This window comes from Azospirillum sp. B2RO_4 (assembly GCF_051124815.1).
Classification (GTDB): Bacteria; Pseudomonadota; Alphaproteobacteria; order Azospirillales; family Azospirillaceae; genus Azospirillum.
In genome coordinates, this window is sequence record NZ_CP118485.1 from 455344 (window position 1) to 676742 (window position 221399).

222 protein-coding genes and 4 tRNA genes (1 of these 226 running past the window's edge) are annotated in these 221399 nt (G+C 66.3%); 140 read left to right on the forward strand and 86 right to left on the reverse strand.

Annotated elements, in window-relative coordinates:
* Positions 1-413 precede the first annotated feature (413 nt).
* From PWS46_RS01985 to PWS46_RS02005, 5 genes are all read left to right on the forward strand, one after another.
* On the forward strand, positions 414-1592 hold the full coding sequence (locus PWS46_RS01985) for a tyrosine-type recombinase/integrase (RefSeq protein WP_434617375.1): 1179 nt from the start codon (positions 414-416) through the stop codon (positions 1590-1592).
* A gap of 269 nt (positions 1593-1861) precedes the next feature.
* Complete coding sequence (locus tag PWS46_RS01990; protein WP_434617378.1) at positions 1862-2122, forward strand: helix-turn-helix transcriptional regulator; 261 nt, start codon at positions 1862-1864, stop codon at positions 2120-2122.
* Positions 2119-3870 (forward strand): DUF927 domain-containing protein, encoded by a 1752-nt coding sequence (locus PWS46_RS01995; protein WP_434617381.1) that lies wholly within the window; start codon positions 2119-2121, stop codon positions 3868-3870. The genes PWS46_RS01990 and PWS46_RS01995 overlap by 4 nt, the downstream gene beginning before the upstream one ends.
* A 230-nt stretch (positions 3871-4100) precedes the next feature.
* The gene (locus PWS46_RS02000; protein ID WP_434617384.1) at positions 4101-5099 is read left to right on the forward strand and encodes a hypothetical protein; all 999 of its coding nucleotides are present in this window, start codon (positions 4101-4103) and stop codon (positions 5097-5099) included.
* A 527-nt stretch (positions 5100-5626) separates the two neighbouring features.
* The gene (locus PWS46_RS02005; protein WP_434617387.1) at positions 5627-6310 is read left to right on the forward strand and encodes a hypothetical protein; all 684 of its coding nucleotides are present in this window, start codon (positions 5627-5629) and stop codon (positions 6308-6310) included.
* A gap of 225 nt (positions 6311-6535) precedes the next feature.
* On the opposite strand, the gene PWS46_RS02010 is transcribed toward PWS46_RS02005, so the two are convergent.
* Positions 6536-7264 (reverse strand): heparin lyase I family protein, encoded by a 729-nt coding sequence (locus PWS46_RS02010; protein ID WP_434617390.1) that lies wholly within the window; start codon positions 7262-7264, stop codon positions 6536-6538.
* The gene (locus tag PWS46_RS02015; RefSeq protein ID WP_434617393.1) at positions 7261-7668 is read right to left on the reverse strand and encodes a hypothetical protein; all 408 of its coding nucleotides are present in this window, start codon (positions 7666-7668) and stop codon (positions 7261-7263) included. The genes PWS46_RS02010 and PWS46_RS02015 overlap by 4 nt, the downstream gene beginning before the upstream one ends.
* 171 nt (positions 7669-7839) lie before the next feature.
* On the opposite strand from PWS46_RS02015, the gene PWS46_RS02020 reads away from it, so the two are divergent.
* Positions 7840-8238 carry a helix-turn-helix transcriptional regulator gene (locus PWS46_RS02020; RefSeq protein WP_434617396.1) on the forward strand — a complete coding sequence of 133 codons (399 nt, stop codon included), beginning with the start codon at positions 7840-7842 and terminating at the stop codon, positions 8236-8238.
* A 30-nt stretch (positions 8239-8268) separates the two neighbouring features.
* On the opposite strand, the gene PWS46_RS02025 is transcribed toward PWS46_RS02020, so the two are convergent.
* From PWS46_RS02025 to PWS46_RS02040, 4 genes are read right to left on the reverse strand one after another with little or no spacing between them, the layout of a single operon-like run.
* Positions 8269-8736: a very short patch repair endonuclease gene (locus PWS46_RS02025; protein ID WP_434617399.1), complete on the reverse strand. Its 468-nt coding sequence runs from the start codon at positions 8734-8736 to the stop codon at positions 8269-8271.
* Positions 8736-9782 (reverse strand): DNA cytosine methyltransferase, encoded by a 1047-nt coding sequence (locus PWS46_RS02030; RefSeq protein WP_434617402.1) that lies wholly within the window; start codon positions 9780-9782, stop codon positions 8736-8738. Before PWS46_RS02030 ends, PWS46_RS02025 begins: the two co-directional genes overlap by 1 nt.
* Entirely contained in the window at positions 9779-10495 is a 717-nt protein-coding gene (locus tag PWS46_RS02035) for an MAE_28990/MAE_18760 family HEPN-like nuclease (RefSeq protein ID WP_434617405.1), read from the reverse strand. Before PWS46_RS02035 ends, PWS46_RS02030 begins: the two co-directional genes overlap by 4 nt.
* Positions 10492-11622, reverse strand: a complete 1131-nt coding sequence (locus PWS46_RS02040; RefSeq protein ID WP_434617408.1) for a DUF262 domain-containing protein — start codon at positions 11620-11622, stop codon at positions 10492-10494. The genes PWS46_RS02035 and PWS46_RS02040 overlap by 4 nt, the downstream gene beginning before the upstream one ends.
* Positions 11623-12020: 398 nt before the next feature.
* On the opposite strand from PWS46_RS02040, the gene PWS46_RS02045 reads away from it, so the two are divergent.
* The 4 genes from PWS46_RS02045 to PWS46_RS02060 all read left to right on the forward strand — a co-directional run bounded on the left by PWS46_RS02045 (position 12021) and on the right by PWS46_RS02060 (position 15511).
* Positions 12021-12332 (forward strand): hypothetical protein, encoded by a 312-nt coding sequence (locus PWS46_RS02045; protein ID WP_434617410.1) that lies wholly within the window; start codon positions 12021-12023, stop codon positions 12330-12332.
* Between the two features lie 173 nt (positions 12333-12505).
* Entirely contained in the window at positions 12506-12823 is a 318-nt protein-coding gene (locus tag PWS46_RS02050) for a hypothetical protein (RefSeq protein ID WP_434617413.1), read from the forward strand.
* Between the two features lie 350 nt (positions 12824-13173).
* Positions 13174-13890, forward strand: coding sequence for a recombinase family protein (locus PWS46_RS02055; protein ID WP_434617416.1), 717 nt, complete (start codon positions 13174-13176; stop codon positions 13888-13890).
* Positions 13891-14212: 322 nt separating this feature from the next.
* Complete coding sequence (locus tag PWS46_RS02060; RefSeq protein WP_434617419.1) at positions 14213-15511, forward strand: tyrosine-type recombinase/integrase; 1299 nt, start codon at positions 14213-14215, stop codon at positions 15509-15511.
* A gap of 506 nt (positions 15512-16017) precedes the next feature.
* On the opposite strand, the gene PWS46_RS02065 is transcribed toward PWS46_RS02060, so the two are convergent.
* The 3 genes from PWS46_RS02065 to PWS46_RS02075 all read right to left on the reverse strand — a co-directional run bounded on the left by PWS46_RS02065 (position 16018) and on the right by PWS46_RS02075 (position 17656).
* Entirely contained in the window at positions 16018-16377 is a 360-nt protein-coding gene (locus PWS46_RS02065) for a hypothetical protein (RefSeq protein WP_434617422.1), read from the reverse strand.
* Between the two features lie 81 nt (positions 16378-16458).
* Complete coding sequence (locus PWS46_RS02070; RefSeq protein ID WP_434617425.1) at positions 16459-16644, reverse strand: YodC family protein; 186 nt, start codon at positions 16642-16644, stop codon at positions 16459-16461.
* Between the two features lie 499 nt (positions 16645-17143).
* Positions 17144-17656: a hypothetical protein gene (locus PWS46_RS02075; protein ID WP_434617428.1), complete on the reverse strand. Its 513-nt coding sequence runs from the start codon at positions 17654-17656 to the stop codon at positions 17144-17146.
* Between the two features lie 145 nt (positions 17657-17801).
* Between PWS46_RS02075 and PWS46_RS02080 the strand changes: the two genes are divergently transcribed.
* The 6 genes from PWS46_RS02080 (at position 17802) to PWS46_RS02105 (ending at position 26424) form a co-directional block, all read left to right on the forward strand.
* Positions 17802-17930 carry a hypothetical protein gene (locus PWS46_RS02080; protein WP_434617431.1) on the forward strand — a complete coding sequence of 43 codons (129 nt, stop codon included), beginning with the start codon at positions 17802-17804 and terminating at the stop codon, positions 17928-17930.
* Complete coding sequence (locus PWS46_RS02085; protein WP_434617434.1) at positions 17930-18469, forward strand: hypothetical protein; 540 nt, start codon at positions 17930-17932, stop codon at positions 18467-18469. The genes PWS46_RS02080 and PWS46_RS02085 overlap by 1 nt, the downstream gene beginning before the upstream one ends.
* A 2-nt stretch (positions 18470-18471) precedes the next feature.
* Positions 18472-21378 (forward strand): hypothetical protein, encoded by a 2907-nt coding sequence (locus PWS46_RS02090; protein WP_434617436.1) that lies wholly within the window; start codon positions 18472-18474, stop codon positions 21376-21378.
* 15 nt (positions 21379-21393) lie between these two features.
* Positions 21394-25545, forward strand: a complete 4152-nt coding sequence (locus PWS46_RS02095; protein ID WP_434617439.1) for a hypothetical protein — start codon at positions 21394-21396, stop codon at positions 25543-25545.
* 212 nt (positions 25546-25757) lie between these two features.
* Positions 25758-26102 (forward strand): hypothetical protein, encoded by a 345-nt coding sequence (locus tag PWS46_RS02100; protein ID WP_434617442.1) that lies wholly within the window; start codon positions 25758-25760, stop codon positions 26100-26102.
* Positions 26095-26424 carry a hypothetical protein gene (locus PWS46_RS02105; protein ID WP_434617445.1) on the forward strand — a complete coding sequence of 110 codons (330 nt, stop codon included), beginning with the start codon at positions 26095-26097 and terminating at the stop codon, positions 26422-26424. Before PWS46_RS02100 ends, PWS46_RS02105 begins: the two co-directional genes overlap by 8 nt.
* A gap of 84 nt (positions 26425-26508) precedes the next feature.
* Here the strand turns inward: PWS46_RS02105 and PWS46_RS02110 are convergent, their stop codons facing one another.
* The 3 genes from PWS46_RS02110 to PWS46_RS02120 all read right to left on the reverse strand — a co-directional run bounded on the left by PWS46_RS02110 (position 26509) and on the right by PWS46_RS02120 (position 27390).
* A complete protein-coding gene (locus PWS46_RS02110) occupies positions 26509-26865 on the reverse strand; it encodes a hypothetical protein (protein ID WP_434617448.1) in 357 nt (118 codons plus the stop codon).
* A 64-nt stretch (positions 26866-26929) separates the two neighbouring features.
* Complete coding sequence (locus tag PWS46_RS02115) at positions 26930-27190, reverse strand: helix-turn-helix transcriptional regulator (RefSeq protein WP_434617451.1); 261 nt, start codon at positions 27188-27190, stop codon at positions 26930-26932.
* Positions 27187-27390: a hypothetical protein gene (locus tag PWS46_RS02120; RefSeq protein ID WP_434617454.1), complete on the reverse strand. Its 204-nt coding sequence runs from the start codon at positions 27388-27390 to the stop codon at positions 27187-27189. The genes PWS46_RS02115 and PWS46_RS02120 overlap by 4 nt, the downstream gene beginning before the upstream one ends.
* Before the next feature lie 117 nt (positions 27391-27507).
* Here PWS46_RS02120 and PWS46_RS02125 point away from each other — a divergent pair, with 117 nt between their 5' ends.
* Genes PWS46_RS02125 through PWS46_RS02135 form a run of 3 tightly spaced genes read left to right on the forward strand, consistent with a single transcriptional unit; the run spans position 27508 to position 31035 of the window.
* Positions 27508-29667, forward strand: coding sequence for a hypothetical protein (locus PWS46_RS02125; protein ID WP_434617457.1), 2160 nt, complete (start codon positions 27508-27510; stop codon positions 29665-29667).
* Entirely contained in the window at positions 29664-30176 is a 513-nt protein-coding gene (locus PWS46_RS02130; RefSeq protein ID WP_434617460.1) for a hypothetical protein, read from the forward strand. The genes PWS46_RS02125 and PWS46_RS02130 overlap by 4 nt, the downstream gene beginning before the upstream one ends.
* 13 nt (positions 30177-30189) lie before the next feature.
* Positions 30190-31035, forward strand: coding sequence for a transporter substrate-binding domain-containing protein (locus tag PWS46_RS02135; RefSeq protein ID WP_434617463.1), 846 nt, complete (start codon positions 30190-30192; stop codon positions 31033-31035).
* Here the strand turns inward: PWS46_RS02135 and PWS46_RS02140 are convergent.
* The gene (locus PWS46_RS02140) at positions 31028-31729 is read right to left on the reverse strand and encodes a hypothetical protein (RefSeq protein WP_434617466.1); all 702 of its coding nucleotides are present in this window, start codon (positions 31727-31729) and stop codon (positions 31028-31030) included. The two genes, PWS46_RS02135 and PWS46_RS02140, sit on opposite strands and share 8 nt — an antisense overlap.
* Positions 31730-31830: 101 nt before the next feature.
* Entirely contained in the window at positions 31831-32505 is a 675-nt protein-coding gene (locus PWS46_RS02145; RefSeq protein ID WP_434617469.1) for a hypothetical protein, read from the reverse strand.
* 121 nt (positions 32506-32626) lie between these two features.
* Here PWS46_RS02145 and PWS46_RS02150 point away from each other — a divergent pair, with 121 nt between their 5' ends.
* Genes PWS46_RS02150 through PWS46_RS02175 form a run of 6 tightly spaced genes read left to right on the forward strand, consistent with a single transcriptional unit; the run spans position 32627 to position 34890 of the window.
* The gene (locus tag PWS46_RS02150; RefSeq protein ID WP_434617472.1) at positions 32627-32890 is read left to right on the forward strand and encodes a helix-turn-helix domain-containing protein; all 264 of its coding nucleotides are present in this window, start codon (positions 32627-32629) and stop codon (positions 32888-32890) included.
* A gap of 31 nt (positions 32891-32921) precedes the next feature.
* Positions 32922-33860, forward strand: a complete 939-nt coding sequence (locus tag PWS46_RS02155) for a hypothetical protein (RefSeq protein WP_434617475.1) — start codon at positions 32922-32924, stop codon at positions 33858-33860.
* On the forward strand, positions 33857-34090 hold the full coding sequence (locus PWS46_RS02160; RefSeq protein WP_434617478.1) for a hypothetical protein: 234 nt from the start codon (positions 33857-33859) through the stop codon (positions 34088-34090). Before PWS46_RS02155 ends, PWS46_RS02160 begins: the two co-directional genes overlap by 4 nt.
* Positions 34071-34388: a hypothetical protein gene (locus tag PWS46_RS02165; RefSeq protein WP_434617481.1), complete on the forward strand. Its 318-nt coding sequence runs from the start codon at positions 34071-34073 to the stop codon at positions 34386-34388. The genes PWS46_RS02160 and PWS46_RS02165 overlap by 20 nt, the downstream gene beginning before the upstream one ends.
* Positions 34385-34588: a hypothetical protein gene (locus PWS46_RS02170; protein ID WP_434617484.1), complete on the forward strand. Its 204-nt coding sequence runs from the start codon at positions 34385-34387 to the stop codon at positions 34586-34588. The genes PWS46_RS02165 and PWS46_RS02170 overlap by 4 nt, the downstream gene beginning before the upstream one ends.
* The gene (locus PWS46_RS02175) at positions 34585-34890 is read left to right on the forward strand and encodes a hypothetical protein (protein ID WP_434617487.1); all 306 of its coding nucleotides are present in this window, start codon (positions 34585-34587) and stop codon (positions 34888-34890) included. Before PWS46_RS02170 ends, PWS46_RS02175 begins: the two co-directional genes overlap by 4 nt.
* Positions 34891-36025: 1135 nt before the next feature.
* Here the strand turns inward: PWS46_RS02175 and PWS46_RS02180 are convergent.
* A tRNA-Thr gene (locus tag PWS46_RS02180) sits at positions 36026-36101 on the reverse strand.
* An 83-nt stretch (positions 36102-36184) separates the two neighbouring features.
* Entirely contained in the window at positions 36185-37084 is a 900-nt protein-coding gene (gene rlmB / locus PWS46_RS02185; protein ID WP_434617490.1) for a 23S rRNA (guanosine(2251)-2'-O)-methyltransferase RlmB, read from the reverse strand.
* 141 nt (positions 37085-37225) lie between these two features.
* Between rlmB and PWS46_RS02190 the strand changes: the two genes are divergently transcribed.
* The 40 genes from PWS46_RS02190 to PWS46_RS02385 all read left to right on the forward strand — a co-directional run bounded on the left by PWS46_RS02190 (position 37226) and on the right by PWS46_RS02385 (position 68343).
* Positions 37226-37311 (forward strand) — tRNA-Tyr (locus PWS46_RS02190).
* A 65-nt stretch (positions 37312-37376) separates the two neighbouring features.
* Positions 37377-37450 (forward strand) — tRNA-Gly (locus tag PWS46_RS02195).
* Positions 37451-37530: 80 nt separating this feature from the next.
* A complete protein-coding gene (tuf, locus tag PWS46_RS02200; RefSeq protein WP_085088099.1) occupies positions 37531-38721 on the forward strand; it encodes an elongation factor Tu in 1191 nt (396 codons plus the stop codon).
* Between the two features lie 191 nt (positions 38722-38912).
* A tRNA-Trp gene (locus PWS46_RS02205) sits at positions 38913-38988 on the forward strand.
* A 72-nt stretch (positions 38989-39060) separates the two neighbouring features.
* The gene (gene secE / locus PWS46_RS02210; RefSeq protein WP_014246876.1) at positions 39061-39258 is read left to right on the forward strand and encodes a preprotein translocase subunit SecE; all 198 of its coding nucleotides are present in this window, start codon (positions 39061-39063) and stop codon (positions 39256-39258) included.
* A gap of 3 nt (positions 39259-39261) precedes the next feature.
* Positions 39262-39792, forward strand: a complete 531-nt coding sequence (nusG, locus tag PWS46_RS02215; RefSeq protein WP_014246877.1) for a transcription termination/antitermination protein NusG — start codon at positions 39262-39264, stop codon at positions 39790-39792.
* 160 nt (positions 39793-39952) lie between these two features.
* The gene (rplK, locus tag PWS46_RS02220) at positions 39953-40387 is read left to right on the forward strand and encodes a 50S ribosomal protein L11 (RefSeq protein WP_109150179.1); all 435 of its coding nucleotides are present in this window, start codon (positions 39953-39955) and stop codon (positions 40385-40387) included.
* A gap of 4 nt (positions 40388-40391) precedes the next feature.
* Positions 40392-41099 carry a 50S ribosomal protein L1 gene (gene rplA, locus PWS46_RS02225; RefSeq protein ID WP_434617495.1) on the forward strand — a complete coding sequence of 236 codons (708 nt, stop codon included), beginning with the start codon at positions 40392-40394 and terminating at the stop codon, positions 41097-41099.
* 309 nt (positions 41100-41408) lie between these two features.
* Entirely contained in the window at positions 41409-41933 is a 525-nt protein-coding gene (rplJ, locus tag PWS46_RS02230; protein ID WP_014246881.1) for a 50S ribosomal protein L10, read from the forward strand.
* Positions 41934-41991: 58 nt separating this feature from the next.
* Complete coding sequence (gene rplL / locus PWS46_RS02235; protein ID WP_014246882.1) at positions 41992-42369, forward strand: 50S ribosomal protein L7/L12; 378 nt, start codon at positions 41992-41994, stop codon at positions 42367-42369.
* Between the two features lie 248 nt (positions 42370-42617).
* Positions 42618-46811: a DNA-directed RNA polymerase subunit beta gene (gene rpoB, locus PWS46_RS02240; protein WP_434617500.1), complete on the forward strand. Its 4194-nt coding sequence runs from the start codon at positions 42618-42620 to the stop codon at positions 46809-46811.
* A 100-nt stretch (positions 46812-46911) separates the two neighbouring features.
* On the forward strand, positions 46912-51084 hold the full coding sequence (rpoC, locus tag PWS46_RS02245; RefSeq protein ID WP_434617503.1) for a DNA-directed RNA polymerase subunit beta': 4173 nt from the start codon (positions 46912-46914) through the stop codon (positions 51082-51084).
* A gap of 110 nt (positions 51085-51194) precedes the next feature.
* On the forward strand, positions 51195-51878 hold the full coding sequence (locus PWS46_RS02250) for a hypothetical protein (RefSeq protein WP_434617506.1): 684 nt from the start codon (positions 51195-51197) through the stop codon (positions 51876-51878).
* A gap of 244 nt (positions 51879-52122) precedes the next feature.
* Positions 52123-52494: a 30S ribosomal protein S12 gene (rpsL, locus tag PWS46_RS02255; protein WP_012973201.1), complete on the forward strand. Its 372-nt coding sequence runs from the start codon at positions 52123-52125 to the stop codon at positions 52492-52494.
* Positions 52495-52506: 12 nt separating this feature from the next.
* Positions 52507-52977: a 30S ribosomal protein S7 gene (gene rpsG, locus PWS46_RS02260; RefSeq protein WP_012973202.1), complete on the forward strand. Its 471-nt coding sequence runs from the start codon at positions 52507-52509 to the stop codon at positions 52975-52977.
* Between the two features lie 27 nt (positions 52978-53004).
* Positions 53005-55077 carry an elongation factor G gene (gene fusA, locus PWS46_RS02265; RefSeq protein WP_434617512.1) on the forward strand — a complete coding sequence of 691 codons (2073 nt, stop codon included), beginning with the start codon at positions 53005-53007 and terminating at the stop codon, positions 55075-55077.
* A 38-nt stretch (positions 55078-55115) separates the two neighbouring features.
* On the forward strand, positions 55116-56306 hold the full coding sequence (tuf, locus tag PWS46_RS02270; RefSeq protein WP_085088099.1) for an elongation factor Tu: 1191 nt from the start codon (positions 55116-55118) through the stop codon (positions 56304-56306).
* Between the two features lie 537 nt (positions 56307-56843).
* Complete coding sequence (gene rpsJ / locus PWS46_RS02275; RefSeq protein ID WP_012973204.1) at positions 56844-57152, forward strand: 30S ribosomal protein S10; 309 nt, start codon at positions 56844-56846, stop codon at positions 57150-57152.
* 60 nt (positions 57153-57212) lie between these two features.
* A complete protein-coding gene (gene rplC, locus PWS46_RS02280; protein ID WP_044549480.1) occupies positions 57213-57923 on the forward strand; it encodes a 50S ribosomal protein L3 in 711 nt (236 codons plus the stop codon).
* A gap of 5 nt (positions 57924-57928) precedes the next feature.
* Complete coding sequence (rplD, locus tag PWS46_RS02285; protein ID WP_063633868.1) at positions 57929-58549, forward strand: 50S ribosomal protein L4; 621 nt, start codon at positions 57929-57931, stop codon at positions 58547-58549.
* The gene (locus PWS46_RS02290) at positions 58546-58863 is read left to right on the forward strand and encodes a 50S ribosomal protein L23 (protein WP_012973207.1); all 318 of its coding nucleotides are present in this window, start codon (positions 58546-58548) and stop codon (positions 58861-58863) included. Before rplD ends, PWS46_RS02290 begins: the two co-directional genes overlap by 4 nt.
* A gap of 16 nt (positions 58864-58879) precedes the next feature.
* Positions 58880-59707 (forward strand): 50S ribosomal protein L2, encoded by an 828-nt coding sequence (gene rplB / locus PWS46_RS02295; protein ID WP_012973208.1) that lies wholly within the window; start codon positions 58880-58882, stop codon positions 59705-59707.
* Between the two features lie 12 nt (positions 59708-59719).
* A complete protein-coding gene (rpsS, locus tag PWS46_RS02300; RefSeq protein WP_012973209.1) occupies positions 59720-59998 on the forward strand; it encodes a 30S ribosomal protein S19 in 279 nt (92 codons plus the stop codon).
* A 3-nt stretch (positions 59999-60001) separates the two neighbouring features.
* The gene (rplV, locus tag PWS46_RS02305; protein ID WP_012973210.1) at positions 60002-60397 is read left to right on the forward strand and encodes a 50S ribosomal protein L22; all 396 of its coding nucleotides are present in this window, start codon (positions 60002-60004) and stop codon (positions 60395-60397) included.
* Positions 60397-61146, forward strand: coding sequence for a 30S ribosomal protein S3 (rpsC, locus tag PWS46_RS02310; protein ID WP_085088119.1), 750 nt, complete (start codon positions 60397-60399; stop codon positions 61144-61146). Before rplV ends, rpsC begins: the two co-directional genes overlap by 1 nt.
* Positions 61147-61158: 12 nt before the next feature.
* Complete coding sequence (gene rplP, locus PWS46_RS02315; protein ID WP_014246894.1) at positions 61159-61590, forward strand: 50S ribosomal protein L16; 432 nt, start codon at positions 61159-61161, stop codon at positions 61588-61590.
* On the forward strand, positions 61587-61793 hold the full coding sequence (gene rpmC, locus PWS46_RS02320; protein ID WP_012973213.1) for a 50S ribosomal protein L29: 207 nt from the start codon (positions 61587-61589) through the stop codon (positions 61791-61793). The genes rplP and rpmC overlap by 4 nt, the downstream gene beginning before the upstream one ends.
* A 12-nt stretch (positions 61794-61805) precedes the next feature.
* Entirely contained in the window at positions 61806-62060 is a 255-nt protein-coding gene (gene rpsQ, locus PWS46_RS02325) for a 30S ribosomal protein S17 (RefSeq protein ID WP_014246895.1), read from the forward strand.
* 19 nt (positions 62061-62079) lie between these two features.
* Entirely contained in the window at positions 62080-62448 is a 369-nt protein-coding gene (rplN, locus tag PWS46_RS02330; protein WP_012973215.1) for a 50S ribosomal protein L14, read from the forward strand.
* Complete coding sequence (rplX, locus tag PWS46_RS02335; RefSeq protein WP_014246896.1) at positions 62448-62765, forward strand: 50S ribosomal protein L24; 318 nt, start codon at positions 62448-62450, stop codon at positions 62763-62765. Before rplN ends, rplX begins: the two co-directional genes overlap by 1 nt.
* Before the next feature lie 10 nt (positions 62766-62775).
* Entirely contained in the window at positions 62776-63318 is a 543-nt protein-coding gene (rplE, locus tag PWS46_RS02340) for a 50S ribosomal protein L5 (RefSeq protein WP_012973217.1), read from the forward strand.
* A gap of 15 nt (positions 63319-63333) precedes the next feature.
* On the forward strand, positions 63334-63639 hold the full coding sequence (rpsN, locus tag PWS46_RS02345; protein ID WP_012973218.1) for a 30S ribosomal protein S14: 306 nt from the start codon (positions 63334-63336) through the stop codon (positions 63637-63639).
* A gap of 13 nt (positions 63640-63652) precedes the next feature.
* Positions 63653-64051, forward strand: a complete 399-nt coding sequence (gene rpsH / locus PWS46_RS02350) for a 30S ribosomal protein S8 (RefSeq protein WP_085088120.1) — start codon at positions 63653-63655, stop codon at positions 64049-64051.
* A 13-nt stretch (positions 64052-64064) separates the two neighbouring features.
* Positions 64065-64598 carry a 50S ribosomal protein L6 gene (gene rplF / locus PWS46_RS02355; protein WP_149197555.1) on the forward strand — a complete coding sequence of 178 codons (534 nt, stop codon included), beginning with the start codon at positions 64065-64067 and terminating at the stop codon, positions 64596-64598.
* Between the two features lie 5 nt (positions 64599-64603).
* Positions 64604-64966: a 50S ribosomal protein L18 gene (gene rplR, locus PWS46_RS02360; RefSeq protein ID WP_014246901.1), complete on the forward strand. Its 363-nt coding sequence runs from the start codon at positions 64604-64606 to the stop codon at positions 64964-64966.
* Positions 64967-64978: 12 nt separating this feature from the next.
* Entirely contained in the window at positions 64979-65548 is a 570-nt protein-coding gene (gene rpsE / locus PWS46_RS02365) for a 30S ribosomal protein S5 (protein ID WP_014246902.1), read from the forward strand.
* 2 nt (positions 65549-65550) lie between these two features.
* Positions 65551-65742 carry a 50S ribosomal protein L30 gene (gene rpmD / locus PWS46_RS02370; RefSeq protein WP_014246903.1) on the forward strand — a complete coding sequence of 64 codons (192 nt, stop codon included), beginning with the start codon at positions 65551-65553 and terminating at the stop codon, positions 65740-65742.
* Positions 65743-65746: 4 nt separating this feature from the next.
* Complete coding sequence (gene rplO / locus PWS46_RS02375) at positions 65747-66232, forward strand: 50S ribosomal protein L15 (protein WP_434617528.1); 486 nt, start codon at positions 65747-65749, stop codon at positions 66230-66232.
* Positions 66233-66355: 123 nt separating this feature from the next.
* Entirely contained in the window at positions 66356-67696 is a 1341-nt protein-coding gene (gene secY, locus PWS46_RS02380; RefSeq protein WP_434617531.1) for a preprotein translocase subunit SecY, read from the forward strand.
* Positions 67696-68343, forward strand: a complete 648-nt coding sequence (locus PWS46_RS02385) for an adenylate kinase (protein WP_434617534.1) — start codon at positions 67696-67698, stop codon at positions 68341-68343. Before secY ends, PWS46_RS02385 begins: the two co-directional genes overlap by 1 nt.
* Before the next feature lie 87 nt (positions 68344-68430).
* On the opposite strand, the gene PWS46_RS02390 is transcribed toward PWS46_RS02385, so the two are convergent.
* From PWS46_RS02390 to PWS46_RS02400, 3 genes are all read right to left on the reverse strand, one after another.
* Positions 68431-69198 carry a FadR/GntR family transcriptional regulator gene (locus PWS46_RS02390; RefSeq protein WP_434617537.1) on the reverse strand — a complete coding sequence of 256 codons (768 nt, stop codon included), beginning with the start codon at positions 69196-69198 and terminating at the stop codon, positions 68431-68433.
* Positions 69199-69349: 151 nt separating this feature from the next.
* On the reverse strand, positions 69350-70267 hold the full coding sequence (locus tag PWS46_RS02395) for a DMT family transporter (RefSeq protein WP_434617540.1): 918 nt from the start codon (positions 70265-70267) through the stop codon (positions 69350-69352).
* A gap of 103 nt (positions 70268-70370) precedes the next feature.
* A complete protein-coding gene (locus tag PWS46_RS02400) occupies positions 70371-71060 on the reverse strand; it encodes a hypothetical protein (RefSeq protein ID WP_434617543.1) in 690 nt (229 codons plus the stop codon).
* A 119-nt stretch (positions 71061-71179) separates the two neighbouring features.
* Between PWS46_RS02400 and PWS46_RS02405 the strand changes: the two genes are divergently transcribed.
* The 7 genes from PWS46_RS02405 to PWS46_RS02435 all read left to right on the forward strand — a co-directional run bounded on the left by PWS46_RS02405 (position 71180) and on the right by PWS46_RS02435 (position 78782).
* Positions 71180-72037 carry an N-formylglutamate amidohydrolase gene (locus PWS46_RS02405; protein WP_434617546.1) on the forward strand — a complete coding sequence of 286 codons (858 nt, stop codon included), beginning with the start codon at positions 71180-71182 and terminating at the stop codon, positions 72035-72037.
* A gap of 25 nt (positions 72038-72062) precedes the next feature.
* Positions 72063-73211 (forward strand): carboxylate-amine ligase, encoded by a 1149-nt coding sequence (locus PWS46_RS02410; protein WP_434619874.1) that lies wholly within the window; start codon positions 72063-72065, stop codon positions 73209-73211.
* Between the two features lie 196 nt (positions 73212-73407).
* The gene (locus PWS46_RS02415) at positions 73408-74730 is read left to right on the forward strand and encodes an O-acetylhomoserine aminocarboxypropyltransferase (protein ID WP_434617549.1); all 1323 of its coding nucleotides are present in this window, start codon (positions 73408-73410) and stop codon (positions 74728-74730) included.
* Between the two features lie 10 nt (positions 74731-74740).
* Positions 74741-75556 carry an alpha/beta fold hydrolase gene (locus tag PWS46_RS02420; protein ID WP_434617552.1) on the forward strand — a complete coding sequence of 272 codons (816 nt, stop codon included), beginning with the start codon at positions 74741-74743 and terminating at the stop codon, positions 75554-75556.
* A 145-nt stretch (positions 75557-75701) separates the two neighbouring features.
* The gene (locus tag PWS46_RS02425; protein ID WP_434617555.1) at positions 75702-77624 is read left to right on the forward strand and encodes a PAS domain S-box protein; all 1923 of its coding nucleotides are present in this window, start codon (positions 75702-75704) and stop codon (positions 77622-77624) included.
* Between the two features lie 85 nt (positions 77625-77709).
* Entirely contained in the window at positions 77710-78438 is a 729-nt protein-coding gene (gene queC, locus PWS46_RS02430) for a 7-cyano-7-deazaguanine synthase QueC (RefSeq protein WP_434617558.1), read from the forward strand.
* Positions 78439-78548: 110 nt separating this feature from the next.
* Positions 78549-78782 (forward strand): hypothetical protein, encoded by a 234-nt coding sequence (locus PWS46_RS02435; RefSeq protein ID WP_434617561.1) that lies wholly within the window; start codon positions 78549-78551, stop codon positions 78780-78782.
* A 21-nt stretch (positions 78783-78803) separates the two neighbouring features.
* Here PWS46_RS02435 and PWS46_RS02440 read toward each other — a convergent pair whose 3' ends face one another.
* Together PWS46_RS02440 and PWS46_RS02445 are read right to left on the reverse strand one after the other, a co-directional pair.
* Positions 78804-79154: a cupin domain-containing protein gene (locus tag PWS46_RS02440; RefSeq protein ID WP_434617564.1), complete on the reverse strand. Its 351-nt coding sequence runs from the start codon at positions 79152-79154 to the stop codon at positions 78804-78806.
* Between the two features lie 12 nt (positions 79155-79166).
* A complete protein-coding gene (locus PWS46_RS02445; protein WP_434617567.1) occupies positions 79167-79880 on the reverse strand; it encodes an HAD family hydrolase in 714 nt (237 codons plus the stop codon).
* Between the two features lie 313 nt (positions 79881-80193).
* Here PWS46_RS02445 and PWS46_RS02450 point away from each other — a divergent pair, with 313 nt between their 5' ends.
* Entirely contained in the window at positions 80194-80406 is a 213-nt protein-coding gene (locus PWS46_RS02450) for a DUF1127 domain-containing protein (RefSeq protein WP_434617570.1), read from the forward strand.
* 215 nt (positions 80407-80621) lie between these two features.
* Here PWS46_RS02450 and PWS46_RS02455 read toward each other — a convergent pair whose 3' ends face one another.
* Positions 80622-81758, reverse strand: a complete 1137-nt coding sequence (locus tag PWS46_RS02455; RefSeq protein ID WP_434617573.1) for a type III PLP-dependent enzyme — start codon at positions 81756-81758, stop codon at positions 80622-80624.
* A 438-nt stretch (positions 81759-82196) separates the two neighbouring features.
* Here PWS46_RS02455 and PWS46_RS02460 point away from each other — a divergent pair, with 438 nt between their 5' ends.
* Entirely contained in the window at positions 82197-82769 is a 573-nt protein-coding gene (locus tag PWS46_RS02460; protein ID WP_434617576.1) for an MgtC/SapB family protein, read from the forward strand.
* Here the strand turns inward: PWS46_RS02460 and PWS46_RS02465 are convergent.
* The 5 genes from PWS46_RS02465 to PWS46_RS02485 all read right to left on the reverse strand — a co-directional run bounded on the left by PWS46_RS02465 (position 82735) and on the right by PWS46_RS02485 (position 86790).
* Positions 82735-83937: a multidrug effflux MFS transporter gene (locus PWS46_RS02465; protein ID WP_434617579.1), complete on the reverse strand. Its 1203-nt coding sequence runs from the start codon at positions 83935-83937 to the stop codon at positions 82735-82737. The two genes, PWS46_RS02460 and PWS46_RS02465, sit on opposite strands and share 35 nt — an antisense overlap.
* A 99-nt stretch (positions 83938-84036) precedes the next feature.
* Positions 84037-84213 carry a hypothetical protein gene (locus PWS46_RS02470; protein WP_167393315.1) on the reverse strand — a complete coding sequence of 59 codons (177 nt, stop codon included), beginning with the start codon at positions 84211-84213 and terminating at the stop codon, positions 84037-84039.
* Positions 84214-84228: 15 nt separating this feature from the next.
* A complete protein-coding gene (locus tag PWS46_RS02475; protein ID WP_434617582.1) occupies positions 84229-85170 on the reverse strand; it encodes a bifunctional riboflavin kinase/FAD synthetase in 942 nt (313 codons plus the stop codon).
* A gap of 128 nt (positions 85171-85298) precedes the next feature.
* On the reverse strand, positions 85299-85748 hold the full coding sequence (locus tag PWS46_RS02480; RefSeq protein WP_085088172.1) for a MaoC family dehydratase: 450 nt from the start codon (positions 85746-85748) through the stop codon (positions 85299-85301).
* A gap of 466 nt (positions 85749-86214) precedes the next feature.
* Entirely contained in the window at positions 86215-86790 is a 576-nt protein-coding gene (locus tag PWS46_RS02485) for a septal ring lytic transglycosylase RlpA family protein (protein WP_434617585.1), read from the reverse strand.
* 170 nt (positions 86791-86960) lie between these two features.
* Between PWS46_RS02485 and PWS46_RS02490 the strand changes: the two genes are divergently transcribed.
* Both PWS46_RS02490 and PWS46_RS02495 read left to right on the forward strand, forming a co-directional pair.
* Complete coding sequence (locus PWS46_RS02490) at positions 86961-87995, forward strand: alpha/beta hydrolase (RefSeq protein ID WP_434617588.1); 1035 nt, start codon at positions 86961-86963, stop codon at positions 87993-87995.
* 30 nt (positions 87996-88025) lie between these two features.
* Entirely contained in the window at positions 88026-89039 is a 1014-nt protein-coding gene (locus PWS46_RS02495; RefSeq protein ID WP_434617591.1) for a DUF6352 family protein, read from the forward strand.
* Positions 89040-89055: 16 nt separating this feature from the next.
* On the opposite strand, the gene PWS46_RS02500 is transcribed toward PWS46_RS02495, so the two are convergent.
* On the reverse strand, positions 89056-90201 hold the full coding sequence (locus tag PWS46_RS02500) for an AI-2E family transporter (RefSeq protein ID WP_434617593.1): 1146 nt from the start codon (positions 90199-90201) through the stop codon (positions 89056-89058).
* Between the two features lie 124 nt (positions 90202-90325).
* Between PWS46_RS02500 and PWS46_RS02505 the strand changes: the two genes are divergently transcribed.
* Positions 90326-90850 carry a CreA family protein gene (locus PWS46_RS02505; RefSeq protein WP_434617596.1) on the forward strand — a complete coding sequence of 175 codons (525 nt, stop codon included), beginning with the start codon at positions 90326-90328 and terminating at the stop codon, positions 90848-90850.
* A gap of 32 nt (positions 90851-90882) precedes the next feature.
* On the opposite strand, the gene PWS46_RS02510 is transcribed toward PWS46_RS02505, so the two are convergent.
* Positions 90883-91836 (reverse strand): succinylglutamate desuccinylase, encoded by a 954-nt coding sequence (locus tag PWS46_RS02510; protein ID WP_434617599.1) that lies wholly within the window; start codon positions 91834-91836, stop codon positions 90883-90885.
* Between the two features lie 268 nt (positions 91837-92104).
* Here PWS46_RS02510 and PWS46_RS02515 point away from each other — a divergent pair, with 268 nt between their 5' ends.
* Complete coding sequence (locus tag PWS46_RS02515) at positions 92105-92971, forward strand: N-formylglutamate amidohydrolase (RefSeq protein ID WP_434617602.1); 867 nt, start codon at positions 92105-92107, stop codon at positions 92969-92971.
* A gap of 98 nt (positions 92972-93069) precedes the next feature.
* On the opposite strand, the gene PWS46_RS02520 is transcribed toward PWS46_RS02515, so the two are convergent.
* Positions 93070-93390 (reverse strand): DUF1476 domain-containing protein, encoded by a 321-nt coding sequence (locus tag PWS46_RS02520; RefSeq protein ID WP_085088192.1) that lies wholly within the window; start codon positions 93388-93390, stop codon positions 93070-93072.
* Between the two features lie 160 nt (positions 93391-93550).
* On the opposite strand from PWS46_RS02520, the gene PWS46_RS02525 reads away from it, so the two are divergent.
* The 4 genes from PWS46_RS02525 (at position 93551) to PWS46_RS02540 (ending at position 96208) form a co-directional block, all read left to right on the forward strand.
* Positions 93551-94324, forward strand: a complete 774-nt coding sequence (locus tag PWS46_RS02525; RefSeq protein WP_434617605.1) for an NRDE family protein — start codon at positions 93551-93553, stop codon at positions 94322-94324.
* A gap of 136 nt (positions 94325-94460) precedes the next feature.
* Positions 94461-95225 carry a phosphoribosylaminoimidazolesuccinocarboxamide synthase gene (gene purC, locus PWS46_RS02530; protein ID WP_042697247.1) on the forward strand — a complete coding sequence of 255 codons (765 nt, stop codon included), beginning with the start codon at positions 94461-94463 and terminating at the stop codon, positions 95223-95225.
* Positions 95226-95279: 54 nt separating this feature from the next.
* Positions 95280-95522 carry a phosphoribosylformylglycinamidine synthase subunit PurS gene (gene purS, locus PWS46_RS02535; RefSeq protein ID WP_014246942.1) on the forward strand — a complete coding sequence of 81 codons (243 nt, stop codon included), beginning with the start codon at positions 95280-95282 and terminating at the stop codon, positions 95520-95522.
* Between the two features lie 47 nt (positions 95523-95569).
* Complete coding sequence (locus PWS46_RS02540; protein WP_434617610.1) at positions 95570-96208, forward strand: DNA-3-methyladenine glycosylase family protein; 639 nt, start codon at positions 95570-95572, stop codon at positions 96206-96208.
* A gap of 128 nt (positions 96209-96336) precedes the next feature.
* Here the strand turns inward: PWS46_RS02540 and PWS46_RS02545 are convergent, their stop codons facing one another.
* Positions 96337-97308, reverse strand: coding sequence for a diacylglycerol/lipid kinase family protein (locus tag PWS46_RS02545; RefSeq protein WP_434617613.1), 972 nt, complete (start codon positions 97306-97308; stop codon positions 96337-96339).
* A 219-nt stretch (positions 97309-97527) separates the two neighbouring features.
* On the opposite strand from PWS46_RS02545, the gene PWS46_RS02550 reads away from it, so the two are divergent.
* Entirely contained in the window at positions 97528-98349 is an 822-nt protein-coding gene (locus tag PWS46_RS02550; protein WP_434617616.1) for a UDP-2,3-diacylglucosamine diphosphatase, read from the forward strand.
* The gene (locus PWS46_RS02555) at positions 98346-99344 is read left to right on the forward strand and encodes a glycosyltransferase family 4 protein (RefSeq protein WP_434617619.1); all 999 of its coding nucleotides are present in this window, start codon (positions 98346-98348) and stop codon (positions 99342-99344) included. The genes PWS46_RS02550 and PWS46_RS02555 overlap by 4 nt, the downstream gene beginning before the upstream one ends.
* A gap of 76 nt (positions 99345-99420) precedes the next feature.
* On the opposite strand, the gene PWS46_RS02560 is transcribed toward PWS46_RS02555, so the two are convergent.
* Positions 99421-99948: a hypothetical protein gene (locus PWS46_RS02560; RefSeq protein ID WP_434617622.1), complete on the reverse strand. Its 528-nt coding sequence runs from the start codon at positions 99946-99948 to the stop codon at positions 99421-99423.
* A 171-nt stretch (positions 99949-100119) separates the two neighbouring features.
* Positions 100120-100368, reverse strand: coding sequence for a hypothetical protein (locus PWS46_RS02565; protein WP_434617625.1), 249 nt, complete (start codon positions 100366-100368; stop codon positions 100120-100122).
* Between the two features lie 627 nt (positions 100369-100995).
* Between PWS46_RS02565 and PWS46_RS02570 the strand changes: the two genes are divergently transcribed.
* The 5 genes from PWS46_RS02570 (at position 100996) to PWS46_RS02590 (ending at position 105632) form a co-directional block, all read left to right on the forward strand.
* Positions 100996-101619, forward strand: coding sequence for a LysE family translocator (locus PWS46_RS02570; RefSeq protein WP_434617628.1), 624 nt, complete (start codon positions 100996-100998; stop codon positions 101617-101619).
* Between the two features lie 135 nt (positions 101620-101754).
* The gene (locus PWS46_RS02575; protein WP_434619877.1) at positions 101755-103041 is read left to right on the forward strand and encodes a 3-deoxy-D-manno-octulosonic acid transferase; all 1287 of its coding nucleotides are present in this window, start codon (positions 101755-101757) and stop codon (positions 103039-103041) included.
* A 14-nt stretch (positions 103042-103055) separates the two neighbouring features.
* The gene (lpxK, locus tag PWS46_RS02580) at positions 103056-104054 is read left to right on the forward strand and encodes a tetraacyldisaccharide 4'-kinase (RefSeq protein ID WP_434617631.1); all 999 of its coding nucleotides are present in this window, start codon (positions 103056-103058) and stop codon (positions 104052-104054) included.
* Positions 104038-104934, forward strand: coding sequence for a lauroyl acyltransferase (locus PWS46_RS02585; RefSeq protein ID WP_434617634.1), 897 nt, complete (start codon positions 104038-104040; stop codon positions 104932-104934). Before lpxK ends, PWS46_RS02585 begins: the two co-directional genes overlap by 17 nt.
* A gap of 35 nt (positions 104935-104969) precedes the next feature.
* Positions 104970-105632 (forward strand): LysE family translocator, encoded by a 663-nt coding sequence (locus PWS46_RS02590; protein ID WP_434617637.1) that lies wholly within the window; start codon positions 104970-104972, stop codon positions 105630-105632.
* A 40-nt stretch (positions 105633-105672) separates the two neighbouring features.
* On the opposite strand, the gene PWS46_RS02595 is transcribed toward PWS46_RS02590, so the two are convergent.
* Complete coding sequence (locus tag PWS46_RS02595; RefSeq protein ID WP_109154403.1) at positions 105673-106518, reverse strand: BglII/BstYI family type II restriction endonuclease; 846 nt, start codon at positions 106516-106518, stop codon at positions 105673-105675.
* A gap of 189 nt (positions 106519-106707) precedes the next feature.
* Between PWS46_RS02595 and PWS46_RS02600 the strand changes: the two genes are divergently transcribed.
* From PWS46_RS02600 to PWS46_RS02620, 5 genes are all read left to right on the forward strand, one after another.
* Positions 106708-109836, forward strand: coding sequence for a DUF3369 domain-containing protein (locus PWS46_RS02600; protein WP_434617640.1), 3129 nt, complete (start codon positions 106708-106710; stop codon positions 109834-109836).
* A 225-nt stretch (positions 109837-110061) separates the two neighbouring features.
* Entirely contained in the window at positions 110062-110913 is an 852-nt protein-coding gene (locus PWS46_RS02605; RefSeq protein ID WP_434617643.1) for an electron transfer flavoprotein subunit beta/FixA family protein, read from the forward strand.
* A gap of 25 nt (positions 110914-110938) precedes the next feature.
* Positions 110939-112018 carry an electron transfer flavoprotein subunit alpha/FixB family protein gene (locus tag PWS46_RS02610; RefSeq protein ID WP_434617646.1) on the forward strand — a complete coding sequence of 360 codons (1080 nt, stop codon included), beginning with the start codon at positions 110939-110941 and terminating at the stop codon, positions 112016-112018.
* A 28-nt stretch (positions 112019-112046) separates the two neighbouring features.
* Positions 112047-113348: an FAD-dependent monooxygenase gene (locus PWS46_RS02615; protein ID WP_434617649.1), complete on the forward strand. Its 1302-nt coding sequence runs from the start codon at positions 112047-112049 to the stop codon at positions 113346-113348.
* Complete coding sequence (locus PWS46_RS02620; protein WP_085088222.1) at positions 113345-113638, forward strand: ferredoxin family protein; 294 nt, start codon at positions 113345-113347, stop codon at positions 113636-113638. Before PWS46_RS02615 ends, PWS46_RS02620 begins: the two co-directional genes overlap by 4 nt.
* 85 nt (positions 113639-113723) lie before the next feature.
* Here PWS46_RS02620 and PWS46_RS02625 read toward each other — a convergent pair whose 3' ends face one another.
* Positions 113724-114128 (reverse strand): response regulator, encoded by a 405-nt coding sequence (locus PWS46_RS02625; RefSeq protein ID WP_434617652.1) that lies wholly within the window; start codon positions 114126-114128, stop codon positions 113724-113726.
* A 272-nt stretch (positions 114129-114400) separates the two neighbouring features.
* On the opposite strand from PWS46_RS02625, the gene PWS46_RS02630 reads away from it, so the two are divergent.
* A complete protein-coding gene (locus PWS46_RS02630; RefSeq protein WP_085088227.1) occupies positions 114401-114703 on the forward strand; it encodes a hypothetical protein in 303 nt (100 codons plus the stop codon).
* 55 nt (positions 114704-114758) lie between these two features.
* Here the strand turns inward: PWS46_RS02630 and nifW are convergent, their stop codons facing one another.
* The 6 genes from nifW to PWS46_RS02660 form a co-directional block, all read right to left on the reverse strand.
* Positions 114759-115094: a nitrogenase-stabilizing/protective protein NifW gene (gene nifW / locus PWS46_RS02635; RefSeq protein WP_085088230.1), complete on the reverse strand. Its 336-nt coding sequence runs from the start codon at positions 115092-115094 to the stop codon at positions 114759-114761.
* Positions 115095-115107: 13 nt separating this feature from the next.
* Positions 115108-115947 carry a serine O-acetyltransferase gene (cysE, locus tag PWS46_RS02640; protein WP_434617657.1) on the reverse strand — a complete coding sequence of 280 codons (840 nt, stop codon included), beginning with the start codon at positions 115945-115947 and terminating at the stop codon, positions 115108-115110.
* The gene (nifV, locus tag PWS46_RS02645) at positions 115944-117065 is read right to left on the reverse strand and encodes a homocitrate synthase (protein ID WP_434617659.1); all 1122 of its coding nucleotides are present in this window, start codon (positions 117063-117065) and stop codon (positions 115944-115946) included. Before nifV ends, cysE begins: the two co-directional genes overlap by 4 nt.
* A 148-nt stretch (positions 117066-117213) precedes the next feature.
* Positions 117214-118434 (reverse strand): cysteine desulfurase NifS, encoded by a 1221-nt coding sequence (gene nifS / locus PWS46_RS02650; RefSeq protein ID WP_434617662.1) that lies wholly within the window; start codon positions 118432-118434, stop codon positions 117214-117216.
* Between the two features lie 15 nt (positions 118435-118449).
* A complete protein-coding gene (gene nifU / locus PWS46_RS02655; RefSeq protein WP_434617665.1) occupies positions 118450-119373 on the reverse strand; it encodes a Fe-S cluster assembly protein NifU in 924 nt (307 codons plus the stop codon).
* A 57-nt stretch (positions 119374-119430) separates the two neighbouring features.
* Entirely contained in the window at positions 119431-119826 is a 396-nt protein-coding gene (locus tag PWS46_RS02660) for a HesB/IscA family protein (protein ID WP_434617668.1), read from the reverse strand.
* A gap of 311 nt (positions 119827-120137) precedes the next feature.
* Between PWS46_RS02660 and PWS46_RS02665 the strand changes: the two genes are divergently transcribed.
* On the forward strand, positions 120138-120650 hold the full coding sequence (locus PWS46_RS02665; protein ID WP_434617671.1) for a hypothetical protein: 513 nt from the start codon (positions 120138-120140) through the stop codon (positions 120648-120650).
* Between the two features lie 119 nt (positions 120651-120769).
* Here PWS46_RS02665 and PWS46_RS02670 read toward each other — a convergent pair whose 3' ends face one another.
* On the reverse strand, positions 120770-121885 hold the full coding sequence (locus PWS46_RS02670; protein ID WP_434617674.1) for an alkene reductase: 1116 nt from the start codon (positions 121883-121885) through the stop codon (positions 120770-120772).
* A gap of 146 nt (positions 121886-122031) precedes the next feature.
* Between PWS46_RS02670 and PWS46_RS02675 the strand changes: the two genes are divergently transcribed.
* Positions 122032-122709, forward strand: a complete 678-nt coding sequence (locus PWS46_RS02675) for a TetR/AcrR family transcriptional regulator (RefSeq protein WP_434617677.1) — start codon at positions 122032-122034, stop codon at positions 122707-122709.
* A gap of 7 nt (positions 122710-122716) precedes the next feature.
* On the opposite strand, the gene rarD is transcribed toward PWS46_RS02675, so the two are convergent.
* The 4 genes from rarD to purB all read right to left on the reverse strand — a co-directional run bounded on the left by rarD (position 122717) and on the right by purB (position 125918).
* Positions 122717-123643 carry an EamA family transporter RarD gene (gene rarD, locus PWS46_RS02680; RefSeq protein WP_434617680.1) on the reverse strand — a complete coding sequence of 309 codons (927 nt, stop codon included), beginning with the start codon at positions 123641-123643 and terminating at the stop codon, positions 122717-122719.
* 159 nt (positions 123644-123802) lie between these two features.
* Positions 123803-124138, reverse strand: coding sequence for a Grx4 family monothiol glutaredoxin (gene grxD, locus PWS46_RS02685; RefSeq protein ID WP_085088255.1), 336 nt, complete (start codon positions 124136-124138; stop codon positions 123803-123805).
* Between the two features lie 86 nt (positions 124139-124224).
* Positions 124225-124464, reverse strand: a complete 240-nt coding sequence (locus tag PWS46_RS02690; RefSeq protein WP_012973287.1) for a BolA family protein — start codon at positions 124462-124464, stop codon at positions 124225-124227.
* Positions 124465-124622: 158 nt separating this feature from the next.
* Complete coding sequence (gene purB, locus PWS46_RS02695; protein WP_109076368.1) at positions 124623-125918, reverse strand: adenylosuccinate lyase; 1296 nt, start codon at positions 125916-125918, stop codon at positions 124623-124625.
* 427 nt (positions 125919-126345) lie between these two features.
* Here purB and PWS46_RS02700 point away from each other — a divergent pair, with 427 nt between their 5' ends.
* Positions 126346-129618 carry a bifunctional diguanylate cyclase/phosphodiesterase gene (locus tag PWS46_RS02700; protein ID WP_434617685.1) on the forward strand — a complete coding sequence of 1091 codons (3273 nt, stop codon included), beginning with the start codon at positions 126346-126348 and terminating at the stop codon, positions 129616-129618.
* Between the two features lie 25 nt (positions 129619-129643).
* Here PWS46_RS02700 and PWS46_RS02705 read toward each other — a convergent pair whose 3' ends face one another.
* Positions 129644-130402 (reverse strand): M48 family metallopeptidase, encoded by a 759-nt coding sequence (locus PWS46_RS02705; RefSeq protein WP_434617688.1) that lies wholly within the window; start codon positions 130400-130402, stop codon positions 129644-129646.
* Between the two features lie 270 nt (positions 130403-130672).
* Between PWS46_RS02705 and PWS46_RS02710 the strand changes: the two genes are divergently transcribed.
* The 5 genes from PWS46_RS02710 to PWS46_RS02730 all read left to right on the forward strand — a co-directional run bounded on the left by PWS46_RS02710 (position 130673) and on the right by PWS46_RS02730 (position 136940).
* The gene (locus tag PWS46_RS02710; protein WP_434617691.1) at positions 130673-132253 is read left to right on the forward strand and encodes an ATP-binding protein; all 1581 of its coding nucleotides are present in this window, start codon (positions 130673-130675) and stop codon (positions 132251-132253) included.
* A gap of 296 nt (positions 132254-132549) precedes the next feature.
* Positions 132550-133905: a sn-glycerol-3-phosphate ABC transporter substrate-binding protein UgpB gene (ugpB, locus tag PWS46_RS02715; RefSeq protein WP_434617694.1), complete on the forward strand. Its 1356-nt coding sequence runs from the start codon at positions 132550-132552 to the stop codon at positions 133903-133905.
* A 215-nt stretch (positions 133906-134120) separates the two neighbouring features.
* Positions 134121-135005: a sn-glycerol-3-phosphate ABC transporter permease UgpA gene (gene ugpA / locus PWS46_RS02720; RefSeq protein WP_434617697.1), complete on the forward strand. Its 885-nt coding sequence runs from the start codon at positions 134121-134123 to the stop codon at positions 135003-135005.
* Positions 135002-135850 (forward strand): sn-glycerol-3-phosphate ABC transporter permease UgpE, encoded by an 849-nt coding sequence (gene ugpE, locus PWS46_RS02725; protein WP_434617699.1) that lies wholly within the window; start codon positions 135002-135004, stop codon positions 135848-135850. Before ugpA ends, ugpE begins: the two co-directional genes overlap by 4 nt.
* Positions 135851-135875: 25 nt before the next feature.
* Positions 135876-136940, forward strand: a complete 1065-nt coding sequence (locus PWS46_RS02730) for a sn-glycerol-3-phosphate import ATP-binding protein UgpC (RefSeq protein ID WP_434617702.1) — start codon at positions 135876-135878, stop codon at positions 136938-136940.
* Positions 136941-136949: 9 nt separating this feature from the next.
* Here PWS46_RS02730 and PWS46_RS02735 read toward each other — a convergent pair whose 3' ends face one another.
* Complete coding sequence (locus tag PWS46_RS02735) at positions 136950-137138, reverse strand: DUF1674 domain-containing protein (RefSeq protein WP_434617705.1); 189 nt, start codon at positions 137136-137138, stop codon at positions 136950-136952.
* Positions 137139-137231: 93 nt separating this feature from the next.
* On the opposite strand from PWS46_RS02735, the gene htpX reads away from it, so the two are divergent.
* The 3 genes from htpX to PWS46_RS02750 all read left to right on the forward strand — a co-directional run bounded on the left by htpX (position 137232) and on the right by PWS46_RS02750 (position 140029).
* Entirely contained in the window at positions 137232-138236 is a 1005-nt protein-coding gene (gene htpX, locus PWS46_RS02740) for a zinc metalloprotease HtpX (protein WP_434617708.1), read from the forward strand.
* Positions 138237-138347: 111 nt separating this feature from the next.
* A complete protein-coding gene (locus tag PWS46_RS02745; RefSeq protein WP_434617711.1) occupies positions 138348-139280 on the forward strand; it encodes an exopolyphosphatase in 933 nt (310 codons plus the stop codon).
* 26 nt (positions 139281-139306) lie between these two features.
* Complete coding sequence (locus PWS46_RS02750; RefSeq protein ID WP_434617714.1) at positions 139307-140029, forward strand: hypothetical protein; 723 nt, start codon at positions 139307-139309, stop codon at positions 140027-140029.
* 4 nt (positions 140030-140033) lie between these two features.
* Here PWS46_RS02750 and PWS46_RS02755 read toward each other — a convergent pair whose 3' ends face one another.
* Both PWS46_RS02755 and PWS46_RS02760 read right to left on the reverse strand, forming a co-directional pair.
* Positions 140034-141017: a CobD/CbiB family cobalamin biosynthesis protein gene (locus PWS46_RS02755; protein ID WP_434617717.1), complete on the reverse strand. Its 984-nt coding sequence runs from the start codon at positions 141015-141017 to the stop codon at positions 140034-140036.
* A gap of 42 nt (positions 141018-141059) precedes the next feature.
* The gene (locus PWS46_RS02760) at positions 141060-141623 is read right to left on the reverse strand and encodes an ankyrin repeat domain-containing protein (protein ID WP_434617720.1); all 564 of its coding nucleotides are present in this window, start codon (positions 141621-141623) and stop codon (positions 141060-141062) included.
* A gap of 110 nt (positions 141624-141733) precedes the next feature.
* Between PWS46_RS02760 and PWS46_RS02765 the strand changes: the two genes are divergently transcribed.
* A complete protein-coding gene (locus PWS46_RS02765; protein WP_434617723.1) occupies positions 141734-141892 on the forward strand; it encodes a hypothetical protein in 159 nt (52 codons plus the stop codon).
* A gap of 72 nt (positions 141893-141964) precedes the next feature.
* Positions 141965-142597 carry a hypothetical protein gene (locus PWS46_RS02770; protein WP_434617726.1) on the forward strand — a complete coding sequence of 211 codons (633 nt, stop codon included), beginning with the start codon at positions 141965-141967 and terminating at the stop codon, positions 142595-142597.
* A 30-nt stretch (positions 142598-142627) separates the two neighbouring features.
* On the opposite strand, the gene PWS46_RS02775 is transcribed toward PWS46_RS02770, so the two are convergent.
* From PWS46_RS02775 to PWS46_RS02785, 3 genes are read right to left on the reverse strand one after another with little or no spacing between them, the layout of a single operon-like run.
* A complete protein-coding gene (locus PWS46_RS02775; protein WP_434617728.1) occupies positions 142628-144025 on the reverse strand; it encodes a DUF1329 domain-containing protein in 1398 nt (465 codons plus the stop codon).
* Entirely contained in the window at positions 144022-146742 is a 2721-nt protein-coding gene (locus tag PWS46_RS02780) for an ATP-binding protein (protein WP_434617731.1), read from the reverse strand. Before PWS46_RS02780 ends, PWS46_RS02775 begins: the two co-directional genes overlap by 4 nt.
* A complete protein-coding gene (locus tag PWS46_RS02785; protein ID WP_434617734.1) occupies positions 146739-149186 on the reverse strand; it encodes an ATP-binding protein in 2448 nt (815 codons plus the stop codon). Before PWS46_RS02785 ends, PWS46_RS02780 begins: the two co-directional genes overlap by 4 nt.
* A gap of 358 nt (positions 149187-149544) precedes the next feature.
* On the opposite strand from PWS46_RS02785, the gene PWS46_RS02790 reads away from it, so the two are divergent.
* The 3 genes from PWS46_RS02790 to PWS46_RS02800 all read left to right on the forward strand — a co-directional run bounded on the left by PWS46_RS02790 (position 149545) and on the right by PWS46_RS02800 (position 151972).
* The gene (locus tag PWS46_RS02790) at positions 149545-149859 is read left to right on the forward strand and encodes an STAS domain-containing protein (protein WP_434617737.1); all 315 of its coding nucleotides are present in this window, start codon (positions 149545-149547) and stop codon (positions 149857-149859) included.
* Positions 149860-149946: 87 nt separating this feature from the next.
* Complete coding sequence (locus PWS46_RS02795) at positions 149947-150774, forward strand: ATP-binding protein (RefSeq protein WP_434617740.1); 828 nt, start codon at positions 149947-149949, stop codon at positions 150772-150774.
* Positions 150775-150784: 10 nt separating this feature from the next.
* Complete coding sequence (locus PWS46_RS02800) at positions 150785-151972, forward strand: PP2C family protein-serine/threonine phosphatase (protein ID WP_434617743.1); 1188 nt, start codon at positions 150785-150787, stop codon at positions 151970-151972.
* Positions 151973-151978: 6 nt separating this feature from the next.
* Here PWS46_RS02800 and PWS46_RS02805 read toward each other — a convergent pair whose 3' ends face one another.
* From PWS46_RS02805 to PWS46_RS02825, 5 genes are all read right to left on the reverse strand, one after another.
* Positions 151979-152767 (reverse strand): NAD kinase, encoded by a 789-nt coding sequence (locus PWS46_RS02805; RefSeq protein WP_434619880.1) that lies wholly within the window; start codon positions 152765-152767, stop codon positions 151979-151981.
* 235 nt (positions 152768-153002) lie between these two features.
* A complete protein-coding gene (clpA, locus tag PWS46_RS02810; RefSeq protein ID WP_434617746.1) occupies positions 153003-155318 on the reverse strand; it encodes an ATP-dependent Clp protease ATP-binding subunit ClpA in 2316 nt (771 codons plus the stop codon).
* 8 nt (positions 155319-155326) lie between these two features.
* Positions 155327-155653, reverse strand: a complete 327-nt coding sequence (gene clpS, locus PWS46_RS02815) for an ATP-dependent Clp protease adapter ClpS (RefSeq protein ID WP_014246998.1) — start codon at positions 155651-155653, stop codon at positions 155327-155329.
* A gap of 358 nt (positions 155654-156011) precedes the next feature.
* Positions 156012-156491 carry a phasin family protein gene (locus PWS46_RS02820; RefSeq protein WP_085088319.1) on the reverse strand — a complete coding sequence of 160 codons (480 nt, stop codon included), beginning with the start codon at positions 156489-156491 and terminating at the stop codon, positions 156012-156014.
* A 318-nt stretch (positions 156492-156809) separates the two neighbouring features.
* The gene (locus tag PWS46_RS02825) at positions 156810-157322 is read right to left on the reverse strand and encodes a phasin family protein (protein WP_252137007.1); all 513 of its coding nucleotides are present in this window, start codon (positions 157320-157322) and stop codon (positions 156810-156812) included.
* A 499-nt stretch (positions 157323-157821) separates the two neighbouring features.
* Here PWS46_RS02825 and PWS46_RS02830 point away from each other — a divergent pair, with 499 nt between their 5' ends.
* Positions 157822-158583: a peptidase gene (locus PWS46_RS02830; RefSeq protein ID WP_149197482.1), complete on the forward strand. Its 762-nt coding sequence runs from the start codon at positions 157822-157824 to the stop codon at positions 158581-158583.
* 18 nt (positions 158584-158601) lie between these two features.
* On the opposite strand, the gene PWS46_RS02835 is transcribed toward PWS46_RS02830, so the two are convergent.
* Positions 158602-159309, reverse strand: coding sequence for a hypothetical protein (locus tag PWS46_RS02835; protein ID WP_434617751.1), 708 nt, complete (start codon positions 159307-159309; stop codon positions 158602-158604).
* 491 nt (positions 159310-159800) lie between these two features.
* Between PWS46_RS02835 and PWS46_RS02840 the strand changes: the two genes are divergently transcribed.
* The gene (locus PWS46_RS02840) at positions 159801-161039 is read left to right on the forward strand and encodes a serine hydrolase (RefSeq protein ID WP_434617754.1); all 1239 of its coding nucleotides are present in this window, start codon (positions 159801-159803) and stop codon (positions 161037-161039) included.
* A 25-nt stretch (positions 161040-161064) separates the two neighbouring features.
* Here PWS46_RS02840 and PWS46_RS02845 read toward each other — a convergent pair whose 3' ends face one another.
* The 3 genes from PWS46_RS02845 to PWS46_RS02855 all read right to left on the reverse strand — a co-directional run bounded on the left by PWS46_RS02845 (position 161065) and on the right by PWS46_RS02855 (position 164048).
* Positions 161065-161820 (reverse strand): response regulator, encoded by a 756-nt coding sequence (locus PWS46_RS02845; RefSeq protein ID WP_434617757.1) that lies wholly within the window; start codon positions 161818-161820, stop codon positions 161065-161067.
* Positions 161821-161908: 88 nt separating this feature from the next.
* Positions 161909-162400 carry an MmcB family DNA repair protein gene (locus PWS46_RS02850; protein ID WP_434617760.1) on the reverse strand — a complete coding sequence of 164 codons (492 nt, stop codon included), beginning with the start codon at positions 162398-162400 and terminating at the stop codon, positions 161909-161911.
* 127 nt (positions 162401-162527) lie between these two features.
* On the reverse strand, positions 162528-164048 hold the full coding sequence (locus PWS46_RS02855) for an ATP-binding protein (RefSeq protein ID WP_434617763.1): 1521 nt from the start codon (positions 164046-164048) through the stop codon (positions 162528-162530).
* A gap of 350 nt (positions 164049-164398) precedes the next feature.
* On the opposite strand from PWS46_RS02855, the gene PWS46_RS02860 reads away from it, so the two are divergent.
* The 5 genes from PWS46_RS02860 to PWS46_RS02880 all read left to right on the forward strand — a co-directional run bounded on the left by PWS46_RS02860 (position 164399) and on the right by PWS46_RS02880 (position 172692).
* Positions 164399-165838: an ATP-binding response regulator gene (locus tag PWS46_RS02860; RefSeq protein ID WP_434617766.1), complete on the forward strand. Its 1440-nt coding sequence runs from the start codon at positions 164399-164401 to the stop codon at positions 165836-165838.
* A gap of 304 nt (positions 165839-166142) precedes the next feature.
* Positions 166143-168401: an ATP-binding protein gene (locus PWS46_RS02865; RefSeq protein WP_434617769.1), complete on the forward strand. Its 2259-nt coding sequence runs from the start codon at positions 166143-166145 to the stop codon at positions 168399-168401.
* A 570-nt stretch (positions 168402-168971) separates the two neighbouring features.
* A complete protein-coding gene (locus PWS46_RS02870) occupies positions 168972-170360 on the forward strand; it encodes a bifunctional enoyl-CoA hydratase/phosphate acetyltransferase (RefSeq protein WP_434619883.1) in 1389 nt (462 codons plus the stop codon).
* 14 nt (positions 170361-170374) lie between these two features.
* On the forward strand, positions 170375-171559 hold the full coding sequence (locus PWS46_RS02875) for an acetate/propionate family kinase (protein WP_434617772.1): 1185 nt from the start codon (positions 170375-170377) through the stop codon (positions 171557-171559).
* Between the two features lie 224 nt (positions 171560-171783).
* Positions 171784-172692 (forward strand): LysR substrate-binding domain-containing protein, encoded by a 909-nt coding sequence (locus PWS46_RS02880; RefSeq protein ID WP_434617775.1) that lies wholly within the window; start codon positions 171784-171786, stop codon positions 172690-172692.
* Here the strand turns inward: PWS46_RS02880 and PWS46_RS02885 are convergent.
* Together PWS46_RS02885 and pgi are read right to left on the reverse strand one after the other, a co-directional pair.
* Entirely contained in the window at positions 172679-172933 is a 255-nt protein-coding gene (locus PWS46_RS02885) for a hypothetical protein (protein ID WP_434617778.1), read from the reverse strand. The genes PWS46_RS02880 and PWS46_RS02885 overlap by 14 nt on opposite strands.
* A 151-nt stretch (positions 172934-173084) precedes the next feature.
* A complete protein-coding gene (pgi, locus tag PWS46_RS02890) occupies positions 173085-174737 on the reverse strand; it encodes a glucose-6-phosphate isomerase (RefSeq protein WP_434617781.1) in 1653 nt (550 codons plus the stop codon).
* Between the two features lie 205 nt (positions 174738-174942).
* Between pgi and PWS46_RS02895 the strand changes: the two genes are divergently transcribed.
* Complete coding sequence (locus PWS46_RS02895) at positions 174943-175110, forward strand: hypothetical protein (protein ID WP_434617783.1); 168 nt, start codon at positions 174943-174945, stop codon at positions 175108-175110.
* Between the two features lie 189 nt (positions 175111-175299).
* Here the strand turns inward: PWS46_RS02895 and PWS46_RS02900 are convergent, their stop codons facing one another.
* The 5 genes from PWS46_RS02900 to ileS form a co-directional block, all read right to left on the reverse strand.
* The gene (locus PWS46_RS02900) at positions 175300-176655 is read right to left on the reverse strand and encodes a M16 family metallopeptidase (protein WP_434617786.1); all 1356 of its coding nucleotides are present in this window, start codon (positions 176653-176655) and stop codon (positions 175300-175302) included.
* Positions 176656-176657: 2 nt separating this feature from the next.
* On the reverse strand, positions 176658-178055 hold the full coding sequence (locus tag PWS46_RS02905) for a M16 family metallopeptidase (protein WP_434617789.1): 1398 nt from the start codon (positions 178053-178055) through the stop codon (positions 176658-176660).
* Positions 178056-178166: 111 nt separating this feature from the next.
* Entirely contained in the window at positions 178167-178757 is a 591-nt protein-coding gene (locus tag PWS46_RS02910; protein ID WP_434617792.1) for a DUF3035 domain-containing protein, read from the reverse strand.
* A 106-nt stretch (positions 178758-178863) separates the two neighbouring features.
* Positions 178864-179367, reverse strand: coding sequence for a signal peptidase II (gene lspA, locus PWS46_RS02915; protein ID WP_434617795.1), 504 nt, complete (start codon positions 179365-179367; stop codon positions 178864-178866).
* Positions 179368-179512: 145 nt separating this feature from the next.
* Positions 179513-182356 (reverse strand): isoleucine--tRNA ligase, encoded by a 2844-nt coding sequence (ileS, locus tag PWS46_RS02920; RefSeq protein ID WP_434617797.1) that lies wholly within the window; start codon positions 182354-182356, stop codon positions 179513-179515.
* Between the two features lie 374 nt (positions 182357-182730).
* Here ileS and PWS46_RS02925 point away from each other — a divergent pair, with 374 nt between their 5' ends.
* The 5 genes from PWS46_RS02925 to PWS46_RS02945 all read left to right on the forward strand — a co-directional run bounded on the left by PWS46_RS02925 (position 182731) and on the right by PWS46_RS02945 (position 189140).
* Positions 182731-183708 carry a glycosyltransferase family 10 domain-containing protein gene (locus PWS46_RS02925; protein ID WP_434617800.1) on the forward strand — a complete coding sequence of 326 codons (978 nt, stop codon included), beginning with the start codon at positions 182731-182733 and terminating at the stop codon, positions 183706-183708.
* Between the two features lie 18 nt (positions 183709-183726).
* Positions 183727-184449, forward strand: a complete 723-nt coding sequence (locus tag PWS46_RS02930) for a hypothetical protein (RefSeq protein ID WP_434617803.1) — start codon at positions 183727-183729, stop codon at positions 184447-184449.
* Positions 184450-184457: 8 nt separating this feature from the next.
* Positions 184458-187100: a tetratricopeptide repeat protein gene (locus PWS46_RS02935; RefSeq protein WP_434617805.1), complete on the forward strand. Its 2643-nt coding sequence runs from the start codon at positions 184458-184460 to the stop codon at positions 187098-187100.
* 1 nt (position 187101) lies between these two features.
* A complete protein-coding gene (locus tag PWS46_RS02940; RefSeq protein WP_434617808.1) occupies positions 187102-187896 on the forward strand; it encodes a galactosyltransferase-related protein in 795 nt (264 codons plus the stop codon).
* A gap of 134 nt (positions 187897-188030) precedes the next feature.
* Positions 188031-189140: an FkbM family methyltransferase gene (locus PWS46_RS02945; RefSeq protein WP_434617811.1), complete on the forward strand. Its 1110-nt coding sequence runs from the start codon at positions 188031-188033 to the stop codon at positions 189138-189140.
* Between the two features lie 44 nt (positions 189141-189184).
* Here PWS46_RS02945 and PWS46_RS02950 read toward each other — a convergent pair whose 3' ends face one another.
* The 3 genes from PWS46_RS02950 to PWS46_RS02960 form a co-directional block, all read right to left on the reverse strand.
* On the reverse strand, positions 189185-189868 hold the full coding sequence (locus tag PWS46_RS02950) for an orotate phosphoribosyltransferase (RefSeq protein ID WP_014247028.1): 684 nt from the start codon (positions 189866-189868) through the stop codon (positions 189185-189187).
* A 111-nt stretch (positions 189869-189979) separates the two neighbouring features.
* The gene (locus PWS46_RS02955; RefSeq protein ID WP_434617815.1) at positions 189980-190501 is read right to left on the reverse strand and encodes a bacteriohemerythrin; all 522 of its coding nucleotides are present in this window, start codon (positions 190499-190501) and stop codon (positions 189980-189982) included.
* Positions 190502-190688: 187 nt separating this feature from the next.
* Positions 190689-192395, reverse strand: a complete 1707-nt coding sequence (locus tag PWS46_RS02960; RefSeq protein WP_434617818.1) for a methyl-accepting chemotaxis protein — start codon at positions 192393-192395, stop codon at positions 190689-190691.
* Positions 192396-192641: 246 nt separating this feature from the next.
* On the opposite strand from PWS46_RS02960, the gene PWS46_RS02965 reads away from it, so the two are divergent.
* The gene (locus PWS46_RS02965; protein ID WP_434617821.1) at positions 192642-194279 is read left to right on the forward strand and encodes a S10 family peptidase; all 1638 of its coding nucleotides are present in this window, start codon (positions 192642-192644) and stop codon (positions 194277-194279) included.
* A 90-nt stretch (positions 194280-194369) separates the two neighbouring features.
* On the opposite strand, the gene PWS46_RS02970 is transcribed toward PWS46_RS02965, so the two are convergent.
* Positions 194370-196232 (reverse strand): flagellin, encoded by a 1863-nt coding sequence (locus PWS46_RS02970; RefSeq protein ID WP_434617824.1) that lies wholly within the window; start codon positions 196230-196232, stop codon positions 194370-194372.
* 367 nt (positions 196233-196599) lie between these two features.
* Between PWS46_RS02970 and PWS46_RS02975 the strand changes: the two genes are divergently transcribed.
* Both PWS46_RS02975 and PWS46_RS02980 read left to right on the forward strand, forming a co-directional pair.
* Entirely contained in the window at positions 196600-197067 is a 468-nt protein-coding gene (locus PWS46_RS02975) for a RidA family protein (RefSeq protein ID WP_434617827.1), read from the forward strand.
* A gap of 94 nt (positions 197068-197161) precedes the next feature.
* The gene (locus tag PWS46_RS02980; protein WP_434617830.1) at positions 197162-198325 is read left to right on the forward strand and encodes a GNAT family N-acetyltransferase; all 1164 of its coding nucleotides are present in this window, start codon (positions 197162-197164) and stop codon (positions 198323-198325) included.
* A 3-nt stretch (positions 198326-198328) separates the two neighbouring features.
* Here the strand turns inward: PWS46_RS02980 and PWS46_RS02985 are convergent, their stop codons facing one another.
* The 3 genes from PWS46_RS02985 to PWS46_RS02995 form a co-directional block, all read right to left on the reverse strand.
* On the reverse strand, positions 198329-199441 hold the full coding sequence (locus PWS46_RS02985) for a CaiB/BaiF CoA transferase family protein (protein WP_434617833.1): 1113 nt from the start codon (positions 199439-199441) through the stop codon (positions 198329-198331).
* Between the two features lie 168 nt (positions 199442-199609).
* Entirely contained in the window at positions 199610-200650 is a 1041-nt protein-coding gene (gene moaA / locus PWS46_RS02990; RefSeq protein ID WP_434617836.1) for a GTP 3',8-cyclase MoaA, read from the reverse strand.
* A 133-nt stretch (positions 200651-200783) separates the two neighbouring features.
* Positions 200784-202838 carry a 4Fe-4S dicluster domain-containing protein gene (locus PWS46_RS02995; RefSeq protein WP_434617839.1) on the reverse strand — a complete coding sequence of 685 codons (2055 nt, stop codon included), beginning with the start codon at positions 202836-202838 and terminating at the stop codon, positions 200784-200786.
* 160 nt (positions 202839-202998) lie between these two features.
* On the opposite strand from PWS46_RS02995, the gene PWS46_RS03000 reads away from it, so the two are divergent.
* Entirely contained in the window at positions 202999-203280 is a 282-nt protein-coding gene (locus PWS46_RS03000) for a type II toxin-antitoxin system ParD family antitoxin (RefSeq protein ID WP_149268267.1), read from the forward strand.
* On the forward strand, positions 203277-203597 hold the full coding sequence (locus tag PWS46_RS03005; protein ID WP_434617842.1) for a type II toxin-antitoxin system RelE/ParE family toxin: 321 nt from the start codon (positions 203277-203279) through the stop codon (positions 203595-203597). Before PWS46_RS03000 ends, PWS46_RS03005 begins: the two co-directional genes overlap by 4 nt.
* A gap of 22 nt (positions 203598-203619) precedes the next feature.
* Here PWS46_RS03005 and PWS46_RS03010 read toward each other — a convergent pair whose 3' ends face one another.
* Positions 203620-204468, reverse strand: a complete 849-nt coding sequence (locus PWS46_RS03010; protein ID WP_434617845.1) for a substrate-binding domain-containing protein — start codon at positions 204466-204468, stop codon at positions 203620-203622.
* Between the two features lie 105 nt (positions 204469-204573).
* Positions 204574-205275 carry an ABC transporter permease gene (locus tag PWS46_RS03015; RefSeq protein WP_434617848.1) on the reverse strand — a complete coding sequence of 234 codons (702 nt, stop codon included), beginning with the start codon at positions 205273-205275 and terminating at the stop codon, positions 204574-204576.
* 86 nt (positions 205276-205361) lie between these two features.
* Here PWS46_RS03015 and fdhD point away from each other — a divergent pair, with 86 nt between their 5' ends.
* The 11 genes from fdhD (at position 205362) to PWS46_RS03070 (ending at position 214899) form a co-directional block, all read left to right on the forward strand.
* Positions 205362-206243: a formate dehydrogenase accessory sulfurtransferase FdhD gene (gene fdhD, locus PWS46_RS03020; RefSeq protein WP_434617851.1), complete on the forward strand. Its 882-nt coding sequence runs from the start codon at positions 205362-205364 to the stop codon at positions 206241-206243.
* A complete protein-coding gene (gene mobA, locus PWS46_RS03025; RefSeq protein ID WP_434617854.1) occupies positions 206233-206871 on the forward strand; it encodes a molybdenum cofactor guanylyltransferase MobA in 639 nt (212 codons plus the stop codon). Before fdhD ends, mobA begins: the two co-directional genes overlap by 11 nt.
* Positions 206868-207377, forward strand: coding sequence for a DUF3305 domain-containing protein (locus PWS46_RS03030; protein ID WP_434617857.1), 510 nt, complete (start codon positions 206868-206870; stop codon positions 207375-207377). The genes mobA and PWS46_RS03030 overlap by 4 nt, the downstream gene beginning before the upstream one ends.
* Complete coding sequence (locus tag PWS46_RS03035) at positions 207374-207910, forward strand: DUF3306 domain-containing protein (protein WP_434617860.1); 537 nt, start codon at positions 207374-207376, stop codon at positions 207908-207910. The genes PWS46_RS03030 and PWS46_RS03035 overlap by 4 nt, the downstream gene beginning before the upstream one ends.
* Positions 207911-208360: 450 nt before the next feature.
* Positions 208361-208987, forward strand: a complete 627-nt coding sequence (locus tag PWS46_RS03040; protein ID WP_434617863.1) for a TorD/DmsD family molecular chaperone — start codon at positions 208361-208363, stop codon at positions 208985-208987.
* 17 nt (positions 208988-209004) lie between these two features.
* Positions 209005-209256 carry a formate dehydrogenase gene (locus PWS46_RS03045; protein ID WP_434617866.1) on the forward strand — a complete coding sequence of 84 codons (252 nt, stop codon included), beginning with the start codon at positions 209005-209007 and terminating at the stop codon, positions 209254-209256.
* A gap of 13 nt (positions 209257-209269) precedes the next feature.
* Positions 209270-212170, forward strand: a complete 2901-nt coding sequence (locus PWS46_RS03050) for a formate dehydrogenase subunit alpha (protein ID WP_434617869.1) — start codon at positions 209270-209272, stop codon at positions 212168-212170.
* An 18-nt stretch (positions 212171-212188) separates the two neighbouring features.
* On the forward strand, positions 212189-212866 hold the full coding sequence (gene fdh3B, locus PWS46_RS03055; protein WP_434617872.1) for a formate dehydrogenase FDH3 subunit beta: 678 nt from the start codon (positions 212189-212191) through the stop codon (positions 212864-212866).
* Between the two features lie 2 nt (positions 212867-212868).
* A complete protein-coding gene (locus PWS46_RS03060) occupies positions 212869-213051 on the forward strand; it encodes a hypothetical protein (RefSeq protein WP_434617875.1) in 183 nt (60 codons plus the stop codon).
* A 25-nt stretch (positions 213052-213076) separates the two neighbouring features.
* Positions 213077-214117 (forward strand): formate dehydrogenase subunit gamma, encoded by a 1041-nt coding sequence (locus tag PWS46_RS03065; RefSeq protein ID WP_434617878.1) that lies wholly within the window; start codon positions 213077-213079, stop codon positions 214115-214117.
* 92 nt (positions 214118-214209) lie between these two features.
* Positions 214210-214899 (forward strand): class II aldolase/adducin family protein, encoded by a 690-nt coding sequence (locus PWS46_RS03070; RefSeq protein ID WP_434617881.1) that lies wholly within the window; start codon positions 214210-214212, stop codon positions 214897-214899.
* Positions 214900-214909: 10 nt separating this feature from the next.
* Here PWS46_RS03070 and PWS46_RS03075 read toward each other — a convergent pair whose 3' ends face one another.
* From PWS46_RS03075 to PWS46_RS03110, 8 genes are all read right to left on the reverse strand, one after another.
* Complete coding sequence (locus PWS46_RS03075; protein WP_434617884.1) at positions 214910-216913, reverse strand: ATP-binding protein; 2004 nt, start codon at positions 216911-216913, stop codon at positions 214910-214912.
* 221 nt (positions 216914-217134) lie between these two features.
* Positions 217135-217968 carry a DODA-type extradiol aromatic ring-opening family dioxygenase gene (locus PWS46_RS03080; RefSeq protein WP_434617887.1) on the reverse strand — a complete coding sequence of 278 codons (834 nt, stop codon included), beginning with the start codon at positions 217966-217968 and terminating at the stop codon, positions 217135-217137.
* Between the two features lie 186 nt (positions 217969-218154).
* Positions 218155-218634 (reverse strand): F0F1 ATP synthase subunit B family protein, encoded by a 480-nt coding sequence (locus PWS46_RS03085; protein ID WP_434617890.1) that lies wholly within the window; start codon positions 218632-218634, stop codon positions 218155-218157.
* Positions 218631-219281: a F0F1 ATP synthase subunit B family protein gene (locus PWS46_RS03090; RefSeq protein WP_434617893.1), complete on the reverse strand. Its 651-nt coding sequence runs from the start codon at positions 219279-219281 to the stop codon at positions 218631-218633. The genes PWS46_RS03085 and PWS46_RS03090 overlap by 4 nt, the downstream gene beginning before the upstream one ends.
* A gap of 94 nt (positions 219282-219375) precedes the next feature.
* Positions 219376-219600 (reverse strand): ATP synthase subunit C family protein, encoded by a 225-nt coding sequence (locus tag PWS46_RS03095; RefSeq protein WP_012973363.1) that lies wholly within the window; start codon positions 219598-219600, stop codon positions 219376-219378.
* A 78-nt stretch (positions 219601-219678) separates the two neighbouring features.
* A complete protein-coding gene (locus tag PWS46_RS03100; protein WP_295827244.1) occupies positions 219679-220422 on the reverse strand; it encodes a F0F1 ATP synthase subunit A in 744 nt (247 codons plus the stop codon).
* 12 nt (positions 220423-220434) lie between these two features.
* Positions 220435-220803: an AtpZ/AtpI family protein gene (locus PWS46_RS03105; RefSeq protein ID WP_434617897.1), complete on the reverse strand. Its 369-nt coding sequence runs from the start codon at positions 220801-220803 to the stop codon at positions 220435-220437.
* A 252-nt stretch (positions 220804-221055) separates the two neighbouring features.
* Positions 221056-221399, reverse strand: partial view of an SCO family protein gene (locus PWS46_RS03110; protein WP_434617900.1) — the 3' portion only. Its footprint extends 271 nt past the window's final position; only the last 344 of its 615 coding nucleotides appear in the window; its start codon lies off the right edge, out of view; its stop codon occupies positions 221056-221058.

A 221399-nucleotide genomic window follows, 5' to 3' on the forward strand; every position in this document is an offset into this window, starting at 1 on the left:
TCCGCGCTCGGAGTGGTGGGCGTGTCACCGCCCGACTCGGGACGCTGGGGCTTTGTCATGATCGGCCTTTCGCACAAGCTGGTGTCAGGGGGCATTCCAATGCCTCCTCCAACCGTGCTGCCGTCCAACGGTTCCGTGGTGACAATAACGCCAGTGCGGCATCGGGGTCGCCATTGCGTCGAGCAAACATCCCCAGTGCGCGGTGGTGCCGGATACAGGAATCGAACCCGTGACCTTCTGATTACAAATTAGATTGCGCATCTATCCTTGAGTGCTCTGGGGGTATTCAGACCATTACGTCTCCACTGTTTACAACTTGTAAACTCGCTCTGAAAATATACTGAGCGATACCGGCTCTGACCTGTTCCGTTACCTCCGCGTTACCTATATGGCGCAAAGGAGGTACTAGCCTTATGCCGACAGCGAAACTCACTAAGCGCATCATCGACGCCGCCAAGCCGGGTACGACCGATCTGATGATCTGGGACACCGAGGTGAGGGGATTCGGATTCAAGCTCACACCCAAGGGCCATCGATCGTTCGTCTATATCTATCGCGGTCCAGATGGCAAGCAGCGCAAGCCGACCATCGGCCGTTACGGTATTCTAACGGTCGAACAGGCGCGTGATGAGGCGCGTAAACTGGCATTTCAGGTTCAGCAAGGACGTGACCCTTCGCTGGAACGCCAGCTTGAACACACCGCACTCACCTTGTCTGACCTGTGCGACAGATATCTGGAGGATCACTGCCGACCGAAAAATAAACCGAAGACGGTCGAAGAGACTGAGGGGCTGATTGAGAAATACATTAAGCCGAACATGGGGGCTTTGCGTGTAAAGGATGTGAGTGGCGCGCACATCTCTAAGTTTCATAGCTCCTTGAAGGAAAAGAAAACCACAGCAAATCGCTGTATTGCTGCTCTAAGCAAAATGATGAATCTTGCGGAAATGTGGGAGCTGCGACCGCGCAATTCCAATCCGTGTAAGTGGATTGAGAAATACCCAGAAGTGAAGCGCGAACGATTCCTATCGAGCGTGGAGATTGCTAGGTTGAACCGCGTTCTCGATCAGCATGAATCGGTATCGCCCTTCATGGTAGCTGCGGTGCGGCTGCTATTGCTTACTGGCGCGCGTTCAAGCGAGATCAAGACACTGAAATGGTCGTACATCGACTTGGAGCATCGCCGCATCAATCTCCCGGATACCAAGACGGGCAAGCGCAGCATTCCCATCACCGACCCGGTGCATAGGGTGTTGACCGCCATCCCCAGGATGCCGGGAAGCCCTTGGGTGATCGCCGGCCGCACCCCCGAAACGCACGTGCAGGATTTCCAAAAATTTTGGCAGCGTGTGCGTAAAGCGGCCAAGTTGGAGGACGTCCGTATTCACGACCTGCGCCATACCTTTGCCAGCTTCGCGCTTGCGGAGAATATGTCATTGAAGGGTGTTGGCGACTTGCTCGGCCATTCACAAGCCGCCACGACCGCCCGCTATGCCCACATCGTCGACAGCTTCCAGCGGGAGAACGCCAATAAGGTTGCCAGTGTCCTTGACGCGGCACTGGGAGGTCAACCCGCACCCGCGGCTGAATGAAAATGCCGTTGCCGGTGGTTGACACCGGCAACGGTCAAGCCCATCTCGGACGCATCCAGTCGAGGTGGCTGGTCGAGGGTCTGGTTCTTACGGGAAAGCCGGATCTTGGTGGTCGGGAGGTCCGACCGCGCAAATCCCAACGCATGATTCGATGGTTGTCACCGCTCGACGGTCGGCGCTTTCGGATGATGGGTGGGGTCTGTGGCGGTGCGGGCCTTTTTAGTGCTTACGTCGTCGCAGGGTCCCGGAACCTTGTAAGGACAGTGAGCATGACGTGTGAATTCTGCCTCCTGGCCGCCGGTTCCGCAGCGGGATTGGTCGGTCAACCGACGAAGGAATACCTCGACGAGCGCGAGGTTGCTGCCATCTACAGCCTGAGCGTGCCGTTTCTGCGCAAGCGGCGGCACCACGGCGGTGGGCCTGCCTTCAGCAAGATCGGTCGAAAGGTCCTCTACGCGCGCGCCAGCGTCGAATCGTGGCTTGCCGACCATCGCCGCACCTCGACCTCCGACGATGGGAGGAGCGCGTGAGCATTCTTCCCATTGCCAACGCTGACGCTCAGGTCGCCGAGGTCGGCGCTCCCTTCGAGTTGCGCGACGACGGCGTCTATCTGCTCGACATTGACAAGCATGGACAGACCACCTCCGTCCGCATCAGCGGCCCGCTGGTGGTCATCGCGCGGTCTCGCAGCTTCAACGACACCGATTGGGGCCGGTTGGTTGCGATCACCACTCCCGATGGGAAGCGACGGGAGCTGTACGTGCCGGATGATGTCATCTCCGGTACGCCGACAGCCCTCGCCGGCCTGCTCGCCCGTAACGGCCTCGATGTCGCGCCTGACGCCGAGTACCGGCGCCTCCTGCCGAACTACCTCCTGTCATGCAACCCCGGTCGCTTCGTGCGTCGGACCACTCAGACCGGTTGGTGCTCCACCAACACCTTCATCTATGGCGCTCAGGTGATTGGCGAGTCGCCGGAACGGATCTGCGTAGAAGGATCCGACGACTCGGGCTTCCTGACCAGCGGTTCGCTCGACGGATGGAAGGATGAGATTGCCCTGCCGTCCATTGGGAACTCCCGCCTGATGTTCGCTCTATCGCTGGCCTTCACCGGCCCCCTCCTCCGCTTGCTGCAACAGGAGAACCTTGGCGTCCACCTGCGCGGACGCTCCAGCACCGGGAAGACCACCGCAGCCGCTGTCGCCGCCAGTGTGTGGGGACCGGGTGATACCCGCTTCATTCGCTCGTGGAGGGCGACCGACAATGCGCTGGAACCGCTTGCCGCCAGCCGCTGCGACTCGCTGCTGGTGCTGGACGAGATCAGTCAAGCCGCGCCGCGTGTCGTCGCTGACGCCGCCTACATGCTGATGAATGGGCAGGGCAAAGCTAGGATGACGCGCCGTGCCGGAGCGGAACCCTCGCTTCGCTGGAAGGTCGCCGTCCTTTCGACGGGAGAGACGTCCTTGTCGAGCATGCTGACGAGGGGACCGCAGGTCGTGCAGGCCGGTCAAGAGGTTCGGCTGATCGACCTGCCCGCCGACGCTGGTGCAGGCGCCGGCATCTTCGACGGGGTGCCGGATGGAGAGACGCCGAGTGCATTTGCGCGGCGCTTGGCACAGTCCAGCGTTCGGGAATACGGAACCGCTGGAACCGCCTTCATCCGCGCGCTGATCCTCGACGAGGGGAAGGGGGTGCATGAGGCGCGACAGCAGATCGACGCCTTCGTCGACCTGCATTGCGATTCGGACGTAGATGGTCAGGTGCGTCGCGTCGCTCATCAGTTCGGCATCGTCGGCACAGCCGGCGAACTGGCGATCCGATTCGGTGTCCTGCCCTGGTCGGAAGGGAGTGCCACCGACGCTGCGGGTCGGTGCTTCTCTGATTGGATGAGTGAACGCGCTTCGACCAAAGCCCATGAAGCCAGTGCGGGAATAGAGCGAGTCCGTGACTTCATCCTTCGGCACGGCATGACCCGCTTCACCTCCCTCAACGATCCGGAGGAGCGGCCCGCGAGCAACCGTGTCGGGTTCCGTGAGCGGGCCAGGGGAAATGACACCGACTACTACATCTTCCCCAGCGCATTCCGGGACGATATCTGCGCTCCGCTCCACTTCCGCGATGTGCTCCGAGAGTTGGAGACGCAGGGCTATTTGGTGAAGGCACGCAATGGAAGCCCGTCGGTGTCGAAGCGGCTGCCGGGATACAGCAACGCGATCAAGGTCTACCACCTGCGTGGATCGGTCGTCGGTGATGGGGAGCAGGACGACACGGAAGAGTGACCGGGTGAGGGAGTGGTGGCCGTCAACCACTCCCATCCTCCTGTGACGGTGTGACCGTGTGACTGAGGTTACACGGTCAATCCCAGACAATGGAGAAGAATGGATCCAGTCACGCTGGTCAATGCAATGTTGTTTTCCACAACACCTAATCAGATGCGTTGACTTTCCGAAAGGAAATTCACCTTCTCCTTCGTCTAGTTTTACTAGAACCTATTCGCCAGATAAACGACATGGATAAAAAAGAGAGAGACAAAGGTCTGACCTACGGACTTCGTCGTCATCGTAAGATTGCTGTTGATAGGTTGATGGAGATCGGACTGTCCGACATTAGTCGGAAAATCTCCAGTTGTAGTGAAAGTGAAACGCTGATGCCGAAAGGACGGTCTCGCCCCGTTCGATGCCATCATCTTTTCTGCCCGTCTTGCCGTCAGGTCAGGATGCATGACCGGGAGAGTAGCTTTCTTGATCGCTTCACACAGGTTCCAGCCGATAAGCTCGCGATGGTCACTCTGCTGTTCCAGCCTCATCGCAGCTTGTTCATTGATCAATCGGACGGAATTGATAACGTACCACGCGATCAGGTCGCTAAATCACCCAGATCACCGACCGCTAAGTTCGACATTGACCGTACTAAGCTTCAATATTCACGACTAATCGCTCGGGAGTTCGACGAATACGTACAGGTCGGAGGTGTGGAATTTGAAGAGGTTGCTCCTGATTGCGGACCGCACAAACGTGCATTTGTCGAGTCGTTCGCCGATGACAGCGCGTTGAACACGCCGGTGCTCGTATCTCACGCGCACTTCGTATTTGCTGCCCGCCGTCAAGGAGAGTGGGTTCCGCGGGACGAGATTGGTAGAGTTCTGCGCACGTCGTTCAACCGCCCATTCCAGGTGCGGGTTGACCCGCCAAAAGAAAGGAATCAACGCGGATTTCCGATGACGAAGAGGGAAGCCATCACCGGATTCCTCCGCTACTCGATGAAGGGATTCAGCGACTTCTCCGACACCTTCATCAAGGAGGTTGCGGAGTTTGACACGATGGTGACGAAACACTTCTTCGCGTTTAATCGTTCAACCACTGCCTTCCGGAAGCGATTGTCACCCAGGAAGGATGCATCACCGACTGGCGTCGCTGTGATCGAACCTTCATCGGTCGCCGATCCCATGGATCAGGATAATGGGACAGATGCTCAGATGCACGCACGTGAGTCTCTGATCAACGCCTGATCCGTCCGCCTGGGGAACTACATCCCAGGTTGGACGATCACTCTGCACCCTCCCCACGGGTCATTCTGTACATGTCCGCAGTGATGGTATCGTCGCTGCGGACATCGTCGCATGTTAAAGCCCTGGCCTGCATCATCAACCTGATCGGTTTCTCGCCCTCACAGACTCATTCTAATCGGTACGCTGAGAATTAACCGGCGTAGAGAGGTGCAATGGCCGTCGAAAAGAACTGCCGCCGCTGTACAATCGCAGAGATAAATTACAATGCGGAGATAAATCTAACCAATAATTATCTTAAAAAATACTGTAGATGTATTGTGGATGACGACTGTGCAAATTCATAATTCAATACACGGTCAAACCGTATTCCAATTAGTCCTGTCACATTACATGCGCAGCAGATATTCCCTTGAAACATCATGTTGTCACTAGATTTAGCGCGATTATCTGAACGATGCTCTTACCTAGTCGCTGACCCACTAACGGGCGGACAGTCGTGACAATGAAGAGCTGGAGCTGATAACAACATGAGCTTACGATTCTGGCGAAACTCGTTTATAGCCATCATCTCGTTCGTCGCAATATTGATATCGATACTAGTTAGCCAATGGCCTTCGATTACAAGATACAGAGACATAGAACGGGGGATATCAGCATGTTCAGTCGGACTTTCTTCAGAAGCAACAGTTTCTCTGGGTGTCAAGCAATTGAAAAGAGAAGCCATCACAACAGGAGACGTCAACACAACTACTATCCCTAGCATACTTCAAGGGCTCAAAAATGATGATAGCAAAATTGTAGCCTTCAAAGTAATACAAGATTGCGTAAAAAATTACACAGCAGCAAATATTTCTGATCAATATGTTGTGCAGAGGAAAATTAAGGAAGGGGACGAGCAAATCTCCCACTACGACGGCGGAAATGGTGATCCGGTGACAAATTGTGTCAGTACTGACCCCGACGGCTGGGATATTGTTGAAAACAGCGGGCGTGTGAGGACATATGCGGCTGTAAATGCGACATTCGTTTTTGTTCAGCAAGTAAAAAATGACAAGTATAACTGGTGCCAAACATGGTATGCAGGAAAAGGAAGCGGTAATCGAGCTACGAATATGGCCGGTGTTGCTCAGGTATTTCTAGAGAGAAAGGTTTTGTCTCAACCCAAAGGATTGCTTCCGTCTATATGGGAATACTTCGTAGGTTCAGTATAATTGCGCGGGGCATCGTAATATGAGATCGATTCTGATGGCGTGACTTAGCACGGGTAATGAGATAAAACTTGAGGGAGCGACGCTTTTTGCTGGATTCGACATGCGGATCCTCACCGCATGTCGAATCCCTGCCGCGCTTCACGACGCCGTGAAGCGTATGTAGGTCCGGTCAAATGCCAGATACATAGGGTGTCGACAGACCATCCTTTCAGGTTGGAAACATCTTCAGTCCCTGCGAACATCCTTGAAGTATACAACGGTAGTCGGTGCGTACACGTCGTTAATCCGGTAAATCCCAAACTTGAACCAATTCATTCCGCTTGGGTAACCATTTGGCCCATCGTAGTTAAGAATGGATTTGCCGTTCATCAATGCATAAAAATGTCCGTCGCTTCCTTGGCTCCATACCGTACTGAACTCGAATGAATTCCAACGGTCAAACTGGAAGTCGTCTATACGTTTGATTGCAACCTGTTTCGGCATGCCAGCACCCTCTTCGACCAGCACAACGGATATCCACAGGCTACCTTCAGAGAAATACAAAGCTGCAGTCGGCCACCCCAGCATGTACTTAGGATCACCACCTCTTCCTTGGTGCCATTGGGCGATAATCACCTGACCGCTTGTTCCATTGATCTTTCCATTGACCTTTGACGGAACAAGAACGTCAAACTTGTATCTGTACCGGACACCGTTGGAATCATAGCTCTTACCAAAGCTGATCTCAGACCGACTGCTGTCTTTGAAGCCATCATTCCACCTATCGCCTGGCCTCACCTCGAACCTAAGTGATTTAACTCCTTGTACCTCGGATTCCGTGAGCGAGTGTGTTCCAGACGCTTGTAGGATCCCGGCGCCAACCCCCGAAAAATTGGTTGTACTTGTAGAACAAGAAGAGAGAAAACAGGCCGAAATCAGAAATGTACAGACTTGCGTTGCAATGTTGTTTTTCATTGCAGGTCTCTACTGTTGCCGTTCTCAACAGCCATTGTCCAGTTGCATCTACCTCCATCGCGCGGATCACAGACGATGTATTGGCCACCCTCTGCTCTGTAAATCGCCATGCACACCAATCCCCCCTGAGTTGAAGACTCGCAACGGCGATTATCTTTGATCTCATAGGGCCCTTCAAACCGCCGGGCGCCCATCTTGAACACCCTATATCCATCATTTCGATAATAGATGATCACCTCTTGGCCAGATTGTGATTTATGAACAAGGGTATTCCCGACGACAATTCCTGTAAGTTCCGCGCTAGAGAGAGGGGTTGCTGCACTCGCAGCAAGTGAATTGACAGTTATATCAACTCCATAGGCATTGGCAGAGATGACTGTCATTGCTATCGATATCAGCGCCATATACCTCAAAGATTTCACTGCTTTCTCCTTTTTGACTCTACAACTCAACAACCAGGGTTGGGTAATTGTCCCGGAGCAGGATATTAACCCGATAATATTTTTCGGTAAATTGCCTATACCCGAAAAAATGATCTATGGTCAGCAGCCGTCCCCGAAAGGATGTTTCGGGGTATGTCAGATGACCTGAAGCGAATTGTCGGATTGAGAGTCCGTGGCGAGCGCTTGGCCCGCGGAATTACCCAAGAGCAGCTATCAGAGCGCATCGATAGGACAGTTGAAACAGTGTCAAACCTCGAGCGAGGAAAGGCGTGGCCGGGAATTGACACGCTTCTACAGATCTGTGATGTGTTCCAGATCAAGATATCACAGATATTTGAGGATGATGACAGCCTGCATCCCACCAGTAAAAGAGTGGAGTTGCAAGCTTATATGAGAGTTCTCTTGGGAAAACTCGCAGACAACGACCTCGAAATTGCTGTTCGACAAGTAGAGGTATTGGTCGATAGACGACAGGTCGGTCCTGAAGTCAATCGTGGCAAGCGGCTGTTGTCGCGATCTAATAAGAGCTAGATTAACTGACGGTAGCTTCCGTCATTCTCTTTAAGAGTGATTCTGTATGGATAATTTTGTATGGCAATCTATACTGGAAACGGTTGCACCAAGAAAATTTTGAAGCGCTGCAGATAATTTAATATGGTCTTTAACCTCGCATTCCCATACAACCAAGTAATCCCAGCCGATCTTCTCAAGATCTTTCTGGTTGCGTAAATCCCGATTTATGTTTGCATCAAATTTTGATGACCAAAACTCCGTGCGAGTTTTGGGGGTTGTAGATTTAGAGCAACCAGAATGCCGATGCCAGAAGCAGCCATGAACGAAGATAGCCTTCTTCTTGGATCTGAATACGATATCGGGGCGACCGGGTAGCTCTTTGGCGTGCAACCTGAACCTATAACCGAGCGCATGCAGTAAACGCCGTACGACCATTTCCGGTTTGGTGTTCTTCGACCCGATCCGCGCCATGAGCGCGGATCGGCTAGGTAGAACTGGCGGTTCCTGTTCAGCCATCAGTGGCGATGACTCATGAGATGTTCGGTAAGAACACTGCCGATATATTCCCCCAGTAGAACTGGAACCGCATTGCCGATCAGCCGCCCGAGAGTTGCGAACTTGATCGGCTGATCGGGAGGAACGAAAGCATAGTCCCTTGGAAAGCTCTGAAGCATTGCGGCTTCTCTCAAGCTAATTGCACGATCCTGTTCAGGATGGCCAAACCTTCCATTTCCAAAGCCATAGCATTGAGTAGTCATGGTCGGTGCTGGTTCGTCCCACTCCATCCTTCCATAGACGGACGGGTAGGTTGTGCCGGTGTCCCGGGTATGGCAAGGGGCCACGAGATCCTTTGGCCAGTCACGCCAAGTGCCTCCCGGCTTAGAGTGGCGGATGCGCTTCAGGTTCGTCGGACTTAGCGACGCGGACACATGCAAAGGATCAGTCGGATCCGCATTGCCAGCTGCGATAGGCGGTAAGCCGCCAATAGCGTCACGAACCGTTACCTTCGGCTTGCTGACCCTAGGCAATTTGATTGGACCCAGGGCCGATGCGACCAGCACCAGTCGCTGCCTTCTCTGTGGTAGCCCGATGTCGCGACCATCCACCACATCGAAGTCGACATGGTAGTCGGCCTCCTTAAGTGCCGCTACGAACTGCTTGAATATCTCCTGCTTCATCAGCGGCGGCACGTTTTCCATCGTGATGAAGGTTGGCCGAACGGACAAGACAAGGGAGGAAAAATATGTCAGCAACTCCCAGTCCGCATGCTGCTTTTCGCGACGTGCCGGCTGGGAATACGAAGAAAAGGGCTGGCAAGGCGCGCAACCGGCAATCAATGTCACCCTAGCGTCCCCAAAGGCCGCTAGAATGTCCGAAGCAGATAGCTTCGAAACATCTGCCTCCAGGAACTTGGCGGCATTGTTCTGCTCCATCGGGAACCGACAGGCTGGATCGAGATCGACGCCCAATCGGACATCAATGCCGGCTTTGGTCAGCCCATAGGTCAGTCCACCGACACCACAGAACAAATCGACCGCGACGATTTCAGATTCGCTGCTCATGCAGCGGCCTCCTCCGTCTGAAGGTAAGCCTCGGTATCTAGGTAGGCCTTGTAGCATTCTGTAACAGCTTTCAGAAACGGTAGCACACGTCCCGCCAACTCCTCCAAATTATCCAAAGTCATACTTCGTGCGCCTTCCTCGAAAGTAGTAGAGCCGTGGGCAATTGCATTGCGCCTATCAGCAAGGAACTGCATTGCGGTTGTCTCATCACGATATTTTCTTTCGAAGGCGGCCCGACTGATCTCAGGAGAAAATCTCAATTGGCAGCCGAGACGATTAGCAACCTTCTTTATCGCCTCGTCGTTCCAACTACCGGGTTCACCCTTCACGATGAATTCCTCTGGAGCATTGCCGGATACCAGAACGCGACTAACACCAGCCAGCCTTTTGAAGGCTCCTTCTCCGATTTTCTCCTCGCCACTCCACACAGCTGCACGAACCCATTCTTTAAGCACCGCTTCCGTCCAGAGCGCTGGACGCTTTGTAACCACAGTTCGGCCCACGGTCTCCAATGTCCTAGTCGTTACAGCTTCCACGATGTTGTAAAGATGAACGAGAAGGCCGGACTTAATCGTGTTGATGTGCCGAACCTCAACACGGAGATCGTTTTCGTTCGTTCCTTCGTCAACCCGCGCTTCTAACATTCGGGCAACGGTGAGATGGCTGGCGAACTCCTCTCGCCGTTCATCTAGATAGTTCAGAACGTCTCTCATTGCATCCCTAGCCAATCTCTGACCATCTTGATCCGCTTCAGCAGCTTGCTTTTGACATTGGCTGCGTCGGATGTGGTTGCCTCTTTATATCCCTCCGTGTTCAGAAGAGGAGTGATGTCCGGGGCGCGTTCGAAGAGGTCCGGGTCGGCCCGAAGGGCCAGCGCCGAACCAACAGCAATAGATTCAAATCTTACTCGCGGCACCTGACTTCCGCTTGCACTCTTGGTAAATCCAAAAGGCGAAACCTTCTTGACAAATGCCAGTACGCGCATGAACTCAGCTGACATTTCATTCAGCTTTGCAGACTCGCCGTTTTCTTCAATTTCCCTTGCGCTCAGATCGTTCATTGACTTAACGAACAAGAAGTAGAAGCGACGAGGCTCTTCCTTATAGTCGGGTATATCGCCACAATCTCCATCGCTCGCAATTGCCGCCGGATCGAAGCTCTCCAAGTAGGCGAAGAAGCGGGTTACGAGTTCTTCTCTCTCGCGTTTGTCTACTAGCTGTGAGTTGATGGGAGTCAGCTCGATGAACTCTGGAGAATCAGCAAGACTAATGATCATGCTCATGAAAGGCCCTGGCAGACTGCCACGACGCACCTCCGCATCCGTCGCGGTAGTGCCTCCCGTATTGATGCGAGCAAACATCTCAGTCCGCGTCACCGCGTCGGTGGCATTGTCTAGAATAATGACGCGGATTGGCGTCTCAACAAACTTGAGTTGTCGAGAAGGAGGAAGGTCGGAATATCTCATTCCATTTACCGCAGGAAGAGTCTCCAATCCTTTCAAAACAAGAGTATTGTCGATGAAGTTCCGAATAGTGCGAATACGTTGCGATCCATCCACGATCTCCATTCGCCCTTCTTGGTCTTGCCAGAAGAAGACGAAAGGAATTGGCAACCCCATGAAGACTGACTCGATGAACTTCGATTGCTTCTCCACCGGCCAAGTATGCTCGCGCTGATATCCTGGCACATAATACCGATCGTTCTTTAGTCGCTGTACGATATGTTCAAATGAATATTCGGTAACCGTGAACTTCACGGTGCGCGCATAATCGCTGATCTGCTTCTCGGCCTCCTCGACCTTGACCGGATCAATAGGCTTCCGTTTCGTCTTCGTTGCCATCACAACCCCACATTTAGCGTACTGAGAATCACATAACGCCCCATATCGCCTGCCCTGACCTCGGCATGCTGTAGGGAAGGGAGTACCATGGCTCAGAACCTCATTCCATTACGTTCTTCTATTGTTCTTGAGGTCGTGAGTGAGTCATGCCAAACGGAGAGGGCGGCTGGTAGCGGCGGGTTCCTCCTGGCATTGAACGAATGTCCAGCGATTTTTGTGCGAGTTCCCACGGGTGGGCAGCTTGATATCGCGCTTGTCGATGTCACTTTATCCTGTGTGCGCAGGTCATGGTCCGCCAAAGTGGTGCTAGACCGACGGATGATGATTTTGGCAAGAACGGAATGCCTCTGATTCCCTAGAGGTGATCAGATATGGCAAGTCTTTAGGAGGAAACTGCGTTGGTTGATCCGAAGAAGGCTATTATTCTCTGGAACAGCGACTCGCAATTGAGGGTCTCTGAGCTGAAGGTCTATGATATCGACGCGCAACCCGCTTCGTCAAAGAACCTCTCTTCCAGTGCGGGAGCTTCTGATCACGGCTGGATGGGGGGATCTCAACTCGAAACGCCGATCGGTCAATTCCTTTGGCTTTCGGTCGCATATGGCTTTTCTTCTGATGCAGTCCTTATTGATGCGCTCAAAGAATTTAATACTATTAAAGGACAGGGCTGGGCTTTGGAGATTCTTCAGCAACGATTTGGCCATCCTTGATCCGTGTGCATGCGAAAACACTTGACTGCTATTTTCATCTATCTGGTAAGCGTAAGTAACCAAAGCCGGCCAAATTGAGGATCGCACCAGATCTTGTTATTGGCCGGCATCTCTGTGCCGACTTTATGTTGTAGCCACCGGTCGAGGACCGGCGCTGCATAAGGAGGAGAGCGATGTCGAAGCCGTTAGGGACAGCGAACTTGCTGCGCCAGAGCAAGCTGCTCAGCGAGTGGATTGACGATGAAGGGGAAGACGCTGTAGCCGAAGGCTTGGCGCTTGTAGGTGTGGACCCTGCGCAATCTGATGCATTCCTCAAGATACGAGAGGATTTGCACAATGGGGCCATAGATGTGTCCAAAGCTCGTGGGAATGATGATCGTTTCATCACCGTTATGGATATGACGCATTTTATTATCGATGGCGTTCATTATGTTGAGGATCATCTAGAAGGTACCATTACCGAAGTAAAGGATGACGAAGAAGAGATTTAAGAAGAACTATGAGAGGAAGTTTGTTTTTGCGTACGCTTCTTAAGCGCCAGCATTATTGATCGGATGTCATGTTAGCCGGTGATAAATTAAAATTATCGAGCAAGATTTGTGCCTTAATGTCTTTCAATACTTATATTTGACGGTGCCACGCTAGCGGATGTGGGTTCGGCACGTTCCAACTGCCAGCGGTAAGTTTTGACGATTTCTTAAGCGCTTGTGCGAATAGCCTGCAGCTTGCGGACTGCAACCTTAAGACGAGAAAGCGTACATATCCCCGGAACGGGGGTTCCACGCATATGTACAGTCCGGGACCGGCCGCTTACCCTCCTGCCATACTTAGGAGGTGAACCATGGCCCGATACGTCGCCTACCTGCGGGTCTCCACCCAGCGCCAGGGAGCATCGCGGCTTGGTCTCGAAGCCCAGCAGGTCGCCGTTGCCGCCCACGCCTCCAGGGAGACCGACCAGATCGTCGAGACTTTCGTCGAGGTGGAGTCGGGACGGAACTCGGATCGGCCCCAGCTCCAGCGTGCGCTGCACCTCTGCAAGCTGACGGGCGCCACGCTGCTCATTGCCAAGCTGGACCGTCTCGCACGGAGCGTCGCCTTCATCGCCAACCTGATGGAAAGCGGGGTGGAGTTCGTTGCGGCCGATCTCCCCTACGCCAACAAGCTGACGGTCCACATCCTGGCAGCTATGGCCGAGTACGAGCGGGAGGCGATCAGTGAGCGCACCAAGGCCGCTCTGCGGGCCGCGCGGGAGAGGGGGGTGAGGCTTGGTGGCCCCAACCGGGGAGCCAACTTGCGCGCTCAACCTCCAACCTGTGGGTCTCGACGGATGCGTGAGTTGGCCGACCAGCGGGCCGACGACCTGCGCGGCCTCGTGTCGGATATCATGGCTTCCGGAACGCGGAGTCTCCGCGCCATCGGCCGCGAACTGGATCGGCGACATGTGTCCACGCCCATGGGTGGCTGTTGGGGACCAGCCCAGGTCCGGAACCTTCTGCGTCGCCTTGAGATGGTGAGTGCGGCCGGTCAGGGGGCTGTTCATGCCCCGATCGACCGTTGACGCGACTGTTACCTGGACGTTACCTGGAGCGACGAAGGGCTTAGCGCTGCAAGGTACGCCGTCGCTAAGCACTTGTGTCGATTGACAAAACTGGTGCCGGATACAGGAATCGAACCCGTGACCTTCTGATTACAAATCAGCTGCCACCGATATCCCCGCTCATCCGCTTATATCCCGGAATGCCCGCCATCGCCTAGGGAACGCGGCAGTTTCCATGGTTGTCATGTCCCGTGATATCCCGTTCCATCCTCCTTGTTCCCGCCCCGGTGATTGCTGTAGGATTGCTGATAGCACCCCTCCAACAATCACCCCAGAGGCTGCCATGCCCGAGAAGATCACCAAGCGCCTTGTCGACGCGACCAAGCCGGGCGCGAAGGACGTGTTCGTGTGGGACGCCGAGGTTAAGGGGTTCGGGTTGAAGGTGACCCCCGCCGGCGGCAAGACCTACATCTTGCAATACCGCGTCGAGGGAGGCCGGACGACGGCGCCCAAGCGCTACACCATCGGCAAGCACGGCAGCCCCTGGACGGCCGATGGAGCCCGCGACGAGGCGATCCGGCTGCTGGGATTGGTGAAGGCCGGCACCGATCCCCAGGCGCAGAAGACGGACGCGCGGGCAGCTGCCAGCGTGAAGGCCGACACCTTCGCCACCGTCGCCGACCTGTTCATTGAGCGGTACGCCAAGCCGAACACCCGGTCATGGGAGGAGACGAAGCGCCTCCTCGACAAGCACGCTGTCCCGGCTTGGGGCGAGCGGCCGGTGAAGGAGATCACCCGCCGCGATGTGAACCGGCTGCTGGACGGCATTGTGGACGACGGCAAGCGCGTTCTGGCGAACCGGGTGCTGGCCGCGGTGCGGAAGCTGTTCGCTTGGGCAGCTTCGAAGGACTATGTGCAGGGCAGCCCGTGCGCCGGCGTGGAGCCGCCGGCCGAGGAGCAGAGCCGCGACCGCGTGCTGACCGACGGCGAGTTGCGCGAGGTGTGGACCGCCGCCGGCGGCTTGGGCGTTCCCTTCGGCCCATTCGTCCGCATGCTGATCCTGACGGCCCAGCGCCGGGAGGAAGTCGCCGGCATGCGTTGGAGCGAGGTGGACCTGTCCACCAAGCTGTGGACGATCCCGAAGGAGCGCGCCAAGAACGGGAAGGCGCATGCCGTCCCGCTGTCCGAGGCCGCCGTTCAGATCCTGGAGACCATGCCGCGGATCACGCTGGAGAACGGCAAGCCATCGGAATTCGCGTTCACCACCACCGGCACGTCGCCGATTTCGGGCTTCAGCCGGGCGAAGGACAAGCTGGACCGGCTGACTCTGGAGGCCCGCCAGAAGGCAGCCCAGGAGCGGGGCGAGGCGCTCGACGAAGTGCAGAACCTGGAGGCGTGGAGGCTCCACGATATCCGCCGCACCGTCACCACTGGCCTTGCCCGGATGGGCATTGCGCCGCAGGTGGCGGATCGCATCCTGAACCACGTCAGCGGCACCGTGCGGGGCGTGGCGGCGGTTTACAACAGGCATGAGTATCTGGACGAGCGCCGCGACGCCCTCGACGCATGGGCGCGCAAGGTCGACGCGCTGGTGAACGGCACACCGGCCAACGTGGTGCAACTCCGGACTGTCGCTGCCTGATGCTGACGGGGCGAGGGGCCGGTGATTGCTGGCGCCTCGCTATCGGGCAAGGAGAGCGAGGCAGTTGACCAGGACGTGACATCGCCCTTCAACCATCCTGCCGCATCAGGCAGCCTGTCCAACAGCTTGCCGACGTGGCACGGCCACCACCGCCAGGATCAAGCGATTGACCATCAGGCTACGGTTCCGGCCGGCGCTGGCGCAGTTCCAGCAGCATCCGGACCCTTCGCGCGCCCGCGCGTACTGGTTCACAGCATGATCACCAGCACCGCCCCCAACCCTATAGGTCTCGCGCACGCGCGCGTACTCGTTCACTAACTCCCCACCACCGGGGAAATGCTCCCGCAGGGGCATCTCTCTTCCCGTCGAGAAATATGCCCCACAGGCACATTTTCTGTGTTCGCGCGTGTATCTCTCGCGGAAGTCAACCCCGGCAGGATGGCCCGCCCACTTCTCGCGCGTGCGCGCGTACTGCGTCGGGAACCCTCCACATCAGCGCCGCGTGGTCAGAACTGATCCCGGCCCCACACGAGGAACGCTTGGCACCGCTCCAACTCGCCGCGAAGCCATTCCCGAAAGCCGGGTTGACCCTGGCAAGGCGGCGCGGACGGCTGGACGTGGCAGCCCCGCTTTCCGCATCGTTCGCACCGGGCGCGCCGGGCCAGCATGACCAGGGACGTTCCCGGCCCGACGCGGCGGATCAGATCGTCGATCGGCACCGCGTTCCAGTGCTCGCATCGACGGCCGAATGCTATGCCGCCAATGCACCAGAACTCAATGAACAGGACGCCGCGCTTGCGCCAGCTGTCGAGGCTGTCGAAGCCGTAGGAAATGCGCGCCGGCTGTTTCTCATTGCGCTCTGGCATGAGAACGAATTTAGAACATTCCGCTCCCAAACGGCAACGGCCGCCCCGAAGGACGGCCGCTTGAACGTTGGTGACGGACGGTCAGTCCTCGTGCTTCGTGAGGGTATCAGGAGGGAAGGTGTCCTTCTGCTTGGCTGCTCCGTTGAACCAGAGACAGGTAGCGATTGGCGTATCGCCGCCCAATGGGACGCCAATCCAAGCAATCGTCATTATCGGGCCACCTGATTTAAGCTGCACCGTGTCTCCTACTTTGAATGCCTCGGCCATATCCAGATTCCTCATAGTTGAATGAGCGATGGATCTTACACCATAAACTATCCCTGCGCCATTTCGTGCCGTGCCTGGACGGCTAGAGGCGCTTGCCTCAAGATCGTGCTCGTGGCCTCTGTGGAGCCGAGGAAAGGCTTGTAAGAAGCGGCTGGCAATCTATCCGGACGAAGGAATCGGACACCCCGCATTCCCACCGGAACGGCATCAGTGCGGGCCAGTTCCCCACCACGGCCACATGAAGGGGTGCGCGTTCCGCCGGAAGGGGAGCGGCTCCCTCCTTCACCCTCTCCCGGTTCCGCTGGATTTCCGCCGGAACGCGCCCCGTTCTCGTGCGGAACTCCGCCGGATAGCCGGGGGCAGTATGTGGAATATCAGTAGCTTATCGAAAGCAGTAGGTTTCCGCGCCGCCTTGTGACAGGTGCAACATCACGTCTGCCAGAGCCCTGCCACAGAGCTATCGTCACGCCCAACGTCACGATGAGGCAGACCTTCGTCATCAACCATCGTGACGGTTCAGCCGGCGGACAGGCGCCAGCGCGTCATCATTCGCCGTTCGCTCGATCAACTCTGCGGCGATGTCCCCCAGCAGCGTCATCGCGGCCCGGTTCGGCCGGGGGTGTGCAGCAGGATCATGGGCGCCGGGGGCGAGCGGCACGAACACCACCTCGACGCCGTGCGGATAGAGCACGTCCATCAGGCACTGAAGGGTTTCCCATCCGGCGACCCGCCCTTGTGCCGCGTCCGGGTGCAACAGCTTCGCTGTGTAGCCGTCCTGCGCACCGGATCGATCGTCGCATTGCTCCATGGTCAGCCCGCGCTGAACGATCCTCCCGGCCAGCGCCAGCACGATAGCCCGGTATAGCTTCGGCACGGTACGCGGCACCTTTCCCGCCATCGGCCGGGGTTCCTGTTCACCCAACTGATCTTCGAGCAGCTGGAACGCCTCCTGTCGCTTGCGGCTCAACCGCTCACGATGCCAAGCCCCAAGCTCCCGCTTCACCTCACCCATCGCCGCCTCCTTCGATGGATCGTACGTCGCGTTTGGAGCAACAAAGCCCCGACAACGCACGACAACTGTTCCCCAAATAGGTACAATCATCCCGTCGCGGTAGCAAGCCTACCGCCTTCGCGCGCGTTGGTTTGGAGGGTGGATCATGGGTCTCGAAGCGGCAGCACTTGCTCTGGCGTCGGTCAGCACCGCCGTCGGGGGCTATGGCAGCATCACGCAGGACGAGTGCCTGCCGATGACGATCCTGGGCATCAGCATGGAGGTGATTCTGTAATGGGCCTTGATCCCGTCACCCTTACCGCCATCGGCGTCGGGCTTTCGGCGGTCTCTACCGCGACCGCCGTCTATGGCTCCATTCAGCAGGGGCAGGCACAGTCCGCCGCCCTGAAGGCGCAGCAGGAACAGCAGAGGCAGCACGAGGAGCAGCTGCGCACCCGCGCGGTACAGGACGAGGCCGCGCGCCGCGAGGAGTTGGTGGCGAACATGAGCACCATGGACGCCATCCGCGCCGGCCGTGGCCTGTCCGGTACCAGCCCCACGGCGCTGGTGATCCGCAACGACGCGACCGACACGGCCATGGACGACATGCGGGTGTCGCGCCTGAACATCCTGAACGGTGCCGATAGCGCCCGCCAGCAAGGCGAGCAGTACGGGTCTGCGGCGTCCACGGCGCTGACCACCGGCTATCTTGGAGCCGGCAAGTCGTTGCTGGACTTCGGCGCGAAGAATAGCGGGCTGCTGGCGAGTGGCGGCGACACTTACGGCCGGGGGGTCAAGGAAACGAAGACTGGCCGTCTTGTTGGGGGCATCTGATCATGGCCGGCACCGGACTTCCTTTCGGCCGCAACGGCGGCCCCGTCCTCCTTCAGCCGTCTCCCGATGTCCAACCCGTGGCCGCCCTGGAGGAGGCCAAGGCCTGGGGCATCGTCACCGACACGGCCCGTTCCGGCCAGCGACTGGGGATGGAGCTGCTGGACATCGAGCGCGAGGGATATCGCGCCGATCTGGAAACCCGCGTCACGCGCGAGGTGGCGGACCTCTACGCCCAGCATCCCGACGATCCGAAGGCGCTGGAAGGGAAGCTGCAGGCCTACCGCGACGGTGTGCTGAAAGAGGTGGATTTCCTTCACGCCGACGTCGCCCGCGGCGTGCTGTCCAAGACCTCGAATGCCGTCATGAACCGCGCACAGACGGCGTGGATCGCGAAGACGGCGGCGCTCAATGAGGACCGGATCAATACCCGCATGGCCGGGCTGATGTCCGAGGGCATGGGGTATGCCGGTGCCAGCGACGCGCAGGGGCTGGAGCGGTCATACACCGAGTTCGGTCGCTTCGCCGACGAGAAGGCCCGGCTTGGCTTTTGGAGCCCGGAACACGCCGAGAGCGCAAAGGGCCAGTTCGCCGCCCAGGCGAAGGCGGAGCAGGGGCTGGCGTCCGTCGCCGGCATGTTCCGCATGGAGGGGCCGAACGCGGCGCTGGCGCATGCCGAGGCGGTGTATCAGGACCCGCGCCTCCCTCTCACCCCGCAGGAGCGCGGCCGGTTCCTGGAGCGGTCCCACGCGCTGGTGTCCGACCTCTCCGCCCGGCAGCGCCGGGACGAGGCGCAAACCGCCCAGGCAGAGGCAACCGTCTATGCCCAGCGCTTGGCCGATTTCCAGAAGCGGGCGATCGACGGCACGGCGACCGAGTCGGAGTTGCTGAACGCCTACCACGGCGGGCAGTTGGAGCCGTCCGATTACATCACCCTGTACCGGGCCGTGCATAAGCGGACGGAGGAGGACGCCGCCACCACCGCAGCCATCCAGCGCGTCGAGCAGGCCGGCCGGCCGCTTCCGGCCACGCCTCAGTCCTTCGCCGCCCGCACCGTAGGAGCCGAGTGGAACCCGAGCGGGCCGGACAAGAACCCGGAGAGCAGCGCGGCAGGCCCCGGCCAGTTCATCGACAGCACCTGGATCTCCACCGTCCGCAAGCACGCCCCGGAACTCGCCGCCGGCAAGTCCGATGCCCAGGTGCTCGCCCTTCGTGACGGTGGGAAGCCCCAGGAGCGGCTTGCCCTGCATCAGCGCATGGTCGACGCCTACGCCACCGACAACGCCGACTATCTCCGCCGGAACGGCATTCAGCAGGTGGGGGATGGGGAGAAGTATCTGGCCCACTTCGCCGGCCCGGAGGGGGCGCTTTCCGTCCTCAAGGCGGACCCGTCCACACCGATCCGCGAGATCCTGTCCGCCGGCGCGATGAAGGCGAACCGGACGTTGAAGATGGATGGCAGACCCTTCGCCGATTGGACAGCGGGCGACCTTCACGCTTGGGCGAACGGCAAGATGGGGGCGACCGCTCCGACATCGCAACCGCCGGCCGGCCAAGTCGAAGCGGGGAACATCGATCTGGCAGCCCGCCCGGTGGTGAAGAACGCCGATGGCACCATCAGCACCGTCCGCTCCATGTCGATCGGCACCGACAAGGGGGAGGTGCTGATCCCCACCGTCAGCGACGACGGGCGCATCCTCTCCGAAGACGAGGCCATAGACCTGTTCCGGCGGACCGGGAAGCATCTGGGCATCTTCGACACGCCCGACCATGCGACCGCCTATGCGGAGGCCCTGCATAACCAGCAGGCGGCCATGTATGGCGACAAGACGCCAACCGCCCCGGCCGCCACCCACGCGCCGTACCTCGACCCCCGCAGCAAGGAGGATCAGGACGCGGTGAACCTGCATTGGGCGGCCATGTCCAAGCAGATGGACGCCGCCGGCTTCTCCGCCGCCGACCGGCAGTCCGTCACCCTCTCGACCATCGCGCGGACCGGCATCATCCCCGACGCCGTTGCCGGCGACGTCCGGGCGAAGCTGCGCAACGGCACCGTCGAGGAGCGGGTGAACACCGCCCGGTTCGTCGACCGGCTGGAAGTGCGCGCGCCGTGGGTTGCCCGCGACCTGGACGGGCAGGACTTCGCGCTTGCCCATCTGATCAACGACCAGCTGCGGGGCGGGGCCGACGCGGCTACCGCCGTCGGTCGGGCCGAAGCCGCGATGCGCCAGGACCCGGCAGAGTTGGAACGCCGGAAGCAGGCCTATGGTGGTGATCGGAAATCCCGCGAGGCGAACCTGTCGTGGCTGACCAAGCAGGGCCGGCACTGGTTCAGCAGCAACGCCGCAGTGCCCGATGCGCTGGCGGGGGAGTTCGAGGAGCGGACGCGGGACGCCTTCCTGGCTACCGGCAGCCTCGACGTTGCCCGCGCGACCGCATGGCGCGACCTGTCCCGCATCTGGGCAGAGACCAAGATCGGGGGAAAGCGATTCGCCCGCTACGCCCCGGAGGCCGTCTATGCGAACGGGCGCGATCCGTCATGGATCGAGGCCCAGCTCTACCACGACCTGTCCCAGGCCGGCACCGTCGCCCCCGTCGAGGGGCTGAAGGGGCGGGTGCGGCTGGAGGCCGACCCCCTGTCGGCACACGAGGTCAAGCCGTCCTATGTCGTGCTGGAGCAGGACGAGCGCGGCGTGTGGCAGCCGATCCGCGGGAAGGACGGCGCGCCCATGCTCGGACCAGACGGCCGGCCGATGCGCTGGCGTCCGGACTGGAGCACGTCGCCGGCCGCCGACGAGGAGCGCCGACAGACCGCACGCGCCGTCGACCTTGCCCGCACCATGCGCGACACCCGCGACCTTCAGCCCTCCGTCCCGGCGAACAGCACCGCCGGAATGTTCATGTCCCGCTGATCCGGAGCCATCCCCATGCCCTTCCTGACCACCGCCGACGCCGAGCAGGGGCTGGCGTCGCTTCCCGCCCACCTTCCCCAGGCCCCGGAGCAGCCGGCCCCGTCCTTCGTCACCGAGACCGTGCCAGCCGCCCTTCGCCAGGGGAACAGCGTTGGCGCGGCGATGGCGCGGGATTGGTCGCTCCCGTCCGTTGAGGATCAGGACTTCGACCCCTTCGCCAGCCTGGAGGAGAGATACCAGCCCTTCGCCCGCGCCTTCATCAGCGCGGAGAACCCGGCCGACGTGGCGCGGATCAAGCGGCAGATCGACCAGGAGGAGGAGGACCGCCGGACGCTGGCAGCCGCCGGCACGCCGGGCGTGGTCGCCGGCATGGTGGCGGGCATCGTCGACCCGGTGAACCTCCTCCCCTTGGGCGTGGCGGCCACCGCCGCCCGGGGCGCCGCCGTGCCGGCCAGGATCGCCATCGGCGCGGCCGGGGCGGGGTTGGGTGCCGCTGTCCAGGAGACCGTCCTGCAGGCCGCCCAGGAGACGCGCACGCCGGCAGAGTCGGCGCAGAACATCGGCACCGCCATGCTGTTCGGTGGCGCCGTCGGGGCCGCGGTGGGGCCGGGCAGCCGAGCGGTGAACGCCGCCCGTGCCGCTGGCGCCGGTGCTGGCGTGGGTGCGGCAACCGAGATCATCGGAAACCCGGACGCCACCCCCGCATCCGTCGGTGTGGCGGCGCTGTTGACCGGGATCCTTGGAGGTGCTGTCGGAGCCGTTCACGGATCATGGGGCGAGCTGGAAGCGAAGGCCGGCCGCGACCTCACCCCGCCGGCTGACCGCGACGCCGGGCCGCTCGACCCCACCGCCCCGCGACCGGACGCGCCGGCCGATCCGCTGCTGCCCGGTCAGGTGCGGCTGACCGCCGAGGACTTGGCCCGCGACACCGGCGGGCGCCTCGACCTGGACCGCGCCAGCGCCGGCCCGAATGATGGCGTGCAGAGTGTTGGCGCCGCCCAGGCCCGTGCGCCGGTGGCGGAGGAGCGCCTGGTTTCCGCCTTTGGGCTGGAGAAGGGGATTGCGCAGACCGCCCCCCTGTTGCGGCTGGCGACCTCCCCCAGCGTCGAGACCCGCCGCGTCGCGCAGGAACTGCTGGAGACCCCCTTTGCCTACGAGAAGAACGCCCTTGGCGTGGCGTCGCCTGTCGCCGTCGAGACGCGGGTGAAGCTGTGGGACGCGCCGCTGGCGCAGTCCATCGGCGACCTGGAGGCGGCCTTCCTCCGCTACCGCACCGGCCGGCCCGACGCCTCGATCACCGCACTTCGCGCTGGCGACCTGTTCGGCGAGGCGCGCCGGGCGGGCCGGCTGACCTTCGACCAGTTCAAGCAAGCCGTCGGTCAGGCGATGCGCCGCGGGGACGAGCACCCCATTCCGGAGGTGGCGGAGGCCGCGCGTGCCTTCCGCCAGCGCCTGTTCGACCCGCTGAAGGAGGAGGCCATTCGCGCCGGGCTGCTGCCTGAGGACGTGAAGGTGGAGACGGCGACCTCCTACCTCACCCGCGTCTACAACCACGAACGCATCAAGGCGCGCCGGCCGGAGTTCGTCCGCACCGTTACCGACTGGCTGACGGGCGAGCGTGACGCCGCCGCCGACCGGCTGGAGGATCACCGGGCTAAGGTGGAGGCGATGACGCCACAGGCCGAGCGGGAGCGCGCCCAGGTGCAGGAGACGGCATCCACCCTTGGCCGGGCCCAGGCGACGCTGAACAGCCTTCGCGCCGACCGACGCGCCGCCATCAACGAGCACCACCGCGCCCAGCGGGAGGCGACCCGCGCCGGCGAATCGTCCCCGCCCTTCGCCGACTTCATGAAGGACATCCGCCGGGGCCGTCCCGCCGGCAAGCCGCCGATGCGGTTGGCCGCGTGGCTGACGAAGAAGGGCGGGGTGCAGAACCAGGGCGGGGAACTCCGCGCCATCGGCATCGAGCACAAGAGCCGGCCCGGCCTGATCAACAACAAGGGCGGCATGCCCCTGGACGAGGCCGCGCGCGCCGCGTGGGAAGAGGGCTACATCGGCGCCCGCGACGAGCGGCCGGATATTCAGGAGCTGCTGGACGCGCTGCAATCCGACGTGTCCGGCCGGGGGCCGGTCTACCGGGAGGACGACCTGGATTACATCGCCCGGCAAGAGGAGATCGACCGGTTCCGTGCCGACCTCGACCGCGAAGGCCTGGACCTGAACAAGCTGTCGGACGCCGAGTTGGAGGCGCGGCTTGCCCTGGAGCGCGAAGGCCCCATCACCGAGGAGGAGGCCCGCCGGCTGGAACTGGACGCCGCGCTGGTGTCCGACCGCCGCGCCGTGGCGGAGGCCCGCAGCCGCACCGCCGAGCAGCGGTTGACCGGTATCCGCGCCAAGGTCGCCGAGGCCCGCAGCAAGCGGGACGAAATGGAGATGTGGCTCGCCAACCGGAAGGCCGCCCTTCGGGACACCGAGGAGGGACTGAAGAAGGCTGAGGCCAAGGTGCGGGAGACGGTGGATTTCGCCCGGGCCGAGGACATGGAGTTGGAGGACATCGCCCAGCAGATCACCGACCGGATCCTTGGGGCGCCGGCCGGGCGCATCCCTTACGACGCGGTGCCGCTGGCCCGCGGCCCACTGAGGGAGCGAACCTTCAACATCCCCGACCACCTCATTGAGCCGTTCCTTGAATCGGACGTGGAGATGGTGGCCCGGCACTACCGGCACAGCATGGCGCCGGACGTGGAGCTGGCCCGCACCTTCGGCCGCGCCGACCTTGCCGACCAGATCGCGAAGGTGTCGGAGAGCTACGTGCAGAAGATGCGCGGCACCACAGACGAGCGGCTGCTGCGCCGGTTGGACGCCCAGCGCCGTGCCGATATCCGCGACTTGGAGGCGATGCGCGACCGGGTGCGCGGCACCTATGGCGCGCCGGCCGATCCCGACTCGCTGCTATCCCGTGCTGTGCCTGTGGTGGCGAACTGGAATTTCCTCCGGCTGCTGGGGCAGATGACGGTTTCCAGCGCTGCCGACCTTGCCCGGCCCGTCATGGTGCACGGCGTCACCCGCGTGTTTGGCGATGGCGTGCGCCCGCTGGTCAGCAGCTTCCGTGCCTTTCGCGCCAGCGCGGCCGAGGTGAAGGCCGCCGGCACCGCCCTCGACATGGTGCTGCACTCCCGCGCCCTGTCCATCGCCGACATCGGCGACGTCTACGGCCGGGGGAGCCGCTTCGAGCGGGGGCTATCGGCCGCGGCGAATCGGTTCGGCACCATCACGCTGATGGCCCCGTGGAACGCGGCGCTGAAGCAGTTCAGCGGCGTCATCACGGCTACCAACCTGATCCGCGACGCCCAGGCGCTGGCCGCCGGCAAGCTGGCGAAAGACCGCCTTGCCCGGTTGGCCGCCGCCGGCATCGACCAGGACATTGCCGAGCGCATCGCCCGGCAGTTCGGCCAGCACGGCGAGACGGTCGACGGGGTGCGCATCGCCCACACCGATCGGTGGACCGACCGGCAGGCGCTGGAGACCTTCCGCGCCGCCATCGTCCGCGAAGTGGACCGGACCATCAGCACGCCGGGCGCCGGGGTGCGGCCGCTGTGGATGTCCACGCCGGTTGGCAAGCTGGTGGGGCAGTTCAAGTCCTTCAGCTTCGCCACGACACAGCAGATCGCGATTGCCGGCCTTCAGCAGCGCGACGCCGCAGTTCTGAACGGGCTGATGGTAGCGGTCGGGCTTGGCATGTTGTCGCACCTGTTCGTGTCCGTCTTGGCCGGGCGCGAACTGTCCGACGATCCGGGCGAGTGGATCATGAAGGGGGTGGACAAGTCGGGCGTCACCGGATGGCTGTTCGACGCGCTGAACATCACCGGCAAGTTCACCCGCGGACTGACCAGCCCGGACAGCCTGATCAAGGGCGAGCCGGTGGGCCGCTATGCTGGACAGAACGCTCTGGAGGCGCTGTTGGGCCCGACGGCCGGCTTGGTCGGGGACGCCGCCCAAGTGGCAGGCTCGACCGTCACCGGCGACTGGAGCCGCGGCGATGTCTCGCGCGCCCGGCGGATGATCCCGTTCCAGAACCTGTTCTTCGTTCGGTGGCTGTTCGACCAAGCCGAGGCGGGCGCCGCGGAGGAGATGGGGCTGCCAGCGGAGCGCGCCAGCGGGCGCTGATTGCCAAGTCTAAATTGCGCGGCTATCGTCGCGTGCATGGCTTGGGAAAATTTCGCAATCGGGGCGGGGATTGGCCTTGCGTCATTCGGCTGGTCACTGATCCGCCATCCGATCTACGGGGGCTATCCAATCCAGGGAGCCGCCACCGCGGCGCTCATCGGTGCAGTCCTGTGGGGATTGCTCATCAGTGGCGGGCGCTGGTTACTCGATGTGTGAAGCGACAACGCCCAACAGGGGCGGTGGGGGGATGGTCGATGAGTAAAAACCCGCCGATAATAAAAATTGAACAAGCAACGCAGTTTTTGATTGACAAGAAAGTCACGTTTCCGCCGTGTCCGTTGTGCGGTTGCTCGAAATTTTCATGGTACAGCACAAAGGAGGATAATGTCCTCTTCATCGAAAAGAATATCATCATCACCGATAGCGGTGAACAGGCCGATGAATACAAACCTGTCGCGACATCTTTTTGCGACAACTGTGGTTACTCTATCGATTTTGACGGGCTTGTTATGTTAGCGTGGAAACGGATGCAGAAGAATGGAGGTGCGGATGAATAACGTCCACAACCTGCCTTCCGGCCGCCGACGCTCAACGCTGACAGAGTTTGACCGTCCTATTGACGGTGGCGGTGACGGTCCCCATCCTCCTGATATGGAACAGCGCGTCGCAAAGCTCGAAACGGACGTTGGCGAGATCAAGGACATCTTGAAGCGCCTGGAGCCCTCGCTATCCCGAATCACGGTCGACCTTGCCGAGTTGAAAGGCAAGATCTCGCACATGCCCACCCTGTGGCAGATCGCCGGCACCATGCTGGCCATCAATGCTGGGATCGTTGCCGTCGCTGGCCTCGCTGTGGCGCTTCTACGGCACGCGGGATAGCCATCCACCCGCCCAACAGCAGCCCGCCCGCCACCCGGCCGGCGGGCTTTCTTGTGCCTGGACGCCGCCTTACCTCAGCTCGCCTTATTCGCCGTCCAATTCCGCCTCCAACATTCGTTCGAGCCGCCATCCGACGCCGGGCATCAAGTGGCCCAGGATGCGTACAGAAGCCGCGATGATGATGAAGACGGCCAAGCCGACGATGAACAGCGCCCAACCCGGAAACCTCTTCCAGCGCTTTCGCAGCTTCTCGGCAACGACAACGCCGCCGGTCAGGGCGCCGAGTGGGCCGACCAGATAGAGGAACTGCGCCACCACCGATTCGGCGAACGCGGCGACGAAGCGGTGTTCGCCCCAAGCGTCCTGAATTCCGCCGATTGCCATGGCGCCAAGAACCACCAGCGATAGGCCCTTGGCGAAGCTCTTTTCTCTCTGATCCATGCCCGCCCCCAGAACGTCGCCTGAAGCGTGCATCGATAACCGCAAGATGGGAAGGGGCGCCGCCTTACCCGAACAGCGGCCCGCCCTTGTCCAGCCGCACGCCCGGCCCGCCGTCGCCGTGGTATGGCCCCTCCGGGATGAACTTCACCCCGTGCGCCTCGAATGCCTTGCGCACGGCGTCGACGTTCGCCGCGACGCTTCGTGACGGGCCAAGCTTTTCCATGCGCTGGATCGTGGGCAGAGATAGCCCGGACGCTTCTGCAAGCTGGGGCTGGCTCCAGTCGAGCAAGGCACGGGCAGCCTTGAGTTGAGCGGCTGTGATCATGTTTTTCCCATCATCCGTGATGCGTTCCGCTTGACGGCATCCGCATCGTTCGTTATGTCTATCACATCACCGACGATATGGAAGCCATTACGGCGCCCCCCGTCGCGGAGGATTTTCCAGATGATCGACATCACCAACGCGCCGCCGGGCGCGAACACCCCTGGCTTGTTCGGTTCCCCCTGATCCCAGGGCGCAGCCAATCACCCCTACCCAAGAGGCAACCCTGCCGAACGGCCAGATGCTGAATGGGGTAGCCCGACCGAACTCCGGGTGACCGGCCGCCGATCGTCGGCGCCGGATCAACCCGGAGACGACGAATGTCCAACCACCCGAACCGCGCCCACACCGAAGCCCCGGCCATGAGCTTCGAGCAGCAGGTGGCGCAGGTGCTCGACAGCCTGACGAAGGAGCTCACCGTGTCCGAACCCCCTACCGGCCCGCTGGACGCGGCCAACGAATACGCCGCACCGCCTCGCCATGCCTCTTCTTTGGCAACCACCGTGATCCCCGCTCTCGGGCTGACCTTCCGGGAAGCCGCCGACCGTGCCCGTGATCTGTTGACCCGCGCCGCCGCCAGCCATGAGCGTGACGAGGACGACGAAGGGCCGGCCGCTGCCGAGCGGCTCGGCTGGCAGGGGGAGGCGAACCGTCTTCACGACGCCATTCTTGCCGCGGCGCCGGTGACTGTTGCCGACTTGTCGGTGAAGCTGGAGCGGCTGACGTGTCCGATATTCGGCGTGGGCGTCTTTGTGCATCCTAATCACCTGCAGAACCTTGCAGAGGATGTTCGGCGCATGGTTGCGGCTGTGCTGGATTACCGCGGCATGCCGACCACGACCATTCCCGAACTGGGCATCACCTTCGCCGAGGCCGCCGAGCGTTACCGCTCGTTGCGCCGGGCCGAGATGGAGGCGAACCAGCGGGGCGACCAGGGCGCGGCCGACGACACCAACCGGCGACACTGTCAGCTCGCCGACCAGATCATGGACGCCGCACCCGTCACGCCGGCCGACGCCATCGTGATCTTGGGCATGCTGGCCGATCGGGAGATGGGTGTTGCCGCCGGCATCGACGACGAGCGAGCGCAAAGGGCGCTGGAGCGGGTGTATGCGCTCCTGTCCGTCGCGAGGCAGCCGCAGGGACAGTCGGAGGAGGGCGAGCTTTCCGCCATGGTGTGCCGGTGGTTGGAACTGCGGGATGTCGCGGACCCGTCGGAAGACGAAGCCGCGGAGCTTGACCGGCTGTTCGACCGCATCGCCGCCTATCAGCCCCACACCGCTGCTGACGCGCTGGCACTGCTGGTGTTCGTGCTGACCTGCTACATGGGCGACAGCATCATCGAGCTTCAGAACGATGGGAGCGGCTACGCCCGTGCCTTGCAGAAGGGGCTTGCCCACTTCGCGAGCGCCGGCGATTCCGCGGCGGGAACGCTGTACCGGCTGGGGCCGATCGGGCTGATCGACGAACGCGCCTTTTGGGTCGATCCCGAAGCGAACGGGACAATCGCTCGCCATGGACACCGTGAGGCGGAAGCGTTTCCGGGGAAGGCTGATGACGATGTCGAGTTGCTGGACCTGTGGAGGCGATATCTCCCTCTGAAGGCCGAGGCCGAGCGGATCAACGAGGCAACCGCCAACGGGGATCCGGAGGCATGGGAGCGCGCCCACAAGCCTTGTGACGAGTTGGAGGATCGCATGGCCGTTATCCCCGCTCGGACGCCCACCGGCATCGCTGTCAAGCTGGCGGTTCTGTGGCAGTGGGGCGGGGCGTATGTCGAAGGAGGCAAGGGCGGCAATGAGCGGGAGAACGGCCCCAGCTACTTGAGCGACTTCATGACGCGCTGGCTGTGGATGATCATGAACGAGGCCCGAGCCTTGGGCGCTTCCATGCCGCTTCTGCCCAACGACGCGACCATGGATACGGCCGCTGCCGCCGCGGAGAGCCGCCGGCTCGTTCTGGAGATTGAGAGCGAAGCCCCGGTTGATCCGGTTGCCGACGCCGCGGCAGAGGGAGCCGAAGAGGAGGAGCTTCCGGTAGTCGACCGGACGGGATCGGGACTTTCGAAAGCCGAAGTCCGGTTCATGAACGTCCTCGACAGGATGGGTCCGGACGACAAAGAGGGGCTGATCCTCACCGGAGAGGCGATGATTGCTTTGGGCGATGCAATGAAGGCGGCGCAGAAAGCCGCTGCAATCGACCGGCGGTGGTCGGAGTTCTTCGCCAAGCTTCTGAGGGAAGACGCCGCCAAGCTCCACCCGGAAGGCGATAACGGCTTGGTCGCTGCGAACGGTGATTCCGCGACCGCCGATCCGTTCAGCGACGCGGTCGAGGACATCGGCGCCCAGGCGTCTGCCACCCTCTCTATGCCGCTGGAGATGACCGACCGCATGGTCGACGCGGGCGCCAGCGCCGCCGGCATCACCCCCGAACAGTTCAAGGCCGCGGTACAAGCCGCGAGAGAGGCGAGGGCGGCATGACCATCCTGACCTTTCCGGTCGAAAAGCGGGGCGCCCAGCGCCCCGCCGTTCAGCAGGAGACCACCATCGTCCGGCTGACGCTGACCGAGGCCGCCGACTGGCAGCGGACGATCATGGTGGAATGCCGCCGCCAGCGCGTGCTGACCCCCTCGCTTCCGGCCTTCCTGAAGCGCGCCGGGCTGATGGACCGGTGCACCTTTCTTTCCAGCACCGGGCCGGGCGAGCCGCTGGTGTTCCGGCACCTTGGGGTTCCAACCCTCTCCGTTCTCGGCCGCGCGTGGGGCCGATCCGTTCTGAACCAGCCGGACGAAGCGGATCCTCATGTCGAGTTCGCCCACAGCATCGGCGCCCAGTACGCCGAATCCATCGGCGCCGGGGAAGCCGTCTTTAACCGGGTGACCGTCTCGGGCGTCGGGCGCCCCTTCGTCTACAGCCACGCCCTCTATGGGTGGGAGGATCGGGGCCGTCGCGCCATCCTCTCCGCCGTCGATATTGCCACCGTCCATTGAGGAGCGCCCGCCCATGTCCCGCTTCGCCTTGATCGCCGCCGGCCTGTCCATCGTTGCCATTGCCGCCGCTGGCGCCGCATCCTTCGCCAGCCAGCAGCCGGAGCCCGCCCCGGTGCTGCGCATCGCCACCGAGGGCGCCTTCGCCCCGTGGAACGCCACCACTGCCGACGGAAGGTTGGTGGGGTTTGAGGTCGACCTTGCGCGGGACCTGTGCCGCCGGATGCGGGTCCGCTGCGCCATCGTCGCCCAGGACTGGACCGGCATCCTGCCCGGCCTGCAGCAGGGCCAGTATGACGCCGTGATGGCGGGCGTCACGGCCACCACTGAACGCGCTGCCGTGGTCGACTTCAGCGCCGCCTATGCCGCCGACCCGGCGGTGTTCGCGGTGCGGCCCGGTTCCGATCTGGCGGGCGCCTTGCCCGATGTGGAGCGCGCGGACCTATCCACCCCAGCCGGCCAGCGCATCGCCAGCAGCGCAGCGCACGTCCTGGACGGGAAGGTGATCGCCGTGCAGGCCTCGACCATCCACGCCCACATGCTGGAGACGCTGTTTCCCCGCGTCCGGCTACGCTTCTACGAGACGGTGGACGCCGCCGCCCTGGACCTCTCGGCCGGCCGCGTCGATGCGATGCTGACCGCCCGGACGTCGGTGGAGGCCCTTCGCGCCGTCCGCGGGGACCTGATCCCGGCCGGCCCGGCTTTCAACGGCGGCCTGTTGGGCGGCGGCGTGGCTGTCGCCGTCCGAAAGGGCGACCAGCTGTCCGCCCGCCTTTCCCAGGCAATCGCCAGCGCCACCGAGGACGGCACCACGTCGCGCCTGTCCGCCTGCTGGTTCGGCGCCGACCTGTCGGTCAGGTAGACGCCAGGACGCGCCGGGCCGCTTCCTTCAGATCCAGCACCACCGCATCCCGCGACCAGCGCATGAAGTGCAGAGGCAGCCGGCCAATGCCCGCCTGCTGGTAGAGCACCGCGGGCAGAGGCTCCAGCAGCGCCCGCCCGGCGCAGCGCCTCTCCCATACCGGCACCGTCTCCGGATCGACCAGCCCAACCACCCACCGCGGCGACCACCGATCGAGCGCCACCAGACGCGCCACGGCGCCCAGCAGGTGGAACAGCCCGCGCCCGCGCCAATCCGGCCGGTTCCAGCCGGCAACGATCCACGCCACCGCCCCACGGGTGTCGTGCGCGGAGGGCGAGGCGCAGAACGCCCATTCGTCCGATGGAGCAGCACCAGGATCATGGAACGCCGTCAGGTCCCCAACCCGCGCACCGAAGCTGACTGCCGAGCAGTCGACCAGCACCACACCATGGGTGGCGGCGAACTCCCCGTCGGCATCGACCGCAGCAACCCAGAACGACGGAGCCACCGCCGGCCGAGGGAGGAGGGGGAACCAGTTGGCGCGGTGTCGGGCGTTCAGCCGCTCCAACGCCTCCCATTCCTTGACCAACACCGGCGTGACGCCGGCAGCCAGCGCGGAGGCGCACAGCGCGTCACGGGCGGCCTTCAGGACTTCGGCATGCGGGCCAGTGCCCAGGCGGAGGGTTTCGACCAAGCGGCGTTCGGCAGGCATAGTGCGAGGGTCCATCGGCTATTGCCAAAGAAGCTCGCCTCACTCAATGACCGTCGCCCAACGCACCGAAAACCAATGCCGCTCTACTCGGCACGAAGCAAGTAGATCCTTCTAATTATCATGCTGATGTTGAGGCTTGATGAGAAAACACAGTCTCTTACAATATGTCGCAGCCACTCGTCTTCATCCGTAATTGTATCATCAATGACATTCATGTGCCCTGCTGTTAATCTAGCAATCTTATCAACGTGGGGTGATCCGCCAGATATGCTTATTGCCATATTGTCATGAAAGTTTATGTACCAATCTCTTTCGGTTTTTAAGTAGAAATAGTCAATTTCATTGTTGGGGTTATCGGTAGGAACGAAGACGTGCTCTGTTTCAATACTTCCTATATCATCATCAGATATACCAAGATCGAAAACAGAGTCAGCGTGGATGCGATGTAGGAGTGGACCATCAATGGTGCGCAACACAATGCCGCAATTACGGATCTCCAATTTCATGTAGTTCCGCATTGCGCCAGCGATTGCGGCAAGAAACAGATCGCGGCCACTCCACAATCTGAAAGAGCCACCACTTACACGCGGAGCTTTGATCGCCTCGATGGCTTCAGATGCTTGAAGCCGGCGCAGGTCACCTATCGATACGCCTGATATTTCTTCGGCCTCGCTATCGCTGAAGTACCACCGTTGAGTGCGTGGTCGGGTCATTAACTCCGCCCACTCTGCTGCATTGGTGGGATCGTTGCTGACCATGTGCATTCCCCATTCTCTGTCGCTAGAGCGCTTGAACGAGATCTGTTCAAGAGCCGATTGAACGACGCCCGTTCAGGTGATACGGTCTTTCGGAGGAAATGCAAGGAATACTGAGGACGCCATGAAGATGGAGACCGTGTTGGTCGCTCCGCTGCATCCACTGCCCACGCCGGCCAATGATGACGCGATGTTACGAGACACCGAAGCCGCCGCCCTCCTGGGGGTGAAGACCAAGACCCTTGCAAACTGGCGCTGCCAGGGGCGTGAAGATCTTCCCTTCTACCGCGTCGGCGGTCGTGCAATCCGGTACCGCCGGGGCGACGTGATCGCCTTCCGTGACCGGCACCGTCTCACCAGCACCAGCGATACCGGCGCGGCTGCATGATTCGGGGTGACCACCTATCGGAGTGCTCGCCTTGAGCAAGAAGCCGCAGTCGTACAAAAAGGGCGAAGTGAGCGGCCCGCCCGACGGCCAAGGGTTCGTGTGGCTCACCGCCGAGCTTCTGCGGTCCCCCGCCTATCGTGCGCTGTCGCTTCATGGCCGCTGGCTGATTGATTTCCTGATGGTCGAATACCTCCAGCACGCTGGCCTGGAGAACGGCAACCTGATGGCTCCCTATGAGCAGCTGGTTGATCGTGGCATCCCGCGGCGTGCCATCTCCGCGACCATTCGGGAGGCGGAGGCGCTGGGCTTGATCGTTGTCGAGCGAGGCGGGAAGCGGAACCATGTTGAGAACCACGAAAGCAGGTATCGCCTGACGTGGCTCGAGTCTCAGGTCCAAGACGCGGCGAAGCCCTACTGGGCCAGGGGAACGGATGAATGGCGCCGGGTGACCGAGGCCAAGGCCGAAGCCATACAGGCCGAGTTGAAGGACGAGTTGAGGGCCGCCCGCGATGGCCGAAAGGCCCGCCAAAAATTGGCCACTCGGTTCCCGCGTGGGGAACTCGCTCGGTTCCCGCGTGGGGAACTCGGTCAGTACCCAATGCGGGAACCGAGCGCCACCGAAACCCAGCCTGATCAATGCTTCGGTCAAGTTCCCCACGCGGGAACACCTTCTAAGATCTTGGCCCCCATCGGCAAGGTGCCGCAGTCGCCGGCCAACGATGACATGGCCGAAGCAGAGCAGGGGGACATTGAGCGGTACCTTGCTCGGCATCGGCCGGAGAACGCCGACGAATTGCGCCAGGACCTGAAGGCGCATCTGGAGACAGCACCCCGAGGCACCTTGTCCCGGATCGCCGAGGCGGCGGGCATGACGGCATCGAGGCTTTCCCACTTCAAATCCGGGGGCGCCCTGTCCGATGAGGCGGCGGAGGCGCTGACCCGAGCGCTGCAGGAGGCGAGGGCAGCATGAACAAGGGGACCGCGCACAGCGCCGGCCAGCCGCTGGCCACCACCGAAGAGCAGCTTGTCCAGCCCCGCCGGCGCGGTGTGCTGGTGATCGGCTTCTTTCCCATGCGGGCGCCACGCCCGAAGCCGCCCAGGGTCTACCGCGCCCGCCGCCCCCGGCCGGTGCAGTTCGACCTGTTCCCCGAGACCTCGACCGAAGAAAGGCGTCCGCGCCGTGTCAGACCTCGACCCTGAAGATTACCTCCGCGACACTATCGCCGTGATCCCGAAAAACGCCCGGCAGGAAATCCGGGTCCGGATCGGTGAATATCGCGACTCCCGCTTCGCCGACGTCCGGGTGTTCGTCGACCCGCCGTCCGACCGCGCGCCGCTTGGCCGGGTGCCGACCAAGAAGGGCGTCGCCATTCCCTTGGGCGCCATCCCGGATGTGGTGTCCGCCCTCCGCAAGGTCCAGGCGATAGAGGCCGCCCGTCAGGCGCCCGCGAACCAGGACACCAAGCCGAAGACCAGCACCAGGAGGAAGGCGCGATGAACACCGATGACCCCGACTACCAGCGTCGCCGCGACCAGCTGATCCGCGATTTCGCCATACTCGACTCCATCCGGGCCGGTCGAGGCACGCCCGCCACCGACGAGTTGCACACTTCCCGGCTGGCCATCCTCAGTGGTGATGCCCCGCAGCCCGGTAAACCGCGCTTTCGCGTCATCGAAGGGGGAAAGGGCAAGCCGTGATCATCGTCCACCCGGCCGTGATCGAGCAGTTCAAGGCGCTCCGGGAAGCGCGCCTCGCGCTGACCGAAGGAGAGCGGCTGCAATCGCAGCAGGAGAGCCTTCAGGTTTTGTGCCTGGTGGCTTACGGCACCCCCAGGGGCGACCAACTGTTCGCGGCATGGGAGCAGACCCACCGCGCCGCGAACGACAACATGGCTCGGATCGAAGCGCTGGGCGCCCGGCGTGAGGCCGCCAACGCGGCATACGACGCTCTGCCGGCGGAGACCCAACTCGCATGGCTCCGACAGGCAATCCCCGTCTGATCTAGCGAGCAACAATATTTCGCCCATGGTTTGGGGGCAAAATCGAGAGGAGACCCCCCGAGGGGGTTTCGCCGACTGAGTTTTTCCCCCACCCCCGTCCGCGCGCGCGAAGGCACCCCCCCCCCTTGTGCGGCGCCGCGCGGAGCCACCGGGAGGGCGACCGACCCCGGCCCGCCGGTGGGGAGGAGGGGAGGGCGCCAGCCCAGGGGCGCGCGCCTTCGTCGACGCCGGCCATTGACACACCGCGCACCAGCCAGCGCCGCAGAGCCGCCGCACCGTGCGCCGCAGGGGCAGAGTGCTGGCCTGATCGGCCGGTGATCCCAAACCGACGCAGCGGCGGCCGGCGAAATGCGAACGGCGCCAACGCCTTCCGATCTGGCGACGCGCTCGACCGACGCAACATCGACGCAGCGCCGACGCAACCCGAGACAGCGGGCGAGGCACCAACCGATGCACCGATCGAGGCAGCAGTGCCGGCCGGAAAGGCTTGATCCCGTTTCTCCTTTCGCGTCGGCCTACAGAGGACCGATGCACCAAGCGAGGCAGTGAGCGAGGCAGCGGCCGGCCGGGTTTGCGGTCCCGCTCCGGTCCCGTTTGCGGTCTCGCGTGCGGTCCCATCGGTCAGCCCCGGCCGCCTGAACCTGTTGCAGCGGCAGGGGAGCGGCCAACCATGCTGTGGCCCCGTTTGCGGTCCCGGATGCGGTCCACAGTCGACGGATCGGTTCATCATCGCCATCCCCCGTATCGGCTGGCGTGTCGGTTGCTGTGTCGGTGGCGTGCCTGTTGGTGTGTCGGTCGCGCCAACCCGCTCCCACATCGCTCAAGCGCACCAAAGGGTTCGGGCAATCGCTGCAGTGTCGGTTGGAGTGTCGGTGCCGTATCGGCCGCCGTGTCGGTCAGCGTATCGGCCCAGCCAGGACCAGCCGCATATAAAGATGTGCGACTCGGGTACGGGAGCGGCGGCTCCAGCAGCAATCACGCCCCGGCAATCACCTGCGGACAGGGGAGCCGAGGACGGGCCGGCCGACGAGGGCCGGACGGTGTGCCAGCAAGCCGAAACGGCGCCGCAAGATTGCTATGTGATTGCTGGAGCATGGACGCGGCGGAATGGCCGCCGCTAACCCATTGAAAAGATTGGTGCCGGATACAGGAATCGAACCCGTGACCTTCTGATTACAAATCAGCTGCTCTACCAGCTGAGCTAATCCGGCGCGCCCGTCGCTTGGCGGAGGCACACCTTAGCGTCCCTTTTCCGTGCAAACAAGCACTTGACCGCACCGGATCAGCTTCCCCGTCACTCGCGCAGGCGGGCGACCTCGTACAGGGCCACCGCGGCGGCATTGGAAACGTTGAGGCTGCCCACCGGGCCGCCGGTGGGAAGGCGCGCGATGGCATCGCAGCGCTCCATGGTCAGCCGGCGCAACCCGCTGCCCTCCGCACCCATCACCAACACCGTCTTGCCGGTCAGGTCCAGCTTCGCCAGCGTCGATTCTCCCGATTCGGCAAGTCCGACCGACCAAAAGCCGTTCTGCTGCAGGTCGGTCAGCGCGCGGGCGAGGTTGGTGACCCGGACCAGCGGCACCGCTTCCAGCGCGCCCGACGCACTCTTCGCCAGCACACCCGTGGTTTCCGGGGCATGGCGTTCGGTCACCACCACGGCGCGGGCGCCGAAGGCGGCGGCGGACCGCAGGATGGCGCCGACATTGTGCGGATCCGTCACCTGATCGAGGGCAACGATGACCGCCGACGTCTCCGACTCCAGTTCGTTGCACAAATCCTCGATGCCCAGTTCCGGCAGGGGAGAGGCGTCGACCACGATGCCCTGGTGGACGGCGCCCGCCGGCAGCATCCGATCGAGTTCCAGGCGGTCGACCGGCGAGGCCTCCGGCCGTTGTAGCCCCAGAGCGCGTGCCGCGGCAAAGGCGGGCTCCAACGCCGCCCGGCCGGAATCGGTCGCCAGCAGCCGGTGAATGCGCCGCTCCGGATTGGTCCAGGCGGCGGCGACCGGGTGCAGGCCATAGAGAAGGACGCCGCGCGCGGCCGGCGGGCGCCCCCCCTTCGCCGACCGCGGCGACGACCCTTGCTGTGCCTTCGCGCCGGAACGCTCGCCGCCGCGGTCGGGGCTACGGTCGGCGGCACGGTCGGAAGAGCGGCTGGAAGCGGGGCCGGAGCCGGGATGTCTGGAGCGCGTCATGATACCCACGAAGAAGGGGAGGAGGCCGCAGCGGACTGCGGCCGAATTTTTTCTGGTGTGAACCGCTTAACCCGTGTTGACAAGGTCTGAAAAATTCGCATATTGCCGAACTCCGCGGCGGGCACTGCCAAGCCGCGGATTGGAAGGGTGGCCGAGTGGTTAAAGGCAGCAGACTGTAAATCTGCCCGCGTTAGCGTACGCTGGTTCGAATCCAGCCCCTTCCACCACTACTTTCCACGGCTTGTCCGTGATCGCGTTTGCCCCGGACGGTCGCGCCGGCGGGATGGCTCAGGCGGGTGTAGCTCAATGGTAGAGCAGAAGCCTTCCAAGCTTACGACGGGGGTTCGATTCCCCTCACCCGCTCCAATCCCGCGTGCGCCACGGAAAACGGATCTCGGCCGGGCCATTGTGTGCGTCCGGAACGTCGGGAACGAAAGACCAAAGCGATGGCGAAGGCAAAGTTTGAGCGGAACAAGCCGCACTGCAACGTTGGCACGATCGGCCACGTCGACCACGGCAAGACGTCGCTGACGGCGGCGATCACGAAGGTGCTGGCGGAGTCCGGCGGCGCCACCTTCACCGCTTACGACCAGATCGACAAGGCGCCGGAAGAGAAGGCGCGCGGCATCACGATCTCGACCGCCCACGTCGAGTACGAGACGACCAACCGCCACTACGCGCACGTCGACTGCCCCGGCCACGCCGACTACGTGAAGAACATGATCACGGGCGCCGCCCAGATGGACGGCGCGATCCTGGTCGTGTCGGCCGCCGACGGCCCGATGCCGCAGACCCGCGAGCACATCCTGCTGGCCCGCCAGGTCGGCGTCCCGGCTCTGGTGGTGTTCCTGAACAAGGTCGACATGGTCGACGATCCGGAACTGCTGGAGCTGGTCGAGCTGGAAGTTCGCGAGCTGCTGTCGTCCTACCAGTTCCCGGGTGACGACATTCCGATCACCAAGGGCTCGGCGCTGTGCGCGCTGGAAGACCGTCAGCCGGAGATCGGCCGCGACGCCGTCCTGGCTCTGATGAAGACGGTGGACGAGTACATCCCGCAGCCGGAGCGTCCGAAGGACCGTCCGTTCCTGATGCCGATCGAAGACGTGTTCTCGATCTCGGGCCGCGGCACCGTGGTGACCGGCCGTGTCGAGCGCGGCATCGTGAAGGTTGGTGACGAAGTCGAGATCGTCGGCCTGAAGGCGACGGTGAAGACGACGGTGACCGGCGTCGAGATGTTCCGCAAGCTGCTCGACTCGGGTGAGGCCGGCGACAACATCGGCGCGCTGCTGCGCGGCACCAAGCGCGAGGACGTCGAGCGCGGCCAGGTTCTGGCCAAGCCGGGTTCGATCACCCCGCACACCAAGTTCAAGGCCGAAGCCTACATCCTGACGAAGGAAGAGGGCGGCCGTCACACCCCGTTCTTCACCAACTACCGTCCGCAGTTCTACTTCCGTACGACGGACGTGACGGGCATGGTCTCGCTGCCGGAAGGCGTCGAGATGGTGATGCCGGGCGACAACGTCGCCATGGACGTGGCTCTGATCGCCCCGATCGCCATGGACGAAGGCTTGCGCTTCGCCATCCGCGAAGGCGGCCGCACCGTCGGCGCCGGCGTCGTTGCCAAGATCGTCGAGTGATGCTATAAGCCTGCCTCCCCCGCCGGGCTCCGGTCCGGCGGGGGATTCTATCTGGCTGAAGAGTACGGTTGGGCTTCCGGAAAGCCGTTCTAAAAAGTTATTCCTAAAGTCGGGCTGAAAGGCCTTGACAACGCCGCCGAAAGAATGCTTTAAGCGGCGTCCCACGCCGAAAGGTGTGGCCGGACGGAGATAGGAGTGTAGCTCAATTGGTAGAGCACCGGTCTCCAAAACCGGGGGTTGGGGGTTCGAGCCCCTCCACTCCTGCCATCCCGTCCCAATAACGGTTAGGGTAAAAGCGGCGCCCTTCATAGTCGCTCCGGAGCTCGCACGGTTCGCACGATGGCTAAAGTCAATCCCGCAGAATTCGCGCGCGAGGTCCGCCGCGAGGTAGCCAGGGTCACCTGGCCGACCCGCAAGGAAACCGGCATCACGACCGCCATGGTTTTCGTCATGGTCGTGCTCGCCGCCCTGTTCTTCCTCGTCGTCGATCAGGTGCTGGCGGTTGCCGTTCGCTTGATCCTTGGGCTGGGAGGCTAAGACATGGCCGCGCGCTGGTACGTCGTGCACGTTTATTCGGGCTTCGAGAAGAAAGTCGCCCAGGCCATCCGCGAAAAAGCGGCTCAGAAGGGTCTGGAGGACAAGTTCGAGGAAATCCTGGTCCCGACCGAAGAAGTGGTCGAAGTGCGCCGGGGTTCCAAGATCAACACGGAACGCAAGTTCTTCCCTGGCTACGTCCTCGTCAAGATGGACCTGACCGACGAATCCTGGTCGCTGGTGAAGAACACGCCGAAGGTTACGGACTTCCTGGGCGGTGGCGGCAAGCCGCAGCCGATTTCCCAGCGCGAGGCCGAACGGATCATCCATCAGGTGCAGGAAGGCTTTGAGCGCCCCAAGCCGTCGATCACCTTCGAGGTGGGCGAGCAGGTGCGAGTGAGCGACGGTCCCTTCACCTCGTTCAATGGTGTCGTCGAGGAAGTCGACGAGGAGAAGTCCCGCCTCAAGGTGGCGGTGTCGATCTTCGGTCGCTCCACGCCGGTCGAGCTGGAATACACGCAGGTCGAAAAGATCTGAGCGCAAGGTTCCACAGTTTTTCGAGTCGGAGCTGCCGGTGCTTGCATCGGTGGCTCCATTCTGTTGCGGGAGGCTCGCCATGGCCGAACCGCAAAACCCCGCGACGCCGCGCCGGACCATCCGGTCGTAGGCGTGAGGCGTCGTCCCAGGAGGTTGTGAGATGGCGAAGAAAATCGTCGGTTACATCAAGCTGCAGGTTCCGGCCGGCAAGGCCAACCCGTCGCCGCCCATCGGTCCGGCGCTCGGTCAGCGCGGCCTGAACATCATGGAGTTCTGCAAGGCGTTCAACGCCAAGACGGCGGACCTGGAAGTCGGCATGCCGATTCCCGTGGTCATCACCGCCTACGGCGACCGCACCTTCACCTTCGTGACCAAGACCCCGCCGGTCAGCTATTTCCTCAAGAAGGCTTCGGGCAAGGACAAGGGTTCGACGACCCCCGGCAAGGGCGGTTTCGTCGGCCAGGTCACGACCTCGCAGATCCGCGAGATCGCCCAGAAGAAGATGGTCGACCTGAACGCGCACGACGTCGAAGCCGCCGCGACCATGATCGCCGGTTCCGCCCGCTCGATGGGCCTCGAAGTGGTGGAGGGCTGATCCTATGGCGAAGCTGGGCAAGCGACTGACCGACGCCTACAAGAGCGTCAACCGCGACAACTTCTACTCGCTGGAAGAGGCCGTCACCCTGGTCAAGGGTGCCGCCAAGGCCAAGTTCGACGAGACCATCGAAATCGCGATGAACCTCGGCATCGATCCGCGCCACGCCGACCAGATGGTCCGCGGCGTCGTGAACCTGCCGAACGGCACCGGCAAGACCGTCCGCGTGGCGGTGTTCGCCCGCGGCGCCAAGGTCGATGAGGCTCTGGCTGCAGGCGCCGACGTGGTCGGCGGCGACGATCTCGCCGAACAGATCCTGGCCGGCAACATCAACTTCGACCGCTGCATCGCCTCGCCCGACATGATGGGTGTGGTCGGCAAGCTCGGTAAGGTCCTCGGCCCGCGCGGCCTGATGCCGAACCCGAAGCTGGGCACCGTGACCCCCGACGTCGCCGGCGCCGTGAAGGCCGCCAAGGCCGGCGCGGTGGAGTTCCGTGCGGAGAAGACCGGCATCGTCCACGCCGGCGTCGGCAAGGTCAGCTTCTCGGAAGAGGCGCTGGTCCAGAACATCCGCGCCTTCGTCGATGCCATCACCCGTGCCAAGCCGACCGGCGCCAAGGGCCAGTACCTGCTGAAGGTCTCGCTCTCGTCGACCATGGGCCCGGGCCTGAAGCTCGACCTCACCAGCGTGTCGGCTCCGGCCGCCGCCTGATGACCCGTTTCGCCGCCGTCTGTCCTCGGGCAGCGGCGGCGTCCGGGCGGACCGTTCGCGGGGGAAACCCCAAGGGCACCCGCCCACCCCTGTCCGAGACCGCTGGTGTCCGACCCGAACCGCAAGGGAAGGGGAGGGCTTAAAATCCACCCGCGCAGACAGGAGTTGAACCCGTTTACCCCTCCGGCCCCGCCGCCATGCGCGACGGGAACCGGTTCAGGAACGGCTTGACTTCTGGGACAGGTTCGCCGGATCTCCGGCCCCTCGGGGACGGGGATCCATGTACACCTCTGTGCAAGGAGGCGATCCGTGGATCGTACACAAAAAGAAGCGACGATCGCGGCTCTGCAATCGAAGCTCCAGGACACGGGCCTGGTGGTGGTCACCCACCATCTGGGCCTGACGGTGAAGGAAGTCACCGACCTGCGTGCGAAGGTTCGGGCTGCTGGCGCCAGCTTCAAAGTGACGAAGAACCGGCTCGCCCGTCGTTCCCTTCAGGGGACGCAGTTCGAGGGTCTGGACGGTCTCTTCAAGGGACCGACGGCGATCGCCTTCTCGAAGGATCCCGTTGCGGCTGCCAAGGTGGTGGCCGACTACGCGAAGACCAACGAGAAGCTCAAGATCGTCGGCGCCAGCCTCGGCACCCAGATTCTGGACGCGGAGGGGGTCAAGGCCCTCGCCTCGCTCCCGTCGCTGGACGAACTGCGTGGCCGCCTCGTGGGCATGATCCAGACCCCGGCGACCCGTATCGCCGGTGTCCTCCAGGCTCCGGGCGGCCAGGTCGCCCGCGTGCTTGCTGCCTACGCGAAGAAGGACGACGAGGCGGCGGCCTAACCAGGCCTAGTCACTCGTTTTTTACATCCCCAGAACTCAAGTCGTTTGGAGTAGTAACATGGCTGATCTGCAGAAGCTCGTCGACGATCTGTCGGCCCTGACCGTCCTGGAAGCCGCCGAGCTGTCGAAGCTCCTCGAAGAGAAGTGGGGCGTCTCCGCCGCCGCTCCGGTGGCCGTCGCCGCCGCCGGCCCGGCCGCTGCCGCTGCCGCCCCGGCCGAAGAGCAGACCGAGTTCACGGTGATCCTCGCCGACGCCGGCGACAAGAAGATCAACGTGATTAAGGAAGTCCGTGCGATCACCGGCCTGGGCCTGAAGGAAGCCAAGGACCTGGTCGAGGGCGCTCCGAAGCCGGTCAAGGAAGGCGCCACGAAGGACGAGGCCGCCAAGATCAAGAAGCAGCTTGAAGAGGCCGGCGCCAAGGTCGATATTAAGTAAGACCTTGTTGCGTTACGGATCATACAGTTCCACGCCGGACGGCGGCCGGTTCCCCAGGGAACCTGCCGCCGCACGGCGTTTTCTGCCTTCCGCCGGACCGGGCTCGCCCGGCCCGGCTCTTTCCGTCCCCATCATGGGGATGGCCCGCGCGGGCGCCCTCGGGACCGGTCGACACCAGTCGGCTTGATCCTGCGGTCGGTTGAACGGTCGGTATAACGCGCATCACGTACAGACGTTTGGGGACATCCATGGCCAAATCCTTTACGGGTCGTAAACGTGTTCGGAAGAGCTTCGGGCGCATCCCGGAAGTCACCCAGATGCCCAACCTCATCGAGGTGCAGCGCAGCTCCTACGATCACTTCCTGCAAATGGACATCGCCCCGGAAAAGCGGGCGAACCTGGGCCTGCAGGAAGTCTTCAAGTCGGTCTTCCCGATCAAGGACTTCTCCGACCGCGCGGTGCTGGATTTCGTCAAGTACGAGCTTGAGCAGCCGAAGTACGACGTCGAGGAATGCCAGCAGCGCGGCATGACCTTCGCGGCTCCGCTGAAGGTTACCCTGCGCCTGTCCGTGTTCGACGTCGAGGAGGACACCGGCCTCCGTTCGATCCGCGACATCAAGGAGCAGGACGTCTACATGGGCGACATGCCCCTGATGACGGCCAACGGCACCTTCATCATCAACGGCACCGAGCGCGTCATCGTCTCCCAGATGCACCGCAGCCCGGGTGTCTTCTTCGACCACGACAAGGGCAAGACCCACGCGTCGGGCAAGTATCTGTTCGCCGCGCGTGTGATCCCCTATCGCGGTTCCTGGCTCGACTTCGAGTTCGACGCCAAGGATCTGGTCTACGTCCGCATCGACCGCCGCCGCAAGCTGCCGGCCACCACGCTGCTGTTCGCCCTGGACGGCGCGGAGACCGAGGCGCTGCGCGCAGAGCGCAAGGCGAACCGCAAGGACCTGCTGCCCTACGAGGCGCAGGGCATGTCGAAGGAAGAGATCCTCAACTACTTCTACGACACCATCACCTACACCCGCTCCGCCGGCGGTTGGAAGACCCCGTTCAGCGCCGAGCGCATGAAGGGCGTCAAGCTGGTCTCCGACCTGGTCGATGCCGCCACCGGCGCCGTCGTCGCCGAGGCCGGCGCCAAGATGACGCCGCGCGCCATCAAGAAGCTGGTCGAGGCCGGCCTGACCGAGCAGCAGGTCTCCACCGAGGAGCTGACCGGCCGCTACCTCGCCGTCGACATCATCAACGAGCGCACGGGCGAAGTCCTGTTCGAAGCCGGTGACGAGCTGTCGGCGAGCGACCTCGACAAGCTGGAGAAGACCGGCGTCGACGAGCTGCCGGTGCTGGCGATCGACCACCTGAACGTCGGCGCCTACATCCGCAACACCATGAATGCGGACCGCAACGCCAGCCGTGAAGACGCGCTGATCGACATCTACCGCGTTATGCGTCCGGGCGAGCCGCCGACCCTGGAGTCGGCCGAGGCGCTGTTCTCGGGCCTGTTCTTCGACAGCGAGCGCTACGACCTGTCGGCCGTCGGCCGCGTGAAGATGAACGCGCGCCTGAACTTCCAGACCGACGACCAGATGCGTGTGCTCCGCAAGGAGGACATCCTGGAGATCCTGAAGGTTCTGGTGAACCTGAAGGACGGCCGCGGCGAGATCGACGACATCGACCATCTCGGCAACCGACGCGTGCGCTCGGTCGGTGAGCTGATGGAGAACCAGTACCGCGTCGGCCTGCTGCGCATGGAGCGTGCGATCCGCGAGCGCATGAGCTCGGTCGAGATCGACACGGTGATGCCGCACGACCTGATCAACGCCAAGCCGGCAGCCGCCGCCGTGCGCGAGTTCTTTGGTTCGTCGCAGCTGTCGCAGTTCATGGACCAGACCAACCCGCTGTCCGAGATCACGCACAAGCGTCGTCTCTCGGCCCTCGGCCCGGGCGGTCTGACCCGCGAGCGCGCAGGCTTCGAAGTGCGCGACGTGCACCCGACGCACTATGGCCGCATCTGCCCGATTGAGACGCCGGAAGGCCCGAACATCGGTCTGATCAACTCGCTGGCGACCTATGCCCGCGTGAACCAGTACGGCTTCATCGAGAGCCCCTACCGCAAGGTCATCGACGGCAAGGTCACCAACGAGGTGGTCTATCTGTCGGCGATGGAGGAGGGCCGCTACGTCGTCGCCCAGGCGAACGCCGAGCTGAACCCGGACAACAGCTTCGCCGCCGATCTGGTGTCCTGCCGCCAGGGCGGTGAATACCTGATGTTCCGGCCGGAGGCGATCGACCTGATCGACGTGTCGCCGAAGCAGCTGGTGTCCGTCGCCGCGGCGCTGATCCCGTTCCTGGAGAACGACGACGCCAACCGCGCGCTGATGGGCTCGAACATGCAGCGTCAGGCGGTGCCGCTGGTGAAGGCCGACGCGCCGCTGGTCGGCACGGGCATGGAAGCGACCGTCGCCCGCGACAGCGGCGTGACCATCGTCGCCAAGCGTTCCGGCATCGTCGACCAGGTCGACGCCACCCGCATCGTCGTCCGCGCCACCGACAGCTCGGACAGCACGGCGCCGGGCGTCGACATCTACAACCTGCTGAAGTTCCAGCGTTCCAACCAGAACACCTGCATCACCCAGCGTCCGCTGGTGAAGGTCGGTGACCGGGTGAACGCCGGCGACATCGTGGCCGACGGTCCGTCGACCGACCTCGGCGAGCTGGCCCTCGGCCGCAACGTGCTCGTCGCGTTCATGCCGTGGAACGGCTACAACTTCGAGGACTCGATCCTCATCAACGAGCGCATCGTCAAGGACGACGTCTTCACCTCGATCCACATCGAAGAGTTCGAGGTCATGGCCCGCGACACCAAGCTGGGCCAGGAGGAAATCACCCGCGACATTCCGAACGTGGGTGAGGAAGCTCTGAAGAACCTCGACGAGGCCGGCATCGTCTATATCGGCGCCGAAGTCCGTCCGGGCGACATCCTGGTCGGCAAGGTGACGCCGAAGGGCGAAAGCCCGATGACGCCCGAAGAGAAGCTGCTGCGCGCCATCTTCGGCGAGAAGGCCTCGGATGTCCGCGACACCTCGCTGCGCCTGCCGCCGGGCGTCGTCGGCACCATCGTCGAGGTCCGCGTGTTCAGCCGCCGCGGCGTCGACAAGGACGAGCGCGCCCTGGCGATCGAGCGCGCCGAGATCGAGAAGCTGGCCAAGGACCGCGACGACGAGCGCGGCATCCTGGAGCGCAGCTTCTACACCCGCCTGAAGGAAGTGCTGCTCGGCCAGACCGCGCAGTCCGGCCCGAAGGGCATGAAGGGCGGCACGGTCCTGACCGAGGAGGTTCTGGCCGGCCTGTCGAAGGGCCTGTGGCGCCAGATCGCCATCGCCGACGAGCAGGTAATGGAGACGGTCGAAAACCTGGCCAAGGTTTTCGACGACTCGATCAAGGCCCTGCAGGACCGCTTCGAGAACAAGGTCGACAAGCTGCAGCGCGGCGACGAGCTGCCGCCGGGCGTCATGAAGATGGTCAAGGTCTTCGTCGCGGTGAAGCGCAAGCTGCAGCCCGGCGACAAGATGGCCGGCCGTCACGGCAACAAGGGTGTCGTCTCGCGCATCATCCCGCAGGAGGACATGCCGTACCTCGAGGACGGCACCCCGGTCGATCTGGTGCTGAACCCGCTGGGCGTGCCGTCGCGCATGAATGTCGGTCAGATCCTGGAAACCCACCTCGGTTGGGCAGCCTCGGGTCTCGGCCGGCAGATCGGCCGCGCGGTCGACCAGTACCGTCTGGCGATCCGCCAGAAGGCGGAAGGCGCTCCCCAGTTGGAGGCCCTGCGCAGCACGCTGAAGTCGGCGTACGGCGAGGTGACCTACAACGAGGACATCGCCGACATGAACGACGCCGAGCTGCTGGAGCTGGGCGGCAACCTGCGCAAGGGCGTGCCCTTCGCGACGCCGGTCTTTGACGGCGCCCGCGAGGAGGACATCTGCGTCCACCTGGAGCGTGCCGGTTTCGACCGGTCGGGCCAGTCGACGCTGGTAGACGGCCGCACCGGCGAGACCTTCGATCGCAAGGTCACCGTCGGCTACATCTACATGCTGAAGCTGCACCACCTGGTGGACGACAAGATCCACGCCCGGTCGATCGGCCCCTACTCGCTGGTCACGCAGCAGCCGCTGGGCGGCAAGGCCCAGTTCGGCGGTCAGCGTTTCGGTGAGATGGAGGTCTGGGCGCTCGAAGCCTACGGCGCCGCCTACACGCTGCAGGAAATGCTGACGGTGAAGTCGGACGACGTGTCCGGCCGCACCAAGGTCTACGAGGCGATCGTCCGCGGCGACGATAACTTCGAGGCCGGCATTCCGGAGTCGTTCAACGTGCTGGTCAAGGAGCTGCGCTCGCTCGGCCTGAACGTCGAACTGAACCAGCGGTCCTACTGAGCCGATTTGACGTGACCAAACCCCGGAACGGTGCGAGCACCGCTCCGGGGTCATGCACTGCCCTTAACCGACAACGCGGCGATGCCAGCGGGAGACGGTCATGAATGAGTTGATGAACATTTTCGGCCAGGTCCAGGGGCCGCAGAGCTTCGATCAGATCCGCATCCAGATCGCGAGCCCCGAGCGGATCCGGTCCTGGTCCTACGGCGAGATCAAGAAGCCGGAAACCATCAACTACCGCACCTTCAAGCCGGAGCGCGACGGCCTGTTCTGCGCCCGCATCTTCGGCCCGATCAAGGATTACGAGTGCTTGTGCGGCAAGTACAAGCGCATGAAGTATCGCGGCATCATCTGCGAGAAGTGCGGCGTCGAGGTCACGCTGTCGAAGGTCCGGCGCGAGCGCATGGGCCATATCGAACTGGCGTCCCCCGTCGCGCACATCTGGTTCCTGAAGTCGCTGCCGAGCCGCATCGGCCTGCTGCTCGACATGACGCTCAAGGATCTGGAGCGCATCCTCTATTTCGAGAACTACGTCGTCATCGAGCCGGGCCTCACCCCGCTGAAGCTGCATTCGCTGCTGAACGAGGAAGAGTACCTGAACGCCCAGGACGAGTACGGCGAGGACGCCTTCACCGCGTCGATCGGTGCCGAAGCGCTGCGCATCATGCTGTCCGCGCTCGACCTCGACGAGGAGAAGAAGCGCTGCCGTGAGGATCTGCGCGACACCAACTCCGAAGCCAAGCGCAAGAAGCTGGTCAAGCGCCTGAAGCTGATCGACGCCTTCCTGGCCTCGCAGTCGCGTCCGGAGTGGATGATCCTGGAAGTCATTCCGGTGATCCCGCCCGAGCTGCGTCCGCTGGTCCCGCTGGACGGCGGCCGGTTCGCCACGTCCGACCTGAACGACCTCTACCGCCGCGTCATCAACCGCAACAACCGTCTGAAGCGGCTGATCGAGCTGAAGGCGCCGGACATCATCGTCCGCAACGAGAAGCGCATGCTGCAGGAGGCCGTCGACGCTCTGTTCGACAACGGCCGCCGTGGCCGCGTCATCACCGGCGCCAACAAGCGTCCGCTGAAGTCGCTGTCCGACATGCTGAAGGGCAAGCAGGGCCGCTTCCGTCAGAACCTGCTCGGCAAGCGCGTCGACTACTCGGGCCGTTCGGTCATCGTCGTCGGTCCGGAGCTGAAGCTGCACCAGTGCGGCCTGCCGAAGAAGATGGCGCTGGAGCTGTTCAAGCCCTTCATCTACGCCAAGCTGGAGCTGTACGGCCTCGCCTCCACCATCAAGGCCGCCAAGCGGATGGTTGAGAAGGAGCGTCCCGAGGTGTGGGACATCCTGGAAGAGGTCATCCGCGAGCATCCGGTGATGCTGAACCGAGCGCCGACGCTGCACCGTCTCGGCATCCAGGCGTTCGAGCCGACGCTGATCGAAGGCAAGGCGATCCAATTGCACCCGCTGGTCTGCACCGCCTTCAACGCCGACTTCGACGGCGACCAGATGGCCGTGCACGTCCCGCTGAGCCTCGAGGCCCAGCTGGAAGCGCGCGTCCTGATGATGTCGACCAACAACATCCTGTCGCCCGCCAACGGCAAGCCGATCATCGTGCCGTCGCAGGACATCGTCCTCGGCATCTACTACATCTCCATGGATCGCCCGGGTGAAAAGGGCGAGGGCATGGTGTTCGCCAACGTCTCGGAAATCGAGCAGGCGCTGAACGCCAAGGTCCTGTCGATCCATGCGAAGATCAAGGCGCGCTACGTCGGCGTGGACGACGAAGGCAACGAGCTGATCAGCATCGTCGAGACGACGCCGGGCCGCATGCTCCTGTCGGAACTGTTGCCGCGTCACCCGAAGGTGCCGTTCTCGCTGATCAACCGCGTCCTGACCAAGAAGGACGTCGGCAACGTCATTGACGCCGTCTACCGCCATTGCGGCCAGAAGGAGACGGTGATCTTCGCCGATCGCCTGATGAAGCTCGGCTTCGGCCACGCCTGCCGCGCCGGCATCTCCTTCGGCAAGGACGACATGGTCATCCCCGCCGCCAAGGAGAAGCTGGTCAACGAGTCCAAGGAGCGGGTCAAGGAGTTCGAGCAGCAGTATCTCGACGGCCTGATCACCCAGGGTGAGAAGTACAACAAGGTCGTCGACGTCTGGTCGGAATGCACCGAGAAGGTCGCCTCCGAGATGATGAAGGCGATCTCGACCACCGAAGCCGGCAAGCCGGTCAACTCGGTGTACATGATGGCCCACTCCGGTGCGCGTGGTTCCGCCGCGCAGATCCGTCAGCTGGCCGGCATGCGCGGGCTGATGGCCAAGCCGTCGGGCGAGATCATCGAGACGCCGATCATCTCGAACTTCAAGGAAGGCCTGACCGTGCTGGAGTACTTCAACTCCACCCACGGCGCCCGCAAGGGTCTGGCCGACACCGCCTTGAAGACGGCGAACTCCGGTTACCTGACCCGTCGTCTGGTCGACGTGGCCCAGGACGCCATCATCGTCGAGCATGATTGCGGCACCGAGCGCGGCATCACCGTGAAGGCGGTGATCGACGGCGGTGAAGTCATCAGCCCGCTGGGCGACCGCATCCTCGGCCGCACCGTGGTCGGGGCGGTGATCGACCCGCTGAACGGCGAGCTGATCGTCGAGGACGGCGGCCTGATCGACGAGCCGACGGTCGACCGCATCGAGCGGTCGGGCATCGACTCGGTCAAGATCCGCTCGGTCCTGACCTGCGAAACCCGCGACGGCGTCTGCGCCAAGTGCTACGGCCGTGATCTGGCCCGCGGCACGCTGGTCAATACCGGCGAAGCGGTCGGCGTCATCGCGGCGCAGTCGATCGGCGAGCCGGGCACCCAGCTGACGATGCGTACCTTCCATATCGGTGGTGCGGCGCAGCGCGGTGCGGAACAGAGCCAGATCGAGGCGGCGTTCGACGCGACGGTGCGGATCAACAACCGCAATGTCGTCATGAACTCCTCGGGTATCCCGGTCGTCATGGGCCGCAGCACCGAAGTGATCCTGCTCGACGAGCAGGGCCGCGAGCGGGCACGTCACCGCGTGCCGTACGGCGCCAAGCTGCTGGCGGACGAGGGCGTGAAGGTCGAGCGCGGCGCCAAGCTGGCCGAGTGGGACCCCTACACCCTGCCGATCATCACGGAGCGTGCCGGTACCGCCCGCTACATCGACCTCGTGGAAGGCATCTCCATGCGCGAGGTGATGGACGAGGCGACGGGCATCAGCTCCAAGGTGGTGGTCGACTGGCGCCAGCAGCCGCGCGGTGCCGATCTGAAGCCGCGCATCGCGCTGGTGGACGAGCGGGGTGAGCTGATCACCCTGCCGAACGGCCTGGAAGCCCGCTACTTCATGTCGGTGGACGCCATCCTGTCGGTGGAGAATGGTGCCGAGGTCCGGGCCGGCGACGTGCTGGCGCGTATCCCGCGCGAGTCGTCCAAGACCCGCGACATCACCGGCGGTCTGCCGCGCGTGGCCGAGCTGTTCGAGGCGCGTCGTCCGAAGGACTTCGCCATCATCTCGGAGATGAGCGGCCGCGTCGAATTCGGTAAGGACTACAAGACCAAGCGCCGCATCGTCGTCCGCAATGACGAGACCGGCGACGAGAAGGAGTATCTGATCCCGAAGGGCAAGCACATCTCCGTGCAGGAGGGTGACTATGTCGAGCGCGGCGATCTGCTGATGGACGGCAACCCGGTGCCGCACGACATCCTGGCGGTGATGGGTGTGGAGGCCTTGGCCGATTACCTGATCAACGAAATCCAGGACGTCTATCGACTGCAGGGCGTGAAGATCAACGACAAGCACATCGAGGTGATCGTTCGCCAGATGCTGCAGAAGGTCGAGATCACCGACGCCGGCGAGACCACCTTCCTGGTCGGCGAGCAGGTCGACCGTCAGGAGTTCGACGAGGAGAACGAGAAGACGGTCGCCGAGGGTCTGCAGCCGGCCCACGGCCACCCGGTTCTCCAGGGCATCACCAAGGCCAGCCTGCAGACGCGGTCCTTCATCTCGGCCGCGTCGTTCCAGGAAACCACCCGCGTCCTCACGGAAGCGGCCGTCGGCGGCAAGGTCGACAACCTGGAAGGCCTGAAGGAGAACGTCATCGTCGGCCGTCTGATCCCGGCCGGCACGGGCTCCGTGGTAAACCGCCTGAAGCTGATCGCCGCCGAGCGCGACCGCGAAGCGGCCCTGGAGGCCGGCGCTCCGGAGGAAACTCCGGCCCTGCCAACCCCGGGCGAGGAAAGCTCCGCGGCCTGATCGGTCGGAGTGATTGAGTAGGGAAGGGGGGCGCGTTCCGCAGAGGACGCGCCCTTTTTCATTTTTCAATTTTTTGGTACTATCGGCGCCCAATTCGTTGAGGGGTTGATATGCCTAGGGAAACGCATTTAAAGATTGACGAACTTGCTGCTATTTCCCCTGAACCTGACAAGGGGCTCAGTGACCTGTTCAGGCTGGTAGAATCGAACTACCTAGCCGGTGGAACCACGCAAACATCGTTGTATCTCGCCGCCAGCTATCTCGTTGGGCATCTCGAAGCGCACACCGATTTGCTGAGTATCTCGCCCCCCAAGTTTGAATCCACAAATGAAGTTGCTCGGTACATTGATGCCGTGAGATTCAAAATCGCGACTCTAACGGCCAAACGTCAAGCTCTTGAATCAATAAACGGAATGAAAGACATAGCTCGCGTCAAAATTGACGAAGGCTATAAATCTAATATACGAGAGTTAATCGGATCGATAAGAAAAGAAATTGATCGTGCCGACATCGATTCAGATCGAAAACACCTTATCATCAAGAGGTTGAATGCTTTCGCGAACGAGATCGAAAAGCAATTTACCGATCTTCAAGCGCTCGGCAGGTTCATCATAACGATTACAGGCTTTGTTGGCGATGCTTCGAAGAAGCTCGAGCCCGCCGTTCGCCTTGTGGAGCGAATGAGGAAACAAGTGGCCGAGGCGGAGGAAAGCGCACGAAATATTGCATTGCCTGCTCCCGAAGCTCAGCTTCAGTTGCCTCCCCCTGGCGAGGGGCAAGGTTTGGATGAGTAGGCGGCTAGCGTCTGATAGCGACTAACTGCTATTGACTCTCCCGCGGCCTTTCCCTAAAGTCCGCGAACTTCAAAGGACGCCGGGGCTCTCCGTGCGTCCGCTTGAATCCACCGATCCCGCCGATCGGAGTCCTCCGATCGGCTTTCGCTCATTCAGCCCGCTCGGAACGGCGACGTTTCGCAGGCGGGCTTTTGCTTCGTCCGGCTCGTCCGGCCGAGTGATCTTGAAGGGATGAAGGGCAGATATGCCGACGATCAACCAGTTGATCCGTAAGCCGCGCGAGCCGTTGGCCGCGCGCAACAAGGTTCCCGCGATGGAGGCCTGCCCGCAGAAGCGTGGCGTCTGCACTCGCGTTTACACCACCACCCCGAAGAAGCCGAACTCGGCGCTCCGTAAGGTCGCCCGCGTTCGTCTGACGAACGGCTTCGAGGTGACGAGCTACATCCCTGGCGAGGGCCACAACCTCCAGGAACACTCGGTGGTCATGATCCGCGGCGGTCGTGTGAAGGATCTTCCCGGCGTTCGCTACCACATCATTCGCGGCACGCTGGATACCCAGGGCGTCAAGGATCGTAAGCAGCGTCGTTCGAAGTACGGCGCGAAGCGTCCGAAGTAAGGAGAACTCACGATGTCCCGTCGTCATCGCGCCGAGAAGCGTGAAGTCCTGCCGGACGCCAAGTACGGCGACCGCGTCCTGACGAAGTTCATGAACTGCCTGATGCTGGACGGCAAGAAGTCGGCCGCCGAAGGCATCGTCTACGGCGCCCTGGGCCGTATCGAGGTCAAGACCAAGAACGATCCCGTTCAGGTCTTCCACGACGCCCTCGCCAACGTGAAGCCGCACCTGGAAGTCCGCAGCCGCCGCGTCGGCGGTGCGACCTACCAGGTTCCGGTCGAGGTCCGTTCGGACCGCGCCCAGGCTCTCGCCATCCGTTGGCTGATCAGCGCCGCCCGCGCCCGCTCGGAAAACACCATGACCGAGCGTCTGTCGGGTGAGTTGCTCGATGCGGCCAGCCAGCGCGGCACTGCCGTGAAGAAGCGCGAAGACACGCACCGCATGGCGGAAGCCAACAAGGCGTTCTCGCACTACCGCTGGTAAGGTTCACGCCTGTCCTGGTGATTTTGCATGCCCCGTTCGCACGCCCTCGACCGTTACCGCAACATCGGCATCATGGCTCACATCGATGCCGGCAAGACGACGACGACCGAGCGCATCCTGTTCTATACCGGCAAGTCCTATCGCATGGGCGAGGTCAATGACGGCACCGCCGTCATGGACTGGATGGAGCAGGAGCAGGAGCGGGGCATCACCATCACCTCGGCAGCGACGACCTGTTTCTGGCGCGACCACCGCATCAACATCATCGACACGCCCGGCCACGTGGATTTCACCATCGAGGTCGAGCGGTCCTTGCGTGTCCTGGATGGCGCCGTTGCCATCTTCGATGCGGTTGCGGGGGTCGAGCCCCAGACTGAGACCGTGTGGCGGCAGGCCGACAAGTACGGCGTGCCGCGCATGGCCTTCGTCAACAAGATGGACCGCGTCGGCGCGGACTTCGCCGGCTGCATCGCCATGATGGCCGACCGGCTGGGCGTCAAACCGCTGGTCCTGCAACTTCCCATCGGCAGCGAAACCGGTTTTTCCGGCATCGTCGATCTGGTCGACATGCGCGCCACGATCTGGAAGGCCGAGACGCTCGGCGCCGAATTCGAACACACCGACATTCCCGATGATCTGGCCGAAGCCGCCGCAAAAGCCCGTCAGGCGCTGCTGGAGGCTGTGCTCGATCTCGACGAGGCGGCGATGGCCGCCTATCTGGAGCGCGGCGAGGAGCCGGCGCCGGATGCTCTGCGCGCGCTGATCCGCAAGTGCACGATCTCCAACGCCGTGGTCCCGGTGCTCTGCGGATCGGCCTTCCGCAACAAGGGCATCCAGCCGATGCTCGACGCGGTGGTCCATTACCTGCCGGCGCCAAACGACATCGGCGCAGTCACCGGCCACGCGGTCGGCGGCGACCGCTCTGAGGAACGCGCGGCCAACGACAGCGCCCCATTCTCGGGTCTTGCCTTCAAGGTGATGAACGATCCCTATGTCGGGACGCTCACCTTCTGTCGCATCTATTCCGGCACCGTCAGCGTCGGTGATTCGCTGCTGAACCCCGTGAAGGGCGAGCGCGAGAAGATCGGCCGTATGCTGCTGATGCATGCCAACAGCCGCGAAGACATCGAGCGCGCGCACACCGGCGACATCGTGGCCTTCGCCGGGCTGGAGCACACCGCGACCGGCGACACGCTCTGCGACCCTGCCAAGCCGATCGTGCTGGAGCGCCTGGACGTTCCGGAACCGGTGATCGAGATCGTGGTTGAACCGCGCACCGAAGCCGACCACGAGAAGATGGCGGCGGCGCTGAACCGGTTGGGCCATGAAGACCCCTCGCTGCAGGTCTCTGTCGACCGTGAAAGCGGCCAGACCGTCATTCGCGGCATGGGCGAACTGCACCTCGACATCATTGTCGACCGCATGAAGCGCGAGTTCCGCGTCGATGCCGGCGTCGGCGCGCCGAAGGTGGCCTACCGCGAAACGGTGCTGCGCTCCGCCGAGATCGACCATGTCCATGCCCGTCAGACCGGCGACCGTGCCCAGTTCGCCCGTGTGACGCTGAAGCTCGAGGCGCTCGACCGTGGCGCCGGCTTCGTGTTCGAGAACCGCGCCGCCGGCTTGGCGCGCGAGTTCGTCGCCGGCGTGCAGAAGGGGCTTGAGGCTGCCAAGGACAGCGGCGTCGTCGCCGGTTATCCGGTGGTGGACGTCAAGGCGACCCTGGTCGCCGGCGAGGCGCACGACGTCGACTCCTCGCCGCTCGCCTTTGAACTGGCGGCGCGGAGCGCATTCCGCGAGGCCATGACAAAAGCCGCTCCGGCGCTGTTGGAACCGCTGATGCGGGTCGAAATCATCACGCCGGACGACTATATGGGCGACGTCATCGGCGACCTGAACGGTCGCCGCGGACAGATCACCGGCATGGATCAGCGCGGCAACGCGCGAATCGTCACGGGACTGGTTCCCTTGGCGGCCATGTTCGGCTATGTGAACTCCCTGCGCTCCATGAGTCAGGGCCGCGCGCAGTACAGCATGCAGTTCGACCATTATGAGCCGGTGCCACAGGCCATCGCGGACGGCGTCCGCGCCAAGGTGGCCTGAAGACCGCTGGAACGATTGAGAAACGGAGAGACCACCCCATGGCGAAGGCAAAGTTCGAGCGGAACAAGCCGCACTGCAACGTTGGCACGATCGGCCACGTCGACCACGGCAAGACGTCGCTGACGGCGGCGATCACGAAGGTGCTGGCGGAGTCCGGCGGCGCCACCTTCACCGCTTACGACCAGATCGACAAGGCGCCGGAAGAGAAGGCGCGCGGCATCACGATCTCGACCGCCCACGTCGAGTACGAGACGACCAACCGCCACTACGCGCACGTCGACTGCCCCGGCCACGCCGACTACGTGAAGAACATGATCACGGGCGCCGCCCAGATGGACGGCGCGATCCTGGTCGTGTCGGCCGCCGACGGCCCGATGCCGCAGACCCGCGAGCACATCCTGCTGGCCCGCCAGGTCGGCGTCCCGGCTCTGGTGGTGTTCCTGAACAAGGTCGACATGGTCGACGATCCGGAACTGCTGGAGCTGGTCGAGCTGGAAGTTCGCGAGCTGCTGTCGTCCTACCAGTTCCCGGGTGACGACATTCCGATCACCAAGGGCTCGGCGCTGTGCGCGCTGGAAGACCGTCAGCCGGAGATCGGCCGCGACGCCGTCCTGGCTCTGATGAAGACGGTGGACGAGTACATCCCGCAGCCGGAGCGTCCGAAGGACCGTCCGTTCCTGATGCCGATCGAAGACGTGTTCTCGATCTCGGGCCGCGGCACCGTGGTGACCGGCCGTGTCGAGCGCGGCATCGTGAAGGTTGGTGACGAAGTCGAGATCGTCGGCCTGAAGGCGACGGTGAAGACGACGGTGACCGGCGTCGAGATGTTCCGCAAGCTGCTCGACTCGGGTGAGGCCGGCGACAACATCGGCGCGCTGCTGCGCGGCACCAAGCGCGAGGACGTCGAGCGCGGCCAGGTTCTGGCCAAGCCGGGTTCGATCACCCCGCACACCAAGTTCAAGGCCGAAGCCTACATCCTGACGAAGGAAGAGGGCGGCCGTCACACCCCGTTCTTCACCAACTACCGTCCGCAGTTCTACTTCCGTACGACGGACGTGACGGGCATGGTCTCGCTGCCGGAAGGCGTCGAGATGGTGATGCCGGGCGACAACGTCGCCATGGACGTGGCTCTGATCGCCCCGATCGCCATGGACGAAGGCCTGCGCTTCGCCATCCGCGAAGGCGGCCGCACCGTCGGCGCCGGCGTCGTTGCCAAGATCGTCGAGTGATGACCCGTCCGGCAGTCGCCGCAGGGTGACCGCCGGAGGGAAGGGTAGGGCGGCGGGAGTTCCACCCCGTCGACGGTTGTAAGAGACGGGCCGTCTCCTCCGCGCAAGCGGGGCGGGCGGCCCGCCCGGTTCTAGCCATCGGGCGTCGGCATTCGGGTCCGTCCGCCTGTCGATCCAGCTTCCTCCGCTTGGGGGGAGATTCAGGATTGACACGCGGGCGCTGAACGCCTAGAGAATACGCCCTCTGGATTTTGGGTTGGTGGTAGGCAGCTTCGGCCTAGACGCAGCCCGAGACGAACGGCACGGCGCGCCTCACTGGGGCGCGCCGTCTGCTGAACGGAACATCCCCTTTGCGCATCCGCCGCGGGGGATGTTCTTTTTCGTATCGGCCCGTCGCATCGGTCACAGTGTCGCCCGTCGGCCCCGCTTCGGTGGTTCGGCGCGCGGCCTTGCGCTGTCGGCGAAGCCCCAAAGCAGCTCGTGGAGTTCCGGTGACGCGTCCGCGTCATCGCTAGAAGGTGCAAGGGACGTTTGGACATGGACAGCCAGAACATCCGCATCCGTCTGAAGGCGTTCGATCATCGCGTGCTCGACCAGTCGACCAGCGAGATCGTCAACACCGCCAAGCGGACCGGCGCGCGCGTGCGGGGCCCGATTCCCCTGCCGACGCACATCGAAAAGTTCACCGTGAACCGCTCGCCGCACATCGACAAGAAGTCGCGCGAGCAGTTCGAGATCCGCACCCACAAGCGCCTGCTCGACATCGTCGATCCGACGCCGCAGACCGTGGATGCTCTGATGAAGCTCGACCTCGCCGCCGGCGTCGACGTCGAGATCAAGCTCTGATTTTGGTTGGTAAGGGACCTCTCCGGTAAGCGGATGTCCCTGGTCAGGAGATAAAGAACAATGCGATCCGGTTTGATCGCGCAGAAGGTCGGCATGACCCGCGTCTTTACGGACGACGGCCAGCATGTTCCGGTCACTGTGCTGAAAGTCGACAGCTGCCAGGTCGTCGCCGTTCGCACCGAGGAGAAGGATGGCTACACCGCCGTCCAGCTCGGCGCGGGCGCCATCAAGGTCAAGAACGTCAACAAGCCTGAGCGTGGGCATTTCGCCAAGGCGCGCGTGGAACCGAAGCGCAAGCTGGTCGAGTTCCGCGTCGATGCCGATGCCCTGATCGAGGTCGGTGCCGAGCTGTCGGCCGCCCACTTCGTCGCCGGCCAGTACGTCGACGTCACCGGCACCTCCATCGGCAAGGGCTTTGCCGGTGCGATGAAGCGCTGGAACTTCGGTGGTCTGCGCGCCACGCACGGCGTGTCGGTGTCGCACCGTTCGCACGGTTCGACGGGTAACCGTCAGGACCCCGGCAAGGTCTTCAAGAACAAGAAGATGGCCGGTCATCTCGGTGACGAGCGGGTCACGGTCCTGAACCTGCAGGTCGTTGCCGTCGACGAAGCCCGTGGTCTGATCATGCTCAAGGGTGCCGTCCCCGGCGCCGAAGGCGGTTGGCTGCGCATCCGTGACGCCGTCAAGAAGAAGGCTCCGGAAGGCCTGCCCTTCCCGGCCGGCATCAAGTCTGCTCCGGCGGCGGAAGCCCCGGCCGAGACGCAGGAGTGAGCGCCATGAAGGCCACGATCAAGAACCTGAACAACGAAGCCGTCGGCGAGATCGAGCTGTCGGACGCCGTGTTCGGCCTGCCGACCCGCACCGACCTCCTGGCCCGCATGGTCAACTGGCAGCTGGCCAAGCGCCGCTCCGGTAACCACAAGACCAAGGGCATCAGCGAGATCAGCGGCACGACCAAGAAGCCCTACTCGCAGAAGGGCACCGGTCGCGCTCGTCAGGGCTCCATCCGTTCGCCGCAGTTCCGCGGCGGTGCGACGATCTTCGGCCCGGTCGTGCGTTCGCACGCCCATGAGCTGACCAAGAAGGTCCGCAAGCTGGCGCTCAAGACCGCCCTGTCGGCCAAGGCCGCCGAGGGCAAGCTGATCGTCCTGGAGGCTGCGGCCGCCGAGACGCACAAGACCAAGGAACTGGCGGCCCGTCTCGCCACCCTCGGCCTGACTTCGGCGCTGATCATCGATGGCTCGAACCTGGACGAGAACTTCGCCAAGGCTTCGCGCAACATCCCGCTGATCGACGTGCTGCCGGAGCAGGGTGCGAACGTCTACGACATTCTCCGCCGCGATACGCTGGTCCTGACCCGCAACGCGGTCGAGCAACTGGAGGCTCGCCTGAAATGAGCAAGCAGTCGAAACCTGCGGTGAGCCAGGAGCGGATGTACGACCTGATCCTCGCTCCCGTCATCACCGAGAAGTCGACGTTGGTGTCGGAGCATAACCAGGTCACGTTCCGCGTGCCGCTCACGGCCTCCAAGCCGGAGATCAAGGCCGCCGTTGAAGGTCTCTTCAACGTCAAGGTGACCGCGGTCAACACCCTGGTTTCCAAGGGCAAGACCAAGCGGTTCCGCGGCACCATCGGCCGTCGCTCGGACTTCAAGAAGGCCGTCGTCACCCTCGCCGAGGGTAACAAGATCGACGTGACCACGGGCATCTGAGCGGGAGTGTGATCCGATGGCTCTGAAGCAATACCGCCCGATTACGCCGTCGCTCCGCCAGCTGGTCATCGTTGACCGCTCGGAGCTGTGGAAGGGCAAGCCGGTCAAGACCCTCACCGAGGGCCTGACCAAGTCTGGTGGACGCAACAACACCGGCCGCATCACCGCGCGCCGGATGGGTGGCGGTCACAAGCGCACCTACCGTCTGGTGGACTTCAAGCGTCGCAAGTTCGACGTTCCTGCCACCGTCGAGCGGCTCGAATATGATCCGAACCGCACGGCCTTCATCGCGCTGATCAAGTACCAGGATGGGACCCTGTCCTACATCCTGGCGCCGCAGCGCCTGAAGGTCGGCGACACCGTGATCTCCGGCGAGCGCGTCGACGTGAAGCCCGGCAACGCGATGCCGCTGAAGAACATCCCGGTCGGTTCGATTGTGCACAACGTCGAGCTGAAGGCCGGCAAGGGTGGTCAGGTGGCTCGTTCCGCCGGCACCTACCTGCAGCTGGTCGGCCGCGACGGCGGCTACGCCCAGCTGAAGCTGCCGTCCGGTGAGCTGCGCATGGTTCGTGGCGAGTGCATGGCCACCCTCGGTGCCGTGTCCAACCCGGACCAGATGAACACCAACCTGGGCAAGGCCGGCCGCAACCGCTGGCTGGGCAAGCGTCCGTCGGTCCGTGGCGTCGCCATGAACCCGATCGACCACCCGCACGGTGGTGGTGAGGGTCGCACCTCGGGCGGCCGTCATCCGGTCACGCCGTGGGGCAAGCCGACCAAGGGCAAGAAGACTCGTCACAACAAGAAGACGGATGGCCTGATCCTGCGCCGCCGTCATTCGAAGTAAGGAGGTCGAACGATGGCACGCTCCGTTTGGAAGGGCCCGTTCGTCGACGGCTATCTGCTGAAGAAGGCGGACAAGAGCCGGGCTTCGGGCCGCAACGAGATCATCAAGATCTGGTCGCGTCGTTCGACCATCCTGCCGCAGTTCGTCGGTCTGACGTTCGGCGTCTACAACGGCCACAAGTTCCTGCCGGTTCTGGTTACCGAGCACATGATCGGTCACAAGTTCGGCGAGTTCGCTCCGACGCGGACCTTCTATGGCCACGCGGCGGACAAGAAGGCGAAGAGGAAGTAAGCCATGGGCAAGTCTGCCAACCCCAGCCGGGTCGCGGAGAACGAGGCTCTGGCCCGCAATCCGATGATCCGCACCAGCCCGCGGAAGCTCAACCTCGTCGCCCAGCTCATCCGGAACATGGATGCCAGCCGTGCCGTGGCCGAGCTGACCTTCTCCAAGCGCCGCATCGCCGGCGAGGTGAAGAAGGTCCTGCAGGCCGCGATCGCGAACGCCGAGAACAACCACCAGCTCGACGTCGACCGTCTGTACGTGTCGTCGGCGACGGTCGGTCGCGCTCTGGTGATGAAGCGCTTCCACGCCCGTGCCCGCGGTCGTGGCGCCCGGGTCGAGAAGCTGTTCAGCAACCTGACGATCATCGTCCGCGAGCGTGACGCCGCCGTTGCCGAGGGGGCCGAGTAATGGGTCAGAAAATCAATCCGATCGGGCTGCGCCTCGGCATCAACCGGACCTGGGACAGCCGTTGGTTCGCCAAGCGCGACTACGCCAACCTGCTGCACCAGGACCTGAAGCTGCGCGGCTATCTGCAGGGTCGCCTGCAGCAGGCCGGCTGCTCGCGCGTCGTCATCGAACGTCCGGCCAAGAAGGCTCGCATCACCATCCACTCGGCCCGTCCGGGCGTGGTGATCGGCAAGAAGGGCGCGGACATCGAGAAGCTGCGTCTTGAGCTGTCGAAGATGACCGGCAGCGAGGTGAGCCTGAACATCGTCGAGATCCGCAAGCCGGAAATCGACGCTCGCCTCATCGCTGAGAACATCGCCAGCCAGCTCGAGCGCCGCGTGGCATTTCGTCGCGCCATGAAGCGCGCCGTGCAGTCCGCCATGCGTCTGGGCGCCCAGGGCATCCGGATCAACTGCTCGGGCCGTCTCGGCGGTGCGGAAATCGCCCGCATGGAGTGGTACCGCGAAGGCCGCGTTCCGCTGCACACCCTGCGCGCCGACATCGACTACGGTGTGGGCACCGCCAAGACCACCTACGGCACCTGCGGTGTCAAGGTGTGGGTGTTCAAGGGCGAGGTCATGGCTCACGACCCGATGGCGCAGGACAAGCGCATGGGTTCCGAGCCGGTGTCGACCGACGGCGAGCCGCGCCGCGATCGGCATGATCGTCGCGACCGTCGCGAGCGCTCCGAGCGCTCCGAACGCGAGTAAAGGGGCCGAGCGATGCTTTCTCCCAAGCGCACGAAATTCCGTAAGGCCCACAAGGGCCGCATCCACGGCAACGCCAAGGGCGGCACCGCCCTGAATTTCGGCTCCTTCGGCCTCAAGGCCCTGGAGCCGGAGCGTATCACCGCCCGGCAGATCGAAGCGGCCCGCCGCGCGATCACCCGCGCGATGAAGCGTCAGGGCCGCGTCTGGATCCGCATTTTCCCGGACCTCCCCGTCTCCACCAAGCCCGCCGAAGTCCGCATGGGTTCCGGTAAGGGTTCGCCGGAGTACTGGGCGGCTCGCGTGAAGCCCGGCCGCATCCTGTTTGAACTGGACGGCGTGCCGGCAGATGTGGCAAAAACCGCCTTCGCTCTGGCGGCCGCGAAGCTGCCGATCAAGGTGAAGCTGGTGACCCGCCTGGGCGGTGTCGAGGAGACCGCGGCATGAAGGCCGTAGACATTCGTACGAAGAGCGCGGATGAGCTGAACGATCAGCTCCTCCAGCTCAAGAAGGAGCAGTTCAACCTGCGTTTCCAGAAGGCTTCCGGCCAGCTGGAGAACACCGCGCGGGTGAACACGGTGCGCCGCGACATCGCCCGCATCAAGACCATCCTCGGCGAGCGTGCCCGCTCCGCCGACGCCGGCAAGTAAGGGGGATCATCCATGCCTCGCCGCGTTCTGCAGGGCACGGTGGTCAGCGACAAGTGCGACAAGACCGTTACGGTTCTTGTCGAGCGCCGTGTCATGCACCCCGTGTATAAGAAGTTCATTCGTCAGTCGAAGAAGTACGCCGCCCACGACGAGGGCAACCTGTTCAAGGTCGGCGATACCGTTTCGATCATCGAATGCCGCCCGATCTCGAAGTCCAAGCGTTGGACGGTCGTGACGGAATCCGCCGCCGACAGCGGCGCCGCGTGATAACGAAAGGTCGTAAACAATGATCCAGATGCAAACCAACCTGGAAGTCGCCGATAACAGCGGGGCGCGCCGGGTGCAGTGCATCAAGGTGCTTGGCGGGTCCAAGCGGAAGGTCGCGACCGTGGGCGACGTCATCGTCGTCTCGGTCAAGGAGGCCATTCCGAAGGGCCGCGTCAAGAAGGGCGACGTGCATCGCGCCGTCATCGTCCGCACCGCGAAGGAACTGCGTCGGGAGGACGGGTCGGCGATCCGTTTCGACCGGAATGCTGCCGTGCTGATCAACAAGCAGGGCGAGCCGATCGGCACCCGTATCTTCGGGCCGGTCACTCGTGAGCTGCGCGGCAAGAAGTTCATGAAGATCATCTCGCTGGCGCCGGAGGTGCTGTAATGGCCGCCAAGATCAAGACCAAGGACAAGGTCGTTGTCCTGACCGGCCGTGACAAGGGCAAGACCGGCGAGGTGTTGAAGGTTTTCCCGAAGGAGAACCGTGCCGTTGTGCAGGGCGTGAACGTGGTGAAGAAGCACCAGCGTGCCAGCGCCCGCTCGCAGGGTGGCATCATCGAGATGGAGGCGCCGATCAACGTCTCCAACCTCGCTCACGTCGATCCCAAGGATGGCAAGCCGACCCGCGTCGGTTTCAAGATCCTTGAGGATGGCCGCAAGGTGCGTGTCGCCAAGCGGTCCGGCGAAGTCATTGACCTGTGAGGACCCGGGCATGACCGCACGTCTGAAAGAAGTTTACGATTCCAAGATCCGCGCCGCTCTGAAGTCGGAATTCGGCTACAAGAACGACCTGGAAGTTCCGCGGATCGAGAAGATCGTGGTCAACATGGGTGTCGGCGAGGCTGTCGCCGACTCCAAGAAGATCCAGCTCGCCGTGGCCGAGATGGCCGCCATCACCGGTCAGAAGCCGGTGGTGACCAAGTCGCGCAAGTCGATCGCCCAGTTCAAGCTGCGCGAAGGCATGGCGATCGGCTGCAAGGTCACGCTCCGTCGCGACCGCATGTACGAGTTCCTGGATCGCCTGGTGACGATTGCGTTGCCGCGCGTCCGTGACTTCCGCGGTATTCCGGGTGACAGCTTTGACGGCCGTGGCAACTACGCCATGGGCGTCAAGGAGCAGATCATTTTCCCGGAGATCGATTACGACAAGATCGATCAAATCCGCGGCATGGACATCATCATCGTCACTTCGGCGAAGACCGACCAGGAAGCCAAGGCTCTCCTGAAGGGCTTCGACATGCCGTTCGTGAGCTGAGGCTGGAGCACGACCATGGCTAAGACCAGTGCCATCGAAAAGAACAAGCGTCGCGCCAAGCTGGCCAAGCAGTACGCGAACAAGCGTGCGCGCCTGAAGGCAATCGCGAACGACAAGACCCTCCCGCCGGAAGAGCAATTCGCTGCCCGCCTCAAGCTGGCCGAACTGCCGCGCAACTCCTCGAAGGTGCGCATCCGGAACCGCTGCGAAATGACCGGGCGTCCGCGCGCGTTCTATCGCAAGTTCAAGCTGTCCCGCGTCACGCTCCGCGAACTGGCCTCGACCGGCCAGATTCCGGGCATGACGAAGTCGAGCTGGTAAGGAGGGTCCGAGAATGTCTTTGAGCGATCCGCTCGGCGATATGCTGACCCGCATCCGCAACGGTCAGCACGCCCGCATGTCCGTTGTGGTTTCCCCGGCGTCTAAGCTGCGCGTCAACGTCCTGGAAGTTCTGAAGCGTGAAGGCTTCATCCGCGGCTGGTCCGAGGAAGAACTGCGTCCGGGCGTCAAGAACCTGAAGATCGAGCTGAAGTACCACGAAGGCGAGCCTGTCATTAAGCAGATCGCCCGTGTGTCCAAGCCCGGCCGTCGCGTGTATTCGAAGATCGCCGACCTGCCCCGCGTTTACAACGGGCTGGGTCTGTCGATCCTGTCGACCCCGCGCGGCGTGATGTCGGACAACGAGGCCCGCTCCGCCAACGTCGGCGGCGAAGTCCTCTGCCGCGTGTTCTAAGGGGGATTGGCAGATGTCGCGCATTGGCAAGCATCCCGTGCCGGTCCCGGCTGGCGTCGACGTGAAGGTCGACGGTCAGCAGGTCACGGCCAAGGGCAAGCTGGGGCAACTCAGCATGACCCTGATCGACGACATCACCGCCTCGCTGGAAGACGGCAAGGTGGTGGTGAAGCCGGCAAACGACAGCAAGCGCGCCCGCGTCATGTGGGCGACCTCGCGCACCCTGATCAACAACATGGTCACCGGTGTCAGCCAGGGCTTCACGATCAACCTGGAAATCAACGGCGTCGGTTACCGCGCGGCCGTGCAGGGCAAGGAGCTGGTCATGCAGCTCGGCTTCTCGCACGACGTGAAGTACCCGATCCCGGAAGGCATCACGATCAAGTGCGACAAGCCGACGGCCATCTCGGTCAGCGGCTACGACAAGCACAAGGTCGGCCAGGTTGCCGCCGAGATCCGCGGTTGGAAGAAGCCGGAGCCCTACAAGGGCAAGGGCATCAAGTACGAGACCGAAACCGTCCTGCGCAAGGAAGGTAAGAAGAAGTAACCGCCATGCTGAAGCCAAAGCAACTCCACGAGCGCCGCAAGCAGCGCGTGCGCGCGCAGATTGCCAAGAAGGCCGGCGGGCGCGTTCGCCTCTCGGTCTTCCGGTCCAATCTGCACATCTACGCCCAGATCATCGACGACGAAAACGGCAAGACGCTCGCGTCCGCCTCGTCGCTCGAGAAGGAGCTGCGCGAGCAGCTCAAGCACGGCGGCAACGTCGATGCTGCCAAGCGCATCGGCGAGCTGATCGCCGAGCGCGCCAAGGCCGCTGGGATTACCGAGGTCGTGTTCGACCGCGGTGGTTACATTTACCATGGCCGGGTCAAGGCCCTGGCCGACGCCGCCCGTGAGGGCGGGCTGTCGTTCTAAGGAGGCCCGGATATGGCACGTGAACGTGGGGAGCGGGATAACCGCGACCGGCAGCCGCGCGAGCGGGAAGAAAGCGAGCTGATCGAAAAGCTCGTCGGCATCAACCGCGTCGCCAAGGTGGTCAAGGGTGGTCGTCGCTTCGGCTTCGCCGCTCTGGTCGTCGTTGGCGACGGCAAGGGTCGGGTCGGCGTCGGCTCGGGCAAGGCCCGCGAGGTCCCGGAAGCCATCCGCAAGGCGACCGATCAGGCCAAGCGCGGCATGATCCGCGTCCCGCTGCGCGAAGGCCGCACGCTGCATCATGACACCAACGGCCACTTCGGTGCCGGCAAGGTCGTGCTGCGGGCCGCTCCGGCCGGTACCGGCATCATCGCCGGTGGTCCGATGCGCGCGATCTTCGAGGCTCTCGGCGTCGCTGACGTCGTGACCAAGTCGATCGGCACGTCGAACCCGCACAACATGATCAAGGCGACCTTCGACGCCCTGACCCAGGTCACCAGCCCGCGGTCCGTCGCGGCGCGTCGCGGTCGTCGCGTGAGCGACATCCTCGGCCGTCGCGAGGCCGGCGCCGGACAGGAGGCCTGATCATGGCGGAGAAGAAGACCGTCGTCGTGACCCAGATCGGCAGCCCGATCGGCCGCAAGCACGACCAGCGCGAGACGCTGGTCGGTCTGGGTCTCAACAAGCTGCACCGGACCCGCGAGCTGGAGGACACTCCGGCCGTGCGGGGCATGATCGCCAAGGTCGCGCACCTGGTCCGCGTCGAGAACGAGGGCTGAGATCATGACCAAGCTTAATGACCTGCGTGACAACGCCGGTGCCCGCAAGGCGCGCATGCGCGTCGGTCGCGGTATCGGTTCGGGCAAGGGCAAGACCGCTGGCCGCGGCGTGAAGGGTCAGACCTCGCGCACCGGCGTGGCGATCAACGGCTTCGAAGGCGGGCAGATGCCTCTGCACCGCCGCCTGCCGAAGCGCGGTTTCCGGAACATCTTCGCCAAGGAATACTCGGTGGTTAACCTGGGCATGGTCCAGAAGGCCATCGACCTGGGCAAGCTGAACGCCGCCGAGACCATCGATGCCGCGGCGCTCAACGCCGCTGGCGTCACCGGCAAGGTGAAGAAGGACGGTGTCCGTCTGCTGGGCAAGGGCGAGCTGACCACGAAGGTTTCCTTCACGGTCGCCGGCGCGTCCAAGTCGGCGATCGAGGCCGTCGAGAAGGCGGGTGGCAGCGTCACGCTGACCGCTCCCGCCGCCGAAGCCGCCGAGTAAAGTTCCGCGACAAGCCCGTGCTTGCGCGCGGGCTTTCGTGGCACTACAAAAAGCGAAGTCGCGAGGGGCGGCCTGCGTCATGCAGTGCCGCCCCGTTCGCGCTTACGGGACAGGGATTGGACCATGGCATCAGCGGCCGAGCAGCTTGCCGCCAACATCAATTTCGGGGCTTTCTCCAAGGCGACCGAGCTGAAAAAGCGGATTTGGTTCACCTTGGCGGCCCTGATCGTCTACCGGCTGGGCACATACATTCCGATTCCGGGCATCGATCCGCACATCCTGCAGGACGTGTTCAAGCAGCAGGGCAGCGGCATTCTCGGCATGTTCGACATGCTGGCCGGCGGCGCGCTGCACCGCATGACCATCTTCGCGCTCAACATCATGCCGTACATCTCGGCGTCGATTATCGTGCAGCTGCTGACCGCCGTGTCGCCGCAGATGGAGGCGATGAAGAAGGAAGGCGAGGCCGGGCGCAAGAAGCTCAACCAGTACACCCGATTCGGCACGGTGGCGCTTGCCACGGTCCAGGCCTATGGACTCGCGGTCGGTCTCGAGTCGATGCGCGGCTCGACCGGTGCGGCGGTGATGGACCCAGGCCTGTTCTTCCGCGTCGCCACGGTCATCACGCTGGTCGGCGGCACCATGTTCCTGATGTGGCTGGGCGAGCAGATCACCGCCCGCGGCATCGGCAACGGCACCTCGCTGATCATCTTCGCCGGCATCGTCGCGGAACTGCCGCGCGCGCTGGTCAATACGCTGGAACTCGGCCGCCAGGGCGCGTTGTCCACCGTCTTCATCATCCTGATGCTGCTGATGGCGGTGGGCGTCGTGTTCTTCATCGTCTTTATGGAGCGCGCCCAGCGCCGTCTGCTCGTGCAGTACCCGAAGCGACAGGTCGGCAACCGGGTGTTCGGCGGCGAAGCGTCGCACCTGCCGCTGAAGATGAACACGGCCGGCGTCATTCCGCCCATCTTCGCGTCGTCGCTGCTGCTGCTGCCGCTGACCGCGGTGGGCTTCGCCGGCGGCGAGGGGCCGGAGTGGCTGCAGGCGGTTTCGCGCTACGTCGCGCACGGTACGCCGCTCTATATGCTGCTGTACGCCTCGCTGATCGTGTTCTTCTGCTTCTTCTACACCGCCATCGTCTTCAACCCGACGGAGACGGCCGACAATCTGCGCAAGTACGGCGGCTTCATCCCGGGCATCCGTCCGGGCAAGAACACCGCCGACCACATCGACTATGTGCTGACGCGGCTGACGGTCATCGGCTCCGCCTACCTTGTGGCGGTTTGTCTCCTCCCCGAAATCCTGATATCCCAGCACTCGGTTCCGTTTTATTTTGGCGGCACCAGCCTGCTGATCGTGGTCACCGTCACGATGGACACGGTCGCGCAGATTCATTCCCACCTGCTGGCTCACCAGTATGAGGGATTGATCAAGAAATCTAAGCTTCGGGGGAGAAAGTAATGAACCTCATACTGCTCGGTCCGCCGGGCGCCGGGAAGGGGACCCAGGCGCGCCGTCTGGAAGACACTCGTGGTCTGGTGCAGTTGTCGACCGGCGACATGCTCCGCGCCATGGTGGCGGAAGGCGGGCCGCTCGGGCAGCAGGCGAAGGAGATCATGGCCGCCGGCAAGCTGATGCCGGACGAGCTGATGGTCAGCATGATCGCCGAGCGCATTTCGAAGCCGGACGTGAAGAATGGCTTCATCCTCGACGGTTTCCCGCGCACCGTGGCCCAGGCCGAGGCGCTCGATAAGATGCTCGACGAGAAGGGCCTGAAGCTCGACCATGTGATCGAGATGCGGGTGGTCGACGACGTGCTGGTGGAACGCATCACCGGCCGTTACACCTGCGCCAAGTGCGGCAAGGGCTATCACGACAGCTTCGAGAAGCCGAAGGTCGAGGGCGTCTGCGATGTCTGCGGCAGCACTGAATTCAAGCGGCGCGCCGACGACAATGCGGAGACGGTGACCACCCGTCTGGCCCAGTACCATCAGCAAACGGCGCCGATCCTGCCCTATTATCAGGGCCGCGGCGTGCTGAAGGTGGTGGACGGCATGGCCGACATCGATGAGGTGACCAAGCAGATCGAGTCGATCCTCGCCAGTTGAGGATCGCCGCCGTTCTGATGTGAAGAAGGCCGCAGTTTCCGTCGGGAGGCTGCGGCCTTTTTCGTCAGCGGGGTCGAAGGTCGATGATCAGGCACCCGCGGCGTCGGGGGCGGGCGGGCTGTTGGCCTGAACTGCCGGTTCATCGGTCATGGTGCGGTAGCGCGCGAGAATCCAACCGAGATGCGCGGTGACGGCGTTGGCCGCAGCGTCGGGGTCGCGCCGGGCGATGGCCTGGTGGATGGCGCGGTGATGCTCGATCATCAGCGCCTCATGGTTTTCCATGAAGGGCTCGGTGTGCTTCATCTCGACCATGTTGCCGAGGATGTCGCGGATGGTCGACAGCAGGTGAAGATAGACCGGGCTGCCGGACGCCTGGGCGACGGCGACGTGGAAATCCATGTCATCGGCTGCACGGCCGCCGTCCCGGTTGGTCTCGCTCATCGCCGCCAGGATGCGGCCGATGGTGTCGATCTGCTCCTGCGTCGCGCGCTCGGCGGCGCGGCGGGCCGCCCAGCTTTCCAGCGCCATGCGAATTTCGACGAGGTCGCACAGATTCTGGTGGGTGCTGCGCACCATGGTGGTCAGGGCGCCGTCCATTACGCCGGCCGACGACACCACGCGGGTGCCGCCGCCCTGGACCGCGGTGAGGAAGCCCTGGGTCTTCAACTTCTGCAGGGCGGCGCGGACGGATACCCGGCTGACATGCAGCTGTTCGGCCAGTTGGCGTTCGCCCGGCAGGCGCTCTCCCGGCACCAGCTCACCACGCGCGATGCGGTCGAGAAGCTGTTGGGCCACCCACTCCGAAATACGCTGCGAGGAGGAGGGGACGTGAGCGCTGTCGTCGGTGCCGGGCACAGGTTGTTCCCCTTTGATCGGAAGACGGTTCATCGATGGATGGTCATACCGGTAACGGTCCTCGCGGGTGCGGTCAATGGGGCACAGCCACGCTGCGGCGCCTTGCCCGCGGGACGGAAAAACTGAGAGGCGACGACGCGAAGACGGTGTCTCAGCGGCTGCCGCGGCGGGCCATCAGGATGCCCACCAGGATCACCGCAGCGCCGATGGCCTGCAAGGGTCCCAAAGGTTCGTTCAGCAGGATCCAGGCGAGGATCGCTGCCGCTGCCGGTTGCAGCAGCAGGCTGACCGACGAGAAGGATGCCGGCAAGTGGGCGAGGGCGTAGGCGATCAGGCTCTGGCCGCCGGCATGGCTGAACAGGGCGAGGCCGGCCAGGACGGCCCATCCGGCGGCGGTCGCCGGCAGCATCGCCTCGCCGTCGGACAGGCCGAGCGGCAGCAGCACGATGGCGGTGATGGCCCCGCTCCAGGTCATGATGGTCGCGGTGGAGAATTCGGCGCGCAGGCGCCCGACCGACAGAATATAGCCGGCATAGAAGGCGGCAGTCAGCAGGCCCAGCGCGTCGCCGAACAGGTGTTCGGGGCTGAGCCGGAAGCTCTGGCCCATCAGCACGACGGCGCCGGCCAGCGCCAGCAGCATTCCAAGCACGAACCGGCCGGTGATCCGCTCCTTGAACAGGAACCATGCGGCCGGTGCAACGAACAGCGGGGCGAAGTTCGCCAGCAGGGTGGAGTTGGCGACCGAGGTGTAGCGGATCGATGTGTGCCAGATCGCGAGATCGCCGGCGAAGAACAGCCCGGCCAGCGACAGGCGGCCATAATCGGAGAGCGAGGAGGGGCGACGGCTGGCCCGTCCGCCCGGCCGCCGCGACTCGCTGCCCATCCACAGAGCCAGGACCGGCGTCGCCAACGCCGTGCGCCAGAAGCCGGTTGCGACCGGACCGACCTCCGACAGGCGGACGAAGATGGGCGCGAAGGCGATGCCCAGGGCGCCGACCAGCAGCGCGATCAGGGCGATGCGCTGCGTCCGGTACAGATGGTCGGCGGGAAGGGCGATTGCGTCTGGCATGATCCGCTTATATCCGCCGCTCCGTCGCCGGGCCAGCGGGACGCAAGTCATGGCTGCCGTGCGCCCCGTCGACTCCTCCGCAGGCTGTCAGGTGGGGAGGGGATCAGCGCGGCCGGATGCGGCGAAGCGACACCGCCTCGTCGTCTTCGGCGCTGTATTCGTCGTAATGGACCGGGCAGCGGCCGTCCTTGCGCGGCTTGTCCTTCACCGTCGCCGGGTACCAGTCGCCCTTCCATTGAACCTCCACCCGCATGCCGGGCTGGCACAGCGAGGCACCGGCCTGATAGCCGGCATTGGGGGCGGGTGCCATGGGGGCCGGGGAAGCGCCCGGTGGGATGGGGCTCAGCATCGGCGCGGCTGCGGGGGCGGGGGCCGGCTTCTCCTGGTCGCAGAAGGCGGTGCAGACGCGCTTGGCGATCACCTGCCCGCCGCAGCTTCCGCCGAAGCAGTCGCGATAATCCGCCTCGCACCGCGCTTCGCAGCTGCTGTTGCCGCAGGAATAGGAACGGTCGAAGTCGCTCACCGATCTCTTGATCGGCTTCTTCTCCGCCTGCTGGCGGTTCACATAGGCCTGATATTCGTATAGTGCGCGGGTCCGCGCCTCGTTCACGCAGGCCTGCTGCGACATTCCGCAATTCTGGCGGCAGAAATTGCGGTTCTGCTGACACTGGTTGACGCAGAGCCGGCCTTCCGCCGACGACGGCGGGATCAGGCTGTATTGCGTCTCGTAAACGGGTCCGCAAGCGCTGAGCAGCGCCATCACGGCAAGGCAGAGGGTGAGCAGGCGGAGCATGCGGGGCGTCTTCCGGGTGGGTTCGCGCGGAGAGGGAGTCGGAGCGTACCAGCTTGCCGTTCGGGCTACCACCATCGGCCGCGCTTCCGCCCGGCGCGGCGGTTGCGTTAGTGTGGCATATGGCCTCATCACCTTCCGAACATCGCCGGCCCGTCACCGCTCCCGCACCGGCGCCCCGTGCGGCAGCGCCCCTGCTGGGCCCGAACGATCCGCCGCCGGCGACCACCCTGAACCCGGACGCCCGCAGTCCGCTGCTGCTGGTGTGCGACCATGCGTCGCGAGCGATTCCCGTTTCACTCGGCGATCTCGGCCTGCCGGAGGAGCAGCTCTGCCGCCACATCGCCTACGATATCGGCGCGGCGGAGGTGACGCGGCGGCTGGCCGACCGTTTCGGCGCCACCGCGGTGCTGTCCGGCTTCTCCCGTCTGGTGATCGACCCGAATCGCGCTCTGGATGACCCCACCGCGATTCCCGTGGTCAGCGATGACGTGGTGATCCCCGGCAATCGCGCGCTGGATGCCGAGGCCCAGGCCCAGCGGGTGGAGGCGCTGTTCAAGCCCTATCACACTGCGGTGGCGGCGGCCGTCTCGACGATTCGCGCCCGCGGACAGGTGCCGGTGATGGTGTCGGTCCACAGCTTCACCCCGGCGATGCGCGGTGTGGCGCGGCCCTGGCACATCGGCGTGCTGTGGGACAACGATCCGCGCCTGCCTGTGCCGCTGATCGAGGCGCTGAAGGCCGATGGCCGCTGGTGCGTCGGCGACAACCAGCCCTATTCCGGCCGCGGCACGCTGGGCGGCACGGTGGAGACCCACGCGACGCCCGCCGGCTACCCCAACGTCCTGCTGGAGGTGAGGCAGGACCTGATCGCAACGCCTGAGGGCGCCGAACTGTGGGCGCAGGTGATCGGCGATGCGCTGGAACCGCTGCTGCCCCTGCCGTCGCTGGCGACCATCCACCATTATCCGCGAGCCTGAACACCGAATGGAAAGCGCCGTGCCCATGAAAAGCGCCGCGACCGAACCGTCCTTCACCCTCGGCCTGGAGGAGGAATATCTGCTGGTCGACCGCGGCACGCGCGACATCGTACCCAGCCCGCCGGACGAGATGCTGGAAGCCTGTCAGGAGCAGGCGCCCGGCCGCATCCACCCGGAATTCCTGCGCTGCCAGATCGAGGTGGGAACACCGGTCTGCAAATCGCTGGTCGAAGCGCGGACCGAATTGGCGGCACTGCGTGCCACCGTGGCCGGGGTGGCCGACCGCTATGGGCTGGCGCCGATCGCCGCCTCCACCCATCCCTTCGCCGCGTGGGAGCCGCAGAAGCACACCAACCGCGACCGCTACAACATGCTGGCCCGCGACCTGGGAGCGCCGGCCCGTCGGCTGATGATCTGCGGCATGCATGTCCATGTCGGGATCGAGGATGACGACCTGCGCATCGACCTGATGAACCAGGTCCGCTATTTCCTGCCGCATCTGCTGGCGCTGTCGACCTCCTCGCCCTTCTGGCGCGGGCGCGACATGGAGCGCCGCTCCTACCGGCTCAGCGTCTGGCACGAACTGCCGCGCACCGGCATGCCCGCCGGTTTCCAGAGCTTCGGCGAGTATCAGAGCCATGTCGCCGTGCTGGTAAATGCCGGGGTGATCGAGGATGCCAGCAAGCTGTGGTGGGACATCCGCCCGTCCTCGCGCTTCCCGACGCTGGAGATGCGCATCACCGACATCTGCACCCGGCTGGACGACGCGGTGACGGTGGCGGCGCTGTATCGCTGCCTGCTGCGCATGCTGTGGCGGCTGAAGGCGCGCAACGTCACCTGGCGGCCCTACAAGAACATGCTGATCGAGGAAAACCGCTGGCGCGCCCAGCGCTATGGCCTGGACAGCGGGCTGGTCGATTTCGGGCAGGGCCGCATCGTGCCCTATGCCGACCTGCTGGATGAGATCATCGACCTGACCCGCGAGGATGCCGAGCATTTCGGCTGCACCGTCGAGGTTGAACGGGCGCGCGAGATCGTCAAGCGCGGCACCAGCGCCCATCGGCAGATCGAGATCTTCCAGGCGGCGCTCGCCGACGGCGCCGACGAGGACGAGGCGCTGCGGCGTGTGGTGGACTGGCTGGCGGAGGAGACGATGGTGGGGGTGGCGGCCTGAAGGATACGCTACGGCACCACCCCTACGCGCCACCTCTCCCAACCGCCTTGACGCGCGCGTCATGTCTCCATACGCTTCCGCACCGTCGATGCCGCTGGAATGCGGGTTGAACAGGGCTGGCAAATAAAAAGCTGAAAAGCAGAGAGGGCCGCTCGTCGTTGGCGGCCCTCTTCCAACATCAAGGGGAGGGAGGAGCATGGCCGGCGCCAAGTTCCTGAAGTTCGATACGCAGAGCCTGCATGCGGGACAGAGGCCCGATCCGTCGACCGGGGCGCGGGCGGTTCCGATCCACCTGACCTCCTCCTACGTCTTCAGCGACGTCGATCAGGCGGCGGCCCTGTTCAATCTGGAGCGGCCTGGCCACATCTATTCGCGCATCTCCAACCCCACCGTCGCGGTGCTGGAAGAGCGGCTGGCGACGCTGGAAGGCGGGGTGGGCGCCGTCTGCACCGCCAGCGGACAGGCGGCGCTGACGCTCGCCATCATGACGCTGATGGGGGCGGGCGGGCACATCGTCGCCTCCTCCTCGATCTATGGCGGCAGCCGCAACCTGCTGACCTATACGCTGCCGCGCTTCGGCATCACCACGACCTTCGTCCATCCGCGCGACCTGGACGGAATCCGCGCGGCGATCCGTCCGGAGACCCGGCTGGTCTTCGGCGAAGTGCTGGGCAATCCGGGGCTGGAGGTGCTGGACGTGCCGAAGGTCGCGGCGATCGCCCATGAGGCCGGTATCCCGCTGCTGATCGACTCGACCTTCACCACCCCGTATCTCTGCCGCCCGTTCGAGCATGGCGCCGATCTGGTCATGCATTCCTGCACCAAATGGCTGGGCGGGCACGGCACCGCCATCGGCGGCGTGGTGATCGACGGCGGCCGCTTCGACTGGGAGGCGTCGGGCAAGTTCCCGACCCTGACCGAGTCCTATGCCGGCTATCACGGCATCGATTTCGCCGAGGAATACGGCCCGGCCGCCTTCATCGCCCGCGCCCGGGCCGAGGGTCTGCGCGATTTCGGCGCCTGCATGAGCCCGATGAACGCCTTCCAGATCCTGCAGGGCGTGGAAACGCTGCCGCTGCGGATGAAGGCGCACATCCACAACACCCGCAAGATCGTCTGCTTCCTGGAAGGGGAGCTGAATGCGGAGAAGGGCGCCGTCGGCTGGGTTTCCTACCCGGAACTGGTCGACCATCCCGACCACGCCCTGGCCGCCCGGCTGCTGCCGCATGGCGCCGGTTCCATCATCTCCTTCGGCATCCGCGCGGGTGCGCACGGAGGCCGCGAGGCTGGCCGCCGCTTCATCGAGTCGCTGACCCTGTTCTCGCACCTCGCCAATGTCGGCGACGCCAAGTCGCTGGTCATCCATCCCGCCAGCACCACCCACGCGCAGCTCGATGCGGAGGCGCTCGCCGCCGCCGGGGTGGGGGAGGACATGATCCGCCTGTCCATCGGGCTGGAGGATTGCGAAGACCTGATCGACGACCTGAAGCAGGCGCTGCGCGCCGCCACCAAGGGCTGAGGGCCGCGCCATGCAGCTGACCGTCAACGGAACCCCCGTCTTCGTCCACACCGGCGGCCGGGACATCGACCCCGCACGGCCGGCCGTCGTGCTGATCCACGGCGCCGGCATGGACCACAGCGTGTGGAGCCTGCAAAGCCGCTATCTCGCCCACCATGGCCGCTCGGTGCTGGCGGTCGACCTGCCGGGCCATGGCCGCTCCGGCGGGGAACCGCTGGACAGCATCACCGCACTCGCCGATTGGGTGATCGCCCTGCTGGATGCCGCCGGGCTGGAGCGCGCAGCGCTGATCGGCCATTCCATGGGCGCGCTGGTGGCGCTGGACGCCGCCGCCCGCCATGGCGGACGGGTGGAAGCGGTGGCCCTTCTGGGCATCGCGGAGCGGATGCCGGTCCACCCGGACCTTCTGGCCGCCGCCCATGCCGGCGAACAGTCGGCCATCGATATGGTGGTCGGCTGGGGCTTTGGGCCGCGCGGTCATGGCGGCGCCCAGGGCGGTGGCTGCCCGACGCCGGGTCTGGCGCTCATCCCCGGCGGGCGCCGGTTGATGGCGTCGGTTCGTCCGGGCGTGCTGGGCGTCGATCTGGCCGCCTGCAACGACTATGGGCAAGGCGCCGATGCCGCTGCGGCGGTCGGCTGCCCGGCGCTGTTCCTGCTGGGGGCGCTGGACAAGATGACTCCGGCAAAAGCCGGGCGATCGCTGGCGGCCCGCGTCAAGGACTCAAAAGTCGTCGTCCTGCCGCAGACCGGCCATATGGTGATGACCGAAGCCCCCGACGCAGTGCTGGAGGCGCTGACATCCTTCCTGTCCTTGCGCCGGGGATAATGACGTCGGAAGAACGGTTTCAGAGTCGAAACCGATTGGTCGGAGTCGGGTTAATCCTGACATGAACCAATAATGGCCCCTGATTACTCTGCATGGCGGGATCGAAGCCATCCCGCCATGCGCAGCAGGTTCGGGGGGTATCATCTTGCAGGATGGCGAGTGTCGCGCGACCGCACCGGCTGTCGGCGCCCTGTTCCGTGATTGCCGGGAGGTCGTCGCGCTCCTGTCGGCCGACGGGCGTGTGCTCCAGATCAGCGAGGCCGTCGCCGACCTGCTGGGTTACACTCCGGATATGCTGACCGGCGCGTCACTCGACGGCCATATCCATCCCGACGATGTCGATGAGGCGCGGCGCCGGCTCCATTTGCGTGCGGTCGCGCCGGCCGGCAGCAGCGGCCGTGCGGTTTTCCGCTTCCGTCATGCCGATGGCAGCTGGCATTGGCTGGAGGTCACCACCCGCAATGAACTGGCCGATCCGGCCATCGTCGGGCTGGTGTTGAACATCCGCGACATCAGCGGCCAGATCGGTCTGTCGGAACGGCTGCGCGCCAGCGAAGCGCGCTACCGCACCTTGGCGGAAGCGGTGCCGGTCGGCATCCTCCAGGCCGGCGCCGACGGGCAGGTGCTGTTCGCCAATGCCCGGCTTGCCGGCATCACCGGGCTGGAGCCCGACCGGCTGCTCGGCAGCGGCTGGCTCGACTCCGTCCATCCCGACGACCGGGCGCGGGTCGCGGCGGACTGGCGGCGGGAGGCGGTCGGCGATCCGGCGCCGACCGATTTCCGCTTCCACGACCCCGACGGCTCCGGCGCCGACCGGCGCGTGCTGTGCCAGCGCATGCCCCTGGAGGATGGCGGCTTCATCGCCACCATCACCGACGTCAGCGAATATGTGCACACCGCCAATGCCCTGCGCCTGTCGGAGGCGCGCAACGAGGCGATCCTCGACACCGCGGCCGACGCGATCCTGACCGTCGACGAGGCCGGCGTGCTGCACAGCTTCAACCGGGCGGCGGAGGCGATGTTCGGCGTTGCCGCCGGGGATCTGCTGTGGCGCCCGCTCGACCGCCTGATCCCGCTGGCCGACCTGCGCGAGGAAGGCGGTGTCCGGCTGGAGTTCGCGCCGGGCCAGACAACCGCCCTGATCGCCCGCGACCGCGCGGCGGAAGCGGAGCGTGCCGACGGCACCCGCTTTTCCGTGGAACTGTCGGTCAGCGCCAGCGAGGTGGAGGGGCGGCGGCTCTACACCGCCATTCTCCGCGACGTCACCGAACGCCGCCGGGCGGAGGCCGAGTTGCTGGCGGCCAAGGACGCGGCGGAGGCCGCCGACCGAGCCAAATCCACCTTCATCGCGGCGATGAGCCACGAGCTTCGCACCCCGTTGAACGCGGTGATCGGCTTCTCACAGTTGCTGGAGGTGCAGGCCGGGGGATCGGTTGGCGACGCGCAGCGGAACGATCAGATGCGTGATTGCGTCGGCGCGATCCGTCAGGCCGGCGAACAACTGTTGGCGATCATCGACGACATCCTCGACATGGCCCGCGTCGATGCCGGCGGACTGTCCTTGACCGAAGGACCGGTCGATTTGTCGGCGGTCGCCGAACGGGCCGTGGCAAACATGCGCTTTCACGCCACCCGCCAGAAGGTGACGGTCGAGGTGAAGGCCGATGGCGGATTGCCGCCGATCCGTGGCGACGAACGGCGCCTGGTCCAGGCGCTGGGCAACCTGCTGTCCAACGCCATCAAGTTCAGCCATCCGGGAGATGCGGTCACCCTGACGGCGGCACCGGCCGCCGATGGCTGGATCGCGCTTTCGGTGCAGGACCGCGGCGTCGGCATGCGGCCGGAGGACATCGGCAAGGCGATGACTCCGTTCGCCCAGATCGACCAGAGCGCCACCCGCCATCATGAGGGCGTCGGGCTTGGCCTGCCGCTGGCGCTGCGTCTGGTGGAGGCCCATGGCGGCACGCTGACACTGGACAGCGCACCGGGGCAGGGCTGTACCGCCGCCATCCGGCTGCCGCCGTCGCGCATCATGACCGTCGCCGAGATGCTGGCGGCGATGTCCTGAACTGGCCTGCGCCGGCCGGATGTGTCAGAAGCTGTCGCAGAGAGTCCGCCCGGCGGGCGGTCGGCTTTTGAAAGGCAGGTGTGCGATGGCGGCTTTGGGCGAATCCAGGCAGGCGGTGGTTCTGGTCAGTGGCGGCCTCGATTCGACGACGGTGCTCGCCATTGCCAAGGCCGAGGGCTATCGGGTCAACGCGCTCAGCTTCCGCTATGGCCAACGCCATTCGGTGGAACTGGAGGCGGCGCGGCGGGTGGTCGCGGCGGTGGGCGTGGAGCGGCATGTGATCGCCGACATCGACCTGCGCGCCTTCGGCGGCTCCGCGCTGACCGATGCCATCGACGTGCCGAAGCATGACAGCACCGCCGATCTGGAGGCCGGTCTGGGGGAGGGCATCCCCGTCACCTATGTGCCGGCGCGCAACACCGTCTTCCTGTCCTTTGCGCTGGCCTGGGCGGAGACGCTGGGGGCGTCCGACCTGTTCATCGGCGTCAACGCGCTGGATTACTCCGGCTATCCCGACTGCCGCCCGGAATACATCGCGGCCTTCGAGACGCTGGCGAATCTCGCCACAAAAGCCGGGGTGGAGGGCACCAGCCGGTTCAAGATCCATGCGCCGCTGATGCGGATGGACAAGGCCGCCATCGTCCGCCGCGGGCTGGAGCTGGGGGTCGACTACAGCCTCACCCACTCCTGCTACGACCCGACGCCGGAGGGGCTGTCCTGCGGCGCCTGCGACAGTTGCCTGTTGCGCCTGAAGGGTTTTTCCGAAGCCGGAATGACTGACCCGATCCATTACGCCAGCGGAACGAAAAAGTAATCCCCTCCGGCCTCTCCCTGGTCATCAGCGGCGGAAATCCGACTTGCCGAACAAGATAAAATTTTATATAAAAGCGTATCGATTTGTTCGGGACGATGAGGGAGCGCAAGATGGCTGCCACCTCCTGGATGGGACCGCGCCTGAGCGGCCGCGCCGCGCGGGCGGTGCTGCGCGAGCATCGCCGCGCCAATGCCCGCAAGCGCGGCTGGTCGCGTGACATCGCCCGCCTGATGCTGGTCGCCTCCGTCCTGGTGCTGGGGGTGCTGGCGGTGGAGATCGGCCGCAAGGCGGTCACCATCCTCGGCCACAGCGCCGCCCAGCATTCGGTCGAGATCGTCGGCTGAGGGTTTGGCTCAGGACTTGGCTCAGGGCAGGACCACCACATAGCGTTTGGTGGTGACGGCGACTACGGTCCAGCTTCCCGTGAAACCCGGTTCGATGACGAAACGGTCCCCGGCCTTCAAGGTCCAGGAGCGCCCGTCGTCATGGGCGACGACACTCTCGCCTTCCAGAATTTCGCAATATTCCCACTCGTCATAGACGATGCGCCAGGAGCCGGGCGTCGACCGCCAAGTGCCGGCGAACCGTTTGCCGTCATCCGACTCGTAGCCGTTCCAGGTGGTGAAGACCGGTGACCCGGCCAGGATGCGGTCGGCAGCCGGGGCGCCGGTCTCCGGCGTGATGCCGTCGAGGTCGGGCAGGGGAAACAGGGTCATCGACGGAACTCCTCACCAGTCGGCCAGCAGCGCCGGCAGGTCGCGGATCGAATCCAGCCGGCGGTAATGATCGTCGGGCACCTCCGCCTCCTCATGCGCCCAGGTGATGGCATAGGGGATGTGGACGGCGTGGGCACCGGTGGCCAGCACCGGCAGGATGTCCGAGCGTACCGAATTGCCGACCATCAGGAAACGGGCCGGATCGATGCCGTGGCGGTCCATCACCCGGCGGTAGGTGGCCGGGTCCTTCTCGCTGACGATCTCCACCGCGTGGAACAGCTCCGACAGGCCGGAGCGTGCGATCTTGCTTTCCTGGTCGAACAGGTCGCCCTTGGTGATCAGGACCAGCCGGTGGCGGCCGGCCAACGTCTCCACCACCTCCGCCACGCCGGGCAGCAACTCCACCGGATGCTCCAGCATCGCCTTGCCGAAGTCGATCAGGCTCTGCAGGTCGCGGGCCGGGACATGGCCGTCGGTGACGGCGATCGCCGTCTCGATCATCGACAGCACGAAGCCCTTGATGCCGTAGCCATAGACGCGGAGGTTCGCCCGTTCCGCCTCCAGCAGGCGGCGGTCGAGGTCGGTGGGGTCGGCGGCATGGGCCAGCAGGGCGCGGAAGCGGTCCTGCGTCATCGAAAACAGCGATTCATTGTGCCAGAGCGTGTCGTCGCCATCGAATCCGATGGCGTCGAAGGTTTGGCCGGCGGGGGTGAGATTGCTGTTCATGAGCCTGTCCGCTTGTCCGCAGGATTGATCAGTAAGTAAAACAATACATCGCCCAAGTGGGCCGGCATTGTCCAGGGGGAGCCGATGCAGGGGTCCTTTATTGTCAGCATAGCGAACCGTAAGTATCCGCAATGACGATTTTGCCACAGATCGGTGACATTCCATGGCGAGTTCTTCGCTGCCTGCAAAGCGGGCATGTTGCCGTCGGGGGTGGCAACATGGCTCGAAGAAGCATAATTATATTTCCACACAAGGAGGACGTGATCGCCGACCGGCGGACCCTCCATAACAAGACATCTCAGGAATCTCCATCATGGCAACCCTTCTGCATTCGGCCGAGACCGGCCACAGCGCCTCCACCTTCGCCCATGTCGTCGAAGTGGCGTCGAACCTGCTGGGCCTGTGGCGCCAGCGCATCGTGACCCGCCGCGAGCTGGGTTATCTGGACGATCGTATGCTCCAGGACATCGGCTTCAGCCGCCTGGATGCCGAGCGCGAGATGTCGAAGCCGTTCTGGCGCGAATGAGCGCCTGCACGCCGGCCGGCGAACGCACCGGAAAAGGCCGCTTCCGTTGATCGGAAGCGGCCTTTTTCTTTGTCCGATGCTTGCCGTGCCCAAAAATCAGGCTGCATGAAAAAGCAGCAGCCGAAGAAAGAAAAGCCCGCCGCCGGAGGAACCGGCAGGCGGGCTTTTTCTTGACGCAACTGCGAAGACGGGCAGGGCGCAGCCCCGTCGGCTTCTCAGATGCAGTAATGGTGCAGCGGCGCGAAGCCGTTGAAGCAGACGGCCGAGTAGGTCGTGGTGTAGGCGCCGGTGGCGTGGATGCGCACGCGGTCGCCGGCCTTCAGACCCATCGGCATCTTGTAGTCGGCACGCTCGTACAGCACGTCGGCGCTGTCGCAGGTCGGGCCGGCCAGGATCACCGCCTCACGGTCGTCTTCCTGCTCGTCGCCCAGCACTTCGATCGGGTACTGGATCGCCTCGTCCATCGTCTCGGCCAGACCGCCGAACTTGCCGATGTCCAGATAGACCCAGCGCTTGGCATCCTCGGCCGACTTGCGCGACACCAGGACCACTTCGCTCTCGATGATGCCGGCGCTGCCGACCATGCCGCGGCCCGGCTCCACGATGGTCTCCGGCAGGTGATTGCCGAAGTGGGTGCGCAGCGAGTCGAAGATCGCCTGGCCGTAGGCGGTGCATTCCGGCACGTCGGTGCGGTAGCGGGTGGGGAAGCCGCCGCCCAGGTTGATCATGCCCAGGTCGACGCCCAGCACCTCAAGCTCGCGGAACAGCTGCGCCACCTGGAAGATGGCGTGGTCCCACTGCATCAGGTCCTTCTGCTGCGAGCCGACATGGAAGGACACGCCATAGGGCTGCACGTCCATGTCGCGGGCCTTCAGCAGCAGGTCGCGCGCCATCGGCAGATCGCAGCCGAACTTGCGCGACAGCGGCCATTCGGCGCCCTCGCCGGAGGTCAGGATGCGGCAGAACACACGGGCGCCGGGGGCGGCGCGCTCGATCTTCTCCAGTTCCGGCTCGCTGTCGAAGGCGAACAGGCGCACGCCCAGCTCATAGGCGCGGCGGATGTCGCTTTCCTTCTTGATGGTGTTGCCGAAGGAGATGCGCTCCGGGGTGGCGCCGGCGGCCAGCGCCATCTGGATTTCCGGGACCGAGGCGCAGTCGAAGGCGGAGCCGAGACGGGCCAGCAGGCTGAGGATTTCCGCGGCCGGGTTCGCCTTCACCGCATAGAAGATGCGGGCGTCGGGCAGGGCGTCGTGCAGATCGTTGTAGTTCTGCTCGACGACATCCAGGTCGATGACGAGGCAAGGGGTCTGCGGGCGCTGCTCTTCGAAAAAGCGCGCAATCTTCTGGGTCATCTCAGTCTCCTGGGACGCAAGATGATGGAACGGAAAGGGTGAAGTCGGGGGGACGGAGCGGCCGAGCGGGCCGATCAGCAAATGGAAAGGCTGATCAGGCGCTCAAGCCGCCAATACTGGATTGCCCCGTACAGAACCCTGTTCTGTCCGTATGGTCCAGGAGCGGCAGATTTCGGAGACGGGTGAGCACGCGCCCACCCACAACAACATCAACCATCGTAACCTCCAAGTCGCCGCCTTGTTTAAGGGACGGTCGGGGATCACGCGTTACGTCGTTGCATAACCACATCTCGGAGACGCCGAGGGGCGGGCCAGCGGCACGTGCGCTTGCGAGTTCGCGTTACATAGATCCAACGCGATCGAATGCAAAGTGAAAAATGCCCTGTGCCCCAAAAAAGTGGCAGCCCGTTTGACAGGCGAAAAAACCGGAGTGATTTCATGGGCTTGACTGCGGATTTGACGACGGAGGAGATGGGATTGCGGCTGCTGGCTGCGGCCTTCTGCGGTGCGTTGCTTGGGTTGGACCGCGAAATGCGGGGCAAGGCGGCGGGGTTGCGCACGCATACGCTGATCTCCATCAGCTGTGCCCTGACCACCATGGTCGCGCTGGAGCTGTTCACCGGCCTGCGGACCAGCGGCGACGAGCGGCCGAGCGACCCGGTGCGCGTCATCCAGGGCGTGGCGCAGGCGGTCGGCTTCATCAGCGCCGGCGTGATGTTTCGATCCGGCGACAGCGTGCGGGGGGCGACGACCGCCGCGATCATCTGGGTGGCGGGCGGTCTGGGCATCGCCTGCGGCGCCGGCTATTACGCGCTGGCCGGCATGACGCTGGGCCTGTGCCTGGTGGTGACCATCCTGTTCACCATCCTGATGGACCGCTTCCCGCAGCTGGGAGCGGCAGAGGCCGAGGAGGACTCCGAGGATGTGCGCCTAAAGCCGCGCCACCGCCGCCACGCCACCCTTCGCCAGGGCCGGATCAGGCGGATTGCCCGTCACGCGCCGCGGGGATGACCAGCAGCTGGTGCGCCAGCAGCGCGCCCAGGCCCACCAGCCCGATGGCTCCCATCATCGGCAGGGCGGTGCCGTCGTTCAGATGGCCGACGACGATGCCGACGACCGCAGCGATGGACATCTGCGCGAAGCCCAGCAGCGACGACGCCAGCCCGGCCATGGTGGCGTAGGGGCCGACCGCATTGGCGGTGGCGTTGGGCAGGGTCAGCCCGGCGCCCAGGATGAACAGGAAGACCGGCACCACGATGGCCAGCAGGTGCAGCACCCCGGCCAGCGCCAGCACCCCGCCCACCAGTCCGCCACCCAGCGACAGCAGCGTGCCGATGCGGATCATCCGCGCGCCGCCCAGCCGCGGCGTCAGCCGCCCGGCCAGGAAGGTGCCCAGCATATATCCCAGGACCACCGCGCCGAAGCTGGCGCCATACTGCGCCGGGGTCAGGTGCAGTTGCCCGATCAGCACGAAGGACGAGCCGGAGATGAAGGAGAAGATGCCGCTGTAGGAAAAGGCCACCACCAGCACATAGCCGACGAAGCCGCGGTTGCGCATCAGCAGCAGGTAGTTGGCGGCGAGCCGGCCCGGCCGCAGCGCCTCCTCGTCGCGGTGGGCGTTGGTCTCGCCCAGCATCGACCACACCGCGGCCAGGATGCCGCAGGCGAACAGGGTCAGCAGCAAGAAGTTGGCGCGCCAGCCGAACCACTCCGTCAACACGCCGCCCAGCATCGGCCCCACCGCCGGGGCCAGCGCCATCGCCATCGACATATAGGCCAGCACCGTCGCCGCCCGGTCGCGCCCGAACACGTCGCGCACCACCGCGCGCGCCACCACCGGGCCGCAGCAGGCGCCCAGGGCCTGGAAGAAGCGGGCGGCGATCAGCGCCTCGATGCTGCTGGTCATGGCGCAGACGGCGCTGGCCGCCAGATAGATCGCCACCCCCACCAGCAGGGTGGGGCGCCGGCCGAACCGGTCGGACATCGGGCCATAGACCAGCTGCGACACCGCGAAGCCGACCAGGAAGATCGACAGGGTCAACTGCACCGTGGCGACGTCGGTGTCGAACACCCGCACCAGCGTCGGCAGCGACGGCAGGTACAGGTCGGTGGACAGCGGGCCGAAGGCGACCAGCGCCGTCAGCAGGACGCGGATGGACAGGGAATCGGGACGGGGCATGGACCGGCTTTGACGCGACGCGGGGACGGGGCGGCACTGTATCAGATGAAACAACCGCCGCCAGCGCGGATCGCTTGCAACCCTGTCACTTGGCCCGGTTCACTTGGCCGGCAGCACCATGCGGATGCAGCGCGCCAGCACGGTATTGCCGGTCATCTCGCGGTAATTCTGGATGATGATCGGCTCGGCAGCCTTGCATTGCTCCATGCTGGCGAAATCCAGCGTGGTCGGGCCGCCCTGGTTCAGCATGAACAGCAGCATCAACACGCGCTCCATCCCCGGCTCCTCCGGTCAGCCGGCCGCCAGCACGGCGCGGGCGGCGGCGGCGTCCTTCACGATCTGGTCCTTCAGCACGTCGAAGCTGGGGAACTTCATCTCCGGCCGCAGGAAGTCGATCATCTGGACCCGCAGATGCAGATCGTACAGGTCGAGGTCGACATCGAACAGGTGGGCCTCCAGCCGGGCGACGATGCCGTCGACGGTGGGGCGGGCGCCCAGATTGGCGACGCCGGGCAGCCAGACGGTCTCGCCGGCGCGGTCGATTCCGGCGCGCACGGCATAGACGCCGAAGGCCGGGCGCAGATACTCGCCCAGTTCGATGTTGGCGGTGGGGAAACCGATGGTGCGGCCGCGCTGGTCGCCATGGACGACGCGCCCCTCGATCTCCCAGGAATGGCCCAGGACGAAGGCGGCCTCGCGCGGCCGGCCGGCGGTCAGCGCATCGCGCACACGGGTGGAGGAATAGACGCCGCCCTGCTCGTCGGACACCGGCCCGACCTCCGTCACGCCGAAGCCCTGGGCCCGGCCGGCCTTCAGCAGAAAGGCGGGATCGCCCGACCGCTTGTGGCCGAACAGGAAGTCATAGCCGCAGACGACGTGCCGCACGCCAAGCCCGGCGACCAGAATCTCGTCGACGAAAGCCTGCGCCGTCTTGTGGCGGAAGCCGTCGTCGAAATGGCAGACGATCAACTGGTCGACGCCCAGCGCCTCGATATGGCGGGTCTTGACGCGGAAGGGCGTCAGGCGGAAGGGCGGGTCGTCGGGGCGGAAGACGCTGCGCGGGTGCGGTTCGAAGGTGACGACGGCCGACGGCACGCCCATCTCCGCCGCAAGGCGCTGGGCGGTGCCGATGACCGTCTGATGCCCGCGGTGCACGCCGTCGAAATTGCCGAGCGCAACGACGGCGCCCCGCTCTTCGGCCGGCAGGTCGGCGGTGTGTCTGTACAGTCGCATGCGCGCCCCGGTGCTGTGGGCGGACCCCGGCGGGTCCGCTTGCTCGGGCGTCTATATAGACCGACGCCGGCGCGGGGTAAACGCGCCGGCGTGTTTTACGCTCTCAAGCAGCCGATCACCCGCGGCAATCACCCGCGAGAGGGGACCATCAGCAGCGCCTCGCCCTCGACCACCACGGTCTCGCCGACGCTGCAGACGGTCTTGATGACGCAGCGGCGCTTTTCCGGGATCAACTCGGTGATGGTGGCGCGGGCGGTGACGGTGTCGCCGGCGCGGACCGGCGCCTTGAACTTCAGCGTCTGGCTCATGTAGATGCAGCCCGGCCCCGGCAGCTTGGTGCCCAGCACGGCCGAAATGAAGCCGACCGTCAGCATGCCATGGGCGATGCGGCCCTGGAACATGGTGGTGGCGGCATATTCCTGGTTGATGTGGACCGGGTTGGTGTCGCCGGAAATGCCCGCGAACAGGACGATGTCGGCCTCCGTCACCGTCTTGGCGAAGCTGGCCGTCATGCCGACGGACAGGTCTTCGATGCAGTAGCCTTCGATATCCTTGCGGACCTGACGCACGTCGTCCATCGCAGCAATTCCTCTTTCTCTCGGTGCCTGTTCCGGCGTCTGACGCTCGGGGCGCCGCGCCGTTCGCTGCAATGCGTGGTGTGCGCCGCAGCGAGGGGAATGGCACCACGTCTCCTCCAAAAATGCAAAAAAATCTCTAACGTTCCGCACAAGTCCGCAGGAATGGCGGTTGCCCCTTTCGGCAGGCTTTGCCGCAATGGAAGCCGCCATGGTGCCGGCGGATTACTTCGGTTCGAAGGTATAGCAATGGGAATGGTGCCGGATCAGTGGCTTACCGGCAAAGCTCATGGCCATGGGCCGGCTGCGGCGGCGTTGGTGCGACTTTGCCGCCACCCTGTCGTGCCGTGGCGGCAAAGTCCGTTTCTTTTCAGAGACCTGACCATACGGTGACTGTTGGTTCGGCGATTTAACGGAAATCCGACAGCGGGCGCGGCGAATCGGAAGCCGTCTTCGCCGCGCCGCAGCATTACTTGCCGGACCCGGAGTGCGACACTGTGTCGCTCTTGCTGCCCCCGCTGCTGCCGTTTCGGCGACTGTCCCCCTGGGCGACCTGGCTGTCGGGGGTGAGCTGGTCCACCTTGTCCTCCACCTTTTCGCGGGCGGCATCGGTCGGCTGCTCCGACGGCTTGACCTCCACCGTAACCGGCGCGGTGCCGTCTTCGATCATGTCCAGCTTTTTGGCGGCGGAGCGCGACAGGTCGATGACGCGACCGTCGACATAGGGGCCGCGGTCGTTGACGATGACGTCGACGCTCTTGCCGTTCTCCTCGTTCGTGACGGTCGCCTTGGAACCCAGCGGCAGGGTGCGCGAGGCGGCGGTCGCCTTGTTCTGGTTCATCGTTTCGCCGCTCGCCGTGGTGCGGCCATGGAATTTCTGACTGTAGAAGGACGCTTCCCCCTTGTGGACGAGGATCTCCTCGCCATCCTCATGCTCGACATGCACGGGCGGAACCTTGGCCTTTCCATTCGCCAGCGCGGGGACGGCAGTCCCGCTCAGGGTCGCGGCGGCAATCGCCAGGACGATGATGCGTGTTGTCTTCATCGGTTCACCTCCAACGGCGGACCAACGGCTTTCAAGGAAAAGAGTTCCCTCTCGCAGCCGATACAAGACATCGCTACTATTTCTGGTTTTCTTATATCTTGACGAATTCGAAGTGGGTGGCCCGTCCGGGCGCTCTTCCGGTCTGCAACACAACGGTCAGGGGAGAAAAGATGGCCGACGATGCCGCTTGGACTGCATCCGAATTTGCGGCGAAGCCTGCCGATCAAACCGTTGCCTGTCCGGCTGCCGGTTCCGTGGAGATGCGCTTCGCCGCGATGCCGGACGGGGCCAGGCTGCGCGTCGCCGTCTGGCCGGTGCCGGAGCAGGTTCGCGGCACGGCGCTGGTGCTGACCGGCCGGGCGGAGTTCATCGAGAAATATGCCGAAACCGCGGAGGCGCTGGCCGCCCGCGGCTTCCGCGTGGTGGCGCTCGACTGGCGCAACCAGGGCTTGTCCGACCGGCCCTTGCCCAACCGGCAGATCCACCATCTGACCGACTTCGCGACGCTGGTGGACGATCTCGACGAGGTTCATCGGCAGGTGGTGGCGCCCGTCGCCGCGGAGACGGGCGGGCCGCTGATCCTGCTGGCCCATTCCATGGGTGGGCTGGTGGCGACGCTGGCGCTGGCCCGCCATGCCGACGACGATCCCGACCGCTATGCCGCCGTCCTGCTGTCGGCGCCGATGTATGCCATCCACAGCGGGCCGCTGCCGCGCTGGCTGGTGCGGGTGCTGGCCGGTCTGGGGCTCGCCTGCGGATCGGGCGCACGCTATGCGCTGGGGCAGGGCGACTACGACCCGGCGGAGGGGCGCTTCAGCCCGGACAACAAGATCACCGCCGATCCGCGGCGCTACGCCGCCTTCCACACCCCCTATGCCGAGCGGCCGGAACTGCGCGTCGGCGGTGTCAGCTTCGCCTGGGTTGCCGCCGCCCTCGATGCGGAGGATGCGCTGCGCCATACCCTGCCGCTGGAGCGGGTGCGCACGCCGGTGCTGCTGATGAGCGCGCCGGACGACCGGGTGGTGCGGGCGGAAGCGCACCGCGCGGTGGTGGCCCGGCTCGGCAACGCCCATCTTGCCGACTATCCCGGGGCGCGGCACGAATTGCTGATGGAATGCGACGCCATCCGCGACAGGGTCTGGGCGGACATCGACGCCTTTCTCGACAAGACTCTTGCGCCGGGCGGCGGCTCTGTCGTCGGATAGGCGCCTTCAGGACCAAAGGTGCCCAGCAGCATGACCGATTTCTGGACGGCGTCCGGTTTCCACCTGTTGACCCGCGATGCCGACAACCATCTGGCGGTGACGCCCGATTTCCTGCGCGCCTACCTGCTCCGGCCGGAGATGCGGCCGCCGGAAGAGGCCTGCGATGCCGAACGCACGCTGCACGCCGCCTTGCTGGACGATCCGGCGCGGATTGTGCCCGCACCGCTGCTCGACGCCATCGCCGACGCGGATGCGCGGGAGAATTTCCAGGTCTGGCTGGCTTTCCGCGACCGGCTGCTTGCCGCCGGAACGCTGGAGGGCTGCTACATCCGCCTGTTCCGCGAGGGTGCCCGCGGGGTGCCCGGCCTGTTCATCGACCAGTTGGTCCACGCCATCCTGCGCGGCATCCTGGATGAGACGCCGTCCGGCCTGCGCGCGCGGGCGGGGGAGCTGTTCTTCCGTGAACAGACGGTGTCGGTGGAGGAGGGCCGCGTCCGCGTCGCCGATGCCGAGACGGTGGAGACGATGGCGGCGTCGGGCGGCTTCGGTTCGCTCGGACGACTGGTGGTGGAGGCCGGCACCGCGCCCCGCAGCGTCGAGCTGGACATCCTCGACGAGACCAACCATCCGCTCTATTGGGGCCGTGACGCCCGGCACGACACTGTGCTGGACATCACCTTCGCCGCCGCCGGTCTGGACGCGCTGGCGCGCGTGCTGGAGGCCTGGGTCGGGCATTTCCTGGGCGTGACGGTCAACATCCAGCCGGTGCAGAACATCCGCGACGACCGCTGGGTCTGGCATGTCGGGCTCGACAGCGCAGCATCCGCGATCCTCAACGATCTCTACAATGGCGTGGAGGTGGGGGAGGACCGGCTGGCCCGCATCCTCGCCCTGTTCCGCCTGGACTTCGCCGATCCCGCCGCCATGCGCCCCGACCTCGCCGGCCGGCCGGTCTATCTGGGGCTGGCGATGACGGAAGGTCGGCGGCTGAAGCTGAAACCGCAGAACCTGCTGGTCAATCTGCCGCTGGCTTCGGTGGCGTGAGGGGGCGGCGGTCCCCTCAGTCCCCCAACAGCGCGCCCACCGGCTTCAGCGGTTCGTGCGCGTCGAACAGAATCTTCAGGATCGCCAGGATCGGCACGGCCAGCAGCGCGCCGGGAATGCCCCACAGCCAGCCCCAGAACAGGATCGACACGAACACCGCGATGGGGTTCAGCGACAGCCGGCGGCCGACGATCATGGGGGTGAGGAAATTGCCCTCGATCGTTGTCAGCGCCACGAAGGACAGCGGCGGCAGGATGATGGTGCCGAGGCTGTCGAAGGTCAGGACCGACACCAGGAAGAACACGCCGGTCATCACCGCCGGGCCGATGAAGGGGATGTAGTTGGCCAGCGCCACCATCACCCCCCACAGGGCCGGGTTGGGCAGCCCCCACATCCACATCACCAGCCCGGTCGCCACACCCAGCACGGTGTTGATGGCGGTGATGGTCAGCAGATAGGCGGCGATGTTCTGCTGCAGCGTCGCCGCGACCATGGCGTAATGCACGCGATCGTCGACATCGCGCATGGTGCCGATCAGCGATTCCAGCGAATGGCGGCCACGGGCAAGGAAGAAATAGAGCAGCACCAGCAGGATCACGACATTGGCGAGAACCGATTCGACCTGGCTGACCGCCTGTTCCATCAGCGTCGGGCCACGCACCACCACCTCGCGCACCGGCCCGTCGCCGCCGGTTTCCTTGGTGATCTGCTCGATCTGGCGCGACGCCTCGCGGGCACGGTCGATGCCGGCGCGGATGTCGCCCAGCTTGAATTCCAGCTCATGCAGGACCCGCGGCATGCGGTTCACCCACTCCGCCGCCGGGCCGGACAGGGTATAGACCGCCAGCAGCACGCCGCCGAACAGCGTGACGACCATGACGGCGGCGCCGAGCCCCTCGGGCACGCCGATGCGGTAGAGGGCGCGGACCAGCGGGCGCAGAAGGAAGCTCAAGATCAGCGCCAGCATGATCGGCAGCAGCACGTCGCGTCCGAAATAGAGCGCGAACAGAACGGCGATGACGAACAAACCGACGACCGCGATGGTCATCGGATCGCGGCGGTGGCCGGGTCTGGGCAAGGGGTCGGTCGCCGGTTCCGGCGTGCCGGCAAGCGGGGCCTCCGGGGCGGGGGGAAGCGCGGCGAGTGGTCTGCGGTCTGTCATCGCGGTGGCCGGACCTCCGGAGGGAGGCGCTTGACGGCGGCGCCCGACCCTCCGATCTAGGGGAGTGTTTTCCGGGCCGCACAGCTTGCGGTCCCCGCCCGTCCTTGCCGGAGACCCGATCGAGATGCGCAGCCCGTTTCCCCTGATGAACGTTTCCGCCGGCCTTTTGGTTCTGGGCCTGCTGACCGCCGGGCTGCCGCTCCGCACGGCGGCGGCCGACGAGGTGGTCGGCCGCTTCTCCAACGACTGGACCGGCAACGGGTTGGAGATCCAGGCGATCGAGGATCCGAAGGTGAAGGGAATCACCTGCCATCTGGTCGATTTCGACCGCAGCCTGATCGACCGGCTGAGCAAGGGCAACTGGTTCGAGGACCCGTCCAACGCCTCCATCGCCTGCCGTCAGACCGGGCCGGTGACCGTCGGCGACATCGAGTTGTCGCAGAAGGGGGAGGAGGTCTTCTCCGAACGGAAAAGCCTGATTTTCAAGTCGATCGCCATTCGCCGCATCTACGACCGGCCGAACGACACGCTGATTTATGTGGTGTACAGCCGACAGGTGAAGGACGCCTCGGCCAAGACCTCGATCTCCACCGTTCCGCTGTTCAGCGCGAATGCGACCTGGACGAAGGGCAAGCCGGCGGCGAAGTGAGGGGGCGCTCCCCCCATCCTCGCCTCTACCTGTTAACCGACGATCCGCCCCAGCCGCACCGCCGTCTGACCGGACTTCACGCGGCGGGCGGGCATGATCAGGACGCAGTCGTCATAGGGCGTCAGGATCGCGCGCCCGTCGTCCCAGCCGATGACGGTGCCGGCGCGGCCGATCACCTCCATGCCGACGAATGGGGCGGTGAAGCGGAACCGCTCGGTGGAGGCGGTGACGGCGTCGGTGACTTCCACCACCCGCTGCGGATCGGTGCGGGGGCGCAGGCGCGGTCCGTTCTGCGGTGGCTCGATCATCTCCAGGCCGAGAAGCAGGCGCAGGCAGCTTTCCAGCGCGACCGTCGCGGTCTCGGCCCGCCAATGCTGGCCGCATTCGACCAGGATGGCGGTGTGCGATCCCTCCGGCTCGGCGAAATTGCCGTAATCGATCAGCCGCTTGCCCCCGGCATGGCCGCCGTCCGCCACCACCCAGGCCGGATAGCCGAGGCCGAGCGCAAGGTCGCGCCCGCGCGTGGTCCGGCCGCACAGGGTGAGCGGCGCGGTGTCCGCCGTCATCGAATGCAGGTCGAGCAGCAGGTCCGCCGACTCATAGATTGGGCGCAGGACGCGGGCGCGCCGCAGTTCCACGCTGTCGCGCCGCCCGTCCAGATGCTCCGGCGACCACAGCCGGTTGAAATCCTCGTCGAGATAGCGCGAGGCATAGGGGTTCTGGCGGTCGAAGGTGGCATAGGCGGCGGTGTTGGCGAAGACGAAGGTCAGCCGTCCGCGCGTCGGCCGCAGACCCATCCGCAGCAGCGCATCCAGGGCGATGGCACCGCACAGCTCGTTGCCGTGGACGAGCGCGTTCAGCACCACATGCGGCCCCGGCTCCGCCGCCGACAGGCTGGTGACGTGGTCGATGCCGGTGTTGCCGCGCCGGTGGGGCGCGATGTCCGGCGGGGAGAGTTCGACGGGGGCAAAGAGCGGGTCGGTCAAGCGGCAAGCTCGCCAGCGGTGGGCGCTCCAATCAGTATGACGAACCAAGCGACTCCGCGCCAGTGCGGGCCGGTCGTGTAGGGCGGTTTTTTTGGCTGATGCGTGCTGTGCGATGTTGCGGCGGCATGGCAGGATCATGACGAATTGCCGTCGACTGCGGCTTGACGCTTGGGTTATAGGAATCGCCTGATCAATCAGGGCGGCGGTTGACCTTGCGGCAATTGAACTGGCGGTTGTTCCCATCCTGTCGTCTGGTCGGGGCAGGTCGATGAGCTTCGTGATCGATGACGTTCTTGTCCGCAACGACCCGGTGGGCGAGCGCCTTCCGGTTCTGTTCGATTCGCCGCACAGCGGCAGCGTCTATCCCGCCGATTTCCGGGTGGTCTGTCCGCATCCGCTGCTGCGCCAGGGCGAGGACAGCCATGTGGAGGAACTGTTCGCCGCGGCGCCCGACCATGGCGCCACCCTGCTGTGCGCGCTGTTTCCCCGCACCTGCATCGACGTGAACCGCGCGGTCGACGACATCGACCCGGCGCTGATCGACGGCGACTGGCCGGCGCCGCTGCGGCCGACCCCGCGCAGCACGCTGGGCATGGGGCTGATCCGCAGCATGCTGCGGCCGGGCGTGCCGCTCTATGACGGGAAACTGCCTGCGTCGGTGGTTGCCGAGCGCATCGACCGCTATTACCGGCCCTACCACGCCCAGATGCGGCTGACGCTGGATGGTCTGGCGGCGCGGTTCGGGGCGGTGTGGCATGTCAACTGCCATTCCATGCCGTCGTCGCTGCGGCCGGATGGGCGCGACCCGCTGGCGGTGGATTTCGTCATCGGCGACCGCGACGGCACCACCAGCGAGCCCGGATTCGTCCGGCTGGTGGCGGAGACCCTGCGCGGCTTCGGCCATCGGGTGGCGATCAACGATCCGTACAAGGGGGTGGAACTGCTGGCGCGCTACGGCGACCCGGCGCGCGGCCGTCATTCGATCCAGCTTGAGATCAACCGCCGCCTCTACATGAACGAGGAGACGCTGGAACGCCACGACGGCTTCGCCCGACTGAAGGGCGAGATCGATATGCTGATCGGCCGCATCGCCGATTATGCGGGCCAGCGTGTCCTGCACCGCGCGGCGGAATAGGCGACCCGCCGCAACGGCGTGTTGCGGCGGGTTCGCAAGGACCGCGACTCGGGGGGCTTCCTATTCAGGCCTGCCCCTTGCTCAGGCCTGCCCCTTGCTCAGGCCTGATTGATCTGCTCGCGCGCGACGTCCAGGAAATGCGCCATCTGCTTTTCCACCCGGTGATCGGAGATGTCGACTCCGCGGGCATGCAGGTCGGTGCACAGCTTGTCCCGGATGTCGTGCGGGCCGGGCGTGGCGATATCGGTGTCCACGATCTGGCGGGCATAGGCCTCGGCCTCCGCCCCGGACAGGCCCATCAGGTCGGCGGCCCATTCGCCGGCCAGCCGGTCGCGCCGGGCGCGGATGCGGAAGAGCAGGTCCTCGTCGTGTTGAAACTTGTTCTCGAAGGCCTTTTCGCGGTCGTCGAAGGTCGTCATGGGGACCCAGGCTCCTTATTGGTTTCGCTCCCGTTTCCAATGATTATATAGCCCGGAAGCGGTTGTCGTCACTGCCCCGCCGCATCGCAGCCGCGGATATTCTGCAGAGTTTCCTCGGGCGGCGGGATACCCTTGGGCACCACAAAAGACAAGGCATGGCATGTGCAGCGTGATCCTCCTGCGGCGACCCGACGCAACCTGGCCGCTGGTCGTCGCCGGAAACCGTGACGAGATGACCGGGCGCCCCTGGCTTCCCCCCGCCCGCCACTGGCCCGACCGGCCGAATGTGGTCGCCGGACTGGACGAGCTGGCCGGCGGTTCCTGGATGGGTCTGAACGACGAGGGAGTGGTGGCGGTCATCCTCAACCGCTTCGGCACGCTGGGGCCGGAGGCCGGCAAGCGGTCGCGCGGCGAACTGGTGCTGGACGCGCTGGACCATGCCGACGCCGCCGATGCCGCGCGCAGCTTCGCTCATCTCGACATCCGCGCCTACCGCCCCTTCAATCTGGTGATCGCCGACAACCGCGACGCCTATCTGGTGGTCCACCGCGGCGCCAACCCGCGCCACCGGCCGGAGGTGTCGTCGATCCCCGCCGGCGTCCACATGCTGACCGCCTTCGAACTGGACGACCCGCAGGATCCGCGCACCGCCTTCTACCGCCCGCTGTTCGAGCATGCGGTGCCGCCGACCGCCGATGCCCCCGACGCGGAGTCCTTCGCCTGGGGCGGCTGGCCGGAGCTGATGGGCAGCCGCATCTGGGAGGGCACGCCGGACGAGCGCGGCGCCATGGACTTCCTGCTGCCGAACGGCTTCGGCACCTCGTCCAGTTCGCTGCTGGCGGTGCCGCGGGTGGAGCGGCCCGACCTGAACCCGATCTGGCACTTCGCCCCCGGCCGCCCGCATGCGGTGGATTATGCGCCGGTGGAACCGTGAGAGTCGGTCGACCGCACAATCCAGCCCTCCCGCCCCCGTCGTTGTGTTCGTGCACCCGGCTTGCTATATCACTCTGGCACATTCCTGGGCCGGCAAGCTCGCTTGACCGGTCCTTACGTATTTGGACGATCACGCGATGACACGACGCCGGCGCATCTACGAAGGCAAGGCCAAGGTACTCTTCGAAGGGCCGGAGCCGGGCACCCTGGTGCAATACTTCAAGGACGACGCCACCGCCTTCAACAACCAGAAGAAGGGCGTCATCACCGGCAAGGGGGTGCTGAACAACCGCATCTCCGAGTATCTGATGAGCCGGCTGTCCGAGATCGGCGTGCCCACGCACTTCATGCGCCGCCTGAACATGCGCGAGCAGCTGGTGCGCGAGGTCGAGATCATCCCGATCGAGGTCGTCGTCCGCAATGTCGCCGCCGGCAGCCTGTCGCGCCGCTTCGGCATTCCGGAAGGCACGCCCCTGCCGCGGTCGATCATCGAGTATTACTACAAGTCGGACGAGCTGAACGATCCGATGGTTTCCGAGGAGCACATCACCGCCTTCGGCTGGGCGGCTCCGCAGGATCTCGACGACATGGTCGCGCTGTCGCTCCGCGTGAACGACTATCTGTCCGGCCTCTTCCTCGGCATCGGGCTCAAGCTGGTGGATTTCAAGCTGGAATTCGGCCGGCTGTGGGAGAACGAGGAGATGCGGATCGTCCTGGCGGACGAGATCAGCCCCGACAACTGCCGCCTGTGGGACGTCAAGACCAACGAGAAGCTGGACAAGGACCGGTTCCGTCAGGATCTGGGCCGTGTCGAGGAAGCCTATCAGGAGGTCGCGCGGCGCCTCGGCATCCTGCCGGAAGGCGGGCCGAGCGACGTCAAGGGCCCCAAGACCATCCAGTGATTCGCGTTCAGTAACCACCCCTCAACCCAACACCGTAAAGCGAGCGGACATCCGATGAAGGCCAAGGTTCACGTCACCCTCAAGCGCGGCGTTCTCGACCCCCAGGGCAAGGCCATCGCGCACGCGCTGCACACGCTGGGCTTCGACGGCGTCGAGGACGTCCGCGCCGGCAAGGTGATCGAGCTGCAGCTCAAGAGCACCGACGAGGCGACGGCCCGCAAGGAGGTCGAGGCGATGTGCAGCAAGCTGCTCGCCAATACCGTGATCGAGGATTACGCCATCGAGCTGGTGGCCTGATCAACCGGCAGCGTTGATTAAGCGGTTTCTGGAGTGGAGCGCGGCCGATGAGCGTTGAACATCTGGCTGCGCTCGACCCTATTTTCGCCGAATGCGTGCGCGTCGGCGGCCCGGTGATCCGTGATTTCACCCGGCCGACCGGCTTCGTCGGCCTTCTGCGCATGGTGATGGAGCAGCAACTCTCCACCAAGGTCGCGCTGGCCTTGTGGGCCAAGCTGCAGGAGCGGTTGGACGGCGCTGTTACGCCCGACGCCATCCTGGCGCTGGACGACGACAGCTTGCGCGCCTGCGGCTTCTCCCGCCAGAAGATCGGCTATGCCCGCGGCCTTGCCGAGGCGGTGGCGAGCGGCCGGCTCGATTTCGACATCATCCATGACCTGCCCGACGAGGAGGCGATTGCCCGGCTCGTCGCGCTGAAGGGCATCGGCCGCTGGAGCGCCGAGGTCTATCTGATGACCACGCTCGACCGGCCGGACATCTGGCCCATCGGCGATCTGGCGATTCAGCTGGGCGTCCAGCGGCTGAAGGGCTGGGCCGACAAGCCGACGGCGAAACAGCTGATCGAGGTGGCGGAGCCGTGGCGGCCCTACCGCTCGCTGGCGGCGCGGCTGGTCTGGCATCATTACGTGGCGTTGCAGGAGCAGGCGAGGGCGGCGCGGGTTGGCAAAGGATTGCCCCCTCCCTAACCCTCCCCCTCTTCGAGGGAGAGGGGACTGCCGCCGCCCTTGCACTAACTCCCTCTCCCGCGATCGGACCAGCCTTCGGCCGGCCGAGGGCGGGGGAGGGTCGGGGAGGGGGCATCGAAGCCAACCACTCACCCCGCCAGCACCGGCAACCGCCACCCCGCCAGCGTGATCTCCACCGGCAGCCGCGCCAGCACGTCGCCGTCGCCCTGCACCGCATCGGCGAACAGCCCGTCTCCCACCGGCCCCTCGATCCGCACGCGCTTCGCCGTCACCACGCGATAGTCCGGAAAACGCGCCAGCCGCCCGGCGGTGACGCCCCAGACATAGCGCAGCGCGTTCAGCCGCCCGCCGCGCGGGAACAGGCAGACATGCAGCACCGGATCGGTCAGCTGCGCATCCGGCGCGCAGATGAAGCGGCCGCCGTAGAAATGCCCCTTGGCGACGATCAACGACGCCACCTCCTGCGGATCGCCGTCATCCAGCGTCACGCGATAGCGGTGGTCCGGCCGCGTCGCCAGTTGCACCAGCGTTTCCGCCACATAGGCGCCCTTGCCGATCAGCCGTTTCACCCGTGGATCGACCCGCTCCACCACCCGTGCGTCCAGCCCGACCCCGGCCATCAGTGAGAACACCCGCCCGTTCGCTTGGGCCGGCCAGATCATCGTCCGCCGTCCGCCGGCAATCGCCGCGGCGATGCGTTCCGGATCCGTGGTCAGGCCCAGTTCGGCGGCCAGCACGTTGGCGGTGCCCATCGGCACGATCCCGAGAGGCAGCGGCCGGCCCGTCGCGGCATGGACCGCCAGCCCGTTGATGACCTCGTTGATGGTGCCGTCGCCGCCGGCCGCGACGACAGCGTCCATGCTGCCGGGGTCGGCCTCGCGGGCGAAGGCCTCGGCATCGCCGCGCTTCGTCGTCGGCCTGATGGAAACGCTCAGCCCGCGTGCCTCCAGCCGGGCGACCACCGCGCGCAGCCGGCGCGCCCGCCGCCCGCCGGCCGTCGGGTTGTGGATCACCAGCAGCCGCCGCACCTCGATCGCCGCGCCCTCGCCATCGCCGGCGCCAGCCGCCGGGCTCTCGTCCATCAGCACCGTGTCGCGCACCGATTCGTTCTCCCTGACCGGCGCGTGGGCGCCTTATGTTGCAGAACCGTGAAGGGCTCACGGCGGTTGCATTTCAGTAAAAATGCGATTTGATGACGATCTTCGAAATATTGGTGACGAATAGGTGCGGCCGTTCCAAATCGTTGTCAAGGTGCGCTGCTTTCCTTTATACGGCAGTTGTCTTGATGGCCACCGGCCATGGCGACGACGGAGCGGAAGATGGACGCCGTCCCAGCGGTCAAGCGCTACCGCAGCATTTGGATATCCGACGTTCATCTGGGAACGCGCGGCTGTCAGGCGGAGCTGCTTCTCGATTTCCTGAAACACACCGAATCCGATCACCTTTTCCTGGTCGGCGACATCGTCGACGGCTGGCGGCTGAAGAAAAGCTGGTACTGGCCGCAGGCCCACAATGACGTGGTGCAGAAGATCATGCGGCGCGCCCGCAAGGGGGTGGAGGTCTATTACATCCCCGGCAACCATGACGAGGCGGCACGCGATTATGTCGGGCTGCAGTTCGGCGGGGTGCATGTGGTGGACGAATGGGTCCACACCACCGCCGACGGCCGGCGCCTGCTGATCACCCACGGCGACAAGTTCGACGCGGTGGTGCGCTACGCCAAGTGGCTGGCCCTGCTGGGCGACCACGCCTATGTCACGCTGCTGCACGTCAACACCCTGTTCAACTGGGTCCGGCGCAAGCTCGGTTTCAGTTACTGGTCGCTGTCGGCCTATCTGAAGCACAAGGCCAAGACCGCGGTCGAGTTCATCGGCAAATACGAAGAAGCCCTGGGCGAGGAAGCCCGCCGCCGCAAGGTCGACGGGGTCGTCTGCGGTCACATCCACACCGCCGAGATGCGCGATATCGAAGGAATCCTCTATTGCAACGACGGCGATTGGGTCGAGTCCTGTACCGCCTTGGTCGAGCACGACAGCGGCGCGCTGGAGATCATCCACTGGACGGAGGTCATGGCGCAGCGGCTGTCGGCCCCTGGTCCCAGTGCGGGCAAGGTGACGGCGAAGGAACGGGAAGCGGCGTGAACATCCTGATCGTCAGCGACGCCTGGCACCCGCAGGTGAACGGCGTCGTGCGCACCATCGGCACCGTGCGCGATGAGCTGGAGGCGATGGGGCACAGCGTCGAGGTGATCGGCCCCGACCGTTTCCGCACCCTGCCGATGCCGACCTACCCGGAAATCCGGCTGGCGTTGGGGGCGAAGCGGCGGCTGTGGGCGATGATCGAGGGCATGCGGCCCGACTGCATCCACATCGCCACCGAAGGGCCGCTGGGCTTCGCCGCGCGGTCCTATTGCCTGAAGCATGGCAAGCCCTTCACCACCGCCTACCACACGCGCTTTCCCGAATATGTGCGCGACCGCGCGCCGATCCCGCTGGCCTTGTCCTATGCGGTGGTCCGCCGCTTCCACAAGCCGTCCTCGGCGGTGATGGTGGCAACCCAGACCATCGAGGACGCGCTGACGCACCGCGGCTTCGCCAACATCCGCCGCTGGACCCGCGGCGTCGATACCGAGCTGTTCCGGCCCCGCGACAAGGGCTTCCTCGATCTGCCGCGCCCGGTGTCGATGTATGTCGGCCGCGTCGCGGTGGAAAAGAACCTGGAGGATTTCCTGCGCCTCGACCTGCCCGGCACCAAGGTGGTGGTCGGCGACGGCCCGGCGCGGGAGGAGTTGCAGCGCAAATACCCCGGCGTCCACTGGGTCGGCGCCAAGCATGGCGAGGATCTGGCGAAGCATTACGCGGCGGCCGACGTCTTCGTCTTCCCGTCGCGTACCGACACCTTCGGTCTTGTTCTGCTGGAGGCGCTGGCCTCCGGCGTGCCGGTGGCGGCCTATCCGGTGCCGGGACCGCTGGACGTGGTCGACGGCTCCGGCGCCGGCTGCCTGGACGAAGATCTGAAGCGGGCGGTGGAAGGGGCGCTGGCGATCCCGCCGCAGACCTGCCGGGACTATGCGCTGGGCTATTCCTGGCGCCGGTCGGCGGAGCAGTTCCTGTCGAACCTGCGGCCGTTTACGTGAAGGGGGCGCTTCGGCGCAGTGTCACAAGCTTGACGACTTTTGCGACAATGCAGGGACATGCCTCAGTGCCGACGGATTACATTTCCTTGGAAAGATTGAAGACGAACTGATCGAAGATATGGACGAGGTGATGTGGGCCGAAAGCTCTGTACCGCATGTCGTGTATCAGCGTATCCAATACACATTTGCCATCGACGCCCAATTTCTGGTGGCTGTACCGCTTGACGGCATCCTGAAACTTCTGCTTATCGTATGAGATGCAACGATCTTTTCCTTGCGTCTCGTCGTGAAAAAGCAATTCGCCATTACTGGCAAAGCTGGCCAGATGTTCAAAGGCCAAGCGAATGGCTACCCGTTCATTGATATCGGTGATTTCTTCTTCTGCGGGAACAGGGCGACCTTGCTTCTTATAGTGCAGAATGGCTTCGCTTTTATAGGCGTCGGTTATCGGCTTGATCTTGCGAATCCAAAAAGCGAGATACGCTACATGTTTCGCCGGCCGAATGCCCTTGTCATCCGCTTTGCGGAGACGATCCATATCCGCTTTCCAATGCAGAGCGGCGTCATAGAACAGGCCTTTCGAAAGATTGGCCCGGACGTCCATCGTATTCTGGAGTATCTTTGAAGAAGCTTGCTGCAGGCTCGCAGCTAGCTTCGTTACGAGCGGGGCATCATCGCTCGCTGAATGAGATTTCTGTGTCACAATGGGGCCGGTTTAAGATATTTTATTACGAAGGATTGTATGTGATTTCAGCCGTCACATAAGCGCGGATACTCACCGACGAGGCGTTTTCGTAAAATTATCTTCAATGCCAATGGTGATATCCAGATCGCTTGCGGCGACCCGTGCGGCGTTCGCGACAGCTGTTTCAACCGATACACCGACATTCTCGCTGTGGCCCAAGCTGACGCCGCGGTCAGTCATTGCGGATGCGAAGCGTGTACATTCTGCATCGTCGGGAGCCCATGGCTCCATTCCATTGTCGAATAATGGACCGGTGTTGGGAATAGGCTTATCCGACATCAATGATGCTCCCTCACATTCAACGCATGCATTCCATTCCCCGGCATATGAGCTCTCTGTAAGGCGGACCTGTCAGGAAGCCCTTGCAAGGCGGCAAACATGCTTCGGTATGCAATGAATAAGCTATCGTTGCAATGGTGAACGGTCAACGCGAGTCCTGACATGGCGTAAAATTGTCTTGTCCTGGCCGTGCGGGCGGTGGTTGAAGACTGGGCGGATAATTACCATAAGTGGTCTCTAAGGCAAGCGGTTAAAAACACATGCAAATGAATTCATTTCAAAATTTATAGGTTCGCTCAAAGGCGCCAAAACCTTAGAATGTGAATATGCTCTTAGTTAATAATCTTCGATTTTGTCTGTTGAACTTAGTGATTTTCTGCAATGTCACTTGCATATGCGCCTGAAAGAAGGTGGCAGAAGCTCTCCGCAGTGGGCGTTGTGCCGAATGAACAGCCTGTGGCTTCAACAAGGGTTAGAGATCAGCGACGAAATATCTGGGAATGCGGCACAAAACTCTCTGGCCGGCTCTGGCGTTGCAGGTTGTTTTAGATAGAGTAATATATTGAGGAGTATGCTGAGCGTGTCGAGACAGCTGGTGTGTGTAGTCAACCCCAGTCGGAATCCATCATGACCCCCGAATTCCTCATCACCTCCCTGATCGTCGTCGCCTCGCCCGGAACCGGGGTGCTGCTCACGTTGGCGGCGGGGTTGTCGCAGGGGGCGCGGGCCAGCGCGGTGACGGCCTTCGGCTGCACGCTGGGGATCGTCCCGCACATGGCGGCAGCGGTGCTGGGGCTGGCCGCCCTGCTGCACACCAGTGCCGTGGCGTTCCAGGGTCTGAAGATCCTGGGCGTGCTGTACCTGCTCTACATGGCCTGGATGACGCTGAAGGAGCAGGGGGCGCTGAGCGTCGGGACGGACGGGATGGCGGACGGGACGAAGCGTTCGGCAGGGCGGATGATCCTGCGGGCGGTGCTGGTCAACGTGCTGAACCCGAAGCTGTCGATCTTCTTCCTGGCCTTCCTTCCGCAATTCGTCAGCGACGCCGATCCGCAGCCGCTGGCCCGCATGCTGGAACTCAGCGGCGTGTTCATGGCGCTGACCTTCGTGGTCTTCGTTCTCTACGGTCTGTTCGCCGCTGCTGTGCGCGATCAGGTGGTCTCCCGCCCGCGGGTGATGGCCTGGATGCGCCGCAGCTTCGCCGCCGCCTTCGCCGGGCTCGGCGTCAAGCTGGCGCTGGCGGAGCGGTAAGGGATCGGCATCGCACCGGCCCCTGTTACGGAATGGTTGCCGCGTGCTAAGGTGCCGCCGGGCGCGCGGCCGGTGTTCCGTATCAGGAGGACCGGCAACGCGCCCGTTGTCGTCCGTTTCCTGTTCCGGGCCTCGATGCTGCAATCCCTCTACCGTGGCCTGACGACCGTCGCCGGGCCGGCGGTGCGCCTCTATCTCGACCGCCGCCGCGCTGTCGGCAAGGAAGACCCCGCCCGTCAGGCGGAGCGGTTCGGCATGGCCTCGCGCGCCCGGCCGGATGGCCCGCTCGCCTGGATCCACGCGGCCAGCGTGGGGGAGGCGAACTCGGTCCTGGTGCTGATCGGCCGGCTTTTGGACAACGCGCCCGACCTGACCGTGCTGATGACCACCGGTACCGTCACCTCGGCCGAGCTGATGGGGCGGCGGCTGCCGGAGCGCGCCATCCACCAATATGTACCGGTCGATCTGCCGGGGGCGGTCGACAGCTTCCTCGACCATTGGCGGCCCGACGCGGTGCTGTGGACGGAATCGGAGATCTGGCCGAACCTGCTGGCCGGCATCCGCGCCCGTTCGATACCGGCCGCGCTGGTCAACGCCCGCATGTCGGAACGCAGCTTCTCGCGCTGGCGCAACGCGCCCGGCCTGATCGGCGGGCTGTTGTCCACCTTTCAGGTCACGCTGGCCCAGACCGAAGGCGATGCCGAGCGGCTGCGCCGGCTGGGCGCCTCCGGTGTCGCCAGCGTCGGCAACCTGAAATTCTCCGCCGAGCCGCCGCCCGCCGACGGCGACGCGATGGAGCCGCTGCGGGCATCCCTGGCCGGCCGCCCCGTCTGGCTGCTCGCCAGCTCCCATCCTGGGGAAGACGAGATCGCCGCGGCGGTCCATGCCGCGCTGGCGCCGGCTCTGCCCGGCCTGCTGACCGTCATCGCGCCGCGCCATGCCCATCGCGGCGACGCCATCGCCGAGCTGATGCGGGCGCGCGGATTGGCGGTGCTGCAGCGCACGTCCGGACATCGGCTGCCGGGACCGGAGCATGCCGTCTACATCGCCGACACAATGGGCGAACTGGGGCTGTTCTACCGCGCCGCGCCGGTGGTGTGCATGGGCGGCTCCTTCATTCCCCATGGCGGGCAGAACCCGGTGGAGCCGGCGCAGCTGGGCTGCGCGGTGCTGTACGGCCCGCACATGTTCAATTTCGGCGAGATCACACACATGCTGGAGGCCGCCGGCGGCGCGCTGCCGGTCGCGGACGGCGACGCGCTGATCCGCGAGACCCGGCGGCTGCTGACCGACGACCGGGCGCGAGACCGCATCGTCGCGGGGGCCGCGCGGGTGACGGCGGACAACCGGCGGATCATCGACCGGGCGCTGGGGGCGCTGTCCCCGGTGCTGGGCGCCGCCGGCATCCGGACCGCCGCCTGAGGGGACGCGGAGCCGTGAAGACCCCCGCCTTCTGGTATCGGCCGCCCGGCCTTGCCTCCACCCTGCTGGCGCCGCTGGGGGCGCTCTATGGGCTGGCGGGGCGGCGGCGCCTCGCCGGGACCGTTCCACGCCGGGTCGGCGTTCCGGTGGCCTGCGTCGGCAATCTGGTGGCGGGCGGGGCCGGCAAGACGCCGGTCGGGCTGGCGCTGATCGCGGCGCTGCAGGCGCGCGGGATCGCCGTCCATGCGCTGACCCGCGGCCATGGCGGGCGGGAGGCCGGTCCGCTGGCGGTCGACCCCGGCCGCCACGCTGCCGCCGATGTCGGCGACGAGGCTCTGCTGCTGGCGGAGGCGGCTCCCTGCTGGGTGGCGCGCGACCGGCTGGCTGGGGCGGAGCGCGCGGTTGCCGCCGGGGCCGGGGCCATCGTCATGGATGACGGGTTCCAGAACCCGGCCCTGCGCAAGGATCTGGCGCTGATCGTCGCCGACGGCGCGGTCGGCTTCGGCAACGGCCGGCTGGTGCCGGCGGGGCCGCTGCGGGAACGGGTGGCCGACGGCCTCGCCCGCGCCGACGCGCTGGTCATCCTGGGCGAGGACCGCCACGGTCTGGCGGCACTGGCCGGCGGGCGGCCGGTGCTGGTGGCGCGGCTGGAACCCGATGCCGAAGCCGCCGCCCGGCTGGCCGGACGCGACGTGCTGGCCTTCGCCGGCATCGGCCGGCCGGAGAAATTCTTCGCCACGCTGGAGTCGCTCGGCGCCCGCATCGCGGAGCGGGCGCCCTTCGCCGACCACCACCCCTACCGCCCGGCAGAGGTGGCGGCCCTGATCGACCGCGCCGCGGCGCTGGGCGCCGTGCCCGTCACCACCGCCAAGGACGCCGTGCGCCTGCCGCCGGACCTGCGGGCGAAGGTCGCCGTCCTGCCGGTGTCGGTGCGCTGGGCCGACGAGCGGGCGCTTTCCACGCTTTTGACCACCGTGTTGCTGAAGGGAAGTCCCGATGGCCAAGCCGCGTAGTCCGCTGCAGAAATGGCTGACGCGCCGGATCGGCTATCCGGTGGAGGCGATGCTCGTCCATGCCGTCTGCCGGCTGTTCCGGGCGTTGCCGCTCGACCGCGCCTCGGCGCTCGGCGGCTGGATCGGGCGGACGGTGGGCCCGTGGCTGCCCAACAGTGCCCGCGCGCGGCGCAACCTGACGCGGGCCTTCCCGGAGAAGGGCAGGGCGGAGATCGACGCGATCCTGCGCGGCATGTGGGACAATCTGGGCCGCACCATCGCCGAATACCCGCATCTGGAGCAGATCGGCCGCGAGCGGATCGAACTGGTCGGCATCGAGCATGTCGACGCCCTGCGCGAGGACGGCAAGGCCGGCATCCTGGTCTCCGGCCATCTGGCGAACTGGGAGGTGCAATCGGTCGCCTCCCGCATGCGCGGGCTGGAGCTGGGGCTGGTCTATCGCGCGCCGAACAACCCGAAGGTCGGCGCGCTTCTGGTGAAGCTGCGCGGAGCGGCGACCGGCATGCAGATCCCCAAGGGACCGGACGGTGCCAGGATCCTGCTGCGCCACCTGACCAAGGGCGGCCATGTCGGGATGCTGATCGACCAGAAGATGAATGACGGCATTCCCGTCCCCTTCTTCGGCCGCGACGCCATGACCGCGCCCGCCGCCGCCGTGCTGGGCATGAAGATGCAGTTGCCGCTGTGCCCGGCGCGGACGGAAAGGCTGGAGGGCGCGCATTTCCGCGTCACCGTCCTGCCGCCGGAGGAATACCCGACCAGCGGGGACCGCAATGCCGATGCGCGAATTCTGATGGAACGGCTGAACCGTCTGTTGGAGGATTGGATCCGCGACAAGCCGGCGCAATGGCTGTGGATCCACCGCCGCTGGCCGGATTGAACGCCCGCCCCACCGTCCTTCGAGGTTCGCCCGCGATGGCCCTGCCGCTCGACCTCCATCTGCTGCAACTCTATGTGATCGCCGTCTGCGTCCTGGTTCTGGCGCCGGGGCCGGATTCGCTTCTGGTGCTGACCCGCAGCATCGCCGACGGCCGGCAGGCCGGGGTGGTGGCGACGCTGGGCATCTGCGTCGGCAACACCGTCCATTCGCTGCTGGCCGCCGCCGGAATCTCCGCCCTGATCGCGGCCTCGGCATCGCTGTTCGACCTGCTGCGCTATGCCGGCGGCGCCTATCTCGCCTGGATCGGCCTGCGCTCGCTGTGGAGCGTCTGGACCAGCCGCGGCGCCGAACCGGTCCCCGCCGTCGAGGCGCCGGCCCCGGCGCCTGCGGCCCGCGTCTTCGTCCAGGCGCTGCTGACCAACCTGCTGAACCCGAAGATCATCCTGTTCCAACTGGCCTTCGTGCCGCAGTTCATCGCCCCGCAGCTGGGCCATGTGGCGCTGCAGACCTTCATCCTCGGCAACATCATCTCGGTTTTGGGCGGCGTCTATCTGGTCGGCATTGCGGCACTCAGCGCCGGTGCCGCGCGGCAGGTGCTGTCCAGCCCGCGGGTACGTGCAGCGATGGACGGCCTCGCCGGCGTGCTGTTCCTGGGCTTTGCGGTGCGCCTGCTGCTGACGGATCGGAAGTTTGCGTGAGGGTTGGTGGGGGCGGGCGCAGCACCCTCACCACAAATCGTCACCAAAGATCGTCCTCATCCTCCGCCCCGGTGTCGACGTCGAAGGTGGCCGTCTGGCGGACGATCGGGTGGCTGTCCTTCCATTCCTCGAAATCGGACACCACAGCCGGGCGGATGCCGAGCGCCAGCACCGGGCATCCGCCGCCGCGCCCGGCGTCCAGGCGATAGAGCAGTTTCTTCATCCAGGTGGTGCTGGCGCCGTATTTGTTCTGGAAGTTCTTCATCTCCACCCGCCGCGCCACCTCGGTGAACAGGGGGATCAGTTCGGCGCTGCGGGTCAGCAGCACGCCGGCGTTGATGATGCCGCATTCATAGAAGGTGCGGGCGGCGTAGAGGTCGCGGTCGAAGGTCTGGTCCTTGCTGTTCCATTCCAGATCGAAGGACACGCGTTCCTTCACGAAGTCGATCTTATGCCCGTCGATGAAGCCGTTGACCTTGTACAGCTCCTCGCGCTGGCGCTGCTCGGTCACGGTCTGGCCACGGTTCTTGCCGGCGACGCGGCGCTTTTCCTCGTGCGTCACGATCATCTTGGTGATGAACAGGTCGCCGCGGATGCGCGTCTCGTTCCAGCCCAGCGGGTTCAGCATCCGCTCCATCGTCTTGGCGATCTGCGACTTGTTGCCGCCGGACGCCACGATATCCTCGGTGCGGATGCGGAACTCCATCAGACGTTCGGTGATCTCGCGGAACTCGGCCGTGCAGGCATAGGCCAGGATGCGCGCGGCGTTGCGGTAGCTGTGCACCTCGTACAGGTCGAGGAACCCCGGCGGGAACAGGTCGCCCAGGTCGGGATCCCGCGCCTCGATCAGCGGGGCCTTGTCGTGGATGCAGGCAAGCAGGTTCATGACGGCACATGCGCGATGGAAAACGGCGCCACCATGGCGGCTGCCGCCCGGCAAATCCACCCTTTCCGCCCGATGGCACCACCTGATGGTGTCTACCGGGGGGCGAACTGGCGGCCATTCCCCGACATATGATAAGGTCGCCCGCGCGCCGGGGTGGAAAAAGCGCGGTTGTTTCGCCGGGGGACCGTGATGAGCGACGAATTCCTGTTCGCGGAGGAGGAGCCCGCCGTCGAGGTGGCGGCCGAGGCTGCCGAACCGGTCGAACCCTGGCTGATCCTGATCGTCGACGACGACCCCGCCATCCACGCCACCACCAAGATGGTGCTGCGCGGCTTCGCCTTCGAAGGGCGTCCGGCGCAGTTCCTGTCGGCCGCCACCGCGGCGGAGGCGCGCGGGGTGCTGCGCGACAACCCGGCCATCGCTGTGATCCTGCTGGACGTCGTGATGGAATCCGACGATGCCGGCCTGCGTCTGGTCCGCTACATCCGCAACGAACTGAGCAACCGCCGTGTGCGCATCATCCTGCGCACCGGCCAGCCGGGGCAGGCGCCGGAACGCGACGTCATCCTCAGCTACGACATCAACGACTACAAATCGAAGACGGAGCTGACGGCGCAGAAGCTGTTCACCTCCGTCGTCGCGGCTCTGCGCGGCTATCAGGACATCACCGCCATCGAGGACCATCGCGAGGGTCTGGAGCGCATCCTCGACTCCTCCTCCACCCTGCTGGGCAAGCGGACGATGGCGGAGTTCGTGCGCCATGCCGTGGCGCAGATCGTCGGCGTCTGCCCGCCGGCCAATGGAATGACGGTGGGCGGGGTGGCGCTGGTCAGCCGCCTGTCCGACGGGCCGCGGCCGGCGGAACCGCTGGTGCTGGGCGGCGCCGGCTGCCATGTCGGAATGGAAGGGACGCCGCTGTTCCTGGCCCTGCCGCCCGACGCGGTGCAGGCGGTGACGGCGGCGCTGGCCGACGGCCGCAACCGGTACGAGCGCGGTCACAGCGTTCTGGTCTTCCGCTCCGCCACCCGGCGGCACGACACGGCGGTGTATCTCGGCCATGGGCGGGCGCTGACGGCGGACGAGCGGCGGCTGCTGGAGGTGTTCTGCGCCAAGGTGGCCATCGGCTTCGACAACGTCCACCTGTACGAGGAACTGACCGAGCTGAACCGCAGCCTGGAGGGCCAGGTGGCGGAACGTACGCGCGACCTCGTCGCGGCGCGCGAGGCGGCGGAGGCGGCGAGGTCGGAGGCGGAGGCGGCCAATCAGGCGAAGTCGCTGTTCCTGGCGACGATGAGCCACGAGATCCGCACGCCGATGAACGGCATCCAGGGCATGCTGGAACTGCTGGAGCACACCAGCCTGACCGGAGACCAGCGCGAACTGGTCAGCGTGGTGCGGGAATCGGCCGGCGCGCTGCTGACCATCATCAACGACATCCTCGACTTCTCGAAGATCGAGGCCGGGCGGCTCGACCTGGAGCGGGTGCCGGTCTCCCTCGCCAATGTGGTGGAGGGGGTGGCGGAAACGCTGGCGCCGGGCGCGCGGGCCAAGGGGCTGTCGCTGGTCACCTACATCGACCCCGATCTGCCGGCGGAGGTGGTCGGCGATCCGGTCCGCATCCGGCAGGTGCTGTTCAACATCGCCGGCAACGCGGTGAAGTTCACCCAGTCCGGTTCGGTGACCATGCGGGTGGAGCTGGCGCATTTCGACGGCGATCGCGTCACCATCCGCGTCGCGGTGACCGACACCGGCATCGGCATCTCCAGGGAAAATCAGGTTCGCCTGTTCCACCCCTTCACCCAGGCGGAGGCATCGACCACCCGGCGTTTCGGCGGCACCGGACTGGGGCTGTCGATCTGCCGCCGTCTGGCCGAACTGATGGGCGGCGACATCGGCGTCACCAGCGAGGTCAATGTCGGCTCCACCTTCTGGTTCACCTTCGCCGCCGATCTGGTGCCGGCTGCCGAGCCCGCCGCGGCCCAGCGGGCGCCGCTGCAGGGGGTGACCGTGCTGCTTCTGGCGGCGGATGCGCAGGAGCGCGGCTTCCTCGCCCGCTATCTGAACGCCGACGGCGCACAGCTGGTGGAGGCGGCCGACGCCGACGCGGCCTTGCGCACCCTGCTGCCGACGGCCGCCTGCGACGTGCTGGTCTCCACGTTGGGCACCGACCTTGCGGCGCTGGACAGCGACCCGCGCGGCCGGGTGCGCGGGCGCGTGCTGATCGGCGGCGACGCGCTGAGCGCTGGCGATGCGGCGGAGCTGGGCGCGTCCGGCGCCGGGACCGTGGTGCTCGGCCGGCCGGTGCGGCGTCTCGGGCTGGTCCGCGCCATCCTGGCTGCCGCCGGGCGGATGGCGGCGGGGGAGGGCGGCCGGACCGATCGCCATCCCGAACCGGAGCCCGCCACCCCGGCCGCCGGCCCGCGCCGCCTGCCCACGGTGGAGGAGGCGCGGGCGCAGGGCCGGCTGATCCTGGTGGCGGAGGATCATCCGACCAACCGTCAGGTCATCCAGCGCCAGCTGACCCTTCTCGGCTACGTGATGGAGACCGCGGAGGACGGCGCCCAGGCGCTGGTGATGTGGCGGGCCGGCGGCCATGGCCTGCTGCTGACCGACTGCCAGATGCCGGAGATGGACGGCATGGAACTGGCTCGCAGCATCCGCACCGCCGAGGCGGAGACCGGGACCGACACCCGTCTGCCCATCGTCGCCATCACCGCCAACGCGACGGAGAACGAGGCGCAGCTTTGCCTGGCGTCGGGCATGGACGACACGCTGGCCAAGCCGGTCAGCCTCGCCGACCTGCGCCGGGTGGTCGACCGTTTCCTGCCCCCGATGGACGGCAATGGCTGGGACGGGGAGGGCCCTTGCGGGATTTCGGAAAGCATGGGAGCGATGACCAGCGGGTTGCCGCAACCCACCTATCAGCCGGCATCTCCGCCAACCTCTCCAGTCGTCGATTTGCCGTCAGTTGACCTGCCGCCGCTCGACCTGCCGCCGCTCGACCTGGAGGCGCTGACCGCGCTGTTCGACGGCGACGGCGAGTTCGTCCGGCATCTGCTGGGCGAGTTCGTCACCTCCAACAGCGCCTCGCACCGCTGGCTGACGGACGCGCTGGCCGGCGAGATCTGGGACGAGGTGCGGCAGGCCGCGCACAAGCTGGCGGGGTCCTCGCGCACCGTCGGCGCCCGCGACCTCGCCGCTGCCGCCGAGGCGGTGGAACTGGCGGTGATCGACCGGCGGCTGGAGGGCATCGCCGCCCAGGTCGCCCGTGTCGGCGTCCAACTGGACCGCGTCATCGCCCATATCGAGGCGGTCTGATCCCCCACCCGCCGGGGCTGTAGCGAAACCGACATGCGCGTCCCCTTGTCGCCTTTGCGACAAGTGTACGGTGTATCGCGCTGATCAGAAAATCCTGTATTTCCCGTGACTTGGCCGACATCCGCCGGCTGGCACGCCGCTTGCTGTTCTGGGCGTATCCCGGCCCGGTGCCGGCCCCAAACCCACATGCGCGTCACAGCGAGAGCGGAAGCCAAGGAGAACGGGATGCACATCGTCGTCTGTATCAAACAGGTGCCCGACAGCGCCCAGATCCGCATCCATCCCGTCACCAACACCATCATGCGGCAGGGTGTGCCCGCCATCATCAACCCCTTCGACCTGTTCTCGCTGGAAGAGGCGCTGCGGCTGAAGGACAAGGTGGGCGCCCGCGTCACCGTGCTGACCATGGGGCCGCCGATGGCGGAGACCTCGCTGCGCAAGGCGCTGTCGCTGGGGGCCGACGACGCGGTGTTGCTGACCGACCGCAAGTTCGCCGGCTCCGACACGCTGGCGACCTCCTACGCCCTGACCTCCGCCATCCAGAAGCTGGCGGAGGAGGAACCGGTCGACATCGTCTTCTGCGGCAAGCAGACGGTGGACGGCGACACCGCCCAGGTCGGCCCCGGCATCGCCACCCGCCTCGGCTTCGAGCAGCTGACCTACATCACGAAGATCGAGGACCTGAACACCGCGTCCAAGGAGATCGTGGTGCAGCGGCGCTCCGAAGGCGGCGTGCAGGTGCTGAAGACCAAGCTGCCCTGCATGATCACCATGCTGGAAGGCACCAATACCATCCGCTTCGGCAAGATGGACGACCTGTTCCGCGCCGCCCGCTACGAGCTGAAGACCTGGAGCCGTGACTTCACCGGCGCCGAGGAAGGCCGCGTCGGGCTGAAGGGCTCGCCCACCGTGGTGTCGAAGGTGTTCGTGCCGAAGCCGCGGGCCGAGAAGGCCAAGATGATCGAGGCCGCATCCGACACCCCCGACGCGATGGCCACCGCCGCCATCGACGCCATCTTCGCCGCCCAGCCCAAGCTGGCCGACGATCTGCTCGCCCGCGCCGCGGCCGGGCTTTGACGATCCATCCGCGGGAGACCCGACGATGAGCGAACCGAGCAAGCCCCAGGGCCGCAAGTTCCAGCTTCCCGAACACCTGAAGGTTTACAAGAACGTCTGGGTGATCGTGGAGCAGGAGCGCGGCATCGTCCATTCCGTGTCGCTGGAACTGATGGGCGAAGCCCGCAAGCTGGCCGACAAGCTGGGTGTGGAGGTGGGTGCCGTGGTGCTGGGCGCCGAAAGCCCCGACCTGAACCGCATCTGCGGCGACGCCATCAGCTATGGCGCCGACATCGTCTACAAGGTGACCGACCCGGCGCTGGCCGACTACCGCACCGATCCCTATTGCCGCGTCATGACCGAGGTGGTGAACACCCACAAGCCGGAGATCGTGCTGCTGGGCGCCACCACGCTGGGCCGCGATCTGGCGGGCGCCATCGCCACCACGCTGGCGACCGGCCTGACCGCCGACTGCACCGAACTGGACATCTACGCCGACAACCGCTCGCTGGCCGCCACCCGGCCGACCTTCGGCGGCACGCTGCTCTGCACCATCCAGACGCTGGCCTACCGGCCGCAGATGGCGACGGTGCGCCCGCGCGTGATGGCGATGCCGGAGCGCGACGACGCCCGCACCGGCCGCGTCGTCGAAATCCAGCCGGACCTGCGCGAAGAGGACATCGTCACCAAGGTCCTGAACTTCATCGCCGACCGCGAACAGAACGAGGCGCAGCTGGCCTTCGCCGACATCATCGTGTCGGCCGGCAAGGGGCTGGGCAAGGTTGAGAACATGAAGCTGGTCTTCGACCTCGCCAAGGTGCTGGGCGCCGAGGTCGGGGTGACCCGCCCGCTGGTCCAGGCCGGCTGGGCCACCAACGACCGTCAGGTCGGGCAGACCGGCAAGACGGTGCGGCCGAAGCTCTACATCGCCGCCGGCATCTCCGGCGCCATCCAGCATCGGGTCGGCATGGAGAAGTCGGACCTGATCCTGGCGATCAACACCGATCCCAACGCGACGATCTTCGACTTCGCCCATCTCGGGCTGGTCGGCGACGCGCTGAAGATCCTGCCGGCGCTGACCGATGCCTTCGGCCGCCGCCTGTCCGTCAACCGCATGGCCGGCTGACCGCCGGACGAGAAAGGAGCCTGTCGACATGGTCGAAAAGTTCGACGCCATCGTCATCGGTGCCGGCCCGTCCGGCAACGCCGCCACCTACACCCTGGCCAAGCAGGGGCTGAAGGTCCTGCAGCTTGAGCGCGGCGAATATCCCGGCGCCAAGAACGTCCAGGGCGGCATCATGTATTCGCATGAGCTGGAGAAGATCATCCCGGACTTCCGGGACGATTGCCCGACCGAGCGTCACATCATCGAACAGCGCGTCTGGCTGCTTGGCGACGACAGCTATGTCGGCACCAACTATCGGTCGGAAGCCTTCAACAGCGACAAGCCGAACCGCTACACCATCATCCGCGCCAACATCGACAAATGGTGGGGCGAGCAGATCCGCAAGGTCGGCGGCCTGCAGATCTGCGAGACCACGGTGACGGAGCTGATCCGCGACCCGTCCGGCAAGGTGATCGGCGTGCGCACCGACCGCGAGGGCGGGGAAATCCACGCCGACGTCGTCATCATGGCCGACGGCGTCAACGCCCTGCTGGCCAAGCGCGCCGGCCTTCAGGTGGAAGCGGCGCCGGAGAATGTGGCGCTGGCGGTCAAGGAAATCCTCTTCATCGATCCGGAGCTGATCCAGCAGCGCTTCGGCATCAAGGAGGACGAAGGCGTCGTCATCGAGATCATGGGCAAGGTGACCAAGGGGATGGTCGGCACCGCCTTCCTCTACACCAACAAGGAATCGCTGACGATCGGCATCGGCTGCCTGATCTCCGACTTCAAGAACGGCGACTGCCCGCCCTACAAGATGCTGGAGGATCTGAAGAACCACCCCGTCATCAAGCCGCTGATCGAAGGGGCGGAGATGAAGGAATATGCCGCCCACATGATCCCGGAAGGCGGCTACAAGGCGGTTCCGCAGCTCTACGGCGACGGCTGGATGGTGGTCGGCGACGCCGCCCACTTCAACAACGCCGCCCACCGCGAAGGCTCCAACCTCGCCATGGCGTCGGGCCGGATGGCGGCGGAGACGGTGATCGAGCTGAAGACCGCCGGCAAGGGCTACAGCGCGTCGAACCTGGCCGCCTACAAGAAGAAGCTCGATGACAGCTTCATCATGAAGGACCTGAAGAAGTATCGCGAGCTGCCCGGCATCATGCATGGCAACAAGCAGTTCTTCGGCGCCTATCCCGACGAAATCACCGCGGCGGCCCACAACTGGTTCACCGTGGACAGCATCGACAAGAAGTCGAAGGAAAAGCAGATCATGAAGTCCTTCATCAAGCGCCGCTCGGTGATGGGACTGGTCGGTGACGCAATCAAGCTGGTGAGGGCCGTGCGATGAGCATCATGGTCAAGGTCGAAGAGAAACTTTATCAGAACCGCTACATCGTCGATGAAAGCCGGCCGCACATCCAGATCAAGAGCGAGGAGGCCTGCCAGAGCTGTGAGAAACAGGCCTGCACCTTCTGCTGCCCGGCCGCCTGCTACAGCAAGAACGAGACGGGCGGCGTGACGCTGGTGACCGACGGCTGCCTGGAATGCGGCACCTGCCGCGTCGTCTGCCAGGACAAGGGCAACATCGCCTGGGACTATCCGCGCGGCGGTTACGGCATCAGCTACAAGTTCGGCTGATCGCGTCTTTTTGATGTCTTCCCCCGGAACTGGATGGCCTCCGCGCGGTCTTGCGCGGGGGCCGATTTGTCTGGTGGGGGGTAAGTCAGCGCCCTTTCAACGTCTCCGCCGCCTGCCCCAGCGCCCGCTGCAGTTCGGCCGGGAAGTAGGGTTTGCGGACGAAGCCGAAGGGATGGCACTCCGCGGCGCGGTGGCGCGTCTCGGGGTCGCCGAAGGCGGAGGTGAAGATGCAGCGGATGCCGGTCCGCTCGCGGATCGCCGCCGCGGCTTCAATCCCGTCGCGGGGCCCCAGCAGGCGGATGTCCATCATCACGATGTCCGGACGCAGCCGCTCGGCCGCCTCGATCGCGTCTTCGGCATTGTCCTCGATCCCGACGACGGCGAATCCCAGCATCCCGAGAATTTCCTCCAACGCCATGGCGGCGAGGCTCTCGTCTTCAACGATGAGGATGCGCAGGGGAGCGTCGGAGGCAGGCGTGAGATCTGTCATCGTGATCGCTTGAGGGCTGTCACAGCGATTTTACAGGAGCAGGATGATCGGCAAACCAAAAAGCGCAGGATTATGACCAATGGCTCAGCCTGCGCCGGATGCATGGATGACGGAACGGAAGCGTCGCAGGATGTCGCCGCACCCTTGTTTTTCACCCGCCGGGCGCACCATCTCTGTCCCAGGGCTGTTCTTACCAGCGAGCATTGCGGACCCGCGCCTGTCCATTGCGGATGGCCGGCGGGGCCGCTCCCTTTTCCATGAGGAGACCGGCGATGGACCTGCGAGTCTGTTTCGAAAACATGGAAAGCGTCAACGTCAACGACGCGGCGATGATGAAGCATTACACCAAGAGCTATCTCGCGGATTTCGATCCGGAATGGGCCGGCTTCATCATGCTGCCCCATGACGAGACCATGCGCGCGACGATGGAGCCCGCCTGGCAGGTGCTGATCCGCGACGCCACGCCGCGGACGGAGCAGGAACTGCTGCGCTACATCGACGAGAATCCGATGGCGGCCTATCACGTCCATGTCTATCGGCGTGACGGCGGCCGGAACGAGAGCAAGATCCACTGACGGCAAAGGGGGCGCCGCCGGACGCCCCCTCCGTCAAAATGCTCGCGCCGGCGGTTCAGCCGACCGGCGATCCCAGCAGGCTGTCCAGCGGGACGAAGCGGTCGGCCATCTTGCGCGCCTCCTCCTTGTGGACCTTGAAGGTCTTCTCGGCGATGGCGTTGGAGACGACGAAATCCTGATAGGCGCGTTCCAGATGGAAGCGGTAGCGCGACGACATGCCGTCGTCGTCCAGCCCTTCCATCCCATTGTCCGCCGACAGGTAATCGTGGAAGCGCTGCAGGATGTGCAGGCGGTTCACGTTGACCACGCGCTGGTCATAGGTGACGTGGAAGAAGCGCAGGAAGTCTTCCGCGGTTTCCAGATCGTCGAGGTCGTCGGTGAAATCGCTCATCGTCGAAGGCTCCTCACGCATGCTGCTGGGTGGAAGGGGAGGGGCCGCAGCCCTCCTGGTCGCAGATGTTGCCGCAAGAGCTGCAGGCCACACCGTCCAAACGTATATCGCTCAGCCGAAATTCCGAAAGGCTGATGTTTCTAGCAGGAAACTGTGACATTTCCGTTGCGGTGTGGGCTTCCAGCCGGGCTTCGATGCGGTTGATGTGGTCGATCAGGCAGGCGATGGCCTTGCCGACCGGGTCCGGCATCAGATGATGCTCCAGGTCGATGCCGTGATCTGACAGCTGATGGCCGGACAGTTGCCGCTGCGTTTCGGGCCGCACCACCCGGCCGGGGATGCCGACCACGGTCATGCCGTCCGGCACCGGCTTGGTCACCACCGAATTGGCGCCGACCCGCGCGTTGGCGCCGACGGTGATCGGCCCCAGGATCTTGGCGCCGGCGCCGACCAGCACGCCGTCCATCAGCGTCGGGTGCCGCTTGCCCTTGGTCCAGGAGGTGCCGCCCAGCGTCACGCCATGATAGAGCGTCACGTCGTCGCCGATCTCCGCCGTCTCGCCGATCACCACGCCCGCGCCATGGTCGATGAAGAACCGGCGGCCGATGGCGGCACCGGGATGGATGTCGATGTTGGTGATCGCGCGCGCCACATATGAGAGGAAGCGTGCCGGCCAGCGCAACCCCCGCCGCCACGCCGCATTGGCGAAGCGGTGCATCACCAGCGCATGGATGCCGGGATAGCAGGTCAGCACGTCGAGGACGTTGCGCGCCGCCGGGTCGCGGTCGAACACGCAGGCGACGTCCTCGCGGAGCAAGGCGACAATACCGAGAGAGCTTTTGGATCGGGTCATATCGCCGCCTCCAGGAAGGCGTGCAGTTCCTCGGGCGTCGGCGGCCGCTTGGCGCGGGTGGCAAGCGCGCGGACGCGCGGCAGCACCGCTTGGGCCGTGGCGTCGTCGCAGGCGATGCCCAGCCGTTCATAGGCCAGCTTCACCGCCGCGGTGCCGGAATGCTTGCCCAGCACGATCCGGTGCTCGCGCCCGACCTCGGCCGGGTCGAAATTCTGGTAGGTGGCGCGGTCGCGCAGCAGGCCGTCGACATGGATGCCGGCCTCGTGGGTGAAGACGGCGGAACCGACGATCGACTTGTTGACCGCCACCGGCCGGTTGGAGGCCCGCTCCACCAGATCGCTGATGGCGCCGAGCGACCGCGTCTCCACGCCGCTGTCGATGTGGTAGAGGTGTTTCAGCGACACCACCACCTCCTCCAGCGGCGCGTTGCCGGCGCGCTCGCCAAGACCGTTCACCGTGGTGTTGACATGGGTGGCGCCGCCCAGCACCGCGGCCAGCGAATTGGCGTTGGCGAGGCCCAGATCGTCATGGGCGTGGATCTCGATCTCCAGGTCGGTGGCCCGGCGCAGCCGTTCGATGCAGGCGCGCGTCTGGAAAGGGTCGAGCACGCCCAGCGTGTCGGCGAAACGGAAGCGGCGGGCGCCGGCCTCTTGCGCCACCGTGGCGGCGGCGATCAGGAAATCCATGTCGGCGCGGGAGGAATCCTCGCCGCCGACGCTGACCTCCAGCCCATGGTCGCGCGCCTGTTTGACCTTGCGCTCGATCTCGGCGAGCGCCCAGGCGCGGCTGCGCTTCAGCTTCTTCGTGATGTGGATGTCGGACACCGGCATCGACAGGTTGACGAAGCCGACATTGCAGGACAGTGCCGCCTTCAGGTCGGTGTCGTGCATGCGGCACCACACCATCAGCCGGCCCTTCAGCCCCAGCGACGCCACGGCGCGGATGCCCTCGCGCTCCTCCTCGCCCATGGCGGGGATGCCGATCTCCTGTTCCGGCACGCCGGCGGCGTCGAGCGCCTTGGCGATGGCGATCTTCTCGTCGAGCGTGAAAGCGACGCCTGCGGTCTGCTCGCCGTCGCGCAGCGTGGTGTCGTTGATGGTGGCGAAGGTGGTGGGCATGGGGGCACCTCGCGCGAGGGGGGAGAACTGCCCCCATGAGAAGTGTCGCAGGCCGGGCCGGGGACCCGCCCCGACGGGGTGTCGTCGGGCGGGGTGCCGGGACGGGCCATCGACCCGGCCTGCGATTCCGGTGTAACGCGCGGAAGCGTTACGAATAGACGGGCGCGAACTCCTTCGCCTTGCCGGCGTCCTGCTGCCAATAGGGCGACAGGCTGCGCAGCTTGGCGATGATGCCCGGCACCACGGCGATGACCCGGTCGATCTCCTCCTCCGTCGTATCGCGCGACAGCGAGAAGCGGGTGGCGCCGTGGGCGGCGGTGTAGGGCACGCCCATGGCGCGCATGACGTGGCTGGGCTCCAGCGACCCGGAGGTGCAGGCGGAGCCGGACGACGCGGCGATGCCGGCCTCGTTCAGCAGCAGCAGGATCGCCTCGCCCTCGATATATTCGAAGGCGATGTTGCAGGTGTTGGGCAGGCGGTTGTCCGGGTTCCCGGTGACGAAGCAGCTCGGCACCGCCGCCAGGATCGCCTGTTCCAGCTTGTCGCGCAGCGCCTTCACCCGTGTGTTCTCGTCGCCCATATGGACCAGCGCCAGTTGGGCGGCGGCGCCCAGCCCGACGATGCCCGGCGCATTCTCCGTCCCGGCGCGGCGCGAGCGTTCCTGATGGCCGCCGCGCAGCATCGGGCGATAGCGCAGGCCGCGCTTGACGTACAGCGCGCCGATGCCCTTGGGGGCGTGCAGCTTGTGGCCGGACAGCGACAGCATGTCGATGGCGCTGTCGGCCAGCTTCATCGGGATCTTGCCGACCGATTGCACCGCGTCGGTGTGGAAGAGGGCGCCGACCTCCTTCGCCATGCGCGCCAGTTCCTCCACCGGGAAGATCGTCCCGGTTTCGTTGTTGGCCCACATGATGGAGACGATGGCGACCTGATCGGACAATGCTGCGCGGTAGGCCTCGATGTCGAGGTTGCCCTTGTTGTCCACCGGGATGCGGTGGACCTTGCAGCCGCGCTTCTTCTCCAGATACTCGCAGAGCGCCAGCACGCCGGGATGCTCGACCACGCTGGTGACGATCTCGCGCTTCTTCGGATAGGCCTCCAGCGCCGACAGGATGGCGGTGTTGTCGCTCTCCGTCCCGCCGGAGGTGAAGACGATCTCGCTGTCATGGGCGGCACCCAGCAGTGCCTGGACCTGCTTGCGCGCCCATTCGATCTTGCCGCCGACCGCGGCGCCGAAGCCGTGCATCGAGGACGGGTTGCCGAAATGCTCGGTGAAGAGCGGCAGCATCTCCTGCAGCACTTCCGGATCGACGCGGGTGGTGGCGTTGTTGTCGAGATAGATGCCCTGGCTCATGGTTTGGCGGCTCATGGCTTGGTGCTCCCCTTAGCCCGCATGGGCCGGCATGAGGGACGCGGGCTTGACCCGCACGAACTCGCCGAGCTTCTCGACCAGCTTCATCTGCACGCCCATCATCGTGCCCGCCGACTGCGAACAGCCGGAACAGGCGCCGGTGAGCCGCACATAGATGTCCTTGCCGTCGATGTCGACCAGTTCCACGTCGCCGCCGTCGCGTTGGATCTGCGGGCGCATCTCCTCGATGGCGGCCATGATGGCCTGCATGCGCTGGACATTGGTCAGCTTGGGCGCCACGGCCGGTTCGGCCTTGGGTTCCAGCGGCTTGATGGCGTCCAGCCCGACGGTGCCAGGGGTGTGCTTCTTGGCGGGCTTCAGGGCGCCGGTCTTCGCCAGCACCTCTTCCAGCACCTCCTCGATCTTCTCGTGGCAGGTCTGGCAGGAGCCGCCGGCCTTGGTGTAGTGGGTGACTTCCTCCAGCGAGGTCAGGCCGTTGACGGTCACCGCGCGCTCGATCATGGCGGCGTCAATGCCGAAGCATTTGCAGACCAGCTCGCCTTCCTCATGGTCGTCTTCCCACGCCTCGCCCTTGTAGTTGGCGATGGCGGCGCGCAGCGCCTCTGCCCCCATGACGGAGCAATGCATCTTCTCCGGCGGCAGGCCGCCCAGATACTCGGCGATGTCGCGGTTGGTCAGGGTCAGCGCCTCGTCCACCGTCTTGCCGATGATCATCTCGGTCAGGGCGGAGCTTGAGGCGATGGCCGAGCCGCAGCCGAAGGTCTGGAACTTCGCGTCCTGGATGATCTGGGTGTCGGGATCGACCTTCAGCATCAGACGCAGCGCGTCGCCGCAGGTGATGGAGCCGACCTCGCCGACCGCATTGGCCGTGTCCAGGACACCGGAGTTCTTCGGGTTGAAGAAGTGTTCCTTGACCTTGTCGGTGTAGTTCCACATGTCGCTGCTGCCTTTCCGTGGGGTGCGCGCCTAGGGGAAGAGTGTCCGGGGGCGGGATCAGTGGGTGGAGTAGGGAGCCGACGACCCGCAGCTGGACGAGGAGGTCGAGCAGGAGCCGCCACCGCCTTCACCGGCCGAGAAGGACTTGCCGCAGCCGCAGCTGCTTGTCGCGTTCGGGTTGTCGAACTTGAAGCCGGAGCCTTCGATGCCCTCGACGAAATCGACCACCACGCCGCTGAGGAAGGGCTGGCTGTTGGCGTCGACGAAGATGGTGACCGGGCCGAAGCTGAGCACCGCATCGTCGTCGCCGGCCGCCGCCTCCAGGCCCATCTGGTATTTCAGGCCGGCGCAGCCGCCGTCGGTGACCGCGATCCGCAAGCCGGCCGCAGTGCCACCGGACTTCGCCAGCACCTGCTCCAGCGTGGAAACCGCCGCATCCGTCAGAGTCACCATGTCCCGCCTCCTCAAGCCGCGTTGCCGGGGGTGCCGGCCGATCTGACGGGAAGTAGAGCAAGGGTCGTGCCAAACAGGTAAGGTATTGATTTTTCTTGATTGTTGGGCCGAAATGGCGTGGCGAGAGTCCGACAATGTTTCGTCTTCCAACGTTTTTGTCGGGTTTGACGCGTGTCGCTTTTGCGACAGCCGCGACACTTCGCCGCACAAAAATTCTATGGTCTTTCCCCGTGCCCGCGCGCGTACCATGGGACGTCGTCGGTGCGTCGGATGATTGATTGCGTCAGCAGGAAATACAGGCGAGGGAAGCGATGAGCGACGAACCGATCGAACTCCGGATGTCGAACGGCCGCATGGCCTTCGGCGACGTGCCCGAACAGATCGACGAACTGCTGCAGGAGGCGGTGAAGGCCCGCGATGTGCCCGACGCCTGCGAGGCGCTTTTGTGGGAGGCTCACCGCAAGGGGCCGCGGGTGCTGCCGGTCTTCTACGCGCTCTACAAATTCTACTTCAACCGCAAGAAGCTGGGCGAGGCGGAGCGGGTGGCCCGCATCGGGCTGGATGCCGCGGCCTTGCAGGGCGGCTTTCCGGCCGACTGGTCGCAGCTGACTGTGGGCTCCACCGACTGGACGGCGGCCGGGCCGGCGCGCTTCTTCCTGTTCACCATGAAGGCGCTGGCCTTCATCGAACTGCGCCGCCACAACCGCGACAGGGCGCTGGCGATCCTCGCCAAGATGGCGGAGATCGACCCGGCCGATCAGGTCGGCTACGGCACCATCGCCGCACTGGCCCGTGGGCTCGATGGTGAGGGTGGAACTGCATAAAAAAGGCCCCCGGCCCAGGGGGGAACCGGGCCGGGGGCAGCGGGGATTTGCGTCTCACGACGCGCTCTCAATATCGAGAGCAATTGCGGTCCAGCCGGGGTGGTGGGACCGCAATCCGGTCAGGCGGCGACGGATTCCAGGGCCGGATAGTCGGTGTAGCCCTTGGCGTCGCCGCCGTAATAGGTGGTGCGATCCGGTTCGGCCAGCGGCGCATCGGCACGGAAGCGCACGGGCAGGTCCGGGTTGGAGATGAAGGCCTCGCCGAAGCTGACCGCGTCGGCCTCGCCGTTCGCCAGGGCGGTGTCGGCGTCGGTCCGGCTGTAGCCGCCATTCAGGATGAACGGTCCCTTGAAGGCGGCGCGCAGGGCGGACGCCACATGCGGCGCGCCTTCCGGCGGAGCCATATGGTGGCCGGGCCGCCCCTCGATCACATGCAGATAGGCGAGGTTGAAGGGGTTCAGCGCCTTGGTGACCGCCAGGAAATGCGGCAGCGGGTCGCTGTCCTTCATGTCGTTGAACACGCCGGTCGGCGACAGGCGGACACCGATGCGGTCGGCGCCGACGGCATGGGCCGTGGCCTCCAGGATCTCCAGCAGGAAGCGGCAGCGGTTCTCCACCGTCCCGCCATACTGGTCGGTGCGGGTGTTGGTGCCGTCGCGCAGGAACTGGTCGATCAGATAGCCGTTGGCCGCGTGGATCTCGACGCCGTCCAGGCCGGCATCGAACACCGCGCGCTTGGCCGCATCGGCGAAGTGGCGGACCAGGGCCGGGATCTCGGCGGTCTCCAGGGTGCGCGGCACCGGGAAGGGTTCCATGCCGGCGCCGGTGTAGAGCTGGCCCTTCGCCGCGATGGCCGACGGCGCGACCGGGGCGGCGCCGTTCGGCTGGAAGCGCTGGTGGGAGATGCGGCCGACATGCCAGAGCTGGGTGACGATCCGCCCGCCGGCGTCATGCACGGCGTCCGCCACCGCGCGCCAGGCCAGCGTCTGGGCGTCGGTGTGGATGCCCGGGGTGTTGGGATAGCCCTGGGCGGTGTCGCAGACCTGCGTCGCCTCGGTGATGATCAGGCCGGCCGAGGCGCGCTGCGCATAATATTCGGCGGTGAGCGCGGTCGGGCAGTTGCCCTCGCCGGCGCGGCTGCGGGTCATCGGTGCCATGACGACGCGGTTCGGCAACTCGATGGCGCCGAGGCGCAACGGGGTGAACAGATCAGGCTTTGCAGTGCTTTGCGGCATGGCGGGACTACCCCCTCTTGGCCCCTGTCGGGCAAATCGGTTTGTATGTATGTGAGTACATACTTGAACCAGAGCCCGCCGCTTGTCAAGTATGTATCTGCATACTTATTATGAAGCCGACGGGACGCACCGGAGAGGGACGGGTTTTGGACGCAAGCAAGGACGCCACCAGCAAGGACGATGACGGCTGTTGCCCCGGCAACGGCACCGAGGGCGCCTGCGAAGGCGGGGCGCGCAAGCGCGACCGCGCCGCGACCGAGGGCGCGCTGCTCGACGCCGCCAAGCTGGTGTTCGCCGAACGCGGATTCGATGCGGCGACGACGCGCGAGATCGCGGGCCGGGCCGGCGTCAACGAACAGCTGATCCAGCGCTATTTCTCAGGAAAGAGCGGTCTGCTGCTGGCGGTGGTGGAGCGCTACTGGCGCGAGGAATCGGGCGGCTGCGACCTGCCGCCGCCGCACGAGGATCTGGAAACCGATCTCGCCCGTTTCCTGCACGCCCAGTTGAAGCACAGCTGGAAATGCCGCGACTTCACCCGCGTCGTGCTGGCCCGTGCCCTGGTCGATCAGGCGGTGGCGGACGAGATGGCCCGCACCCTGTCGCAGAGCCGCATCCCTTGTCTGCTGAGACGGCTGGAAGGCTTCCGCGCGCGGGGCGCCATCGCCGCCGACGCCGACCTCGCCAATGTGGCGGCCGGCATCGCGACGCTCAGCTTCGGTCTGGGCTTCCTCGATCAGGTCGTGTTCGGCCGCGACGATGCCGGCATCTGCGCGATGGTCGGCACGTTGGCCCACACCATCGCCCATGGCCTGACGCCGCGGTAAACCGCGGTTACTCCGCGGCTGCGGCGGCGCGGGTGGTGCTGCGGTGGCTGTGGACCGCGTCGGCGGTGAAGACGGCCAGCGCCACCCAGATGCAGGCGAAGGTGATGGCGTGGCTTTGGGTGAAGGCCTCGCCATAGACCAGCACGCCCAGCAGCAGTTGCCCGGTCGGCCCGACATATTGCAGTAGTCCCAGAGTGGTCATGGTCAGCCGCGACGCGCCGATCATGAAGAGAACCAGCGGCACCGCCGTCATCGGCCCGGCCAGCACCAGCAGGATGCTCTCGCCCCATTCATGGCCGAAGGTCCCGCCGCCGCCCAGCCACAGCAGATAGCCCAGCGCCACCGGCAGCAGCAGCGCGGTTTCGACCAGCAGCCCGATCACCGGATCGATGGCCGCCTTCTTGCGCACCAGGGCGTAGAAGCCGAAGGACAGCGCCAGCGACAGGGCGACCCACGGAACGGCGCCATAGCTGACGACGAGGCTGCCGACGCCGGCCGCGGCGATGGCGACCGCCAGCATCCGGCCGCGGCTGAGCCGTTCATGCAGGAACAACACGCCCAGGAGCACATTGACCAGCGGGTTGATGAAATATCCCAGGCTGGCCTCGACCAGCCGGCTGTTCACCACCGCCCAGATGAAGACGGTCCAGTTGACGGAGACCAGCAGGGTGGTGACCACCAGAATTCCCAGCCGGCGCCAACTGCCCACCGCGGCGACGACAGCCGCCGGCCCGCGGGTCGCCAGCACGCCGACGCCGACCAGCACCACCGTCCAGATCACGCGGTGCGCCACGATCTCCACCGCGCCGACATTGCCCAGCGATTTGAAGAAGACGGGGTTGACCAGCCCCCAGATCAGATAGGAGGCCAGCGCCGCGACGAACGCCGCGGTTGTGGAGGTCGGGGCCTTGGCGGGCGGCGGGGTCTGAACCATACCGTCCGTTTAGCACATTGTTTGTGCAATCCGGCAGCGGCCGGGCTGACATGGCCGGGCTGCGCAACCGGCATCACTCCCGCCCCGCACCCCTTTCACGCAACAAAAAACCCCGCCGGAGCGGGGTTTCTCGTTTTGGGTCCCCAATCCGTCGCCATATCAGGCGGCGGTGGCGACACCCTTGTCGGCCATCAGGGTCTGCAGCTCGCCCGACTCGTACATCTCGCGGACGATGTCGCAGCCGCCGACCAGCTCGCCCTTGACGTAGAGCTGCGGGAAGGTCGGCCAGTTCGAGTATTCCTTCAGACCCTGGCGCAGGCCCGGATCCTCCAGGATGTTGACGCCCTTGAACTTGACGCCGGTGTGGCTCAGCACCTGGACGACGGCGGCGGAGAAGCCGCACTGCGGGAACACCGGGGTCCCCTTCATGTAGAGCACGACATCGTTGTTCTTGATGTCCTGCTCGATACGCTCGACGACGTTCTGATCGACCATGACTCGATGACCCTTCCGATTCGGCCCGGCAATGCCGCGGCCTTGTCCGTTACGACTTGTGTTCAGGCGCCTTCCGGCATCCGTTCTCAGGCGCCCTCAGGCACCGCGGTGGTCAGCGCCAGGGCGTGCAGTTCGCCGCCCATCTTTCCCTGCAGGGACGCGTAGACCATCTGGTGCTGCTGCACCCGGCTCTTGCCCTTGAAGGCGGCGGAGGTGACGAGCGCGGCATAGTGGTCGCCGTCGCCTCGCAGGTCGGCGATCTCCACGACCGCGTCGGGGATGCCTTCCTTGATGAGCTTTTCGATCGTGGCGGCTTCCATCGCCATGGGTCCAATCCTCGTTCTGTTCAGGGCTCTGTTCAGGATTGCCCCGCCCGGGCACGTGCTTCTCGAGATAGATTAGGTATGGCCGGGCCGTTTGTCATCCACCGGCAAATATTTGCCGATCTGCGGAAGACGCCGTGACGGCCCGCGCCATCAGCGGATCACTCGCCGAACACGCGCTTGAACACGGTGTCGACATGCTTGGTGTGGTAGGACATGTCGAACATCGGCTCCAGCTTGTCGCGGCCGATGTGCTTGGCGATGTCGGGGTCGGCCGACAGCAGGTCCAGATAGTTGCCGCCCTTTTCCCACACCTGCATGGCGTTGCGCTGCACCGCCTTGTAGCTGTCCTCGCGGCTCATGCCGGCCTGGGTCAGGGCCAGCAGGACGCGCTGCGAGAAGACCAGACCGCCCAGATCGTCCAGGTTCTTCTGCATGCGCTCCGGATAGACCACCAGCTTTTCCATCATGCTGGTCAGGCGCACCAGGGCGAAGTCCAGCGTGACGGTGGCATCGGGGCCGATCATCCGCTCGACCGAGCTGTGGGAGATGTCGCGCTCGTGCCACAGCGCGACGTTCTCCAGCGCCGGGACGACGGCGGAGCGCACGATGCGGGCCAGACCCGTCAGGTTCTCCGACAGGACCGGGTTGCGCTTATGCGGCATCGCCGACGAGCCCTTCTGGCCGGGGTGGAAATACTCCTCCGCCTCGCGGACCTCGGTGCGCTGCAGGTGGCGGACTTCCGTCGCCAGATTCTCGATGCTCGACGCGATCACGCCCAGCACGGAGAAGAAGAAGGCGTGGCGGTCGCGCGGGATGACCTGGGTCGAAACCGGCTCCACCGACAGGCCCAGCTTGGCGGCGACATGCTCCTCCACCCGCGGGTCGATGTTGGCGAAGGTGCCGACGGCGCCGGAGATGGCGCAGGTGGCGATGTCCTGGCGCGCCTGGACCAGACGCTCGCGCCCGCGGGCGAAGGCGGCGTAATGGCCGGCCAGCTTCAGGCCGAAGGTCGTCGGCTCGGCATGGATGCCGTGGCTGCGGCCGATGGTGACGGTGTTCTTGTGCTCGTAGGCCCGGCGCTTCAGCGCGGCCAGCAGGGCATCCATGTCGGCCAGCAGCAGGTCGGCGGCCTGGGTCATCTGCACGGCGAGGCAGGTGTCCAGCACGTCGGACGAGGTCATGCCCTGGTGGACGAAGCGGGCCTCGGGGCCGACATATTCGGCGAGGTTGGTCAGGAAGGCGATGACGTCGTGCCGGGTCTCGCGCTCGATCTCGTCGATGCGGTCGATCTCCCACTTGCCGCGCTCCCACACCGCCTTGGCGGCGTCCTTCGGGATCACGCCCAGCTCGGCCTGCGCGTCGCAGGCATGCGCCTCGATCTCGAACCAGATGCGGAAGCGGTTTTCCGGCTCCCAGATGCGGGCCATTTCGGGGCGGGTATAGCGGGGGATCATCGGCACTCTCCGGAGGATGCGGGCGCTGGGTCTCGGGCGCTGGGTCGGGGAAGGCTTGCGGGTCTCAAAGCCACGCGCGCGCGACCATAGCCGTGCCGGAAGGCGTTTTAAAGCCTCACGATGGACCACGCCGGACCCAACCCCCGGCCCGGCCGGCGTCGGCATTAAACTTTGCGGTCTAACCGTTGCCGACCGAAGGGAATCCGCGCCTAAAGGTGGATGAACCGATAATCCGCCGATTCCCTGTCCGGTCGGCGCGGCGCTACCCCGTGGCGATCCAAGGGAGAGGAAAACAGTCAAAGAGTCGCGCCGGGGTGGATTTGATTCGCTTGCAGTTGAATCGGTGCGAGCATTAAGCAACACTTGCACAGCGCATCGGGGCCGGCCCAAGCCCGGAACCGAAAAGCCTATCCGAAGGGAGCCCTTCTTGTCCGACCCCGTCGTCGAACTGGTCCGTGCGCCGTCGCGCTCGTCCGACGAGGCCCGGCTCTACCGCCTGCAGTTCCTGGCGTCGATGGCGCTGGTGTCGGCGCTCGTCCTCGGGCTTGGCTTCTACTTCGTCTGGCAGCATTGGGCCGATCTGGAGCACGACCTGCGCCAGAGCGAGACGCGCTATCTCCAGGAGCAGCGTCAGGCGCTGATGCAGGAGGTGGAGAACGCGCAGTCCTATCTGGCCTACATGCGCTCGCGCGTGGAGCCGCTGCTGAAGGACCATCTGCGCACCCAGGTGAACGAGGCCTATGCCATCGCCCGCAGCGTTCATGACCGGGAACGGAACATCCTGCCCGAAGCGGCGGTGAAGGAGTCGATCAAGCAGACCCTGCGGCCGCTGCGCTTTTCCGGCGGCCGAGGCTACTACTTCATCCACGACATGACCGGCAACCCGGTCCTGATGCCGGTCGATCCTTCAAGGGAGGGGGCGCCGAAGGATGGAGCGCCTCCCTCCGCGGCGCCCGACCCGGCGGAGGACTCGGTCGTCGGCGAGCTGATGCGGGCGGCCCACGACCCCAACCGGCGCGGCTTCGCCCGCTACCGCGTGAGCCTGCCCGACGATCCGACGCAGACCGTCGACAAGCTGGCCTTCGTCCGCCTGTTCGAACCCTATGACTGGCTGATCGGCGCCAGCGATTCGCTGAGCGCCGTGGAGACGCGCCTGCAGAATGAATCACTGGATCGCCTGCGTGCCTTCCGGTTCGGCGAGACCGGCTTCATCGGCGTGCTGCGCCAGGACGGGCAGGTGCTGCTGTCGCCCACCGCCCCGGCGTCGGAGGGGATGAACGCCCGCGACCTGCCATGGAAGACCGAACGCGACATCGTCACCCGCATGCTGGAGCTTGGGCGCAAGGGCGGCGGCGAGCTGCGCTACGACTGGATCCATCCGGTCTCGGCGCGGCCGACGCCGAAGATGGCCTATGTCTCCGCCCCCAACGTCTGGGGCTGGATCCTGGTCGCCGGCTCCTACATCGACGATGTCGGCCGCGAGATGGAGGCCCGCCGGGCGGAGATCAGCCGCGGCGTCAACCAGCGGGTCTGGACCACGGTCGCCGTGCTGGGCGTCGCGCTGGCCGCGTCGGTCGGCGTGTCCTGGCTGGTCACCGGCTGGATCCGGCGCATCGTCGGCAGCTATCAGCTGCGGGTCCGGCACAGCGACAGCATGCTGCGCGAACGGGCGCGCCAGCTCTATCTCGCCAACTTCTTCATCGACCATGTGTCGGAGATCGTCGTGCTCGCCGATGCCGGCCTGCGCATCGCCTACGTCAACCCGTTCGGCTGCAAGGCGCTGGGCGGCAGGCTGGACGATCTGGTGATGGGGCAGGCCGACCTGCTGAAGCGCTTCGCCGCGGAGGGCGAGGACGCGGCCAGCCATTACGAGACCGCCTACCTCACCGCCGACGGCCGCATGCTGGAGCTTGAGGTCACCGCCAGCCGCATCACCTACGAGGGCGACGTCTATTACTCCGCCATCGCCCGCGACATCAGCGAGCGCAAGCGGGCGGAATGGCAACTGCGGCTGTCGGCCAAGGTGTTCGACAACGCGGCGGAGGGCATGTTCGTCGCCAACGAACACCGGCAGATCGTCGCCGCCAACGATGCCTTTTCCCGCATCACCGGCTATGGGCGGGACGAGGTGCTGGGCCGCGGCCCGGAATTCCTGCGCTCCGACCGCAACCCGCCGGAATTCTACGACGAGCTTTGGGCGCAGTTGCGCGCGCAGGGCCATTGGGCCGGCGAGATCTGGAGCACCCGCAAGAACGGCGAGGTGTTTCCGGAATGGCTGAGCGTCAAGCTGGTGAGGAACGAGGACGGCGCCGTCGCCAACTACATCGCCGCCTTCACCGACATCACCGAGACGCGCGCGCAGGAGGAGCGCATCCGCCATCTGGCGCAGTTCGACTTCCTGACCGACCTGCCCAACCGCTTCCTCCTGCGCGACCGGCTGGAGCGTGCGATCCTGGCCGCCGGGCGCCACGGCACCAAGGTGGGGCTGCTGTTCGTCGACCTCGACCGTTTCAAGACCATCAACGACAGCCTGGGCCATCAGGTCGGCGACGGCCTCCTGCGCGAGGTGGCGGTGCGGCTGACCGGCACGGTGCGGGCCAGCGACACGGTCAGCCGGCAGGGCGGCGACGAGTTCATCATCCTCATCAGCGACATGGACAGCCCCGACGCCGCCGGCACCGTCGCGCGCAAGGTGCTGCACGCCCTGTCGGAAGCCTATCTGATCGACGGGCACGAGCTGCAGGTCACGCCGTCCATCGGCATTGCGGTCTATCCCGACGACGGCACCGGCATCGACGCGCTGCTGAAGAGCGCCGACATGGCGATGTATGCCGCCAAGGAGGCCGGACGCGCGACCTACCGCTTCTTCACGCCGGAGCTGAACCGCCGCGCGTCGGATCGCATGTGGACCGAAAACAACCTGCGCCGCGCGCTCGCCAACAACGAGCTGGAGCTGCATTTCCAGCCGCAGTTCTCGCTGGACGACCGCCGGCTGGTCGGCGCGGAGGCGCTGGTGCGCTGGCGCCAGCCGGACGGCACGCTGATCATGCCCGGCCAGTTCATTCCGGTGGCCGAGGATACCGGCCTGATCCTGCCGCTCGGCGACTGGGTGCTGGGCGAGGCCTGCCGCCGGGTTTCGGAACTGCTGCGCCATCGCGACCTGCTGATCGCCATCAACCTGTCGGCGGTACAGGTGCGCCGCCCCGGACTGGCGGAGCGGGTGGCGGGCTGGCTGTCCGCCTACGGCATCCCGCCGTCGGCGCTGGAGCTGGAGGTTACGGAAAGCGTCCTGATGGACGAGTCCGACGTGGTGTCGGAAACCTTCTCGCAACTGCGCGAGATGGGCGTGCCGCTCGCCATCGACGATTTCGGCACCGGCTATTCCTCGCTGGCCTATCTGAAGCGCTTCCGGGTGGACAAGCTGAAGATCGACCGCAGCTTCGTCAGCGGCCTGCGCGCCGACGACCCGGACAGCGGCGCCATCGCCGAGGCGATCATCGGCATGGCCCGGTCCTTGCGCATGCAGACGCTGGCGGAAGGGGTGGAGACGGAGGAGCAGTACGACTGCCTCGCCGGGATGGGCTGCGACCAGTGCCAGGGCTATCTGCTGGGCCGGCCGATGCCCTACGAGGATTTCCTGGAGTTCGTCCGGAGCGATGTCGCCGCGTCCGAATTGCGGGTGGCGGAGGTGGTGGACTAGCGGGTGGCCTCCACCCGTATTGCCGTCACCCGTAGCGCAGCAGCCTTGTCCCGTTCGCCTTCAGCCAGGCCCGCGGCCATTCCACGCCGGTGCCGTCGGTCAGGCTGGCGCACAGCGCCCAGAAGCGCGGGGAATGGTTCATCTCGCGCAGATGCGCCACCTCATGCCCGACGACATAATCCAGAACCGGCTCCGGCGTCAGGATCAGGCGCCAGGAGAAGGACAGCCGGCCGGTCGACGAACAGCTGCCCCAGCGGCTCTTGGTGTCGCGGATGGTGACGGCGGCGACGCGGGCGCCGATGGTCGCCGCCTTCAGTCGGGCGCGGGCCGCCAGTTCGCGCTTGGCCTCCGCGGTCAGGAAATCGCGGATGCGGCGGGCGATGTGTTCCGGCTGGCCGCCGACCAGCAGGGCGCCGTCCTCGATCCGGGTCGCGCCGCGCAGGGCAGGGTCGTGGCGGATGACATGCTCGACGCCGAGATAGGGCACGCTGGCGCCGTCGGCGAAGGGCAGGGAGGGCGGCATCGCCGCCAGCCGCGCCCGCAGCCAGCCGTCATGCCGGCCGACGAACTGGCGGGCATCGGTTTCCGACACGCCGACCGGCACCACCACCTGGACCAGCCCGCGGCCGGGATCGACGCGCAGGGTCATGCGGGTGGCGCGCGCGCTCTCCCGCAACTCCAGCGGCATCGGCAGGCCGGAAATCTCCAGCGCCCGCGGCGGCTGCGGCGGTCGGGCGGCGGATCGCTTGCGGCGACGGGCGAGGGAGGGGCGGCGTTGCACCATGGGCGTCTTATAGCGCGGCCGACATCGGATGCGGAAGCGTCCTCCGCCCTTTGTCGGAATGGCGCAGCGGCGCGGCTTCTGATCTAAGTCTTACGGCTTTCGAACGAACTTAGGCCATGGGGTGGACTGAGGTCACATTTGACACGATCGATCGGAGCACAAGATAAAGCAGAGGTAACGCGGTGGTCTGTGGACCTCCCTTTTATCGCCTGTCATGCCGCCCGTTTTCCTGTTGTTGGTCTTCCCCGTAGCCTTGCCGAGTACATGCCGATGCCTCTGATCCCAGGACAAACGCCGACACGCGAGGATCTGTTGGACGCCCTGCTGTCGGCCAACGGCTCGCCCCAGGCCCTGCTTGGCGAGGATGGGCGCGTGCTGGTGGCGAATCGTGCCTTCGCCGACGCTCTCGGCTGCCCGCCGGACGCGGTGGTTGGGAGGACGCTGGAGGAGGCCGGGTTGCGGCCCGAAACGGCCGAGGGCATCGAGGCGCTGTGGCGGCAGGTGATGGCGACCGGCGTGCCGGCCAGCACCTCCGGCCCGCTCCCCGGCCTGCCGCCTGCACTGGCGCTGACCCCGGTGGCGGATGCCGGCGGGCGGACCCGCGCGGTGGCGCTGGCCGCCGATGCAACTGCGGCAGCCTTGGCCGAAGCGCGGGCGGAAACCGCGCAGGCGCGCGCCGATGCCGAACGCGCCCGCACCGCCAAGGGCAAGTTCCTGTCCGCGGCCAGCCACGATTTGCGCCAGCCCTTCCAGGCGATGCACCTGTTCCACCATCTGCTGAGCGGCCGGCTGACCGATCCGGCCTCCATCGAGCTGGCGAACAAGCTGGAGCAGGCGATCATCGGCGGCGAGGCCCTGCTGCGCGCCCTGTTGGAGGTGTCGGCGCTGGAAGCCGGGCTGGTCACCGCCAGCCCGCAGACCTTCCCGGTCGACGAACTGCTCGCCAAGATGCTGGAGGAGTTCGGACCGGAGGCGGAGGCCAAGGGGCTGCGCTTCAACGTCCACCCGCTCGACGCCCAGGTGACCAGCGATCCGGTGCTGATGGAACGGCTGCTGCGGCCGATCATGGCCAACGCCCTGCGCTACACCCTGACGGGCGGCATCCTGCTGGCGGCGCGGCGGCGCGGTGCGAACCTGCGCATCGAGGTGTGGGACACCGGCGTCGGCATCGATCCGTCCAACCATGCCGTGATCTTCGAGGACTTCCACCAGCTCGGCAATCCCGGACGCGACCGCAAGCAGGGGCTGGGACTCGGTCTCGCCATCGTGCGGCGGCTGGCGGAGGTGCTGGGGCATCCGATCACCGTGCGCTCCAAGCCCGGCAAGGGCTCCGTCTTCGCGGTGGAGGTGCCGCTGGCCGGCAACGACGGCGACCGTTCGGGTGACGACTCCACCGACGGCGACCCGGACCCGGCGACCGGCCAGTCCACTTCCGCCGCCGCTTCCCCGGTCGCCGGCACGGTGCTGGTGATTGAGGATGATGCCATGCAACTGGAGGGGATCGGGCTGCTGTTGCAGGGCTGGGGCTATGCCGTCATCCCCGCCCGCGGCATCGACGAGGCCTGTGCCGGGCTGGACGGTGGGGCCGCGACTCCCGACCTCGTGCTGTCCGACCTGCGGCTGTCGGGGCCGGAGACCGGCATCGACGCCATCCAGGCGGTGCGCGCCCGCTGCGGCCGGCGGGTGCCGGGCGTCATCGTCACCGGCGACACCGATCCCGACCGGCTGCGCAGCGTCGACCGCAGCGGCTTTCCCATGGTCCACAAGCCCTGCGACCCGGCGGCCCTGCGCCGCCTGCTCAGCCGCAGCCTGCCGCCCGTCCGTCGGCCTGATGCCGCCTGGCCGCGTTAGACATTCCGCGCCCGCGCATTTTCGCTCCGCAACATTCCACCGCTGTGGTTTTCACGTCATAAAACTGTAAAGCGGCGTCTTGACAGACCCCGGTATGCGTGCGCAGTGTGACGCTTAGAGCAACCAAACAGTTTCGAAAACGATCATCAAACAGCCGGTCTTTTTCGCAAGCGCACACACCGCCCCCTATGGCACCGAATGCGTCTGCCACCAAAACTTCACGAAAGCGTCGCGGGACGGCAACCCGTTGCCCTCATGACAACCGCGAACCATACCGGGATAGGGAGACCCACCGCATGTTGACCCGCCGCAAGCTTGCCCTCCTGACGGGCGCCGCCACCACCGGCGCGCTGCTGTTCGCCGCCGCCCTGCCGGGCACCGCGCTGGCGCAGCAGAAGACGGTGATCGATTTCTGGCACGGCCTGCCGCAGCCGCTGGGCGGCCAACTGGAGCAGATCGTCAAGGACTTCAACGACAGCCAGCAGGCGGTCCAGGTCAACGCCTCCTACAAGGGCAGCTATCCGGAGACGATGCAGGCGGCCATCGCCGCCTTCCGTGCCGGCAACGCGCCGCACATCGTGCAGATGTTCGAGGTCGGGACCGCCACCATGATGGCCGCCGGCCCGGCGGTGAAGCCGGTCTATCAGCTGATGAAGGAGACCGGGGCGTCCTTCAACCCCGACGCCTACATCCCGGCGGTGAAGGGCTACTACTCGTCCAAGGACGGGAAGATGATGGCGCTGCCGTTCAACAGCTCCACCACCATCATGTTCTACAACAAGGATGCCTTCAAGAAGGCCGGCCTCGACCCCAACAAGCCGCCGGCGACCTGGCCGGAGATGATCGAGGCGACGAAGAAGCTCAAGGCGTCGGGCTCGACCTGCCCGCTGACCACCTCCTGGCCGGTGTGGGCGCAGTTCGAACAGCTGGGCGCCATCCACAACACGCCCTTCGCCACCCAGCAGAACGGCTTCGGCGGCCTGAACGCCGAGCTGAAGATCAATGCCCCGCTTTACGTCAAGCATGTCCAGACCCTGATCGACATGCAGAAGGACGGGCTGTTCAAGTATGGCGGCCGCGACAACAAGCCGGACGCCCTGTTCCCGTCGGGCGAATGCGCGATGATCCACGGTTCGTCCGGCCTGCGCAGCCGCATCATGAAGGAGGCGACCTTCGCCTGGGGCGCCGCCCCGCTGCCCTATTGGCCGGAGTTCGCCAAGGACGGCCCGAAGAACAGCATCATCGGCGGCGCCGCCTTCTGGGTGATGACCGCGCCCAAGCGTACCCCGGCCGAATACAAGGCGGTGTCGCAGTTCTTCAGCTACCTCGCCCGGCCGGAAGTTGACGCCAAGTGGCACATGGACACCGGTTATGTCCCGGTGACGATGAAGGGCTACGAGCTGGCCAAGTCCCAGGGCTATTACGAGAAGAACCCCGGCGCCGACGTCCCGGCCGCCCAGCTGACCCGCACGCCGACCACCGAGAACAGCATGGGCCTGCGCCTGGGCAACCTGCCGGAAATCCGCAACATCATCCAGGAAGAGCTTGAGAAGGCCTTCCAGGGTCAGCAGGACGCCAAGCAGGCCTTGGACGCCTCGGTGAAGCGCGGCAACGCCGTGCTCCGCAACTTCGAGCGCGCCAACAAGGGCTGATTGGGAGAAGCACCCTTGGATCCCCTCTCCCCCCCGGGGAGAGGGTTAGGGTGAGGGGGATGCGCGGTGTGGCTTCTGTTTCGTGAAGCACGCTTCGCATTTCCCCCAATTCATCCCGTGCCTCCCCCTCACCCCGACCCTCTCCCCGGGGGGGAGAGGGGGAAGGGGGGGATCGGGCCTCAAAACACCACGCCTAACCCACGAAAGACCATCCTTTGCAGCGTCGCGTCACCTTCGACAGCCGGCTGTTGCCCTATCTGCTGCTTGCGCCGCAGGTGGCGGTGACGCTGGTGTTTTTCATCTGGCCGGCCGCCCAGGCGGTCTGGCAGTCGGTGCATCTGCAGGACGCCTTCGGCATCCGCAGCGAGTTCGTCTGGTTCGAGAATTTCACCTATGTGCTGAGCGATCCGAACTACCTCGACACGCTGCAGACCACGGTGATCTTCAGCGTCGCGGTGACGGTGCTGGCGATGGGATTGGCGCTGCTGCTGGCGGTGCTGGCCGATTCCAAGATCAAGGGCGCCGGCGCCTACAAGACGCTGCTGATCTGGCCCTATGCGCTGGCTCCGGCCGTCGCGGCGGTGCTGTGGATGTTCATCTTCAATCCCGACATCGGGTCCTTCGGCCGGGCGCTGCGGGCGATGGGCTATGACTGGGATTACCGGCTGAACGGCGGTCAGGCGCTGCTGATGGTGATCCTCGCCGCCAGTTGGAAGCAGGTGTCCTACAACTTCATCTTCTTCCTGGCCGGGCTGCAGGCGATCCCGCGTTCGGTGATGGAGGCGGCCAGCATCGATGGCGCCGGGCCGGTGCGGCGGTTCTGGACCATCACCTTCCCGCTGCTGTCGCCGACCACCTTCTTCCTGCTGGTGGTCGACATGGTCTACGCCTTCTTCGAGACCTTCGGCACCATCCATGCCCTGACCCAGGGCGGGCCGGGCAAGGCGACGGAGACGCTGATCTTCCGCGTCTATCAGGACGGCGTGGTCAACAACGACCTCGGCGGGTCGTCGGCCCAGTCGGTGATCCTGATGGTGATCGTCATCGCGCTGACCGCGGTGCAGTTCCGCTTCGTCGAGCGCAAGGTCCATTACTCATGAAGCAGACCCGTTTCATCGATCTGGTGCCGCACATCGTCCTGATCGTCGGCGTGCTGATCTTCGCCTATCCGATCTATGTGACGCTGATCGGCTCCACCTGGGATTCCGGCACCATCGGCCGCGGCGGGCTGCCGCTGTGGCCGGGCGGGGAGGGGGCGGCGAACTACGCCCAGGCCTGGGTCGGCGAGGCGGGCGACCGTGCCGTCTACACGCCCGTCCGCACCATGATGCTGAACAGCCTGGTGATGGCGCTGTCCATCGCGCTGGGCAAGATCGCCATCTCCATCCTGTCGGCCTACGCGGTGGCCTTCTTCCGCTTCCCGCTGCGCATGGCCTTCTTCTGGCTGATCTTCATCACGCTGATGCTGCCGGTGGAGGTGCGGATCATCCCGACCTACAAGGTCGTCGCCGATCTGGGGCTGATCAACACCTATGCCGGGCTGTCCATCCCGCTGATCGCCTCGGCCACGGCGACGCTGCTGTTCCGCCAGTTCTTCCTGACGATCCCGGACGAGCTGCTGGAAGCGGCGAAGATCGACGGCGCCGGGCCGGTGCGCTTCTTCATCGACGTGGTCCTACCGCTTTCGCGCACCAACATCGCGGCGCTGTTCGTCATCCTCTTCATCTATGGCTGGAACCAGTATCTCTGGCCGCTTCTGGTCACCAGCAGCGGCGACATGGAAACCATCGTGACCGGCATCACCAAGATGATCGGCACCGGCGAATCGGCCAACGACTGGCACATCATCATGGCGACCACGGTGCTGGCGATGCTGCCGCCCGTGGCGGTGGTGGTGTTCATGCAGCGCTGGTTCGTCAAAGGTCTTGTGGACAGCGAAAAGTAAGCGCGGGCGAAGGGAAAGAAGAACAATGGCAACCGTTGAAATCCGCAACGTCCGCAAGTCCTACGGCCCGGTCGAAGCGATCAAGGGCATCGACATCGCGATCCAGGACGGCGAATTCCTCGTCCTTCTCGGCCCGTCGGGCTGCGGCAAGTCCACCCTGCTGCGCATGGTCGCCGGGCTGGAGGGCATCACCGGCGGCGAGATCGCCATCGGCGGGCGCGTGGTCAATCACCTGGACCCCAAGGACCGCGACATCGCGATGGTGTTCCAGAACTACGCGCTCTACCCGCACATGACGGTCTTCGACAACATGGCCTACGGCCTGAAGATCCGCGGAATCCCGAAGGCGGAAATCCGCGCCCGCGTCGACAAGGCGGCGGAGATCCTCGAACTCGGCCGCTTCCTCGACCGCCGGCCGAGCCAGCTGTCGGGCGGCCAGCGCCAGCGCGTCGCCATGGGCCGCGCCATCGTGCGCGAACCCGCCGCCTTCCTGTTCGACGAGCCGCTGTCGAACCTCGACGCCAAGCTGCGCACCCAGATGCGGGTGGAGATCAAGCGGCTGCAGGACCGGCTCGGCATCACCAGCCTCTACGTCACCCACGATCAGGTGGAGGCGATGACGCTGGCCGACCGCATCCTGGTGATGAACCACGGCGTTGCCGAGCAGATCGGCACGCCGCTGGAGGTCTACCAGCGCCCGGCCAGCCTGTTCGTCGCCGGCTTCATCGGCTCGCCGCCGATGAATGTGCTGGACGGCCGCATCGACGACCGCGGCGAGGCGGTGCTGCTGCCCGGCGGCCAGCGCCTGCCCCTGCCGCAGCCGCGCCCGACCGACGCCGGCCGGCCGGTGAAGCTGGGCATCCGGCCGGAGCATCTGGCTGTCGCCGCGGAGGGCTTTTCCATCGAGATCGAACTGGTGGAGGCGCTGGGGGCCGATACGGTGGTCTATGGCCGTCTGCCGGACGGCGAGACCCTGCTGGTCCGCATGGCCGGCATTCCCACCGTGCGCGAGCGCGACCGTCTGACCGTCGCCCCGCAGGACGGCGCCCTGCACCTGTTCGATGCAGTGACGGGGCGCCGGATGGAGTGAGGCCCGCGATCAGAAATCCGAACAGCGCCCCTTGAACTCCCAATCGCCGTAGCGGGTCGGTTCCGGCCCCTTCGGGCCGCCGATCTCGCCGGGCTTCTGTTCGGGGCCCTTGGTTTCCGTGGCCTCCGTTGTTTCGGTGGCGGTCACCGCTTCGGCGGCGTCCTGCTGCGGCTTGATCGGTTCGGTCATCATATCCATCGCACTGCTGCGGGCATCTTGAACGGGGGCGCGGATCGGGCCCATATCTCGGATCAGGGCGGGTTACCCCGCCTCGGCCCATCCTGAACCGATATGGCGATCATGACCAGCTATCTGAAGACCACCATTCTCCTTGCCGGCCTGACGGCGATCTTCATGGCGGTCGGCTTCCTGCTGGGCGGCAAGACCGGCCTGATCGTCGCCTTCGTCTTCGCTCTGGGTATGAACCTGTTCAGCTACTGGAATTCCGGCGACATGGTGCTGTCGATGTACGGCGCCCGCGAGGTCGACGCCTATTCGGCCCCGGAGTTCCACGGCATCGTCGCCCGGCTGGCGGAGCGCGCCGGCCTGCCGATGCCGCGCGTCTACATCATCCAGAACGACCAGCCCAACGCCTTCGCCACCGGCCGCGACCCGGAGCATGCGGCGGTCGCCGCCACCACCGGCCTGCTGCAGCGCCTGACGCCTGAGGAGATCGCCGGCGTGATGGCTCATGAACTGGCCCATGTGAAGAACCGCGACACCCTGATCATGACCATCACCGCGACCATCGCCGGTGCGGTGTCGATGCTCGCCAACTTCGGCCTGTTCTTTGGCGCTTCCAGCAATGACGAGCGCGGCGGCAACCCGCTGGGCATGGTGGGCGCGATCCTGGCCGCCATCCTCGCCCCCATCGCCGCGACGCTGGTGCAGATGGCGATCAGCCGCACCCGCGAGTTCGAAGCCGATCGCATCGGCGCCGAGATCTGCGGCCGTCCCAACTGGCTGGCCGATGCCTTGACCAACATCCACAACAGCGCCAACCACATCCCCAATTATCAGGCGGAGGCTCACCCGGCGACCGCCCACCTGTTCATCGCCAACCCGCTCAGCGGCGCCAGCATGGCCAGCCTGTTCTCCACCCACCCCGACATGGGCGAGCGGGTGGCGCGGCTGCGTGCCATGGCGCCCCAGACCGGCGGCTTTACCGGTGGCTTCGGCGGCAGCCACACCCCGCCGCGCGACGGCCGATCGCCCTGGGGGGCGCCGCCGCAGGGCGGCAGCCAAGGTGGGCAGGGCGGCTTCATGCCGCTGAACCGCCGCGGCCCGTGGGGCTGATCCGGGGCTGATCTCGGCCCTGCGCCTCTGGTAAAGCATTGCGCGCCGAAGGGGTAGGCGACTACCCTTCCGGCACGCGCTCAACCATGACGGTCGCCAGGGGAATCTTGCATGTCCGACGCCGCGAAATACCGCCTCGTTACCCGGTCCGACTTCGACGGGCTCGTCTGCGCCGTCCTGCTGAAGGAACTGGGCATCCTCGACGAGATCAAGTTCGTCCATCCCAAGGACATGCAGGACGGCAAGATCGAGATCACCGGCCGCGACATCACCACCAACCTGCCTTATGTCGAGGGCGCTCATCTGGTCTTCGACCATCACCTGTCGGAGACCATGCGCGTCGGCGAGAAGCCGAACCACATCATCGACCCCAAGGCCCCGTCGGCCGCCCGCGTCGTCTATGATTACTATGGCGGGAAGGAGCGCTTCTCCACCATCTCCGACGAGATGATGCTGGCGGTCGATCAGGCCGACTCGGCGCAGTACCAGCGCGACGACATCCTGAACCCCACCGGCTGGACCCTGCTGAACTTCATCATGGACGCGCGCACCGGCCTGGGCCGCTTCCGCGAGTTCCGGGTGTCGAACTACCAGCTGATGATGGACCTGATCGACTACTGCCGCAGCCATTCCATCGCACAGATCCTGGACCTGCCGGACGTGAAGGAGCGGGTGGAGCTTTACACCCAGCATGCAGAGCTGTTCGTCGACCAGCTGAAGCGCTGCGCCACCGTGCACGGCAACGTCGTCGTGCTCGACCTCCGCAAGGAGGAGACGATCTATGCCGGCAACCGCTTCATGATCTACGCGCTGTTTCCCGACACCAACGTCTCGATCCACGTCCTGTGGGGCCTGAAGCAGCAGAACACCGTGCTGGCCTGCGGCAAGTCGATCCTGAACCGCAGTTCGAAGACCGACATCGGCCCGCTGATGCTGCAATATGGCGGCGGCGGCCATCAGGCGGCCGGTACCTGCCAGGTCGACAACGACCGGGCCGAAGAGGTATTGGAGGCCATCGTCGCCCGCATGCGCGCGGACGGCTGACACGCCACCGACCGGATCCTGAGCGATTGAGCGCCTTTCCTCCCTTCCCCGACGGCACCCTGTTCGACGCCGGCTGGCTGTCCGCCCTGTCCGACGAGGTGCCGAGGGCGGAGGCGCTCGACCGCGCCCGCCCGGTGGTGGCCGCTGCCATCGCCCGCACCGACGCGGCCGGGGCGGCGGCGCTGGCCCGCATCGACGCGCTGGTGAGGGGAGCGGCGCTCGACGCCATCCCGGCCCTGCTGGCGGCGGAGACGGCGGAATTGCCCGACGCCGCCGCGACCGCCGAACGCTCCATCCACGACCTGATGAGCCGCGTCGCCTACAAGCGGCGCGAGCTGATGCCGCTGTTTCCCGACCTGATCGAGCGGGTCGCCGCCGTCCATGCCGCGGCGGTGCAGGCCTGCGGTGCGGCGCGCTGGCGGTTGATGGCGGCACGGGCGCGGATGCAGCCGGGCCGGCCGTCCAGCCCGATCCAGGGCGCCGGCACCCGCTATGTGAAGAGCGATCGCTTCGACGCCCGCGCCGCCGAGAGCCTGCCCGCCATCGACCGCACCCGCGCCGACCGCATCCTGAAACGGCTGGGCGAGGCTCCGGTGCCGGACGAGCTGGAGCTTCGCCCGCTGGACGACGGCGACGACCTGTGGACGATCAAGGCCGGCGGGATCAGCCGCTTCATCCTGCGGGTCGAACGCGACCGGCGGGGACCGTTCTACATGGTTGAGGATGTCGGGCCGCAGGCGGCCGGCTGACTCCTTAAATCCCCGCCACGCCCCACAGCAGCAGCGCCACCAATCCGACCAGCAGCAATGCTGCGACGGCCGATAGAGCGAGCGCTCGCCCGATGTCGGCGGGGGTGGCGCGGGCGCGGCCGTCGCCGATCCAGTTCTCGGTGATGACCACGCCGCCGTCGCGGTGCGGCCCGCCCAGCGCCAGACCCAGCGCGCCGGCCATCGCGGCGATGGGCCAGCCCATGTTCAGCGACGGGTGCTTGCGCGCGTCGCGGCCCAGCGCGCGGAGAGCGGGGCCGGCCTTGGCGGTGCCGATGAAGGGGGCGGAGAGCGCCAGCAGCAGCCCGGCCAGCCGGGCGGGCAGGGCGTTCAGCGCATCGTCCAGCGTCGCCGCCGTCAGGCCGAAGCGGCCATGGCGGACGCCGGGGCTGCCCAATGCGGCGTCGGCGCCATCCAATGCGGTCCAGACGAACAGGCCCGGCACGCCGAGCAGGGCATAGCCGAAGACCGGCGCCACCAGCTTGCGGTCGAAGGCGCGGGCAGCGGCCTCCACCGCCGCGCGGGCGATGCCGTGCTCGTCCAGGCCGTAGACATGGCGGCGGGTCAGCGACTGGATCGCCTCCTGTCCGGGAACCAGCCCGCCGCTTTCCAGGGCGCGGCGCACCGCGCGGATGCGCGTCCAGGCGGCACGGCCGCGCAGGCCGCAGAGCAGGGCCAGCAACTCCACCATCCAGCCGCGGCCGATGGAGCCGATCCATTCGATCAGCAGCCCGGCCGCCACCGCGATCAGCACCAGCGCCAGCACCACCAGCGCCCCGCGGATCACCTGGGCCGACTTGCCCCGCTCCGCCCGGTTCAGCCGGGCATCGGCGGCGTTGCAGAATCGCCGCGCCAACCCCGCCGGGTCGGGCAGGATGCGGTCCAGCCAATCGCCGAACAGCGCGTCGATCCCCAGCGCCAGCAGCAGGAGCAGCAGCGGGCCGGGACCGCCGAAGGCCGAACCGAACATGAGGTCTCCGCGAAGTAGAATCCGACCGCCAGCGGACGGGAATCAGCGCGCGCCGGCCTGGCGCAGCAGGGTGCCGACGCGGGCGTTGCGGCTGTCCTGCGCCCAGTTCAGCGCGGTCCTGCCGGTGAAGTCGGAACGGTCGACCTGCGCCCCGGCCTTCAGCAGACGGTCCACCACGTCGGCCCGGCCGCTGCGGGCGGCGACCATCAGCGGGGTCATGCCCTCGCGGTTCTCCATGTCGACCTTGGCGCCCTTCTTCAGCAGCAGGTCGATCAGATCCGGATTGCCGTTCTCCGCCGCGGCCAGCAGCGGGGTGTTGCCCGCCTTGTCGGCGCGGTTGACGTTGGCGCCGCTCTCCAGCAGCAGCTTGGCGATGGCCGGGCTGGAGCGATCGACGGCGGCCAGCAGCGCGGTCTTGCCGTGGATGTCGGCCTGATTCGGGTTCTCGCCCCGCAACAGGGCGCCCTTCGCCTTGGCGACGTCGCCGTCATTGACCGCCTGCATCAGCCCGGTGTCCTGGAACAGGCTGATCTGGGCGAAGGCCGGGGCGGCGGAGCCGGCGGACAGGCCGGCGGCGAACAGGGTGGCGAGCAGGAGCCGCTTCATGGCGGGTATCCTTCCTTGACAGCAGGGGTGCCGGATACTAGCCAAAAGACAGGTGCTTTTGCCAGATCGGCATTCATCGCCATGCCTGCTGCGTCGACAGGTTGAAGCTCATGCTCCGCAATCCGCTGGCCCGCCACATCGCGCTGTTCCTGCTGGTGAAGGCCGTGCTGATCGGGTTGGGCCTGTGGTGGTTCCTCAGCGCCATGCCGGAGCCGCGCGGCATGGTGCCCCCGCCTGTCTCATCATCGGTCACATCATCGCGACCCTGAGCGGAACCTTGCATCCGGTTTCCGGTTGGATTCGGATTGTTCGGACTTCCCGCGAAGCGAAGGGGTGGAGGCATGATCGAGAGCCGCGACCAGAACCCGACCACGATCGATTCCAGCGCCTGGACGGGCGACAGCGGAACCGCCGGCGCAGATGCTGCCGTGCGCGAGGCCGTGGCGGTCTTCGACAGCCGCGAGGCCCTGCAGGGCGCCATCGACGACCTGACCCTGGCCGGATTCCAGCGCCACGAGTTGAGCGTGCTGGCCAATGACGAGACGATCCGCGACCGTCTGGGTGGCGTGCCCGGCGATGTCGGCAACCTCGCCCACGATCCCGACGCGCCGCGGCAGGCCTACATCTCGCCGGAGGATGTCGGCAGCGGCAAGGGCGCCGCGGTCGGCTTCCCCGCCTATGTCGGGGCGATCATCGCCACCGGCGCGGTGCTGGCCACCGGCGGTACGGCGCTTGCCGCCGCCGCGGCCGCCGCGGCTGCCGGTGTTGGCAGCGGCGCGGCGGGGTCCTTCCTGTCGCAATGGATCACCGACAAGCGCAACGAGCCGATGCTGCAGCAGCTCGACAAGGGCGGCATCCTGCTGTGGGTCAATGTCGGCGACGCCGCGCGCGAACGCATCGCGCTGGAGGTTCTGAACCGCCACGCCAGCCACCCGGCCGAGGTTCACGAGGTCCGCCAGACCGGGTCCGAGTGATCGCTTCGGAGCGATCGCGTTGCGGGGCCATCAGCCCCGCCGGCCGCGGCGGACCAGGGCGTCGGGGGTGAAGTCCTGCGGCGTCAGCGGCGCGCCGAACATCGGCGGGGGCAGGCCGTTGTCCAGGCCGCGGGCGGTGTAGCGGTCGGCGGTCAGGTCAAAGGCGAACTCGACCGCCGGTGACAGGGCTGGGACCTGCCAATGCTGCACCGGGTGCGCCTCGGCGTAGCGCAGCAGGTCGCCCTTGCCGTTGTAGTGTTCCGACGCCAGGATCTGCCAGCTGTCCTCGTCCAGGTAATAGGTGCGGTCGGGCAGGGCGTGCTGGAAGTTCGGCTTCAGCCGGGCATCGACCACCCAGACCCGGTGCATCTCATAGCGCAGGAACTGCGGATTGGGATGCCCCGGCCACAGGATGTCCCGCATCGTCAGGCCGGGGTTGGACAGCCGGTAGGCATTGTAGGGCATGTACATCTCGCGCCGCGTCACCAGCGTGTAGTCGAAGCGGTCGAGCGCGCCGCTGAACATGTCCAGCATGTCGGCGGTGCAGATGCCGCCCGTCACCGGGTCCGGCGTGTCATAGGCGAAGTCGGGCGCTCTCACCACGCGGCCGCGCTCCCCTTCCCGCGCCCAGGCGTGGGTGCGCGCGGCGATGGGGTCGAGGGTCCCCTGCAGGATCAGGCTACTGCCGGCCTGCTCCCTCGGTTCCAGGATGGTGCGGCGATAGAGCAGCGGCGGTGCCGTCATGTCGCCGTCGGCATAGGGGGAGGCGAATTCCTCCATCAGTTTCGTTATCGAACGGTTGCCGTCGCCGGACTGGACCGCGGTCAGGCTGGTGCGCGCCACGCTGCCGCCGCGCCAGCGCAGCTTGTGGTTCCACATCGCCTGCACGCCGTTGGCCGGGATGGGGAAGGGCACGCCGACCGACGCGTCGCGCAACGCCAGTCCGTTGTCGCCGAGCGTGGCGCGGTCGGCGTTGGCGAGCGTGGCGTCATAGATCCGCTGCGGTGCGGCGGCGCTGCGGTGGCAGGGGAACAGCGCCAGTTCGAAGCTTTCCCGATATTTCGCCAGCAGCGCCTGCTGCCCGGCGGTCAGCCGGACCTTGTAGCGCTCGACATCGGCGGCGCCGACGGTGAACCAGCGGACATCCTCGATGTAGGGATCGGGCGGCGGCCGGCCGGGCACGTAGCCGCGCGGCGCGGCGGTCAGCCCCCCGGTCCAGGGCGGGATCGCCCGCGTGCGGTTGCCGGCCCGCACCGCGCCGAAGGGCGTCAGCTCCTCGCCAAGCCGCGGCACGCCGACATCGGACGGAGCGACATCGGGCGGAGCGACCTGGGCGAAGGCGCGTGGTGCGGCGGCCGTGGCGGCAGTCCCCAGCAGCAGGCCGAGAGCCTCCCGCCGGCCGGGCCGGAAATCCGTCGTATCGCTCATGCCGTCGACTGCTCCGTTCCGGCAAGTTCCTGTTCGATGGCGTCGCAGGTCGCGGCGAAGCTGTCGCGCAGCCGGTCGGCCGCCTCCGTCAGCCGGTCGGGCGGGGCGCCTTCGGTGGCGGCCTGTTCCAGAAGCCGGGCCGCCTCCGCCAGCGGCTTGGCGCCGGCGTTGCGGGAGGAGCCCTTCAGATTGTGGGCGCAGGCCCGCACCCAGTCACGGTCGCGGTTGCCGAGCGCCGTCCCCAGGTCGGCAAGCACGCCCCGGCCGATGGTGACGAAATCGTTCAGCAGCTCCGCCAGCATCGCCGCATCGCCGCCGCACAGCGCGCGCAGATTGGCGAGATCGACCAAGGCGCCGCTGTCGGCCCTGGCGGCCGCGGTGGCGGTGGCCACAGGCGGCGCCGATGCCGCATCGGGCATCGCGGCATCGGCCGGAACCGGCGGCATCCAGCGGGCGAGCGTTACCGCCAGCTGCGACAGTTCCAGCGGCTTGCTCAGCACGTCGTCCATGCCGGCGGCGCGGTAGCTCTCGATATCGGCCGGTGCGGCGTTGGCGGTGATGGCGACGATGGGCAGGCGGCTGCCCGCGCCGGCCGACGCCTCGCCGCTGCGGACCTGACGGGTCAGTTCGAACCCGTCGATCTCCGGCATCTGGACGTCGGTCAGCAGCATGGCATAGCGGCGCCGGCCCTGCCGCATGGCCTCCAGCGCCTCCAGCGCCTCCGCCCCGCCCGGCGCCATCTCCGCGGCATAGCCCAGAGCCTGCAACTGCATCTGCAGGACCTTGCGGTTCACCGGGTTGTCTTCCGCCACCAGGATCAGCCGCCCCTGGGCCATCGCCTCCTCGACGGTGGGGGCGGCCGGGCCGTTGGCAGGACTGTCCGTGCCGCGCCCGGCCCTGGTCGGGGACTGCGCCGTCGGGGAACGGTCGGAACCGGTTTGGGCCGCCGGCTGGGAAGGGCACAGACGCCCCGCGGCGATGGCCACCGCGCGCAGCAGCACCAGCCGGCGCAACGGCCGGCTCAGCACCATCGTGCCCGGCTCCGCCCCCCGCATGCCGGGAAGGGAGTCGGGACCGGGCTTTCCGCCGGTTTCGTGGCAGAGCAGGACCACCGGCGGCCGGGCCTCGCCGCTGCGTCGGCCCAGTTCCTCCGGTGCGCAGGCGGCGGCGGGGACGTGCAGCGCCTCGTCGATGGCGACCACTCCGACCGCGCAGCCGGCCTCCCGCGCGATGCGGGCCTGGGCCGCCAGTTCGGGCGGCGTGGCGGCGGGCAGCACGCGGGCGCCGGCCTGCTCCAGATAGCGGGCGAGGAAACCGCGCTCCATGTCGTCGGGCACGCCCAGCAGGACCGTCAGCCCGTCCAGCCCGATGGCGTCCTGTCCGTCCTCCCCCGACGCCGGATCGCCGACGCGGTCCGTCGGCAGGCGCAGCCAGAAGGTGGAGCCTTCGCCGGGCTTGCTCTCCACCCCGATCTCGCCGGCCATCAGCGCCGCCAGCCGCCGGCTGATCGACAGCCCCAGCCCGGTGCCGCCGAACCGCCGGGTGGTCGAGCTTTCGGCCTGGGTGAAGGGCTGGAACAGGCGCTGGCAGCTGTCCTCGGCGATGCCGATGCCGGTGTCGGACACGGCGATGCGCAGCAGCGGCCCGGCCTCTGTCGCGTCGCTCCGCGTGCCGGCCGGCTCCATCTCGGCGCGCAGCACGACGCGCCCCGCGTCGGTGAACTTGATGGCGTTGCCGGCCAGGTTGAACAGGATCTGGCGCAGCCGCACCGGATCGCCCATCACCGCCTGCGGAATGGCCGGGTCCACATAGGTCAACAGCGTCAGCCCCTTCGCCCCGGCGGCCGGCGCCAGCGTTTCCGCCACCCCTTCGACCAGGGCCGGCACCGACAGCGCCACCCGCTCCAGGTCCATCTTCCCGGCTTCGATCTTCGAGAAGTCCAGGATGTCGTCGATGATCCGCAGCAGGGCGTTGGCCGATTCGCGCATGGTGCCGACGGTGTCGCGCTGCTGCTCGTCCAGGTCGGTGCGTTCCAGCAGGCCCAGCATTCCCAGCACCCCGTTCATCGGCGTGCGGATCTCGTGGCTCATGGTGGCGAGAAAGGCGGATTTGGCCCTGGTCGCCTCTTCCGCCTGCTCGCGGCTCTCGCGCAGCTCGCGCGTGCGCTCCGCCACCCGGGTTTCGATCGACTGGATCTGGTCGAAGGCGCGCAGGGCCGCAATCACCGCGGTGAACAGGCTTTCGGCCGACAGATCGGCCTTCGGCTTGTAGTCGTTGATGTCGTAATCGACGATCACGTCGCGCTGCGGCGCCTGTCCCGGCTGACCGGTGCGCAGGATGATGCGGATGTCGCGGTTGCCCAGCTCGTCGCGGATCCAGCGCACCAGCTTCAGGCCGGAATCGTCCTCCTCCATCACCACGTCCAGCAGGATCACGGCGATGTCGCGCCGGTGTTCCAGCACGTTGCGGGCGTCCGCCGCGGTGAAGCTGCTGATCAGGTCCAGCCGCCGCCGCTGGAAGGTGACGTCGGCCAGCAGCAGGCCGGTCATGGAATGCACGTCGGACTCGTCGTCGACCACCAGGATCGGCCAGGGTGGTGCCGCCGGGTCGACGATGGCCGCGCGCGCCGCCGCCGCCGCGCCATGCCCGTCCGCAGCGCCGTCCGCCTCTTCGTCGGCGAACAGAATCTCGTCGTCGTCGTAGGCGCCGCTGCTCATGCGGGTTCCTTCTCCTGCGATGCGGGCTCCAGCGATACGGGCTCCAGCGAAAGGGGCGTCGTCGTGAGCGAAGCTGTGGGGGGCGAGGCTGCTGCTGCGGTCTTCGGGATGCGCAGGGTGAAGGTAGTTCCATCGCCGGGAACGCTGTCAACCGAGATCCGCCCGCCCAGCGACTGCGTCACCAGATTGAAGACGATGTGCAGCCCCAGCCCGCTGCCGCCCGACCCGCGCCGCGTGGTGAAGAAGGGCTCGAACACCTTCGGCAGGTTCTCCGCGGGGATGCCGACGCCGTCGTCGGCGAAGCGGATTTCCACCTCGCCGTCCGCCGTCTCGTCCACGTCGATGACCATGTGCCCCTTGCTGTCGGCCGGAAAGGCGTGGGTCAGCGCGTTCATCACCAGATTGGTCACCACCTGGCTCAGCGCGCCGGGGAAGCTGTCCATCACGATGCCGGGCGAACAGGCGATGGCGACGCGGTGGCGGCTCTTGCGCAGGGTGGGGCCGAGCGAGGTCACCACCTCGTCCAGATAGGCCAGCAGGTCGAAGCGGCGCCGCTCCTCGCTGGTCTGGTCGACGGCGACGCGCTTGAAGCTCTGGATCAGTTCGGCCGCGCGGGTCAGGTTCTGTTCGATCAGGCGGGAGGATTCGCCGGCGGTGGCGACATAGGCGGCGAGGTCCGACTTCTTCATCGTGCCGCCTTCGAACGCGTCGGCCAGCATCGCCGTCCGTCCCGACAGGTGGGTGGCGCAGCCGAAGGCGATGCCGATGGGGGTGTTGATCTCGTGCGCGACGCCGGCGACCAGCAGGGCGAGCGAGGCCATCTTCTCCGCCTGGACGAGACTGGCCTGGGTCTCCTTCAGGTCGGCGTAGGCGCGTTCCAGTTCCTGCATCGCATTGAAGATCTCCTCGGCCGAGCGCGCCTCCACCGTCACGTCGGTCAGGGTGCGGACGAAGCCGCCCTCCGGCAGCGGGTTGGTGCGCACCTCGACGATGCGGCCGTCGGGGCGGCGGCGCTTGAAGGTGAAGGGCTGGTCGATCATCCCCGCCGGCTCGCCCAGCGGGATCCCGAACCCGTCGTCGGGTTCCGCTCCGGCGCTCCCCAGACCGGCGCTCCCCAGACCCGCGCCCCCGAGCCCGGTTCCGAAACTCAGATACAGGTCGGGATCGTCGCCCATCTCGCCGAACTCGCCCTGGCGGCGCTGGATCGCCACGATGTCGGCGAAGCGCGGGTTGCCGGACAGCACCTCCGGCGCGATGTTCAACAGTTCCGCGGCCCGGCGGTTGGCCGTCACCACCCGCCCGTCGCCGTCGACCTTGATGATGCCCTGGTCGGTGTTGTCCAGCGTCACCTGCAGCACGTTGCGTTCATGCGCCAGATCCAGCTCTGCCCGCACCCGCTCGGTGACGTCGGACATGGTTCCGGTCAGGCGCAGCGCGCGGCCGTCGGCATCGCGCTGGGCGGTGGCGCGATCCTCGATCCAGGCCCATTTCCCGTCGCGCCGGCGCATGCGGTAGACGGCGGTGTAGGCCATGGCGTGATCGCGCAGGCGCCGCCGCGATTCGGCCATCACCCGATCCGCCTCGTCCGGGTGCAGCAGCGAGGACCAGGTCGCAGCCGTCATCGGCAATTCGCTGGAGCCATAGCCGAGCAGGGCGGGAAACTCCTTCGACCACCAATAATGCCCGGTGTGCAGGTCATAGTCCCAGACGGAGGACCGGGTCGCGGTGATCGCCAGCGCCAGCCGCTGCTCGCTCTTGCGCAGGGCGGCCTCCTCTTGCCCCAGTCGGGCGAGCATCGCATTGTAGGCCTGGATCACCCGGCCCAGCTCGTCGGCGGCGCCCCAGTCCACCGGCTCGTGCCCGCCGCCGCGCTCCGCTTCCAGGATGGAGGCGATCAGCCGCCCTAGCGGGCGCCCCACCGTCAGCCGCAACGCGGCCAGAGCCGCCGCGATGGTGCCGGCCAGCATCAGCAGAAGCAGTGCCGCGGTGTTCATCACCTCCTGCCGCAGCTGTTCGCGCACGACGTCCTGGCTGTAATGCAGCGTGAGAGTGCCGACCTGGAGATTTTGCACGCGGATCGTGCGACGCTCGACATGGGCGTCGTCGCCGGCCCGGCAGTCCGATTCCGGCCAGACGAACCGACCCTCCGCCAGATCGTCGCTGACCTCGACGCAGACCAGTTCCCGGTTGGCGCCGATGGCCTGGATGACGTTGCGGATCGCCGGGACGTCGAAGGTCCACAGGCTGTTGGTCAGCGCCGCCGCGTTGACGTCGGCGATGGTCGCCACCTTCTCCCGCAGCCCGGCCTGAAGATCCTTGTAGCGGTCGTAATAGAACAGGGCGGAACACAGCGAGACGGCGACCACCAGACTCGGCACCAGGATCAGAAGGAACTTGGCCGATACCGTCGGGACACGACGCCACGCCTCAGCGATCCTGGTCATGCGTTGCCGTTCCGGAGGTTCGGGGTAAGGGCGGTTGGACGGGACGTGCGGAACGGGCGGGAGCCCGGCGGTGGACGTCCGCGGCCGGTGTGTCTGGAGCCGGCGCTGCCGGTTCGGCACGCGGCGCGCGTGCCTTCCCGGATATGTTCTACTCCGTTGCGTGCAACCCGTCCATGGGGGTGAATCCCGAGGCCGGCGATGAAAGCGGCGGCGCCGCCGCCGGGGAAATACTGCGCAGCCTCAGCATCGGCACTTGAGACAAGATGGCGGAATGCACTACTGTGCATAAGCAATATGCCTGGGTTCCACGCGCATTCGTATGGATGCGGCCAGGGCTGCGGACCGGTTGAGGGGATTTATGGATTTCAAGACGACCATTACAGGCGATGCGACCGAGCTGAGGCTGACGGGCCGCCTGGAGTTCACCGACCACGACAAGTTGCCCGACATCGTCGAACTGCTGGATCAGATGGCGGGGACGGGCAGGCGTCGCGTGGTCATCGACATGTCGGCGCTGGAGTTCATCGACTCCGCCGGTCTCGGCATGCTGCTGATCCTCCAGGAAGAGGCCGAGAGCCGCGAAATCAAGATGGTTGTCAGCGGCCCGGCGGGAGACGTCAGGCGGTCGATCGAACTCGCGCGGTTGAGCGAGATCATCACCATCGAGCCCTGAGCGGCCGAATTCGAACCACGGGGACGGACCGATCCGGTCCCGCCCTCCCGCCCGCCTGCCGGTTTCCGTCCGATGGGAGTTTGCCGCATGGACGCCGCTCACCACGACCGCAGGGCCGAGCCTCCGGCCGACGCGGCTTTGCGTGGCTTCAGCCTGTTGCGCGACCGGGTGCCTGCCGATATGGCCGCCCGCGTGGCCGCACGCTTCGGGGGAGCGGACCAGCTTCCGGCGGATGTCTCCGCGGCACCGGCCGGACGGGCGGACGAACCGCCACGCGAACCTGTGGTGGAAACGCTGCTGATGGACCGGGCGGACCGCGACCGGCTGCGCGCCGCCTTCGACCGCGGCCCGTTCCTGACCGTGGAACTGGGTGAGGGCGCCGACGAAGCGGCGGCCCTGCTGGACGACTGGTCGGGCGCTCCGGCGGCGGACCATCCGGACCTGCCCGGATTCTATCTGTCGCTGACCACCGGCAGCGCCTATGGCCTGCAATGCCCTGTGCTGATCTGCGATGAACTGGTGCGGCGGGGGGCGCTCGACCCGCAGCGCCGCTCCAATGTCGAACTCTGCCTGCACGAGGCGGTCGCCAACGCCATCGTCCACGGCAACCTCGGCCTTTCCAGTTCGGTGAAGGGGGAGCCCGGCGGCTACCGCCGCTTCAGCGAGATGATGCGCGACCGGCTGGGCGACCCCGCCGTGGTTCGGCGCCGGCTGGACATCTTCTGCCGCTGGAACGGGCGCAGCATCGCCATCGCGGTGGTGGACCAGGGCGGCGGCTTCGACACCGAACTGGCTCCGGCCGTCAGCGGCAACAAGGCGCGGTCGGGCCGCGGCTTCGTCTTCATGCGTACGCTGGCCTCGCGGGTGACGGTGACCGACGGCGGGCGCTGCACCGTCCTGCAGTTCGACCGCTGACGGAGCGTCCATGGCCGGGCCTGCCCTGTCGCTGTCGGACTGCCGCGTCCTGATCGTCGACGACAACGAATTCAACCGCAAATCCCTCGCCCTGGTGATCCGCCGCGCCGGCATCACCGACATCGCCTTCGCCGAGAATGGCCGCGAAGGGCTGGCGGCCGTCGACCGTTTCCGCCCCGACCTCGTCCTGCTCGACGTCGACATGCCGGTGATGAACGGCTGGGAAATGTGCGAGGCGCTGCGCCGCAATGCGACTCATGAGGAGCTGCCGGTGCTGTTCCAGACCGCGCTGGACAGCGACGAGGAGCAGGTGCGCTGTTTCGAGGCCGGCGGCAGCGACTTCATCTCCAAGCCGATCAAGCCGGGCGAATGCGTGGCCCGCGTCCGCCACCAGTTGGAGAAGCGCAAGCTGTTCGGCGACCTTGCCGCCTTCCGCGAGCGGGTCCAGCGCGAGCTGTCGCATGCCCGCGCCATGCAGACCTCGCTTCTGCCGGAGAACCGCCGGCTGGCCGAGGTGGCCGACCGCTACGGGCTGACGCTGGACGCGCATTTCGAGACGTCGTCGGAGCTTGGCGGCGATTTCTGGGGTCTCTATCCGCTGGGCGACCGGCGGCTGGGACTGTTGATGGTCGATTTCGCCGGGCACGGCATCACCGCGGCGATCAACACCTTCCGCCTGCACACGCTGATCGACCGCTTCCCGATGCAGCACATGGCGCCGTCGCAATGGCTGGCGCAGTTGAACGCCGCCTTGAAGGACGTGCTGCCGACGGGGCAGTTCGCCACCGCCTTCTTCGGCATCCTCGACCTTGCCATCGACACGCTGACCTTCGCCGCGGCTGGTTCGCCCAACCCGGTGCTGGGGACGCCGCCCGCCACCAGGGGAAACGCGCCGGACATCCGACTACTCGATTCGGCGGGGCTGGTGCTGGGGGCCTCGCGCCGGGCGCAGTATGTCGACCAGAGCCATCGCCTGCCGCGCGGCGGCTTCCTGTTCCTGTACAGCGACGCCCTGATCGAATGCGGCGGTGAGGAGTGCGGCCCTTTGGGGCAGGACGCGGTGCCCGACTTCGTCCGCGACGGGCTGGCCCGCGACCGCCAGCATCCGCTGCGTCCGATGATGGACCGCTTCTATGCCCGCACCAGCCTGCCGCTGCGCGACGATCTGACCGCCGTCTGGGTCGCCAGACGGGCATAAGAAGCGTCAGGGCGCGAACTGTTCCTTCAGGATGCGTTCCTCGAAATTCAGTTCGGGGTCGAACAGCAGGGTCAGGCCGACGTCGCGGCATTCCTGCACCTCGACCCGCAGGACCTCGCGCACCTCGGTGAAGTCGGCGACGGCGCTGACCGGGCGCTTGGTCTCCTCCAGCACGTCGAAGCAGATGCGGGCGGCATGGGGAAGCAGGGCGCCGCGCCAGCGCCGCGGACGGAAGGCGCTGATCGGGGTCAGGGCCAGCACGCCGGCGTTCAGCGGCACGATCGGGCCATGGGCCGACAGATTGTAGGCGGTGCTGCCGGCCGGCGTCGCCACCAGGGCGCCGTCGCAGATCAGCTCCGGCAGCCGGACCACCCCGTCGATGGTGATGCGCAGCTTCGCCGCCTGCCGTGTCTCGCGCAGAAGCGACACCTCGTTGATGCCCAGGGCCTCCACCCGCTCGCCATTGACCCGCGTCGCCACCATGCGCAGCGGGTGCAGGTGGACATGCTGGGCCGCGACGATGCGCTCCGCCAGATCCTCCTCGCGGTAGACGTTCAGCAGGAAGCCGACCGACCCCCGGTTCATGCCGTAGACCGGCGTCGGACGCTGGCGGTTGCGGGTCAGCGCCCGGTGCAGGGTCTCCAGCAGGAATCCGTCGCCGCCCAGCGCCACGATCACGTCGGCCTCGTCCGCGGTGGCGTTGCCGTAGCGGTGGACCAGCCGGGTGCGGGCCGCCCGCGCCTCGTCGGTATCGGCGCAGGCGAAGGCGATGCGCAGCGCGTCGGGCGCGGGCATCAGGGGCGCCTGCGCATCGGCGGAGTGGGGAAGGGCGGGCGCAGCGGCGGACTGCATGGCGACGGGATCGGTCATGCCGCGACCATAGCGCAGTCCGGCAGTCGCGCAAAAGTTTCGCGCGGTGACGAAGCGATGCAAAAGAGCGCATCCGCCTGTCGCGCAATGAAAAAGGAGGCCGCGGACGGCCCCCTTTTTTACCATGTGGAACGAGCGACGTTGGATGGATCGGCCGAGGTTACTCGACCATCTCCGACACCATTTCCTCGTCATCGTCACCGGAGGTGCGCTTCGGACGGTTGCCTTCGGCATAGTCGAAGGCCGGCTTGTCGTCCTTGACGGTGACCTTGACCAGACCGCCCTTGCTGAGCTTGCCGAACAGCAGTTCTTCCGCCAGCGGCTTCTTGATGTACTCCTGGATCACGCGGCCAAGCGGGCGGGCGCCATAGAGCGGGTCGTAGCCCTTCTTGCCCAGCCACTCGCGCGCCTCGTCGTTCAGTTCGATGGACACGCCGCGGTCTTCCAGCTGCGCTTCCATCTGCATGATGAACTTGTCGACGACGCGGTTGATGACCTCCTGCGTCAGCGGCGCGAACGGGATGATCGCGTCGAGACGGTTGCGGAACTCCGGCGTGAACATCTTCTCGACCGCTTCGATGTCCTCGCCGACCCGGCGGTCACGCTCGAAACCGATGGCGGGCTTGGCCATGTCGGCGGCCCCGGCGTTCGAGGTCATGATCAGGATGACGTTGCGGAAATCGACGATCTTGCCGTTGTGGTCGGTCAGCTTGCCGTGGTCCATGATCTGCAACAGGATGTTGAACAGATCCGGATGGGCCTTCTCGATCTCGTCCAGCAACAGGACGCAGTGCGGGTGCTGGTCGATGGCGTCGGTCAGCATGCCGCCCTGGTCGAAGCCGACATAGCCCGGCGGGGCGCCGATCAGGCGCGACACCGTGTGCCGCTCCATGTACTCCGACATGTCGAAGCGGGTCAGCTCGATGCCCAGCGTCATGGCGAGCTGGCGGGCCACCTCGGTCTTGCCGACACCGGTCGGGCCGGTGAACAGGTAGTTGCCGATGGGCTTCTCCGGCTCGCGCAGGCCGGCACGGGCCAGCTTGATGGCGGAGACCAGCGCGTCGATCGCCTTGTTCTGGCCGAAGACCATGGTCTTCAGGTCACGCTCCAGGTTCAGCAGCGTTTCCTTGTCGTCGCGGCTGACCGACTTCGGCGGGATGCGGGCGATCTTGGCGACCACCGCCTCCACGTCCTTCACGCCGATCTTCTTGCGGCGCTTGTTCTCCGGCAGCAGCATCTGCGCCGCACCGACCTCGTCGATGATGTCGATGGCTTTGTCGGGCAGCTTGCGGTCGCCGATGTACTTGGCCGACAGCTCCACCGCGACGCGGATGGCGTCGTTGGTGTAGGTGACCTTGTGGTGCTTCTCGTAGTAAGGCTTCAGGCCCTGCAGGATCTTGATCGCATCCTCGACCGACGGCTCGTTGACGTCGATCTTCTGGAAGCGGCGGACCAGGGCCCGGTCCTTCTCGAAATAGCTGCGGTATTCCTTGTAGGTGGTCGACCCGATGCAGCGCAGCGAACCCGAGGCCAAGGCCGGCTTCAGCAGGTTCGAGGCGTCCATCGCGCCCCCCGAGGTCGCGCCGGCGCCGATCACCGTGTGGATCTCGTCGATGAAGAGGATGGCCCCCTCCGTCGCCTCAAGCTCCGACACGACGGCCTTCAGCCGCTCCTCGAAATCGCCCCGATAGCGGGTGCCGGCCAGCAGCGAGCCCATGTCGAGCGCGAAGATGGTGGCGTTGCGCAGCACCTCCGGCACTTCCTGCTGGACGATGCGGCGGGCAAGGCCCTCGGCGATGGCGGTCTTGCCGACACCGGGGTCGCCGACGTAGAGCGGGTTGTTCTTCGACCGCCGGCACAGGATCTGGATGGTCCGTTCGACCTCCTGCTCCCGGCCGATCAGCGGATCGATCTTCCCGCCGGACGCCTTCTTGTTCAGGTTGACACAATACGCCTCTAGCGCTTCGCTGCCTTTTTTCACGACCTTCTCCGCCGCCGCCTCGTCGTCGGCGCCCGAGACCCGCTTGGTTTCCGAGCGGCCCGGAGCCTTCGCGATTCCGTGAGAGATGTAGTTGACCGCATCGAACCTGGTCATCTCCTGCTCCTGCAGGAAATAGACCGCGTGGCTCTCGCGTTCAGAGAACAAGGCGACGAGCACATTTGCTCCCGTCACCTCCTCACGTCCCGACGACTGGACGTGGATGGCCGCACGCTGCAGAACCCGTTGGAAACCAGCCGTCGGCTTGGCATCATCAGGCCTGTTCGTGATAAGGTTCGCCAGTTCGTTGTCGAGGTAATCCGACAGTTCCGCGCGCAGTCGGTCGAGGTCGATCCCGCAAGCGCGCAAGACGGCGGTAGCATCGGAGTCTTCGGTCAACGCGAGAAGCAGATGTTCGAGCGTCGCGTATTCATGCCTGCGCTCGTTCGCGTGGGCCAGGGCTCGGTGCAGCGTCTGTTCCAGGTTACGCGACAGCATGTGTGGGTCTAATCCTTTTCTAACGTGCATTGCAGCGGATGCTGGTTCTGGCGCGCAAAGTCCATCACCTGCGTGACTTTCGTCTCCGCCACCTCGTAGGTGAACACGCCGCACAACCCCACACCCCGCCGGTGCACATGCAGCATGATCTGGGTCGCTTCCTCCCGCGATTTGCTGAAGAAGCGTTCGAGAACGAGAACGACGAACTCCATCGGAGTATAATCGTCGTTCAACATCAAGACCTTATACATCGACGGCTTTTTGGTCTTCGGCTTGGCCTTTACGACCACGCCGCTGTTCGTGCCGTCGTTGCCCTGCTTGTCAGAGTCGGCCATGGTCCCAGTCGAATGTCATCGCGATGCACTGTCACTGTGAATGATATGGTCATTTCGGGCGCGGTGGGAAGGGGCCGTTTTCGGTCTCCCTCCATTTGGCAGACCCTCCTTTGGTCCGGTCGGCCTTCCGATACCCCGAAATAGGAGACACCGCTTGCCTTCGGACCGCAATCGGCGGGAAACCCTAAGCCATTGTGCGGCATCGCCGACGTGGAAGGACAGGGTAGGGGGGCTTCCGGACGCAAAACGGCCCGGCACCCTGTCCGGGATGCCGGGCCGCTGCGATGCGGTCGTTCAGATGGGCATGGGGTGACCGCCGGTCAAGCCGGCAGGATCAATCCCTGCCCGCGGGCGCCGATCAGGCGGCGACCGGCTTCTTCGACAGGACCTCGACCGTGGCGTTGACGCGGGCGCTCAGTGGAGCCAGCGCCTCGTTGGCGACCTTGACGGTCAGCTCCTGCATCTTGGTGCTCTCGGACACGAAGGCGTCGAGGCTGGCCTTGGTGTAGGCCTTCTGCAGCTCGACCAGCTCCTGGATCGTCTTCACCGCCAGCATGGACTTGGCGTTCGACACGCTCTTCTCCAGCGAGGACTGGGTGAAGGCGGCGACCTGCTTGCCGGCCTCTTCCGCGCCCTTGGCGACGACGGTGCCGGACTGCACGAAGGCGTCGACATTCCCCTTGGTGAGGGCGGTCAGCTCCTCATAGCCCTTCAGCACCTGGGCGGAGGCCTTTTCCATCTGCTCCTGCTGGGCCTTAACAAGGCCTTCCAGGTTCTGCTTGGCGGTGGCGATGGCGTCTTCGACGGACTTGGTGACGGCGGCGATCTGGTCGGACATGGCTATGCTCCTCGCGCTCTCTCAGGGGTCAACCGCGCGGCCCCGGCGATGCGGCGACCGGGCGCGGAGTGGGTTGAGTCCCTCGGACCCCGAAGAACCGGGCGCCCGAGTTATGCTGCACTGCAACATAAGCCGAATGTAAGGAAATCCGGGCGCGGAGTCAATGGGTATTGTGCACTGCACAAAATCCGCCGGCGTGCAGGAGGCGGAACCCGGAACGCAAAACGGCCCGGCAACCGCGTGGAGGTTGCCGGGCCGTCTGCGGGGCCGGGGTCCATGGCTGAACCCCGGCCGTCAGGTCTCGTCCGCTCGTGCCGGTCAGGCGGCGATCGGCTTGGAGAAGGTCTCCACCGTCGCGGTGACGCGGGCATTCAGCGGGGCCAGCGCCTCGTTGGTGACCTTGGTGGTCAGCTCCTGCAGGCGGCTGGTCTCGGCCAGCATCGCGTCGAAGCTCGACTTCAGGAAATCGTTCTGCAGTTCCACCACTTCCTGCAGGCTCTTGGCGGTCAGCAGGGCCTTGCCGGTGGTGATCGACTTGTCCAGCGCCGACTGGCCATAGGCGACGACCTCGCGGCCCAGATCCTCGGCGCCCTTGGCGGCGATGGTGCTGCTGGCGATCAGCGCCTCGACATTGGCCTTGCCGGTGGCCTGCAGGTCCTCATAGCTCTTCAGCAGCTGGGCGGCAGTCTTTTCGAACTGCTCCTTGGCGGCGGTCGCGGTCTGCTCGAACTGCTTGACCGTCTGCTCCTGGCCGGCCTTCACCAGACCCTCGTACTGCTCCTTGGCCTGGGCGGCGACGTTCTCGAGCGACTTCGGCGTAAACTGGTTCATGACGCGCGTTCCTTCCTGGCTGATGCCGGCGTATGGAGAGTGGACCCGCCCGCCGCAAAGCGTGGCGCGGAGCCGGCCGGCAGCGGTGTATGTTGCGTTTTTTTACGTTGTGCAGCCGTCCTCACGGATTTCCGGGAGGCTGCGGATCGGCTCCGAAAATGCTGCACTGCAATATAAGAGTTTTATGGGCTAAGCTCTGCGCGGTGTCAACAGTCCGTTCGGCGGGTATGCGGCTTACTCCGTTGTGCCGAACCCTACCCCAAACGCGTGAAGATCCTGTGACACCACCGCCGCCTTCGTTGCGGACGGAGGCGGCGATCGTGGCGGCGGCGGCAAGTCACCGAAGGAGACTGTCCTTAACGAAGACTTTACCGGCGCTGGGACAAGTGTAGCGTGGCCGTGGAGGGGATTCGCCTCGGCCATTGGTCAGGTGCGGCGCTTGGACGCGGCGCGCCGGGCCCTCCCTTCATCAGGCCGCATCTTCGGGACCATTTCGACCATGACCTATTGCCTTGGCATCAAGACCCGCGACGGCCTGATCGGTCTGTCGGACGGCCGGATCACCAGCGGATCGCAACTGTCGTCGGCCCGCAAGGTGACGATGATGGGCAGCGGCGGCGACCGCTTCTTCATCATGAACTCGGGCCTGCGCAGCGTCCGCGACAAGACGCTGGCCTATCTGCGCCGCGACATGCAGAAGCGCCGGGGCGAGGCCTATGCCACCATGCTGGACGCGGTGTCGGCCTTCACCACCTGCCTGCGGCAAGTCGCCGCGGAGGACCGGGAGTCGCTGGAAGCGTCCAAGCTGCACTTCAACCTGCACGCCATCATCGGCGGTCAGCTGGCCGAGGACCGCGAACCCTACATGTTCCTGGTCTATCCGGAGGGCAACTGGATCGAGGTGGACGAACGCACGCCATACCTGTCGATCGGCGCCACCGCCTACGGCAAGCCGATCCTGGACCGCGCGCTGACCTACGGCACCGACATGCAGACGGCGCTGAAGCTGGCCTATCTGTCCTTCGACAGCACCCGCTTCTCCACCAACGACGTCGGCTTCCCGATCGACATGGTGTCCTACCATGCGGAGTCGCGCAGCTGGCGCCAGTCGAACTACGACTATGACGATCTCAGCGAACAGCGCCAGTGGTGGAACCGCAACCTGACGGAGCTGGCCCGCCGCATGCCGGACGGCCCCTGGGTCGAGACGCTGGTCCCCGAAGAGATGCGTCCGCGCCAGCCCGCCGAAGAGGCGGTCTGACTGGAGACCTGCCCGGCGTCAGTTCCCCGGAAGGGCGCTCAGCAGCAGCGCCCCGAAGGGGGCGGTCGGGCCAACCAGTCCCTCCCGGCCGACCTGAATCTCGAAGAACACCCCGCCGTCGGCCAACTGGCCGGAAGAGGGCAGGGTGCGCGGCGCATCGTCGGGTTCCGGCAGGCCGGGGAAGGCGACGCCGGTGGGGTCGAGGCCGCGCAGAAGCTCCGGAAAGCGGGCGTCGGTGAAGCGGCTGGACGGGTAGGGAAAGGCGGTGAAGAACCACTGCCCGGCGCGGCAGCCGTTGATCAGCCAATAAAAGCCGTTGGACGGCAGCCGCAGTCCCTGGGGCGGCGGGTCGAACGCCCCGTCGTCGCGCAGGCGGCCGATAAAGTTGTCATATTGCGCGGCGGTCAGTTGCAGCGTCGCCGTTCGGCCGCGCGCCGCGGAGAACGGGTCGGTCAGCGTCATGCGGGCGAGGTCGGTCGCCTCGATCACATGCGCCTCCACCGCCGCACCGCCGCGGTCGGGGTCGCCGACGACGTCGTAGGTGCGCACGTGCCGATTGTAGTCGGCGTTGAAGATCAGGCGGAAGCGGTCGGCGCCGTCCTTGCCGCAGCGCGACCGCAGATCGTCGCCGTTGAGATAGCTGAACCAGGTCAGCTTGCGCGCCAGCGGATTGTCGGTCGGCCCCACCGAGCCGCAGCCGGCGAGCGCCAGCAGGGGGACGGCCATGGCCGCCGCTATCGCCACCCGAGCAATTCGTCGGGCCGGGCGATGGCGGGAAATTGTGGCCGGAACGGTTCTTTGATGACCACGACTCATTGTCGCTTGCCTCGCGTCTGCGGCCCCTGGTAGGTGGAGAAGAACGGGTGCTGCGGCAAGCCCCGGATGACGGGCTTCGGCCTGTCGGAGGGCGCCGGTACCCCGTCTGCCCCCCTGCCGTAACCCTTTCGCCGTGCCCTTGTCCGCCGTCCTTTCCCTCGTCATGCAGGACCCGCAATTTTGGCCACAGAAACTGCGAAAAGCCAAAGCAGTAAATTAACGAATTCATGCTAGACACTGATTTCGCACGAATTTACCATTGAACCAAGCACCAGTATCTAGCGGTTGGCGGGGCCATCATGAGTGTAACGCGCAACACCGTTCGTAACGGATTGTTTCCGTTCGCCTTTCGCGCGGCGGACACGAACGGGGGGCGGAGTTCGGCGGGTGTTGGGCGCCATTTGTTCGCGGCTGCCGCGCTGCTGGGGATGGTGGCTGCCGGGTCCGGCCTGTCCGCGGCCGAGGCGCTGGCGGCCAAGGCCGCGGCCATCGTCGTCGATGCCCGGACCGGGCAGGTGCTGATCGACCAGGATGCCGACGCGATCACCCATCCGGCGTCCCTGACCAAGATGATGACCCTGTACCTGACCTTCGACGCTCTGGACGACGGTCGCCTGACCCTCGACCAGCAGTTGCCGGTCTCGTCCTGGGCGGAGAGCATGTCGCCGACCAAGCTGGGACTGCGCGCCGGCCAGACCCTGAAGGTGGAGACGGCGATCCTCGGCCTCGTCACCAAGTCGGCCAACGACGCCGCGGTGGTGCTGGCGGAGGCGCTGGGCGGCACCGAATCGCGCTTTGCCGAGATGATGACGCGCAAGGCCCGCGAACTCGGCATGCGCCGCACCGTCTACCGCAACGCGTCCGGCCTGCCGAACATGGAGCAGGTGACGACCGCCCGCGACTACGCGTTGCTGTCGCGCGCGCTGATGCGCGACCATGCCAAATATTACCCCTATTTCAGCCGCCGCAACTTCGTCTATGGCGGCCGTACCCTGGCCAACCACAATCACCTGATGTCCCGCTACGAGGGCATGGACGGCATCAAGACCGGCTACACCGTCGCGTCCGGCTTCAACCTCGCCGCCTCGGCGGTGCGGGACGGGCGGCGTCTGGTCGGCGTGGTGATGGGCGGCAAGTCGGCCGTGTCGCGCGACAACAAGATGGCGGCCCTGCTCGATCAGGCCTTCGGCCGGCCCGGCCGGGGCCACGAGGACGCGCCGGTGATGGCGAGCCTCGACACCACGCGCTCCGACGCCATCGACGGCGAAGGGGATGACGATGAGGAGCCGGTGGTGAAGGCCAAGCCGGTCCGCGCCTCCCTGCAGACCGCGGCGATCCCGGTCGCGCCCGCGAAGGAGGAGAAGGCGAGCCGCGGCGGTGCCGCTTCACATTGGGGTGTCCAGGTCGGCGCCTTCTCCAGCAAGGCGGCCGGCAACAAGGCGGTGAGCCAGGCGGTCAAGCAGGCGCCCTTCCTGCTGAGGACGGCCAAGCCCAGCGTCGTGCAGGCGAAGACCGGCAAGGAGACCGTCTACCGTGCCCGCCTGACCGGGCTGGACGAGAAGGACGCCCGCAAGGCCTGCGCCGTTCTGACCAAGCACGGCCACCATTGCGTCGCCGTGTCGCCGGGAGAGCGGGGCTGACGACGGAAGCCGCTGCCGGCCGTCCTCACCCCCGCGCCGCGGCGGCGCACCGCTTCAGGAAATCCAGGGCCGGAGTGAGTGTGCAGGCCACGTCCTCGGCCAACTGCGCCTGATCGGCGCCCGGTTTCTGCAGGCCTGCCTCCAGGGCGCGGGCCGCCCGGCGCAGGGCCAGACAGCCATATTGGCCCGACACGCCGGCGATCTTGTGGGCCATCGCCCCGGCCGTTTCCCGGTCTCCGCCCTTCACAGCGGCGTCCAGCGCCTGCCAGTGCTGCGCCAGCACCGCAGCCGTCCGGTCGAGCAGTTCGGCAGCGCGGGCGGCGGGCAGCATCTCCCGCATCGTCCTGATCGCCCCCTCGTCGAAGGCCGGGTCTGTTGGCGGCGGCGCGGCTTGCGGGCCGTCTGCCGGCAGGAAGGACAGGGCATCCAGCCGCAGCGGTTTGGTCAGCATGCCGTCGGCGCCGCAGTCGGCGCAGCGGGCATGCCCTTGTGCGGTGGCGCTGGCCGTCAGCATCAGAATGCGCGGGGCGGCGCCGTTCGGCCGGCGGCGGATGGCGCGCACCGCCTCGTCGCCGGGCAGGCCGGGCAGGTCCAGATCCATCAGGATCAGGTCGAAGCCGCCCTGCGCAGCCGCTGCGACGGCGGCCGGACCATCCTCCACCGCCACCACGCGATGGCCGGCACGTTCCAGCAGGGCGCGGGCGGCAAGGCGGGTGACCGTCTCGTCCTCCGCCAGCAGGATCTGCAAGGGGTGTGCTCCGCCCGTCCGGTCCGCCGTCATGCCGGTCCGCTCTCCCTGGTTGATGTGGCTGCCCAGTGTACCCGGTTCCGTGCCGCCGTGCACCGGTAAGGTCAGGGGAGCGGCGGGATCAGACCGTTGGCGAGGCCTGGGTGAACATCGGATCCTCGATCCGGTGCAGGCGCCCGGCGCCGGTCATTGCGGCGCGCAGCAGCAGGGTCTTGCGGCGGGCGGCGGCCAGCTTGGCGACCGGCGCCTCGCGCAGGACCTCCGCGCCATAGGCGTCGGCGACCATCAGCCCGCAATCCTCCGGGATCAGTTCGGTCGGGAACCCATCGTCGACGGCAAAATAGAAGGCGTCGCACCAGTCGCGATACTCCTGCCATTTCTGGTCGGAGCGGAAATCCGGAACGCCGCTCTTCACCTCGACGATCAGGATGTTGCCGGCCTCGTCGATCGCCAGCACGTCGGCTCGCCGGCCGCTTGCCAGCCGGAACTCGGTCAGGGTCGCATAGCCGCGCAGAGCCAGCGCCCGCCGCACGCCGCGGAAGATCGGCGGCGCTCCCCCGGCCGGGAGGCCGCAGCCGCTGTCGGAAACCGGAACGGCAATATCGTCGCTCATGGCGCGGTGCCACCATCGAAACAGGAACGGGTAGGGAACATGCCCCCACAATGACCTGTCGGCGCGTCGGCGCCAAGGGGCAAAAGATGGCCGGTGAGTTCAGGTCGCCTGACCGGGGCCACCCCGATCAGCCCGGCAGAACGACCGGGGGCAGGGGGGCCGGACGGCAGCGGTCGCGCGGCAGGCTGCGCTCGGCGGGGAAGACCAGCACCACGGCGGTGCCGACTCCCGGTTGGCTGGTCAGCTCCAGCCGTCCGCCATGCATCTCCACCAGCCGCTTGACGATCGGCAGACCCAGCCCCGTCCCGCGGGAATTGCGGGCGATGGTGGAGTCCGACGGTTCGAAGGGGTGGAGGATGCGGGGAAGATCGGCGGTCGGGATGCCGACGCCGGTGTCGGCCACCATCAGCCCGAGCCCGCCGTCGGGCATCAGATGCACGGTCAGCACCACCTCGCCGCCGGGACGGGTGTGGGTGACGGCGTTCGACAGCAGGTTGGTCAGCATCTGGGTCAGCGCCTGGGCGTCGCCCTGCAGCAGCGGCAGGCCGGCCGGCAATTCCCGGCGCATGCGCACGTCGCCTTCCGCCGCCACCTCCTGCAGGGCGGTGACGACCCGCAGCGACAGCGTGTCCAGATCCACCCCTTCCTCCGCCAGCGGCATGCCGCCGCCGTCCAGGCGCGACAGCTCGAGAATGTCGTCGATCAGCGCCAGCAGGTGGGTGCCGGCATCGCGGATGTCGCCGGCATAGCTGCGGTAGCGCGGATTGCCCAGCGGCCCGAACGGCTCCGTCAGCAGCATCTCCGAGAAGCCCAGAACCGCGTTCAGCGGCGTGCGCAGCTCATGGCTCATCTGGGCCAGGAAGGCGCTCTTGGCGCGGCTGGCGCCTTCCGCTTCCGCGCGGGCGGCCCGTGCCTCCATCTCGCGAACGCGCAGCCGCTCCTCGTTCAGCTTCAGCGTGGTGACGTCGGTGTAATGGACCAGCACCCCGCCCGGCACCGCATGTTCGCGGCTGAGCAGCCAGCGCCCGTCGGGCAGCGGCACCACCACCGGCGGCTCCAGGCGGCGATGGCGCTCCAGCCGTGCCGTCATCCAGGCCGCGCGCTCCTCGTCGGTGGTCAGGCGCGGATCGGCCAGGGCGAAGCCGCGGGCCAGCTCCTCGAACGGCACGCCGGGAACCAGCCGGTCGGCCAGATCGGGCAGGTCCTTCTTCAGCCGGCCGTTGGCGTGGACCAGCCGGTCGGCATGATCGAACAGGGCGAAGCTCTCGGCGCTGTGTTCCAGCGCCGCGGTCAGGCTTTCGGCCAGCGCCTCGGCCACGGACGGGTTCTCGGGGCCGAGATCGGTCAGGATGGCGCACAGTCCGCCGGGAGCCGGTCCGGCCGCCACCCGCCAGCGCACAGGTGTCGTCCCCCGCCGGGCGGCGACGGTGCGCTCCACCGGGCCGTGCAGGGCATCGGCCAACGCGGCGAACAGCCCGGGGCAGGCGGCATCGGTGCCACCCCCGCGCAGCCGCTTGCCGGCGAGCGGGGCGACACCCAGCAGCCGCTCCGCCGCCGGATTGGCGGACTGCCATTCCAGGTCCGTCAGTGCGCCGGTACAATCATGATGTGCCTTGAAGAGTGCGACGGCGTCCGGCAGTTGCAGCATGGTGAGCAGCAGCGCATCCGCCGAAGGGAAATCCCCGGTCTTGGTTCTACCATGCCCCCCGTCGGCACAAGTCTGCGCGTCGCAATCCATTCCGCCATCATTGCGGGCCATTCCTAAAAAACACTGAAGGCCGAGCTTGGAGTGTCATCGAATATTTGTCGAATTGTAACAGCCGGGCTCGAATGCTCCAGCAATGTTCAGGATTTGCCGAAAAAGCAACAAAAGGTTTGATTGAGGACGCCGTTGTGATCTTCGCGTGGAGTCTGCCGAATGGCGGGCTTTGCAACGGGCCGCACCTTCCATAGTGTTGAGTCCTGTCGGAGCATGACGCATGGGATGCAGGTGTGACCGTGAACGGCAGCCAAGACGACGCCGACGGTGCGGTGCCGGCCCTCCTGGTGTTCGGTGCCGGTGGAGTGCTGACCGATTGGACCCCGGCGGCGGCGGTCCTGCCGGCGCTTGCCGGTCGATTGGCCATCGGCCTGTCGGCCGATGATCTGAACGTCCACCTCTCCTCCGGCGCGTCGGCCAATGTGGCGCCGCCGCGCACGGTCCTGCCGCTTGCCGGCGGCGGCGCGATGTGGCGGTTCGACGGGGCTCCTCCGTCATCGGACTCCCCCAAGGCGGCGGTCACGCCGATGGGCGATCCTGCCGGGCGCCTGTTCGCCGCCGCGAGCCACGACCTGCGCCAGCCTCTGGCGGCGCTGTCGCTGCTGATCGGCACGCTCGATGGCAGGCTGGGGGGCAGGCTGGGGGGCAAGCTCGACGGCCCGCCGGATCGCGACCTGCTGCGCTCGATGGCGCAGGCGGTGGAATCGATGCGCAGCATGGTCGACGGCCATTTCGACCTTGTCCGTCTGGAAAGCGGCCTGACCGAACCGGACATCCGCACCCACGCGGTCAACGGCGTGCTGATGCGCCTTGCGCTGGAGGTGGCGCCGCGTTTCGCCGACCGCGGACTGCGCTTTACCGTGATGCCCTGTTCGGCCATGGTGCGGACCGATTCCGCGCTGCTCGAACGTCTGCTGCATGGCCTGATCGCCAACGCCCTGCGCGGGACGGTCCGGGGCCGCGTGCTGCTGGGCTGCCGCATGCGCGGCGACCATCTGCGCATCGAGCTGTGGGACAGCGGCCGCGGCCTGTCGCCGCAACGTCTGGCCGCCTTGCGGACGGAACTGGCGAAGCCGGCCGGGGAAGGGGCGGGAGCGCTGGGGTTGGACCTGACCCTGGTGCGCGGCCTTGCCCGGAAGCTCGGTCTCGGTCTGGAAGTCTGTGCCGTGGAGGGGCGGGGCACCGTCATGGCCGTCGTGGTTCCCCTCTCGGTCGAAATGGCTGTCGATGTGGCCGACGCCTCCGGCCGGGAGGAGACCGTCGCGGCCGCGGTGCCGGACAGCCGCACCGCCGACATCAGCCGCACCCGTATCCTGGTGATCGAGGACGACCCCATGGTGCTGGCCGCGCTGGAGGCGCTGCTGGGGCAATGGGGATGCAGCGTTCTCGGGGCGGAATCCTACGACATGGCCGTCGAACGGATCGGTCCGGCGCCGGAGCCCTTCGACCTCATCATCTCCGATCTGCGGCTGAAGGGGGCTGCCAACGGCATCGTCGCGATCCGGCAGATCGCCAAGCTGTTCGACCGTCCCGTGCCCGGCATGATCCTGACCGGTGACACCGATCCCAAGCGCCTGCGCGAAGCCCGGTTGTCCGGGTACCCTCTGCTGCACAAGCCGGTCGCGCCGCTCGCTCTGCGTGCCGCCGTCGTCCGCCTGCTCGGACATGATCCCCTTTGATAACAAAGATCAGGATCGCGAATCCGGTCTTCGAGAAATGCATGCAGAATATTTAGCGTCGTACCTTTCTGCTTTCTGCTGCAGTGCAATGACAACTCTGAAACAGAGGCTGGAGGGATGCGGCAAAATGCAACAAGGTTGCGACGTTTATTCGCAATGCAAGCTCCTTGTCATCATCCTATCGGTGGAGTGATCTCTTTCTTTGGTTTGATGGAAAACTTTAACATACCCATTTATGCTTTTCCTTCGCTATGATCCGGTTTGAGCAACGACTGTTCGAACGGATTGGTCGGAGGGCGTTCGAATGAACCGGCGATACCGGGCGGGGAGAGGGACGGCGGCGCTGCCGGTGATCATCGTCACCGGGCTGTTCCTGTCGCTTTCGGCCTTTCTGCTGATCCGCAGCGCAACGAGCCAAGCCGAACATGCCCTGGCCGACCGTCAGGCGATCCAACTCCACGACGAGCTGAAGGCGGGACTGGAGCGCCAGAGCATGCTGCTGCGTGCGCTCAGCGGTCCGCTGGCCGGTCCCGCCCCGGTGACGGATGCGAGCTTCGCATCGGCGGCCGAACCGCTGCTGCCGCTTTATCCCAATCTGCGGGCGGTCGCCTGGGCGCGCCGGATTTCGGAACGGAACGTACCGCTGCTGGAGCGGGCCATGCGCTCGGCCGGCTACACGTCGTTCGCGGTTCGCAATGCCGATGGCGGGCGCGGTCCGGACTACGGCGCCGCCGGAATGTCGGCCGACCGGTTCGTCAATGTGCTGGCCGAACCGCGATCCGCCGTCGGACTGATCGGCCTCGACATGGCCAGCCTTCCGGGCCAGCGCGATGTGCTGGTGCGGTCCTGCGCGGCGAACCGCCTCGCCGCCGCCGAAGGCCAGCCGCTGCGGGCGGAACTGGGCGAGAGTTCCGTGCTGATCTACCTGCCGGTCTACACCCGCGAAGTCGAAGATGATCCCGACCGGTTGGTGGAGCCCATCGTCTGCGATCTGCTGACCGGTTTCCTGTGGACCAGTTTCGATATCGGGCAGCTGCTGCGGGATGCGGTGCGCCGGGTCGGTATTTCCATCGGCGACGTCTATCTTCTGGAGCCGCCGGCCCGGCCGGGTATGGGCGCGCCACGGATGCTGGCTGCCGAAGGGGCGATCGGCCGCCCCGGGGAGCTGCCCCATCCGCCGGTCGATCCCCTCACCGTCGAGCAGCTGACGGGAGACGCAGCGCCGCATGCCATCGTCCGCGACATCGCCTTCGCCGGGCGGGTATGGCGGCTCTACGTGCTGCCGGACGCGGCGCGCCTGTTCAGCGCGGACGACCGGCTGGCCTGGACCATGCTGATCGGCGGAATTCTCCTGACCGCGGGCGTCGCGGCCTATGTGCTGCGGGAAGCGCGCACCAAGCGCCTGCTGCGGACCGAGGCGCGGGCCCGTGCCGCCATGGCCCGCGCCCTGCGCGAGAGCGAGGAGCGCTTCCGGCTGGCGTTGCGCTATTCGAAGGTCTCACTGTTCAGCCAGGACCGCAACCTGCGGCATCTGTGGATCTATTGCCCGCGCGCAGACCTGCATCCGGAGCGGATGATCGGCCGGACCGATGCCGAGCTGTTCCCGATGGACGAGGCGGCACGCATGTCGACCATCAAGCGGTCGGTGATGGAAAGCGGCACCGGCACCCGTTGCGAGCTGGTGGTGACCTATGGCGGCAGCCGGCGGGTGCTGGACCTGTCGGTGGAGCCGATGCGCGACGAGACCGGGGCGGTGGCCGGCGTCGTCTGTGCCGCCATCGATATGACGGAATCGGTCGAGATCCGGGATGCGCTGTCCCGCGCCCATGCCGAGGCGGAGCGGGCCAACCAGGCGAAGAGCCGCTTCCTGGCCGCCGCCAGCCACGATCTCCGCCAGCCCTTCCAGGCGATGAGCCTGTTCCACCACATCCTGATGAGCAAGCTGGACGATCCCCAGCAGGTGGAGGTGGCGAACAAGCTGGGGGAGGCGCTGACCGCCGGCAACACGCTGCTGTCCACCCTGCTCGACACCTCCGCGCTGGAGGTCGGCAACGTCAAACCGCGGGTCGCGGAGTTCGATGTCCAGGACATCCTCGCCCGGCTGTCGATCGAAATCGGCGACCAGGCGATCGACCGTGGGCTTCAACTGCGGACCGTCGACTGTTCCGCCCGGGTGCAGAGCGACCCGATCCTGCTGGAGCGCATGGTCCGCAACCTGCTGGTCAATGCCCTGCGCTATACCACCGAAGGGCGGATCCTGCTGGGTTGCCGTCGCCGCTCCGATGCTGACGGTGGCATCCGCCTGTCCATCGAGGTGTGGGACACCGGTCCCGGCATCGCCGAGGCGGAGATGAACGCGATCTTCGAGGATTTCTACCGCTGCGGCACCGACCAGCGCGACAGCGGCCGGGGGCTGGGCCTGGGGCTGTCCATCGTCCGCCGCATGTCCCAGATGCTGGACCATCCCGTCACCGTGCGGTCGCGGGTGGGGCGCGGCACCGTTTTCGCGGTCAGCGTCCCGCTGGTCGTGCAGGAATGTTCCTGCTGCGCCGCCGCGGAGTAGGGCGCCGCCGGTCTCCCGTCCCGCCCTCCCATGCCGCAGCGCGCAATGGTGGCAGTCCCGCCGGCGGGTCCGCTTTTCCCGTCCGCGTCCGCGCAAGTTTCGGTTATGCTGCGGCTGCTCACTGCACCGAAACGATCCCAGTAACCCAGCTGCAACAATAGCTTGGCGACTTTATTGATGTAGGTCATTGGGCCCCTTTGCCATAGGGGCTATTGCTTTCGCACAAGCACACTCCTTGGATAATCCTTGGAGGGTGAAGGTTCCGCTTCGACGGAACCCAACAAGACGGAGTCCGGCCCGTCGCCATGGCATGCCCGCGAAGGGCGCCGACGGCAACGGGAACCGGGCTTGGGAGGATACGGCCTGCCGCCGCGACGGATGCCCCGCTCCAACGGGGCATCCGTTCCGGTCACCGGCATTCGGGCTTCCGCCGCCAAGAGGCGGGGTCCGTTGGTCGGGCGCCGCGATCCTTTTCAGGAGCATTCTAGTATGGACACCGCCATCGCCGCCCCCTCCGCCGCCCCGGCGGGTCGCAGCGGCCTCGTTCCGACCGGCAAGAACGGCAGCCCCATGATCGAAAACGTCACGTTCGAGGAAATCCACATCGGCCAGCAGGCCAGCCTGTCGCGCCGCCTGACCATGTCCGACATCGAGCTGTTCGCGACGGTGTCCGGCGACCTCAACCCGTCCCATGTGGACGAGGATTACGCCGTCGACCACAAGGTGGTCGGGCATGGCATGTGGTCGGGTTCGCTGATCTCCGCCGTTCTCGGCACCCTGCTGCCCGGCCCCGGCACCGTCTATGTCGGCCAGGATCTGCGGTTCGAGCGTCCGGTCCTGCTGGGCGACATCGTCACCGTGACGGTCACCGCCAAGTCCAAGGATGCGGTGCGCAAGACGGTCGTCTTCGACTGCCTCGCCGCCAACCAGGACGGCAAGACGGTGGCGACCGGCATCGCCGAGGTGATCGCCCCGACCGAGAAGGTGCGCCGCGCCGCGGCGGAACTGCCGCAGGTGCAGGTGATCCGCCATGACGGCCACGAGCTGATGCTGAAGAAGTGCGAGTCGCTGCCGCCGGTGCCGACCGCCGTCGTCCATCCCTGCGACGAAAGCTCGCTGCGTGGCGCCGTCGAGGCTGCCGAGGCCAACCTGATCGACCCGGTTCTGGTCGGTCCGGAGTCCAAGATCCGCTCGGTTGCCGACACGTACGGCCTGGACATCTCCCGCTACCGCATCGTCGACGTCGCCCACAGCCATGCCTCGGCCGAAACCGGCGTGCGGCTGGCCCGCACCGGCGAGTGCGAAGCGGTGATGAAGGGCAGCCTGCACACCGACGAACTGATGGGCGAGGTGGTGCGGAAGGAGACGGGCCTGCGCACCGGCCGCCGCCTCAGCCACGTCTTCGTCATGAACGTCCCGACCTACCCGCGTCCGCTGCTGATCACCGATGCGGCGATCAACATCTACCCGACGCTGGAGGACAAGGTCAGCATCGTCCAGAACGCCATCGACCTCGCCAAGGTGCTGGGCACCGAGGTGCCGCGCGTCGCCATCCTGTCGGCGGTCGAGACCATCAACACCAAGATCCCCTCGACGCTCGAAGCCGCCGCGCTGTGCAAGATGGCCGACCGCGGCCAGATCACCGGCGGCATTCTCGACGGCCCGCTGGCCTTCGACAACGCCATCAGCCGCGAGGCCGCCATCACCAAGGGCATCAAGTCCGAGGTGGCCGGGCAGGCCGACATCCTGCTGGTCCCCGACCTGGAGGCCGGCAACATGCTGGCCAAGCAGCTGTCCTTCCTGGCCCATGCCGATGCCGCCGGCATCGTGCTGGGCGCCCGCGTGCCGATCATCCTGACCAGCCGCGCCGACAATGTGCGCACCCGTCTGGCGTCCTGCGCCGTGGCCGTCCTGTCGGCCGCCGCCCGCCGCCGCGGTGCCGCCGCCGCCGCCGAGTGAGGAGGGCAGGGCCTATGTCCAACGCGATCCTCGTCATCAATGCCGGCTCCTCCAGCCTGAAATTCTCGGTGTTCCGGGATCATGGCGGCGGGGATCCGGTGGTCACCGTCAACGGCCAGATCTCGGGCATCGGCACCCAGCCGGTGTTCGAGGCCAAGGACGCCCAGCGCCGCCCGCTCGCCGAAAAGAGCTGGGGTGCCGGTGAACCCAGCGACCGCACGGCGCTGCTGTCCTACCTGCTCGACTGGATCGAGGAACGGCTGGAGGGGGCGACGCTGATCGCCGCCGGTCACCGGGTGGTGCATGGCGGCGTCCGTCACGCCGCGCCGGTTCTGCTGACCTCCGCCGTGCTGGATGAGCTGGACGGTCTGGTGCCGCTGGCTCCGCTGCACCAGCCGCACAACCTCGCCGCCATCCGCGCGCTGGCCGAGGCGCATCCGGAGCTGCCGCAGGTCGCCTGCTTCGACACCGCCTTCCACCGCAACCAGCCGTGGCAGGCACAGACCTTCGCCATTCCGCGGGAATTGACGGAGGAAGGCGTGCGCCGTTACGGCTTCCACGGCCTGTCCTACGAGTACATCTCCCGCCGCCTGCCGGAAATCGCTCCGGAGTTGGGGGATTCGCGGGTGGTGGTTGCCCATCTCGGCAGCGGCGCCAGCATGTGCGCCATCCAGGGCGGGCGCAGTGTCGACAGCACCATGGGCTTCACCGCCCTGGACGGCCTGCCGATGGGCACCCGCTGCGGCACCATCGACCCCGGCGTGCTGATCTACCTGATGCGCAAGGGCATGGACGCCGGCGCAATCGAGAAGATGCTCTACAACAAGTCCGGCCTGCTCGGCGTGTCGGGCATCTCCAACGACATGCGTGTCCTGCTGGAGAGCGGCGACCCGCATGCGCAGGAGGCGGTGGAGCTGTTCTGCTTCCGCATCGCCAAGGAGACCGGCGGGCTGGCCGCCTCGATGGGCGGGGTGGATGCCGTGGTGTTCACGGCGGGCATCGGCGAACGCTCCGCCCCGGTGCGGGCGCGGGTCGGCGACAAGCTGGCCTGGATGGGCGTGGACATCGACGCGGCGGCCAACGAGGCCAATGCGACGAAGATCTCGGCCCCCGGCAGCCGCCTGCCGGTCTATGTCATCCCGACCGACGAGGAACGGATGATCGCCCTGCACACCCGCAAGGTGCTGACGGGGCGGTGAGGGGGTGTGGGGGCTGATTCGGGTGCCCCCTCCCCATCCCTCCCCCGCTTCGCGGGAGAGGGGGTAGGAGCTTTGCGGGAGAACGGCGGCAGTTCCCTCTCCCGCCGAAGGCGGGGGAGGGTTAGGGAGGGGGCATGGTTAGCCGCTCCCCCCACATCCCCCTGGAGCCCACCCCCAATCAGTGCTAGCTCACCCCCGACACCCAGCATTCGTCCGGGGAACCCGTGGTCCGGCCCTATCTGCCCTTGAACGCCCTGCGCGCCTTCGAGGCGTCGGCGCGGCATCTCAGCTTCACCCGCGCCGCCATCGAGCTGTGCGTGACCCAGGCCGCCGTCAGCCATCAGGTCAAGCTGCTGGAGGAGCGGTTGGGCGCCAGCCTGTTCCACCGGTTGCCGCGCGGCCTCGCCTTGACCGACGAGGGGCGGGCGCTGCTTCCGACGCTGGAGGAGGCGTTCGACCGCATCGGCGGCCTGCTCGACCAGTTCGAGGGCGGGCGGTTCCGCGAGGTGCTGACGGTCGGCGCCGTCGGCACCTTCGCCGTCGGCTGGCTGCTGCCGCGGCTGGCCCGCTTCCGCGAAGCGCATCCTTTCGTCGATCTGCGCCTGTCCACCAATAACAACCGGGTCGACATCGCGGCGGAGGGGCTGGACTACGCCATCCGCTTTGGTGACGGCGCGTGGCACGGCACCGACGCAGTCCGCCTGTTCGACGCGCCGCTGTCGGTTCTGTGCGCGCCGGAGATCGCCCGGCGTCTGCGCGAGCCGGCCGATGTCGGGCGCGAGACCCTGCTGCGCTCCTACCGATCCGATGAATGGCCGGGCTGGTTCGCCGCCGCCGGGGTCGAGCCGTCGGCGATGCCGGCGGTCAAGGGGCCGGTCTTCGATTCCTCCTCCCTGATGGTGGAGGTGGCGATCCAGGGGGCGGGGGTGGCGCTGGCTCCGGTGTCGATGTTCCGCCGGCCGCTGGCGCTGGGCCTGATCGAGCAGCCCTTCGCCGTCACCGTCTGCAAGGGCGCCTATTGGCTGACGTCGCTGAAGTCGCGACCGGAGACGCCGACCATGCGCGCCTTCCGCGACTGGCTGTTCGCCATGGTCGCGGAAGACTGCATCGACGGAGTCGTCAGGACAGCGTGACGCGGCGCGGCGCCTGCTGCCGCTCCTCCCGCCGCTGCCAGAAGCGCAGGCGCAGCCGCGGCGCCATGAACCAGGCGATCGGGGCCGCAAGCACGATGCTGAGGATCACCACGGTCGGCATCAGCGTCATCGCCTGCTCGGAAAAGCTGGGGATGCCGAGGACCAGGACGGTACCGATGCCGAAGACCACACCCTGGATCATGCCGTAGATCAGGATGGCGAGGCGCAAGCGTGTGGACATTGGGTCGCTCCGGTTGTGAGGATTGGTGCAAGGACCGTTTCCCTCTTCAACCGTGGCGTGGCGGCGATGTTGCGAACGCCATCGGGGGAAGGCTATCCCGCCCGATTGCGTTCGCACACATACAATTACTTGGCGTAAGCTGGACCTGCGCTTACCGGTGCGCCCGCCACCACGCCATCAGCCCGGTGGTGGAGCTGTCATGGGCGCCCTCGGCCGGCCCGGCTTCCATCTCCGGCAGGATGGTGTTCGCCAACTGCTTGCCCAGCTCGACGCCCCACTGGTCGAAGCTGTTGATGTCCCAGACGATCCCCTGGACGAAGACCTTGTGCTCGTACAGCGCGATCAGGGCGCCCAGCGTCGCCGGGGTCAGGCTTTGGATCAGAATGGTGTTGGACGGGCGGTTTCCGGGGAAGACGCGGTGGGGCACCAGCGCCTCCACCTCATCCGCCGGCTTGCCGGCCTTGGTCATCTCCGCCCGCACCTCGTCGGCGGTCTTGCCGCGCATCAGCGCTTCGGCCTGGGCGAAGACGTTGGACAGCAGGATGCGGTGATGGGCGCCGGCCTCCGCCCCGATCGGGTTGTGGGTGGTCGCCGCCGCGATGAAATCACAGGGGATCAGCGAGGTGCCCTGGTGGATCAGCTGGTAGAAGGCGTGCTGGCCGTTGGTGCCGGGCTCGCCGAACAGCACCGGGCCGGTCTGGTAGTCCACCGGTTCGCCGCCGCGGGTCACCGACTTGCCGTTGCTCTCCATGTCCAACTGCTGGAGATAGGCCGGGAAGCGGTGCAGATACTGGTCGTAGGGCAGCACCGCGTAGGACGAGGCATCCCAGAAATTGCGGTACCAGACGCCGAGCAGCCCCAGCAGCACCGGCATGTTGCGTTCCAGCGGCGCGGTGCGGAAATGCTCGTCCATCGCATGGGCGCCGGCCAGCAGTTCGGCGAATCGCTCCGGCCCGATGGCGATCATGATCGGCAGGCCGATGGCCGACCACAGCGAATAGCGGCCGCCGACCCAGTCCCAGAAGCCGAACATGTTGGCCGGGTCGATGCCGAACTTGCGCACCTCCGCCTCGTTGGTGGAGACGGCGACGAAGTGCTTGGCGACATGCGCCTCGTCCTGCGCGGTCTCCAGGAACCAGCGGCGGGCAGAATGGGCGTTGGTCAGCGTCTCCTGCGTCGTGAAGGTCTTGGAGGCGATGACGAACAACGTCGTTTCCGGATCCAGCCACTTCAGCTGTTCGGCCAGATGGGTGCCGTCGACGTTGGAGACGTAATGCAGGGCGACATGGGCATGGGCGAAGGGCCTCAGCGCCTCCGTCGCCATCACGGGGCCGAGGTCGGAGCCGCCGATCCCGATATTGACCACGTCGGTGATCGGCTGGCCGGTATAGCCGCGCCACTCCCCGTCGCGCACCGAAGTGGCGAAGGCGTCCATCCGTTCCAGCACGGCGCGCACGGCCGGCATCACGTCGCGGCCGTCGACCGTCACGGCGCGGTCGGAGCGGTTGCGCAGAGCGGTGTGCAGGACCGCGCGCTTTTCCGTCAGGTTGATCGGCTCGCCGCCGAACATGCGGGCGCGGGCGCCCTCCACATCCTGCTGGCGGGCAAGGTCGAGCAGCAGGCCGACCGTCTCCTGGGTGATGCGGTTCTTCGAATAATCGAGGAACAGGCCCGCGGCCTCCAGCGAGAAGGCTTTGAACCGGCCGGGATCGGCGGCGAACAGGTCGCGCATGTGCGTGCCGGCCATATCCTGGCGGTGGCGGGCGAGGGCGGCCCAGGCGGGGGAACGGGTCAGCGCGGTCATGATGCTTTGGACTCCTTGACGTCAGCGGTCCTTTGACGCGGCCCATCTGCGGGGCGCAGGGAGCCTAACACCGTCCGCCGGCATCGGCCACGGGCCAAAACGCGGCGGTTGGTGCTGCTTATCGGTCTATGCACGCCGGCCGAGCCGTGCAACCGGATGGCGGACGGACTGTTGTGGATCTGAGGATTCGCAACAGGAGGAAGCCATGTCCGACAAGCCCGCCACGCCACCGCCGGAAGAGCGCGAGGAGCAGAACGACCGCGACGATGCCGCGCGGCCCGATCAGGTCGGCATCATTCCCGGCAAGGTGCCGGGGCATCCGGTGGACCCCGGCGATCCCCGCTTTCCGGGGAGTCAGCCGGATTTGGCATGAAGAAAGGGAGCTTTGGCGGAGTGTGGCCCCCTCCCTAACCCTCCCCCACCTTGCGGTGGGAGAGGGAACTCCGCCGCTTTGGCATTTACGTTACGCCGCCAAACATCCTGCCCCCTCCACCGCAATCGGATCGGCCTTCGGCCGACCGAGGGCGGGGGAGGGATGGGGCACCCGTAAGCCGAAACGCCCTCAACTCCCCCCGTCGATCGTCCGCGTCGGCGAGACGCCGTCCGGCTTGCCGACCAGCACGGTCAGCAGCTTGGCCGGGTCGAGCAGGCGCTGGGCGACGCGCTTGATGTCGGCCTGGGTCACCCCGTTGATGTAGCGGTCGCGCTGGTTCAGGTAATCGATGCCCAGATTGTCGCGCTTCACCTGCAGCAGGATGCGGGCGATGGCCTGGGTCGAGCCGAGTTGCAGCGGGAAGGAGCCGGTCAGGTAGGTCTTGGCGTCGGCCATCTCCTGATCGGTCAGCCCGTCCTTCGCCATGCGCGCCCATTCCTGGCGCATGATGTCTAGCGCCTGACCCGCCTTGGCGTTCACGGTGGAGCCGCTGGCCATCACCAGCGCCGCATGGTCCATCGGGATCAGATAGCTGTAGACGCCATAGCTGAGGCCGCGCTTCTCCCGCACCTCCTCCATCAGGCGGGACCCGAAGCCGCCGCCGCCCAGCACATAGTTCATCACCGTGGCGGCGTACCAGTCGGGATCGTCGCGCTTCACCCCCGGCTGGCCCATCAGCATGACCGTCTGGGCGGTCGGCCGCGGCAGCAGGATGGTCTGGCCCAACCCGGACATCGTCACGTCGGGAATCGGCGGCACCTCGGCCTTCGCCGGCAGACCGCCGAACACCTTGTCGAGCGCCTTGCCGAGATCCTCCGGCGAGATGTCGCCGGTGGCGGCCACCACCAGCCGGTCGCGGCCGAACTGGCTTTTCACGAAGCGGCGCAGGTCGTCGGGCGTGATGGTCGGCAGGCTTTCCAGCGTGCCGCGAATCTCGTCGCCATAGGGGTGGTTGGGGAAGGCGGTGGCATAGAACTGGCGCCGCGCCACATAGTTGGGGTCGGCGAGATCGCGCTTCAGGCTGGCGGTGATCGAGGCGCGCATGCGCTCCAGGGAGTCGGGCGCGAAATGCGGGTCGGTCAGCGACAGGCGGGTCAGTTCCAGTGCCTCGTCGCGGTGCTCGGTCAGGGTGCGCATCGACCCGCTGAAGCCGTCGCGCCCGGCATCGAAGCCAAGCGCGATGGCGTTGTCCTGCAGCCGCGCCTGGAACGCCTGCGAATCATACGGCCCGGCGCCTTCGTCCAGCATGGTGGAGGTCAGGTTCGCCAGCCCCTCCTTGCCCTTGGGGTCGATGCCGCCGGCCCCTTCGAAGGCCCATTCCAGCGCGATGACCGGAACCTTGTGGTCCTCGACCAGCCACGCCTCGATCCCGCCGGGGCTGACCACGCGCTTGATGTCCATCGCTTGGGCGGGGAGCGCAATGGCGACAACGGCGAGGAAGAACGCGGCGATGCCCGACCGCATGGAAATGTGACGCGCGCTCATCCTCAACTGTCCTTTCCGGTCGGGGGCAGCAGCAGGCCGGTAACGTGGTTGGTCTTGCTCAGCACGGCGCGGGCGGCGGCGTTGACCTGATCGGCGGTGACGGCGTCGATGCGCACCGGCCAGCTTTCCACATCGTCGATGCTCTGGCCGGTGGCGAGCGCCGCGCCCAGCGTCTGGGCCGGCCCGGTCAGGCTGTCGCGGGCATAGGCTGCGGCGGCCAGCATGCGCTTGCGCGCAGTGGCGACCTCCTCCTCGGTGACGCCGGACTTCAGCAGCTTGTCGATTTCCGTCCACAGCGCCGATTCCAGCTTCTCCACCGGAACCCCGGCGGCCGGGCTGGCGCCGACGCTGAGCGTCGCCATGTCCCAGGCGGTCGGGCCGTAGCCGAGCCAGGCCGAGGTGGCGAGCTTCTGGTCAACCACCAGACTGCGGTAGAGGCGGGACGTGGTGCCGCCGCTCATGATCTCCGCCAGCACCTGCAGCGCGTAGGCCTGATGGTCGGGGTCGAGGCGATAGGACGGCGCGGTCCAGATGCGGCGGACCGACGGCTGTCGCACCTCCTCGTCACGCAGCACCACCTGACGGGAGGAATTGAGCGGCGGTTCGGTCACGCGCTTGCGCTCCGGCACCGGGCGGGCAGGGATGGCGCCGTAATAGCGCTCCGCCAGCGGTTTCAGCTCCGCTGCCGTGACGTCGCCCGACACCACCAGGATGGCGTTGTTGGGCGTGTACCACGTCTTGTAGAAATGCTCGGCCATCTCCCGCGTCAGCGCCGACATCTCCTGCGGCCAGCCGATCACCGGGGTGCCGTAGGGATGATGGACGAACATGGTGGCGTTGATCTGCTCGCCGATCCGGTCGGCCGGCTCGTTCTCGATGCGCTGGCGCCGTTCCTCGATGATGACGTCGCGTTCGGGATAGACCACCGCGTCGGTCAGCTTCAGGTTGGCCATGCGGTCGGCCTCCATCCGCATCACCATCTCCAGCCGGTCGCGGGCGACATTCTGGTAATAGGCGGTGTAGTCGTAGCTGGTGAAGGCGTTGTCGCGCCCGCCGTTCTTGGCGATGATCCGGCTGAACTCGCCGGGCTTGATCACGTCCGTCCCCTTGAACATCAGGTGTTCCAGGAAGTGCGCGATGCCGGACTGGCCGCGCTCCTCGTCGGCGGCGCCCACCTTGTACCAGACCATATGGGTCACGACCGGCACGCGGTGGTTGGGGATCACCACCACCTGCATGCCGTTGGACAGGCTGAAGCTTTCGGGGAAGAACACGCCCTTTTCCGCCGCGTAAGCCGGTGGAGCGGTGAGCGGCGTTGGCGCCAGGGGGGCCGCGACGGTCATCGTCAGGGCCAGGAGACCGGCCACGGCGAGGCGGCGGGCGGAGGGGACGGCAGGCATGAAGGCTCCCGGATCAGGAGGTCCGAATCGAAAGGGCGCCCTTCGCTGGGAAGGGCGCCCCCGGAAACTGGTGTGATGTCGTGCCTTGGACAAGGCCGGAAAGACCGTCGCTTAGAACAGGCCTTCCAGCGGCGCCTTGCGCTTGCGCTCGATCGTCGGGGTGGCGGCACCGTCCAGCGACTTGCCCTGGGCCTGGGCCTCGCGCAGGCGCTGCTGCTCCTTGGCCGGGTCGACCAGCGAGTAGGGCTGTTCCTGCTTCTGCCAGAACAGCAGCGTATCGATCCAGCTCTTGTCGGCGATGATCAGCTGGGTGGTTTCCTGATCGACCTTGGCACGGATGTTCGGGTCGATGCCGTCGCGGGCCGAGGCCTGGGCGATCAGCGAGCGCTCGCCGGTCGATTCGCCGGCGGCATTGCCGCCGCGGCGCGCGGCGCCGCCGAACACGGCGCCGGCCGCCGTCTGGGTCGGCGTGCTGTCCTGCGGGCGCGGGGCACCGGGGCGCGGCTTCGGCAGGTCCTGCATGCTGGGCGGCAGGGTCAGCGGGGCGCGGGAAACGACGGCGAACTCGTCGGGGCTCTGGCGGTCGAGACCGATGGACCGGCGCACATCCGAGCAGCCGGCGAGTGCCATCGCCGCAAGCGCCAGCCCGATGAGCGGAAGCCGGTTCCGGGTGGAGGAGAGGGCGGAGGAGATGCTGGTCACGTTCGGAAGATCCCGTCGTCTGTCACGTCGTAGCGACCCGGCCCGAAGGTCGGGACCGCATGGTCAGCGCTCGCCGGTGGTTATAGCGCCACCGGCGACGGAACTCTTACGACTTTTCGCGGCCCGCGAACAGTCCGTCGATCAACAGCAGCACCACGCCGACGCTGATTCCGCTGTCCGCCACGTTGAAGGCCCAGAAATGCCAGCCGGCGACATGGAAATCGAGGAAGTCGACCACCGCGCCATGCATCAGCCGGTCGGCGACGTTGCCCACCGCTCCCCCGATGATGAAGCCCAGCGCCAGCGCGATCAGCCGCCGTTCGGCCTGCTTGAGCCAGACGACCAGACAGACGGCGATCACCGCGGCGACGGCGCTCAGGATATAGGGCATCAGCGCCCCGCCGCCGGCGAAGGTGCCGAAGCTGACCCCGAAGTTCCACACCAGCACGAGGTTGAAGAAGGACGTCACCTCGACGACATGCGGCACCGGCTGCATGACCTGTTCGAGGATCCACCACTTGCTGGCCTGATCCAGCACGACCACCGCCACGGCGACGATCAGCCCGAACAGCCAGTAGGAGCGGGTTTGGTTGGCGACGAAGGCGTTCATGTGAACTCCGGAAGCTGCCGCCCCCTGCCCCCACCCCGACCCTCCCCCGCTGGGCGGGGGAGGGGGATTGGTCGTCGGGCGGCGGAGTTCCCTCTCCCGCCCAGCGGGGGAGGGTTAGGGTGGGGGTCTCGCTTTCCGACTGGCCTCATGCCACCGCGTCGGCGCAGCGGATGCACAGCGTCGGGTGATCGGCGACCGTGCCGACTTCCTCCAGGACCTTCCAGCAGCGCTCGCACTTCTCGCCGTCGGCCAGGGCCGGGGCGACGGCGATGCCGGGGACGTCGGCCAGGGTGAAGGCCCCTTCCGGCGCCGCCGTGTCCGTCACCTCGATGGCGGAGGTGATGCACACATCCTGGAAATCGACGTCGGCGAGCAGGGCCTTGGTCGCCGAGTCGACATAGACGGTCGGGTCGGCCTGCAGCGACGAGCCGATGGTCTTGTTGGCACGCTCAAGTTCCAGCGCACCGGTGACGACGCGGCGGACATTGCGCACCGACTCCCACTTGGCGGCCAGCGCATCGTTCCGCCATTCCGCCGGGACCTCCGGGAAGCCGCGCAGGTGCACGCTCTCCTCGGTCCAGCCATCCCCCTCCTTGAGGCCTTCCGGACGGGCCAGCCACGCCTCTTCCGCGGTGAAGCAGAGGATCGGGGCCAGCCATGCGGTCAGGGTGGAGAACAGATGCTCCATCACCGTCCGCACCGAACGGCGGCGCACCGAATCGACCGGGTCGCAATAGAGGCTGTCCTTGCGGACGTCGAAATAGAAGGCCGACAGCTCCACCGCACAGAAGTTGTGCAGGGCCACGAACAGGGCGTGGAAGTCGTAGGCCTCGACCTTCTCGCGCACCAGCGTGTCCAGCTCCGACAGGCGGTGCAGGACCCAACGCTCCAGCTCCGGCATCTGGGCCGCGTCGATCCGCTCGGCCGGGGTGTAGTCGGCAAGCGCGCCCAGCAGGTAGCGCAGCGTGTTGCGCAGGCGGCGGTACAGGTCGGCTTGGGTCTTGATGATCTCCTTGCCGATGCGGAGATCCTCCGAATAGTCGGAGTTGATGATCCACAGACGCAGGATGTCGGCGCCATACTGGTCGCAGACTTCCTGCGGGGCCACCACGTTGCCCAGCGACTTGGACATCTTGCGGCCCTGCTCGTCCAGCACGAAGCCGTGGGTCAGCACCGCGTTGTAGGGCGCCCGGCCGCGCGTCCCGCAGCTTTCCAGCAGCGAGGAATGGAACCAGCCGCGATGCTGGTCCGAACCCTCAAGATAGAGGTCCGCCGGCCACGCCAGCTCCTCCAGCCGCTGTTCCAGCACGAAGGCGTGCGAGGAGCCCGACTCGAACCAGACGTCGACGATGTCGCGGACCTGCTCGAACTCTTCGGCGGAATAGGCGTTGCCGAGGAAATCCTGCGGGTCGCGGGCGAACCAGGCGTCGGCACCCTCCTGCTGGAAGATGTCGGCGATGCGGGCGAACACCGCCTCGTCGCGCAGGATCTCACCGGTCGCCTTGCGGACGAACAGGGCGATCGGCACGCCCCAGGCGCGCTGGCGGCTGATGCACCAGTCGGGACGGCTCTCGATCATCGAGCGGATGCGGTTCTCGCCCTGCGGCGGGACCCAGCGGGTGTCGGAGATCGCCTGCAGCGCCACCTTGCGCAGGTCGTTCGTCTCCATCGAGATGAACCATTGCGGCGTCGTGCGGAAGATCAGCGGCGCCTTGGAGCGCCAGCTGTGCGGGTAGCTGTGCTTGATGCGGTTGCTGGCCAGCAGCGACCCGGCTTCATCGAATGCTTCCAGCACCGCCTTGTTGGCCGGACCGGACTTGCCCTGGTCGGTGTAGACGGCCAGACCGGCGAACAGCGGCACATGGGCGTAATAGCGCCCGTCCTCGCCCACCGTCTGCGGCACCTCGATGCCGTTGGCCTGACCCAGGCGGAAATCGTCCTCGCCATGGCCGGGGGCGATGTGGACGAAGCCCGAGCCGGCGTCGGTGGTGACGAAGTCGCCGGCCAGCAGCGGCACCTTGAAGTCGTAGCCCTTGCCGTTCAGCGGGTGGCGGCAATAGGTGCCGGCAAGGCGCGAGCCGGGGAAGCGGTGCAGCTGCTTCCATTCGGTGACGCCGGCCTCCTTCAGCACGCCCTCGGCCACGCCGGTGGCGAGCACCAGACGCTCGCCGACCACGGCCTTGCTGCCCTCGGCGACGGCGGTCACCTTGAAGGTCGCGTATTCGATCTCGTCGCCATAGGCGATGGCGCGGTTGGCCGGCAGGGTCCAGGGCGTGGTCGTCCAGATGACGATGCTGGCCTCGTCCACCTCCGGCGCCGACGATCCCCAGACGGGGAAGCGGGCGAAGACGGTGGTGGAGGTGTGGTCGTGGTATTCGACCTCGGCATCGGCCAGCGCGGTCTTCTCGACCACCGACCACATCACCGGCTTGGAGCCCTTGTAGAGGCCGCCGTTCATCGCGAACTTGTGGATTTCGCGGACGATCTGCGCCTCGGCCGGGAAGGTCATGGTGGCGTAGGGGTGCTTCCAGTCGCCCTCGACGCCCAGCCGGCGGAACTCGGCAGCCTGGATGCCGACCCATTCCTCGGCGAACTGGCGGCATTCGGCGCGGAACTGGATGAGCGGCACGTCATCCTTGTTCTTGCCGGCCTTGCGGTACTTTTCCTCGATCTTCCATTCGATGGGCAGGCCGTGGCAGTCCCAGCCGGGGACATAGTCGGCGTCGAATCCCTGCATCTGGCGGAAGCGGACGATGACGTCCTTCAGGATCTTGTTGACGGCGTGGCCGATGTGGATGTTGCCGTTGGCGTAGGGCGGGCCGTCGTGCAGCACGAACTTCTTCCGGCCCTTGGCGCCGGCGCGCAGCTTGCCGAACAGGTCCATCTCGGCCCAGCGCTTCAGCAGCTCGGGCTCCTTGGTCGGCAGGCCGCCGCGCATGGGGAAGTCGGTGCGCGGCAGGAAGACGGTCGATTTGTAATCGCGGGTCATATCGGATCCCTGGGGGAAGGCGTCACCATCGGGCGGCGTGGTCCTGCCACCCGACGCACATAAGGTCTCGATCCCGGCCCTCCTCAGAGAGCCGGGCCGGTAATTCGCGCGCGATGCGCCGGTGCGCGCATCATCATCGGGATCCGTGCAGAGACGTCCATGGCGCCGGATATTAGCGGCGCGGGCCGTACGGTCAAGGACCGCTCACATGCGCCCTGTGCAACTGCGAAGCCACTTTGCCGGTCAGGCGCCGCGCGGCGCTTCCGAAAATAGCGCTGGCAAGCGGGCAGTGGCAAACTTACGGTGTGGCCGCCGAGCTTGTCCGGGGCAGGGGGCCGCTCGCGGCAATCAGTGCGTGCGGGAGCGTCTTGGGCATGATCGACCAGCGGACCAGCGATTTCCTTTCGGAATTTCTGGAGTCTTCCAATCGGGATCCGGCGCGTCTCGACAGGTTTCTGCTGCACGGGCCCGGCCATGATGGTCGCACGGCGAAGCCGCGGCTGAAGATCGCCTTCTTCGATTTCTGGCCGGAGTTCGATCCGGCAACGAACTTCTTCGTGGACATCCTCTCCGCCCGCTTCGACGTCTCGGTCGTCGACAACGACAGCGATCTCGCCATCGTGTCGGTGTTCGGCACCCGCCACCGCGAGGCGCGGACCGTCCGGGCGATGTTCTTCACCGGCGAGAATGTGCGGCCCCCGCTCGACGGCGTCGACATGTCGGTGTCGTTCGACCGCATCGACGATCCCCGCCATTATCGCCTGCCGCTCTACGTCATGCATGCCTGGGACCACCGGCGCGAGGGGGCGACGCCGCATTTCTGCCAGTCCGTCCTGCCGCCGGTGCTGCCGACGCGGGAGGAGGCCGCGAAGCGGAAATTCTGCGCCTTCCTCTACAAGAACCCCAACTGCGCCCGGCGCAACGACTTCTTCCAGATGCTCTGCGCCCGTCGGCATGTGGAGTCGGTCGGCTGGCTGCTGAACAACACCGGCAGCGTGGTCAAGATGGGCTGGCTGCCGAAGATCCGGGTCTTTTCCCGCTACCGCTTCGCCTTCGCCTTCGAGAATGCGAGCCATCCCGGCTATCTGACGGAGAAGATCCTGGACGCCTTCCAGGCCGGCGCCGTGCCGCTCTACTGGGGCGATCCGGGGGTGCTGCGCGATGTCGCCGCCGGCAGCTTCATCGACGTGTCGCGCTATGCGTCCGACGAGGAGGCCGTCGACGCCATCCTGGCCGCCGACGACGACTACGACACCTACCGCCGCTATCGCAGCACGCCGCCCTTCCTCGGCGCGGAGGATTTCTATTTCGACGCCTACCGTCTGGCGGAATGGATCGAAAGCCGCCTGTGAGCGGCGGGAGGACGTGCGATGAAGCGGGTGCTGCTGAACTATGCCGACGGGGCCTTCACCACGGCGCAGAAACACAATGCGCAGACCGGCCTTGCCGTGGGCGGCTTCGACGGCGTGGCCATGATGGGGCGGCAGCACATCGACGCCACCTTCGCCGCACGGAACCGGCATATCCTGGAGCAGCCGCGCGGGGCCGGTTATTGGCTGTGGAAGCCCTATTTCATCGATCTCATGCTGCGCGATCATCTGCAGGATGGCGACATGCTGTTCTACAGCGACAGCGGCGCCCATTTCGTCCACAGCGTCGATCCGGTGATCGAACTCTGCCGCCGGCGGCGCGACCTGCCGGTGCTGCTGTTCACGCTGGAGGACGAGCACAGCAACCGCGTCTGGACGAAGCGCGACTGTTTCCATTTCATGGGGTTGGACCGGCCGCCCTTCATCGACGCGCCGCAGATCCTCGCCAGCTTCATCGTGTGCGAGCGTGGGCCGGAAAGCAGGGACTTCATGTCCCGGTGGCTGCGCCATGCCCAGGATGCCCGGCTGATCACCGACGCCCCCAACGAATGCGGCCTGCCGAACTATCCGGAGTTCCGCGACCATCGCCACGACCAAAGCATCCTCAGCCTGCTCGGCCGCCGCTATGGCGTGACCACGATTCCCGATATCTCGAACTGGGGTGATGCCAGACGTCCAGCCGGGATTCCCCGCATCCTGGAACACACGCGCTGGCGCAACTGAGGTCGGCTATGGCGGACAAAGGCCAATTGACCAGCTTCACCCGTGCCGTGGCGGCGGAACAGGCCGGCAAACCGGAGGAGGCGAGGGCCCGTTACCTCGAAGTTCTGCAGGCCGAACCGCAGAACCCGAAGGCCCTGCATCGGTTGGGCGTCGTCGAGTTGCGGCTGGGCCGCCCGCGCGAGGCGGTGATCCTGTTCCAGAAATCGCTGTCCCTCGCCAAGGACTTGGAAGTCTATCTCGATTTCGGTGCGGCGATGGCCGGCATGGCCCGCTGGGATGCGGCGGCGACGGTTTATGCGGCGGCGCTGCGGGTCGCACCCGACTCGGTCGATGCGCAGTACGGGCTGGCGCTGGCCCTGCACAGCCAAGGCCGGCCGCAGGACGCGGAACCCCATTACCGCAAGGTTCTGGCGACCCATTCCCATCTGGGTGAGGTCCACAACAACCTCGGCGTCGCCCTGCAGGATCTCGGACGCTTCGCCGAGGCGGTGGCCGCCCACCGGGAGGCGGCGCGGCTCTCTCCCGCCGACGCCTCGGCGCTGTCCAGGCTGGGCGTGGCGCTCCATCACCTCGGCCTAAATGCCGAGGCCGAAACGGCTTTCCGCAAGGCCATCGGGTTGGCGCCGCTCGACGTCGGCATCCGGCACGACCTGACCTGCCTGCTCCATGCCGCCGGCCGTCCGGCCGAAGCGGTCGCCGCCGGCCGTCCCGCGGTGGCGCTCGATCCGGCGAACGCGCGGAACTGGCTGGCCTTGGGCAATGCGGCACATGCCATGCGCCTGCGTGAGGACGCCTGGCGCGCCGCCGCCGCCGCGGTCCGGCTGGAACCGTCCGATCCGGCCGCGCACAACAATCTCGCCAACGCCCTGCGGGAACTCGGCCGCCTGCGGGAGGCCGTCGCCGGCTATCGCGCGGCCTTGGACCTGCAGCCCGATTTCCCGACGGCGGAGATCAATCTGGCTCAGGCTCTGTCGATCCTGCGCGAGTCCAACGGCGCGCTGGCGATCCTGAGAGGCCTGCTCGCCCGGCAGCCGCTGAATGCCGAGGCCTGGCGGCGGCTGGCCGGTGTTCTGGCGGAGGCCTTTCGCCCCGATCTCGCGGTCGCCGCCTTGCGCTATGCCGTCGCCCTGGCGCCCGACGATGCGGATGCCTGTGCCGATCTGGCGATGGCCGCCGCGATGAGCGGCTGGAGCGCGGTGTCGGCCGAGGCCTGCCGGAGGGTGCTGCGGCTGGTTCCCGGCCATGGCGCGGCCCTCGGCCAGCTGGTTCACCAGCAGAGGCTGCTCTGCGACTGGCGTGACCTGGATGGTCTGGAGTCGCTGCTTATCCGCCGGGTGAGGGAGGGGGCGGAGGGCATATCCCCGTTCGACGTCCTGTCCTGCGCCTCGACCCTTGCCGACCAGCAATCGGCCGCGACCCGTTGGGCGGCGGCGAAGGCCTGCGGCGCCGTTCCTCTCCCCCGTCCCCCCGCTCTTCCGCCCGATGGCCGTCTGCGGATCGGCTATCTGTCGTCGGATTTCCGGGAACATGCGATGGGCCACCTGATGGTGGATGCCCTGGAAACGCATGACCGGTCCCGTTTCGCCGTCACCGCCTATTCGACCGGCGCCGACGACGGCAGCCCGCTGCGCCGCCGGTTCGAGCAGGGACTGGAACGGTTCGTCGACCTGTACCGCCATGGCGACGCCGACGCGGCGCAGGTCATCGCGGCCGACGGGATCGACATTCTGGTCGATCTGACCGGCTTCACCACCTTCTCGCGGACGTCGATCCTGGCTGCCCGCCCGGCGCCGCTGCAGGTCAACTGGTTGGGTTATCCGGGCACGCTGGGGGCCGGCTATGTCGATTACATCCTCGCCGACCCCGAGGTGATCGCCCAGGGCGATGAGGCGTTCTTCACCGAGCGGGTGGTGCGGCTGCCGGATTGCTACCAGCCCAACGACCGCCGCCGTGCCATCGCAGTCGCCACCCCGGCGCGCGCCGACTGCGGGCTGCCGGCCGATGGGTTCGTCTTCTGCTGTTTCAACAGCGCCTACAAGCTGACGCCCGACCTGTTCGACGGCTGGGCGCGCATCCTCGCGGCGGTGCCGGGCAGCGTCCTGTGGCTTTATGCCGGAAATCCGCAGGTGGCGGCCAACCTGCGCCGCGAGGGCGAGGCCCGTGGTCTCGATCCCGGCCGCCTCGTCTTCGCCGGCCCGATTCCCCATGCCGAGCATCTGGCGCGTCACCGGCTGGCGGACCTGTTTCTCGACACGCTCCCCTACAACGCGCACACCACGGCCAGCGATGCGCTGTGGGCGGGGTTGCCGGTGCTGACGCGGCGCGGTACGACCTTTGCCGGGCGCGTGGCGGCCAGCCTGCTGCGGGCCGCCGGACTGCCGGAGCTGATCGTCGACGGGCAGGAGGCGTATGAGGCGGCGGCGGTGGACCTCGCCCGCTCGCCTCAAAGGCTCGGCAGCCTGCGCGAACGGCTGGTGCGCAATCGGCAGACCTGCCCGCTGTTCGATACCCCCCGATTCACCCGGCATCTCGAGGCGGCCTATCGGGCGATGTGGGACATTCATCTCGCGGGCGGTTCTCCGCGTGCAATCGCCATCGCGGCCGACGACAGTGGCGGTTTGCCATCCGCTGCGCAGGAAGGGAAAAACTGACATGACGACCGGCGACAGCGCGGACGCACGCCTCCACATCGTCGTCCCCTACCGGGATCGGGAAAGCCACCTGAGGCAATTCATTCCGTGGGTGAGCGCCTACTTCGACCGGCATGTGCCGAGGATCGACTATCGCGTCACCATCGTCGAGCAGGAGGACGGTCTTCCCTTCAACCGGGGGGCGCTGAAGAATGTCGGTTTCCTGCTGGGTGAAGGGCAGAGCGACTATACCTGTCTGCACGACGTCGATTACCTGCCGGTCGATGCCGACTATTCCTGGGCCGACTGCCCGACGCCCATCCTCTGGTTCGGGGCGGAGCAGCGGCCGGTGGCGCCGGGGCGCTCGGACCGGACGGTGACCACCAACCTGGAAAGCACGATGGGCGGCGCGCTGCTGATGCCGAACGGCGTCATGCGGCAGGTCGACGGCTATTCCAACCAGTTCTGGGGCTGGGGCTACGAGGATTTCGACTTCTCGCTGCGCATCCGGGCGCGCCGCATCGCCACCGGCCGGCGCAAGGGCCGCTTTCAGCCGCTCGACCATGACAATGACGGCTTCACGCCGGATGCGGCGCCGTCGCCGATCTCGCTCGTCAATCGCCGCGTCTTTCAGGAGCTTTGGTCCACCGGTAAAATCCCGGCCGGCGACGGACTGTCGACGCTGTCCTTCGATATTCTGGACCGCCGCCCCTGCGACGGTGCCGCCGCCCAGGCGCAAGCGCGGTGGGAAATCGTCCGTGTGCGCTTCAACCACCGGCCCCGGCCGGAGCAGATGGCGGCGGACGCTGCGCCGTGAATCTTCGGCGGGAGATGGGCCGGCCGCGTGACAGGCGGCTTGTCATTTTCGCCGGCAACGGACTTTATGATCCCCCCGCGTCCGGCCGACCGTGGTTTCGGCAACAGGACCGGTGAACTGGAGATGAGACGGGTATGAGCGCTGCGCCGGTGACCACTCTGCTGGAGAATTTCCTGAACGGGCGGGTCACGCTGCTCGCCGCCGGGCAGGGGGCGGAGGCGTGGTCCGACGGCCTGAAGTCGGAAAACCGGATCGTCATCGCCGCGGACGCGCCCGGTCCGGTGGACGACTGGTGCGCCGGGCTTGGTCTGCGGCATGTTGATTGGCTGATGCTGCATCGGGTCGGCGCTGTGCTGCCGGTATTGGAAAGCGCCGAAGAGATGCTGCGGCTTCGCCGCATCGATTTCGTTCAGTTCGAAGGGGCCGGGGAAGGTGACGGGGCGGCCGGCGGCCTGCCGGCGCTCTATGCCCTGATGCAGCGCCACCGCTATTCGATGTTCCGCTTCGACGGCCGGACCTTGCAGCATTGCCTGCAACCCTCGGCGGATGACGGGGCCTGCACCCATCTGGCGGTCGCTCCGCGCCATGTGCAGCGACTGTTCACCCGCGACCGGACGATGTTCCGCTATTCCGACCTGTTTCCGCGCTATGGCATCGTCCCACGCGGTATTGTCCATGTCGGCGCGCACGAGGGCGAGGAATATTCTCAGTATGTCGAAGCCGGCTGCCGCCGGGTCCTGTTCGTCGAGGCCGATCCGGACACCTATGGCCGCCTGGCCCCCCGCTTCGTCGGCAATCCCGATGTCGTCTGCATCAATCGCGCGGTGTCGGACCGGGTCGGACGGCTGCCCTTTTCCCGGATGAGCGGCAGCCAGTCCAGTTCCCTGCTGCCGCCGAAGGAGCATCTGGACGTCTATCCCGGCATCACCCTGACCGGAACGATCGAGGTCGATGCGGCCCCGCTTCCCCACATCCTGGCGGAATTCGGCATCGATGCCGGCGGCTACAATGTGCTTGCCATCGACACGCAGGGCGCGGAACGCATGATCCTGGCCGGCTGCGGCCCTCTGCTGGGGCGTTTCGACGCCGTGGCGGTGGAGGTGAATTATGCCGAGCTTTACCAGGGCTGCGGCCGGATCGCCGATATCGACGATCTGCTGTTCCCCCGCGGCTTCGAGCGCGTCGAGGAAATCAGCCCCTTCCATCACAGCTGGGGCGACGCCTTCTACGTCCGCCGCGGCTGATCGGGCACCCATGGGGGGCGGCGCGTACCGCCCCCCGCCTCTCATCACATGCTCGACTTGCCGCCGTGGGCCGACGACCAGCCGACCGGGTCGTTCAGGAACTTCTCGACCTCGGACAGGGTGTTCTCGTCGAAATAGCGGTTGTCGCGGGCGACCTTCAGCACGTCCCACCAGGTGCACAGCGCGTGCAGGCGCACGCCGATGGCGTCCATGTTGACCTTCGACTGCGGGAAGATGCCGTAGTGGAAGATCACGAAGGTGTCGGTCACCTGGGCGCCGCCGTTGCGCAGCGCGGTGACGAAGTTCTCCTTGCTCTTGCCGTCGGTCGCCAGATCCTCGACCAGCAGGACACGCTGCCCCTCCGTCAGCAGGCCCTCAATCTGGGCATTGCGGCCGAAGCCCTTCGGCTTCTTGCGCACATACTGCATCGGCAGTTCCAGCCGGTCGGCGATCCAGGCGGCGAAGGGAATGCCGGCGGTCTCGCCGCCCGCCACCGCGTCGATGGCCTCATAGCCGATCTCGCGCTCGATGGTGGCGACGGCGAAATCCATCAGCGCCTTGCGGGCGCGCGGGAACGAGACGATGCGGCGGCAGTCGGTGTAGACCGGGCTCGCCCAGCCCGAGGTGAAGATGAAGGGCGTCTCGGCGTTGAAGTGCAGCGCCTTGATTTCCAGCAGGATCTTGGCCGCGGTGGCGGCGATGGTGGCCTGATCGGGCAGGGTCGACATGGAAGAACGCTCCGGAAAACGGGATGGCTCGCGCGGATGCCCCCTGTGTAGCGGCGGTTCCGGCGATTCGCAACGGCAGGCGGTCCGGATCCCGCCCGTGCGGGGCGGGATTCAGACGGGAATGTCGCCGAACACCCGGCCGTCGGGTCCGGCCGGCCCCCCGGGAGCGGTGCCGGAACCGGTGCCGTGGGCGGCGCCGGGCGCCATGGTGCCCTTCAGCCAGCGGGCGAACTGGCGGTCGGCGGTGTTGATGTGCAGCATCAGCCACTGCGGCAGGAATTCGGCAAGGCTCCGCCGCATCTCCTCGTCCGCCACCTCGCCCGAGGCGAAGGCATGCACGCGGTCCCAGGCGAGCTGGTGCTGGCCGATATGGTCGTCGAGGAAGGGATAGCCCGCCTCCTCCATCACCTGCTGTTCGTCGGCGAAATGCGACTCGGTGTAGGCGACGGCGGCGGCCAGGGTGCTGCGCATCTCCTCGGCCGGCCGTCCTTCGGTGACGGCGTGTTCGAAGGCCTGGACCAGCGCGATCCATTCGCGATGCTGCTCGTCGATGGCGTTGACGCCCAGCACCAGATCGTCACTCCAGACGAGGCGGCCGTAATCGACGGTGTCGTTGCTCTCGCTGTCGATCATGGCGGGCCCAGTTTCGGTCGGAGGGGGCGGCGGCCGAAGGTGCATCCGGCGGACGCAGCACGCAGAACCTGCTGCGGCCGGAGACTTCCTAGTGTCCCCGGCCGCAACCGGCAAGCGTAGGCTTTGCTACCTTTTGCCCCACCCCCCTTACTATTCCGGGCCGTGACGGGATTGGGCGGTGCCGGGATCAGACCTTGCCGCGCACGCTGCCGAGGAAGCGGTCGACCTGCGCGTGCAGCAGTTCGGCCTGTTTCGACAGTTCCCCGGACGAGGAGAGCAGGCGGCTGGCGCCGCTTCCGGTTTCCGACGCCGCCTGCAGGACGCCGCCGATCGAGGAGGAGACCTCGTTGGTACCGGCCGCCGCCTGCTGGACGTTGCGGGCGATCTCCATCGTGGCGGCGTTCTGTCCGTCGACCGCCTGGGCGATGGTGCCGACGATGACGTTCACCTCGCCGATGGTGGCGGCGATGCTCTGGATCGCCTGGACCGCGTCGGCCGTCGCCGTCTGGATCTCGGCGATCTGCTGCGAGATGTCGCCGGTCGCCTTGGCGGTCTGGTTGGCCAAGCTCTTCACCTCGCTGGCGACCACGGCGAATCCCTTGCCCGCCTCGCCGGCGCGCGCCGCCTCGATGGTGGCGTTCAGCGCCAGCAGGTTGGTCTGCCCGGCGATGGAGTTGATGAGGTTCACCACGTCGCCGATCTGGTTCGCCTTGGACGACAGGCCGTCGACGATGCGGTTGGTGCCGTCGGCCTGATCGGCCGCCTGCTTGGCCTTGCGGCTGCTCTCGCCGATCTGCCGGCCGATCTCGGCGATGGAGGCGGCCAGCTCCTCGGCGGCGGCGGCCACGGTCTGGACATTGACCGACGCCTGTTCCGATGCGGCGGCGACGGTGGTCGCCTGCGTTTCGGTATGGTCGGCGGTCGTCGCCAGCGACTGCGCCAGGGACCGCACCTCGGTGGAGGAGGAGGCGACGCTGTCGACCACGCCCTTCACCTCGCTCTCGAACCGGTCGGCCAGCGCCGCCATCTCGGCATGCTTGCGCTCCTCGGCGACGCGTTCGGCCTCGGCCTGACGGCGGCGGAAGGCATCGGCCTCCACGGCGTTGGCCTTGAACACCTCGACGGCGCCGGTGATCTGCCCGATCTCGTCCTTGGCCTCGGACGGCGGAACGGCGACGTTCAGGTCGCCCTTGGCCAGCATCAGCATCGCGTCGGTCAGCCGGCGCAGCGGGCGCAGGGCCGCCACCGTCCACAGGCCGAAAGCGCCGGACAGCAGCAGGGCGGCGGCGCACAGCGACAGCATCAGCGTCTGGAAACCGCTGGCGACCGTGCGGGCGCGGGCGGCGATCTGCCGGTTCTTGTGCTCCTGCAGGTCGATGAAGGCGTTGATGCGCTTCAGCCATTCGGTGAAGGCGGGACGGGCGTCCTGCATCAGGGCCTTCTGCGCGGCGGCCATGTCACCAGCCTTGCGCGCGGCGATGACCGACTTGAGCGCCGGCAGGGTCTTCGCCTCGATCTCCTTGATGCCGGCGAGCATCGACCGCTCTTCCGGCTCGATGTCGGTCATGGTGGCGAACATGGCGTCGAGCGGCTTGGCCGCCTGGTCGTAGAAGGCGGCCAGCCGGTCGATGTCGGCCAGGACGGCGGACAGGGTCGCCGCGTCGCTGGTCAGCACCACGTCGCGGAGCGCGATCGCGCGGTCGTGCACGCTGCCGCGGAAGTTGATGGCATAGCGCTGCTTGACGCTGTTCACGTCGTTGATCCGGGTGAGATCGGCATCGATCTTCCGCACCTCGCGGACCCCGATGACGGTCAGGCTGATCAGAAGCACAAGCACCGCGCCGAAGCCGAGGAACAGCCGTGCGCGTATGGTGGCGTGCCGTGGAAGGAGCATGTCGGCGGGATCCCGTCAAAGTTGGCCCGGTTGGGCAGTGAACGAACTCTAACCCGGAAGATGTTACCTTTTCGGGTTAGTCAGTTTGTATCACACAGCGCAACCGGCAAGCCCGGCGCCGTGCCGGCGCTGGAAAAAATATGTCCTAAAAATGGCACGGAAATCGGGGCCGGTTGCGGATCGCGGACGGGACCGCAATATGCGATGGCCGGAGACCGCCCCGCAGAAACTGTCTTGGATTCCCAGATGCCGCTCATGTCCGCGCCTTTCCGCTCCCGCAGCCTGTCGCGCCTGCTGGCGATGGCCCTGCTTCCGGCCCTGCTGATGCCGCCGCTGGTCCCCGGTTCCGCCGCCGCGGCGGACCGGCCGGAAGGCGGCACGACCGAAGCGGGAAAGACGGAAGCGGGAAAGGCGGATGCGGCAAAGCCGGATGTGAACAATGCCGAAGGCCGCAAAGCCGACGGGCTCCAGGGCTTCGACCCCCAGCGCAGCGTCACCCGGCACAGCCTGCCGCTGCCGGGCGGGGCGCTGGCCTACAGCGCGACGGTCGAGTTCCTGCCGCTTCGCGACGGAGCGAAGGAGGAGCTGGCGGCCCGCATCTTCACGGTGTCCTACACCGCAGAGCCGGCCGAACCGAAGAATCCGTCCGATGGTCCGCGTCCGGTCACCTTCGTCTTCAACGGCGGACCGGGGGCGGCATCGGCCTATATGCATCTGGGCGCCGCCGGCCCCAAGGTCGTCGCCTTCGGGCCGGACGGAGCGCTGCCGCGGCCGCCGGCGCCGCTGGTCGACAATCCCGACAGCTGGCTGGCCTTCACCGATCTGGTCTTCATCGATCCAGTCGGCACCGGCTACAGCCGCGGGCTGAAGCCGGACGAGGATGAGAAACGCTTCTGGTCGGTGGAGGGCGATGCGCGGTCGATGGCGGAGATCGTCCGGCTGTGGCTGACCCGCAATGGCCGCTGGTCGTCGCCGACCTTCCTGGCGGGGGAGAGCTATGGCGGCTTCCGCATCGCCAGGATGGCCGACGAGCTGATCGAGCGGGTCGGGCTTGCGGTGAACGGCCTGATCCTGGTCTCTCCCGTCGTCGATTTCGCCGCCATCGACGAGGACGGCATCCTCGGCCCGGCCCTGAAGCTGCCGTCGATGGCCGCCTCCGCCGCGGCGCTGGGGCGCACGTCCGGCACGCCGGAACAGGCGGCCGAAGCGGCGGAACGCTTCGCGCTCGGCCCTTACCTGACCGGACTGGCCCGGCTCGACTACGGCCGGCTCGACGCGGAAAAGGACGTCTTCGCCGAGGTGGCGCGCATCACCGGCCTGCCGGTGGAAACCGTGAGGCGCCAGCGCGGCCGCGTTCCGATGGGCGTCTTCACGCGCGAGCTTCTGCGCGACCGCGACCGGATCCTCAGCATCTATGACGGCACCTTCACCGCGCCCGACCCCGATCCGGGAGCGCCGCGCGTTCCGTTCGACCCCTTCCTGAAGGGCACGATCCCGACCTACACCACGGCCTTCGCCGCCTATGTCCACGACGCGCTCGGGGTGCGGACGGACGTGCCTTACCGGCTGCTCAGCGACCGGGTGAACCGGAATTGGGACTGGCCGCGCATGACGGTGCCGAGCGCCGTCGACGCGCTGCAGACGGCATTGACCCTGCAGCCGGCGCTGCGGGTGCTGATCGTCCATGGCCGCACCGACCTGATCACGCCCTACATGGCGTCGCGCTGGGTCGCGTCCAGGCTGGAACTGCCGGAGGGGGAACGCGGCCGGGTTGCGGTGACGGTGCATCCCGGCGGTCACATGATGTACACGCGCGCCGAAGGCCGGGCCGCGCTGGCCGCCGACGCCCGTGCGCTGATCGCGGAGGCCCTGCGGCGGCGCTGACCGGCGCCAAGCCGATTGGGGAAATCCACAAACGAAAAGGGGCGCCCCGGCGGGGGCGCCCCTTTTCGTGTGACCGGCTGCCGTTCCGGATCAGAACAGGCGCAGGATCGACTGCTGCGACTGGTTGGCCAGCGAGAGGGCGATGGTGCCCAGCTGCTGCCGGGTCTGCAGCATCAGCAGGCTGGCGCCTTCCTCGTTCTGGTCCGCCAGCGTCAGCTTGCTGGCGCCTTCCGTCAGCACGTCGCTGAACTCCTTGGTGAAGCTCTCACGGGTCGTGATGATGTTCAGGTTGGTCGACAGGTTCTGCGACGCGGAGCGGATCGTCGCCTTGGCATGATCCAGGCCGGCGACCGCCTTGTCGATGTCGGCGCGGTCCATCCAGCCGTTCTGCGCCGCATCCATCTGCAGGCCCTGGCCGCTGGTCGACAGGTTGACCGCGTTCACCGTGATCGAATTGGTGTTGCGTTCGTTCAACTGGACGGTGATGTCGTTCGACGTGTTGGCGTCGGAGATCTGCTTGGTGACGATGTTGGCCGAGCAGTTCGCCGAGGCGGCCTGCTTGATGGTCTTGGCATCGATGTTCAAACGCACCGTGCCGCTGTCGAAGGTGAAGGACTGCTCGCCGCCGTCCAGCTTGCCGTCGCCGCGGCTGTTCATGCCGTCGCGGGTGACCTGGGCGCCATTGGAGTTGGTGACCTGGATTTGCAGGTCGACCTTCTTCTCGATGGTCGAGATGCCGTTGCCCTGGTTGTTCGCCGCTTCCAGCAGGCGGCGGTCGACCGTGAAGGACACGATGGTGCCCGACGCGAAGCTCTCCGAGATCTTCTTGGTCAGCGCGTTGGTGGCGCTGGTCGTCACCGTCATCTCGCGAACCACACCGGCCGTGGTGTTGCCGGTCAGGGTGATGGTGCCGCTGGTGCCGACGGAGGCGGTGGCGACATCCTTGCCGGCCAGACGGCCGCCGGTGGTGATGGCTGCGCTGATCGAAGCCTGCAGCCGGGTCGCCACGTTGAGGGCGGCATTCTGGCCGACGGAGACGTCGCCGCTGGTGGCGGTGTAGCTGAAGGACTGGCCTTCCACCGTGATGGAGAAGATGTCGCCTTCCTCGATGGTGCCGCTGACGTTCACCGTCGACACCTGCGCCACGCCCGAGGTCGCCGCCGTCTGCAGTTTGGCTTCGATCGTCTGGGTGTTGTCGAAGTAGGAGATCGTGCGGCTTTCGTCGCCGTCCTTGACGATGAAGTCGCGGGTGCGGCCGTTGGCGCCGCGCACCTCGATCTGGACGTCGGAGAAGCTGCCCAGCGTGCTGGACATCGTGCCCGACAGCTTCAGGCCGACGAGGCCGTGCGCGTTCTCCGCCGTGGAGATGTCGGCGGTCTTGCCCTCGACCGAGCCGTCGCCCTTGATGCGGATCGCATAGGTGTCGGCGGAGATCACGTTGGTGACGCGGGCGTTGTCGACGCCGACGATGGTGTTGACGGCGGCACGGGACGCGCTGGTGCTGTCCATGCTCATGCCGTTGCCGTTGATCAGGTTCTTGCCCTGATAGCCGCTGTCGGCGGCCAGCTTGTCGATCTGGTCCTTCAGGGTGTTGAACTGCGAGGCCAGCGACTTGCGGGTGGCGATGGAGGCGGCGTCGTTGCCCAGCGCCGCATAGGCGGCGGTGGTCAGGCCCTTGGCCTGGTCGACCAGCGAGTCGATGGAGGTCAGGCCCTTGTCGGCGGCCTGGATCGTGCTGATCGACTGACCCATCGCGTCCTTCAGCGACGTCAGGTCGCCGGCGCGCTGGTTCAGACCCTTGGCGGCGAAGAAGGAGGTGGGACCATCCAGAGCGGAATTGATCTTGTTGCCCGTCGACAGGATGTTCTGCTTCTTGTCGATCTGCGACTGCGTGCTCTGCAGCTGCAGCAGGTTGGTGCGCATCGAGGCGGTCAGGGTCACATTTCCGGCCATGGTCCTAGTCTCCTTCTGAGGCTGTCCCCGCCCCTGGTCATTTGACCGGCGAGGCAACGTGCGTTTTCCTGACACCACTATTTCAAGCGCCGTGCCAACTGCGCAGGCATGCCATAAGTGACTGATTTTGTTGTGGAATAAAAATAGGTCGGCAAAAAGGGCAGGGTTGGGCCGGCCTCGCCCGGCCCGGCGGCCGTAAAAGTTTCCCGGAATCTTTTGCCGGTGATGGACGGTTCTGCCGATGCGGGGGGCGGCAAGAATCTTCCCACCGGCCGACATGGGCGGCTATGGTCGGGCTCCAAACCACGTCCCAAACATCGAACGCATGGCCCCGACAGGGGGCCAAAGCAGGGAAGGGAGAAGCATCATGACCGGTCGGATCGACGCACGCCTGGCGGAGCTGGGCATCGAGTTGCCGCAGGCCGCCGCCCCGGTGGCCGCCTATGTGCCCTACACCCGTTCGGGCAACACCCTCTACATCTCGGGCCAGGTCACGGTCTGGAACGGCGAGCGCAAGTTCGTCGGCAAGGTCGGCCAGGACTTTACGGTCGAACAGGGCAAGGAAGCCGCACGCCTGTGCGCGCTGAACATCCTGGCCCAGGCCAAGGCCGCGCTGGGTGGCGACCTCGACCGCGTCACCCGCGTGCTGCGGCTGGGCGGCTTCGTCAATGCCGGCGCCGACTTCCACGACCATCCGCTGGTCATCAACGGCGCCTCGGAACTGATGCGCGACGTCTTCGGCGAGGCCGGCCAGCATGCCCGTGCCGCCGTCGGCGCCCCGTCGCTGCCCGGCAACGTCGCGGTCGAGGTCGATGCCATCCTGGAAGTGGATTGAGGGAAGTGGCCTGATGCGTTTACGGCGGTGACGGCGTCTTGCTGTAGTGCGGCATGAGGCCTACCTCCTTGCCAGTGTTCAAGGAGACGCATGCATGCCCGACGGCAACGATGCCATCACCGTCAAGGTTATGACCGGGATCGGCGAGGCTGACCAGCAGGACTGGGACGTCTGCGCCGGTCCCGGCAATCCCTTCCTCTCCCATGCCTTCCTGTTGGCGCTGGAGGAATCGGGATCGGCGACCGGCAAGTCCGGCTGGCAGCCCAGCCATCTCGCCGCCTATGACGGATCCGGCCGCATGGTGGGCGCGGTCCCCGCCTATCTGAAAAGCCATTCCTACGGCGAGTACGTCTTCGACCATGCCTGGGCCAACGCCTATGAGCGGGCGGGCGGCAGCTATTACCCGAAGCTTCAGGTGGCGGTGCCCTTCACGCCGGTGCCGGGGCCGCGCCTGCTGGTGGCGCCGGGACCGCGCGCCGACGCCGTCGCCGACGCGCTGATCTCGGCGCTGGAGCAGGTGGCGGAGCGTTACGGCGTCTCCTCCGCCCACGTCACCTTCCCGGAGCGCGCGGAGTGGGACCGGCTGGGCGAGGCCGGCTGGCTGAAGCGGCTGGGCGTGCAGTATCATTGGCACAACCGCGGTTACGGCAGCTTCGACGAATTTCTGGAGGCCCTGAACTCCCGCAAGCGCAAGGCGATCCGCAAGGAGCGGCGCGAGGTCGCGGAGAGCAGCGTCCGTCTGCACACGCTGACCGGCGACGAACTGAAGCCGGAGCATTGGGACGCCTTCCACCGCTTCTACCTGGACACCGCCGACCGCAAATGGGGCGGCGGCTATCTCAACCGCCGCTTCTTCGACCTGCTGGGCCGGACCATGGCCGACCGGGTGGTTCTGGTGATGTGCGAGGATAGCGGGGAATGGGTGGCCGGCGCGCTGAACCTGCTGGGCGACGACGCTCTGTACGGCCGCAACTGGGGCTCGGACGGGAGTTACCGCTTCCTGCATTTCGAGGCGTGCTATTACCGCGCGTTGGATTTCGCCATCGAGCGCGGGCTGGCGCGGGTCGAGGCCGGCGCCCAGGGCGAGCACAAGATCCAGCGCGGCTATCTGCCGGTGCCGACCTACAGCGGCCATTGGATCGCCGACCCCGCCTTCCGCCGCGCGGTGGAGCGCTATCTGCAGCAGGAACGACCGGCGGTGGAGGCGGAGATCGAGGCGCTGGACGAGGAGTTGTCGCCCTACCGGCGCGAGGGCTGAGGCTTACTCCCAGCCGGCCAGCACCTCGGCGGCGTCGCTTTCCCGCAGGGGGGAGCGTTCCGGCGGCGGCGCGCCGTCGACGCGCAGGCCCATCAGCGTCTCCACCAGCGGCTCCGGCCCCGGCGTGACGCGGACCTGTCCGCGGGCGGCGATGTGCGGATGGGCGTGGACCTCCGTCAGTTCGGGCAATGCCTCGAAGCAGCAGTCGACGGGGTCGAGCAGGGTCTTCCACTCCGCCAGCGTCCGGCCGGCGAACAGCGTTTCCAGCTCGGCGGTCAGGTCAGTCTGGGGCAGGGGATCCTCCTGCCGGGCGATCCAGTCGGGCCGGCCGACCGCCTCGCAGAAGCCCTGCCAGAACTTGGCCTCCAGCGCCGACAGGGTGATGAAGCGGCCGTCGGCGGTGCGATAGATGCGGTAGCAGGCGGCACCGCCCGACAGCAGCGCCTCGCCCCGCTTCGGCATGGTGCCGCGCGCCGCCGCGGTCAAATTCATGCCCTGCCAGCCCAGCACCGATTCCATGATCGACAGGTCGAGGAAGCAGCCCTGTCCCGTCCGCTCGCGTCCCAGCAGCGCGCCCGCCACCGCCAGCGCCGTCTGTTGGGCCGAGGCGAAATCGGCGACCGGCAGATAGCTGATGACCGGCCGGTCCGGCAGCCCGGAGGCATCCAGCCCGCCGCCGACCGCCATGTAATTCAGGTCGTGCCCGGCCCGCGTCGCATAGGGGCCGTCATAGCCCCAGCCCGACAGGCTGGCATGGACCAGCTTCGGGTTGATCTCCCGCAGCCGCTCGCGCCCCAGCCCGAGCTTGTCCATCACGCCGGGCCGGTAGCTTTCGATCAGCGCGTCGGCCTTCGCCAGCAACCCTTCCAGCGCCGTGCGCCCGTCGGCCGATTTCAGATCCAGACGGATGACGGTCTTGCCCGCATTCAGCAGCTTGTAGGCGGCGGTGGTGCCGTCGCTGTCGGTGGGCCCTAGCCGGCGCAGCGGATCGCCGGCCGGCGGCTCCACCTTCACCACCGTGGCGCCCAGGTCGCAGAGCAGCTGCGCCGCATAGGGGCCGGGCAGGTACTGGCCGAGGTCGATGACGCGCAGTCCGGACAGGAAGGACAGGGGCATGGCGGTGCTCGCTCTTGGTTGTGAGTGTCGGCTTCGATTGCCCCCACCCCAACCCTCCCCCGCTGGGCGGGGGAGGGGGCAAGCGCTTGTTTGGGAGATCGGCGGCAGTCCCTCCCCCGCCCAGCGGGGGAGGTTAGGTGGGGGTCTAACGCTGCCGAGAAAAGAAACTCACCCCCCCGTCACGCTCATATGCCGCCCGACGGCCGGACCCTGGTGGCGGCGGTCGATGATGAAGTCGTGGCCCTTGGGCTTGCGGGTGATCGCCTCGCGCACCGCGTCGACCAGCGGGCCGTCCTCGTCGCTGACGCGCAGCGGCGTGCGCAAATCGGCGGCGTCCTCCTGGCCCAGGCACATGTAGAGCGTGCCGGTGCAGGTCAGCCGCACGCGGTTGCAGCTTTCGCAGAAGTTATGCGTCAGCGGCGTGATGAAGCCGACGCGCTGGCCGGTCTCCTCCACCCGGACATAGCGGGCGGGGCCGCCGGTGCGGTGGTCGCTCTCGGTCAGGGTCCAGCGCTTCTGCAGCTCGGCCTTCAGCATGGTCAGCGGCCAATACTGGTCGAGCCGTGCACCCTCGCCGATGTCGCCCATCGGCATCACCTCGATGAAGGTCAGGTCGAAGCCTTCCTCGCCGCACCACGCCACCATCCGGTGGATTTCATCGTCGTTGACGCCCTTCAGCGCCACCGTGTTGATCTTGATCTTCAGCCCGGCGTCCTTGGCCGCCTGGATGCCGCCCAGGATCTTGTCCAGCTTGCCCCAGCGGGTGATGGCCTGGAACTTGTGCGGGTCGAGCGTATCCAGCGACACGTTGATCCGCCGCACCCCGGCCTCGTACAGGCCGGCGGCATGCTTGAACAGCATGGTGCCGTTGGTGGTCAGCGTCAGCTCGTCCAGATCGCCCGATTCGATGTGGCGGCCCAGCGAGCGGATCAGCCGCATCACGTCACGCCGCACCAGCGGTTCGCCGCCGGTCAGCCGCAGCTTGCGCGTGCCCAGCTTCACGAAGGCGCTGCACAGCCGGTCCAGTTCCTCCAGCGTCAGCACCTCCGCCTTCGGCAGGAAGCTCATGTCCTCCGCCATGCAGTAGACGCAGCGAAGGTCGCAGCGGTCGGTCACCGACACGCGCAGATACTCCACCTTGCGGCCGAACGGGTCGACGAGCGGGGCGAGATTGGCTGGCGACTGGGTTTCGGACACGGGATCGATCATCGCTGGACTCCAGGGGCGGCCCTTATCGGGCCACCGCATTATATGTTCGTCGCACGTACGATGTGCAACGATCGCGCAAGCCTATTCCACATCACGGTATGCCGACTTTGATCGCGATCAAGAGGGATCGGCGTCAGATCAGCTTTTGCCGGGCCTCCGCCAACCGGGCGTCCCGTTCGGCTTCCTCGCGTTCGCGCAGGTCGTCGTCTGTGGTGCGCGGCACCGGCGGGCGGCCCAGGGAGAAGGGTTCGTTGCCGCGCTCGAACTGGTCGCGCACGCGGCAATCCTCGCACATGCGGATGCGGTTGGCGGCCTCCGGCGTCGCGAACATCCAGTGCTTGCCCGCCAGCGTCGTCACGATTTTCTCGATCGAGGATTTCGTGGCGAAGGGCTTGCCGCAGGACACGCAGCAGAAGGGCTCCTCCTCCTTCACCACCGTCGCGCCGCGCGCCTGATCGCGGAAGTCGATCTCCGGCACCAGCGAGATGACCTTCTCCGGGCAGGTGGTCTTGCACAGGCCGCACTGCACGCAGGCATCCTGGGCGAAGGACAGCATCGGCTTGTCGGCATTGTCGAGCAGCGCCCCGGTCGGGCAGGCACCGACGCAGGACAGGCAGAGCGTGCAGCCCGCCACATCCACCGACACCCGGCCGAACGGCGCCCCCGGCGGCAGCGGCAGGACTTCCACCGGGGCGGGAGCAACCTTGTGCAGGTGGCGCAGCGCCAGCATGGTCACCGTGCGCTTCGGCCCCATCGGCAGGAACATCCCGGCCTCGACGGTATCCGCCGGCAGGCTCCAAAGCTCGTCGGCGACCATGTCGGGATCGGCGGCGTCTATCACCGCCACCCGGCCGGAGCCGTAGCCGAGCCCGCTGAAGGCGGCCTCCGCCAGCCCGATCTGGTTGGCGAGGCCGGCGGTCTCCCCCTCGTTCTCCGGCCCGGTCAGCACGCGGACATGGGTGCAGCCATAGGCCAGCGCCAGCGCGAACAGGTCGAAGCCGACCTGGGTCACCTCGTTCAGCGCGAAGGGCAGCACGCGGGCCGGCAGACCGTGGCCATGCCGCGCCATCATGCCGACCAGCGCATCGCCGTGGCGTGGATCGTGGATCAGCAGAGCGGGGGCGGCGCCACCGGCCTTGCGGTAGGTGCCCAGCAGCGTGCGCAGACGCTCATACACCGTCGCGGCCGGCGGCAAGGCATAGGTCGCGGCCCCGGTCGGGCAGACCGCGGCGCAGGAACCGCAGCCGGCGCAGACATGCGGGTCGATGGCGACATGGTCGCCGTTCGGCGTGATCGCCCCGGTCGGGCAGACGTCCAGGCAGCGGGTGCAGCCGGTCTTGCGGCTGCGCGAATGGGCGCAGAGATCGGCCTTGAAGTCGACGAAGCGCGGCTTCTCGAACTCGCCGACCAGATCGGCCATTTCCAGCAGCGCCTTGGCGACCTGGGCCGGGCTGTTGGGGGCGGGGCGCAGATAGCCGTCGCGGCGCTTGTGATCGGGGAACAGCGGCGTGCCGCCGGTCAGGTCGAGGATCAGGTCGCAGCGGGCCGACGCCCCCTGCCGCGCCGGCTCGAACCCCAGCGCCCCGCGCGAGGAGGGCAATGCCGGAGCGTAATCGTCGACCACGATCTCGAAGGCGCCGACCCAGCCGCGGGCGACGCGGATGCGGCCGCGGAAGATCGCCACGTCCATCACCGGCGGCGGCGCGATGTCCTTCGCACTGGTCAGCAGGACCGTGACGTCGAGCCGCTTTGCCAACTCCCGCCCGGCCTCGATGGCGCGTTCGTCATTGCCATAGACCAGGCAGGTACCCTGCGAGGTCAGGGTCAGGGCGCCGGTCGGTGGGATCGGCAGGGCGGCCTCGGCCAGCAATGCCGTGATCTTCGGCAGCGCCAGTTCGCCCTCGTCCGACCAGCCGGCGCGCTCGCGGATGTTGGTGAAGGTCAGGGACGTATCGGGGGCCACCTCCGCCGCGATCTCGCTGAAAAGCGGCGCTTCCTGCGTGCAGGCGACCAGCAGCGGCTGCCCGGTGGCGACCGCCGCCTCGAATCGGTCTAGCTGCGCCCGGCACAGCTGGGTATGCAGGGTGGGAACGCTGCCCTCGCCGCATGCCTTGCCCAGCGCCGCCCCGTCCAGCGCGATGCTGTGCGCACAATCGCAGACGAGCACCGTCCGATCGCCGATCTTCATCGTCCCCAAAACTCCTGTCGCTTGGGGCTGCCGCCCCTGGCCTGAGGACACTCATATGGGGGAATGCGGCGCGATGGGAACGGGAATCTTATTGGGGCCGGGTTGTCACTGATTGCCACGATAACAAGCTTTGCTATAGTTGGTTATCCGGAGGCGGACGATGAATGTATCCCTTACCCCCGAACTGGAACGGCGCATTGAAGAGCGCGTGGCAAGCGGGCTGTATGGTTCGGCCAGCGAGGTGATGCGCGAGGCGCTGCGTCTGTATTTCCGCATCGACGACGCCAACGACCGTGCGCTGGAGCGGCTGAACCGTGATATCGGCGACGCCATCGGCCAGTTGGATCGGGGAGAGGGGATACCCGCGGATGAGGCCCGGCGCCTGTCGAAGGAGCGGGTTGCCGCTCGCCGTCAGGCAAAGGGTGGTTCGGACAAGCTGTGAGCGGCCTTTACACCCTGGCACCATTGGCCGTCGACGATCTCGATGCGATCCATGTCTTCATTGAAGGCGCAGAAGGCGCCGATGCGGCTGACCGGCTTCTAGACTTACTCTACGACTCCTTCGAAAAGATTGCCGCCAGCCCCGGCCTGGGACATCGCCGTCCTGATCTGACCGGCTACGACGTCTTTTTTTGGACGGCCTTACGCTGGTACGCGGTGATCTATCGGAAAGCGCCGGCAATCGAGATCGTTCGGGTCATCCCCTGGCGCCGCATGGAACCCGTTCTGCTGACACCTGCCGGCGGCCTGTGGATGTGACCGCCGGCGGTGCATCCGCTCCTTACGCCCCCGGCTCGTTGGCGTTGGGGAAGAACAGCTGTTCGCCGTTGATCTTGTAGTCGGCGATGGCCTTCTGGCCCTCGGCGGAGACCAGCCAGTCGATGAAGGCCTGACCGTCGGCGGCCTTGACGTGGGGGAACTTGGCCGGGTTGACCAGCATCACGCCATACTGGTTGAACAGCCGCTTGTCACCCTCCACCAGCACCGTCAGCGGGCCGCGGTTCTTGAAGTTCAACCAGGTGCCGCGGTCGGTCAGGGTGTAGCCGTTCATCGCGGCGGCGGCGTTCAGCGTCGGCCCCATGCCCTGGCCGATGGAGCGGTACCAGCCGCCATCCGCCTTGGCCGGATCGAGTTTTGCGGTCTTCCACAGGGCGAGTTCGGCCTTGTTGGTGCCGCTGTCGTCGCCGCGCGACACGAAGGGGGCCTTGGCCTCGGCGATCTTCGACAGCGCGGCGGCGACGTCCTTGCTGCCCTTGACGCCGGCCGGGTCGCCGGCCGGGCCGACGACGACGAAGTCGTTGTACATCACCGGCTTGCGCTCGGTGGCGAAGCCTTCTGCGACGAATCTGTCTTCAGACGGCTTGTGGTGGACGAACAGCACGTCGGCGTCGCCCCGCTTGGCGAGATCGATGGCCTGACCGGTGCCCTTGGCGACGACCCGCACCTCGATCCCCGTCTTGGCGGTGAATTTCGGCAGGATGGAGCCGAACAGCCCCGAATCCTCGGTCGAGGTGGTGGAGGCTACCGTGATGAAGCGGTCGGCGGCACGCGCGGCCGACGGGGCGGCAGTCTGGATCAGGGCGGCCAGGGCCGCGGCGGCACAGCCCAGCACGAATGAACGGCGCAGCATCACTCAACTCCTCCCATTTGCGTTGTTGCCTTGCCGGCATAGCGCATCCCGCTGCCAATGCAAAGGCTTGGGAAGATTTTTCCATTTCGGGGTCAGGCGCCCGGATCAGGCCGGCCTGTGTCCCGCCTCCTTCAGCAGCGACGCGGCGAGGTTGACCGTCAGCGACAGCGTCATCAGCACCATGCCCAGGCCCAGCGCCATCGGCAGGTCCCCCTTGCTGGTCTCCAGCGCGATGGCGGTGGTCATGACGCGGGTGACATGCTCGATGTTGCCGCCGACGATCATCACCGCCCCGACCTCCGCCGACGCTCGCCCGAAGCCGGCCAGGATTGTGGTGACGAGGCTCCAGCGCGCCTCCGACAGCAGGGTGGCCAGCCGGCGGATCGGCCCGGCGCCGGTGACGCGCAGCAGGTCGTCATACTCGACCAGCAGATCCTCCACCGTCTGGCGGGTGAGCGAGGCGACGATCGGCACGATCATCACCGTCTGCGCGACGATCATCGCCGCCGGCGTGAACAGCAGGCCCAGCACCCCGAAGGGGCCGGAGCGCGACAGCAACAGATAGATCACCAGCCCGACCACCACCGGCGGCAGCCCCATCATGGTGTTCAGCGCGACGGCGACGGTGCGCCGGCCGGGAAAGCGCAAGGCCGCGACGGCGGCGCCCAGCGGCAGGCCGATCAGCGTGGCGGCGGCGACGGCGGTCAGGCTGACCCGCAGAGACAGGCCGATGATCCGCATCAGCCCCTCGTCCATCGACACGATCATGGAAAAAGCGACGGCGAGGGCTTGGGAAAAATCCTGCATTCAGTCCAAATCACTTTTCAAATCATTCCGGCGGGGGCTTGTCCGATGGACGCCGCTCGCCCACACTCGCGCGCATGAGCCCGACCATGAGCCTGAAGACCTTCACCATAGCGCCGGATCCGGCGAACCCCAAGCTGACCGAGCGCGTCCGCGGCCTCGACCAGGACGGCCGCGAGATCGAGACCTCGGTCACGGTCGAACGGCCGCTGACCCTGTACCTGAACGGGCAGGAGATCGTCACCATGATGACGATCGGCGATTATCCGGACTGCCTGGCCGTCGGCTATCTGCTGAACCAGAACATGCTGCGGCGCGACGACCGCATCACCGGCATCGACGTGGACGAGGAAACGGACACCGTCGTCGTCCGCACGGAGCGCGCGACCGATTACGAATCCAAGCTGAAGAAGAAGACGCTGACCTCCGGCTGCGCCCAGGGCACCGCCTTCGGCGACGTGATGGAGACCTTCGAGTCCGTCAGGCTTCCCGCCGACGTCCGGCTCCACACCTCGTGGCTCTACGCGCTGTCCAAGCAGATCAACCTGCAGCCCAGCCTGTATCTGGAGGCCGGGGCCATCCACGGCAGCGTGCTGTGCCAGGGCGACCGGCCGCTGGTCTACATGGAGGATGTCGGCCGTCACAACGCGGTGGACAAGGTCGCCGGCTACATGCACCTGAACGGCATTTCCGCTTCGGACAAGATTTTCTACACCACCGGCCGCCTGACATCGGAGATGGTGATCAAGACGGTGCAGATGGGCATTCCGATCCTGGTCTCGCGCTCCGGCTTCACCGCCTGGGGCGTGCAACTGGCGCGGCAGGCCAACCTGACGCTGGTCGGCCGGGCCAAGGGCCGGCGCTTCATCGCGCTGGCCGGCACCGACCGGCTGGTCTTCGACGCCGATGCCGCCGGGACCGCCGACGAGGATCGTCGGCATGGACGCAAGGGAAGCCGCGATGACGACTGAGACAGCACACCGGGATATCGGCGGCGTCCTGCTGGCCGGTGGGCTGTCGCGCCGGATGGGCGGCGGCGACAAGTGCCTGCGCCCGCTGGGCGACCGCAGCATCCTGGAGCGCATCGTCGCCACCGTCCGGCCGCAGGTCGGGCCGCTGGTGCTGAACGCCAACGGCGATCCCGCCCGCTTCGCCCATCTGCACCTGCCGGTGGCGGCGGATGTGGTGGAGGGCTATGCCGGTCCGCTCGCCGGCGTGCTGACGGGGATGGAGTGGATGCGCGGCACGGCGCCCGGCATCGGCTGGGTCGCCAGCTTCGCCACCGACGCCCCCTTCATCCCGCGCGACCTCGTCACCCGCATGGTGGCGGCGCTGGAGCATGAGGGCGCCGATCTCGCCTGCGCCCGTTCAGGAGGGCAGGAGCATCCGGTCTTCGGCCTGTGGCCGATCCGTCTGGCCGGCGACCTCCGCCGCGCCATGGTGGAGGAGGGTGTCCGCAAGGTCGATGCCTGGACCGCCCGCTACCGTCTGGCCGTCGCCGACTTCGCCGTGGATCCTGTCGATCCCTTCTTCAACACCAACCGGCCGGACGATCTGGCCGAGGCCGAACGCCTGCTGGCATCGGGGCACGTGTCATGACGGACCAGCCTGTTTCCCAGTCCCTCGACCGTATCGAGACCATGCCGCTGGGCATCGTGGTGGAACGCCGTCGCGGCGTCACCGCCTGGGCCGACTGGAGCTGGCGTCCGGTGTCGGTCATCCCCGGCGCCGGCCCGGTCGACCCGCCCGGCCGGGTGCTGATGGAGGGGGAGGGCTGGACGCACAGCCACGCCGCCACCCTGATGCTGGAACTGTTCCGCACCGACACCGAAGGTTACCGCCTGAACCTGTCGCAGGATCCGCCGCGCCTGTGGGTGGTGATGCGCCCCGTTGCCGATGGCGAGGAACTGGTGCCCTTCACGGTCACTGCGTCGGCCCATGAGGGGGAGGGCTATCAGGTCGGTGCCGACGTGGTGGAGACGGTGCCGATGCCGGCGCAAGTGATCGCGCTGGTCCGCGATTTCGTCGAGCAGCATCATGTCGACGTCCCCTTCCACAAGCGCGAGCGCAAGCGCCATTTCGAGAAAGAGGACCGGCAGCGGTGAGCGACGAAGCCTTCCTGTCGCGCTGGTCGCGCCTGAAACGCACGGCGGTCAAGCCGGAGCCGGCACCTGTCGATCCGCCGCCGGTCGAAGAGACGGCGGAGCTTCCCGTCGCCATCGCCGAAGATATCCCGGTCGATCCCGCCCAGCCGGATGCGGACCCCGAAGACCCGTTGAAGGACCTGCCGCCGATCGAGGATTTGACCGGCGAGTCCGACTTCACCCCCTTCCTGCGCGCAGAGGTGCCTGAGGATCTGCACCGTCAGGCGCTGCGCAAGCTGTGGGCCTCCGACCCGGTCTACGCCAACGACGACGGGTTGAAGGACTACGCCGACGATTACGCCAGCCTGTTCACCGGCGATGTTTCGGTGAAAACGCTCTATCGCGTCGGCAAGGGCTTCCTCGACACGCTGGACGAGGTGGCTGAGAGCGAAGAACTTTCCCCCGCCACGTCCGCCGACGTAGACGTTGTGGCGACTGACGACACCCCCTCTCCCCAACCGCCAATTCCCTCTCCCCCCCGGGGAGAGGGTTAGGGTGAGGGGGATGCACCGCGGGACCCTGTCGATCCGCGCGCAGTCCCCACCTCCCCATCCATCCACACCATGCCTCCCCCTCACCCCGACCCTCTCCCCGGGGGGGAGAGGGGGGCACTCAGGCGCACTTCCTCCCTCGCAAAACGACTTTCAAAATGCGACGGATTGTCGCGCTGAATTGGCAGCCTTCAAAACAAAGGGGCGCTCTGACAGCGCGAACATAGCGCCAGGAGAAAGTTTCATTTGTCCTCACTTTCGGGCGCGTCCTTAGTTGACAAAAGGACAGGTTCAGTCCTTCTATTATCCATCTGCCAAACGCTAAGCCACTGTAAGGCAACGGCTTTTCGCAGGTGCATCAAAAGGGTGCGGGACCATCGGTCCAAAGACGGCGCGCGGTGAAACCGTGAACGCCGATGCCCCCGTCTTGTGTCCGAGAGGAGTTTGCGGCGCGTGTCCAAGGCCGTCGATCACACCGTTTCTCCTGCGGTCGCGGAGGAGGAACTGCTTCGCGCGCAGGTCTACGGCCTGCTGGCGCGCCTGCTGGCGCGCGCGCCCGAGGCGGACTTCTTGACCGCGCTGGGTGAGCTGGCAGGGGAGGGCGGCGACTTCGGCGCGGCTCTCGACCAGCTGGCCGGCGCGGCGCGCGGCAGCGACCCCGCGGCGGTGGAGGAGGAGTTCACCACCCTGTTCATCGGCGTCGGCGGCAGCGAGCGCACGCCCTACGGGTCCTTCTACCTGACCGGATTCCTGAACGAGAAGCCGCTGGCGGAGCTGCGCGCCGACATGGCGCGGCTGGGCATCGCCCGTGCCGACGACGTGTCGGAGCCGGAGGATCACATCGCCGCCCTGTGCGAGATGATGGCCGGCCTGATCACCGGCGCGTTCGCGCCGGAGGATGGCGGGGCCATGGGCCTCGATGCGCAGCGGGCTTTCTTCGACCGCCACATCGGCTCCTGGGCCGGGCGGTTCTTCGCGGATTTGGAGACCTCGCCCTCGGCCCGCTTCTATCGGGCGGTCGGTGCGGTCGGACGGAGTTTTCTGGCGGTCGAGGCGCGCGCCTTCGACCTTGCGGCGTAAAGGTGAGGAGCGAAGCCATGACGCGGAACGCGGTCAAAGCCACTGATGAAGCAGCAAAGCGGAACACGGACATCCAGGGCACGGATAAGGGTCTCGCCCGGCGCGACCTGTTCCGCGTCGCCGGTCTCGGCGTCGGCGCGCTGGGCGCCGTCGCGGCCGGCGTGACCGCCGCGAGCGGAACGGCCGAGGCCGCCCCGGCAGAGACGACCTCCACGGGCTACCGCGAGACCGACCATGTCCGGAAGGTCTACGAAGTCAGCCGCTTCTAAGAGGAACGCCCCGATGCTCATCAAGAAAAGCTCGGCCACCTCCGGCGGCCGCCATCTCGCCCGCACCCTGACCCAGACGCTGGCGACCGCCACCGGCGTTACGGTCGACCGCCGTGCCTTCCTGCGCACCTCCGGCATCGCCGCCGGCGGCGCCGCGCTGGCCACGGCCATGCCCTTCGGCATGGTGAAGAAGGCCGACGCCGCCACGGCCGCCACCGTCGCCGGCGCTCCGGTGAAGCAGATCAAGACGGTCTGCACCCATTGCTCGGTCGGCTGCACCGTGGTGGCCGAAGTGCAGAACGGCGTCTGGATCGGGCAGGAGCCCGGCTTCGACAGCCCGATCAACCTCGGCTCCCACTGCGCCAAGGGCGCGTCGGTGCGCGAGCATGCCCATGGCGAGCGCCGCCTGCGCTATCCGATGAAGATGGTCGACGGCAAGTGGACCCGCATCAGCTGGGATCAGGCCATCGAGGAGGTCGGCTCCAAGCTGCTGTCGATCCGCGAGCAGTCCGGCCCGGATTCGGTGTTCTGGCTCGGCTCGGCCAAGCACAGCAACGAGCAGGCCTATCTGTTCCGCAAGTTCGCGGCGCTGTGGGGCACCAACAACGTCGACCATCAGGCGCGCATCTGCCACTCCACCACCGTGGCCGGCGTGGCGAACGTCTGGGGCTACGGCGCCATGACGAACAGCTACAACGACATCCAGAAGTCGAAGGCGCTGTTCTTCATCGGCTCCAACGCCGCCGAGGCGCATCCCGTCGCCATGATGCATGTGCTGAAGGCGAAGGAGCAGAACAACGCGCCGCTGATCGTCGCCGATCCGCGCTTCACCCGCACCGCCGCCCACGCCAACGAATACATCCGCTTCCGTCCTGGCACCGACGTCGCGCTGATCTGGGGCATCCTCTGGCATGTTCTGGAGAACGGCTGGGAGGACAAGGACTACATCGCCAAGCGCGTCTACGGCATGGACGACATCCGCGCCGAGGTCGCCAAGTGGACGCCGGAAGAGGTGGAGCGCGTCACCGGCGTTCCGGGCTCGCAGCTGAAGCGCGTCGCCCGCACGCTGGCCTCCAACCGTCCGGGCACGCTGGTCTGGTGCATGGGCGGCACCCAGCACCACATCGGCAACAACAACACCCGCGCCTATTGCGTGCTGCAGCTGGCGCTGGGCAACATCGGCGTGGCCGGCGGCGGCACCAACATCTTCCGCGGCCACGACAACGTCCAGGGCGCGACCGACTTCGGCGTCACCTCGGACAGCCTGCCCGGCTATTACGGCCTTGCGGAAGGCGCGTGGCGCCACTGGGCGCGCGTCTGGGATCTTCCCTACGACAGCATCCAGAAGCGCTTCGCCGACAAGAAGCTGATGGAGAGCACCGGCATTCCGGTGTCACGCTGGTTCGACGGCGTGCTGGAAGCCAAGGAGAACCTGGACCAGCCGAACCCCGTCAAGGGCATGGTCTTCTGGGGTCATGCGCCGAACAGCCAGGTCCGTCTGCCCGATATGAAGAAGGCGATGGAGAAGCTGGAACTGCTGGTCGTCGTCGATCCGTACCCGACGATGACGGCGGTGCTGCCCGACCGCAAGAACGACTTCTACCTGCTGCCGGCCGCGACCCAGTTCGAGACCTACGGCTCGGCCACCGCGTCCAACCGTTCGGTCCAGTGGCGCGACAAGGTCGTCGAGCCGCTGTTCGAATCGAAGCCCGACCATGAGATCATGTATCTGTTCGCCAAGAAGTTCGGCTTCGCGGCGGATCTCTGCAAGAACATCAAGGTCAACGGCAACGAACCGCTGGTCGAGGACATCACCCGTGAGTGGAACCGCGGCATGTGGTCGGTCGGCTACACCGGCCAGTCGCCGGAGCGGCTGAAGCTGCACATGCAGCATCAGGGCACCTTCGACAAGACCACCCTGCGCGCCAACGGCGGCCCGTGCGACGGCGACTACTTCGGCCTGCCCTGGCCCTGCTGGGGCACGCCGGAGATGAAGCATCCGGGGTCCGCCAACCTCTACGACACCTCGCTGCCGGTGGCCGAGGGCGGCGGCGCCTTCCGCGCCCGCTTCGGCCTGGAGCGCAACGGCGTGACGCTGCTGGCCGAGGGCTCCTATCCGGAAGGGTCGGAGATCAAGGACGGCTATCCGGAAGTCACCATGGCGATGCTCCAGAAGCTGGGCTTCGACAAGGATCTGACGGCGGAGGAACTGGCGGTCATCCAGAAGATCGGCGGCGAGAAGGTCGCGGCCGTGTCCTGGACCACCGACCTGTCCGGCGGCATCCAGCGCGTGGCGATCAAGCACGGCCTGAACCCGCCGGGCAACGCCAAGGCGCGCTGCGTCGCCTGGAACTTCCCGGACCCGGTTCCGGTCCATCGCGAGCCGCTCTACACCCCGCGCCGCGATCTGGTCGCCAGCTACCCGACCTACAAGGACACCAAGTCCTGGCGCGTGCCGACGCTCTACAAGTCCATCCAGGACCGCGACGTGTCGAAGGAATACCCGATCATCCTCACCTCCGGCCGTCTGGTCGAGTATGAGGGCGGCGGTGACGAGACTCGCTCCAACCCCTGGCTGGCCGAGCTGCAGCAGGACATGTTCGTCGAGATCAACCCGTTCGACGCCAACAACGCCGGCATCAAGGACGGCCAGCTGGTGTGGGTGGAAGGCCCGGAGAAGGGCAAGGTGAAGGTCAAGGCCATGGTCACCGACCGTGTCGGCCGCGGCGTCGCCTTCATGCCCTTCCATTTCGGCGGCGTGTATCAGGGGCAGGATCTGCGCTCCAAATACCCGGCCGGGGCCGACCCGATCGTGCTGGGCGAGGCCGCCAACACGGCGACCACCTACGGCTATGACTCGGTGACCCAGATGCAGGAAACCAAGACCACCCTTTGCCGCATCCAGGCGGCCTGACGCGCGGGAGTTTGAACCATGGCCCGGATGAAATTCCTGTGCGACGCCGAGCGCTGCATCGAGTGCAACGCCTGCGTCACCGCCTGCAAGAACGAGAACGAGGTGCCCTGGGGCATCAACCGCCGCCGCGTCGTCACCATCAACGATGGCCGGCCGGGGGAGCGGACGATCTCGGTCGCCTGCATGCATTGCTCCGACGCGCCCTGCAAAGCGGTCTGCCCGGTCGACTGCTTCTATCAGACCGCCGAGGGCGTGGTCCTGCACAACAAGGACCTGTGCATCGGCTGCGGCTATTGCTTCTACGCCTGCCCGTTCGGCGCGCCGCAATACCCGCAGGCCGGCAACTTCGGCACCCGCGGCAAGATGGACAAGTGCACCTTCTGCTCCGGCGGGCCGGAAGCCGACAATTCGGAGGCGGAGTTCAAGAAGTACGGCCGCAACCGTCTGGCCGAAGGCAAGCTGCCGCTCTGTGCCGAGATGTGCTCGACCAAGGCTCTGCTGGCCGGTGACGCCGACAAGGTATCGGACATCTACCGCGAGCGCGTGGCCGCCCGCGGTTTCGGTTCCGGCGCCTGGGGCTGGGGCACCGCCTATCAGACCAAGTCGGGTCAGGAGCGTGGCCAGCCCGGCGGATCGCTGTTCCAGGGCACCGGCGGCGCGGCTGGCGGTCAGCCCATGCAGAAGCAGGGGCTGTGACGGTGACGCGCCTCGTCCTGCTGGCGTTCGGCGCCGCGGTCCTGCTGGCCGGCTGCCAGGAGGACGGGGCGCCGCGCCCGGTCCATCTCGACAAGGGCGTCTACCAGGGGGCGGCCGACACGCCGCTGACCGCCGAGCAGTTGCGGGCGCTGCAACAGCGCACCGCCTATCAGGCCGTGCGATAGGGAGCGTCCGATGGAAGGTCATCGCATGAAGTCGGCTGTTGCCGCTCTGCTGTTCGGGATCGGTGTCGCCGGCAGCATCGCGCTGCCGGCCGCCGCCCAGTCCAGCGTCCGCGTCGGCGGGCCGGTGGCGGAGCAGCAGGTCGACCGCGACGGTCCGCTGGTGCCGACCCAGGTCCCGGGCCAGAGCCTGGGCGATACGTGGCACGGCATCCGGCTGGGGGAACAGGGCACCGTCTCGATCCCCAACAAGCAGGCCGGCGTCCTGATCCAGTCGGAAGGCGAGGCGTGGCGCGCCGTGCGCAACGGGCCGCTCAGCCGGTATGGCTCCTGGGTGCTGGGCGGCATCCTGGCCCTGCTGGCGCTGTTCTTCCTGGTCCGCGGCCGCATCCGCATCGACGGTGAGAAGACCGGCCGCACCATCCAGCGCTTCAACGCTTTCGAGCGCGGCGTGCACTGGATGACCGCCGGCAGCTTCGTCGTGCTCGCCATCTCCGGCCTGAATGTTCTCTATGGCCGCTACACGCTGCTGCCGCTGATCGGGCCGGAGCCGTTCGCGGCCCTGTCCCACTACGGCAAGTTGGCGCACAACTTCCTCGGCTTCGCCTTCATCCTGGGTGTGGCGCTGATCTTCGTCATGTGGGTCGGGCACAACATCCCGTCACGCCATGACCTGACCTGGTTCCTGAAGGCCGGCGGCCTGTTCTCGAAGGGCGTCCACCCGCCTGCGCACAAGTTCAACGGCGGCCAGAAGGTCATCTTCTGGGCCACCGTGGTCGGCGGTGCCGCGCTCGGCTTCACCGGCGTGCAGCTGGTTTTCCCCTTCAGCTTCGCCTCGCTGGAGGAGTTGCAGCTCTACCAACTGGCCCATGCCGCGATTGCCGTGGTGATGATCGCCATCATCCTGGCCCACATCTACATCGGCTCCATCGGCATGGAAGGCGCCTTCGCCGCCATGGGCGACGGTCAGGTCGAACTGCAATGGGCGCGCGAGCACCACTCGCTGTGGGTCGAGGAAGTCACCGGCGAGAAGGTGCGCCACCGCCATCACGGGACACCGGCGGAGTAAGGAGTTTCAGGGGGACGCGCTCGCCGTCCCCCTTGACCCCATCCCCGCTCCATGGCCCCCTTGGCGCTCCCACCATCCCGGATGCGCCCGCCATGACCAGCAACCTCGCCGAACGTCAGGCCGTGATCGACGGCTGCCTCGCCATGAACCGGCTGGGCGTCAATCAGGGCATGTCGGGGAACCTGTCGCACCGGATCGACGGCGGCTTTCTCGTCACGCCGACCAGCGTGGCCTATGATGCCATGGCTCCGGCCGACATCGTCGAGATGGGCTTCGACGGCACCTATCTCGGCAACCGGCGCCCTTCGTCGGAATGGCGGATCCACCGCGACATCCTGCGGGCGCGGCCGGATGTGACGGTTGTGCTTCACGCCCATCCGACCTTCGCCACCGCGCTGGCGGTGCATGGCCGCGGCATCCCGTCCTTCCACTACATGGTGGCGCTGGCCGGCGGCGATTCGATCCGCTGCGCGCCCTATGCCACCTTCGGCACGCAGGAACTGTCCGACCACGCCCTGGCGGCGTTGGAGGGGCGGCTGTCCTGCCTGCTGGCCAATCACGGCATGATCGTGCTGGGCGTCACTGTCGCGAGCGCATTGGCGCTGGCGGTGGAGGTCGAGACGCTGGCCCGGCAGTATCTCCATGCCCAGCAGTTCGGCGAGCCGGTGATCCTGCCGCCCGATGAGATCGCGCGAGTGGCGGAGAAGATGCGGCGGATGAAGTACGGCCAGCCGATCGACGACGGCGACGCGCCGGAAGACACCGCGCGCCCGCGCTATTGACCGGCAGGCGTTACGGCCCGATCTGCGTCATCGAGGTGCTGGTGGCGAGATGACCGGCCGGCTTGAGGCTGGCGACGCGCAGCAGCGGCTTCGCATTGCCGACCGCCTCGACCTGAAGCGGGCGCTCCTCCGCCGGCGGCTCATAGACGGCGGGCAGGGCGATGGTGATGCGGGTGCCCTGGCCGGGCTCGCTCGCCACCTCGATGTCGCCGCCCAGCATGGCGGTGTAGTGCCCGACCAGCGTCAGCCCCAATCCGGCGCCGCGCGGTTTGCCCTGGCCGCGGGTCGCCACCGCACCGTTGCCGGCGCCCTGGACGAAGGGCTGGAACAGCCGGCCGGTCTGGGCGGTGGGGAAGCCGCGACCGGTGTCGGCGACGGTGAAGCGATACCAGCGGGCGCCGTCGCGCTCCACCTTCTCCGCCGACAGCGTGACGGTGCCGTCCTGGGTGAACTTGCAGGCATTGTCCAGCAGGTTCAGCAGGGTCTGCCGCACCTTGGTGAAGTCCGAATGCATCTGTCCCAGCCCGGCCGGCGCCGACAGGTCCAGGGCATTGCCGTAGAGGTCGGCGGCGGGCATCGAACGCTCGCGCGCCTCGGTCAGCAGCCGGTTGATGTCGAAATCCTGCAGGCAGACATCCATCGCCCCGGCCTCGACCTTGGCGTAATCGAGGATGGCGTCGACCAGGGTCGTCAGCTGCTCGCCGGTCCACTGGATATGTTCGACATCGGTCGCCAGCTCATCGACGCCCAGCCGGTGCAGGTCGGTCATCAGCGTCTGGCTGGCGTTGACGATCTCGGTCAGCGGGCCGTGCAGTTCGTGGCCCATATTGACCAGGAAGTCGCTTTTGGCCCGGCTGGCGGCCTCGGCCATCGCCTTCTCACGCAGCAGGCGGGTGTGTTCGACCTCCGCCTCGCGACGCTCGCGGTCGGTGTCCTCGGCGGTGCCGCGCAGCGCTTCCACCGCGCGGGCCATGGTGGCGATCTCGTCCCGGCCGGTCAGCGCCGGCAGGGTGACGTCGGTGCGGCCAGCGGCCAGCGCCGTCACCGCGTTCGCCATCGTCCTCACCGGAACCGCGACGCTGCGCTGGACCAGCCACAGCGCGACGAGCCCGGCCAGCAGGATCAGGCCGCCGATCCACAGCGCGACGCTGGTGTAGCCGGACAGGCCGTTGCCCAGCGTGCCGCGCAGGGCCTGGGTCCCGGCCTCCGCCCGCCGCCGGATCTCGCCCAGATTGGCGGCGATGCCGGCTGCGTTGGCCGCCATCGCCTCGGCGCGGAGATTGTCTTCCTCGACCACCGAGGACTCGATCGCCGTCAGCACGCCGCCCGCCTTCGCCAGCAGCGCGGTCACCCCGTCGATGGCCTGTTTGGTGCCGGGGACCCACAGGTAGCGGTTCATCTCGGCCAGACGCTCGCGGGCGACGGCCAACTGGGCGCGCATCGCCTCGGCATCCTGGGGATCGCGGCGGTCGATGTAGCGGGTCAGATGCTCCTGCATCAGCAGGGTGGCGATGGCGGCATCGCTGGCGAGCGCGGTCGAATCGACACCGCCGGCATTCTTGAGCTGGTTCAGCTTCTGCCGGGTCTCGGCGACCAGAGGCTCCAGCACGCCCGTCATCTGGCCGTTGCGGTCGCTGCGGAGAGCGATCAGCTTCTGCACCGCCGCCCAATAATCCTCCAACGAGGCATGGGCCTTGGCCACCGCCTGCCGGTCTGCCGTCTCAACCACGCCTTTGGCCAGCGCATCGAGCCGCTCGCGCAGCGTATCGTGCCGCCAGGAGGCGTCGAGCAGGCTCTGGTCGTCGCCATAGGTCAGATGGTCGCGCACCGCGACCTCCAGGTCGCGCAGGCTGACGTCGGCGTCGGCCGCGACCTGGGACAGGTCGGCGCGGCCGGAGAAGGCGCCGATGTCGCGCGACACCGCGTAGAACCAGCCGAGCCCGACCAGGGCCAGCAGGACCACCAGCCCAAGTGCGATGCCGAAGCCCGCGCCCACCCGCGCCGACACGGTCATGTCGCGGAATCGGGTCCGGCGGCCGCTCCGGGACAGAATGCCGTTCCGCTTCACACCGACTCCCGCTCGCGCTGTGCCTGACAATTTCCGCGTCCGTCCGGCCACAACCAATGAGCAGCCTGTCGCTGCGCAATGAGCGGCCGGTCGCCGCGCGGCGCGGATTGTAGCTTGGCTATCCCCTCAGGCAAACAGACAAGTGTGCGACGGAGTACCGCCAAAGATCAGGCGGTGCCAGTATCGGCGCCTATGTCGGCGCCGATGTCGGCGTGGGCGTCGGTGAACGCATAGGCGTGCATGCCCAGGCTGCCGTGCTCGAATCCGCCATGCAGCCGCTCGGTCCTCGGCCGCGGCCCGGCGGCGCCGAGCGCCACCGGCAGTGGCAGGAAATGCTCGTCCGTCGGGTGGGCGCGGCGGGCATCCGGACTGGCGTCGAGCCAGTTGCCGAGCGCTTCGGCGTCGCCGGCCTCCAGCGTCCTGTCCAGCCAGCCGGCGAAGCCGGTTGCCCACGGGGCGGCGCTGGTGCCGCCGAAACGGAACTCCCGCAGGTTGTGCACGGCGCCGCCGCTGGCGAGGATCAGCACGCCGTCCCGCCGGAGGGGGGCGAGCGCCCGGCCGAGCGCGATGTGGTCGGCGGCGCTGCGGCCGGGCATCACCGACAGTTGCGCCACCGGGATATCGGCCTCCGGATACATCAGCATCAGCGGCACCCAGGCGCCGTGATCCAACCCCTGCGACGGATCGACGGCGGCTCCGGTCAGTTCCGCCACCCGCTCCGCCAGCGCCGGCGCGCCCGGTGCCGGGTAGCGCATGCGGTAGAGCGCGTCGGGAAAGCCGTAGAAGTCGTGGATGGTCTCCGGCGCCGTTGCCCCGCTGACCGCCGGCATACGCGTGGTCCAATGGGCCGAGACCGCGAGGATCGCACTCGGCCGGCCAAGCCTGCGGCCCAGCCCGGCCAGGAAGTCGCGTCCGGCGCTGGTCTCCAGGATCAGCGTGGGAGCGCCGTGGGAGACGAATACGGAAGGGAACGGAGCAGGGAGCGGAGCGATATCGGACATCGGTGAACGGAACTCCGGCCGGGCGATAGGGGAGGGCAGAGGGGGCGCGGCGACCCTTCCATTCGAGCAAAGAAAAACCCCGGCGCATAGGCCGGGGTTTTTCCAAAGTCCGTTGTTCACGCCGCAACAATCATTGCCGCGGAACCCGGCTGATCGCCAAATGCCGGTGATCGATCGGGGGACCGATCAGTGCAGATGCTTCGGCAGCTCGCTGATCGACTGCTCGATCAGCTTGTCGGCCTGGGCGGCGGGCAGGCCGCTGGACAGGACGCGCTTGCTGGCGCCGATGGCGATGTCGACCGTCAGGTTGCGGACCTCGGCCAGCGCCGCGGCTTCCGCCTGGGCGATGCGGTCCATGGCCTGGGCCTCACGACGCTTCAAGGACGCTTCGAGATCGCTGCCGGCCTGGCTGCGCAGGCGGGCGGCTTCCTCGCGGGCATGGGCCAGAACGGCCTCCGCTTCCTTCTGGGCATCCGCCAGACGGCTCTGGTAGCCGTTCAGCAGGGCCTGGGCGTCGCGGTGGAGACGCTCGGCCTCGTCCAGTTCGGAGCGGATGCGCTCGGCACGGCCATCCAGCATGGTGCCGATGGCGGCCGACGCCTTCTTCCAGACCAGGGCCACGAAGATGACGAAGGCGATTGCTACCCAAAATTCAGGTGCGTTCATCCCCGGCGCTCCTCAAGCACGGCCGCGACGGCGGCATCCGCCTGGGCCTGATCGACCTCGACGCCGGCCAGACGGCCGGTGATGTCCTGGACGATGCCGGTCGACTCGGCGCGGATGTTGGCCAGAGCCTGTTCCTTCGCCGCGGCGATGGAGGCTTCGGCAGTACGCAGGCGTTCGGAGATATCGGCGTTCAGCTGGGCCTGACGGGCCTGGTTGTTCGCCTCGATCTCGGCGCTGGCCTCGGCGATGACGCCTTGGGCCTGGCTGCGGGCGCCGGCGAGGGACTTCTCGACCTGGGCCAGGATGGCCTCGGCCTCTTCCTTCAACTGGGCGGCCTTGGCGAGGTCGCGCGAGATGCGCTCCTGCCGCGCTTCCAGAACCTCGGCCACGCGCGGAAGCGCCTTCTTGGACATGAGGTAGTAGAGAACGCCGAAGGTCAGAGCCAGCCAGAAGATCTGGGTCGGGAAATTGGCGGGATTGAGCTGCGGCAGGCCGCCGGAAGCGTGCTCGCCGCCGTGCGCCGCGTCCGGAGCGTGCTCCGCCGCGGCCGCCAGGACGGTGCCGGCCATCGTGGTGAGGGTGGCGAGCGAAGCGCCCGCCACTCCCGACCAGCGGGCCAGCCGGCCTTTGGCCAACAGGTTCGGCATGATCGGTCCCCCTAGGCAAAGGAGCGGCGCCGAAACTCCGATCAGGAAGCCCGGCGCCGCGTCAGAGCTGTTTTTTTGAAAAGCCGCTCTGGCCTTAGGCGAACAGGATCAGGAAGGCGATCAGCAGGGCGAACAGCGCGACGGCTTCCGTCAGCGCGAAGCCCAGAATGCCGATCGGGAAGACCTTCGGCTGGACGGCCGGGTTGCGGGCGATCGAGCCGATCAGCGTCGAGAAGATGTTGCCGATACCCAGGCCGACACCGGCGAGGGCGATAACGGCAAGACCGGCACCGATGAACTTGGCGGCTTGAGGATCCATAGTACTCTCTTCCTCTAGGTAAGGGTGAACTTGTTGGAACTGTTGGTGAACTCTAGTCCGGCGACCGTCAGGCGCTGCTTAGTGCAGTTCCAGGGCGTCGCGGATGTACAGGCAGGTCAGGATCGAGAAGACGTAGGCTTGCAGGAAAGCCACCAGGAACTCGAAGCCGGTCAGGGCGACGTTGATCGCCAGCGGGACGAGGCCGGTGACGAAGCCCAGCGCGCCGAGACCGCTGATCATCATGACCGTGAAGCCGGCAAAGACCTTCAGCATCGTGTGACCCGCCATCATGTTGGCGAAAAGTCGGATCGAGAGGCTGACGGGGCGCATCACGTAGGAGATCACCTCGATCGGGATGAGGATCGGGGCGAGCGCGATCGGAGCGCCATGCGGCATGAAGAAGGAGAAGAAGTGCAGGCCGTGCTTCATCAGGGCCAGGATGGTCACGAACACGAACACCGTCGCCGCCAGCGCAAACGTCACGATGATGTGGCTGGTGAAAGTGAAGGTGTACGGGATCATGCCGATCATGTTGCCGATCAGCACGAACATGAAGATCGAGAACACGAACGGGAAATAGGGGCGGGCGTCGTGGCCGGCGTTGTCGCGCACCAGGTTCGCGACGAACTCGTAGAACATCTCGGCCAGCGACTGCAGGCGGCCCGGAACCATCGACTTGTTCGCCACGCCCATGACCAGCAGGGCGTAGATCGCCGCCACGGCCACGACCATGAAGAAGGCCGAGTTCGTGAAGGACACGTCGTAGCCGCCGAGCACGATCTGGAACAACGGGTTGATTTGGAACTGGTGCAGCGGATCCAAGGTCGTCCTCGCTCAGTGTGCGTCGCCGTCTTGGCGCTCGTTGTCGTCCCCAGTGGGCCGGCGGTAGCCGGCGGCGATGCCGAAGCCGGTTACGGCCCGGTAGACGTTCAGGACTCCCGCCGCAGCCCCCAGGAAGAACATGACGATCAGTCCCCAGGGCGCGGTGCCGAGCCAGCGATCGAGCAGAAGCCCGCCGCCGACGCCGACGATCATGGCAGCGACCAGTTCAGTCCCGATGCGCCAGGCGGTGGCGAGAGCGCCCTGCGGCGGACGGTGGTATTTGCTACCGGGTCCGCCCGACCAGCCGCGTTGTCCCTCACGCGCCTTCCGCAACCGGGCTTCGAGGTCATCCAAGGGATCGGGGGGCGATTTGTTGTCCATTGCGCCTCTCAATCACGCTTGGCTCGCAGCCATGCGAAAGCGGCGAGACCATACGGGCGGGGCGCTACCCTGTCAAGTCGCAAAACCTGTGGTGTAAGTCTTTGAAAAATATAGAAAAGAGCGGAAAAGTGACCGATTTCGCCGCGCTGCGGCGCGTTGTCCCGCTCCAGCATGCGAAAAAACCCGGTGGTATGACCGCTTTTCAGGGTTTTTTCGCCGCTTTTCACCCGGTCCGGGGCCGGTCCGCCCCCCTCAGCTCCCGATGCGGGACGACAGATCCTGGGCGATCTTGTCGGCTGTGGTGCCGCCGGGATACACCCCGACGAACTTCCCGTCCGGCCCCATCAGGTAAATAAAGCTGGAGTGATCCATCAGGTAGTCGTCGGCTTTTCCATCTTTTTGCGGGGCCTTGGCATAATAGACGCGATAGGCGCGCGCCGCCTCCCGGACCTGCTCCGGCGTGCCGGTCAGGCCGACCAGACGGGGGTGGAACAGGCCCACATAGTCCTTCATGTGCGCCACAGTGTCGCGGTCCGGGTCGATCGTGATGAAAATCGGCCGGACCTGCTCCGATTTCGGCCCCAACTGGTCGAGCG

What these genes read in the sequence shown, in the direction of transcription:
- PWS46_RS01985 (WP_434617375.1), top strand. Translation starts at nt 414, where the DNA reads ATGCCGACAGCGAAACTCACTAAGCGCATCATCGACGCCGCCAAGCCG.
- PWS46_RS01990 (WP_434617378.1), top strand. Translation starts at nt 1,862, where the DNA reads ATGACGTGTGAATTCTGCCTCCTGGCCGCCGGTTCCGCAGCGGGATTG.
- PWS46_RS02000 (WP_434617384.1), top strand. Translation starts at nt 4,101, where the DNA reads ATGGATAAAAAAGAGAGAGACAAAGGTCTGACCTACGGACTTCGTCGT.
- PWS46_RS02005 (WP_434617387.1), top strand. Translation starts at nt 5,627, where the DNA reads ATGAGCTTACGATTCTGGCGAAACTCGTTTATAGCCATCATCTCGTTC.
- PWS46_RS02010 (WP_434617390.1), bottom strand. Translation starts at nt 7,264, where the DNA reads ATGAAAAACAACATTGCAACGCAAGTCTGTACATTTCTGATTTCGGCC.
- PWS46_RS02015 (WP_434617393.1), bottom strand. Translation starts at nt 7,668, where the DNA reads ATGGCGCTGATATCGATAGCAATGACAGTCATCTCTGCCAATGCCTAT.
- PWS46_RS02020 (WP_434617396.1), top strand. Translation starts at nt 7,840, where the DNA reads ATGTCAGATGACCTGAAGCGAATTGTCGGATTGAGAGTCCGTGGCGAG.
- PWS46_RS02025 (WP_434617399.1), bottom strand. Translation starts at nt 8,736, where the DNA reads ATGGCTGAACAGGAACCGCCAGTTCTACCTAGCCGATCCGCGCTCATG.
- PWS46_RS02030 (WP_434617402.1), bottom strand. Translation starts at nt 9,782, where the DNA reads ATGAGCAGCGAATCTGAAATCGTCGCGGTCGATTTGTTCTGTGGTGTC.
- PWS46_RS02035 (WP_434617405.1), bottom strand. Translation starts at nt 10,495, where the DNA reads ATGAGAGACGTTCTGAACTATCTAGATGAACGGCGAGAGGAGTTCGCC.
- PWS46_RS02040 (WP_434617408.1), bottom strand. Translation starts at nt 11,622, where the DNA reads ATGGCAACGAAGACGAAACGGAAGCCTATTGATCCGGTCAAGGTCGAG.
- PWS46_RS02050 (WP_434617413.1), top strand. Translation starts at nt 12,506, where the DNA reads ATGTCGAAGCCGTTAGGGACAGCGAACTTGCTGCGCCAGAGCAAGCTG.
- PWS46_RS02055 (WP_434617416.1), top strand. Translation starts at nt 13,174, where the DNA reads ATGGCCCGATACGTCGCCTACCTGCGGGTCTCCACCCAGCGCCAGGGA.
- PWS46_RS02060 (WP_434617419.1), top strand. Translation starts at nt 14,213, where the DNA reads ATGCCCGAGAAGATCACCAAGCGCCTTGTCGACGCGACCAAGCCGGGC.
- PWS46_RS02065 (WP_434617422.1), bottom strand. Translation starts at nt 16,377, where the DNA reads ATGCCAGAGCGCAATGAGAAACAGCCGGCGCGCATTTCCTACGGCTTC.
- PWS46_RS02070 (WP_434617425.1), bottom strand. Translation starts at nt 16,644, where the DNA reads ATGGCCGAGGCATTCAAAGTAGGAGACACGGTGCAGCTTAAATCAGGT.
- PWS46_RS02075 (WP_434617428.1), bottom strand. Translation starts at nt 17,656, where the DNA reads ATGGGTGAGGTGAAGCGGGAGCTTGGGGCTTGGCATCGTGAGCGGTTG.
- PWS46_RS02080 (WP_434617431.1), top strand. Translation starts at nt 17,802, where the DNA reads ATGGGTCTCGAAGCGGCAGCACTTGCTCTGGCGTCGGTCAGCACCGCC.
- PWS46_RS02085 (WP_434617434.1), top strand. Translation starts at nt 17,930, where the DNA reads ATGGGCCTTGATCCCGTCACCCTTACCGCCATCGGCGTCGGGCTTTCG.
- PWS46_RS02090 (WP_434617436.1), top strand. Translation starts at nt 18,472, where the DNA reads ATGGCCGGCACCGGACTTCCTTTCGGCCGCAACGGCGGCCCCGTCCTC.
- PWS46_RS02095 (WP_434617439.1), top strand. Translation starts at nt 21,394, where the DNA reads ATGCCCTTCCTGACCACCGCCGACGCCGAGCAGGGGCTGGCGTCGCTT.
- PWS46_RS02105 (WP_434617445.1), top strand. Translation starts at nt 26,095, where the DNA reads ATGAATAACGTCCACAACCTGCCTTCCGGCCGCCGACGCTCAACGCTG.
- PWS46_RS02110 (WP_434617448.1), bottom strand. Translation starts at nt 26,865, where the DNA reads ATGGATCAGAGAGAAAAGAGCTTCGCCAAGGGCCTATCGCTGGTGGTT.
- PWS46_RS02115 (WP_434617451.1), bottom strand. Translation starts at nt 27,190, where the DNA reads ATGATCACAGCCGCTCAACTCAAGGCTGCCCGTGCCTTGCTCGACTGG.
- PWS46_RS02125 (WP_434617457.1), top strand. Translation starts at nt 27,508, where the DNA reads ATGTCCAACCACCCGAACCGCGCCCACACCGAAGCCCCGGCCATGAGC.
- PWS46_RS02130 (WP_434617460.1), top strand. Translation starts at nt 29,664, where the DNA reads ATGACCATCCTGACCTTTCCGGTCGAAAAGCGGGGCGCCCAGCGCCCC.
- PWS46_RS02135 (WP_434617463.1), top strand. Translation starts at nt 30,190, where the DNA reads ATGTCCCGCTTCGCCTTGATCGCCGCCGGCCTGTCCATCGTTGCCATT.
- PWS46_RS02145 (WP_434617469.1), bottom strand. Translation starts at nt 32,505, where the DNA reads ATGGTCAGCAACGATCCCACCAATGCAGCAGAGTGGGCGGAGTTAATG.
- PWS46_RS02150 (WP_434617472.1), top strand. Translation starts at nt 32,627, where the DNA reads ATGAAGATGGAGACCGTGTTGGTCGCTCCGCTGCATCCACTGCCCACG.
- PWS46_RS02160 (WP_434617478.1), top strand. Translation starts at nt 33,857, where the DNA reads ATGAACAAGGGGACCGCGCACAGCGCCGGCCAGCCGCTGGCCACCACC.
- PWS46_RS02170 (WP_434617484.1), top strand. Translation starts at nt 34,385, where the DNA reads ATGAACACCGATGACCCCGACTACCAGCGTCGCCGCGACCAGCTGATC.
- rlmB (WP_434617490.1), bottom strand. Translation starts at nt 37,084, where the DNA reads ATGACGCGCTCCAGACATCCCGGCTCCGGCCCCGCTTCCAGCCGCTCT.
- tuf (WP_085088099.1), top strand. Translation starts at nt 37,531, where the DNA reads ATGGCGAAGGCAAAGTTTGAGCGGAACAAGCCGCACTGCAACGTTGGC.
- secE (WP_014246876.1), top strand. Translation starts at nt 39,061, where the DNA reads ATGGCTAAAGTCAATCCCGCAGAATTCGCGCGCGAGGTCCGCCGCGAG.
- nusG (WP_014246877.1), top strand. Translation starts at nt 39,262, where the DNA reads ATGGCCGCGCGCTGGTACGTCGTGCACGTTTATTCGGGCTTCGAGAAG.
- rplK (WP_109150179.1), top strand. Translation starts at nt 39,953, where the DNA reads ATGGCGAAGAAAATCGTCGGTTACATCAAGCTGCAGGTTCCGGCCGGC.
- rplA (WP_434617495.1), top strand. Translation starts at nt 40,392, where the DNA reads ATGGCGAAGCTGGGCAAGCGACTGACCGACGCCTACAAGAGCGTCAAC.
- rplL (WP_014246882.1), top strand. Translation starts at nt 41,992, where the DNA reads ATGGCTGATCTGCAGAAGCTCGTCGACGATCTGTCGGCCCTGACCGTC.
- rpoB (WP_434617500.1), top strand. Translation starts at nt 42,618, where the DNA reads ATGGCCAAATCCTTTACGGGTCGTAAACGTGTTCGGAAGAGCTTCGGG.
- rpoC (WP_434617503.1), top strand. Translation starts at nt 46,912, where the DNA reads ATGAATGAGTTGATGAACATTTTCGGCCAGGTCCAGGGGCCGCAGAGC.
- PWS46_RS02250 (WP_434617506.1), top strand. Translation starts at nt 51,195, where the DNA reads ATGCCTAGGGAAACGCATTTAAAGATTGACGAACTTGCTGCTATTTCC.
- rpsL (WP_012973201.1), top strand. Translation starts at nt 52,123, where the DNA reads ATGCCGACGATCAACCAGTTGATCCGTAAGCCGCGCGAGCCGTTGGCC.
- rpsG (WP_012973202.1), top strand. Translation starts at nt 52,507, where the DNA reads ATGTCCCGTCGTCATCGCGCCGAGAAGCGTGAAGTCCTGCCGGACGCC.
- fusA (WP_434617512.1), top strand. Translation starts at nt 53,005, where the DNA reads ATGCCCCGTTCGCACGCCCTCGACCGTTACCGCAACATCGGCATCATG.
- tuf (WP_085088099.1), top strand. Translation starts at nt 55,116, where the DNA reads ATGGCGAAGGCAAAGTTCGAGCGGAACAAGCCGCACTGCAACGTTGGC.
- rpsJ (WP_012973204.1), top strand. Translation starts at nt 56,844, where the DNA reads ATGGACAGCCAGAACATCCGCATCCGTCTGAAGGCGTTCGATCATCGC.
- rplC (WP_044549480.1), top strand. Translation starts at nt 57,213, where the DNA reads ATGCGATCCGGTTTGATCGCGCAGAAGGTCGGCATGACCCGCGTCTTT.
- rplD (WP_063633868.1), top strand. Translation starts at nt 57,929, where the DNA reads ATGAAGGCCACGATCAAGAACCTGAACAACGAAGCCGTCGGCGAGATC.
- PWS46_RS02290 (WP_012973207.1), top strand. Translation starts at nt 58,546, where the DNA reads ATGAGCAAGCAGTCGAAACCTGCGGTGAGCCAGGAGCGGATGTACGAC.
- rplB (WP_012973208.1), top strand. Translation starts at nt 58,880, where the DNA reads ATGGCTCTGAAGCAATACCGCCCGATTACGCCGTCGCTCCGCCAGCTG.
- rpsS (WP_012973209.1), top strand. Translation starts at nt 59,720, where the DNA reads ATGGCACGCTCCGTTTGGAAGGGCCCGTTCGTCGACGGCTATCTGCTG.
- rplV (WP_012973210.1), top strand. Translation starts at nt 60,002, where the DNA reads ATGGGCAAGTCTGCCAACCCCAGCCGGGTCGCGGAGAACGAGGCTCTG.
- rpsC (WP_085088119.1), top strand. Translation starts at nt 60,397, where the DNA reads ATGGGTCAGAAAATCAATCCGATCGGGCTGCGCCTCGGCATCAACCGG.
- rplP (WP_014246894.1), top strand. Translation starts at nt 61,159, where the DNA reads ATGCTTTCTCCCAAGCGCACGAAATTCCGTAAGGCCCACAAGGGCCGC.
- rpmC (WP_012973213.1), top strand. Translation starts at nt 61,587, where the DNA reads ATGAAGGCCGTAGACATTCGTACGAAGAGCGCGGATGAGCTGAACGAT.
- rpsQ (WP_014246895.1), top strand. Translation starts at nt 61,806, where the DNA reads ATGCCTCGCCGCGTTCTGCAGGGCACGGTGGTCAGCGACAAGTGCGAC.
- rplN (WP_012973215.1), top strand. Translation starts at nt 62,080, where the DNA reads ATGATCCAGATGCAAACCAACCTGGAAGTCGCCGATAACAGCGGGGCG.
- rplX (WP_014246896.1), top strand. Translation starts at nt 62,448, where the DNA reads ATGGCCGCCAAGATCAAGACCAAGGACAAGGTCGTTGTCCTGACCGGC.
- rplE (WP_012973217.1), top strand. Translation starts at nt 62,776, where the DNA reads ATGACCGCACGTCTGAAAGAAGTTTACGATTCCAAGATCCGCGCCGCT.
- rpsN (WP_012973218.1), top strand. Translation starts at nt 63,334, where the DNA reads ATGGCTAAGACCAGTGCCATCGAAAAGAACAAGCGTCGCGCCAAGCTG.
- rpsH (WP_085088120.1), top strand. Translation starts at nt 63,653, where the DNA reads ATGTCTTTGAGCGATCCGCTCGGCGATATGCTGACCCGCATCCGCAAC.
- rplF (WP_149197555.1), top strand. Translation starts at nt 64,065, where the DNA reads ATGTCGCGCATTGGCAAGCATCCCGTGCCGGTCCCGGCTGGCGTCGAC.
- rplR (WP_014246901.1), top strand. Translation starts at nt 64,604, where the DNA reads ATGCTGAAGCCAAAGCAACTCCACGAGCGCCGCAAGCAGCGCGTGCGC.
- rpsE (WP_014246902.1), top strand. Translation starts at nt 64,979, where the DNA reads ATGGCACGTGAACGTGGGGAGCGGGATAACCGCGACCGGCAGCCGCGC.
- rpmD (WP_014246903.1), top strand. Translation starts at nt 65,551, where the DNA reads ATGGCGGAGAAGAAGACCGTCGTCGTGACCCAGATCGGCAGCCCGATC.
- rplO (WP_434617528.1), top strand. Translation starts at nt 65,747, where the DNA reads ATGACCAAGCTTAATGACCTGCGTGACAACGCCGGTGCCCGCAAGGCG.
- secY (WP_434617531.1), top strand. Translation starts at nt 66,356, where the DNA reads ATGGCATCAGCGGCCGAGCAGCTTGCCGCCAACATCAATTTCGGGGCT.
- PWS46_RS02385 (WP_434617534.1), top strand. Translation starts at nt 67,696, where the DNA reads ATGAACCTCATACTGCTCGGTCCGCCGGGCGCCGGGAAGGGGACCCAG.
- PWS46_RS02395 (WP_434617540.1), bottom strand. Translation starts at nt 70,267, where the DNA reads ATGCCAGACGCAATCGCCCTTCCCGCCGACCATCTGTACCGGACGCAG.
- PWS46_RS02400 (WP_434617543.1), bottom strand. Translation starts at nt 71,060, where the DNA reads ATGCTCCGCCTGCTCACCCTCTGCCTTGCCGTGATGGCGCTGCTCAGC.
- PWS46_RS02405 (WP_434617546.1), top strand. Translation starts at nt 71,180, where the DNA reads ATGGCCTCATCACCTTCCGAACATCGCCGGCCCGTCACCGCTCCCGCA.
- PWS46_RS02410 (WP_434619874.1), top strand. Translation starts at nt 72,063, where the DNA reads ATGAAAAGCGCCGCGACCGAACCGTCCTTCACCCTCGGCCTGGAGGAG.
- PWS46_RS02415 (WP_434617549.1), top strand. Translation starts at nt 73,408, where the DNA reads ATGGCCGGCGCCAAGTTCCTGAAGTTCGATACGCAGAGCCTGCATGCG.
- PWS46_RS02420 (WP_434617552.1), top strand. Translation starts at nt 74,741, where the DNA reads ATGCAGCTGACCGTCAACGGAACCCCCGTCTTCGTCCACACCGGCGGC.
- queC (WP_434617558.1), top strand. Translation starts at nt 77,710, where the DNA reads ATGGCGGCTTTGGGCGAATCCAGGCAGGCGGTGGTTCTGGTCAGTGGC.
- PWS46_RS02435 (WP_434617561.1), top strand. Translation starts at nt 78,549, where the DNA reads ATGGCTGCCACCTCCTGGATGGGACCGCGCCTGAGCGGCCGCGCCGCG.
- PWS46_RS02440 (WP_434617564.1), bottom strand. Translation starts at nt 79,154, where the DNA reads ATGACCCTGTTTCCCCTGCCCGACCTCGACGGCATCACGCCGGAGACC.
- PWS46_RS02445 (WP_434617567.1), bottom strand. Translation starts at nt 79,880, where the DNA reads ATGAACAGCAATCTCACCCCCGCCGGCCAAACCTTCGACGCCATCGGA.
- PWS46_RS02450 (WP_434617570.1), top strand. Translation starts at nt 80,194, where the DNA reads ATGGCAACCCTTCTGCATTCGGCCGAGACCGGCCACAGCGCCTCCACC.
- PWS46_RS02455 (WP_434617573.1), bottom strand. Translation starts at nt 81,758, where the DNA reads ATGACCCAGAAGATTGCGCGCTTTTTCGAAGAGCAGCGCCCGCAGACC.
- PWS46_RS02460 (WP_434617576.1), top strand. Translation starts at nt 82,197, where the DNA reads ATGGGCTTGACTGCGGATTTGACGACGGAGGAGATGGGATTGCGGCTG.
- PWS46_RS02465 (WP_434617579.1), bottom strand. Translation starts at nt 83,937, where the DNA reads ATGCCCCGTCCCGATTCCCTGTCCATCCGCGTCCTGCTGACGGCGCTG.
- PWS46_RS02470 (WP_167393315.1), bottom strand. Translation starts at nt 84,213, where the DNA reads ATGGAGCGCGTGTTGATGCTGCTGTTCATGCTGAACCAGGGCGGCCCG.
- PWS46_RS02475 (WP_434617582.1), bottom strand. Translation starts at nt 85,170, where the DNA reads ATGCGACTGTACAGACACACCGCCGACCTGCCGGCCGAAGAGCGGGGC.
- PWS46_RS02480 (WP_085088172.1), bottom strand. Translation starts at nt 85,748, where the DNA reads ATGGACGACGTGCGTCAGGTCCGCAAGGATATCGAAGGCTACTGCATC.
- PWS46_RS02485 (WP_434617585.1), bottom strand. Translation starts at nt 86,790, where the DNA reads ATGAAGACAACACGCATCATCGTCCTGGCGATTGCCGCCGCGACCCTG.
- PWS46_RS02490 (WP_434617588.1), top strand. Translation starts at nt 86,961, where the DNA reads ATGGCCGACGATGCCGCTTGGACTGCATCCGAATTTGCGGCGAAGCCT.
- PWS46_RS02495 (WP_434617591.1), top strand. Translation starts at nt 88,026, where the DNA reads ATGACCGATTTCTGGACGGCGTCCGGTTTCCACCTGTTGACCCGCGAT.
- PWS46_RS02500 (WP_434617593.1), bottom strand. Translation starts at nt 90,201, where the DNA reads ATGACAGACCGCAGACCACTCGCCGCGCTTCCCCCCGCCCCGGAGGCC.
- PWS46_RS02505 (WP_434617596.1), top strand. Translation starts at nt 90,326, where the DNA reads ATGCGCAGCCCGTTTCCCCTGATGAACGTTTCCGCCGGCCTTTTGGTT.
- PWS46_RS02515 (WP_434617602.1), top strand. Translation starts at nt 92,105, where the DNA reads ATGAGCTTCGTGATCGATGACGTTCTTGTCCGCAACGACCCGGTGGGC.
- PWS46_RS02520 (WP_085088192.1), bottom strand. Translation starts at nt 93,390, where the DNA reads ATGACGACCTTCGACGACCGCGAAAAGGCCTTCGAGAACAAGTTTCAA.
- PWS46_RS02525 (WP_434617605.1), top strand. Translation starts at nt 93,551, where the DNA reads ATGTGCAGCGTGATCCTCCTGCGGCGACCCGACGCAACCTGGCCGCTG.
- purC (WP_042697247.1), top strand. Translation starts at nt 94,461, where the DNA reads ATGACACGACGCCGGCGCATCTACGAAGGCAAGGCCAAGGTACTCTTC.
- purS (WP_014246942.1), top strand. Translation starts at nt 95,280, where the DNA reads ATGAAGGCCAAGGTTCACGTCACCCTCAAGCGCGGCGTTCTCGACCCC.
- PWS46_RS02540 (WP_434617610.1), top strand. Translation starts at nt 95,570, where the DNA reads ATGAGCGTTGAACATCTGGCTGCGCTCGACCCTATTTTCGCCGAATGC.
- PWS46_RS02550 (WP_434617616.1), top strand. Translation starts at nt 97,528, where the DNA reads ATGGACGCCGTCCCAGCGGTCAAGCGCTACCGCAGCATTTGGATATCC.
- PWS46_RS02560 (WP_434617622.1), bottom strand. Translation starts at nt 99,948, where the DNA reads ATGGACGTCCGGGCCAATCTTTCGAAAGGCCTGTTCTATGACGCCGCT.
- PWS46_RS02565 (WP_434617625.1), bottom strand. Translation starts at nt 100,368, where the DNA reads ATGTCGGATAAGCCTATTCCCAACACCGGTCCATTATTCGACAATGGA.
- PWS46_RS02570 (WP_434617628.1), top strand. Translation starts at nt 100,996, where the DNA reads ATGACCCCCGAATTCCTCATCACCTCCCTGATCGTCGTCGCCTCGCCC.
- PWS46_RS02575 (WP_434619877.1), top strand. Translation starts at nt 101,755, where the DNA reads ATGCTGCAATCCCTCTACCGTGGCCTGACGACCGTCGCCGGGCCGGCG.
- PWS46_RS02585 (WP_434617634.1), top strand. Translation starts at nt 104,038, where the DNA reads ATGGCCAAGCCGCGTAGTCCGCTGCAGAAATGGCTGACGCGCCGGATC.
- PWS46_RS02590 (WP_434617637.1), top strand. Translation starts at nt 104,970, where the DNA reads ATGGCCCTGCCGCTCGACCTCCATCTGCTGCAACTCTATGTGATCGCC.
- PWS46_RS02595 (WP_109154403.1), bottom strand. Translation starts at nt 106,518, where the DNA reads ATGAACCTGCTTGCCTGCATCCACGACAAGGCCCCGCTGATCGAGGCG.
- PWS46_RS02600 (WP_434617640.1), top strand. Translation starts at nt 106,708, where the DNA reads ATGAGCGACGAATTCCTGTTCGCGGAGGAGGAGCCCGCCGTCGAGGTG.
- PWS46_RS02605 (WP_434617643.1), top strand. Translation starts at nt 110,062, where the DNA reads ATGCACATCGTCGTCTGTATCAAACAGGTGCCCGACAGCGCCCAGATC.
- PWS46_RS02610 (WP_434617646.1), top strand. Translation starts at nt 110,939, where the DNA reads ATGAGCGAACCGAGCAAGCCCCAGGGCCGCAAGTTCCAGCTTCCCGAA.
- PWS46_RS02615 (WP_434617649.1), top strand. Translation starts at nt 112,047, where the DNA reads ATGGTCGAAAAGTTCGACGCCATCGTCATCGGTGCCGGCCCGTCCGGC.
- PWS46_RS02620 (WP_085088222.1), top strand. Translation starts at nt 113,345, where the DNA reads ATGAGCATCATGGTCAAGGTCGAAGAGAAACTTTATCAGAACCGCTAC.
- PWS46_RS02625 (WP_434617652.1), bottom strand. Translation starts at nt 114,128, where the DNA reads ATGACAGATCTCACGCCTGCCTCCGACGCTCCCCTGCGCATCCTCATC.
- PWS46_RS02630 (WP_085088227.1), top strand. Translation starts at nt 114,401, where the DNA reads ATGGACCTGCGAGTCTGTTTCGAAAACATGGAAAGCGTCAACGTCAAC.
- nifW (WP_085088230.1), bottom strand. Translation starts at nt 115,094, where the DNA reads ATGAGCGATTTCACCGACGACCTCGACGATCTGGAAACCGCGGAAGAC.
- cysE (WP_434617657.1), bottom strand. Translation starts at nt 115,947, where the DNA reads ATGACCCGATCCAAAAGCTCTCTCGGTATTGTCGCCTTGCTCCGCGAG.
- nifV (WP_434617659.1), bottom strand. Translation starts at nt 117,065, where the DNA reads ATGCCCACCACCTTCGCCACCATCAACGACACCACGCTGCGCGACGGC.
- nifS (WP_434617662.1), bottom strand. Translation starts at nt 118,434, where the DNA reads ATGAGCCGCCAAACCATGAGCCAGGGCATCTATCTCGACAACAACGCC.
- nifU (WP_434617665.1), bottom strand. Translation starts at nt 119,373, where the DNA reads ATGTGGAACTACACCGACAAGGTCAAGGAACACTTCTTCAACCCGAAG.
- PWS46_RS02660 (WP_434617668.1), bottom strand. Translation starts at nt 119,826, where the DNA reads ATGGTGACTCTGACGGATGCGGCGGTTTCCACGCTGGAGCAGGTGCTG.
- PWS46_RS02665 (WP_434617671.1), top strand. Translation starts at nt 120,138, where the DNA reads ATGAGCGACGAACCGATCGAACTCCGGATGTCGAACGGCCGCATGGCC.
- PWS46_RS02670 (WP_434617674.1), bottom strand. Translation starts at nt 121,885, where the DNA reads ATGCCGCAAAGCACTGCAAAGCCTGATCTGTTCACCCCGTTGCGCCTC.
- rarD (WP_434617680.1), bottom strand. Translation starts at nt 123,643, where the DNA reads ATGGTTCAGACCCCGCCGCCCGCCAAGGCCCCGACCTCCACAACCGCG.
- grxD (WP_085088255.1), bottom strand. Translation starts at nt 124,138, where the DNA reads ATGGTCGATCAGAACGTCGTCGAGCGTATCGAGCAGGACATCAAGAAC.
- PWS46_RS02690 (WP_012973287.1), bottom strand. Translation starts at nt 124,464, where the DNA reads ATGGCGATGGAAGCCGCCACGATCGAAAAGCTCATCAAGGAAGGCATC.
- purB (WP_109076368.1), bottom strand. Translation starts at nt 125,918, where the DNA reads ATGATCCCCCGCTATACCCGCCCCGAAATGGCCCGCATCTGGGAGCCG.
- PWS46_RS02705 (WP_434617688.1), bottom strand. Translation starts at nt 130,402, where the DNA reads ATGGTGCAACGCCGCCCCTCCCTCGCCCGTCGCCGCAAGCGATCCGCC.
- PWS46_RS02710 (WP_434617691.1), top strand. Translation starts at nt 130,673, where the DNA reads ATGCCTCTGATCCCAGGACAAACGCCGACACGCGAGGATCTGTTGGAC.
- ugpB (WP_434617694.1), top strand. Translation starts at nt 132,550, where the DNA reads ATGTTGACCCGCCGCAAGCTTGCCCTCCTGACGGGCGCCGCCACCACC.
- ugpE (WP_434617699.1), top strand. Translation starts at nt 135,002, where the DNA reads ATGAAGCAGACCCGTTTCATCGATCTGGTGCCGCACATCGTCCTGATC.
- PWS46_RS02730 (WP_434617702.1), top strand. Translation starts at nt 135,876, where the DNA reads ATGGCAACCGTTGAAATCCGCAACGTCCGCAAGTCCTACGGCCCGGTC.
- PWS46_RS02735 (WP_434617705.1), bottom strand. Translation starts at nt 137,138, where the DNA reads ATGGATATGATGACCGAACCGATCAAGCCGCAGCAGGACGCCGCCGAA.
- htpX (WP_434617708.1), top strand. Translation starts at nt 137,232, where the DNA reads ATGGCGATCATGACCAGCTATCTGAAGACCACCATTCTCCTTGCCGGC.
- PWS46_RS02745 (WP_434617711.1), top strand. Translation starts at nt 138,348, where the DNA reads ATGTCCGACGCCGCGAAATACCGCCTCGTTACCCGGTCCGACTTCGAC.
- PWS46_RS02755 (WP_434617717.1), bottom strand. Translation starts at nt 141,017, where the DNA reads ATGTTCGGTTCGGCCTTCGGCGGTCCCGGCCCGCTGCTGCTCCTGCTG.
- PWS46_RS02760 (WP_434617720.1), bottom strand. Translation starts at nt 141,623, where the DNA reads ATGAAGCGGCTCCTGCTCGCCACCCTGTTCGCCGCCGGCCTGTCCGCC.
- PWS46_RS02765 (WP_434617723.1), top strand. Translation starts at nt 141,734, where the DNA reads ATGCTCCGCAATCCGCTGGCCCGCCACATCGCGCTGTTCCTGCTGGTG.
- PWS46_RS02770 (WP_434617726.1), top strand. Translation starts at nt 141,965, where the DNA reads ATGATCGAGAGCCGCGACCAGAACCCGACCACGATCGATTCCAGCGCC.
- PWS46_RS02775 (WP_434617728.1), bottom strand. Translation starts at nt 144,025, where the DNA reads ATGAGCGATACGACGGATTTCCGGCCCGGCCGGCGGGAGGCTCTCGGC.
- PWS46_RS02780 (WP_434617731.1), bottom strand. Translation starts at nt 146,742, where the DNA reads ATGAGCAGCGGCGCCTACGACGACGACGAGATTCTGTTCGCCGACGAA.
- PWS46_RS02785 (WP_434617734.1), bottom strand. Translation starts at nt 149,186, where the DNA reads ATGACCAGGATCGCTGAGGCGTGGCGTCGTGTCCCGACGGTATCGGCC.
- PWS46_RS02790 (WP_434617737.1), top strand. Translation starts at nt 149,545, where the DNA reads ATGGATTTCAAGACGACCATTACAGGCGATGCGACCGAGCTGAGGCTG.
- PWS46_RS02795 (WP_434617740.1), top strand. Translation starts at nt 149,947, where the DNA reads ATGGACGCCGCTCACCACGACCGCAGGGCCGAGCCTCCGGCCGACGCG.
- PWS46_RS02800 (WP_434617743.1), top strand. Translation starts at nt 150,785, where the DNA reads ATGGCCGGGCCTGCCCTGTCGCTGTCGGACTGCCGCGTCCTGATCGTC.
- PWS46_RS02805 (WP_434619880.1), bottom strand. Translation starts at nt 152,767, where the DNA reads ATGCCCGCGCCCGACGCGCTGCGCATCGCCTTCGCCTGCGCCGATACC.
- clpA (WP_434617746.1), bottom strand. Translation starts at nt 155,318, where the DNA reads ATGCTGTCGCGTAACCTGGAACAGACGCTGCACCGAGCCCTGGCCCAC.
- clpS (WP_014246998.1), bottom strand. Translation starts at nt 155,653, where the DNA reads ATGGCCGACTCTGACAAGCAGGGCAACGACGGCACGAACAGCGGCGTG.
- PWS46_RS02820 (WP_085088319.1), bottom strand. Translation starts at nt 156,491, where the DNA reads ATGTCCGACCAGATCGCCGCCGTCACCAAGTCCGTCGAAGACGCCATC.
- PWS46_RS02825 (WP_252137007.1), bottom strand. Translation starts at nt 157,322, where the DNA reads ATGAACCAGTTTACGCCGAAGTCGCTCGAGAACGTCGCCGCCCAGGCC.
- PWS46_RS02830 (WP_149197482.1), top strand. Translation starts at nt 157,822, where the DNA reads ATGACCTATTGCCTTGGCATCAAGACCCGCGACGGCCTGATCGGTCTG.
- PWS46_RS02835 (WP_434617751.1), bottom strand. Translation starts at nt 159,309, where the DNA reads ATGGCCGTCCCCCTGCTGGCGCTCGCCGGCTGCGGCTCGGTGGGGCCG.
- PWS46_RS02845 (WP_434617757.1), bottom strand. Translation starts at nt 161,820, where the DNA reads ATGACGGCGGACCGGACGGGCGGAGCACACCCCTTGCAGATCCTGCTG.
- PWS46_RS02850 (WP_434617760.1), bottom strand. Translation starts at nt 162,400, where the DNA reads ATGAGCGACGATATTGCCGTTCCGGTTTCCGACAGCGGCTGCGGCCTC.
- PWS46_RS02855 (WP_434617763.1), bottom strand. Translation starts at nt 164,048, where the DNA reads ATGCTGCAACTGCCGGACGCCGTCGCACTCTTCAAGGCACATCATGAT.
- PWS46_RS02865 (WP_434617769.1), top strand. Translation starts at nt 166,143, where the DNA reads ATGAACCGGCGATACCGGGCGGGGAGAGGGACGGCGGCGCTGCCGGTG.
- PWS46_RS02870 (WP_434619883.1), top strand. Translation starts at nt 168,972, where the DNA reads ATGATCGAAAACGTCACGTTCGAGGAAATCCACATCGGCCAGCAGGCC.
- PWS46_RS02875 (WP_434617772.1), top strand. Translation starts at nt 170,375, where the DNA reads ATGTCCAACGCGATCCTCGTCATCAATGCCGGCTCCTCCAGCCTGAAA.
- PWS46_RS02885 (WP_434617778.1), bottom strand. Translation starts at nt 172,933, where the DNA reads ATGTCCACACGCTTGCGCCTCGCCATCCTGATCTACGGCATGATCCAG.
- pgi (WP_434617781.1), bottom strand. Translation starts at nt 174,737, where the DNA reads ATGACCGCGCTGACCCGTTCCCCCGCCTGGGCCGCCCTCGCCCGCCAC.
- PWS46_RS02895 (WP_434617783.1), top strand. Translation starts at nt 174,943, where the DNA reads ATGTCCGACAAGCCCGCCACGCCACCGCCGGAAGAGCGCGAGGAGCAG.
- PWS46_RS02900 (WP_434617786.1), bottom strand. Translation starts at nt 176,655, where the DNA reads ATGAGCGCGCGTCACATTTCCATGCGGTCGGGCATCGCCGCGTTCTTC.
- PWS46_RS02905 (WP_434617789.1), bottom strand. Translation starts at nt 178,055, where the DNA reads ATGCCTGCCGTCCCCTCCGCCCGCCGCCTCGCCGTGGCCGGTCTCCTG.
- lspA (WP_434617795.1), bottom strand. Translation starts at nt 179,367, where the DNA reads ATGAACGCCTTCGTCGCCAACCAAACCCGCTCCTACTGGCTGTTCGGG.
- ileS (WP_434617797.1), bottom strand. Translation starts at nt 182,356, where the DNA reads ATGACCCGCGATTACAAATCGACCGTCTTCCTGCCGCGCACCGACTTC.
- PWS46_RS02925 (WP_434617800.1), top strand. Translation starts at nt 182,731, where the DNA reads ATGATCGACCAGCGGACCAGCGATTTCCTTTCGGAATTTCTGGAGTCT.
- PWS46_RS02930 (WP_434617803.1), top strand. Translation starts at nt 183,727, where the DNA reads ATGAAGCGGGTGCTGCTGAACTATGCCGACGGGGCCTTCACCACGGCG.
- PWS46_RS02935 (WP_434617805.1), top strand. Translation starts at nt 184,458, where the DNA reads ATGGCGGACAAAGGCCAATTGACCAGCTTCACCCGTGCCGTGGCGGCG.
- PWS46_RS02940 (WP_434617808.1), top strand. Translation starts at nt 187,102, where the DNA reads ATGACGACCGGCGACAGCGCGGACGCACGCCTCCACATCGTCGTCCCC.
- PWS46_RS02945 (WP_434617811.1), top strand. Translation starts at nt 188,031, where the DNA reads ATGAGCGCTGCGCCGGTGACCACTCTGCTGGAGAATTTCCTGAACGGG.
- PWS46_RS02950 (WP_014247028.1), bottom strand. Translation starts at nt 189,868, where the DNA reads ATGTCGACCCTGCCCGATCAGGCCACCATCGCCGCCACCGCGGCCAAG.
- PWS46_RS02955 (WP_434617815.1), bottom strand. Translation starts at nt 190,501, where the DNA reads ATGATCGACAGCGAGAGCAACGACACCGTCGATTACGGCCGCCTCGTC.
- PWS46_RS02960 (WP_434617818.1), bottom strand. Translation starts at nt 192,395, where the DNA reads ATGCTCCTTCCACGGCACGCCACCATACGCGCACGGCTGTTCCTCGGC.
- PWS46_RS02965 (WP_434617821.1), top strand. Translation starts at nt 192,642, where the DNA reads ATGCCGCTCATGTCCGCGCCTTTCCGCTCCCGCAGCCTGTCGCGCCTG.
- PWS46_RS02970 (WP_434617824.1), bottom strand. Translation starts at nt 196,232, where the DNA reads ATGGCCGGAAATGTGACCCTGACCGCCTCGATGCGCACCAACCTGCTG.
- PWS46_RS02975 (WP_434617827.1), top strand. Translation starts at nt 196,600, where the DNA reads ATGACCGGTCGGATCGACGCACGCCTGGCGGAGCTGGGCATCGAGTTG.
- PWS46_RS02980 (WP_434617830.1), top strand. Translation starts at nt 197,162, where the DNA reads ATGCCCGACGGCAACGATGCCATCACCGTCAAGGTTATGACCGGGATC.
- PWS46_RS02985 (WP_434617833.1), bottom strand. Translation starts at nt 199,441, where the DNA reads ATGCCCCTGTCCTTCCTGTCCGGACTGCGCGTCATCGACCTCGGCCAG.
- moaA (WP_434617836.1), bottom strand. Translation starts at nt 200,650, where the DNA reads ATGATCGATCCCGTGTCCGAAACCCAGTCGCCAGCCAATCTCGCCCCG.
- PWS46_RS02995 (WP_434617839.1), bottom strand. Translation starts at nt 202,838, where the DNA reads ATGAAGATCGGCGATCGGACGGTGCTCGTCTGCGATTGTGCGCACAGC.
- PWS46_RS03000 (WP_149268267.1), top strand. Translation starts at nt 202,999, where the DNA reads ATGAATGTATCCCTTACCCCCGAACTGGAACGGCGCATTGAAGAGCGC.
- PWS46_RS03010 (WP_434617845.1), bottom strand. Translation starts at nt 204,468, where the DNA reads ATGCTGCGCCGTTCATTCGTGCTGGGCTGTGCCGCCGCGGCCCTGGCC.
- PWS46_RS03015 (WP_434617848.1), bottom strand. Translation starts at nt 205,275, where the DNA reads ATGCAGGATTTTTCCCAAGCCCTCGCCGTCGCTTTTTCCATGATCGTG.
- fdhD (WP_434617851.1), top strand. Translation starts at nt 205,362, where the DNA reads ATGAGCCTGAAGACCTTCACCATAGCGCCGGATCCGGCGAACCCCAAG.
- mobA (WP_434617854.1), top strand. Translation starts at nt 206,233, where the DNA reads ATGACGACTGAGACAGCACACCGGGATATCGGCGGCGTCCTGCTGGCC.
- PWS46_RS03030 (WP_434617857.1), top strand. Translation starts at nt 206,868, where the DNA reads ATGACGGACCAGCCTGTTTCCCAGTCCCTCGACCGTATCGAGACCATG.
- PWS46_RS03045 (WP_434617866.1), top strand. Translation starts at nt 209,005, where the DNA reads ATGACGCGGAACGCGGTCAAAGCCACTGATGAAGCAGCAAAGCGGAAC.
- PWS46_RS03050 (WP_434617869.1), top strand. Translation starts at nt 209,270, where the DNA reads ATGCTCATCAAGAAAAGCTCGGCCACCTCCGGCGGCCGCCATCTCGCC.
- fdh3B (WP_434617872.1), top strand. Translation starts at nt 212,189, where the DNA reads ATGGCCCGGATGAAATTCCTGTGCGACGCCGAGCGCTGCATCGAGTGC.
- PWS46_RS03065 (WP_434617878.1), top strand. Translation starts at nt 213,077, where the DNA reads ATGAAGTCGGCTGTTGCCGCTCTGCTGTTCGGGATCGGTGTCGCCGGC.
- PWS46_RS03070 (WP_434617881.1), top strand. Translation starts at nt 214,210, where the DNA reads ATGACCAGCAACCTCGCCGAACGTCAGGCCGTGATCGACGGCTGCCTC.
- PWS46_RS03075 (WP_434617884.1), bottom strand. Translation starts at nt 216,913, where the DNA reads ATGACCGTGTCGGCGCGGGTGGGCGCGGGCTTCGGCATCGCACTTGGG.
- PWS46_RS03080 (WP_434617887.1), bottom strand. Translation starts at nt 217,968, where the DNA reads ATGTCCGATATCGCTCCGCTCCCTGCTCCGTTCCCTTCCGTATTCGTC.
- PWS46_RS03085 (WP_434617890.1), bottom strand. Translation starts at nt 218,634, where the DNA reads ATGAACGCACCTGAATTTTGGGTAGCAATCGCCTTCGTCATCTTCGTG.
- PWS46_RS03090 (WP_434617893.1), bottom strand. Translation starts at nt 219,281, where the DNA reads ATGCCGAACCTGTTGGCCAAAGGCCGGCTGGCCCGCTGGTCGGGAGTG.
- PWS46_RS03095 (WP_012973363.1), bottom strand. Translation starts at nt 219,600, where the DNA reads ATGGATCCTCAAGCCGCCAAGTTCATCGGTGCCGGTCTTGCCGTTATC.
- PWS46_RS03105 (WP_434617897.1), bottom strand. Translation starts at nt 220,803, where the DNA reads ATGGACAACAAATCGCCCCCCGATCCCTTGGATGACCTCGAAGCCCGG.